Here is a 220754-nt window from a genome sequence, read left to right as displayed (position 1 = left end):
TCTTCGGCGGTATGTCGTGCGGTGCGGAGGCGCTGGACGATTGGCTGCTGGGTGTTCAGATCGAGCACGATCAGATCCATCGGCGCTTCATGTCCGCGCTCGCGCGTCGCTATTCCGCCGCCGGCGACAACGAGGCGGCAGTTGCCCTGGGCGACCATCTTGTGCGCATGGACCCTTGCTGCGAGCCGAGCCATGTGCTGCTGATGAATCTTCATGCACAGTCGGGCAACGTGTCTGACGTCGAAGCGGCCTTCATGCGCTGCGCTGACGCGCTTCGTTCGGAATACGGCATCAAGCCGAGCGCACCGACCGAGTCTGCCTACCTGGAGCTGATGCGAGGCTTCAAGGGGAAGGGCCCAAGGAACGACAGCCCGGCCCCGAGCGTGAGATACGTCCGCTCGACCGCAGGTGCGCTGGCGTACGCGGTGCTCGGCGACACGGGCGATGTCATCGTGATCGCGCCGGGCTTCCTGTCCAACATCGAGATCGGATGGGAGGACGCCGGCATTCGCGATTTCATGCAGTGCCTCAACAGGCGCTTCCGGGTCGTGGTTTTCGACCGCCGCGGCGTCGGGCTGTCCGAGCGGCTCGATGTCAACTCGTCTGCACATGCGACAGCCACCGATATTCGCCTGATTCTTGACGACGCGGGCATCGAACGCGCCTGGCTGTTCGGTTCTTCGGAGGGCGGGCCAGCCGTCATCGATCTGGCAGTAGAGCACCCGACGCGAGCGCTCGGGTTGATCCTGTTCGGTGCAATGGCCAAGGGCTCGTCGTCGTCCGACTACATTCACGCGATGCCGGCCACGGCATTCGACGTCTGGCTGGACAGGCTCGTGGCCGAGTGGGGAGGTCCAGCGGGCATCGAGACCTTTGCGCCCGGTGCCCGACAAGACCCTGCGCTGCGCGCGTGGTGGGCGCGGATGATACGTCACTCCACCTCGCCGAGCGCGCTCGCCGCCACCCTGAAGGCCTTGCGTGACGTGGATGTTCGAAAACAGGCAGAGCAGGTCCGCGTGCCCGCACTCGTTCTGCATCGAGCGGGAGATCGCGCGATTCGCGTTGGGGCCGGCGCCGACCTCGCGAGCCGCATCCCGGGTGCTCAATGGATCGAGCTCGCTGGAGACGACCACTGGTGGTGGCGCGGGGAAACCGGTCCGTTGCTGGCTGCCATCCTCGCCTTCGCCGACGCACATTCCGACGCAGTCGCGCCAGCTATGCCGCTGCGACATATCTAAAAGTGTCCTCCTCAGCTAGCAGGCTGTATGCCGAGTTGAGATAGTTCATGACACCGGGCGAACACCGGCGGCTTGAACAAATATGAGGAGACAAGATGGATATGCGCGATCGCGCCTGGCTTGCTGCGGGCATCGCAACGGCTTCGCTTGGAGCCTTCCCGGCACTTGCACAAAGTCCGTCGGCGAACAGCGCCAGTATTTATGGCGTGCTGGACGAGTATGTGGGTTCGCTTCGCCGAAGCGATCAAGCGGGCCGCACCACCGTATTGAACAGCGGCGGCTTGACCACTTCCTACTGGGGGATTCGGGGAACCGAAGACTTGGGAGGAGGCTTGCAATCGTTCTTCGCGCTGGAAAGTTTCCTTCAAGCCGACAGCGGGAACTTTGGCAGGACAGCTGCCGATCCCTACTTCTCGCGAAATTCCTATGTGGGGCTCGGCGGAGCCTACGGCCAGGTGAGCCTGGGGCGACAGACCAATGCGCTCTATACGGCAACAGGCAACTTCAACCCCTTTCTGGCGTCTGCCAATCTGAGCCCTGTCATGCTGCAGGTCTGGAACACGGGCTACAACCGTGCGATCCTGGGTGACAGCGTCTGGGACAACACCATCCAGTACGCGTCGCCGGAAGCAGCGGGGTTTCGCGTTTCTGCAGCGTACGGACTGGGCGAAGTGGCGGAGCGCACTGGTGAACGCAATTTCAACCTGACCCTCAACTACGCGAAGGGTCCGTTCGCTGCGGTGGTCTCCGCCCAGCAGGTCAAGGTGGGCCCGGGCCTTTCGGCCCGGATCTCGAGCCAGAAGGCGCAGATGGCCGGGCTCTCGTATGACTTCGATGTGGTGAAGGTCTACGGCCAATACTTCATACCGATACGCCTGGCATCCGGACCAAGACTCGGACGACCCAGCTCGGCTTCGCGGTGCCCATAGGCGCCGGCCGGGTCATGGCCTCTGTTTCCCGCACGCAGAGAGACATGCCGATCGCCGACTCTCGTCGAACCACAGGCGCCGTCGGCTATGACTACTTCCTCTCCAAGCGCACGGATCTCTACACGGTCTACCTCGCGGACAAGCTCACCGGATTCGCGCGAGCAGGAAACGTCGCGCTCGGCATGCGACACCGCTTCTGAAAGCTCCAGCACGCTTGTCTCGAAGTGAATCGGAATCCCATGAACATCTTCCTGAAAATTGCCCGGCATTCAGCCCTCGTCGTTGCCGCAATCTCCATTTGCGCGAGTGCAAATGCACAACCATCTTCGACGAAGCCGATTCGTCTCGTCGTGCCCTTCGGCCCCGGGGGCGTTGCCGACCTCACGGCACGGACCGTCGCACAGAAGATGTCGGAGTCCATGGGGCAAAGCATCATCGTGGACAACAAGCCGGGCGCAGGGGGAGTGGTCGCGTCCGATACCGTGGCCAAGGCGCCGCCGGACGGACTCACCGTCCTCTTGATGTCCAACGCCAATGCCGTCAGCGCGGGGCTGTTCAAGCAGCTGCCCTTCGATACCGTCAAAGACTTCGCTCCGGTGTCGACGCTCGGCTATTTCGATATGGCCGTCGTGACCGCCGCGGACTCGAAATTCAAGACGATGCAGGAGCTGTTGGCATACGCGAAGGCGCACCCCGGTACCGTCAACATCGGGACCATCAACGTGGGCAGTACGCAGCATCTGGCGGCCGAGCTGCTCAAGCGCAGCACCGGCATCGACGCGCAAGTGATTCCCTTCAACGCGTCGCCCGCATTGATCACCGCGCTGCGAGGGGGGCAGATCGATGCCGGCGTCGAAATCCTGGCGCCCATCCTGGGTCAGATCAGCGGGAAGTCGCTGCGCGCCATTGCCGTCATGGGAGCGAAGCGCTCGTTCGCGCTGCCGGAGACGCCGACCGTCGCGGAGAGCGGCGCGCCCAACTTCAAGGTCGCGTCCTGGAACGCCTTTGCGGTGCCAGCCAAGACGCCGCCCGCCATCGTCGCCAGGCTCAACAAGGAGGTCAACGCAGCGCTGGCCGCGCCGGAGATCAAGGAGCGGCTGCGCCAGCTCGGCGTCGAGGCGCAGGGAAGCACTCCGCAGCAACAGGCAGAGCTTCTCAGGGACGAAATTCAGCGCTGGTCCGAAGTCATTCGCCTGGCAGGCATCCCCAAGCAATGAGCGTCCATGTACCCGTGGCGCATCAAGTCTTTGCGTGCGACGGTGAGCCGCTCATCGTCTGGCTCACCACCTCCTGGATCAACTTGAGGACGGCCTGCTGGGTGAGGGTGGTCGGCCTTTGAGAACTGAGCGCCAGGGCCAGCCGGCTGCGCAGCGGAGGATCCACGATCCGGCGCATCGCAAAGGCCTCGGGGCGAGGCGCAGTGAGAACCGCGTTCGAGGACAAGACAGCCAGTCCCACCCCGTCGATCACCAGATCCAGGATGGCGGCCACACCGTCGATCTCCATCGCGATGGTCGGACGGCATCCGATATTCGCCATTTCCGCTTCGACCAGCATGCGAATGGAGTTCGGCTTGGTCGGGATCACCAGAGGCTTCGAGGCCAGCTCTCGCATCGAAACTTCTTCATCCGGTTCGCCGGCGGACTGCGCCGGGCCGACCAGGTACAGGTCCTCTTCCAGGATGACAACGCTGTCGATCTCCGCGGAAGGCGCAGGGTTGTAGAGCAGCGCCAGGTCGAGGCGGCCTGCAGTCACCGATTCCTGCATGGCGCTTGAAAGCGCCTCGGTGATGGAGAGACTGGCATCGGGAAGTTGCTGACGGAAGGCGCGGGTCAAGGGCACGGCGATGCGCTTCGAAATGCTTGGCGGCAAACCCACAGCGACGCGGCCGGCCAGCGCGCCGCGCAACAGCCCGAGGTCCTCCTTGGCGCGTTCGATCTGATGCAGGATGCCTCTGGCGTGTTCCAGCAGCAGCTTGCCTGCATCCGTGACGATGACGCCTCGGCCATTGCGCGTCAGAAGATTCTGTCTCAGCTCCACTTCGAGCTGGCGCACCTGCCGGCTGAGCGCGGGCTGTGCGACATCGATCACGATCGAAGCCCGGGTGAAACTCCCCAGCTCTGCGACGTGAACGAAGTACTCCAGCTGCTTGAGGTCCATGGAAAGGAGTCTAGAGCTTGCTCGCATTGCCCGCGACGAGCTCCCCGCCGTCCTCAGGCCCAGTACAGCCGCATCGGGTTGTCCACCAGCAGTTTGCGCTGAAGCTCCGCCGTCCGCGCGATGCGGGGAATCATGTCGACCAGCGTGCCGTCATCGGGCATGTGCGTCTTGAGATTGGGATGCGGCCAGTCAGTACCCCACAGTACGCGGTCCGGGAACTCCTCGACCAGGCGCCGCGCAAAAGGAACGACGTCATCGTAGGCCGGTGGACCGGAGAAGGACAGGCGCTCCGGACAGCTCACCTTCGACCAGACATTCGGATGCTCGCGCAACAGCCGCACGAAGCGCTCGAACTGCGGCCCGTCGACCGGCCAGCCGACGTCGGGCCGGCCCATGTGGTCGACCACCACGGTCGTCGGCAGGCGAGTGAAGAAATCCCACAGCTCGGGCAGATCCGGCGCTTCGAAATACACGACCACGTGCCAGCCCAGCGGCGCGATGCGCTCGGCGATGTTCATCAGCACCTCGCGCGGCGTGAAGTCGGCGAGCCGCTTGAGAAAGTTGAAGCGCACGCCGCGCACCCCGGCTTCGTGCAGAAGGCGAAGCTCGGCCTCGCCCACGCTCGGCGCGACCGAGGCCACGCCGCGTGCGCATCCGTTCGAATGCGCAATGGCATCGATCAACGCACGGTTGTCGTTGCCATGACAGCTCGCCTGCACGATCACGTTGCGCTCGAAGCCCAGGAGATCGCGCAGTGCGAAGAGCTGGTCCTTCGAGGCATCGCAGGGCGTGTATTTGCGCTCCGGCGCGTAGGGGAACACCGCGCCCGGGCCGAAGACGTGGCAGTGTGCATCCACCGCACCGGGCGGTGCTGTGAAGTGCGGCTTCGAGGGGGCAGGATGAAAGCAGAGCCAGTTCTTGTCCATAGCTGTCCATCTTGCGCAGATTTCTCGCGACGAGCGAGCCCGAAAATGCACTAGCAGCTAGCGAATTTCGGCATGGCCGGCACCGTCGGGCTGCGCATGCAGGAGGCTTGAAGCGCGCGCAAGGAGAGTCCTACATGCGGAGTCGGCATCGGCGCATTGGCATCGTGCGCGCGACGCATAGATTCGCGTTCGCGCCCAGGGGAGCATCGCGGCCAACAGATCCAGAGCGGAAGGCACGCCGAGACTGCCGCACTTCAGGATCCTGCCTCATGTCTTCGACGCGTTTGTGCGCCCTTGCGGCAACCGTGGCCGGCGCCGGCTTCTTCGTTGCCACCCCGGCGCTGGCCGAGCCTTCGCCGGCCCTCGACCGCTTCAGCCTCTCGGTCGGCGCCTTCAATGCCGACCCCACCTTCAACGCCTCGCTGAACACGCCCTTCGGCCGGCTGGACCCGGGCGACCTCAAGGGCAGCGACGTGACCATGCCGCGCATCACGGCCGACATCCTGCTGGGCGACAGCCAGGGCCTGTCGCTCGACTACTACCGCTTCAAGCGCGACTACGGCACCGGCTTCGCCAACAGCTTCGCGATCGGGCCGACCTCGATCACGGCGCTGGGCAACGTCAACCTCGACCTCAAGCTGGAGTTCGCCAAGTTCGCCTACAAGTGGTGGATCGGCTCAGGCAACACGGTGCTGGGCCTCGGCGCCGGCGTCGCGTACTACCGGGCCAGCCTGGACAGCAACGCCGTCGCAGGCGTGAACGGCGCCACCGCGACCTTCAGCCAGCGCGACAGCGACGACGCTTTCGCGCCGCTGCTCGAGATCGGCGTGCGCCATGCCATCACGCCCGACCTGCGCCTGTTCGCCGATGCCTCGGGCGTGCGCAAAGGCGGCAGCGGGCTGCACGGCCATATCTACAACGCGGCCCTCGGCGTCGAGTGGTTCCCGGTCAAGAACGTCGGCCTGGTCCTGTCCTACGGCGTGAGCGAGATCGATCTCAAGCGCGACATCGACAGCATCAGCAGCACCGCGCGCCTGAAGGTCAGGCTGCAAGGGCCCTCGGCCTTCCTCAAGGCACGCTTCTAGAGACGCTCGAAGGCGTGCAGCAGCTGCGCGCCCGCCTCGGCCAGCGCGCCGTCGTTGCGGACCTCGATGGCATGCGCCGGCGGCTTGAACGCCAAGGCACGCCGCACGCGGGCATCGACCATCTCCGGCGTCTCGCGCCCGCGCGCCAGCAGGCGCTGCCGCAGCACGTCGATGCTGGCGGTGACGTGCACAACAGTCAGATGCGGAAACCTCGACAGCGCCTGCGGCAGGTAGGCGCGCGATCCGTTCACGATCACCCACTTGCCCAGGTGCAGGGGCGAGAGCTCGTCGTGGCGCACGCCGTAGTGCAGGCCGTTGGCCTGCCAGTGGAGCGCGAAGGCCTGCGCGTCGCTGAGCTGCTCGAAGGCGTGCGCACTCACGCTGTGGTGCTGCTCGTCGTCGGCCTTGGGCGGCCGCGTGATCGTGCGGCGCGCCAGGTGCACCGGCATGTGCGGCGGAAGATGGTCCTTGAGCCAGGCCAGCAGGCTGTCCTTGCCGGCGCCGGAAGGCCCCATCACATAGACCAGCCGCCCCTTCATGCGCCAAGCTCCATCTGTTCTACCAGCACGAAGTCGGCACCGGGCTTGGGTTCGGCGAACAGGGAGATGGTGTCGAAGCGGCAGGCGGGCAAGGCACCGAAGGCGTGGCGCGCCGCATCCGCCAGCGCGGGGACGATCGAAGGCGCCGCGTCGCGGAGCGTTCCCGTGAGCGAGAGGTGGAAGCGGAAGCGCTCCAGCACGAAGGGATAGCCCCAGCGCAGCAGCAGCGCGTCTTCTTCTCGCGTGAGGCCGGCTGCGCGGCGGCGTTCGATCTCGAACGGCGTCAACGGCGCGGCCAGTGCGTGCAGGCGCGTGACGCAGGCTGCGGCCACTTCGTCGATCGCGCGGCTGCCGACCTCCGGCACCAGTGCCAGAAAATCGTCGAGCATCGCGACCTTCAATGCGGGCATCGTGAAGGGCTCGAAGTCCTCACAGAGGCCGCGCAGGCCGGCGCGCAGCCTCTCGACGTCGACGCCCGGCGCCAACGCGAAAGGCGCCTTGAGCGTCGCATGCCAGCCATAGCGCCGCGGCGCCTTCGTCAGCCGATGCAGTTCGGGCGCGGGCACGCCGGGCAGCGGTGCCTGCGGCAACGGCTCGAGCCGCGAGGCGCAGCGCCCGAGCCAGCGCCTGCCGGCGCGCCACCAGGCGCTGTCGGCGCGGGGCGCGAAGTAGACGGCGTAGCGATGCACGGGATCACTCGTCATGCGTCACCGTGAGCGTGACGCGATCGCCCGCAAACCAGGTCCGCGCGAACTCGATGGGCACGTCCGCGGTGTCCACGTTGACGCTCTCGACGAAGAGCACCGGCCGCGCGGCCGGCTGCCGCAGTTGGGCCGCCACCTCGGCCTCGGGCATCTGCGCCGTGATGCGGCTCTCATGCCGCGTGTAGTCGTCGATGCCATGTGCGGCAAAGGCCGCGGTGATGGAGCCTGTCTCGCGCACGACCGCTTCGAGCTGCTCAAAACGCGGCAGCGGAAAGAAGCGCTCGCTGATGTGCAGCGGCTGCTGCTCGGCCTCGCCCAGCACCTGCAGCCGCAGCAGCGTGCTGCGCGCGGGCACCTGCAGCGCGCGTGCCTGCGCGGCCGTGGCACGCACGGTGCTCGACGCGAGCACGCGCAAGGCGCCGCGCATGCCTGCCAGCGCCATGCTCTGGTGATGACGCGTGCGCTTGGCCAGCACCAGGTCGACCGCGAACTCCTCCACGTAGGTGCCGCTGCCCTGCGTCACGCGCAGCAGGCCCTGGCTGCTCAGGCTGGCGAGCGAACGGCGGATGGTGTGGCGATTGACGCCGAACTGCTCGGCCAGCGCGTGCTCCGAGGGCAGGCGCTCGCCCGGCGGGTAGATGCCGTGGGCGATCGATTCGGCCAGCTCGGCCGCGATGCGGGTCCAGAAACTGTCGCGCGCCGTGCGCGCCGGAAGCGATTCGGGAGAAGTCGTGATGGCTGTCATGAAAGCTACATGCGTGCGCCCTAAGCTGGCGCCAGTTGTTCGATTTGTCTATACAACTTCCCCAGATTAACACTCCCATGTTTCATGCCTTTGACAACCACCCTGCGAGCCGGCCGCCGAGCCGCGCGCAGTGGATGGCCGTGCTGGCGCGGGCGCCGCTCTCGCTGCTGGAGCCGGCGCTCGGCGAGCACGCCCAGCGCACGCCGCAGTGGCTGCGCGCGCCCGAGACGGGCCTCATGATGGTCCAGGGCCGCGCCGGCGGCACGGGCGAGCGTTTCAACCTCGGCGAGGTCACGGTCACGCGCTGTGCGCTGCGCCTGCATGGCGTCGCGCACGAAGGCGCGGCGGTCGGCGTCGCCTATGTGCTGGGCCGCTCGCACCGGCAGGCGCAGCTGGCGGCGGTGGCCGATGCGCTGCTGCAGGACCCGGCGCAGCAGGACGCGCTCGATGCGCAACTGCTCGCGCCCGCGCGCCAGCACCTGGCCCGCGAGCGCGCCGAGCGCCATGCGCGTGCGCAGGGCAGCAAGGTCGAGTTCTTCACCGTTGCGCGCGAAGCCGGCGGTGCCGATGGAGACGAAGAGGAGAACGCATGAGACGCCGGGCCGCTCCCAAGTCGAATAGCACCGCAGCGCACAGCGCGGAGGTTACCCAATGAACAGCACCACAGATCTCTCCAAGGTCGGCGCGGGTTTCTCGGATCTCGCGCTCGGCAGCCAGGCCGTGTTCCGCGCCGCATTGGAAGCCCTCTCGCACCCGGGCCGCATCGTCGACCTGCCGCACGATGCCGAAGTGCCCAGGCACGGGCATGCGGCTTCGGCCGCGCTGCTGCTCGCGCTGCTCGATCCGGATTGCAAGCTCTGGCTCTCGCCAACGCTGGCCAAGAGCGATGCCGCGGCCTGGCTGCGCTTTCATTGCGGCTGCGTGATCGTCGACGATCCGGGTGAGGCCCAGTTCGCCTGGATCGCCGGCGGCGACGAAGCGCCCGCGCTCGAGCGCTTCGCGCAGGGCAGCGACACCTACCCCGACCAGTCGGCCACCTGCGTGGTGGACGTGCCCTCGCTGGCCGACGGCGCCGACGCCGAAGGATGGACGCTGCGCGGGCCGGGCATCCGCACGGAGACGCGCTTGTGCGTCGACGGCTTGCCGCAGGAGCGCGCCGAAAAGCTGATCGCCCAGCGCGCTGCGCAGCAGGCGGCCTTCCCGCGCGGCGTCGACCTGTTCCTCGCCACCGAGCACCAGATCGTCGGCCTGCCGCGCACCACCCACATCGAGCTGGAGCACTGAGCATGTACGTTGCCGTCAAGGGTGGCGAAGCCGCCATCCTCCACAGCTATCGCCTGCTGGCCGAGCAGCGCCGCGGCGACCCGGCCACGCCGGAGCTCTCGGTGCAGCAGATCCGCGAGCAGCTCAAGCTCGCGGTCGACCGCGTGATGACCGAGGGCTCGGTCTACGACCCCGAGCTCGCCGCGCTCGCGATCAAGCAGGCCTCGGGCGACCTGGTCGAAGCCATCTTCCTCTTGCGCGCCTACCGCGCCACGCTGCCGCGCCTGGGCACTAGCGCGCCGCTGGACACCGCGCGCATGCAGCTCGACCGCCGCATCTCCGCCACCTTCAAGGACCTGCCCGGCGGGCAGGTGCTGGGCCCGACCTACGACTACACGCAGCGCCTGCTCGACTTCACGCTGCTCGCGAGCGGCGGCGGCGCAACACGCCAGGCTGCCCCAGCAGCAGCGCCAGCCGACACACCCGCCGTCACGCCGCGCGTGGTCGACCTGCTCAACCACGAAAGCCTGATCGAGACCCGCCCCGTGCCTCCCGGCGATCCGGCCCCGGTGGACCTGACGCGCGAGCCGCTGCGCTTTCCGGCCGATCGTGCGACGCGGCTGCAGAATCTCGCGCGCGGCGACGAAGGCTTTCTGCTTGCGATGGCCTACTCCACCCAGCGCGGCTATTCGCACAGCCATCCCTTCGTCGGCGAGATCCGCTTCGGCAGCGTCGCGCTCGAGATCGAGCCCGAGGAGCTGGGCTTTTCGATCTCGATCGGCGACATGGAGATCACCGAGTGCGAAATGGTCAACCAGTTCGCCGGCAGCAAGACCGAGCCGCCGCAGTTCACGCGCGGCTACGGCCTGGCCTTCGGCCACAGCGAGCGCAAGGCGATGGCGATGAGCCTGGTCGATCGCGCGCTGCGCGCCGACGAGCTCGGCGAGGCGGTCGAATCGCCGGCGCAGATGCAGGAGTTCGTGCTCTCGCACAGCGACAGCCTCGAAGCCTCCGGCTTCGTGCAGCACCTGAAGCTGCCGCACTACGTGGACTTCCAGTCCGAACTGGAACTGGTGCGCCGCATGCGCAGTGCGCCCGCACGGGGAGACGACGAATGAGCGCCGCCCGGCCGCCCGAAGGCGCTCGCCCCCTCCTCCAGGAGGGGGTGCGCGAAGTACACGAAGTGACAAGCCTGGGGGAGGTTGCCCAATGACAGACACGAACATCAACTTCGCCTACCTCGACGAGCGCACCAAGCGCATGATCCGCCGCGCCATCCTCAAGGCCGTGGCCATCCCCGGCTACCAGGTGCCCTTCGGCGCGCGCGAGATGCCGTTGCCCTACGGCTGGGGTACCGGCGGCATCCAGGTCACGGCCGCGGTGATCGGCTCGAAGGACGTGCTCAAGGTCATCGACCAGGGCTCCGACGACACCGTCAACGCGGTCAACATCCGGCGCTTCTTTGAACGCACCACCGGTGTCGCGATCACCACGCGCACGCAGGAGGCCACGCTGATCCAGACCCGCCACCGCATCCCCGAGGCGCCCTTGGCCGAAGGCCAGGTGCTGGTCTATCAGGTGCCGGTGCCCGAGCCCATGCAACGCCTGGAACCGCGCGAGACCGTCACGCGCACGCTGCACGGGCTGGCCGAGTACGGCCTGATGCACGTCAAGCTCTACGAGGACATCGCGCGCTACGGCCATATCGCGACCACCTACGACTACCCGGTGCTGGTGAACGAGCGCTACGTGATGTCGCCCTCGCCCATCCCCAAGTTCGACAACCCCAAGATGCACATGAACCCCGCGCTGCAGCTCTTCGGCGCCGGCCGCGAGAAGCGCATCTATGCCGTGCCACCCTACACCGCGGTCGAAAGCCTGGGCTTCGAGGACCATCCCTTCGAAGTGCAGCGCTGGGACGCAGCCTGCGCGCTGTGCGGCGCCACCGACAGCTTCCTCGACGAGGTCATCACCGACGACAGCGGCACACGCATGCATGTGTGCTCCGACTCGGACTACTGCCAGTCGCGGCAGCAAGCGCAGAGTCCTGCGATGCCGGCACCTCAATTGGCGGAGGTCGAATGAAGAGCGCCACCCTCCCCCTGCTGCGCGTGCGCGGCATCGGCAAGCGCTACGGCGATCGCGTCGCGCTGGCCGACGCCTCCTTCGACCTCTGGCCCGGCGAGGTGCTGGCCGTGGTCGGCGAGTCGGGCTCCGGCAAGACCACGCTGCTCGATGCGGTCGCGGCCCGCAGCCGGCCCGACGAAGGCAGCGTGCAGTTCCACACGCGCAGCGGCGGCCTGCAGGAGGTCTTTGCGATGAGCGAGGCCGAGCAGCGCCTGCTCGCGCGCACCGACTGGGGCTTCGTGCACCAGAACGCCGCCGACGGCCTGCGCATGGATGTCTCGGCCGGCGCCAACGTCGGCGAGCGCCTGATGGGCCTCGGCGAACGGCACTACGGGCGCCTGCGCGCCACCGCATCGGAATGGCTGCAGCGCGTCGAGATCGATCCGCAGCGCATCGACGACGCGCCGCGCACCTTCTCCGGCGGCATGCGCCAGCGCCTGCAGATCGCGCGCAACCTGGTCACCCGGCCGCGCCTGGTGTTCATGGACGAGCCGACCTCCGGCCTCGACGTCTCGGTGCAGGCCCGCCTGCTCGACCTGCTGCGCCAGCTCACGCGCCAGATGCAGCTCGCCGCCATCGTGGTCACGCACGACCTCGCGGTGGCCCGGCTGCTCGCGCACCGCATGATGGTGATGCAGAAGGGCCGCGTGGTCGAAGCCGGCCTCACCGACCAGGTGCTGGACGACCCGCAGCATCCCTACACCCAGCTTCTCGTTTCCTCGGTACTGCAACCATGACCGCGCCCCTTCTTCAACTGCGCGGGGTGGCCAAGCGCTTCACCCTCCATCAACAGAACCATCTCGAGCTCTCGGTGTTCGAGGGCCTCGAGCTCAGCGTTTCGGCCGGCGAATGCGTGGTGCTCGACGGCGCCTCGGGCCTGGGCAAGAGCACGCTGCTCAAGCTCATCCATGCCAACTACCGCGCCAGCGCGGGCCGCATCACGGTGCAGCCGCCGGGTGGCGCGCCGGTCGAGGTGACCGAGGCCGACCCGCGCGAGCTGGTGCGCCTGCGCCGCGACACCATCGGCTACGTGAGCCAGTTCCTGCGCGTGATCCCGCGCGTGCCGGCGCTCGATGTCGTGGCCGAGCCGCTGGCCGAGGACGCGGGCGACGACCCCGCCGCCCTCGAAGCCGCGCGCGAGGAAGCGCGCAAGTGGCTCACGCGCCTTTCCATTCCCGAACGCCTCTGGCATCTGCCGCCCGCCACCTTCTCGGGCGGCGAGCAGCAGCGCATCAACATCGCACGCAACATGATCAAGCCCAAGCCGCTGCTGCTGCTGGACGAGCCGACCGCTTCGCTCGATGCCGCCAACACGCGCACGGTGATCGAACTGATCCGCGAGGCGGCAGCGCGCGGCGCGGCCATGGTCGGCATCTTCCATGACGCGGAGGTCGGCGCCGCGGTCGCCACGCGCCGCGTCAACGTCGCCGACTTCAGGAGCCCCGCATGAGCCGCCGGGCCGCTCCCAAGGCCAATACCGCAGCGCGCAGCGCGGAGGTCAGCCAATGAACATCGTCTTCAAGAACGCGCGCATGGTCCTGCCCGGCGAGGTGGTGCGCGGCAGCCTCTCGGTCGCGGACGGCCGCATCGCGGCGCTGCACAACGGCCATACGGGCGTGGCCACCATCGACCTCGAGGACGACTACCTGCTGCCCGGCCTGGTCGAGGTCCATACCGACAACTTCGAGCGCCACCTGATGCCGCGCCCCAAGGTGCAGTGGGCCGAGCTGCCGGCCCTCCTGGCGCACGATGCCGAGGTGGCGGCCGCAGGCATCACCACCGTGTTCGATGCGCTCGGCGTCGGCGAGTCCGACACCGAAAGCCTGCGCGGCAGCACGTGGACCAAGACGCTGGCCACGCTCGACAACTGCACCGCCCAGGACCTGCTGCGCGCCGACCACCACCTGCACGTGCGCTGCGAACTGCCGGCGCCCAACACCATCGAGCTCTTCGAGCCCTTCCATGGCCATCCGCGCGTGTCGCTGATCTCGCTGATGGACCACACGCCGGGCCAGCGCCAGTGGGAAAACCTCGAGGTCGCGCGCATCTACTACACCGGCAAGAAGGGCTGGAGCGCCGAGAAGTTCGAGCGCCAGGTCGCGCATGCCGCCACGCTGCAGGCCCAGTACGCCGAGCCGCACCGCCGCCACTTCGTCGACTACTGCCGCGCGCACGGCATCGCGCTCGCGAGCCATGACGACACCACCGTCGCGCACGTCGAACAGGCCCATGCCGAAGGCGCGAGCATGTCCGAGTTCCCGACCACGCTGGCCGCCGCGGGCGCGGCGCGCGAGCGCGGGCTCTCGACCGTGATGGGCGGGCCCAACGTCGTTCGCGGCGGCTCGCATTCGGGCAACGTGGCGGCCGCCGAGCTGGCGCGCCACGGCCTGCTCGACATCCTCTCCTCCGACTACGTGCCGAGCAGCCTGCTCGGTGCCGTGATGCGGCTGGTGGAGGACGAGATCCTCACGCTGCCGCAGGCGGTGGCCACCGTCACGCGCGCACCGGCCAAGGCCACCAGCCTGCACGACCGCGGCGCGATCGAGCCCGGCCTGCGTGCCGACCTGGTGCAGGTGCGCATGGCCGAGCTGGCGGATGGCTCGCGGCACGCGGTGGTGCGCGGCGTGTGGCGCGAAGGGCGCCGCGTGCTTTAAGTGCGATTCGCCGCGCTGCTTCGCGGCGCCACGGCGGCACCCTCGATGCCGTTCCGCTTCAGCGCGTCCGCAACGAAGCCGGAGGCCTTCATCTCCTCGATGAAGCCGCTGAGCCAGGCCTGCGCAGCGGTCCGGCCCTTCGGCACGCCCATGGCCTGCTCGATGACCATGAAACGCCCGGGCAGCAGGCGCACGCCGCCCACGCGCTTGGCGTCTGCTTCCAGCTGCTGCTTCACGCCCGCGGCCACTTCGAGGTTCTGCGCCAGGAACATGTTGGCGACCTCGGGCGAGGTCGGTGCGCGCACCAGCGTGGCGGCCTTCAGCGCGCGCGTGAGGAACAGGTCGTAGGCGCTGCCGTGGCCCACCACGACGCGGGTGCCCGTGCGGTCGACCTCCGCGTTGCCTTGCAGCGGCGAGCCGTTGCGCACCAGGTAGGCGCCTTCGATGATCACGTAGGGCGCGGTGTATTCCATGTCCGCTGCGCGCACCGGGTCGATCGCCACGAAGGCCAGGTCGACCTGTTGCGCCTTCACGGCTTCCACGACGTTGCCGGCGGAGTTGAACTGCACCAGCTCGACGGCCAGCCCGAGACGGCGTGCCGCCTCGCGCGCAAGGTCCACCGACACGCCGCGCGGCTCGCCGCCCGGGCCGCGGCTGGCCAGGATCGGGTTGCCGAAATTGATGGCGGCGCGCAGCTTGCCGGTGGCGCCGAGCTGCGCGATGGCGCCCGCCGGCGGGTTGGACCGGGTGCCGGCGCAGCCGGCCAGCACCAGCGCGCTCGCGGCACAGAAGCAGCGGCGCGTGGCGGCCATCAGAAGTCGACCTTCTGGCCCGGCTCCGGCAACAGCACGCGGGTGGCGGACGCGGCGCCGAGCGCGGAAGAGAACTCGGCGGGCGTGCCGCGAAGCAACGGGGACGTGCCGTAGTGCATGGGGATCGCGTACTTCGGCTTGATCATGTCGCGCACCGCCGTGGCGGCATCCTGCGGTCCCATGGTGAAGTGACCGCCGATCGGGATCAGCACGAGGTCGGGCTTGTAGGTCTCGCCGATTAGCCGCATGTCGCCGAACAGGCCGGTATCGCCCATGTGCCAGATCTTGAAGCCGTTCTCCAGTTCGATGATGTAGCCCACCGGCTCGCCGCCGTAGTGCGTCTCGTCCTTGTCCGTGGCGGGGTTCTTCCACGCCAGCTCGGAGGCATGCTCGGCCTGGACCGCCGTGATCTTCGGGCCTGTGGCGCCGAAGGGCGCGACGGTGCCGCCTTTGCCGAAGCGCTGCACCAGCGCCGCGGGCAGGATGCCGAGGGTGATGATGCTCTGGCCCATGCCGCCCGCGTTGTAGACGGGCGCGTTGTGCATCCTGGCCAGCGCGGGGGCGTCGGCGAAATGGTCGGCGTGGGCATGCGTCACGAGGATCAGGTCGACCTTGCCCAGCGCGTTCAACTGCTTGTACGGGGGCGGTGTCTTCGGGTTGGTGATGAGCCAGGGGTCGACCACGATGACCTTGCCGCCGGGCGTGGTGATGCGCATGGTGGCCTGCCCGAGCCAGAGGACTTCCGCCTTGCCGGAGGCGATGCTGCCCGGTGCAGTGGGCTGCAGCGCCGGCGGCGCCTGCGTGACGGTGCCCGCGCACCCGGCGAGGCCGGCTGCGAACGCGGTAGCCAGAAGAAGGGAAACGAATCTTTTCATGTGCTTCTCTCTCTTTCTTTCCTTGATGAATGAACTACCGGTCCACGCCACGAGCAGCCTAGGGGCGCGCCAGGGCCGTGAGCGTGCGAACGTCTCCTGCCTCGCCCAGCGCCCAGCATCCGGCCAGCAGCGTCGAGCTGCGCTGCGCGCCGATGACCGCATCGGCCAGGCCGTGGAACTTGCGCGCCAGGTCCTCGTCGCTCATCGGCCGCTGCAGCGAGCCGATCGCGTGTTCGACGAACACGTGCTCGCGCCGGCCATCGGTGAGCACCGCGGTCACGTCGGCGCTCGCCTCGTCGATCTTGTCGTCCACCGTCGCGACCACCTTGCGGCGCAGCGCGACCACGTCGGGGCGCGTCACGATGGCGTCCGCGAACTCTTCCTCGGCCGCGCGCCCGAACAGCAGGCCCGCCGCACACCCGTGGTAGACGCTGAACTTGCCCTGCAGGCCGTCGGCCGGCTCCTTCTTGCCGGTGAGTTCGAGCACCAGCGAGTGGACCTTGAGCTCGATGCGCTCGATCTGCTCCGGCGCGATGCCGCGCTCGCGCAGCTGCACGCAGGCGTCGATGCTCGGATGGATCACGATGCCGCAGGCAAAGGGTTTGTAGCTGTTGAAGGAGATCTCGAAGCGTTCGCCCAGTTCGTCCGTGACTTCATTCCATGCGCACTTGGTCGACACCACCTGCGCCCAGCCGCGCGGCGCTTCGATCGCCTTCGGGCTCGCCGTGTAGCCGTGCTTGGCCATCAGCGCGGCCATCAGGCCGGCACGCGCTGCGCCGCCGGGATGGAAGGGCTTGGTCATGGTGCCGAACTGCTCGCGCAGGCCGACCGGTTGCGAGGCGGCGATGCCGAGTGCCATGGCCGTCTTCTCCGCATCGAGGCCCAGCAGGCGCGCGCAGCCGGCCGCAGCGCCCAGCATGCCGGTGGTGCCGGTGATGTGCCAGCCGCGGTCGTAGTGCTCGGGGTAGACCGTGTTGCCCAGGCGGCAGGCGACGTCGATGCCGAGCACCAGCGCGTCGAGCACAGTGCGGCCGCTCGCGCCGGTGTGCTCGGCAAGCGCCAGCACCGCAGAAGCCACCGGGCCGGCCGGGTGAATGATGGTCTTCAGGTGCGTGTCGTCGAAATCGAAGGTGTGCGAGCTGATGCCGTTGAGCAACGCGGCGCTTGCGATGTCGACCTTCTCGGCGCGGCCGAGCACGGTGGCCTGGGCAGCGGGCTGCAGCATCTGCACCGCGGCCAGCGCGGCTTCGACGGCTTCGTGGCGCGCCGCGCCGACGGCGCAGCCGAACCAGTTGAGGAAGGTGCGGTGCGCCTCGTGGTCCACCGCGTCGCTCCAGCCGCGCGATGGATGGTTGGCCACGTACTCGGCGAGGATGCGCGTGACGGGCGGGGCGTTGTGGTCGGCGGCGACCTGGGTATTGCGGGCCATGGGTGAAATGTCTTGCGGAGTGGTTGAAAGAAAAAGGGGTAAGCGCGCGCTAGTTGTCGAGCTGGATGTTGCGATCGCGGGCGAGTTTGGTCCAGCGCGCGATGTCGGCGCGGATGTAGTCGCCGAACTGCTGGGCGCTCATGGGCATGGGTTCGACGGCCTCGACCGAGAGCTTCTCCCGCAGGTCCGGCGCCTTCAGTACCGCGTTGAGCGATTCGTTGAGCTGGCGAACGATGTCGGCAGGCATGCCGGCCGGGCCGACCACGCCGTACCACTGCATGGCATCGAAGCCCTTGAGGCCGAGCTCCTCGAGCGTCGGCACGTCCGGCAGCGCCGGGTGGCGCGTTGTACCAGTGACGGCCAGCGGGCGCACGCGCTGCGACCGGATGTGCGGCATCGCCGCGGCCAGGCCCGGGAACATGGCTTGCGTCTGGCCGCCCACCAGGTCGGTGAAGGCCGGCGCGATGCCGCGGTAGGGCACGTGCAGCATGAACGCGCCGACCTGCTGCTTGAAGAGCTCCATGGTCAGGTGGGTGAGCGATCCCGCGCCGGCCGAGCCGTAGCTGATCTTGCTCGGATTGGCCTTCGCGTAGGCAACGAACTGCTTGAAATCCTTGGCCGGCACGTCGGCGTTGACCACCAGCACGTTGGGCGTGCCGCCGATCATGCCGATGGGCGTGAAGTCCTTGACCGCGTCGTAGGGCAGCTTGCGCGTGGCCGGGCTGGTGCCGTGGGTGGCGACGTAGCCCTGCATCAGGGTGTAGCCATCGGCCGGCGCGCGCGCGGTGTTCTGCGACGCGATCACGCCGCCGCCGCCGCCCTGGTTGTCCACCACGAAGGTCTGGTTCAGGGCCTTGCCCCAGCGCTCGGTCACGGTGCGGCCGACCATGTCGCTGCCGCCGCCCGCGGACACCGGCACGATGTAGCGGATGGGCTTGTTCGGGTAGGCCTGGGCATGCGCCAGCCGCGCCAGCCCGATCAAGGCCGGCGGGAGGGCGAGGACGAAGGTGCGTCGTTGCATGGTTTGTCTCCTTGAGCTGTCTGGGAAAGAGGGTTCGGCGGCTCAGCGCACCACACCCTGAAGCCGGACGTAGGCATCGCCGACGTGGCGCGCCATGAGCTTTTCGCAGCGCGCGACATCGCCTTCCCGAAGCGCGCGGGCGATCGCCAAGTGCTCGGCGATCGATACGGTCATCCCGGTGTCCCGCGAAAGGTTCTTCAGCCGCGAGAGGTGCAGCTTCTGCACCACGCCGCGGTAGGTGTTGGCCAGCGCCTGGTTGCCCGCGGCCTCCACGATCGCCCAGTGGAAATGCAGGTTCTCGCGGTAGTAGCGCTGAACGTCCTGCGCGGCAGCGGCGGCATTCATGGCGGCGATGGAGGCATCGAGCGCATCGGCCAGCGCGATGCGCGGCAGGGCGTCGAGTCGCGCCGCGCGCCGCCCTGCAAAGCCATCGAGCAGCCCGCGCATCTCGTAGAGGTCGCGCACCTCGTCCGCGCTCGGCTCGCGCACGAAGACGCCGGCGTGCTTGCGTGCCACCACCAGGCCGGTGCTTTCGAGTTCGCGCAGGGCTTCGCGCACCGGCACGCGGGAAATGCCGAGCCGGCCGGCGACGTCGGGCTCGTTGATGCGCTGACCCGGTAGCAGTTCGCCCCGCAGGATCATGGCCAGCATGTCGTCGCGGGCCAGTTTGGCCAGCGGGATATCGCGCACGGTCGAGAGGCGGTCAGGGATCGGATCGGCGAGCCAGGGCAGCATGCAAAGTCCTTCGTAGGTCGGCATATCGTATACGAGTGCCTTTCAATATGTCCACTCTTTCAATAAAAGTGTTGACACTTTATCGATCAATGAAAACAATCCATCCCATTCAAGGCCATCAAATTCCCGCCGAATGCCACACCTGCCTGCTTCCTCCGCCCTGCAACGATTCCGCGTGATCGACCTGACGCAGGTTCGCGCCGGCCCCACCGCCTGCAGGCAGCTCGCCGACTGGGGCGCCGACGTCATCCAGGTGCAGATGCCCGAGCACATGCGCGGCGACGACACCCTGGGCGGGCAGGACGGTTCCGACTACCAGTACACGCACCGCAACAAGCGCTCGATCACGCTCAACCTCAAGGAAGAAGAAGGCGTCGCCACTTTGAAGCGCCTGATCGCCGGCGCCGACGTGGTGGTCGAGAATTTCCGGCCGGATGTGAAGTTCCGCCTCGGCATCGACTATGAGACGCTCGCGGCGGACAACCCGGGCCTGGTCTACGCCAGCATCTCCGGCTTCGGCCAGACCGGCCCGCTGGCGAAACGGCCGGGCTTCGACCAGATCGCGCAGGGCATGGGCGGACTGATGTCGGTGACCGGCCTGCCGGGCGACGGCCCGGTGCGCGTCGGCATCCCGATCGCCGACCTGTGCGCCGGGATCTTCGCGGCGCAAGGCATCCTGGTGGCCTTGCTCGAGCGCGAATCCTCCGGTCGCGGCCAGTGGCTTCACACCTCGCTGTTGGAGTCGATGGTCTACATGCTGGACTTCCAGACCTCGCGCTACCTGATCGACGGCGAAGTCGGCGTGCAGGCCGGCAACTTCCATCCGACCAGCATTCCGACGGGGGTCTACAAGGCACGCGACGGTTATCTCAACATCGCCGTGTTCGGCTCCAAGATCTGGGAGCGCTTCTGCAACATCCTCGGCGCGTCCGAATGGATCAGCGACGAGCGCTACCACGACAAGGCGGGGCGTTCGCTCAACCGCGATGCGCTCAACGCCGAGATCAACCGGCGACTCGCCGCGCACGACCGCAGCCACTGGATCGAAGAGTTCAATGCCGGCGGCGTGGCCTGCGGCCTCATCAGCGACATGCGCGAAGTCTTTGCGGAGCCGCAGGTCCGGCACCTGGGCATGGTCAAGGAGGTGGTCTCGCCCCGGCTTGGGCCCCAGCGGCTGGTCGGCCAGCCGATGCAGCTGGAGCGCACGCCCAGCACCATTGCCCGCGCTGCCCCGCGGCGCGGAGAACACACGGAGGAAGTCCTGCTCGAACTCGGTATCGGCCGGGACGATCTCGCCCGCATGAAAGCGACCGGAGTCTATTGATGTCGAATCCCGTCTACGAATCCAGCACCGAACGCGTGCAGACCTGGCTCGACGCCAGCACGCTGCACATCCGCTTCAACAACCCGGCGCGGCACAACGCGCTCTCGGTCGACATGTGGGAAGCCGTGCCGCGGCTGCTTCGCATGGCACAGGACGACGACCGGGTGCGCCTGGTCGTCTTCTCCGGCGCGGGCGAGAAGGCCTTCGTCTCGGGCGCCGACATCTCGCAGTTCGAGGACATGCGCGCCGCGCGCGAGGCCGTGGCGCGCTACGAGGCGATGGCCGAAGAGGCGCTGATGAGCATCCACGACTTCGCCAAGCCGACGCTGGCCTGCATCCGCGGCTACTGCATCGGCGGCGGGGTGAACGTGGCGATCAGTTGCGACATCCGCATCGCGTCCGAGGACTCGGTGTTCTCGATTCCGGCCGCGCGGCTGGGCCTGGGCTACCGTTACTCCGCGATGAAGAACCTGGTCGATCTGATCGGCCCGGGCGCGGCCAAGGACCTGTTCTTCACCGCCCGGCGCATCGATGCCGCGGAGGCCAAGTCGCTCGGCCTCGTGACGCGCGTGAGCGCGCCGGCCGCGCTCGACAAGCTGCTGGCCGAGTACACCGGCGCCATCGCCGAGAACGCGCCGCTGACCGTGGCGGCGGGCAAGGCGATCACGCGCGAGATCCTCAAGCCCTCGCCGGCGCTGGACGAGGTCTTGTGCGCATCGCTGATCCGCGGCTGCTTCGAGAGCGCCGACTACACCGAAGGCCGCACCGCCTTCATGCAGAAGCGCAAGCCGGTCTTCACCGGCCGCTAGCCGCACACGAGAAGCCAAGGAGACACCATGCAGTCGTACTGGATGCAGGTGAGCGATGCGGCAACGCTTTTGGAACTGCGCGAGGTTGCCGTGCCGCAGCCGGGCCCGCAGCAGTTGCTGTTGCGCATGCACGCCGCGTCGCTCAACCGCGGCGAGTTCGTGGCCGGCCATGGCCTGCACGGCGCGGCCGGCAGCTGGAAGGCGATTGGCGGGGAAGGCGCCGGCGAGGTCGTTGCCGTCGGGGCGGAAGTCACCCGCTTCAGCCCGGGGGACCGGGTCATGGGCCGCTGTGCCGGCGCGTTCGCCGAGTTCGCGCTCATGGAGGAGGTCGAGGCGATGGCAGTGCCATCCGGGCTGTCGTGGGACGAGGCCGCCAGCGTCGCGCTGACCTTCCTGGTTTCCTACGACATGCTGGTGCTGCAGGGCCGGCTCCAGGCCGGCGATTGGGTCCTGATCAATGGCGTGTCTTCGGGCGTGGGGGTGGCAAGCCTCCAGCTGGCCAAGGCGCTGGGCGCGAAGGTCATCGGCACCTCGGGCTCGGCCGATAAGCTGGCCTCGCTGCAGCCGCTCGGCCTGGATGTCGCCATCTGCACGCGCGCGCCCGACTTCGCTGCCGCGGTGATGGAGGCGACGCAACAGCACGGCGCGGACCTGGTCGTCAACACGGTGGGCGGCACGGTCTTCGCAGAGAACATTCGCGCCATGGCTTTCGAAGGCCGGCTCGCCACCGTGGGCTATGTCGACGGAGTGGTGCACGCCGAGCTCGACCTCGCCGCCCTGCATGCGAAGCGGCTCACCGTGTTCGGCGTGTCCAACAAGCTGCGCAGCAAGGCGCAGCGCGCAGCGGCGGTGCCCGCCTTCGTCGCGGAGGTGCTGCCGCACATCGCAGCCGGCCGGATCAGGCCGCGGATCGACCGGGTCTTCGAGTTCGCCCGCCTGGAAGAAGCCAAGGCACGCATGGAATCCGGCGGCCATGTCGGAAAGATCGTCCTGCGCATGCCGGCCGCGGCCTGATTCCCAAGAACACAAAGGAGACAAGCAGATGAGAACCAAGAACCTCGTCCTGGCATGGGGTCTGTGCGCGTTCGCGTGCGCCGCCTGGGCGCAGCCCGCGGACTATCCGGGCAAGCCGATTCGCCTCGTGATCGGTTTTGCCCCGGGTGGTGCGGCCGACTACGTGGCGCGCGCCATGAGCGAAGCGCTCGGCAAGGCGCTCGGGCAGCCGGTGGTGGTCGACAACAAGCCGGGCAACGGCTCGAGCATCGCGGCGGACCTGGTGGCCAAGTCGGCGCCCGACGGCTACACGCTGCTGATCGCGAGCCCCAGCAGCATCTCGGTGAATCCGGCGCTTAATCCCAAGTTGCCGTACTCGGCACGCGACCTCAAGGCCGTGACCAAGATGACCACCTCGCCGCTGGTGCTGGCGGTCCACCCGGCGACCGGCATCCGCTCGGTCGCCGACCTCATCGCGGCAGCCAGGAAGGACCCCGGCAAGCTCAACTACTCGACCTCCGGCAACGGCTCGGCACCGCACCTGGGCGCCGCGCTGTTCAGCCAGGTGACCGGCGCGGAAATGACGCACATCCCGTACCGCGGCGGCAGCCTGGCGATCCAGTCGGTGATGGCGGGCGACACGCAGCTGACCTTCGGCACCTCGCCCTCGGTGCTGCCCATGGCCAACGGCGGCCGGCTGCTCGCGCTGGCCGTCAGCACGCGCGATCGTTCGCCGCTGGTGCCAGGGCTGCCGGGCATGAAGGAGGCCGGCCTGCCCGACTTCCACCTCGAGTTCTGGTATGGCATGTTCGTGCCGGCCGCGACGCCGCCGGCCATCGTCCGGAAGATCTACGACGCGACCATCAGTGCGATGCAGCAGCCCTCGGTCAAGGCCTCGTTGGCGCGCGACGGCACCGAGGTGTCCGTCTCCGCATCGCCCGAGCAGTTCGACAGCTTCCTCGCCGAGGACGGCAAGTTCTGGGTCAAGCTGGTCAAGAGCGCGAACGTCAAGGTCGAGTGAGAGGCCGCGCTAGGGAGCGTCCACGACCAGGTCAGAAGTTAGGATTGCGCATGCCCCCGCCCTCTTCAAGCACCCGTGGCTCCGCCCTGTCGGAAGCCATCGTCAACGAGCTCAAGCAACTCATCTACACCGGCGAGTTCAAGCCGGGTGAGCGGTTGAACGAAGCGGCCCTGGCCCTGCGCATGGGCACCAGCCGCGGGCCGATCCGCGAAGCCATCAAGGTGCTGGCGGGGCTGGGCATCGTCAATGCCGTCACCAACCGCGGCGTGTACGTGCGGCAGTTGTCGCTGCGCGAGATGGTCGAGATCTACGAGCTGCGCGCGCTCGTGTTCGGCTATGCGGCCGACCGGGCCTGCGAGCATCTGACCGAAGAGCACAAGAAGCAGTTCGAGGACCTGCTCGCGGCGATGGACGCCGCCTGCGATGCGGAAGACGGCACGCTCTACTACGAGCTGAACCTGCAGTTCCACGCGCTGATCCTCACGCTTTCGAACAACCGGCGCGCCTACCAGGCCTACGACGACTACGTGAAGGAATTGCACCTGGTGCGGCGCAAGTACTTCAATGCGCCGGGCAACATGCGCCGCTCGAACGTGGAGCACCGCGCGATCTACGAGGCGATCGCGGCATCGAACCGCACGCGCGCGCGCGCGGCGGCGGAACGTCACGTATTGGCCGGGAGGGCGCGGCTGCTGTCGAACTTCGAGGAGCAGCTGCCGGGCGCCTGACGCAGTTCAGGAGCGCGCCGCCTTCCGCCCCTTCGCTTCCGCAGCCTGCAGCTCCTTCGCAGTCAGCACGTAGGCCGGGTTGTTGACCAGGCGCTTGAGAGCCAGGTCGATGAAAGCCCTGACGCGCATGGGCTGGGCGGTGCGGCTTCCGTAGTAGATGAAGGTGCTGGAGCGATCGGCCACGTGCCTGGTCAAGACCGGCACCAGGCGTCCCGCGCGAATGTGCGGCGCAGCGGCGACGCTGGTCAGGAGCCCGAGGACGTGGCCGGCCAGCACGGCTTCGGTCTCCAGCGGCTCGTCGTTGACGCACAACGCAGGCACCACGTGGTGCTCGACGATGCTGTCTTCCACCTTGACGTACCAGGGCATGAGCGTGCCGTTGCGCGGACGGCGAAAGACGCTGCAGCGGTGCGCGGCGAGCGCGTCGAGGTTGTCCGGCGCGCCATGGCGGGCCAGGTACGCCGGCGCCCCGCAGATGATGAGCTGCAGCGGAAACAGCTTGCGTGCGATGACGCCCTCGGCCGGCGAGGGCCCGACGCGAAAGCCGACGTCGACGCGGTCTTCCACCCAGTTGCCGATGCGGTCGTCCAACTGCACGTCGGGCTGCACTTCCGGATGCAGCCGGCAGAACTCGTCGAGCACCGGCCACAGCACGGGCGCGAAGACCGAATGCGGGCCGACGATGCGCAGCGGCCCGGCGATCTCGTCCTTGGCCTGACGCGCCATGTGAAGGGCGCGCTGCATGCCGACCAACGCCGGCTGCGCGGCCTCGAGGAACTGCCGGCCCTCGTCGGTGAGTGACAGGCTGCGCGTCGTGCGGTGAAACAGCCGCACGCCGAGGTGCTGCTCCAGCTGCGCCAGGGCCTGGCTCGCCGCCTGCGGCGTCATCCCCTGCGCAGCGGCAGCCTGGCGCAGGCTGCCGAGCTCCGCGGCCTTCGCAAAGGTCGCGATGGAACGCAATTCGTTGATCGGCATGGAGCGCCCTTTCTCCATCGATTATCAACAGCAACTTGTCAGTCCTTCAAGGTTGCGCGGTCTATTCGGCCAGCAGGTGCAGACCTAAAGTGCCTTCATCAAGGAGTGCTACGCCATATGAAAACCCCCGATGTGTTCACGATTTCCCGACGCGGCCTGCTGAAGGCCGGCGCGGCATCTGCCTCCGTCCCCGCGATGGCGGGGGCGGTCGCCGCCGCGCCCACGCGCGCGGCCAGCGGGGCGGGCCCTTCGACCGTGACGCTGAGCGTCAACGGCAAGACGCGCCGCCTGGTGCTGGACACCCGCACGACCTTGCTCGACGCGCTGCGCGAGCATATTCATCTGACCGGAACCAAGAAGGGTTGCGACCATGGCCAGTGCGGCGCCTGCACGGTGATGGTCGATGGCCGGCGGATCAATTCGTGCCTGACGCTCGCCGTGATGCACGAAGGTGCCAAGGTGACGACGATCGAAGGCCTCGGCACGCCCGCCAAGCTGCACCCGATGCAGGCGGCCTTCGTCAAGCACGACGGCTACCAGTGCGGCTACTGCACGCCGGGGCAGATCTGCTCGGCCGTGGGCATGCTGGGCGAGATCGCCCAGGGCATACCGAGCCATGTCAGCGCCGATCTCACGGCCAGCCCCCAACTCACGACCGTCGAGTTTCGCGAGCGCATGAGCGGCAACATCTGCCGCTGCGGCGCCTACAGCAACATCATCGAAGCGATCTCCGAAGTCGCGGGGGTGAAGGCATGAGAGCCTTCAGCTACGAGCGCGCGAGCTCGCCTGCGCAGGCGGTGGCGGCTGCTGCGCGCGAACCCGGCGCGCGCTTCATCGCAGGCGGCACCAACCTGCTGGACCTGATGAAGCTGGAGATCGAGACGCCCGGCCATCTGATCGACGTCAACGGCCTCGGCTTCGACAAGATCGAGAGCACGTCCGACGGCGGCCTGCGCATCGGTGCGCTGGTGCGCAACACGGACCTTGCCGCGGACCTGCGCGTGCGGCGCGACTACGGCCTGCTGTCGCGCGCACTGCTCGCGGGCGCCTCGGCCCAGTTGCGCAACAAGGCGACCACCGCGGGCAACCTGCTGCAGAGAACGCGCTGCCCCTACTTCTACGACACGAATCAGGCCTGCAACAAGCGCCAGCCCGGCAGCGGCTGCTCGGCGATCGGCGGTGTCAGCCGGCAGCATGCGGTGGTGGGCGCGAGCGACGCATGCATCGCGACGCATCCCAGCGACATGGCGGTCGCCATGAGGGCGCTCGATGCGAGCGTCGAGACGATGCGCCCGAACGGGTCGCGCCGCACCATCCCGATCGCCGACTTCCACAAGCTTCCCGGTGCCACGCCGCATGTCGAGACGGCGCTCGAGTCCGGCGAACTGATCACCGCGGTCACGCTGCCCAAGCCGGTGGGCGGCCAGCAGATTTATCGCAAGGTGCGCGATCGGGCTTCCTATGCCTTCGCGCTGGTGTCGGTCGCCGCCATCGTGCAGCGCGACGGCACCGGCCGCGTGGCCCTGGGCGGCGTGGCGCACAAGCCGTGGCGCGTCGAGGCGGCCGAGGCGGGGATGCCACGCGGCGCCCGTGCCGTTGCGGCGCAGCTGTTGGCCGGCGCCAGTCCGACATCCCACAACGAATTCAAGCTGATGCTGGCCGAGCGAACGCTCGGCGCGGTGCTGGCACAAGCAAAGGCTTAAGCGATGAAGTTCGACACGCCCGCAACCACCAACCCGATCGACCAACTCAAGGTCGTCGGCAAGCCCGTCGACCGGATCGATGGCCGCCTGAAGACGACGGGCACTGCCCCCTATGCCTACGAACGGCACGACGTCGTTCCCAACCAGGCCTATGGCCATGTGGTCGGCTCGGCCATTGCCAAGGGTCGGATCGCCTCGATCGACCTGAGCCGCGCCAAGGCAGCGCCCGGCGTGCTCGCCATCGTCACCGCAGACAACGCCGGCAAGCTCGGCAAGGGCAGCTTCAACACCGCCAAGCTGCTCGGCGGTCCCGAGATCGAGCACTACCACCAGGCGATCGCGCTGGTGGTCGCGGAGAGCTTCGAGCAGGCCCGCGCGGCCGCCCAGCTGGTTCGCGTCGACTACGTCAAGGCACAAGGATCGTTCGAGCTCGCGGCCGTCAAGGACGCCGCGGCCAAGCCCCCGCGCATCACCGCCGGCGCGCCGGACACCGCTGTGGGCGACTTCGCGGGCGCATTCGCCGCCGCGCCGGTTCAGCTCGACGAGAGCTACACCACGCCCGACGAGGCCCACGCGATGATGGAGCCGCCTGCGTCGATCGCGGCCTGGAACGGGGACAAGCTCACCCTCTGGACCTCGAACCAGATGATCGACTGGGGCGCGACCGAGATGGCGAAGACGCTCGGCATCGACAAGGCGAACGTCCGCCTCATCTCGCCGTTCATCGGCGGCGGCTTCGGCGGCAAGCTGTTCCTGCGAGCCGACGCGCTGCTGGCTGCGCTCGGCGCGCGGGCCGCGAAGCGCCCGGTGAAGGTCGCGCTGACGCGGCCCTTGATGTTCAACAACACGACGCACCGGCCCGCGACGATCCAGCGCGTTCGCATCGGCGCCACGCGCGACGGCCGGATCACCGCCATCGGCCACGAGAGCTGGTCGGGCGATCTGCCGAGCGGCAAGCCCGACGGCGCGGTCCACCAGACCCGCCTGCTCTATGCCGGCGCCAACCGCATGACGGCCACGCGCCTCGCGGTGCTCGATCTGCCCGAAGGCAACGCGATGCGCGCGCCGGGCGAGGCCACGGGCATGATGGCGCTCGAGATCGCGATCGACGAAATGGCCGAGAAACTCGGACTCGACCCCGTCGAGTTCCGCATCCGCAACGACACCCAGGTCGATCCCGAGAATCCCGAGCGGCCCTTCTCGCAGCGCCGGCTGATCGAGTGCCTGCGCAGCGGCGCCGATCGCTTCGGATGGAGCAAGCGAGATCCGCAGCCGGGCAAGACGCGTGAAGGCCATTGGCTGATCGGCATGGGCGTCGCCGCGGCGTTTCGCGGCAACCAGGTCACGAAGTCGGCCGCGCGCGTGCGGCTCGACCGCCGCGGCGTCGTGACGGTGGAGACCGACATGACCGACATCGGCACGGGCAGCTACACGATCATCGCGCAGACCGCTGCAGAGATGATGGGCGTGCCGCTCGACAAGGTGGTCGTGCGCCTTGGCGACTCTTCCTTTCCGGTGTCTGCGGGCTCCGGCGGGCAATGGGGCGCCAACTGCTCCACTTCAGGGGTGTATGCGGCTTGCGTGAAGCTTCGCGAAGCGGTGGCGCAGGCGCTCGGCCTCGACGCGGCGGATGCGGTGTTCGCTGACGCACAGGTCCGCTCGGGCGGCCGCAGCGTGCCGCTGGCGCAGGCGGCCGGCGAGAAGGGCCTCGTGGCCGAGGACACGATCGAGTTCGGCGATCTCGACAAGAAGTACCGGCAGTCGACCTTCGGCGCGCACTTCGTCGAAGTCGCCGTGGACGCTGCAACGGGAGAGACGCGCGTGCGACGCATGCTCGCCGTCTGCGCCGCCGGCCGCATCCTGAACCCCAAGACCGCGCGCAGCCAGGTCATCGGCGCGATGACCATGGGCGTCGGCGCGGCACTGACGGAAGAGCTCGTGATCGACAAGCGCGTCGGCTTCTTCGTCAACCACGATCTGGCCGGCTATGAAGTGCCGGTTCACGCCGACATTCCCCATCAGGAGGCGATCTTCCTCGATGAGACCGATCCGATCTCGTCGCCGATGAAGGCCAAGGGCGTCGCCGAACTCGGCATCTGCGGGGTGGCCGCGGCCATTGCGAACGCGATCTACAACGCGACCGGCGTGCGGGTGCGCGACTACCCGGTCACGCTGGACAAGCTGCTCGCCAAGATGCCTTCGCTCGCGAGCTGAAAACCGACAAGAAACACCCTCATGAAATCCGTGGCAATGACCGCCATCTCCCTTTCCATGGCCGCATCCGCGCTGGCGCAGGACACCGGCGTGCAGATCGCGCGCAATGGCTCGCAAGCTTCAGCCAAGGGCCCGGCCGACTATTTCACCGGCACAGTCCGGGTCGACCCGCTGTTCCCCAAGCCCAGGGAACCCTCGCGTGCGACGGGCTCGTACGTGACCTTCGAGCCCGGCGCACGCACGGCCTGGCACACGCACCCGATCGGACAGACGCTGATCGTCACGGCCGGCGCGGGCCGTGTGCAGCGCTGGGGCGACCCGGTGCAAGAGATCCGGCCGGGCGACGTGGTCTGGATCCCGCCGGGCCAGAAGCACTGGCATGGCGCGTCGCCGACCACGGCCATGACGCACATCGCCATCACGGAGCAATTGGATGGCAAGGCCGTCGACTGGCTGGAGAAGGTCAGCGACACGCAGTATGGGAGCCGGCCATGAGCGATCACCAAAGAAGAGAAGCCATGAAGAAATCAGTTGCAGGTTCCCTGGCCGGCGTCGCCGTGGCGTTGGCGGGGGCGGTGTCCACGCCCGCCCAGGCACAAGCGACCCCGCCGGCTCCGGCCGCGCGCGGTGCCACCCCGGCCCAGCAGATGTTCGGCGACATCTCGCCCAAGTTCGCGGAGCTCACGGACAACGTGCTGTTCGGCGACGTGTGGGCGCGTCCGGGCCTTTCGCCGCGGGACCGCAGCCTGGTGACCGTCAGCGCGCTGATCGCGATGAACCGTCCCGACCAGCTTCGCCCTCACCTCGTCAGGGCGCGCGACAACGGCGTCACGCAGGAAGAGCTGATCGAATCCATCACGCACCTGGCCTTCTATGCCGGCTGGCCGAGCGCGGTGACCGCCATTTCGGTGGCCAAGGAAGTGTTCCAGAAGAAGTGAAAGCCATCTCTCCAGTCCGCACCACCTACGACAAGGGCAGGGTGCTGACCATCATCCGCCAGCTACCTGGTGATCGCGCTGCCTGAGCGTTCTAGGCTGTCACGAAGGTGAGCCGCGCCTCGTGCGCCAGCTCATCGCGAACGATGTCTCGGGCATCGTCGTCTGCGAACTGGAAGAGTGCATCCGGGATCTCGTCTTCATCGAGCGCGAAGAGGATCTCGATGGCCTCCTGCTGGGCTTCCGAGAAGGTGCCGACCTGGGTCAAGCGGTTGAACTTCGCAGCGGTCTCCTGAGGCGCCAGCTGGCGCAACTCGAGCAGCTCGAGCACGAGCGTCATCTGCGATGGGGTGAGGGGCTTGGGAGCGACAGAAGGCTTCATGGCGTCTGATCCTTTTCGGTGGAGCTCGGGACTGTTCCTTTGCTGTGGAATCAGTCTCTTCGTCGATCCTTAAGCGTCGCTGAAAAGTCCGCCGGGCTGGCCTTTCCCGATGGCCGAAACCTGGCCTGCGCGTGAGGAAAGTCTCGCGCCATCGCGTTGATCGTGGTCGTCTGGTGCAGCCGGAGAGAAGCGCGTAGCATGCCGACCGGCTTCCCGATCTCACGTTCTTTCCGGCTTCTTCCATCGTTGTTCATGAGGTGAGTCATGGCGCAAGAAGAGTTCGATCCGAAATTGAATGGTTCGGTATTACGTCGCAAGCTTCTTCGCGGCGTGGGCGCCGCGGTAGGCGCCGCGATGGTCGTCCCGCGCTGGGCACACGCGCAAGCTGCACCGGTTGCACCGCCGAGCACCATCACGCAGCCGCCACGCGACTTCAGCCGGCGAGGGGCTCCGACCACCTACTTCACCGACCCCGACGTGCTCACGATCGACCCGGCCTTCGATGGCCTGCGCCAGCCCAATGCCCCGATCCAGCGGCTGTGGACCGGCGCGTTGTGGGCCGAAGGACCGGCATGGAATTCGGTCGGCCGTTTTCTGGTCTGGAGCGACATTCCGAACAACCGCCAGCTGCGCTGGAGCGAGGACGACGGACACGTCAGCGTGTTCCGCACGCCTTCCAACAACAGCAACGGCAACACCTTCGACTACCAGGGAAGGCAGCTGTCCTGCGAGCACCTCACGCGGCGCGTCGTGCGCTACGAGCTCGACGGTTCGGTGACCGTTCTCGCCTCGACCTTCAATGGCAAGCGACTCAACTCGCCCAACGATGTTGTCCCTCACCCCGATGGCAGCTACTGGTTCACCGATCCGCCGTATGGCGCCCAGCTCTACGAGGGCACGGTCGATGCCCCGGGCGGACCCGCGAACAAATCCGGGCGGCTGAACCCGAAGCTCGGCCAGCCGCCGGAGATCGGCGCGCACAAGCGCGAATTGCCGACCGCGGTCTACCGCCTGGACAAGAGCGGAACGCTCACTCAAGTGGCCGGTGAAGATCTCGTGCCTGACCCGAACGGTCTGTGCTTCTCGCCCGATTTCAAGAAGCTCTACGTCGTCAGCACCGGGCAGGGACCGGGCGACACCATCGCCGGCGGCAAGGGCGACATGTATGTGTTCGATGTCGGGACGGACAACAAGCTCGGCAACGGCAAGCTGTTCAGCAGCTTCATGGTCGACGGCGTGAAGTGCGGGCCCGACGGCGTCCGCACCGACGTGGACGGCAACCTCTGGTGTTCCAGCAATGCGGGCCGCAGCGTGGGCTACAGCGGCGTCACCGTCTGGACGCCGCAAGGCCGGCTCATCGGGCGCATCCGGCTGCCCGAGGTCTGCGGCAATGTCTGCTTCGGCGGCCCCAAGCGCAACCGCCTGTTCATGGCGGCCAGCCAGTCGCTGTATGCCGTCTACACGGCCACGCAGGGTTCGGCGCCGGGCTAGAGGGACAAGGCGCCAACGCGCGAGCCGCTTCATCCATGCAGCAGCGACGTCAAGGCGGAGCGCCTGTCGCACGCCCAGTCCGCCAGCCCGCTCCACAGGTCGTGACCGTCCGCTTCTCGGACGGGCGTAGGACCGCATCGGGCCGGCCCGTTGCTGACTTCCACCCTTAAGAGAAGCGTTCACTGAAGTCACTGAACGACAAAAGCGGAAGCCAAACAAAGGTGCGCATAGCGGCCGTTCGCACGTGGGTCCGAGGCCAATCTTGCCAATCGGACTTTTCAGAACGAGACGAGCAATGTCGCGACACCCCATGCGACCAAGAGGGCCCCTGCGCCGCGGCCTATCCAGTCGCCGCCCGGGCTGAGCTTTTCGACCAGCACGAACAGGGCGATGCCCGCGATCCAGGCGAGGTTCATGACGCCACCAATGAAGAGCAACAACATCAGCAACCAGCAGCAACCCACACAGACCGCGCCGTGACGCAAGCCCATCCTGAACGCGCCCCCCGCGCCAGGGCGCCAATGCGTCATGATGAAGTCCAGAGGCGAGCGGCAATACCGAAGGCAGGCGTGCTTCAACGGCGTCCATTGGTAAAGACCGGCGCCGATCAGCACTGCGCCCGAGAGCGCAATGCTGGTTGTCTGCATCATCGGCGACAGCATGGCGACTTTCTCCAGCCCAAACTGAAGGGCTGCCGCTGCCAAGCTGAACGCAGCCCAAACAGCGATGTACCCGATGGCGAAGATGCCTGAAGCAGTCGCGCATTCGCCTCGTTCGCTGCGGCGCTGTGCGATGGTGGCATAGAGCAGGATCATCGGCGCGGCGCTCGGCAACATCATTGCCGCCATCATCACAGCCCACATGACGAGGACGATGACCGCATGCCCGAATGTCCATGGCCCAGAACTCATGGGCATCAGCATCTCGCCCATCTCTTGCATCATCCCGGCGCCGGTCAGCAAATAAATCCACGACAAGACGACAACGAACAACAGGCAGGAAATGACGAGGAGGCGGTCACGCCGCAGCGCCCCCTGGATCAGTGAGCCGCCATTCACTTGGGCGCCTCCGACGGTCTCTTCACCTCTGCGCAGGCGGAGCCCTCGCTACGCTGCCACACCTTCCGGTGTCTGCACGACGTGGGCAAGTGTGCTGTGTCCACCCTGCGTCTCGAACTTGATGGCCCCGGTGCTGCGGATGTTGGAAGAAGCCACCTCGCCCTCGAGGTTCTCGAACCCCTCCGGACACACGATTTGGACTCGGTGGGGGGCACCGGTCACCGGGTTCTTGATAGGTTCCACCTCGGTTTCGAGCACGCCGGGGATGACGAGGCGTGCGGTCCGGGCGGACTTGTCAAACTGGAACGTGATGGGAGCGAAGATGGGGTCATGCATCTTGGTCACGATGAGGCTGCAGATCTGAAAAAGCGTCCCTTCGGCCGAATTCTTTCCCGACATGATGTTGAACAGCGCCTCGCGCTGCTCCGCGGTGGCGCGTTCTTCAATGATGGGTTGCAGCTGTCCATTCCCTTCATGCAGCGGGCCGGGGAATGAGACGACCGCGAAGAAGCACAGTCCATCCAGCGTCGTGCTGTCGAAATGCCCCTTCGTGATGCGCATACCCAAGAAGCCCTTGCAGTAGCCCTGTGTCGGCTTCGCGTTGAAATCGCAGGGGCAGCCGTATGCGCAGGTGCAGTTCTTGAGCCATTCGCCTTCGAGGCGCCAATTCGCTTGTGCCATGATCTTGTCTCCTGTCAAAGGTTGCGACGATCGCGGCGGGCGTCCCCGTACCGTCCTGCCCCTTCCCGCTCTCAGCCCGCGTGAAAGCGAGACCTCCAGCTCCACGCTGGCAGCAGATCGGCGCGCCGCGCACGTTGAGTACGGCCAGTTGACTATCTGCCGGTTGCAGGCGGAGCGCAACACCTGTTCGAGGCAATAGCTATCTCGCCAGTTCCCCGGGGACCGCTTCGACGTAGAAAATGTGCCGCTCAGGCGTCGGGTTCGGGTCGAAAGCGGGGTTGGCAGGCCGCATTGGGGCGCCAGCACTGACCGGCTGCTCGTGGCCGACTGCCGCATTTGAGGCGTGCTACGACTCGACTGGGCAAGGGGCAAGCTTTCCGTCGTACAACGCTCTGTCGCACGGCTGAGGGCCCTCTATGGCAGAGCACCTTCCGCTCAGCAATGTGTTCACACCCGCGTACGTGTCGGCGTTGCAGAGTCCCTCGCACTCGCTGGTATCGTTGCAGGCTTTCCCACCGTCCTTGGTTGGCCGCAAGCATTGCAAGCTTCCCACCTGTACATCGTTTCCAGGGTGCCGCCGTCGGACAGGCAGCCATCGCGGTCGGCTACAACCTGAGTGGGCGTATCTTGGCAAGGTACAGCACCGAGCTGCGCGGTTGGAGGGTCGTGACGAACTTCCGATCCTGGCCCGAAAACGGGCGCAATCAGCAGTTGGATCGTTGCTCGCAACCACTCGAATCTCGACGATCGCTCCTTCGCGCCTGAGACCGGCGACTTCGGCTGGCCGCACTCCAGCGCTTCGGTCCTCTCTGACCTCCTTGATTCCTGGCCGCGCTCTCATGAGGACGCGGCCGGAACAAGGGACTTGCGATAGAAAATCCGCTCGTACCCACCCTCGGTTCTGCGGTCGTACTCGACGTAGCCGATCTTCGGGTAGAGGATCTGGTTCTCGGTCATCCTGGCGTTGGTGCGCAGGTAGACGGCCTCGAAACCGCGGCGCAGCGCCTCGCTCTCGGCAAAGCGCAAGAGCGCCCGTCCGACCCCCGTGCCCTGACACGCCGGGGCCACGGCCACGGTGTCGACATAGAAGCCATCCTCCGTCTCGTACTGCACGAGCACCCCCGCCACTTGGCCGCTGCGCACCGCGACCCACACCTTGTCTGCACCAATGAGCGCAGGATAGTCGGCCAGCATGGGCGCCGGCGCCTTGCCCATGCGCTCGATGTACAGCTCGAAAGCGGCATTGACGCACGCCGCGGCCGCGACAGCATCATCAAGGCCGGCGGCGCGAACAAGGATCTCCGATGCCGGAACCGGCGCTCCGGCAGCGCCCCGCAACAACGCCATCGAATAGCTGTCGAAGTACTCGCCGTCGACCCGGAAAGCGCGGCGCAGGAGCCCTTCGACTTCGAAGCCGAGCCGTTCGTACAGGGCCTTGGCGTTCGTGTTGTCGACGCGCACCGTGAGTTCGATGCGCGTCATTCCCTTCGCCCATGCCGTCGCGATGGTTGCCTGCATCAGCTTCGCGCCGATGCCCAGATGCCGCGCGGATGGAATCAGGCCGATGCCGAGAATGCCCACATGCGACCGGGCCTGGCCATGGCTCGGCAGCACGTCGCACCAGCCGGCCACCTGTCCGTCGAGCAAGGCGACCATCTGGCAGCCGCCGTTGGCGATGATGGAGCGGTAGAAGTCGAAGGCCTGCTCCACAGGAGGCGCCTGCGTGAATGCAAGAAATCGCTTCTCGCGCGCCACCGTGTCGAGCGCAGCACGCAGCCCCGCGAAATGCGCTTCGGAAACGGGTTCGATCGACAGGTTCATGTCTCAGCCTAGCAGCGCCAGAGATCGCGCTCACCTCACGATACATGGCCTGCGCCTGAAAGCCATCGGCTGACACACGGGCGTCGTCAAAGCGTCAAGAGGCCGTCACAGCCGGTGATCAGACTCCGGTTGTCTAGACGACTTCGGGACCGACGATGGAAACCGCCCTGCGCATCCACCAGCTCAACAAGCATTTCGCCAACGGCCGGCACGCCCTGCGCGACATCAACATCAACGTGCAGCGCGGCGAGATGGTGGCGCTGATCGGCGCCTCGGGTTCCGGCAAGTCCACGCTGCTGCGCCATGTGGCCGGCCTGGTGGCGGCGGACGGCGGTAGCGACTCGCTGATCGAGATCGACGGCTGCTGCGTGCAGCAGCGCGGGCGCATCCACCGCGACATCCGCAAGGTGCGCGCGCAGGTCGGCTTCGTGTTCCAGCAGTTCAACCTGGTGGCGCGGCTGCCGGTACTGGTCAACGTGCTCGTGGGCTCGCTGCATCGCATGCCGTGGTGGCGCAGCTGGACGCGCGCCTTCACCGCCAGGGAGCGCGCGCTCGCGCTCGATGCGCTCACGCGCGTGGGCATCGCCGACTGCCATGCGCAGCGGGCCTCCACGCTTTCCGGCGGCCAGCAGCAGCGCGCCGCGATCGCACGCACGCTGGTGCAGGGCGCCAAGGTGGTGCTGGCCGACGAGCCCATCGCCTCGCTGGACCCCGAATCCTCGCGCAAGGTGATGGAGATCCTGGCGCGCATCAACCGCGAAGACCGCTCCACCGTGATCGTCTCGCTGCACCAGGTCGAGATCGCGATGAAGTACTGCCCGCGCGTGGTCGCGCTGAAGCAGGGCGAGGTGGTCTACGACGGGCCCTCCTCAGCGCTCAGCGCGCCGCTGCTGCGCGAGCTCTACGGCGTGGAGGCCGACGAACTCCTGTCCGCCGCCCCTTCCGACAACCCCAACGTTCACGTGCTGCCGCAACCCGCGCTGGTGCCGTGGGCGGCGGCGGCCTGATTTCCTTCTTCCTTCCAACCTGGAACCCACCATGATCAAGAAACTGTGTGCGGCCCTGGCCATTGGCCTCGGCATGACGACCGGCGCCTTCGCGCAGGACATCAACTTCGGCATCATCTCCACCGAGGCGACGCAGAACCTCAAGCAGGACTGGCAGCCGCTGATCGACGACATGAGCCGCCAGACCGGGCTCAAGGTCACGGCCTTCTTCGCGCCGGACTACGCCGGCATCATCGAAGGCATGCGCTTCAACAAGGTGCAGCTCGGCTGGTTCGGCAACAAGTCGGCCATGGAAGCGGTCGACCGCGCCGGCGGCGAAGTCTTCGCACAGATGGTCAACGCCGACGGCACCCAGGGCTACTACTCGCACCTGATCGTGCACAAGGACAGCCCGCTCAACACGCTCGACGACGTGCTGAAGAACGGCAAATCCCTGAGCTTCGGCAACGGCGACCCGAACTCCACCTCGGGCTTCCTGGTGCCGAGCTACTACGCCTTCGCGCAGCACAAGGTGGACGCCAAGTCGCTGTTCAAGCTCACGCGCAGCGCCAATCACGAAACCAACGCGCTGGCCGTGGCCAACAAGCAGGTCGACGTGGCCACCAACAACAGCGAGAACCTGGACAAGGTGAAGGAGCGCTCGCCCGAGAAGTTCAAGGAGATCAAGATCGTCTGGACCTCGCCGCTGATCCCACTCGACCCGCTGGTCATGCGCAAGGACCTGCCCGAAGCGACCAAGACCAAGATCAAGAACTTCTTCTACAACTACGCCAAGACCGATGCGCGCGAGAAGGAGATCATCATGAAGATCTCCAAGCTCTCGGGCTTCAAGGAGTCGAGCGACAAGCAGCTGATCCCGATCCGCCAGCTCGACCTGTTCGGCCAGCGCACCAAGATCGAGGCCGACGCAGCGCTGAGCGATTCAGACAAGAAGACCCGCCTGGCCGAGATCGACAAGAAGCTCGGTGCGCTGAACTGAGCCTTCATGCAACCGACGGTCCTGACACCCCGCCCGCCCTTGCAGACCGTGGCCGTGCCGAAGCGCAGCTTCGCCTGGCAGATCGCGTGGGCGCTGCTGCTGATCCTGCTCGCGGCCTCATGGAAGGGCGCCGACATGCGGCCCTTCGAGCTCCTGCGCGACTCGGGCAACATGGCCACCTACGCGGCCGAGTTCTTCCCGCCCGACTTTACGCAGTGGCGCATGTACGTCGACGAGATGGTCATCACGCTGCAGATCGCGCTGTGGGGCACGGCGCTGGCGGTGCTCACTGCCGTGCCGATGGCGCTCTTGGCCTCGGCCAACATCGTGCCGTGGTGGGTCTACCAGCCGATGCGGCGCCTGATGGACGGCTGCCGCGCCATCAACGAGATGGTGTTCGCCATGCTCTTCGTGGTGGCGGTGGGCCTGGGGCCCTTCGCCGGCGTGCTCGCGCTCTGGGTCCATACCACCGGCGTGCTGGCCAAGCTCTTCGCCGAAGCGGTGGAGGCCATCGATCCGCAGCCGGTGGAAGGCATCCGCTCGACCGGCGCCAGCGCGCTGCACGAGATCGTCTACGGCGTTATCCCGCAGGTGATCCCGCTGTGGATCTCCTACGCGCTCTACCGCTTCGAATCCAACGTGCGCTCGGCCTCGGTGGTCGGCATGGTGGGCGCCGGCGGCATCGGCGTTGTGCTGTGGGAAATCATCCGCGGCTTCAAGTACGCCGAGACCTGCGCGGTGATGCTGATCATCGTCGTCAGCGTCAGCGCGATCGACCTGGTGTCGGCGCGCATTCGAAAGATGCTGGTTTAGCACTGCCATGGCTTTGACCGTCGAAGAGATCACCCGCCTGCTGGGCACCAAAGGGCAACGCCAGTACGGGCGCGAGGCCGTGAGCCAGCTCGAGCACGCGCTGCAGTGCGCGCAGCTCGCCGAAGAAGCAGAGGAAACATCCGAGACCGTGGTCGCAGCCCTGCTGCACGACCTCGGCCACCTGCTCGCAGCGCAACGCGCGGACGAGGCGGCTCGTGCGCAGCAGCAGCGCGACGACCTGCACCAGTACATCGCGCTGCCCTTCCTGCGCGGCCTGTTCGCGCCGGCCGTGCTGGAGCCGATCCGCCTGCACGTGGATGCCAAGCGCTGTCTGTGCGCCATCGACTCCGGCTATTGGGACACGCTGTCGCCGGCATCGAAGCGCAGCCTCGAGCTGCAGGGCGGCGTCCATACGCCCGAAGAAGCGCAACGCTTCATGACGCAACCCTTCGCGGCCGAGGCCGTGCGCCTGCGGCGCTACGACGACTCGGCCAAGGTGCCGGGCCAGGCCACGCCGCCGCTCGCCCACTACATGCGCATCGCCCAGGCGCTGGCATCTCAGGCACAGCCTGCGCGCGAGAAGCTCACGGCCTTGTAGACGGCTCGCCGATCGAGCGAGCCGGACGCGCTTTCGGGTGTCAGATATGAGAATAATTCTCATTCTGTCGCCTACAATCGACCGGTCTCAATCTCTCTTTCCTGATGTCGTCGCCGGGATCGTCGCCCGTCGGCTTGCGTTCCCATGCACAAGTTTTTCGTCTCGATGCCGCTCGCGCTGGCGGCGCAGCTGGCCTGCGCGCAGGCCGCCCTCTCTCCCTCGAATCCCGGCGACGAACTCCGCGCCGTGACCGTGCAGTCCGACCGCACCAACGGCTTCGTCGCCAACACCGTCGAAGCCGGCACCTTCCGCGGCGCCAGCATCATGGACGTGCCGGCCACGGTCAACACGGTGACGCGCGAAGTCATCGAGCTGCAGGGCGCGGCCAGCATCTACGACGTGCTGCGCAACACGGCCGGCGTCACGCGCCAGCAGAACGGCGGCGACACCTTCGACCAGCTCGTGATCCGCGGAATCGCGGTCGAGAACCGCACAAACTACCGGCTCAACGGCTCGCTCGCGATTCCCAACGTGTCCGAGATCCCGATGGAGAACAAGGAGCGTGTCGAGGTGCTGAAGGGCGCGTCGGCGCTCTACTACGGCTTCACCTCGCCGGCCGGTGTCGTCAACTTCGTGACCAAGCGCGCCGGCAGCACGCCGGTCGCGACGCTCGGCATGACTTTCGACAACCACGGCACGGCGCAGGGCTTCGCCGACGTGGGCCGCCAGTTCGGCGACCAGAACCAGTACGGCCTGCGCATCAACGCGGCCGGCGGACAGCTGGGCTCGCCGATCGAGGGCGTCGACGGCAACCGCAAGTTCCTGTCGGCGGCATTCGACTGGCGCGTCAACAACCGCCTGACGCTGAAGGCCGATCTCGAGCATTACCGCAAGAGCATCACCGAGCAGGCCGGCATCACGCGCCTGGCGGCCGTCAACGGCGTGATCGCGCTGCCGGCCCTGCCCGACCCGCGCAAGCTGATCGGTCCGCCCTGGGCCACCTTCGAAGCCGAAGTCACGAACACCCAGCTGCGCGCCGACTACTCGCTCAGCGACAACTGGGCCCTGATGGTGGAAGCCGGGCATTCCGAGGCCGAGCGCGACCGGCGGCTCGCGATGTTCGGCAACTACAACGTGCGCACCGGCGCCGGCCGCATCACCGGCAACGTGCAGCACCTGGAGCAAAGCTCCGACCTGCTGCGCAGCGAGCTGTTCGGCACCTTCGCGACCGGCGGCGTGCAGCACGAGCTCACGCTGGGCGTCGCGCGCAGCGACAAGACCCAGGACCCGATCTTCCAGCGCAACTACGGCGGCGCCACCACCGCGCAGAACCTGTACTTCCCGCGCGCCATCGGCTTCCTGCCGCTGACCGCGCTGCCGACACAGCCGACCACCGGCGCGCAGGACAGCACGGAGCTGGGCCTGTACGCGCTCGACCGCATCACTTTCTCGCCGGAATGGCAGCTGGTGGCGGGCGTGCGGCACACGCGCTTCGAGAGCACGCAGTTCGCCAGTTCGACGCTGCCGCGGATCGACTACGACGTGAAGAAGACCACGCCGCTGGCCGCGCTGAGCTACAAGTTCACGCCCGATCTCGTGACCTACGTTTCGTATGCGGAAGGCGTCGAGGAAGGCGAGGTCGCACCCACGGGCACCGCCAACCAGAACAACCGCATGCCGCCGGGCGTGAGCAAGCAGAAGGAGCTCGGCCTGCGCTGGCTGACCGGCACGGGCACGCTGCTGTCGGCGGCGCTGTTCGACATCGAGCGGCCCGGCGCCTACACCAACAGCGCCAACACCTTCGTCGCCGACGGCCGCCAGAACTACCGCGGCATCGAGCTCTCGGCGCAGGGACGCCTGACGCGCCAGTTGGCCTGGCAGCTGTCGGCGCAAGCCCTCGACGCCGAGTTCCGCGACATCAACGCCCAGTACGACGGCAAGATGCCCGAGAACACGGCCAAGCACACGGCCAGCGCCTTCCTCTCCTACGACATCGCGGCGGTGCCGGGGCTCTCGGTCAACGGCGGCGCCTACTACACGGGCCGGCGCCCGATCGACGACCTGAACCAGGGCTTCATCGGCGGCTACACGATCTTCGCCCTCGGCACGCGCTACGTCACGCAGCTCTTTGGCAAGCGGACGCTGTGGCAGCTCAACGTCGACAACGTCGGCGACAAGCGCTACTGGGCGGCCGCCGGCACACGGCTGGCGGTGGGCGCGCCGCGCAGCGTCAAGGCGACGCTCAAGATCGATCTCTGAAGAAGACGGCGGCTTCTGCGATGGCTCTTCTTCGGCGCATCTGGGTCCAGATTCACTGGTTCATCGGCATCACGGCCGGGACGGTGCTGGCCGTCATCGGCTTGAGCGGCGCCGTGCTTTCGTTCCGCGCCGAGATCGTCGACCTGCTCAATCCGGCGCTGCACCGCGTGCCGGCCGCAGCCGATGCCAGGGCGCTGGCGCCGGCCGCCCTGCTCGACCAACTCCAGGCCGCAGAGCCCGGCCGCCGCGTCCTGACGCTGACGCTTTACGCCGAGCCGGGCCGGCCGGCGCGCGTGAACTTCGCCCCCCCGCCCGGCGAACGCCGCGGCGAAACGCGCCTGGTCGATCCCTTCAGCGCGGCCTTGCTGCCCGAGCCGCGCGGCGATGCCTTCTTCGAGTTCGCCGAAAGCCTGCATCGCTGGCTCTTGATGCCGCGCGACACCGGCAAGCCGGTCACCGGCACGCTGGCCGCGGCGCTGCTGGTGCTCGCACTGTCGGGCCTGTACCTGCGCTGGCCGCGTCGGCCGCTCGCGTGGCGCAGCTGGCTGCGGATCGACTTCGCGCAAAGCGGCCGTGTTTTCCTGTGGAACCTGCATGCCGTGGCCGGGACGATCGCGCTCCTGGCCTATCTGGTGTCCGGCCTCACGGGCATCTACTGGGCCTTCGATGGGGTGCGCTCGCTGGTCGACGACGCGGCAGGCGTTGGGCGCGCCGCGCGGACGCAGCGGATGCAGGGCGGCGCCGCCAATGCCGCCGCCCCCGTCCGGCTCGACCTCCAGCGCGTGTGGCTGTCCTTCCAGCAAACGACCGGCGGCGACTGGAGCCAGGTCACGCTGCGCCTGCCGGCGCGCAATGCCTCGCAAGTCGAGGCGACCTACCTGCGCGCCGCGCCCGAGCACGAGCGCGCGCGCAACCGGCTCTACCTGCACGCCGCCACCGGCGAGGCGAGCCAGCACGAACGCTATGCCGACAAGCCGCTGGCCGGACGTCTCGTGAACAGCATCTATCCGCTGCACATGGGCACCTACTGGGGCCTGCCGGGCCGCATCCTGATGATGCTCGCCAGCCTGGGCCTGGTGCTGTTCGCGATCACCGGCTGGATGCTGTACCTCGGCCGCCGTCGCACAAGCCAAGCGGTGCGCGCCGAGCGTGCGCGGCTCGGCCGCGGCCGAAGCGGCGCGGCGCAGGGCGCCGAGCAGGTGCTGATCGCCTTCGCCACGCAGACGGGCCATGCCGAGCGCGTCGCCCTGCAGACCGCGGCCGCGCTGCAGTCGGCCGGCGTCGGCACCGTGGTCAAGACCCTGGCCGAGCTGAGCGTCGATGCGCTGCTGCACTTCCGCAAGGTGCTGTGGGTCGTCAGCACCTTCGGCGACGGCGATCCGCCCGACAGCGCACGCGCCTTCGCGCGCAAGTTCGCGCAGCAGGCGGGCTCGCAGCTGCGGCACGTGCACTACGGCGTGCTGGCACTCGGCGACTGGCACTACGCCACCTTCTGCGGCTTCGGCCGGAAGCTCGATCACGACCTGCGCAGCCAGGGGGCGCAGGCGCTGTTTCCGATGGTCGAGGTCGACAACGGCAATCCCGAAGCCATCGGGCGCTGGCAGCGGTCGATCGCCGAGGCCTTCGATGTGCGGGGTGCTGCGTGGCCGTCGCATCCGGCCTCTTCTGCCGAGCGTCCCTTCGAAGCTTGGCGGCTCGTGCGCCGCAGCCTGCAGAACGATGGCAGCCAGGGCGATCCGCTGTTCGAGATCGAGCTGCATCGTGCCGGCGCGCCAGTGTGGGCGCCGGGCGCGCTGGTCGAGGTGCTGCCGCCTCATCCGAACGGCACTGCCGATGCCCGTCCTCCTCTTGCGCCGCTGGCGCCGCGCAGCTATTCGGTGGCCTCGATCGCTGCCGACGGCTGCGTGCAGCTGCTGGTGCGGCAGGCGCGCCGCGACAACGGCCTGGGCGTCGCATCCGGCTGGCTGACCGCCGGCGCGCCGCTCGATGCCGGCATCGAGATGCGGCTGGTCGCCAACCCCGGCTTCGCGCTCGCAGACGAGAACCTGCCCTGCATCTTCATCGGCAACGGCTCCGGCTTCGCGGGCCTGCGTTCGCACCTGCGCGAGCGGGTGCGGCGCGGCCACGGGCGCAACTGGCTGGTGTACGGCGAGCGCCAGTCCGCGCACGACGCCTTCTGCGCCGCGGAGATCGCGCGCTGGCAGGCGCTCGGCATGCTGGCGCGCGCCGACCTCGTCTACTCGCGCGACCAGCCCGAGCGCAGGTACGTGCAGGACCGCCTGCGCGAAGCGGCGGACGAACTGCGGCGCTGGATCGCCGATGGCGCGCTCGTCTACGTGTGCGGCAGCCTCGAAGGCATGGCGCCCGGCGTGGACGCGGCTCTCGGGGAAGTGCTGGGAACGGCCGGGTTCGACGAGCTGATCGCGCAAGGCCGCTATCGGCGCGACGTGTATTGAGCCCCTTCAGGCCGGATCCATGCCATGGCGGCGCTTTGATTCGGCGCTGTCCGCCGAGATCATGAAATCGAGCAGCGCGCGCACGGCGGCGGGCTGCGCGGAGCCGATGCCCGGAGCGGCCGAAAAGATCGTGATGATCTGAATCTCCGGTGGCAAGGGGCCGATCAATCGGATCCTTTCGATGCCGATCAGCTCGCTCATTTGCTGGAATCCCAGCGCGGCCTCGCCGCGCGCGATCAGCGAACCGACCGGCACGCCAGGCGGCGCCTGCACCAGTCGGCTCCGGATCTCGCCGGCAATGCCCCAGCGCTCGAACAATGCCATCAATGCGACGCCGCTCGGGCCGGTGGAACAAGCGATGCTCGCGGCGCCCTGCACAGCGCTGCGCAGCGCATCTTCCGTGGAGATGTCGGGTCGCTCGGCGCTCGCGTGCACCGCCACGCCGACGCCCGAGCGGGCCAAGTCGACCTTGCCGGCCGCGTCGACCTTGCCTGCGGCGACCAGCTTGTCGATGGCGTCGGAGGCAAGCGCCACCACGTCGAAGGGCTCGCCGGCGGACACGCGCCGTACGGCTTCGACACCGCCGACCGGCAGGAAGGAGACCGGCACCCCGGCGAGCCGTGAATACATCGCCGCCAGCTCGTCCAGCAGTGCTCGCGTTGCCATCGAGCAGATGCCTCGGATCGAAGTCGTCATGGTGATGGGTGCCAACGAGCCGGCAGGCGAGAGAACATGTCAATCCGGCTTGATGCCGGCCTCGCGAATGAGCTTCCCGTAGCGAACGGCGTCGCTCTTGAGCAGCTTGTCGAAACGCTCGGTCGCACCGGGCAAGGGAACACCCCCGGCCGCGGCGAGCTGGTCGCGTACTTCCGGCGACTCGAGCGCCTTCTGCACGGCTTCATGCAATTTCGTCAGCACCGGCTTGGGAAGGCCTGCCGGTGCCACGAAGCCGTACCAGACGCTGGCTTCGAAGCCTGGATAGCCCGACTCGGCGACCGTCGGCACGCCGGGCAGCACCGCTGCGCGCTCGGGACTCATCAGTGCCAGCACGCGCAGCTTGCCGGCCTTCGCCAGCGGCGAGGCTTCGAGCGCATTGACCGCGACCACGTCCACATGCCCGCCGATCACATCGGTGATAGCCGGTGCGCCGCCCTTGTAAGGCACGTGGCGCAGCGATAAGCCGGCGGTGTGCTGGAACAGCTCCATGGCCAGGTGCGGCGTGGAACCGTTGCCCGGCGTGGCGACGCTGAGGGTACCGGGCTTGGCCTTGGCAGCGGTCACCAGCTGCTGCAGGGTCCTCCACTCCGAGTCCTCGCGCACCGCAGCCACCACCGGCACCCGCCCGACCAAGGACACCGGCGTCACGTCGCGCTCCAGGTCGTAGGGCGCCGGCTGGAACAGCGTGGGGTTCACGGCCAGTGCGTTGGCTGCCAGCATCAGGGTGTAGCCATCGGGCGGGCTGGCGATGAGCGCCTTGACCGCGATGTTGGTGCCGGCGCCCGGCTTGTTCTCGACGATGATGGGCTGGCCGAGGATGGTGGCCATGCGCTGGCCGACCGAGCGCGCGATCAGGTCGACCGCGCCGCCGGCGCTGTAACCGACGATGATCTTGATGGGCTTGGTCGGGTAGGCATCGGCGGCGCCGGCACTGAATGGCGCGCCGATCGCCAGCAGGCCGGCCAGGGCGAGCAGGTGGCGGCGGGAAAGCATCTTCATGACTTGTTCCAGGTTTGGGGCGCCGCGTCCTTGCCGGCCACCGAATACAGTGCGCCAGGCGCGTTGCGGGTTTGTTGGAACGCTTCCAGCGATTGGCCGCGCATGGCGGCGTAGATGTGAAGGTTGGAAACGCCGAGCACGGCGCCGAGCTTCTCGAGCATGAAGAAGATGACGCCGTAGTGGATCAATCCGCGCCAGTCGCGCTGGCGTACGAGTTCGCGCTCTTGCAGGGTCAGCTCGGCCGCTTCGAACGCGCCCTCTTCGTCAGCCAGGAAGCGGGCGCGATGCTCGGGGCGCGTCATGCCGTGCAGGAACTTGTTGAGACGCAAGGCGCGCACGCTGGTCTCCAGCGTGAACGGATATGTGCCATCCAGCGCTTCCACGCCGGCCAATTGCTCATCGATGCGGCGACGATGCCGCTTCGCCTCGCCGGCGACCGGCGGGCTCGCCAGGTTCTCGTAGATCGCGGTGGCGATGCCGGTCATCGAAGGCAGGTAGTAGCTCTGGTGCGTCTTGCGGACGTTGGACGAAAGGGCGCCCCGCATGACCAGCCACATGATGACTTCCGCGCCTTCAAGGCCGCCCAGGGTCGCCAGCTCGGTCTGGGTCATCTCGGTGAGCCGGACCGGGTCGTTCTCGATCAGGTCGAGGAACTGCGCATCCCAGGCTGTGTTGTTGAAGCCGGCGCGCTCACCGTGCACCTGATGCGAAAGGCCGCCCGTTGCAACGATGGCCACCTTCAGGTCTTCCGGATAGCTTTCGATCGCGCGCCGCAATGCCTGCCCCAGGCGCCAGCAGCGCCGCGCCGATGGCACGGGCGACTGCAGCACGCCGACCTGCAGCGGCACGACCGGTGTCGGCCATGCCGGCTCGTGGGGGCACAGCAGCGACAGCGGCGAGAACACGCCATGGTCCAGCGGCCGGTCCTGGAAGAAGGACATGTCGAACTCATCGGCCACCAGCGAGCGGCCGATATGCCGCGCCAGCGCCGGGTGGCCGGCCAGAGCAGGCAGATCGCGCGCGCCGCCACCCTCGTCCGCCACCTCGTGCCGCTCGCCGACGCCGAGTGCGAAGGCCGAATAGTGGTCGAAGAAGAAGGAGCTGACGTGGTCGTTGTAGATGACGAACAGCACGTCGGGTTGGCGCTCTTCCAGCCAGCGTTGCACGGGCTCGAAGGCCTCGAAGATGGGTGCCCAGACCGGGTCCTGCTGCTTGCTCTTGTCGAGAGCGAAGCCGATGGTGGGCGTATGCGAGCAGGCGACGGCGCCGATGATGCGAGCCATGTGTCTGCGCTCAGTCGATGTAGCGCAGGCCGGCCTTGGCCAGCGGCTCGCGCATGGCGTACATGTCCAGGCCGAGCTCGCCGGCGGCGAAACGCGCGCGCTTGCTGCCCTCGTTGGACTCGCGGGCTTCGGCCGCGTCGGCCACCTGCTGCGCGCGCGAAGCCGGCACCACCACCACGCCGTCGATGTCGGCCACCACCACGTCGCCCGGATGCACCAGGGCGCCGGCACACACGACCGGCACGTTGACCGAGCCCAGCGTCGCCTTGATCGTGCCCTTCGCATGGATGGCGCGGCTGAACACGGGGAAGTTCATCCCTGTGAGATCGCGCACGTCGCGCACGCCGCCGTCGATCACCAGGCCCTTGCAGCCACGCGCCTTGAAGGAGGTGGCCAGGAGATCGCCGAAGAAGCCGTCGGTGCTGTCGCTGGTGCAGGCCGCGACCACCACGTCGCCGGGCTGGATCTGCTCTGCCGCGACATGCAGCATCCAGTTGTCGCCGGGCTGCAGCAGTACGGTGACGGCCGGACCGCACAAGCGCGCGTCGGGATAGATGGGGCGGATGCGCGGTTGCATCAGGCCGAGGCGGCCGAGCGCCTCGTGCACGGTCGAGACGCCGAAGCGTGAGAGCTTTTCGACAGCGGCCGGGTCGGCGCGCGTGACGCTGCGGTGGACGACGCCGAGTTGATGGAGTGTGGTCATGGTCAAAGGCTCTTGGCTTTGAGGGCGCGGTCGAGGCGCGGATACACCCGGCGCGCGTTGGCTTCGTAGATCTGGTGGCGCGCCGCGTCGTCGAGCATGGGCGTGGCGTCGATGTAGCGCCGCGTGTCGTCGTAGGGAAAACCGGTCTCCGGATCGATGCCGCGCACCGCGCCGATCATTTCGCTGGCGAACAGGATGTTGTCGACCGGGATCACGCGCGTCAGCAGATCGATGCCCGGCTGGTGGTAGACGCAGGTGTCGAAGAAGATGTTGTTCAGCAGGTGGTCCTTCAGCAGCGGCTTCTTCATTTCCTGCGCCAGGCCGCGGAACCGGCCCCAGTGGTAGGGCACCGCGCCGCCGCCGTGCGGGATCACGAAGCGCAGCGTCGGGAAGTCCTTGAAGAGGTCCGACGTCAGGCACTGCATGAAGGCCGTGGTATCGGCATTCAGGTAGTGCGCACCGGTGGTATGGAAGCAGGCATTGCAGCTCGTGCTCACATGCACCATCGCCGGGATGTCGTGCTCCACCATCTTTTCGTAGAGCGGGTACCAGTGGCGGTCGGACAGTGGGGGGCTGGTCCAGTGGCCACCCGAAGGGTCGGGGTTGAGGTTGAGGCCGACGAAGCCGTACTCCTTCACGCAGCGCTCCAGCTCCGGGATGCAGGTGCGCGGATCGACCCCCGGCGACTGCGGCAGCATGGCCGCGCCGATGAAGTGATCAGGGAACAACTGGCTGACGCGAAAGCACAGCTCGTTGCATAGGGCCGCCCATGCGGAAGAAATCTCGAAGTCGCCGATGTGGTGCGCCATGAAGCTCGCGCGCGGGCTGAAGATCGTCAGATCGCTGCCGCGCTCCTTCATGAGGCGCAACTGGTTGCCCTCGATCGACTCGCGCAACTCGTCGTCGCTGATCTTCAAATCCGAGGCGCGGGGCTTCAGCGCGGAATCCCTGATGCCCGCGATCTGCTGATTGCGCCAGTTCTCCAGCGCCTTGGGAGCAGTGGTGTAGTGGCCATGGCAGTCGATGATCATTTGCAATCCAGTCGGTTGATGACGTCATTGCGCCAAGTGTGGTTGCCGGCGCCGCTGCGTGGCGTGAATTCGGCTTGCCTTGCCATCAAACTTCTTTATCTTCTAGGGTTTACACCGAGATTCATCAACTCCCTTGGAGAGAGAAGATTTGCCGGTGAAGCCCAACCATCAGAGACACAAAGTTATCGACAGGGCACACAGCGGCGCGCTCGGCATCAACCTGCGGCACCTGCGCGCGTTCTCGGCCGTGGCCGCGGCCGGCAGCATCGCCGGGGCCGCGGATGAGCTGTACCGCGTGGCCTCGGGCGTCACGCGCTCCATCTCTGAACTCGAAAGCGGGCTGGGCAGGCCGCTGTTCGATCGACGCCCGCGCGGAATGGCGCTGAATTCGTACGGCGAGCTGGTGCTGGCGCGTGCGCACCGCATCGAGCGCGAGTTCGAAGACGCACGAGCCCGGCTCGTCGCACGCGGCGGCATCGGCGCGTCCGCCGACCTCCACCCGCTGTTCACGTCGATACTGAACGGCCGACGTCTCGCGGTGGTCGCGAGTCTCGTCGAGAAGCGCAACATGCCTGCGGTCGCGCGCGAGTTCGGGATCACGCAGCCGGCCATCAGCAGCGCGCTGAAGGACCTCGAAGGCGGGCTCGGTGTCGCGCTCTTCGATCGCAAGACGCGCGGGCTGTCGCCGACGCCGGCGGGCGAGATCATCGCGTTCCACTTCAAGCGGGTGCTTGCGGAACTGCGCCACATCGGCCCGGACATCGCCGCCAGCGAAGGAACGCTGCAGGGGAGCGTGAACGTCGGCGCGCTTCCGCTCGGCCGTACGCAGATCCTGCCGCTCGCGATCGCTTCGCTGGTCGTGCGTCACGCGGGACTGCACGTTGCGACGGTCGAGAGCCCATACGACGCGTTGGCAGCATCGCTGCGCAGCGGCGACATCGACTTCATCCTCGGCGCACTGCGCAGCGCCGACGAGGCGAAGGACCTGCAGCAGGAAGCGCTGTTCGAGGATCGCATTTCGGTGATCGCACGCGCCGGCCATCCGCTCGCACGCGCCGCGCGCATCGACTTCGATGCGTTGCGCCAGGCGAGATGGGCGCTCTCGCGGCACGGCTCGCCGTCGCGCGAGTTGCTCGAGCGCTTCTTCTCGGAGGCGCGGCAGGCGCCGCCGATGCCTGCCGTCGAGACCGGCGATCTCGCGGTGCTGCGCGGCTTGCTGCTGGAAAGCGACATGCTGACCGCGATCTCGGCGCACCAGCTGCGCTACGAGATTCGCGACCGCAGCCTGGTCGTACTGAACTTCCCCCTTGACCGGACGCGCCGCGAGATCGGTCTCACGCAGCGTCTGGGCGCATTCCCCTCACCGGGCGCGCGAGCGTTGATGCAAGAGATCAGAGCGGTGGTGGCTCGATCCCCCGATTTCCGCGCTCGGCGTTGATGTCAGCGCGTTGTCGTTGCATGCGGCGAGAGGCGCCGCTCGGTTTGGTGACAGGTTCTGGGCCAAGCTACGACCGCCGCCCGCACAATCCGTATCGAGTCAAGGAGTACGAAATGTCCATTCGAGCCGCTGTAGCGTTCTTGCTGTTCTCCGCCATCGCCGCCCCGTGCGCTCTCGCCGATGACGACGACTCAAAGAAGCGCTGGCGGCGCAACGACTGGCGCAACGACTGGCGCGAGGACCGCTGGCCTAGGCCTTGCGAAGTCAAGCAGGAGTCAAAGCGAGGGGAGTTCAAGCGGGAGGTCAAGTGCAAGGATGGCATCGGAGCCACGTGGCGCGGGGACTGGAAGGAGGAGTTCCGGGATGGCCCGTGCAAGGTCAAGCTCGAGGCCAGCCGCGAGGTGTTCAAGGAAGAGGTCAAGTGCGAGAGCCGCTAACGGCGTGCGGCCTGCTGAGAACAAGGATGTTGGCCGCCTGCATCAGTGCGCTCTCATACCGCTGGCGCTCTTCGGCGATGGCTTCGTCCGTCCAATCCCTGAAGCCTTTCTTCGCCTTGACGCCGAAGCGCCCGCGCGTCACCAGATCCGTCAGCGTTTTTCCGGGGGCGCTGTCATTGCAGAGCGACGGATAGATGACGGTCGCCGCCGCATGCTGGGTATCGAAGCCCGCGAACTCCTTGAGCAACATCGGGCCGGCAGCTGCATAGCGGAATCCGAATCCAAACCGAACAGCGACATCGACGTCCTCAGCCGTCGCAAGCCCCTCGTCGATGACGGCAAAAGCCTCCCGCATCAGCGCGTGCTGGATGCGGTTGGCGAGAAAGCCTGGAACGTCGCGATTCACGCGCACCGGCGCTCTTCCCAGCGAGCGGAACACCTGGTGGAGCGCATCCAAGTCGATGCTTCAGTGCGTTCGCCTTTGGCGATTTCCACCAAGGGGACCAGATGCGCGGGCTGAAAGAAATGGGTGTTCGCCATGCGCTCTGCGGTTTTCAGGCCCGCACAGATGTCGGTGATGCGCATGCTGGAGCTATTCGACCCCATTGGAACGCCCGCAGGAGTCAGCCTGTCCAAGGTCGAAAAAATCGACTTCTTGATCTCCATATTCTCCGTGACCGACTCCAGCACGATATGGACGTTGGCCCATGAGATGTCTTCGATCCGGGAGTGAAATACCAGTGACCTGGACTCTTGCTCCAAGCCCAGCTGCTGGACAGACTTCGCGATGCGCTCCTGCGCACCCACCCACTTCGAGGGACTGTGCCCCACGAGCTGCACCGACCATCCGCCGGCCAGGAAGATGGCCGCAATATCGCAGCCCATGATTCCGCACCCGATCACCACCGCGCTTCGATCATTCATGCTCACACCTTGATTCTTCGTTGGCCGGATCACGTTCTAGAGCGCATCGCGCGCGGTGACGATCATGTCCGGTTCCACGGCCGCATTCTTCGGCAGGGCGTAGACGCCGACGGAGGTGCGGGTGTGCACGCCGGCCTCGCCGAAGACACGGTGCATCAGATCCGAGGCTGCATCGGCCACCTCGCTTTGCTGCGTGAAGTCGGCGGTGCATTGCACAAACACGCCGATGCGCAGGATCTTCTCGATCGCATCGAGCGAGCCGAGGGTCTGGCGCAGGATGGCGAGGGCGCGCAGCGCGCAGATCAGCGCAGCCTTCCGCGCCCCATCGAGCGAGACCTGTTCTCCGACGCGGCCGGTCACCATCACCGTGCTGCCGACCCGCGGCACCTGGCCGCTGATGTAGACCGTGCGGCCATCACGCACGGCGGACACGTAGTGGCCGCCGATGCGGATCTCACCGTCGAAGCCATGCCCCAGTTCGGCCGCGATCTGATCGGCAATCTGGCTGCGGGTCAGTGTTGTCATGGAACCTCTCGCTTGAACGGGGTTCCATCTTCGTCGCGCAGTGCGGGGAAGAACAGATACAGAACGTGCGAAGTCGATGCGCAACAGGTGGATGTTCGGTCGTGCGACCGACTTGATCAGTGCGCGCAGGCGGTGGCCACGACCGAACCCCGTCGCTCACCGCTGCGCAGCCCCGGTAACGGCGCCCGGCTCCCTCCTCCCATCGTCCGCAAGCCGCAGCCCGCGGCGCTCCACGCTCGAAGCGATCTGCGCCACCGACCGGCTTCCCAGTCGCGTCATGACAAACAGCTTCCGGGGCGATACGCGCGTCACGTCGCGGACTGTGTTCAGGTCGTGGCGCCGCAGCACGTTGGAGGCTCGCAAGGAAAGGCCGAGGATTGCGATGTCGGCGTCGAGAAGGGTTTCGCTGGACGATTGTGCTTGTGACATGGGTGGTCTGTGGCAACTGAGGCCGCTTGCCAGTGCACATGCCGTGCCTGCGCTCGTTCCTCCTTTCTTCCCGGGCGCTCGCGAGGGAACGGCGCACCGTGTTGGAAATGCGGACAAATCAACTGCCTGAAATATCGACAACTGTCTGCTGAATGAGCAGGGTTGTCCCTGAGGCATGCGCGTGCGACCTCACCCCATGTGAACCGCGTCACATGCCACGCGTGCGCTGCTTACTCGTGCCGAAGGAGGCGAATCCCCAAAATTAGCGGCCATGGCGAACCCGATTGCGACACGGGTTCCGATCGACGAAAGGCCGACATCATGCGCAGTTCCTCCTTCATCCGGTTCGCCTTCGCCGCACTCGCGACTTTCGCCATCCTGCTGCCGGGCGCGGCCTTGGCCGAAGAGCGCACCTACCTGAGCAAGGCCGAGATCGAGGCCAGCCTGCTCGGCAAGACGGTGGTGTCGAAGAACATCGCGAGCGGAAAGCTTTCCCAGTGGGAATTCCGCGCAGACGGAACGGTGGAAGCCGTGGGCGGGCTCGGCCGGGCCGTGGGCACCTGGAGCATCCGTGACGACGGGCAGACTTGCGTGAAGGTGCTGGGCCGCACCGGATGCCGCTACTGGTTCCGCCAGGGCGGCGCCTACGCCAACGCGGACACCAACCAGGCCGATGCGCCGGTCGTGGCCGAGGTGCGCTATCTTTGATGCGCCTCGCCTGCGCCGGGTTGAGGCGAGCTTCAAGAAGGACCTTGCGTATGTCGCGAGCATCCATGCAGAAAGTACTGATCGCTGTTCTTGCGCTTGGCTTTTCAGTTCTCGTTGGATGCACCCGACATGCTCGCGAGCAAGCTTCAAAAGCAGAAATCGGATTCATAGAGGCGACTTCCGACATCAAGCTCAGGCGGATGGTCGTTCACACTGCAAGGCCGAAAGGCGTCGTGCTTTTTCTGCATGGCTTTCCGGAGACTCTCCATGCCTGGAAGGATATTTCCTTGGTGCTCGGCAGGGACTACGAAGTCCATGCTTTCGACTGGCCGGGCTACGGTCTTTCATCAAGACTGCCGGCGGACAAGTTCTCTTACGCGCCGCAAGACTATGCGCGTGTGCTGAAGGCATACATCGACAAGGCAGGCATCGATAGATCCAGGCTGGTCATCTACGCCACGGACATCGGTGCCCTGCCGGCGCTTCTTCTCGCCTTGGAAGAGCCGGGTATCGCGAGGACGATCATCGTGGGCGACTTTGCGCCATTCGACAGGCCTCAGTACATGCACGAGAACCTGCAGGGCCTCAAGTCGAAGCCATCGTCCGATTTGATTCATGCCTCGATGAACAGGAATCGCGACGAGATACTGGAGAACGCTTTCAGAAGAGGCTTGCCAAAGAATGAGCAGTTCGACCTGTCCCCGGAACTCAAGGACGACATGCTGCGCGGATGGAGTCAGGACGGCCTCACCTCGGCGGATGCCTTCTATCACTACTACTCACACTTCACCAGGGATCAGAAGTATTTCGAGTCCCATCTGGCGAGGCTCAAGACGCCCGTCAAGGTCATCTGGGGCGAGAAGGATTTCTATATCAACAAGGAGATGGGCGTCGAGTTCGCCAAGAAGGCCAATATCGAATTCACTCTTCTCCCCCATCTCGGGCACTATCCGCATCTCCAAGATCCAAAACAAACAATCACAGAAATTCAGGCCTCCTTCAGCAGCAGGTGAGAAAAGCCCTGAATGTCGCTTCGACCCGGCCCACGCGAGGCCGCGCTCAGCGCGACGAGCAGACGCTGACGACCACCTTGCAAGGCTCTGTCGGCAGATGGCTGTCGCATTGCCCGGCGGCCGCCTTGCCCGCAGCGGCCGCCGTGGAAGCGGTGGCCGTGCCCCATTCCCCGTAGTTTCCCGTCGCGAGAGCGCCGCAGGAGCGATCGAAGTACGCGCGGACCGCACAAGGGCCTGAGCGGCCCGCCGCGCGATCGCACTGGGCGCGTGCCGCAAGCTCCGCAGCGCCGCGGGATGGGTGGTTGATCGAGTAGCCGTACCACCCGTGCACGGACGCGATCGCGCCCCAGCTCGGGCCGTGGGCAGGGTTGGCATATGCCGGACCTACGGCGATGCCCGTCAGGTCGCAGCACAACAGCAGCGCAAGCGCGCCGAACATGCGGGCTGCGCGTGATGGAAGGCTCATGGAGCAGCGGACCGCTAGCTCCCCGCGGGTTCGTGGCATGCGACGCAGAGCTTGTTGCCATCCGGGTCGCGGAAGTAGGCGCCGTAGTAGTGCGGGTGGTACTGTTCTCTGAGCCCGGGCGGTCCTTCGCAGCTTCCGCCATGTTCCAGCGCTGCCTGATGTGCAGTGTGGACCTTGGCCCGGTCGGCGGCAGCGAAGGCAATCATTTGACCGTTTCCGGCCTCATGCGGCTGGCCGTCGTAGGGTTTGCAGATCACGAAGAACGGCCGCGCGCGCCCGGCGCTGTGCCAGCCCGCCCATGGCTTCTCGCGCTCGCAGAACCGAAGCTCGATGCCGAGGCTGTCCATGACGGCGCTGTAGAAGGTCAACGCGCGCTCGAAATCGGTCACGCTCACAAAGACATGTGAAAACACAGAGGCTCCTGCGGCACGGGTGATGAGAAATGGGAGCTGCATTCTGACGTAGCGGCATGTCGCGGCGCCGATGGTTCTTCGGCCTGCTCGCGATCTCGATCGTGTTCGACGCGGTCGACACCTTGCTGAAGGGGCGCCAGTACTTCGCCGGCTTCGACCTCGAGTACCCGCTGCACATCGGGGGCTACCTCGTGCTGGCGGGGGGTCGCGGCCTATACGGCGAACCGGCGTTTCCACGCGGGGCTCGCGGCGGCGAATCTGGTCTACCAGCTGTCGTGGATCCTGCGCAGCTTCGACGTTCTCAGCTAGGGCCCGCCCGGGACATCGCCTCGGCCTCCTGCACGATCCAGGCTTCGAAGGCCTGCACGCGCTCGGGCAGCGGCGCTTCGCTGCGGCAGGCCAGGTAGTAGGCGCCCGGCGTTTCCACCTGCAGCGCAAACGGCGCCACCAGGCGGCCCGATGCCAGGTCGTCGCGCACGAAGGCGTGCAGCGCGACCATCACGCCCAGCTGGTCCGCTGCCGCCTGGTAGGCCAGCGCGGCGTTCTCGAACTTGAGGCCGCTGTTGCCGTCGATCTGCGGCGCGCCCGCGGCCGCCAGCCAGGCCGGCCAGTCCTTGGGCCGGTTCATCGAACACAGCAGCACGTGGCGCGCGAGGTCGGCCGGCCGCGCCAGTGGTGGCCCGCGCTGCAGCAGGCCCGGCGCGCAGACCGGCAGCAGTGTCTCGCCGAACAGGCGCCGCACGCCCGGCCCCGCGGGCGGGCTCGGCTCGGAATGGATGCTCACGTCCACCTCCTCGCGCGCGAAGTCGGCGCGCTGGTGCGAGGTGGTGATCTGCACGTCGATGCGCGGGTGTAGCGCGTGGAAGCGCGCGAGCCGCGGCACCAGCCAGCGGATCGCGAAGGTGGGCGGCAGCTTGATGCGCAGGCAGCGCGCGTCGGGGCTGGCCTGCAACTGGCGCGTGCCGTAGTCGATCTGGTCCAGCGCCGCGCGCACGGTGCCGAAGTAGGCCTGCCCCGGCGGCGTGAGCGCGATGCCATGACGGCCGCGCTCGAAGAGTTGCACCTTGAGCCAGCCTTCCAGCGTCGCGACATGCCGGCTCACCGCGCCCTGGGTGACGCACAGCTCCTGGGCCGCGCGCGTGAAATTGCCGCAGCGGGCCGCGGCTTCGAAGGCGCGCAGGGCATTGAGCGGGGGCAGACGTCGTGACATGGAAGTTGAGGTTGAGGCATGAGCTTTGATCATGCCCCGCATGCCTTAATTGTGATTGCTGCGCCGGGCTGCGGCAAATAGCATGGCCTCCACTACAAGGACAGGAGACCACGCGATGATGAAGAAAGCGCATGTCTGCATGATGGCGGCCCTGCTCGCCACCGCAGGACTCGCGGCAGCCCAGCAAGGAGCCGCCGGCTACCCGAACCAGCCGATCAAGCTGATGGTGCCCTGGCCCGCGGGCGGCGGCGTCGACACCACCGCGCGCATGATCTCGGAGCCGATCGCGCAGAAGCTGGGCCAGCCGATCGTGATCGACAACCGCGGCGGCGCGGGCGGCAACATCGGTACCGAACTCGCGGCGCGCATGAAGCCCGACGGCTACAACCTGCTGATGGGCTCGATCAGTCCCAACGCGGTCAACATCCATCTCTATTCGAAGCTGGGCTTCGACCCGATCAAGGACTTCGCGCCGATCGTCTACGTCTCGAACGTGCCCAACATCCTCGTCGTGCCGGCCTCCTCGCCGGCCAAGACGGCCAAGGAGCTGATCGAGGTGGCGCGCGCCAATCCGGGCAAGCTCAACTACGGCTCCGGCGGCGTCGGCTCCTCGCAGCACCTGGCGGCGGTGCAGTTCATGAGCGCCGCCAAGATCAACATCGTGCACGTGCCCTACAAGGGCACCGCGCCGGCCGAGGCCGACCTGGTGGCGGGCCACATCTCGCTGATGCTCGACACCACCACCTGCCTGCCCTTCATCGCCAGCGGCAAGATGCGCGCGCTCGCGGTGGCCTCGAAAAAGCGCAATCCCGCGCTGCCCGACGTGCCAACTTTCGACGAAGTGGGTCTGCCCGGCGTCTATGCCTCCTCGTGGTACGGGCTGATGGCGCCGGCGGGCACGCCGCGGCCCGTCATCGACAAGCTCAATGCCGAGGCCAACCAGGTGCTGCAGTCGGTCGACATGAAGCGGCGCATGGCCGAGTTCGGCGCCGAGATCGGCGGCGGCACGCCCGAGGAGTTCGGCCAGTTCATCGTCTCCGAGATCAAGCGCTACGAGTCGATCGTGCGCTTGTCAGGCGCCAAGCTCGATTGATCCAGAACCGATGACATCGAACACGCCCCCACGCACCCTCCTCGACAAGATCTGGGCCGAGCACGTCGTGATGCAGCGCGACGACGGCCAGAGCCTGCTCTATGTCGACCGCCACCTGGTGCAGGACGGCTCGGCGCCGGCCTTCGAGATGCTGCGGCAGAAGGGCCTGAAGGTCCGCGCGCCGGAGCGCGCCTTCGCCACGCCCGACCACTACGTGCCCACCGACGCGCGCGCGCTCGGCCGCATCGCCGACCCCGAGAAGCGCGCGATGGCGCAGGCGCTCGAGGACGATTGCGCCGCCGCCGGCATCCGCTTCTTCGGCCTCGACGACGAGCGCCAGGGCATCGTGCACGTGGTCGGCCCCGAGCAGGGCTTGAGTCTGCCGGGCATGCTGATCGTCTGCGGCGACAGCCATACCTCCACGCACGGCGCGCTCGGCGCATTGGCCTTCGGCATCGGCGCTTCGGAAGTGGCGCACGTGCTCGCCACGCAGACGCTGTGGCAGCGCAAGCCGCGCACGCTGCGTGTCAGCGTCGAGGGCCGTCTAGTCGCGGGCGTGACGGCCAAGGACATCATCCTCGCCGTCATCGGCCGCCTCGGCACCGCCGGCGCCACCGGCCACGTGATCGAGTACGCGGGCGAGGCGATCCGCGCCCTCTCGATGGAAGCGCGCATGACGGTGTGCAACATGTCGATCGAAGCCGGCGCGCGCGCCGGCATGATCGCGCCCGACGACACCACCTTCGCCTGGCTGGCCGGCCGGCCCCACGCGCCGCAGGGCGCCGCCTGGGACCAGGCCGTGGCGCGCTGGCGCACGCTGCCCGGCGATGCCGATGCGCGCTTCGACCGCGAGCTCTCGCTGCATGCGGACGACATCGCGCCCATGGTCACCTGGGGCACCAGCCCCGAGGACGTGCTGCCCATCTCGGGCCGCGTGCCCGATCCCGCGAACGCGGCCGGCGCCGAGAAGCGCGAGGCCATGCGCCGCGCCCTCGCCTACATGGGCCTCGAGGCCGGCCAGGCCTTGACCGACATCGCGGTGCAGCGCGTGTTCATCGGCTCCTGCACCAACGGCCGCATCGAAGACCTGCGCAGCGCCGCCGCCGTGGCGCGCGGGCGCCATGTGGCCGAGGGCGTCGAGGCCTGGGTGGTGCCCGGCTCGGGGCTGGTCAAGCGCCAGGCCGAGGCCGAGGGGCTGGATGCGGTGTTCCGCGTGGCCGGCTTCCAGTGGCGCTACGCGGGCTGCTCGATGTGCCTGGGCACCAACGGCGACCAGGTCGCGCCGGGCCAGCGCTGCGCCTCCACCTCCAACCGCAATTTCGTCGGCCGCCAGGGGCCGGGTGCACGTACGCACCTGATGAGCCCGGCCATGGCTGCCGCCGCTGCCGTGACCGGCCGGCTCGCCGACGTGCGCGGCCTGATGCAGAAGGAGCATTGAGCATGGAAGCCTTCAACCGGCTCGATGCCGTGGCCGCGCCGCTCGCGCGCATCAACATCGACACCGACCAGATCGTGCCGGCGCTCTATCTGCAAAAGCCGCGCTCGGCGAACTTCGGCGACTTCCTGTTCCGCGACGTGCGGCGCGATGCAGAGGGCGCGCTGCGCGCCGACTTCCCGCTCAACGACCCCGCCTATGCCGAAGCGCGCATCCTCGTGGCCGGCCGCAATTTCGGCTGCGGCTCCTCGCGCGAGCATGCGGTGTGGGCGCTCGTCGACGGCGGCTTCCGCGCCGTGATCGCGCCCAGCTTCGGCGACATCTTTTTTTCCAACGCGCTCAAGAACGGGCTGCTGCCGGTGCGCCTGGCCGAAGACCTCGTCGACGGTCTGCTCGCCACCCTGAAAGCCAGGCCCGGCGCGCGGCTTTGCATCGATCTCGCGGCGCAAAGCGTGACGGCGCCGGACGGCAGCCGCGCTTCGTTCGAGATCGATCCCTTCGCGCTCCACTGCCTGCTCGAAGGCCTCGACGAGCTCGACTACACGCTGACGCAGTCCGCGCGCATCGAGGCTTTCGAGCGCGCTCGCGCGGGCGCCTGACCCTCCCTCCTCTCAACGAAAGAAGTGTCCCCAAGATGAAGATCGCAGTGATGGCCGGCGACGGCATTGGTCCCGAGGTGACGGCCCAGGCCGTCAAGGTGTTGAAGGCCGTGCTCGGCCCGACCCAGGCGGTGGAACTGGTGGAGGCGCCCATCGGCCAGGCCGGCATCGACAGCGCCGGCGACCCGCTGCCCGCCGCCACCAGCGAGATCGCGCGCCGTGCCGACGCCATCCTGTTCGGCTCCGCCGGGATGCCCGGCGACGAGGCCATTCCCTTTGCCATGCGGCCGGGCGCAAGCCTGCTGCGGCTACGCAAGGAACTCGGTCTGTTCGCCAACTTCCGTCCCGCCTTTCTCTTCCCCGAACTGATCGGCGCCACGACGCTCAAGCCGGAGATCGTCGAAGGCCTGGACCTGATGATCCTGCGCGAGCTCACCGGCGACGTCTATTTCGGCGAGCCGCGCGGCAGCGGCACCAACGCCCGGGGCGAACGCGAGGCCTTCAACACCATGCGCTATTCGGAGCCCGAGATCGAGCGCATCGCGCACGTCGCCTTCCGCACCGCGCGGGCGAGGCGGCGCAAGCTGTGCTCGGTCGACAAGGCCAACGTGCTCGAAGTGATGCAGCTCTGGCGCGAGGTCGTCACGCGCGTGGGCGCCGAGTATCCCGACGTCGAGCTCACGCACCTGTTCGTCGACGCGGCCGCGATGCAGCTCATGCGCGCGCCCAAACAGTTCGACGTGATCGTTACCGGCAACATCTTCGGCGACATCCTCTCGGACGCGGCCGCCATGCTTACCGGCTCCATCGGCATGCTGCCCTCGGCCTCGATGGCGGCCGGCAGCAAGGGCCTCTACGAACCCGTGCACGGCACCGCGCCCGACATCGCCGGCAAGGACCTCGCGAACCCGCTCGCGTCCATCCTCTCGATGGCGATGCTGCTGCGCCATTCCTTCGGCCTCGCCGAGCAGGCCGAGCGAGTCGAGCGCGCGGTGCGTGCGGTGCTGGCCGAAGGCCTGCGCACGGGCGACATCTTCCAGCCGGGCTGCCGGCGCGTCGGCACGCGCGACATGGGCGAGGCGGTGGTGGCGGCGCTTCGGCGCGCGGCCGGCTGACTACGGCAGCTTCGCCTTCAACTGCCGGTAGGCGTTCGGATCTTCACGCCTGAGCGCGTCGAGTTCTTTCTGCAGCCGCTCGACGCGCGGCTGCCGCGCGCTCTGCTTGATGCGCTCGACCTCGCGCGCCAGCGTCTCGAAGTCGGCGATGCGCTTGTCGGATTTCTCCTTGGGCGGCAGCTTTTCGGCCAGCGCCGAGACCGCGTCCATCAGCCGGCCGATCTGGCGGCCATAACTGTGCTGCTGGAGCACGTCGCGCTCGATGTCGGGTGCCGACGAGTTGTTGTGGGTCACGCTGACCAGTGACCAGCCCGAGTTGATCGGCTGGCTCAGCTGCTGCGGCGCGACAGCCGGCCATGGCCACTGCTGCAGGGGCCAGTTCCACCACGAGGAACGCCCCGCGCCGAAGTCCGCGGTGCCGCTGCCATCAGACCTTGCTGCCGTTGCCATACCACCTCCTGCCGAACGCGTGTCGCGCGATGTGGATCGTAGCGCGCCGCCGGCGAGTTGCGCGATGACGACCTTCGGGTGCTCAATGGCTAGCTCGCACGATGACGACTTTCAAAAGAACAAGGAGACCGCCATGGATTGCGATGTCCTGATCGTCGGCGCCGGCCCCACCGGCCTGATGCTCGCCAACCAGCTCGGCCGGCGCGGCGTTCGCACCGTGATCATCGACCGGCACGCCGGGCCCTCGCTGCAGACCCGGGCGCTCGGCGTGCAGGCGCGCACGCTGGAGATCTACGCCCAGCTCGGGATCGCCGAGCGCGCGCTCGAACTCGGCAAGCGTGGCACCGGCGCCAACATGTGGGCCGAAGGGCGGAAGATGGCGCGCGTGCCCCTGGGCGAAGCCGGCGCACGCGTGACCCCGTACCCGTACATCCTGATCCTCGGCCAGGACGACAACGAACGGATCATGGGCGACCGGTTGAGCGACTGGGGCCTGGCGGTGCACTGGAACACCGAGATGATCGAGCTCGCTCAGGAGCCCGGCCATGTGACGGCGACGCTCCGAGTTGCCGGCGGCACGATCCGCCGCATCGACGCCACCTGGATGGCCGGCTGCGACGGGGCGCGCAGCGCGGTGCGCGAGATGAACCGCATCGGCTTTCCCGGCGCCCCCTACGAACACGTGTTCTTCGTCGCCGACGTGGAGATGACGGGCAGCATGGTCCCCGACGAGGTCAACGTGTATTTGTGGAGGAAAGGCTTCCACCTGCTCTTCCCGATGCGCGGCCAGGACCACTGGCGCATCGTCGGCATCCTGCCGCCCGAGCTGCGCGGCAAGGACGACGCGCGCTTCGAGGACGTGATTCCTTCCTTGCACGCCGAGGCCGGCACCGGGCTGTCTTTCAAGGCGTGCACCTGGTTCTCCACCTACCGCATCCACCACCGCAGCGCGTCGCGCTTCCGGGATCGCCGCTGCTTCCTGCTCGGCGATGCGGCCCATATCCACAGCCCGGTGGGCGCCCAGGGCATGAACACCGGCCTGCAGGATGCCTACAACCTGGCATGGAAGATCGCGCTGGTGGTCGAGGGCAAAGCCGGCGAGACGCTGCTCGACTCCTACGAGGCCGAGCGCCTCCCCGTCGCGCGGCGCCTGCTCGAGACGACCGACCGGGGCTTCAGGGTGGTGGTCTCCGACGCGCCGTTCGCCGGCCTGCTGCTCACGCGGGTGCTGGCCCGGCTCGCCGCCTTCGCGATGGGCCGCGAACGTGTGCAGAAGCTCGCGTTTCGCACCGTCTCGCAGACCGGCATCCACTACCGCGCGGGCCCGCTGTCGGCAGCGCTGGACGCGCTGCCGTCCGATGCGCCGAGCGCCGGCGATCGCTTCCCCTGGCTGTATCTGCGCTTTGCCGCGGACGGGCCGGTCGAGGATTCGTTCGACAAGCTCGCGGACACGCACTTCCATCTGCTCGTGTTCGGACAGGACCTGCCTGCGGGCAGCGCGACGGGCCTCGGCGAGCTGCTGCGGGTGCACGTGATCCCGGCCGATCCGGTCAACGATGCAGAACTGGAGCGCCAGAAGATTGCGCGGCCTTCCTTCTATCTCGTGCGTCCCGACGGCCATGTCGCGCTCTGCGGGCAGCGGCTTGCGCCTGCGGCCGTCGCGCGCTACGCCGAGGAGCGTCTGAAGTTCATGACACCTGCGATGGCGGCGAACTGAACTTCGATCGGCCCTGGCGTGCTTCGGGATTTCACCAAGGATTTGCGCCGTCCTGAGCGGCGCATACTGGCGGCAGACCCGAGCCGGCTCCTCCCCGGGGAGCCCCGGGCGGCAGACAGGAGACACGCTTTGCAGCGAACCAACATTGCCAACCCGGCCTATTTCCACAAGGTCGTCGATTGCCAGTACGCCTGTCCGGCGCACACCCCGGTCCCCGAATACATCCGCATGATCGCGCAGCGCCGCTACGGCGACGCCTACATGATCAACTGGGTCTCCAACGTCTTCCCCGGCATCCTGGGGCGCACCTGCGACCGGCCCTGCGAACCGGCCTGCCGGCGTGGGCGGGTGGAGGAGAGCAACGCCAGCAAGCCCGAGCCGGTGGCGATCTGCCGGCTCAAGCGTGTGGCGGCCGACATGAAGGACGACGTGCGCTCGCGCATGCCGGCGGTGGCGCCCAGGAATGGCAAGCGCGTCGCCTGCGTGGGCGCTGGGCCGGCCTCGCTCACCGTCGCGCGCGACCTGGCGCCGCTGGGCTATGAAGTGACGGTGTTCGACAGCGACGCCAAGGCCGGCGGTTTCATGCGCACGCAGATCCCGCACTTTCGCCTGCCCGAGTCGGTGATCGACGAGGAGACGGGCTACATCCTGGACCTGGGCGTGGAGTTCCGAGGCGGCGAGCCCATCGACTCGATGAAGGCCCTGCTGGCGCAGGGGTGGGACGCCATCTTCGTCGGCTGCGGCGCGCCGCGCGGGCGCAACCTCGAACTTCCCGGGCGCCAGGAGGCGGCGGCCGGCATCCACATCGGCATCGACTGGCTGAACTCCGTCTCCTTCGGCCACGTGACAAGCATCGGCCAGCGCGTGATCGTGCTGGGCGGCGGCAACACGGCGATGGACTGCTGCCGCTCGGCCCGCCGCCTGGGCGGCACCGACGTGAAGGTCATCGTGCGCAGCGGCTTCGAGGAGATGAAGGCCTCGCCCTGGGAAAAGGAGGACGCCCAGCACGAAGGCATTCCCATCATCAACTTCCATGTACCGAAGGCCTTCGTCCACGACAACGGCAAGCTGCTGGGCATGCGCTTCGAGATCGTCCGCGCGGAGTACGACGACAAGGGCCGTCGCACGCTCGTGCCCAGCGGCGAGCCGGACGCCTTCTTCGAATGCGACGAGGTGCTGGTGGCGGTGGGGCAGGAAAACGCCTTCCCCTGGATCGAGCGCGACTGCGGCATCGACTTCGACAACCATGGACTGCCCACGTTGGACAAGAACACCTTCCAGTCCACGGTGCCCCAGGTGTTCTTCGGCGGCGATGCGGCCTTCGGCCCCAAGAACATCATCTGGGCCGTGGCCCATGGGCACGAGGCCGCGGTGTCGATCGACCGGCTGCTGCATGGCCAGCCGGTCACTGTCCGCCCGCCGCCCATGACCAACCTGGTGTCGCAGAAGATGGGCATCCACGAGTGGAGCTACGACAACGATACCTCGAACGACCTGCGCTACAAGGTTCCCTGGGCCAAGGCCGAGAAGGCGCTGGCCAGCATCCGGGTGGAGGTGGAACTGGGCTTCGACGCCGCCACCGCCTTCAAGGAGGCCGAGCGCTGCCTGAACTGCGACGTGCAGACCGTGTTCACCGAGGCCGCCTGCATCGAATGCGATGCCTGCGTGGACATCTGTCCGATGGACTGCATCAGCTTCACCGCCAACGGCGAGGAGAGCGAACTGCGGGCCCGGCTGAAGGCGCCGGCGCTCAACCTGGCGCAGGATCTGTATGTCTCCGGCGGGCTCAAGACAGGCAGGGTGATGGTCAAGGACGAAGACGTCTGCCTGCACTGCGGCCTGTGCGCCGAGCGTTGCCCCACGGGGGCCTGGGACATGCAGAAGTTCCTGCTGAAGATGACGCCCGCAGGGCAGGAGGTGACGGCATGAGCGCCATTCCCGCAGCACGGCCGCCCGAAGGCGGGAAAGCCCCCTCGGGGGGCAGCGAAGCACACGAAGTGGCGAGCGTGGGGGCCATCCCGCAAATCGAGGCGGTCAACGATTTCGTCATCAAGTTCGCCAACGTCAACGGCTCGGGTTCGGCCTCGGCCAACGAGCTGTTCGCCAAGGCCATCCTGCGCATGGGCGTGCCGGTGAGCCCGCGCAACATCTTCCCCAGCAACATCCAGGGCCTGCCGACCTGGTACGAGGTGCGCGTGACCGAGCGCGGCCACATGGGGCGGCGCGGCGGCACCGACATGATGGTGGCGATGAACCCGCAGACCTGGGACGCCGACGTGGCCGAACTGGAGCCCGGCGGCTACCTGTTCTACGACAGCACGCGGGCGCTGCCGCCGTCGAAATTCCGCGACGACATCCGCGTGATCGGCATGCCGCTGACCGAGATCTGCAACGCCGTCTACCACGATCCGCGCCAGCGCCAGCTGTTCAAGAACATCGTCTACGTGGGCGCCCTGGCCATCCTGCTGGGCATCGAGCCGGAGGTGGTCGAGAAGCTGTTCGGCGAGCAGTACAAGGGCAAGGAAAAGCTACTGGCCTCCAATGTCCAGGCGCTGCACCTGGGCTGCGACTTCGCCAGGGAGCATCTGCGCGGCGAGCCCCTCGGGCTGCAGGTGCGGCGCGCCGACCGGGTGGGCAACCGGATCTTCGTGGACGGCAACAGCGCCGCGGCCCTGGGCTGCGTGTATGGCGGCGCCACGGTCGCGGCCTGGTATCCGATCACGCCCTCGTCGTCGGTGGCCGAGGCTTTCCAGAAGTACTGCACCAAATTCCGCGTCGATCCGGCCAACGGCCAGAACCGCTTCGCCATCGTGCAGGCGGAAGACGAGCTCGCCTCGATCGGCATGGTGGTCGGCGCCGGCTGGAACGGCGCACGGGCCTTCACGGCGACCTCGGGGCCGGGCATTTCCCTGATGGCCGAGTTCATCGGCCTGGCTTACTTTGCCGAGATTCCGGTCACCCTCATCAACGTGCAGCGCGGCGGACCTTCCACCGGCATGCCCACGCGCACCCAGCAGGCCGACATCCTGTCCTGCGCCTACGCCTCGCACGGCGACACCAAGCACGTGCTGCTGTTCCCCGAGGATCCGCACGAGTGCTTCGAGCAGGCGGCGGCGGCGCTGGACCTGGCCGACCGGCTGCAGACGCCGGTGTTCCTGATGACGGACCTGGACATCGGCATGAACCAGCGCCTGTGCGCGCCCTTTGCCTGGGACGACAGCCGGGCCTACGACCGCGGCAAGGTTATGAGCGCCGAAGAGCTGGAGGCAGGCCGGGACTTCGGCCGCTACAAGGACGTGGACGGCGACGGCATCCCCTGGCGCACGCTGCCGGGCACGCACCCGACCAAGGGCAGCTTCTTCACCCGCGGTACGACGCGCGACGCCTACGCGCGGTATTCCGAGCGCGGCCCCGACTACATCTACAACATGGAGCGGCTCTTGAAGAAGTTCGCGACCGCGGCCACCCTGGTGCCGCAGCCGATGCTGCGGCTGGCCGCCGAAAAGACGGACCTGGGCGTGATCTATTTCGGCTCGACCAGCCCGGCCATGCAGGAGGCGCTGGAGGAGCTGGCCGAAGGCGGCGTCCACCTGGACGCGCTGCGGCTGCGCGCCTTTCCCTTCCCGGACAGCGTGGCGCAGTTCCTCGCGCGGCACCGCCAAGTGTTCGTGGTCGAGCAGAACCGCGACGGCCAGATGCGCAGCCTGCTGGTCAACGAGCTCGGCATCGATCCGGCCAGGCTGGTCCCCGTGCTGCATTTCGACGGCACACCTATCACGGCGCGTTTCGTGGTCCAGGCGATCAGCGCCCATCTCGCCAAGGAGCCCGCATGACCTACCTCGCCAAGCCCAAGCTGCGCCACCCGACGCTGGCCACCAACAAGGTCGGCTACACGCGGCGCGACTACGAGGGCAAGATCTCCACGCTGTGCGCCGGCTGCGGCCACGACTCGATCTCCGCCGCCATCATCGAGGCCTGCTGGGAGCTGGACATCGAGCCGCATCGCGTGGCCAAGCTCTCGGGCATCGGCTGCAGCTCCAAGACGCCGGACTATTTTCTGGGCGCCTCGCACGGCTTCAACACGGTGCACGGCCGCATGCCCAGCGTGCTGACCGGCGCCAACCTGGCCAACCGCGACCTGCTCTACCTGGGCGTTTCGGGGGACGGCGACTCGGCTTCCATCGGCCTGGGCCAGTTCGCCCACGCCATGCGGCGCGGCGTGCGCATGGCCTACATCGTGGAGAACAACGGGGTCTACGGCCTGACCAAGGGCCAGTTCTCGGCCACCGCCGACCAGGGCTCCAAGAGCAAGAAGGGCGTCGTCAACAGCGACAGCCCGGTGGACCTGGTGGCCATGGCGCTGCAGCTGGGCGCCAGCTACGTGGGGCGCGGCTTTTCGGGCAACAAGGCGCAGCTGGTACCGCTGATCAAGGGCGCGATCAGCCACGGCGGGGCCGCGTTCATCGACGTGATCAGCCCCTGCGTCGCCTTCAACAACCACCCCGGCAGCACCAAGAGCTACGACTACGTGCGCGAACACAACGAGGCGGTGAGCCGCATCGACTTCATCCATGAGCGCCAGGAAATCACCGTGGACATGGCGCCGGGCGAAGTGATGGACGTGCGCCAGCACGACGGCACGCTGCTGCGGCTGCGCAGCCTGCATCCCGACTACAACCCCGGCGACCGCTACGCCGCCATGGCCTACATGCAGCGGCACCAGGAAATGGGCGAAGTGGTGACGGGCCTGCTCTACGTCGATCCGCTGGCCACCGATCTGCATACGGCGCTCAACACCAGCGAGCGGCCGCTCAACACGCTGGGGCCCGCCGAGCTGTGCCCCGGCGCCGGTGCGCTGGAGCGGCTCAACGCCACCTTGCGCTAAGCGAAGGTCCGTCGCAACATAGCGCGTTCCGCAGGAGGGTGCACCATGGATGAACGTACCGTTTTCCAGTCCATCTCGCGCAAGCATGTGACCTGCTTGGGCCCGCAGGCCAGCGTGCGCGAAGCTGCGGGCGTGATGACGCACGCCAACTGCGGCAGCGTGCTCATCATCGAGCCGCCGGAGACCCTGCTGGGTATCCTGACCGAGCGCGACCTGATGACACGGGTGCTGGCCCGGGGGCTCGATCCGGAGCGCACCACGGCGCGCGAGGTCATGACGCCCAACCCGATCTGCGTGCCGCCGGAAACGCTGGTGTCCGACGCCGTCGTGATGATGCTCGAGCGGGGTTTCCGTCACCTGCCGCTGGTGGCGGGGACGAAGATCCTCGGCGTGTTCTCGGTGCGCGATGCGCTGCCGCGGGAAATCGGCGCGGCGCTGAGCCAGGCCGAATTCAACGAGCAGGTGAACGACGTTCTGGGCTAGGAATGCGCTGGGTCGCCGCCGCCCTCCTGCTGTTGCTCGCCGCGCTGCAGGCCGAGGCCGGCACCACCAGCGCGTTCACGCTGAGCCCGCAAAGCTATTCGGGCTCGCGCGAGCGGCAATACAAGGTCTATGTGCCGGACGGCCTCACGGCCCCGGCGCCGATGGTGATGGCGCTGCACGGCTGCCAGCAGACGCATGACGACGTGCTGCGCGACTGGGGCCTGGTGGCGGCCGCCGATCGCTTCCGCTTCATCCTCGTCGCGCCCTTCATCACCAGCTACGACGGGCTGCGCAACACCAACTGCTGGGGCTTCTGGCTCGACCAGCACCGCCACCAGGGCCGCGGCGAGCCCGAAGACCTGCACCAGATCGCGCGGCAGGTCGAATCGCGCTTCGGCATCGACCCGAAGCGGCGCTACGTCACCGGGCTCTCATCGGGCGGCGCCATGGCGGTGGTGCTCTCGGTCACGCACAACGAGTACTTCGCGGCCGCGGCCAGCGCCTCGGGCCTGCCCTATGGCGAGGACGCGGCCTCGGTGTCCTTCTCGGGCTGCCCCGGCAGCGCCACTTTTCATGCCGTGAGCCAGGTGGTGGCCGATATGCAGCGCGAGCGCAATGCGAGCTACCCGATCCCATTGATGGTGTTGCAGAACAACCAGGACTGCACCGTGATCCAGCCCGCCGGCCGCAACATGCGCGATGCGCAGCTGCTGCTCAACGGCGACGCCTTGCACAACAGCCCGCCCGAAGCACAGGCGCGGGAGCGTGCCTGCACCCCGGCCAACGGCTCCGACTACAACTGCCAGCAGGTCTTCTACACCGTCGACGCCCAGCCGGGCAGCCGCTCGCTGGTCGAGACCGTGTTCTACAACGGTCCCACGGTCACGCCCGACCCCGGCGACACCGACCACGGCCACTACTGGATCGGCGGCCAGAACGGCCGCGACGGCCGATGGGCCTTGCAGCGCGGGCCGAGCTACCCCGACATCGTCTGGGACTTCTTCTCGCGCCATGCGGCCGATACCAGCGGGCCGCCACCCCCACCGCCACCGCCGCCGAGCTGCAACACCGTGAGCGCTGCGCCGGGCGCCCACGTCTCGGCGGGCCGCGCGACAGCCGGCGGCCTCTTCAGCCTGCGCGCGATCTCGTCCGGCGACATGCGCGACATCGGCTTCGCCTGGGATTTCTTCTTTACGCGCGTGGACCTGCACCAAGGGGCAGGCGGGCGCTGGTTCGTGCAGCCGCCGGCGGGTTGCTAAGACTCCAGCGGCTTCTCTTCGCGCCCGTCGGGATGCCGCGCAAAGCGCGCCGGATCGCGCCCGTGCACCGGCGCCATGTCGGGCCAGGGCCAGCCGCCGAACTGCGTGCGGCGGTAGTCGGCCATGGCTTGCGCGATTTCGGTCTGCGTGTTCATCACGAAGGGGCCGTACTGCGCCACCGGCTCGCCGATCGGGCGGCCCTGCAGCAGCAGGAACTCGCTCGGCTCGTCGCCGTTGATCAGCTCCACCCTGGCGTCGGCGCGCAGCTCGATGGCGGCGTGGTTCTCGATCTTCCGGCCCGCCACGCTGACCGAGCGGCCCTTGAAGAAATACAGGTTGCGCCGCGTGTCCTCGCCGTCCGCGGCAGGCAGCATCCAGCAGGCATGGGGTGCCATGCGGATCGTCCAGATCGCGATGTCCGCATCGGCCTCTGCGGCCCACGAATCGGGCGGCGGCGCCAGCGGCCCGCCGGCGCCCGGCTCGCCGTCCACCGGCGCGACACGGCCCGCGACGACCGCGACCTCGGTCGCATGGCCGTCGGCATCCATCGCGGTGAAGCGCGGGATGTCTTCGGCCCAGAACATCGTGAAATGCGGCTCGACCATCTTGTTGCGCGCCGGCAGGTTGAGCCAGATCTGGAACAGCTCCAGCGGGTTGGGCGCGGAAGCATCGAGCAGCGGGAACATCTCCGAATGCACGACGCCCTTGCCGGCCGTGAGCCACTGCACATCGCCGCCGCCGAAGCGCGCGGTCGCGCCGAGCGAATCGGAATGATCGATCAGCCCCTTGCGCACGATGGTCACCGTCTCGAAGCCGCGGTGCGGATGCCCCGGGAAGCCCGGCACGGGGTTGCCGTGGTACATGCTCCAGCCGTCCTTGCGGCTGAAGTCCTGGCCCAGGTCGCGCCCGGCCAGCGAGGCATCGGGCCCCATCTGGGCATTGGCCTTGGGATAGGCGTCGTCGTGGTAGGCGCAGAACAGGAAGGGGTCGATGGTCTCCCAGGGGAAGCCGAGGGCCTTGATCTGGACGATGGGGCTGGTGGTGACAGTGACAGTGACAGTGGCGGTGGCGGTCATGGCGTGCGTGCTTTCTTGCGAGGCGCTCATTCTGTTCGATGCGAGAGGAGCGATCCCTCACATGTGGGGGTGGCGCCCTGTTCCTGAAGTGCGGCCGGTGGAACGCAGTCGCACCATCTGCGGAACAACAGAAGGGGAAAATCCCGGCTGTTCGTTGGATGGACGCCACGCCGATCCGTTCACAATTCGCGCGGCGGAGCCATCGATCCCCACAAACAACAACGACGTGCATGAACACCGAACAGCAACTGCAGCACAGCTATTTCGAGATGCGCGAGCGGCCCGCAAAGGGGTCCGCTGCCAGGCAGCATGCCGAAGTGCCGCTGCCGAGCCTGGCCGCCGCCCAGCGCAAGGCGCGCGGCGCGGTGATGGGCTTTGCCGTCCCCTTCCTCGCCGTGATGGGCTACTACGCCCTTGGCATCTGCACCTTCGCGCTGATGGCTGCTTCCAGCGTGCCCGGCGGCGGCGAGGTGTCGCAGCTCGCCTGGTGTGCCACCGAGAGCACCAGCCCCATCGCCCTGGCCGCCGCGCTGGCAGCCGGGCGCTGGTGGGTCTGACAACTGCCGGTTTGCGCCCGGCTCCAAACAGTCGCGCGACGACATCCTGACCCTTGCCGGCGTCAGCGAAGCGCGTCTGACGCCGGCTTTCGCCTGATCTCATAGCACCCAGGCCGGCGCCTTGGGCGGCGCTCGCGTGGCCGAGCGCCTGGTTTCATTTCCCGGCCGTTCTTGCCGCCCCTCCAGGGCGCGCGCCACACCCTCCGCAATGTGAAAAATCCCACGAATGTTCGTGGGATCAGCCCTGGCTGCTATCCAAACCTTAGCATTTTCGACGCCAAGACACGGTTCTGTAACCGATTGTGTGAACTCCTTCCTTAGAAATTGAATACCTCGGTACTAAAGTCAAAAGTATTCAATTACCGCTTCGGCGGGGGATGGAGGAGGCGATATGAACCGCGTTTTCAGGATCATTTGGAATGCTGCCAAGGGTCTTTGGGCCGTGGCATCGGAGCTGGCAACAGGCGTCGGCAAGTCGGCGGCGACCGGCACCCCGGTTCCCGATTTGCAACTCCAAGCGCCCGAGTTTGCACTGGCCAAGGGGCTGCAGGCTTGCGTGGCGGCGGCGCTTCTCGCTTTCGCAGGTGTTGCGTCGGCGGCGGACTGCGGGAACGACAAGGACGTCGGCAACGCCACGAAGTGCTCGCCACATCCACCGGCACCTGCGCCTGCGCCTGCGCCTGCGCCTGCACCGGCACCGGCACCGGCACCTGCACCTGCACCTGCACCGGCACCTGCACCTGCACCTGCACCTGCACCTGCGCCTGCGCCTGCGCCTGCACCGGCACCTGCACCGGCACCGGCACCGGCACCTGCACCGGCACCGGCACCGGCACCTGCACCGGCACCGGCACCGGCGCCTGCGCCTGCGCCTGCGCCTGCACCTGCACCGGCACCGGCACCGGCACCGGCACCCTCAGCAGAAGCCCCAGCGGCGGCCACCGAGGGCGAGCCGGCGGCCGCAGAGCCCGACAAGGAGGCCATCGCGCCTGCCCCTGTCGCACCCGCCTATCGGAACGAAATGCCGCTCTTCTCCGCCCTCCCGGCGCAACTTCGCCAAGCGGATCTCGCGATGCTGGGCAACCTGAACCGCCGGGTCGGCGATTCGGGGCCCAACCGCGATGTCTGGGTGCATGCCGTCTACACCGACCTCGACATCCGCCAGCAAGGCAGCGCCGCCGCTCACAGCCGGGGCCAGGTGAGCGGCCTGCAGGCAGGCGCCGACCTCCTGACCGGCAACAACTGGCGCGCCGGCCTCTACGTCGGCTCGCTGGACGGGGGCGTCGACGTGAACGGCAACGCGCGCGGCACCTTCGGCAGAGTCGGCAACACCGATCTCCAGTCGCGCTACCTCGGCGGCTATGCCACCTGGCGCGATGCGAGCGGCTGGTATGTCGATGCCGTTCTGCAAGCCGGCAGGCACCGCTACAGCGTGCGGCCCGACGGCGGTCTCACGGTGTCGGGCAAGGCGCGCAGCTTCTCGGCATCGATAGAAACCGGCAAGTCCTTCGCCCTGACCGAGAGCTGGAGCATCGAGCCGCAGGCACAGCTCATCCGCCAAAGAACACGTTTCGACGACGTGTCGATCGCCGGCGCGCAAGTCCATCAGGACACCAAAGCAGGCTGGATCGGCCGGCTGGGCGTGCGCATCAAGGGCGACATCCCCACCGGCGCGGGCCGGCTGCAGCCCTATGCGCGCTTCAGCGTCTACCGTGCCAGTTCAGGCACCGACGTGGCGACCTTCGTCGGCACCACCGGCAGCACCGTCATCTCCGGTGCGAGCGGCTACACCGCGACCGAAGTGGCGGCCGGCCTTTCGCTGGCGCTGACACCCGCCACCACCGTGTACGGCGAGGTCGGGCGCATCTCCAGCGCCGGTGGCGACGCCCGGGTGAAGTCGTCGGTTCAGGGCACCATCGGCCTGCGCGTGAGCTTTTAGAGCGAGGCTGTCGTCCAGCGCACGCGGAAGAGCTGCGCTGGCAGCCGGGCGCTGGTGGGTCTGACACGAAGCCAGGATGGCCGCCCGTTCTGACCACGGCGGCTTCCTACAGGTCGCGGAGGCGGGCGAGGGCTACCTTGCGATCAATGCAAAGGAGTCACGCCATGCCCATCGCCATCCCACCCCCGGACATCGACCCCACAGTGATGCCGCCCGTGAGCACGCAGCCGACGGAGGCAGAAACGATGGAGAACGGCATTGCAGCAGCGGATGAGGCCGCGAGCGCCGGGACGCCGCAGAGCCGCGAAAGCGTGGCGGCGGGGTTGTCGAAGCTTTGGGTCGATCCGAATCCGAGAGCGCGCTAGCTCCCGGAGTGAAGCACTTCACCGATGCGCCGAGGAGCGACGCGCTTCAGTGATGGTGCCCGTGCTCGCCATGCACATGGCGATGGGCAATCTCTTCCTCGGTCGCGGCGCGCACGCCGGTCACCGTCACGCTGAACTTGAGCGCCTTGCCCGCGAGCGGATGGTTGCCGTCGAGGATCACCTGCGGGCCCTTGATCTTCATCACGGTGAAGACCTGCGGCTCGCCCTTGTCGTTGCGGCCTTCGAGCTGGCCGCCCACTTTGACGCCTGGCGGGAAGTCAGCCTTCGAGATGGTGCGCACCAGCGATTCGTCGCGCACACCGAACGCATCATCGGGTTGCAGATTCAGCGTGGTCTGAAAACCGGCCTCCTTGCCCTCCAGCGCAGCCTCGACCTTGGGGAAGGTGTTGTCGTACCCGCCATGCAGATAGACCATGGGATCGCGGCTCTCTTCGATGAGCTTGTTGGTGGTGGTGTTGGCTACCTTGTAGCGGAGGGTGACGACGGAGTCTTTCTGGATTTTCATGAGAAGTTTGTGCTGCGAGCCGAGTGCAAGGTGGGCAGATTTTCGTTCACCTTGATTGGGTGATGCTCGTTGGTGCCGGCAGTCGTGGTCACGGCGTCTGATCGCAGTTGCTGACTTGAGCCGTACATATTTGCTGCGCGCATGTGAGCCGTGCGTTCTGGATGCCTGTCGAGGGGCATCGCAGCCTGCCCTTGAGCCATTCTCCGCTCGGGCTGCTGACGGTAGCCGCGCGCGAAATCGTTGGCGATAGCGCATAGACGCGATTCCCAGCCCTCCTGCGGACGAGAAAAATTCATTCCATCGCGCCTCGCTCCAAAGCGCGATGCCAACACCCCGCAGCGAAAGGGAAGCCGTCATGAATGCAACGCATGCTCTTCGTGCGCGTCCTGTCAGGACCTTGGCGGCCGTCGGCCTCGCGCTGGCCCTTTCGGCCGCGGCGGTGCTGGCCTTGCCGCGCGCGGAGCCGCCGCGGCACGCTCCCGTGGCCAAGACGCATCTCGACGGACTTCGCGTCGGCGCGGCAAACGGCGATGCCGACGCCAGCCGGCGGCTGACTTCGGCGCTGCTGGACCAGTACCGCGACCGGCGGAACCCCGAAGCATTGATGGAAGCCATGCAATGGCTGGACCGCGACTGGGACACCTCCGAGTACTTCGCCTCGCGCCTGACCACATCGCGTGTTCGACGATGGGCTGTGCGAGCACCCCGTCGTGCGCTGGCATCCGTTCTGCCATGTGGGGGAATGAATGAGCGCCCGACCGAGTGCTCCAATTCCGCGCCAAAAAAGTAAAACTAAAGTTAATTAATCGTTGCTTTTAATTGAAACCATATGTATCTTCCCGGTCGGCGCGGAGGGCCACATTCGGTCGCGCCCAAACCACAACGACACGAGGAACTACATGAGGCTTTTGATTTCGTTCGCCTGCGCGGCAACGATGGCGGCTGGGTTGGTCGGCTGCGGGGGAGGTGGCGGCGGAGGGGGCGGGGGCGGTTTCAGTGCGCCGGCGGCCTTGACGGCGACGGTATCGATCAACGGCAGCGCTGCGACAGCCGACGCCAACGGCCAGTTCGCCGTGAAGCCCGGCGACACCGTGGAGATCACACCGAGCCAGAGCGCCGACTGGACGACGAGCACCTCCAGCGAAGCGGCGGTCAGCTTGCGCAATCCGAGCGTGTCGGGCAGCAAGTGGGCCGCGCAGATTCTCAATGGCACGGCCAGCGCCGTCAGCTACACGGTCTCGGCCAAGGCGAGCGCCAACCAGTCCCTGACCAAGGCCACCGTGCTGAACGTCTCGGCCGGTGATGCGCGCAACGGCACCTACCGCGTCTATGCGGCGAACGCGCTCCAGTATCAGTTGACGCTGGACTTCAATGCCAACGTCTACACCTTCGTCAACCAGGACGGCAGCGCGCCCGTGACGGATACCTTCAACACGGACAGCTCCGAAGCCGGCACCTACTTCTTCAAGACCAGCCGGGTCACTTCGGTCGCCAACACGTCGCGCTTCCGCATGACGACGGATGCAGTGGTCGGCAACTTTCCGTTCGTCGATCCTTTCGGCACAGGCAGTACCTACGCGGTCAAGCCCTTCATCGGCGCGCGCAACCTGGTCACCAGCCAGGCGCAACTCGATGGCGTGTACAACCGCCTCGGCATCCAGCGGACAGCAGCCGCGGAAACTTCGCAGATCACGCAGACGGAGGTCTCGTCCGGCGGCACGGTCATGAAGCTTTGCTTCGACTCGACCATCTACAGCATCCCGAACTGCCCGCCGGCCTCGGTGGCGACCTACACGGTCAGCGCGACGGAGATTGCGGGCGTCTGGCACATCGTCAACAACGCCAATCCTGCCGAGAACGGCCGCTTCGCGATGGCCCGCATCGGCGACCAGAAGGTCTATCTGTCGGCGGGCGCGGCGCCCTCGACGCCCGGCATGCTCGTGTGGCGGCTTGGCGTGCAAGACACGCCGGTCTGGGCGGCGGCGACAGGCCACGGCGGATCGACCAAGGGAAGCTGGGCCAGCATCGACATGACGGCGACGGGCAACACCCGAAGCGTGATCAACGCCGACGGAACGACGGCCGCGCATGCCAACACCTATGGCGGCATGGGCGCCTTCGGTCCTGCCGGCATGCGCCAGTTCCCGGATGGCACGGGTTCCACCTACTTCGCGACCTACAACACGAAGCTCTTCACGATCGTGGGAGCATCCAACGTGACCACTGGCGGATACCTGCAGCTGAACCTGCTCGACTGATCGGTTCTCCACTGGCGAAAGCCCCAGGTCCTTGCGGCCTGGGGCTTTTTTCCTTGATGCCGGCGAGAAGCTCAGAACTCCTGCGACACCGGCCGCAGCACCACCTCGTTGATGTCCACGTTGGCCGGCTGCTCGACCGCATAGACCACCGCGCGCGCCACCGAATCCGCCGGAATCTGGTTCGCGTCATAGAAGGCCTTCACCCCAGCCGCGCTCTCCGGGTCGCTGCTGCCGTGCTTGAGTTCCGACTCGACGGCACCGGGCGACACGATGGTCACGCGCACACCGCTGTTGCCGACTTCGACGCGCAAGCCTTCGGAGATCGCGCGCACCGCATGTTTGGTCGCGCTGTACACCGTGCCGATGGGCGTGAACACTTTCAGCCCCGCGATCGAGGCGACGTTGACGATGTGGCCGCTGCCCTGCGCCTTCATGCGCGGCAGCACGGCGGCGATGCCGTAGAGCACGCCCTTGATGTTGACGTCGATGGTGCGGTCCCATTCGTCGACCTTGAGCTTGTCCAGCGGCGACAGCGGCATCACGCCGGCGTTGTTGACCAGCACGTCGATGCGGCCGAAGGTTTCGACGGTCTTGGCGGCCAGCTTGTCGAGGTCGGCGTGCTTGGCGACGTCGGTCGCGACCGCGATGGCCTCGCCGCCGGCTTCTCGGATCTCGGCGACGACCTGCTCGAGCCGGTCGGTGCGGCGTGCCGCGAGCACGACCTTGGCGCCGCGTGCGGCCAGGTGGCGCGCCGTCGATTCGCCGAGCCCGCTGCTCGCGCCGGTGACGATGGCGACCTTGCCTTGGATATTGTCTTGAACGGATGTCATGGTGCTTTCCTTGGGTGGGTGGGTTGAACAGACGCCCTCAGTGTGGAAAATCCGGGCGTTCCCGTAAATGAAACTCTGGCGAGTTCAGAATTCGCGAATCCGGAACACTTCATGTCCAACCGTCTCGAAGCCCTGCGCGTGTTCTGCACCGCCGCCGATGCCGCGAACTTCCGCGATGCGGCGATCCGGCTGTCGGTCTCGCCGCAGGTGGTGACGCGCGCGGTGCGCGAGCTCGAAGAGGAGCTGGGCGAGCCGCTGTTCCATCGCAGCACGCGCGGCGTGCAGCTCACCGACTTCGGCCGCCAGCTGGCCGAGCGCGCACGTGCAGCGGTCGGCGGCGTCGACCAGCTCTTTCATCGCATCGATCGCCGTGCGTTGTCGCAGCACGCGGGCACGGTGCGCGTGGCGGCGCCCAGCGTGCTCGGCCGCCGGCTGATCCCGCAGGCGCTGGCGCCGATGCTGGCAGCGCATCCGGGCCTCACGCTGGACCTGCGTCTCTCGGAGCAGCTGGCCGACGTGGTGGGCCAGCAGATCGATGTCGGCGTGCGCGCCGGCCCCTTGCGCGACAGCCGCTTCGTCGCCAAGCCGGTCGGCAGGATGGCGCTGCGGGTGGTCGCGGCGCCTTCGCTCATCGCGCGCACGGGCGTGCCGCAAAGCATCGACGAACTCGCGCGCCTGCCGCTCACGGCGCTGATCGACCGCAGCTCCGGCCGCCCGTGGCCCTGGCCCTTCAGCAGGGGGCGGCAAATGACGGTGTCGGCGCCCGCCTTCGTCACCGACGACACCGACGCCGAATGCGCCGCCGTGCTGGCCGGCCTGGGCTTCGGCCAACTCGTCGCGCCGCTGGCCGAGCCGGGGCTGCAGTCGGGCGCGCTGGTGCCGGTGCTCGACGCGGAGGCGCCGGAGCCCTGGCCGGTCTACGTCTACCGCGTGCAGCGTTCGCCGGTGCCGGCGCGGGTGCGGCTGGTGTACGACGAGCTGGTGCGGGTGCTGGGCGGCGTGTCGAAGCACTAGCAGCGACGGCGCGGGGCGTGAGCCGCCGCCTACTCCAAGTCGCAAGCTTGGCGCATGGCGCATTGGCGCGCGGAGAAAGACGTTGCGCCCACGACGACAGTCGCCCACCATGAAAGCCAAGCAGCTCTTCGACCTGTGCCGCAAGGCCGTCATGGCCTGGGTCGACGACTACGCGCCGAGCATGGGCGCGGCCATCTCCTACTACACGATCTTCTCGCTGGCGCCCTTGCTGGTGATCGTCATCGCGATCGCCGGCGCGCTCTTCGGGCGCGAGGCGGCGCAGGGCCAGATCGTGGCGCAGGTCTCGGGGCTGGTGGGGCGCGAGGGCGCGGTCGCGGTGGAGTCGCTGCTGCGCAGCGTCGACGAGCCCGGCAAGGGGCTGGTCGCCGGCCTGATCAGCATGGTCGTGCTGCTGATCGGCGCCACCACCGTCTTCGCCGAACTGCAGAGCGCGCTGGACCGCATCTGGCACGTGCCCGAAAGAGAAAAACCCTCGGGCGTGTGGGCCGTGCTGCGCGCGCGGCTGCTGTCCTTCGGCCTGATCCTGGGACTGGCCTTCCTGCTGATGGTGTCGCTGCTGGTGAGCGCGGCGCTGGCCGCCTTCGGCAGCTGGTTCGGCGGCCTGGTGCCGGGCTGGGAGCTGATGCTGCAGTCGCTCAACGTCCTGATCTCGCTGGGCATCGTCACCGTGCTGTTCGCGATGATCTTCAAGCTCATGCCCACGGCACGCATCGCGTGGCGCGATGTCTGGATCGGCGCCGGCGTCACGGCCGTGCTGTTCGAGCTCGGCAAGCTCGCGATCGGGCTCTATCTCGGCAAGAGCGGCGTCAACGAATCCTTCGCCGCGGCGGGCTCGCTGGTGGTGCTGGTGGCCTGGTTCTACTACGCGGCGCAGATCTTCCTGCTGGGCGCCGAGTTCACCAAGGTCTATGCCAACGAGCATGGTTCCGTCTCGGGCGTCAAGGCGGTGGCGGCCACCGAGGCGAGTGCGGCCGAGGACGCGGCCGGCACCGATCGCGTGGACGGCAGCGCGGCGGTGGCATCGGTCGAAACGCCGCCGCCTCCCCCCGACTATTCGGGGCTGGGCCGCACGGCCGCGGCGCAGGCGGAGATCGACCGGCGCGTGGCGCGCGCCAGCGCCGTGCTGATCCGCCAGCTGCTGCTGCTCGGCGCCGTGACGCTCGGCAACGTGCTGGCTTCGCGCTGGTACCGGCGCCAGCGCCGCGCCAATGTGCGGCCGCACACTAAACCGCGCCCACGCTCCCGGTGATCGGCAGCACGATGCCCGTGATGTAGCTCGCGCAGCACGGTGCCGCGAGGAACACGTAGGCCGGCGACATCTCTTCGGGCTGCGCGGGCCGCTTCATGTCGGTGTGCTTGCCGAAGTTCTGCACCTCCTCGGCCGGGCGGTCCGACGGGTTCAGCGGCGTCCACACCGGCCCCGGCGCGATCGCGTTGACGCGGATGCCGCGGTCCAGCAGGTTGCTCGCCAGCGACTTGGTGAAGGCATGGATCGCGCCCTTGGTGGTGGCGTAGTCCAGCAGCTGCGGGCTGCCTTCGAGTCCGGTGACGGAGCCGGAGTTGATGATCGATCCGCCCTTGCGCAGATGCGGGACCGCGGCGCGCGCCATCTGGAAGTAGCCGTAGATGTTGGTCTTGAAGGTGAGGTCGAGGCGTTCGTCGGTGATGTCCTCGATGCTCGCCGCATGCAGCTGGAAGGCCGCGTTGTTGACCAGGATGTCGAGCTTGCCGAAGGCCTGCACGGTCTCTTCCACCGCGCGCTTGCAGAAGGCCGGGTCGCGCACGTCGCCGGGGATCAGCACGCAGTGCTTGCCCTCGGCCTCGACGCAGCGCTTGGTCTCCTCGGCATCGACCTGCTCTTCATCGAGGTAGACGATCGCGACCTCCGCGCCCTCGCGCGCATACAGCAGCGCCACCGCGCGACCGATGCCCGAGTCGCCGCCGGTCACCAGCGCCACCATGCCGTCGAGCTTGCCGCTGCCGAGGTAGCCCGAGGCCTTGAAGCGCGGCTGCAGGTCCATTTCCGCTTCGAGCCCGGGTTTCCTGAGATGCTGCGCCGGCATCGGGTTCTCGGGCTCGGGGCGGTGGCCGGCCTGCACCGGCTTCTTGCTCTTGGGCTTGTCGGGCGCGGCGCGGTCCTTGGCGTCCTGTTCGCGCTGCACCTTGCGCTGTTGCACGGCGACATCGCCGGAATCGGAAGAAGAAGTCATGGCTGTGTGCTCCTGCGGATGAGGGGTTGCTGCAAACCACCGTAGACAGCAGCCGTCCCGCACTTTGTCGTCCAAGACCGCGTCCACCGCGCAGACTCGACGAAGTCCCACAGCGCGGCGCGGCACCGGCCGATGAAGGCTGCTGGGCTGGCTCGCCACGGCCGCGATGGCGCCCGCCTCGCTCGCGCTGCTGGTCGTTTCGGTCGACTGAGCGGAAGCGGGCCTTTCTTCTTCAGTGCTTGAAGCGCCGGTGGTAGAGCGCGATGCGCTCCAGCGCGTAGTCCGCAGCGGCCTCGCGGATCTCGTTGCGGCGGCCGATGAAGCGCTGCGTCTCGGTGAAGATCTGCGTGCGCTTGCCTTCGCGGAAGGCCCACGCGAAGCACTGGGTTCCGGGCCTGATCGCCGAGTCGGCATCGTCGGCCACGCCGGTGTTGGCGATGGCCAGGTTCGCGTCGCTGTGCTTGAGCGCGCCGCGGGCCATCTCCAGCGCCACCGGTTCGCTCGTGAGGTTGTAGCGGTCGATGGTCCCGGCACTCACGCCCAGGTAGCGCTGCTTGGCCTTGGGGTGGTACACCACGAAGGCCGACTCCAGCACCTGGCCCGCACCCGGCACCTCGGCCAGGCGCGAGGCGATCAGGCCCGCGGTGCAGGACTCGGCCGTCACCAGCACCAGGCCGTGATCTCCGAGGTACTCCGCGGCGGCCTTGGCCGCTGCAGTGCCGTCACCGTTCGGCATGGCCGGCGCGCTCCGGCTCGCGTGCGCTTCCGGGTTGGGCCAGCTTGCGGTGCTGCTCGGCCAGCGTGTCGGACGGCGTCACATGGGCGAGCGCGGCCTGCATCTTGTTCTTCCAACCCGCGATCACGTCGGCCTCGCCTTTCATCATGGCCTCGAAGCCCACCTTGGCCACTTCGGCCGGGTCGGCCTTGTCCTCCTGCTGGGCCAGCTTGGTGTCGAGCATGTGGGCGCGCGCGAAGAAGTGCGTGTCGGTCACGCCCGGCATCAGGCAGCTCACCGTGACGCCGGTGTCCTTGAGCTCGTTGCGCAGCGCGAAGGAGAAGGAGTCGATGAAGGCCTTGGTGGCGTTGTAGACGGCCTGGAAGCTGCCGGGCTGGAAGCCGGCGATCGAGCCGGTGATCAGGATGCGGCCCTGGCCGCGCTCCTTCATGTGGCGCGCCACGCGGTACAGCAGGTAGATGGTGCCGGTGATGTTGGTATGGATCACGTGCTGGACCGCGGCGAAGTCCTGGTCGAGGAAGGCGCCGCCGAGGCCGTGCCCCGCATTGGCGAAAAGCGCATCGATGTTGCGCTCCCCGGCGGCGAGCAACAGCTTGTCGACGCCCTCGCGCATCGCGAAGTCCGCCTGCACGCTGGTCACCTCGGCGCCCAGCATGCGCAACTCGCCCGCGGCCTGTTCGAGCGGCTCGTCGGCGCCGATCACGAGGTCGAAGCCGTTTTGCGCCGCCTGCTTGGCCAGGTGGAGGCCGATGCCGGAGGACGCGCCCGTCACGAGCGCGAGAGGACGGAGGTCTGAGGATTCCATGGCGTATTCCTCGAGATGAAGTGAGCGATGTCCCGGAAGCTACGCAGCGCCTGGGCATGCGGATGTCGGACGGCATCGGGTTCGGGATGCCCGGAAACCCGACGCTTCGACCTACGCATGCGCGGGCGGTGCCCTCACGCGCGTGCCCGAGCCTGGGCCGCATCCTCCGTCAGGGCCTCGCGCTTGACTTCTCGAGCGTTTCCCGAGGCCCGCGAGGAGCAATCGGATGATCAAGATCGGCATCGTGGACGACCACGCCATCGTGCGTACGGGACTGCGCGACTTTTTTTCCCAGCACGTGGACCTGCGCGTGGTCGGCGAAGCCGCCAGCGGGCGCGAGGCGATCGAGCTGGTGCGCACCACGGAGATCGACGTGCTCGTCATGGATCTCTCGATGCCCGGACAGAGCGGCATCGATGCCATCGCGATGATCCGCGCCAAGGCGCCGGGGGTCGGCATCCTCGTCCTGAGCGGCTACCCCGAGGAGCACTACGCGATGAACCTGATCCGCCAGGGCGCGAGCGGCTATCTCAACAAGGAATGCGAGCCGATGGAGATCGTGAACGCGATTCGCCTCGTCTCGCTGGGCCGCCGCTACATCACGCCCGGCGTGGCCGAGCTGCTGGCGCGCCAGCTCGATCGCAAGAACGACGCCGCATCGCACGAGCAGCTGTCGGAACGCGAGTTCCAGGTCTTCCTCAAGCTGGCCAAGGGCGAGACCGCGGGCAACATCGCGAATCACCTGTCGCTGTCGGTGAAGACCGTGAGCACCTACCGCACGCGCATGATGGAGAAGATGAATCTCTCCTCCAACAGCGACCTGACGTACTACGCGCTGAAGAACCGGTTGATCGACTGAGCTCCCGGCGATCAGTGCGCCGGCAGCCGCGGATGCTCGAAGAAGAAGCGCAGCATCTCGGCGCTGGCGTCGGGGCCCCGGCCATCCGTATAGGAACCCTTGGCGCTGCCCCCCGACCACGCGTGAGCGCCGCCATGGACCACCCAGTGTTCGGCCACCACGCGCCCGTCGGCCGAGCGGTGCGAATGCCGGGTTGCGCCGCGGCTGCCGTTGCTCTGCACATGTTCGACGTCGACGGAGGTCGTTTTCCCCACACTGGCGGCCATGACCTGAGCGCCGTTGTTCGCATGGACGGTGGCGTCTGCATCGCCGTGGAAGACGATGGTCGGCACGCCGCTGGCCACATCGCCCTGGATCGCGCCGCCGGCCTTCATCGCCATCAAAGCAGCCGGCAGGTCGGATGCGACACCCGCTGCCAAGCCGGAGTGGACCCCGACCGCGGCGAACAGGTCGGGATACGCTTCACCCAGGATCGCGGCCATCGCGCCGCCCGCCGACAGTCCGGCGACGTAGACGCGCTGGGGGTCGATCGCGTGACGCGCCATCACATCGCGTGTCATGCCCGCCAAGAGCGCGGGCTCGCCGCGGCCGCGTTGCTGATGGCTGTGCTTGAACCAGTTCCAGCAACCCTGTGGATTCGCCTGGCGCGACTGCGCCGGATACAGCACGAAGAAGCCCTGCGCCAGCGCAGCCTCGTTCATCGCCGTGCCGGCGGCGAAATCGTCGGGATCCTGGGTGCAGCCATGAAGCATCACGACCAATGGCAGCGCGCGTTCGCCGGCCTGCGGCGGGACGAAGAGCTTGTAGTCGCGGCGGCCGGCTGCGTCGGCAAAGCTGCCGGCGATAAAACTGCCCGAAGCGGGTACATCGACGTACGCGGCCGGCGCCTCCAGATCGACGCCCGCCGGCCGGCGCTCAGGCACTCGCCGGGCCTCGACGTCGATCACGTCCGGCATTTCGCCCGTCGTCGGCTGCGCGAGTCCCATGCGGCCCAGCGCGGCCTGGATCGCAGCGGTTGCCGCGTGAAGGTCGCCCGCCCGGGTCAGCCGGCTCGCTTGCGCCATCAGATGCTTGAAGTCAGGGTTCATCTTGGTCTTTCAGAGGGGTTGGGGTTCAGCCGATGCGTCCGGCGAGCGCAGCCTTCACGGCCGGACTCGCGTGCAGTGCCCCCAGCACGGTGATGGACTCGATGGTGGCCAGCGCCAGCGCAGGGGTGACGTCGAGAGCGATCGCAGCCAGTCCCAGCACGCGGATTTGCAAGGTCTCACCGGCCGCTTGAACGGATTGCAGGTCGGCAGCGGAGTAGTGCTGGATGCCAAGCACCAGGGCTTTGCGCGAGACGACCTGGCGCACCACGTCGATCTGCGTGGCCAGCTGGTTTCGGATCGCGGTGCGGATCAGGTCGGTGCGGTTGGCATAGAAGCCTTCCTGCACCAGCAGGTCGATTTGCCCGAGATCGACGCAGCCCACGTTGATCGTGATCTTTTCGTCGACGGGCTTTGCAGCGGAGGCCAGGGTGGCGCTTTTTCGTGGCATGGCGCCATCCTAGCACCATCCAAGTGGATGGTCTTTCTCTTCCCTTTCAGGGTCACTGTATATTCATACAGATCACGGCATGCGCACCGAACCCGCTTCTTCCACTGCCACAGCGCCGACCCTTGCGGTCTCGGTGAAGTCGCTGTGCGCCTTCGCCGCGAAGGCGGGCGACCTCGACCTGCGCTTCGTGCCCGCGCCGAGCGCGCAGGAAGGCATTGCCGGGCATCGCCTGGTGCAGGGCCGGCGCGATGCCGACTACGAGTGCGAGGTGGCGCTGTCTTCGCGCTTCGGCCGGCTGCAGGTGCGCGGGCGCGCCGACGGCTACGACGCCGGGCGCTGCAGGCTGGAAGAGATCAAGACCTTTCGCGGCGAGTTCGCGGCCATCCGCTCGAACCATCGCGCGCTGCATTGGGCGCAGGCCAGGGTCTACGGCTGGATGCTGTGCGAAGAGCGTTCGCTGCCCGACATCGAGGTCACGCTGGTGTACCTCGAACTCGCGACCGGCGAGGAGTTTGCGTTGGCCGAGAGCTGGACGCGCGAGGCGCTTTGCGAGGACTTCGAGGCGCTGTGCGGGCGCTACCTCGCATGGGCCGAACAGGAGGCCGGCCATCGCGCGGAACTCGACGAAGCGCTCGCCGGGCTGGCCTTTCCGCACGCCGGGTTCCGGCACGGTCAGCGCGAGCTGGCGCAAGCCGTCTACCGCTCGGCCGCCTCGCGGCGCTGCCTGCTGGCGCAGGCGCCCACCGGCATCGGCAAGACGGTGGCCACCCTGTTCCCGCTGCTCAAGGCGCGCCCTTCGGAGCACATCGACAAGATCTTCTTCCTCACGGCCAAGACCTCGGGCCGGGCGCTCGCGCTCGACAGCCTGCGCCTGCTCGCTGGCGAGAACGCGCCGCTGCGCGTGCTCGAACTCGCGGCGCGCGAGAAGGTCTGCGAGTACCCGGGCCGCGCCTGCCACGGCGAGGCCTGCCCGCTCGCGCGCGGCTTCTACGACCGCCTGCCCGCGGCTCGCGCCGAAGCCGCGCAAGCGGGCTGGCTGGACCGCGAGGCCACGCGCCGCATCGCGCTGTCGCACCAGGTCTGTCCCTACTTCCTGGCCCAGGAGATGACTCGCTGGAGCGACGTGATCGTGGGCGACTACAACTACTACTTCGACAGCAGCGCCTTCCTCTACGCGTTGACGAAAGAGGAAGAGTGGCGCGTGGCGCTCCTGGTCGACGAGGCGCACAACCTGCTGGGCCGCGCGCGCGGCATGTACAGCGCAGAGCTGGAAACCGGGGCCTTGGCGCAGGCGCGGCGCCATGCACCGGCCGGCCTCAAGCCGGTGCTGGACAAGCTGCAGCGCGAGTGGACGCTGCAGCAGCGCGACCAGGCCGTCGCCTACCAGGCGCACGAGGCCATTGCCGAGCGCTTCGAGCGCGCCTTGCAGGAGGCGGTCTCGGCCATGGCCGAGCACTTCGCCGCCCGTCCCGACGAAGCGGAAGGTCCGCTGCAGCGCTTCTTCTTCGATGCGCTGCACTTCCTGCGCCTGGCCGATTCCTTCGGCACGCATTCGGTCTTCGAATCCACTCTCGGCGAAGGCGGCGCCGCGGCGCTGGCCATCCGCAACCTGGTGCCGGCGCCCTTCCTCGAACGGCGCTTCGCCGATTGCGCGTCGGCTGCCTGCTTCTCGGGCACGCTCGCGCCTTTTTCCTTCTACCGCGACACGCTGGGCCTGCCGGAGGACACGGCCACGCTGGATGTCGAATCGCCCTTTCGCAGCGAACAATTGACGGTGCGCGTGGCCATGCACGTCTCGACGCGCTTTCGCGACCGCGGCCGCTCGCTCGCGGCGCTCATCGACATCATCGGAGGCCAGTTCACCGAGCGCCCGGGCAACTACCTGGCCTTCTTCAGCAGCTTCGACTACCTGGACAGCGCCTTGCAGGCCTTCGCGGCGCGGCACCCCGGCGTGCCCGTGTGGGCACAGTCGCGCGGCATGCGGGAGCCCGAGCGCGAGGCCTTCCTCGCGCGCTTCGCGCCCGGCGGCCAGGGCATCGGCTTCGCGGTGCTCGGCGGCGCTTTCGGCGAGGGCATCGATCTGCCGGGCGATCGGCTGGTCGGTGCCTTCGTCGCCAGCCTGGGCATGCCGCAGCACAACGAGGCCAACGAGATCATGCGCGAGCGCATGCAGGCGCTGTTCGGCGACGGTTACGAGTACACCTATGTCTATCCGGGGCTGCAGAAGGTGGTGCAGGCCGCCGGACGCGTGATTCGAAGCGAAGAGGACGCGGGCGTGCTGTACCTGCTCGACGACCGCTTCGCGCAGCAGGAGATCCGCGCGCTGCTGCCGGGCTGGTGGCATGTGCAGCCCTTATTCGGGCGCGTCGAGCCCGGTGAGCCATCGCCTACGCAGAGGCGGTAAGCCGGCCTGCGCTACCAGTGATTCGTGAAGCGCAGCCTTGCCGTATTCCAGGTCTTACGAAAGGAATCGTCATGCCAAGAGGTGACAAATCCTCCTACTCGGACAAGCAGAAACGCAAGGCCGAGCACATCGAGGAAGGCTACGAGAAACGCGGCGTCGCGAAGGGTGAAGCCGAGCGGCGCGCATGGGCCACGGTGAACGCCGAGACCGGCGGCGGCAAGAAGAGCGGCTCGGGCCGCGGCAAGGCCGAGAGCCATGCGCCCTCGCGCAAGGGCGGCCACATCGGCGGTTCGGCCTCCGCCAGCCGGAGCGCCGCGGAGCGCTCGGCCTCGGCGAAGAAGGCCGCCGCCACGCGCAAGCGCAACGCCGCACGCGCCTGAGCGCGACGCTCAGGGCTCCGGCTTCGGCAGGCCGCCCTTGCCGAGTTCGGCCAGCTGCAGCTCGATGGCGAACAGGCGCTCGTTGAGGATCGCGGTCTGAAGCCGCAGGGCCTCGATGATGGCGCGCGTCTGGGGGTCGGGCGCGTTGTTCGACAGCTCCTGCAGCTCGTGCAGTTTTCTGCGCAGCTCGTTGCTCATGGAGGGCCTTCATCGGATCGGTGATGCGCCATCCTAGGCCGGGACGCGCGCCGGGCCAAGCTGCGTCAGAATCCGTGGCTTCTTCCCCACGACCGCCGCCATGAACCTCGCCGATTCCTTCGCAGACGTCAGCCGCTTCGTCGACATTCGCCGCGACATCCACGCGCATCCCGAACTGGGCTTCGAAGAGCACCGCACTTCTGAAAAAGTCGCGAAGCTGCTCGCCGAATGGGGCATCGAGGTGCACCGCGGCATCGCCGGCACCGGGCTGGTGGGCGTGCTGCGCCAGGGCACAGGCACGCGCAGCATCGGCCTGCGTGCCGACATGGATGCGCTGCCGCTTGCCGAGGCCAACGAGTTCGCCCACAAGTCCACCCACGCGGGCCGCATGCATGCCTGCGGCCACGACGGCCATACGACGATGCTGCTGGCGGCCGCATGGCACCTGGCGCAGAAGGGCAGCCGCTTCGACGGGACGGTGAACTTCATCTTCCAGCCGGCCGAGGAGATGGGCAAGGCGGGCGCCAAGAAGATGATCCAGGATGGGCTCTTCGACCGCTTCCCCTGCGACGCGGTGTTTGCGCTGCACAACTTTCCCGTGGGCGAGGTCGGCCGATTCGCGCTCAACGAAGGCGCGCTCATGGCCTCGAGCAACACCTACAAGATCACGATGCGCGGCCGCGGCACGCATGCCTCGATGCCGCACACGGGCATCGACCCGGTGGGTGCCGTCGTCGCGCTGGCGCAGGCGCTGCAGACCCTGGTGCCGAAGACCATCGCGAGCACCGAGCGCGCGCTGCTCGCGGTCACGCAGCTGCAAGGCTCCGACGCGCCGAACGTGATTCCCGACGTCGCCACGCTGGGCGGCACGGTGCGCACCTTCTCGATTCCCGCGCTGGACCGCATCGAGGAGCGCCTGCGCACGCTGGCCCAGGGCATCGCGCAGGCGCACGAGTGCACGGCCGAGGTGAGCTTCGTGCGCGCCTCGCCGCCGGCGGTCAACCACAAGGCCGAGGCGCAGTTCGCGGCGAGCGTGATGCGCGAGGTGGTGGGCGAGGACATGGTGACCGACGACTTGCCCGCAGTGATGGGCGCCGAGGACTTCGCCCACATGCTGCTCGCGCGGCCGGGCTGCTATGCCTTCCTCGGCAACGGCGACGGCGACCACCGGCTCGAAGGCCACGGGCCCGGTCCTTGCATCATCCACAACACGTCTTTCGACTTCAACGACGAGATCATTCCGATCGGCGCCAGCTACTTCGTGAAGCTGGTGGAGCGCTGGCTTCCGGCCGGCACCTGAACTTCCAGAACAACCATGACGAAAGCGGCCGCTGCGATGTCCCACCTGTTCACCCGACGTTCCCTGGCCGCCTTCGCCGCGGCCGGCCTGCTGGCCCTGGCAGCCGCGGCGCCCGCGCATGCGCAGCGCGTGATCCGCGTCGTGGTGCCCTTCGGCACCGGCGCCGTGCAGGACACGGTGGCGCGCGCCTTCAACAACGAGCTGGGCACGGCGCTCAATGCCAGCGTGATCGTCGAGAACCGCGCGGGCGCGGGCGGTACGGTGGGCGCGGCGATCGTCGCCAAGGCGCCGGCCGACGGCAACACGCTGGTGTTGGCGGCGGCCAGCCACCACATCGCGGGCCATCTCTACAGCAAGCTGCCCTACGACCCGCTCAAGGACTTCGTCGGCGTGGCCAGCATCGGCAATGCCGGCTACGTGGTCGCGGTGTCGAGCGACATGAAGGTGTCGAACACGGCGGAGTTCATTCGCGAGGTGAAGGCGAATCCGGGCAAATACAACTACGCCTCGGCCGGCAACGGCAGCGCCACGCACCTCGCGATGGCCTCCTTCCTCGCCAAGGCCGGTCTGCAGATGACGCACATCCCGATGAAGTCCACCGGCGAGGCGGTGAACGAGGTGCTGGCCGGCCGCGTGCAGGCGGTGACTTCGTCGAGCATCGGCGTGATCGGCCTGCAGGGTGATGCGCGCATCGCGCTCTTGGCCTCCACCGGCAAGGTCCGCAGCCCCTTCCTGCCCAAGCTGCCGACCGCCATGGAGAGCGGCCTGCCGGGCTACGAGTTCGATTCGTGGATCGGCCTGCTCGCACCGGCCGGCACGTCCAGGGCCGAGGTCGACAAGATCAATGCGGCGCTCAACAAGGTGATCGCCGAGCCGGCGATGCAGGAGCGCCTGATGCGCCTCGGCGTCGAGCCGCGCAGTTCCGGCGCCGAGGATTTCCAGAAGCTGCTGCGCGCCGACTGGGACGCGATGGGCGTGGTGGTCAAGGCCTCGGGCGCGAAGATCGATTAGGGCGTGAGCTCGACGTGGTGCGCGCCGTGCGGCACCACGATGCGACCCAGGTGCGTCAGGCCCGGCTTGCCGGCATCGCCCACGCGCCAGACTTCGATGCCGCCGGCGGGCGTGCTGCCGTCCGCGTATTCGAAGACCGTCGCCAGAAAATGCCGGCCGGCGGCATCGAAGCTGCCGCCCTCCGGCAGCATGCCCTCGAAGGGATAGTCGCCCACCTTGGCGAGTGCGCTGCGGCCGGGGTCGAAGCTGAAATAGCTGATCGAAGCCTGCTTGGTGTAGCGCGGCGAATCGGGTGCGAAGGCGGTTTCGCGCATGTTCACCGTCGCGATGTGGCGGCCGTCGCAACTGATCGCGAGGCCCTCGGACGACCGGTCGCGCTGTCCACACTGGCCACGACTTCGTGCCGGGCCGCGGGACCCGTGCGCTCGCGCGGTGCGAGCTTGATCAAGGACAGGCGCGACGGCGTTGCAGGCAAGCGGCCTTCCACGTCCCTGGCTTCGCGAGGCGCTCGCGGGACGCTAACCCTGCGGACTGGGCGGCAGGCTCTTCAGGTACAGGAAGAGCGCGCGCACGTCGGTGTCGTTCATCTGGCCGAGCGATCCGAAGGGCATGACCTTGATCGGCGTGCCGTCGGGCCGGTTGCCGGTCTTGAACATGCGCGCGAAGGCGTCGGCGTCGGCATAGCGCGTCATGGACGTGCCTTCGCCGGGCGTCAGGTTGGCCGCGGCCGGCCAGTCGGGCGGGCCGCCGGGAATCTTGCCGCCGTTGAGCTTGACGCCGTGGCAGCCCAGGCACATGTTGGCCACGTAGGCGCCGTGCGCCACGCTCACGCCGTCGGGCACCGGCTGCGCGGGCGGCAGCGTGTGATCGATCTTCGAGGCGGCGTCGTGCATCAGTCCGAAGCCGTAGAAGGCGCGCACCGGCAGCGGCAGGTCGAGTACCGCCGCACCGCCCGCGGCGGGCTCCATCTTGCGGATGTAGCCGACCAGGGAGGCGAGGTCTTCGTCGGTGAAGCGGTTGTAGTCCTCGCTCGGCATCACCATCAGCACGCGGCCCTTGGGGTCGACGCCGTGGCGGATGGCGCGCACCCAGTCTTCCGGCGCGTAGCCCGCGACCACGCTGCCGGGGCCGGGGCTGATGTTGGGCCCGGCGATGCGCATGCCCTTGCCGTCGTCGAGGAACATCCTGCCGTTGCCCTGGGCGCCGTGGCAGTCGACGCAGCCGCGCGAGGCGTAGAGATAGCGACCGCGTTCGAGCGCGGCCGCGTCTTCGCGGACGGGCACGGCCTTCACCGCGACCTCGAGCTTGCGCTGCATCTTGTGGCGGGCCAGCTGGTCGCCGGCGAACAGGGCGGCGGCGGCGAGGGCGACGAGGATCAGCAGGGCCAGGGCGCCGCGCTTGAGCCAGCGCTTGGTCGTTGTCGTCATGCGAGCTCCTTCGCCTGGCGCGGTGCGCCGGACATCTTTTGCGTGATCAGCCCGGCGGCCATCTTCAATTGCAGGCGCAGCTTCGGCTTGTGGCCCCAGGCGCTGGTGACATCGGTGTGCTGTGTTTCCCAGCCCGTGGGGTCAATGGTCTGCGTGCCGGCGCCGATCTCGAAGTCGAAGCCCGAGGGCGTGGCGCCGTAGAAGGAGAAGGTGCCGTCGGGATCGGGATGCTGGCCGAGTTCCAGCGAGAGCGGCACCTTGTGGCGGCGCGCTCGCTCGAAGGCGATGCCGATGTCGCTGAGCCGCTCGGCCTGCAGCATGAAGTGGTGGATGCGCTTGGACAGCGGCATGTCGAACAGCGCGATCGAGTGATGCCTGCGGTTGCAGTGCAGGAACACGCCGCGGATGTCCATCGGGCCGACACGCGTTGCGAGCCGCTCCGTCACGCCGAAGCCCAGCAGGCCGACGTAGAAGGCCTCCATCGCCGCCAGCTCGTGCGACACCAGCACGGCATGGCCCAGGCCCAGCTCGCCGGTGCGGAAACCTTCGGGAAAGACCGGCGATGCGAAAGGCTGCGCGGCGGCGGCCAGGCCGGTGAACAGCTCGACGCTGTTGCCGCAAGGGTCGGTGCAGCGATGAAGCCGCTGCACGCGGCGCGCACTGCGAAGCGCCGCGTCGGCTGCCGTCACTTCGATGCCGCCCTGGCGAAGGCGCTGCAGCAGGCTGTCCAGCACCTCGTCGTTCGCGCATTCGAGGCCCAGCGCCGCCAGATCGTCGGTCGGGCCTTCCTGAACGATCAGCCGCTGGCAGGCCTCGTCGATCTGCCAGCCGATGCTGCCGTCGATGTAGGCCGCAGGCGCGGCGAGGCCGAGCATGTGTTGGCAGAACGCCTCCCATCGAGGAAGACGGCGCGCTTCGAAGACCAGATAGCCGAGGCGGAGATCGGGAGGCATGGCAAACTCTCTATAAATGAAGGTTGGGGGCAAAAATGATGGATGTGTCTAAAAATGAATGATGTCCTGAATTTAGGCGACCCGTCCATACCACTTTTGCCAGAGGCCCTGGCCGAAAGTGTGTGGCGGCCCCAGCTGGGCCTGGCGAAGCGCGAGCGCACGCGGGTGCAGCTGGTGCAGGCGGCGATCCGGGTCTTCACGGCGCGCGGCTTCGCCGGCGCCACCATGCAGGAACTGGCGGCGGTCGCGGGCATGACGACCGGCACGGTCTACAACCACTTCAAGACCAAGGAGGAAGTTGCGAGCGCCGTCGCGCTGCTGCTGGCCGACACGCTGTGCCGCCGCATCGCCGACAGCCAGCAAGGGATCGCCGAGGGCGCGCAGCGCATGGCGATCGGCAACCAGCGCTACATCTGGCTGGCCGAGCAGAGCCCGCAGTGGGCGCTGATGATGCTGGACGTGGCGGCCGCGGCGCCCGAGCTGCTGCTCGAGATCCGCGACTATGTGCTGGCCGACCTGCGCCTGGGCGTGAAACAGAAGGCTTTTCGCATTCCCAACGAGGCGGCGGCGATGGACCTGATCAACGGCACCGTCGCACAGGCCATGCGCAGCGTGGCGCTGGGGCTGGCGCCGCCGAACCATGGCCGCGAGGTCGCGACCTGCGTGTTGCGCGGACTGGGCATGGAGCACGCCGCGGCCAAGGAAGTGGCGCACCGGCCGCTCCCGCCATTTCCGCCCATGGGCGAGGCGCCGGTTGCGCGCCACCGTTCCCCCTGAGCTTGTCGAAGGGTTCTTCGACAAGCTCAGGACAGGCCTCGACGGGCTCAGCCCGAACGGTGGGTGTGATGGTCGAGCGGCGGACAGTTCCAGCCGAGCAGCTCGGCCAGCCGCTGCACGATCCAGCCAGCCTCTGCCGCGGACACGCCGGCCTCGGGCGAGTTCAGCCCGGCATGGATGCGCAGGAGGATTTCTTCTTCCGACGGCACCTCGACGTGATGCAGCAGCTGCGCGTGCTGCACCAGGTGGTTGGCGAGGTCCTCGCACACCTCGTAGCGCGACCGCACGGTGGCCAGCGGCTCACGCAGGCGCTGCCTCGCGTCGGTGTAGATCGCGAAGAAGGAAGGCGGGATGTGGATCTGGTAGTCGTCGGACATGAAAAACGCGCCCGAGGGCGCGTATTCCGGAGCTTGGACAATGAAGCGCGAGGCGCGTTCAGCCGCCCTTCTTGGCCCGCTTGCCCGGGTTCTTCTTGCTGCGGGTCGCGGTGCCGCGCTCGAGGCTGACCTTCTGGCCGCCACCCATCTTGGGCAGGCTGTAGCCGGGCATCGGAACGGGCTTGGGAGTGGCAATGCGATCTGCCTCGGTGCGGATTTTCTTGGTCATGGAAAGCTCGGATAAAAAAGGTCGAAGGGCGTAATTAAGCCACATCGTCGAGCAACCGTACCTTGACGGTCTTGCCCTTGACGCGGCCGGTGGAAAGCTTGTGCACGGCCTCGCGCGCGATGCGCCGATCGACCGCCACATAGGTGGAAAACTCGTTGACGTTGATCTTGCCGACCTGGTCGCGCGTGAAGCCGGCCTCGCCGGTGAGCGCGCCCAGCACGTCGCCGGCGCGGATCTTCTCCTTGCGGCCGCCGACGATCTGCAGCGTGGCCATGGCCGGCTGCAGGGGTTCGGCCTGGGTGGCGGCGAGTCCGGCCAGAGGGTGCCATTCGGATTCGCGGCTCTGCAACTGCTCGATCTTCCCGACGCTGCCCATCTCGTCCATGCTCGCCAGGCTGAGCGCCAGGCCTTCTGCATCGCCGCGGCCGGTGCGGCCGATGCGGTGGATGTGGATCTCGGGGTCGGGCGTGACGTCGACGTTGATCACGGCTTCGAGCTGCGCGATGTCGAGCCCGCGCGCGGCCACGTCGGTGGCGACCAGCACCGAGCAGCTGCGGTTGGCGAACTGCACCAGCACCTGGTCGCGCTCGCGCTGCTCGAGTTCGCCGAACAGGGCCAGCGCGCTGAAGCCCTGGGCTTGCAGCACCTGTACCAGGTCGCGGCACTGCTGCTTGGTGTTGCAGAAGGCCAGCGTGCTCGGCGGGCGGAAGTGGTTCAGGAGCAGGCTCACGGCGTGCAGCCGTTCGCTGTCCTTCACCTCGTACCAGCGCTGGCGGATCTTGCCTTCCTCGTGCTGCACCTGCACCGTGATCTGCTGCGGGTTCTTCATGAACTGCGCGCTGAGCTGGGCGATGCCTTCGGGGTAGGTGGCGGAGAACAGCAGGGTCTGGCGCTCCTTGGGGCACAGGCGCGCGACCTTGGCGATGTCGTCGAAGAAGCCCATGTCGAGCATGCGGTCGGCCTCGTCGAGCACCAGCGTGTTGAGCGCTTCCAGATCGAGGCTGCCGCGCTCGAGGTGATCCATGATGCGGCCCGGCGTGCCGACCACGATGTGGGCGCCGTGCTCGAGGCTGGCGAGCTGCCCGCGCAATGCGACGCCGCCGCAGAGCGTGACCACCTTGATGTTCTCTTCGGCGCGCGCCAGGCGGCGGATCTCGGTCGTCACCTGGTCGGCCAGCTCGCGCGTCGGGCACAGCACCATGGCCTGCACCGCGAAGCGGCGCGGATTGAGGTTGGCCAGGAGCGCCAGCGCGAAGGCGGCGGTCTTGCCGCTGCCGGTCTTGGCTTGCGCGATCAGGTCACGGCCGAGCAGCGCCGGCGGCAGGCTGGCCGCCTGGATCGGCGTCATCTGCAGATAGCCGAGCTGCTTCAGGTTCGCGAGCGTCTGCGGCGTCAGCGGCAGCGCGGCGAAGTCGGTGGCGGGACCCGTCACGGCAAGAGGATCAGCGGCGCTGCGAGTTGTTGCCGCTGTTGACCGGCGGCGGACCGCGGCGTTCCAGGTGGCGGAAGGTGATGCGGCCCTTGGTCAGGTCGTAGGGCGACAGCTCCAGCGACACCTTGTCGCCGGCCAGGATGCGGATGTGGTGCTTGCGCATCTTGCCGCCGCTGTAGGCGATCAGCTGGTGACCGTTGTCCAGGGTCACGCGGTAGCGGGAATCGGGCAGCACTTCCGTGACTGCGCCGTTCATTTCGATCAGTTCTTCCTTGGGCATGAGGACTCCGAATAGTGTGTGTAGATGGTTCGAATCGGGCGCCTGCGCATTGCGACGCCGCAATGCGCGAACAAACAGTGAAACGGGCGCAGGCCGGGCCGGAAATGGCGCCCACCGGAGCGGACAGCGCGCTGTTCGCTTCAACGGTACGAAGGCAGTGGTGGCAATCATGGGCGCCCGGTCTGGCGCACCAACACACTGTGTGAGCCGGCTTGAGAGTGAAGGCCTGGTATTCCAGGTCAGCCGGCTGAGTGACGAAATACTTCGTCGGGTATCGAAACGAACTCCGCATTCTAACCGAGATGGTATGACTGTTGCTTGGCAATGCACCGTCGGATCGAGGCGAAGGGCGGCAGATGCCGCCCTTCCTGTGTGAAGTGCTATCGAAAATGTAGCGAGCTCAGCGAGCGGAACGCGCTGCGCGCATCAGCAGCATCAGGCCCGCGAACTGGCAAGCCGAGCCGACCCAGCCGAGCGCGCCGACGCCGATCGCATCGATCGCCAACCCGCCGAGCGCGGAGCCCGACGCGATGCCGAGGTAGATCGCCGAGGCATTGAGCGAGAGCGTCATCGGCGCCTGCGCGGGTGCCAGGCGGATCAGCCGCATCGCCTGCGCCGGGCCGAAACCCCAGCCGGCAAAACCCCAGAGCGTCGCGAGCATGACGATCGCCGGCACGGCGGCCGAGCGCGGCAGGGCCTCAGCCGCCAGGGAGAGGCCGCCGAGGATCAGGACCAGCATCAGCGCGAAGGCCCGGGCGACGCGGTCGGCGTCGAAGCGGTCGGTGGCCCAGCCGCCGGCAGCGGTGCCGACGGCCGCGGCCACGCCGATCGCGCAAAGCACCGCGCCCACGCCTTCGGCGCCGAAGCCCAGCGTCTGCGTGAGGAAGACCGAGATGTAGGTGTAGAAGCTGAAGCCGCCGGTGGCCCACAGCACCGTGGTCAGCAGCGCGGGCAGCAGGCCCGGCTGGCGCGCCGCAGCGAGGGCCGGCGAGCGGGCCTCATTGTCTTGGGCTTCGCGCGCCAGTTGCCTCGGCAGGCCGTTGGCGAGGCCCAGTGCGCCGAGTGCCGCGAGGATGGCGACCAGCAGATAGGCCATGCGCCAGCCGCCCCAGCCCGCGATCCAGGCGCCCAGCGGCACGCCGAGCGCGACGGCGACGGTGCCGCCGCCGGTCACCACGGCCAGTGCGCGGCCGCGCAGGCTCGGAGCGGTCAGCGAGGCCGCGACCGCGCTTGCGGTAGGCAGGAACACGCCGGCCGTGAGCCCGAGCGCAACGCGCACCAGCGCCAGCTGCGCGAAGCTCTGCGCCAGCGAGCCCGCGAGCGCGATCGCCGCAAAGGCGGCCAGGCCCGCGATCAGCAGCCGGCGGCGCTCGATGCGCGCGAACAGCGCCGCCATCAGCGGCGAGCCGATCGCATAGCTCAGCGCGAACAGCAGGACCAGCTGGCCGGCGCGGGCCGCGCTCACTTGCAGATCGGCGGCCAGCAACTGCAGCAGGCCCGCGATCATGAAGCTTTCGGTGCCGATCGCGAAGGCGCCGAGCGCGAGCCAGGCGAGGCTCCATGGCAGGCGATGGGCGGGCGTTGTTGCCGGTGCGGCGAGGGGCTGGGTGACGCAGAGTTCGGGCATCTCGTACTCCTGGTGAGGTTCTTGACGGCTTGAGAATAGGATTGAAAGTGGACCAAAAAAAGATCCACAATCGACGAACTTCATGGAGCCAATTTTCGAACTGGCCATCGGCTTGCCGCCCGAGAGATCGCGCGATCTGCTGCGCGCGGTGCACCGGCAGCTGCGCGCCGCCATCCTCGACGGCCGGCTGCAGCCCGGCCTGCGCCTGCCGGCCTCGCGCGCGCTCGCGGCCACGCTCGGCATCTCGCGCAACACCGTGGTCGCGGCCTACGATCTGCTGCTGAGCGAGGGCTATCTGCTGGCGCGGCCGGGCGCCGGCACCTATGTGGCCGACACGCTGCCGCGTCCGCGGCGCGCGCCGGCTGCTGTCGCCGGCCGGCCCGAGCGGCCCGATGCGCGGCTGGTTCCCCTGCGCAGCCCGCGCATGGCGCGCGAGCCCGTGCTGCACACCGCGCCGGCACGCGACGACTTCCGCGTCGGCCTGCCCGAGGCCGGCGCCTTCCCCTTCGACATCTGGCGGCGGCTCTCCGACCGCGCGCTGCGCGCGATCACCCGCGTGCCGGCCGACTACGCCGATCCACAGGGGCAGCCCGCGTTGCGCGAGGCGATCGCGCGGCATGTGTCTTTCACGCGGGCGGTGGCCTGCGCCGCGGCCGACGTGGTCGTCACCGCCGGCGCGCAGCAGGCCTTCAACCTGCTGGCGCGCATCCTGGTTGTGCCGGGCCGCACGGTGGTGGCGGTCGAGCAGCTGTTCTATCCGCCGCTGGGCCAGGCCATGACGGCAGCGGGCGCCAGGCTGGTGGCGGTGCCGCTCGACGGCGAGGGCTTGTGCGTCGATCGGCTGCCGTCGGATGTGCGCGTGATCTGCGTGACGCCTTCGCACCAGTTCCCGCTCGGCACCGTCATGTCGCCGCGCCGCCGCGCCGAGCTGCTCGCCTTCGCGCGCGAGCGTCGCGCGGTGGTGATCGAGGACGACTACGACAGCGAGTTCCGCTTTGCCGGCCGCCCGCTCGACGCGCTGCAGACGCTCGACCGCGCCGGCTCGGTCTTCTACGTCGGCACTTTTTCGAAAAGCCTCTTCCCGGCGCTGCGCCTGGGCTTCGTGGTCGCGCCGCCATGGGCGCGCGCGGCACTGGTGCAGGCGCGCGAACTGGCCGACTGGCACAGCCCGGCGCTGGCCCAGGATGCGTTGGCCGCCTTCATTGCCGAAGGACACCTGGCGCGCCACATCCGCAAGATGCGCCGCGTCTATGGCGAGCGGCGCACCGTCCTGCTGGAGGCGCTTTCCAGGCATGCAGCCGGGCGGCTCGAGCTGATTCCGTCGGAGGCCGGGCTGCATCTGTCGGCCTGGCTGCGCGGGCGCGGCCGTGCCGAGACGGTGGTGGAACGCGCGGCCGGCGCGGGCATCGCGCTGTCTTCGCTTGGGCGCTATGCGCTGGCGGGAACGGGCACGAACGGGCTGGCGTTCGGCTATGGGTTGATCGATGCGCAGCGGATCGAGGAGGCTGTCCAGCGCCTGGTGGGGTTGATGTAGTCGGCCACTTGCGAGCTGGTCGCTTGCGGCGCACCATCACACTCAACTTCGTTCCAAGGAGCGCGGCCATGAAGACTCGAGAATCGCCCCGCCGGTTGTGGGCGTTGGTCGCCTGCGCCCTCTGGTTGTTCGCTCTGTCCGTGCTCTCTGCGGCGCATGCCGCCACCCCCGGCGCGCCGCGCCAGACCGAAGCCGTGTCCCCGCAGGTCCAGGCCCTCCAGCGCGCGGGCGACGCGGTCGTCGCACTGCGCATCACCGCGACCGAGGGCGCCACCTCGGCCGACACCCTCGGGATGCGGCGATCGGGCTCCGGCGTGGTGATCGGGCCCGAAGGCCTGATCCTCACCATCGGCTACCTGCTGCTGGAAGCCGAGACCATCGAAGTCATCACGCAGGACGATCGCACGCTGCCTGCGCGCCAGATCGCCTACGACCTCGCGACCGGCTTCGGCCTGCTGCGCCCGCTGGTGCCGCTGCGCGGCGTCGAGCCGGTGCCGCTGGCAGGCGTCGCCGGCCTGACGCCGGGCGAGCCGCTGCTGGTCGCCACCGGCAGCAGCAGCGGCACCGAAGTGGGCTTTACGCGCCTGATCGCGACGCGGCCTTTCTCGGGCTATTGGGAATACCACATCGAATCGGCGCTCTTCACCAGCCCGCCGGTGGCCAACCACAGCGGCGCACCGCTCTTCAACCGCAACGGCGAGCTGGTCGGCATCGGCAGCCTGTTCGTGCTGGAGGCCGCGGGCGCCGATCGCACGCTGCCGGGCAACATGTTCGTGCCGGTCGAATTGCTGCGCCCGGTGCTGGCGGAGATGCAGTCCACCGGCCGCACGCGGGCGAGCATCCGGCCCTGGCTCGGCCTCTCGTCCTCGGAACGCGACGGGCATGTGCAGATCGTGCGCGTGGACCGGCAGGGGCCCGCGCTGGCGGCGGGGCTTCAGCCCGGCGACGTGGTGCTGGAGGTCGACGGCATCGAGGTCGCCACGCTCGAGGCCTTCTACAAGCAGCTCTGGAAGCGGCCGGCACCCGATGCGGAGGTGGTGCTCACGGTGCAGCAGGGCTCGGAGACGCGCAAGATCCGGATCCAGGCGGTCGACCGCATGCAAACCCTGCGCAAGCCTTCCGGTATCTAGGGATCTAAGGCGCGATCCCCAGCATCCTCTTGTTGGCCACGGTGTCGACGCCGTCGGCCGCGAAGTCGTCGAAGGCCCGGTCGGCCACGCGGATGATGTGGTCGGCGATGAATTTCGCACCCTCGCGGGCGCCGTCCTCTGGGTGCTTGATGCAGCACTCCCATTCGAGCACCGCCCAGCCCGGGAAGTCGTAGGCCGCCATCTTCGAGAAGATCGCCCTGAAGTCGACCTGGCCGTCGCCCAGCGAGCGGAAGCGCCCTGCTCTGTTGATCCATGACTGGAAGCCGCCGTAGACGCCCTGCTTGCCGGTCGGGGTGAACTCCGCATCCTTCACGTGAAAGATCTTGATGCGCTCGTGGTAGTGGTCGATGTAGGCCAGGTAGTCGAGCTGCTGCAGCACGAAGTGGCTCGGGTCGTACAGCAGGCAGGCGCGCGGGTGCTGGCCCACGCGCTCGAGGAACATCTCGTAGCTCACGCCGTCGTGCAGGTCCTCGCCCGGATGGATCTCGTAGCAGACGTCGACGCCGGCATCGTCGAAGGCATTGAGGATCGGCAGCCAGCGCCGCGCGAGTTCGTCGAAGGCCTCTTCGATCAGTCCCGGCGGGCGTGGCGGCCACGAATAAAGATAGGGCCAGGCGAGCGCGCCGGAGAAAGTCGCATGCGCCGTGAGCCCGAGATGGGCCGAGGCGCGGGCCGCCAGGTGCAGTTGCTCCACCGCCCATTGCTGGCGCCGGGCCGGGTTGTTGCGCACCTCGGGTGCGGCGAAGCCGTCGAAGCCGGTGTCGTAAGCTGGATGCACGGCCACCAGCTGGCCCTGCAGATGGGTCGAGAGCTCGGTGATCTCGATACCGTGCCGCTCCAGCATGCCCTTCACTTCGTCGCAATAGGTCTTGCTTTCCGCGGCCGTCTTGAGATCGAAGAGGCGGGCGTCCCAGCTCGGGATCTGTACCCCCTTGTAGCCGAGACTCGCCGCCCAGGCGGCAATGGTGTCGAGCGAATCGAAGGGTGCGCTGTCACCCGCGAACTGGGCCAGGAAGATGGCCGGGCCCTTGATGGTCTTCATGGGTATCTCCTGGGGTCACGAACAGAAAAGAGGCGATCCTATCTCCGCGGCGCTGTCCGACGCAGCTGCGGGTGGCTGTCGTCTGCGCGGGCCTTTCGAACGTTTCACAATACTCTTCTGTTCACCAAGGGCGGCGCGGCCCGCGCGGCGCCAGCCTTGATTGCGATGCCACAAACCGTTTCCGGACGCCTCAAGATCGGCCTGTCTGCCTGCTTCTCCCACGCCGACCCGGAGCGTTCGCTGTTCACCAACAAGACGCTGCAGTATGTCGAGCAGTCCATCGCGCACTGGCTGATGTCGGCCGGCGCGATGGTGGTGATGGTGCCCTGCCCGACCGGCGAAACGGCGCGCGGCGACACCAAGCTCTCGCACTATGCGGAGTGGCTCGACGGCGTGGTGATGCATGGCGGCGCCGATGTCTGGCCCGGCAGCTACGGCGAGGTGCCGCTGAAGGACGCCTGGATCGGCGACCGCGTCCGCGACCTTTATGACCTTGCGCTGGTCGAGGCCTTCGAGGAAGTCGGCAAGCCGATCTTCGGCGTCTGCCGCGGCCTGCAGCTCATCAACGTGGCCTTCGGCGGCACGCTCTACCAGGATATCGAAGCGCAGCATCCCAACGGCATCCGGCATCGCGACCCGGTGGCCTACGACCAGCACTTCCACGACATCCGCATCACGCCGGGCTCGCGCCTGTCCAAGCTCTATCCGGGCATGGAGACGGCGCGCGTCAACAGCATCCATCACCAGGGCGTGAAAGACATCGCGCCCGGCTTCGAGGTCGACGCTTGGAGCATCCCCGACCACGTGCCCGAAGCCATCCGCCGCCGGGTCGACCGCGGCCGCAGCTACATCGCCGCCACCCAGTGGCATCCGGAGTTCCACAAGTACGGCAGCACCGAGACCGTGGACGACACGGCCATCCTGCAGGACTTTCTCTGGGCTTGCGCGACGGCAAAGGTGAGCCCGCGGGGGCCGCTGCGCAGCGCGCCGGGGCGCATCCGCAACCGCGCGGCCCGGCTGCTGCGGCAGGCGCTGCTGATGCGCTAGTTGCTGCTTAGCGGTTGCGGCTTCCGCTGACGGCCGCGTCGATGGTGCCGAACACCGTGATGCCGCTGCCGCCGGTGGTGGCGGAGCGGTCGCCGTCGGCGACGGCGCGTGATGCGCAGCCGGCGACGGTGCCGAGCGCGATCGCGACGAGGAGCATGGAAACGAGCTTCTTCACAGGAATCTCCTTCTTGATCAGCCGAGGTGCTTGCCCACGATACCCGCGAGCTCGAACATCGTCACCTGGTCCTTGCCGAACACCGGCTTGAGCTTGGCGTCGGCGTTGATGGCCCGCTTGTTGGCCGCATCCTGCAGGCCGTTGGCCTTGATGTAGTCCCACAGCTTCTTGATGACTTCGGTGCGCGCCACGGGTTCCGCGCCGATCACCGCGGCCAGGGCCTCGCTGGGCTTGAGTCCGGCGCCCGGCTTGCGTGGCGCCTTGGGCGCGGCGGCCTTCTTCGCGGGCGCGGCCTTCTTGGCTGCAGGCGTCTTCGTCTTCGCGGCAGCCACCTTTTTTGCGGCCGCGGGCGCCGCCCTGGCAAAGGTCTTGCGCGGCGGGAACTTGCTGTCGCGCGGTGCGAACTCGAAAGTCACCTTGCCTTCGTCCTTGTTCCAGGCGAGGAAGGCCTTGAACGGACGGCGCGTGCGCATCGAGACGAACTTGTCGAGCAGGTCGGTCTTGCCGGTGGCGAGCAGCTTCTCGACCTGGGCGCGCTCCACCGGCTGCTGCAGGATGATCTTGCCGGTCTTGAAGTCGCAGCTCGGCGTCGGCTGCTCGGTCGTCGGCACCGACTTCTCGCAGATGTAGTTGCTGCCGTTCTCGAACACGCGCGCGCCGCACTTCGGGCACGGGCCCAGCGACTGCTGGCCGCTGAAGTCGATGATCTCGCCGCTCTCGGCATTCTTGTCGTCGCCGAAGTCGAATTCGAGCTTCCAGTTCTTCGCCTCCTCGTCGTACTTGAGCACGATCTCCGAGACGAAGGGCCAGCCGGCCTTGGAGCGAAAGCCTTCGAGCGGGCCGATGTGCTTGTCGCGCAGCAGCGCCTCGGCCTCGGCCACTTCGAAGGTGCGGCCGGCCGGCGACTTGCCGAAGGAGAAGCCGCAGGGCTCCTGGCCCAATTTGCCGGTGCAGGCATAGCGGCGGTAGTTCTCCTTCACCACGCCGCCGCAGTTGGGGCACGGCGTCGCCAGCGTCGCGTAGTCGCCGGGCACGGTGTCGCGGTCGTACTCCTTGGCCTTCTTGACGATGTGCTCCGTCATCTCGGCGATCTCGCGCATGAAGGCTTCGCGGCTGAGCTTGCCGTGCTCCATCTGCGCGAGCTTGTGTTCCCATTCGCCGGTGAGCTCGGCCTTGGAGAGTTCTTCCACGCCGAGCCCGCGCAACAGCGTCATGAGCTGGAAGGCCTTGGCGGTCGGAATGAGTTCGCGGCCTTCGCGGTGGATGTACTTCTCGGCCAAGAGCCCTTCGATGATCGCGGCGCGCGTGGCCGGCGTGCCCAGGCCTTTTTCCTGCATCGCCTCGCGCAGCTCGTCGTCGTCGATGGTCTTGCCCGCGCCTTCCATGGCGCCGAGCAGCGTGGCTTCGGAATAGCGCGCGGGCGGACGGGTCTTGAGCGCCTTGGTCTCCACCGATTCGGCGCGCACCATCTCGCCGGGCTTGACCGGCACCAGGCGCTTGCCGTCCTTGTCGTCTTCCTTCTCGTCGTCCTGCGCTTCCTTGCCGTAGATCGCGAGCCAGCCCGGCTTGACCAGCACCTTGCCGTCGGTGCGGAACGGGTACTTCCTGCCGCCCTGCTCCACCGTGCTGATGCGCGTGGTCACCTGGTACTCGGCGCTCGGGAAGAAGACCGAGAGGAAGCGCCGCACCACGAAGTCGTAGAGCCGCTGCTCGGCGTCCGACAGGCCGCTGGGCGCCTGCAGCGTCGGGATGATCGCAAAGTGATCGCTGACCTTGGCGTTGTCGAAGACGCGCTTCGAGGGCTTCACGTAGTTGTCGTCGAGCGCCTGCTTCGCAAAGGGCGCGAGATGCTTCATGCCGCTGTTGGCGAGCATGCCCATGGTCTGCCTGACCACCGGCAGGTAGTCCTCGGGCAGCGCGCGCGAGTCGGTCCGCGGATAGGTCAATGCCTTGTGGCGCTCGTAGAGGCTTTGCGCGAGCGCAAGCGTGGTCTTGGCGCTGAAGCCGAAGCGGCTGTTGGCTTCGCGCTGCAGCGAGGTCAGGTCGAACAAGAGCGGCGAGGCCTGCGTGGTGGGCTTGCTTTCCTCGGTGACGCTGGCGGGCTTGCCGCGCGCGGCCTCGGCGATGGCCGTGGCGTCGCGTTCGTTCCATACGCGATCGGCGCGCTGCTCGGGATCGGGCGCGCCGTCGGGGCCGGGCGGCGGCTTCTTCCAGTTCGGATCGAACCACTTGCCGGGGTATTCGCCGGCCTCGGCCAGGAAGCTGCCGTGCACCTCCCAGTAGTCGCGGCTGACGAACTTGCGGATTTTTTCTTCGCGCTCGACCACCACCGACAGCGTCGGCGTCTGCACGCGGCCGACAGTGGTGAGGAAGAAGCCGCCGTCGCGCGAATTGAAGGCGGTCATCGCGCGCGTGCCGTTGATGCCGACCAGCCAGTCGGCCTCGGAGCGCGAACGCGCCGCATCGGCCAGGCCCTGCATCTGCTGCTCGTTGCGCAGCTGCTCGAAGCCGTCGCGAATGGCCTGCGGGGTCATCGACTGCAGCCACAGGCGCTTGACCGGCTTGCCCAGCGGCGCCTTGCCGCCGGCGTACTGCTCGATCAGGCGGAAGATCAACTCGCCCTCGCGGCCCGCGTCGCAGGCGTTGATGAGCTGGGTCACGTCCTTGCGCTTGGCCTGCTTCACCACCGCGTTGAGGCGGGTCTTGGTCTTGTCGACCGGCTTCAGGTCGAAGCGCGGCGGGATCACCGGCAGGTTGGCAAAGCTCCACTTGCCGCGCTTCACGTCGAACTCCTCCGGCGCCTGGATCTCGACCAGGTGGCCCACGGCGCTGGTGACGACGTACTTCTCGTTCTCGAAATGTTCCTCGTGCTTGTCGAACTTGCCGGCCACCGGCGTGAGCGCGCGCACGATGTCCTGGGCCACCGATGGCTTCTCTGCAATTACCAAAGTCTTCATTAACAGTTCCTCGTATTCAGGCCGGCGCCGGGCCGCCAGCGCGGCGAAGTCCGCGCTTCGCACGGACGGGCGGCCTGCCCCCCCTCGGGGGGGCAGCGACGACACGCAGTGCGGGAGCGTGGGGGTCACATCTACAATCTGGCGCTTCTCGCGTGCGTACGCGCACGCGCATGCGTACATATTCAAACTAACAGACTTCGGCGATGCCTTCCAAATCCCCTATTTCCGGCGGCCGCCGCATCCAGACACGGCGCTCCGGCGTTCACGGCAACGGCGTGTTCGCCGTGCAGGACCTCGCGGAGGGCGAGACGCTGATCGAATACAAGGGTGAGCTCATCACCTGGAAGGAGGCCTTGCGCCGCCATCCGCACGACCCGGCGCAGCCGAACCATACCTTCTACTTCCACATCGATGACGGGCGTGTGATCGACGGCGGCGTGAAGGGCAATGCCGCGCGCTGGATCAACCATTCCTGCGAACCCAACTGCGAGGCCGACGAAACCGACGGCCGGGTCTTCATCAAGGCACTGCGCAGCATCGCGGCCGGCGAGGAGCTCAACTACGACTACGGGTTGATCATCGACGAGCCCTACACGAAGAAGCTCAAGGCCGACTTCCCCTGCTGGTGCGGCTCCGAAAGCTGCCGCGGCACCCTGCTGGCGCCCAAGTCCGACGACAACAAAAAAGACAAGAAGAAAAAGAAGGACAAGAAGAAGGCCAAGAAGAACGGCAAGGACGGCAAGCGCTGACCATGGCCACCCCCTGGTTCGAAGACGAGATCGCCGCCGCCCTGGCCCCGCTGCTGCCGGGGCTTTCGGTCGAGGTCGTTGCCGAGATCGATTCGACCAGCAGCGAGCTGATGCGGCGCGCCCGCGACGGCCGCTCGTCGCCGGTGCTGCTGGTGGCCGAGCGGCAGACCGCCGGCCGGGGCCGCATGGGGCGCCTCTGGCAGAGCGCACAGGATCGAGACGAACCTGCCTCGCTGACTTTTTCGCTTGGCCTGCCGCTCTTGCCCAGGGACTGGTCGGGGCTTTCGCTCGCGGTCGGCGTCAGCGTGGCGGAAAGCCTGGACCCGTCGAAGGCAGGGGGCATTGCGCTCAAGTGGCCCAACGACCTGTGGGTCGAGGACCGCAAGCTCGGCGGCATCCTGATCGAAACCGCCCTGCCCCAGAACGGCACGGCCGAGCGCTACCTGGTGATCGGCATCGGCCTCAACATCGGGCCGCGCGAGGCCGCGGGCCTCAGCACCGCGCCGGCATGGATCCGGCAGTGGCGCCCGCGTGCCACCGCGCCCGAGCTGCTGCGCGAGATCGTGGTGCCGCTGGTGGACGACCTGCTGCTGTTCGGCGAGCGCGGCTTCGTGCCCTTTGCCGAGCGCTTCGCGGCGCGCGACATCCTGCGCGGCCGCGAGGTGCAGCTCAGCGACGGCACCGTGGGCCGCTGCGAGGGCGTGGGCTGGGGCGGCGAGCTCCTGGTCCAGACGGCCTCGGGCATGAAGACGATCACCAGCGCCGAAGTCAGCGTGCGGCAGGCGCAGTAGGCATGTTGCTGCGCGCACTGGTTCTTCTGCTGCTGGTGGCCAATGTGGGCTACTTCGCGTGGACCCGCGGCGGTCTCGCCATGTTCGGCACGACACCGGCGCGCTTCAGCGAGACCGAACCGGAGCGGCTGGCGCAACAGCTGCGGCCGCAGCTGCTGCAGATACGCAAGGACGAGGCGCCTGCTGCGCTGAAGCCTTAGGCGTTGTCGCCCCCGTCGGCGTCGAAGCGCAGGCTGAAGCGCGTGCCCGGTGGGCGCTGGCCCGGATGGGCGTCTTCCAGCTGCACCGTCGCATGGTGCTGCCGCGCGATCTCCCGCACGATCGGCAGGCCCAGCCCCGAGCCGTCGGCCTCGTTGCCGAGCACGCGGTAGAAGGGCTCGAACACCAGCTCGCGTTCGTGCTCGGCGATGCCGGGGCCGTTGTCCTCGATCTGCAGCACGATGATGCGGCCGAAGGGATCGCCCAGCACGCGGGCCGTGATCACGCCCGGCCGCTCGGGCACCGAGGGCGTGTAGTTGATGGCGTTGTCGACCAGGTTGCGCACCAGCTCCTTGAGCAGCGTCGGGTTGCCCTCGAGCACGACGCCCGGCGCGCCCGCCTCGGCGCCGTCGTAGCCCAGGTCGATGCGCTTCTCGATCGCACGCGGCACCGCTTCGCGCACCACCTCGATGGCGAGGCGCGCCAGGTCGCAAGGCTGGCGCGCGATGCTGGCGCCGCTGCCCTCCGCGCGCGCCAGCGACAGCAGCTGGTTCACCGTGTGCGTGGCGCGCATGCTCGCGCGGCCGATCTGCTTGAGCGACTGCTTGAGCTCGTTCGCATTGGCGCCCTCGCGCTGCGCCAGGTCGGCCTGCATGCGCAGCCCCGCGAGCGGCGTCTTGAGCTGGTGCGCCGCGTCGGCCAGGAAGCGCTTCTGCGTGCCGATGGAATCGTTGAGCTTGCTCAGCAGGTCGTTGACCGACAGCACCAGCGGCACCACCTCGAGCGGCACCGAGGATTCGTCGAGCGGGCTCAGGTCGCCGGGCCGGCGCTCGCGGATGCGCGCCTCCACCACCGACAGCGGCTTGATGCCGCGCACCAGCGCGAGCCAGATCAGCAGCACCGCGAGCGGCAGGATCGCGAACTGCGGCAGCAGCACGCCGCTGATGATCTCGGCGGCGAGCACCGACTGCTTCTCGCGCGTCTCGGCCATCTGCAGCAGCACCGGGGGTTCGTCGGCCGTGGCGCCCGCCATCCAGAGCGAGGCCACGCGCACCGCCTTGCCGTGCATCTCGCCGTCGCGCAGGTACACGGTGCCCGTCACCGGGGGCTCGTCGGTATGGGGAAAAGGGACGTCGCGCTCGCCGCTCAGCAGCTCGCCATGCCCGTCCAGCACCTGGTAGTACACGCGGTCGGCGTCGTCGCCGCGCAGGATCTCGCGCGCCGCCTGCGGCAGCACGAACTGCGCCGCGTCCTGCTGCAGGTTCACCAGCTTCGCCAGCGTGCGGAGGTTGTGTTGCAGTTCGCGGTCGAAGGGCGCGTTGGCGATGCCCTGCGCGACCAGCCAGGTGACGCCGATGCTGACCGGCACCAGCAGCAGCAGCGGCGTGAGCATCCAATCGAGGATCTCGCCGAAAAGGGAGCGCTGTGCGCGCTGGAAGAGCTTCACCGAAGGCTCAGGGGAATCACGGGATCTTCTCGAGGCAGTAGCCGAGGCCGCGCACGGTGGCGATGTGGATCGGGCCCTTCTCGATCTTCTTGCGCAGCCGATGGATGTAGACCTCGATCGCGTTGAGGCTCACTTCCTCGCCCCACTCGCACAGCCGCTCGACCAGCTGGTCCTTGCTCACCAGCCGGCCGGCGCGCTGCAGCAGCACCTCGAGCAGGCCGAGTTCGCGCGCCGAGAGCTCGATCATCTTGCCGTCGATGGTCGCCACGCGGCCGGCCTGGTCGTAGACCAGCGGGCCGTGCTTGATCGCATTGCTGGTGGCGCCCATGCCGCGCCGCGTGAGCGCGCGCACGCGCGCCTCGAGTTCCTGCAGCGAGAAGGGCTTGGCCATATAGTCGTCGGCGCCGTAGTCCAGGCCCTTGACGCGTTCCTCGACGCTGTCGGCCGCCGTCAGCACCAGCACCGGCAGCTGCGAGCCGCGGGCGCGCAGCCGCTTCAAGATTTCGAGGCCGTGCATGTTGGGCAGGCCGAGGTCGAGGATCAGCAGATCGAATTCGCTGTTGGTCATCAGCGCGGCATCGGCCTGCGAACCGGTCGCCACATGGTCGACGGCCGAACCCGAGGTGCGCAGACTGCGCAGCAAGGCATCCGCCAGCACCTGGTCGTCTTCCGCAATCAGTATTCGCATGGCGTGTCTCCAGACGCTGGGATTCTAGGCCGCGGCATAGGCTTCGAGACCGATGGTTACCACGGTGGCGATCTCGTCGCCGACGCTGGCGCGGAACTCTTTTTCTGCCTGCGCCACGGCATGGCGGAAGGCTTCCAGCCAGGCCAGCCCATCGGCCGTGAACAGCACCCGCCGCGCGCGCGCATCGAGCGGGTCAGGGCCGCGCGTCACCAGGCCCCAGGCCTCGCACTGGTCGACCAGCGTGCCCATGGCCTGCTTGGTCATGCCGGCGCGCTCGGCGAGTTCGGTCAGTCGCGAGCCTTCGCGCGACAGATGGCGCGTGATGTGGATGTGCGCCGCGCTCACCTGCGCGCGCGCCGCAAGGTTCGACAGCGCCAGCGGCACGTCGGCATCGTGCGCCATCAGCGCCAGCACGCGCTCGTCGAAGCGGCGCATGGCATGGCCCAGCAGGCGGCCCAGGTGGGTTTGGCGCCAGGCGTCGGGGTCGATCGGAAATACAGCGTCTATCACGTGCGATCGATAGTAAAGCAAACTGACCAAAAAATGGGTTTACTCGAATCCATCAACCCCTACACTACTGTTCAAGCATCCAGCCTGTGATTAAAAGCAGATTGAATGAACCCAACACAACCCGTTGATATTCAAGGAGATTTCCACATGGACGCACTCGTCAAAGGCACCAGCATCTCGGTCGCAGGCAGCGAAAAGGCCAAGGCCCTGCAGGCCGCGCTGGCCCAGATCGAAAAGCAGTTCGGCAAGGGCACGATCATGCGGCTGGGCGAAGGCGAGGCGCTGGAAGACATCCAGGTGGTCTCCACCGGCTCGCTCGGCCTCGACATCGCGCTCGGCGTCGGCGGCTTGCCGCGCGGCCGCGTGATCGAGATCTACGGTCCGGAATCCTCGGGCAAGACCACGCTCACGCTGCAGGTCATCGCCGAGATGCAGCGCCAGGCCGGCACCTGCGCCTTCGTCGATGCCGAGCACGCGCTCGACGTGCAGTACGCGCAGAAGCTCGGCGTCAACCTGTCGGACCTGCTGATCAGCCAGCCCGACACCGGCGAGCAGGCACTGGAAATCGTCGATTCGCTGGTGCGCTCCGGCGCGGTCGACCTGATCGTGATCGACTCGGTCGCCGCGCTCACGCCCAAGGCCGAAATCGAAGGCGAAATGGGCGACTCGCTGCCCGGCCTGCAGGCCCGCCTGATGAGCCAGGCGCTGCGCAAGCTCACCGCCACCATCAAGAAGACCAACTGCATGGTCATCTTCATCAACCAGATCCGCATGAAGATCGGCGTGATGTTCGGCTCGCCCGAAACCACCACCGGCGGCAATGCGCTGAAGTTCTACGCCTCGGTGCGCCTGGACATCCGCCGCATCGGCACCATCAAAAAGGGCGACGAGGCGATCGGCAACGAGACCAAGGTCAAGGTGGTGAAGAACAAGGTTTCGCCGCCCTTCAAGACGGCCGAGTTCGACATCCTGTTCGGCGAAGGCATCAGCCGCGAGGGCGAGATCATCGACATGGGCGTGAACGCCAAGATCGTCGACAAGTCGGGCGCCTGGTATGCCTACAACGGCGAGAAGATCGGGCAGGGCCGGGACAACGCGCGCGAGTTCCTGCGCGAGAACCCGGCGCTTTCGCGCGAGATCGAGAACAAGGTGCGCGAATCGCTGGGCATTCCGCTTCTGGCCGAAGCGGCAGACGTCACGCCCGAGAAGTAACCGGATGCCATGGCTTTCAGCGCTCCGTCTCTCAAAGGCCGCGCCCTGCGTCTCCTGAGCCAGCGCGAGCATTCGCGCAGCGAGCTCGAACGCAAGCTGGCCAAGTACGAAGAAGAGCCCGGCACGCTGGCGCGCGCGCTCGACGAGCTGGCCGCCAAGGACTTCATCAGCGAGGCGAGGGTGGTGCAGTCGGTGCTGCACCAGCGCGCGGCACGGCACGGCGCCGCGCGCGTGCGCCAGGAGCTGCTGCACAAGGGCGTTGCGCCCGAAGCGGTGGCCGAAGCGCTCGCAAGCCTCTCGGGCAGCGAGTTCGACCGTGCGCTCGAAGTGTGGCGGCAGCGCTTCGGCACGCTGCCGCATGACGCGGCGGAGCGCGCGAAACAGACGCGCTTTCTGCTGGCGCGTGGATTTGCCGGCGCCGTCGTGGCAAAGGTCTTGCGGTACGACCCTAACGAGTGAGGGTCAGCCGCGAAATGCAGCTGCGCGGGCTTACAGCCCCAGCATCAGCTTGAGGTTCTGCACCGCGGCGCCGCTGGCGCCCTTGCCCAGGTTGTCCAGCCGCGCGATGACGACGGCATGGCGGTGGTCCTCGTTCGGGAACACGCGGATCTCGAGCTCGTTGGTGTCGTTGAGCGCGAGGGCGTCGATCTTGCCGTCCTCGGTGGGCGGCAGCACCTTCACGAACTTTTCGGGCGTGTTGCTCTTCGCGTAGTGCGCGGCCAGCGCCTCCTGCAGGTCGCCCGCCTTGGGCCGGCCGGGCAGCTCGTCCAGGTGCAGCGGCAGCTGCACCAGCATGCCTTGCTTGAAGTTGCCGACCGAGGGAATGAACACGGGCCGGCGCGTGAGGCCGGTGTACTTCATGATCTCGGGGATGTGCTTGTGCTTGAGGCCCAGCGCGTAGGTCTCGAACAGCGGTGCCTTTCCGCCCTCATAGGCCTCGATCATGGTGCGGCCGCCGCCCGAGTAGCCGCTGACGGAGGGCAGGGCGATCGCATGGTCGGCCGGCAGCAGGCCGGCATCGACCAGCGGGCGGACGATCGCGATCGCGCCGGTCGCGTAGCAGCCGGGGTTGGCCACGCGCTCGGCCTTGGCCACGGCCTCCGTCTGGCCGGCCACGAGTTCGGGGAAGCCGAACACCCAGCCGGCGGCCGTGCGGTGCGCGGTCGAGGCGTCGATGATCTTGGGGCGGCGTCCCTGGCCTTCGAGCTGGTCGATGAGTGCCACCGACTCGCGCGCGGCATCGTCGTGCAGGCAGAGCACCACCAGGTCGACGCCGGCCATCAGCTCGCGCTTGGCGGCCACGTCCTTTCGCAGCTCGGGCGCGATGCTCACGAGTTCGATCTGCGGCATCTGCTGGAGCCGCTCGCGAATCTGGAGGCCGGTGGTACCGGCTTCGCCGTCGATGAAGACCTTGGGCATGGTGCAAGCCTCGGATTGCCTGGGAAGTCGCGTAAGAAGAAATTACGTATTGGCCGCAGCCACAGCGGGCCGTTGGTGCGGCGCACCATGATACAGTCGCCTGCTGTCCGCCGCCCGATTCCCCAATCGCCGTGGCCCGCGGACAACAGCCAAATTCTCCCGTTCTCAACCTCGTTCCGAGAGACACCCTCATGAAGATTCACGAGTACCAGGGCAAGGAAATTCTTGCCAAGTTCGGCGTGCCTGTGCCGCGAGGCATTCCGGCATACACGGTGCAGGAGGCGGTCGAAGCCGCCCAGAAACTCGGCGGCCCCGTGTGGGTGGTCAAGGCCCAGATCCACGCGGGCGGCCGCGGCAAGGGCGGCGGCGTGAAGGTCGCCAAGAGCATCGACGACGTCAAGAAGCTCGCCGGCGACATCCTCGGCATGCAGCTCAAGACCCACCAGACCGGCCCCGAAGGCCAGAAGGTTCGCCGCCTTTACATCGAGGACGGCGCCGACATCCAGAAGGAATACTACGTCTCGGCCGTCACCGACCGCGCGACGCAGAAGGTGGCCTTCATCGCTTCCAGCGAAGGCGGCATGGACATCGAGGAAGTCGCGCATTCGTCGCCCGAAAAGATCATCACCGTCTTCGCCGACCCCAAGGACGGACTGACCGACGCACAGGCCAAGCAGATCGCCGACGGCATCGGCATCCCGGTCGATTCCACCGCGCAAGCCGTGGACATCTTCAAGAAGCTCTACACCTGCTACATGGAGACGGATGCCTCGCTGGTCGAGATCAACCCGCTCAACCGTGACAGCAAGGGCAACATCATTGCCCTGGACGCCAAGTTCAACTTCGACAGCAACGCGCTGTTCCGCCACCCCGATATCGTGGCCCTGCGCGACCTCGACGAAGAAGACGCGGCCGAAGTCGAAGCCTCGAAGTTCGATCTCGCCTACATCTCGCTGGACGGCAACATCGGCTGCCTGGTGAACGGCGCCGGCCTCGCGATGGCGACCATGGACACCATCAAGCTGTTCGGCGGCGAGCCGGCCAACTTCCTCGACGTGGGCGGCGGCGCCACCCCCGAGAAGGTCACCGAGGCCTTCAAGATCATGCTGAAGAACAAGAACGTCGAGGCCATCCTCGTCAACATCTTCGGCGGCATCATGAAGTGCGACACCATCGCCACCGGCGTGATCGCGGCCTGCAAGGCGGTCAACCTGCAGGTGCCGCTGGTGGTGCGCATGAAGGGCACCAACGAAGTCGAAGGCAAGAAGCTGCTGGCCGATTCGGGCCTGCCCATCATCAGCGCCGACACCATGGCGGACGCGGCCCAGAAGGTCGTGGCAGCAGTCAAGAAAGCCTAAGGAAACGTCATGTCGATCTACATCAACAAAGACACCAAAGTCATCACCCAGGGCATCACCGGCAAGACGGGCCAATTCCACACCGAGAAGTGCCAGGAATACGCGAACGGCAAGAACTGCTTCGTGGCCGGCGTGAACCCGAAGAAGGCCGGCGAGTCGATCTTCAACATCCCGATCTTCGGCTCGGTGAAAGAAGCCGCGGCCCAAACCGGCGCCACCGTGTCGGTGATCTACGTGCCGCCGCCCGGCGCGGCCGCCGCGATCTGGGAGGCCGTCGAAGCCGACCTGGACATGGCGATCTGCATCACCGAAGGCATTCCGGTGCGCGACATGCTCGAAGTGCGCAACAAGATGAAGGCCAAGGTCGCTGCCGGCGGCAAAGAGACGCTGCTGCTCGGCCCGAACTGCCCCGGCCTGATCACGCCCGACGAGATCAAGATCGGCATCATGCCCGGCCACATCCACAAGAAGGGCCGCATCGGCGTGGTCAGCCGCTCCGGCACGCTGACCTATGAAGCCGTGGCGCAGCTCACCGAGATCGGCCTCGGCCAATCGAGCGCTGTGGGCATCGGCGGCGACCCGATCAACGGGCTGAAGCACATCGACGTGATGAAGGCCTTCAACGACGACCCCGACACCGACGCCGTCATCATGATCGGCGAGATCGGCGGCCCCGACGAAGCCGACGCGGCGCGCTGGTGCAAGGACCACATGAAGAAGCCGATCGTCGGCTTCATCGCCGGCGTGACCGCCCCTCCGGGCAAGCGCATGGGCCACGCGGGCGCCTTGATTTCCGGCGGTGCCGACACGGCGGATGCCAAGCTCGCCATCATGGAAGAGTGCGGTTTCACGGTCACACGAAACTTCTCGGAGCTGGCCAAGCGCCTCAAGGCGCTGCTCTAAAACGTCCGCCTCCTCGACCACACAAGAACAAAAGCGCTCGCAATTCACGTTGCGGGCGCTTTTTCAATACATAACAGTGGATATGAGGCATGGATTATTTGCAAACTGCCGATTTCTGGATCGGGGCTCGTCAAGATTGTCTGGATCAACATCATTCTTTCGGGAGACAACGCGGTGGTGATCGCGATGGCCGCCCGCTCGCTGCCGCAGCAGCAGCAGAAGAAGGCCGTGCTGTTCGGCTCGGGTGCGGCCGTGGTGCTGCGCATCGCGCTCACCGTGGTCGCTGCCAAGCTGCTGGCGCTGCCCTACCTGCAGATCCTCGGCGGCGCGCTGCTGCTGTGGATCGGCGTGCAGCTGCTCGGCGATGAGGAAGACGACAACGGCGAGGAAAAGGAATATGGCAGCATGCTCGCCGCGGTGCGGACCATCCTGCTGGCCGACCTGGTCATGAGCCTGGACAACGTGATCGCGGTCGCGGCCGCGGCGCAGGGCAGCATGGTGCTGCTCGTGTTGGGCTTGGCCATCAGCATCCCGTTGGTAATTTTCGGCAGTACCCTCATGATCAAGCTCATGGAACGTTTCCCGATCATCATCATGCTCGGCGCCGCGCTGATCGGCTGGGTCGGCGGCGAGACCATCGTGAGCGACGTCGCCTTGCGCGGCGCCCTGGCGGCCGACCCCTGGCTGCACTATGCAGGCGCCGCGGCCGGCGCATTCTTCGTCGTCGCTGTCGGCCGCTGGCAGCAAAGGCGCGCGGCCGCCGCCGCGCACTGACGGCTAGGCTCCTCAACCAAACTGATTCATGGCGAACCTGGGCGCATCCGTTTCTCCTGACACCGGCTCGCTGACCTGGGACTTCGCCGCGCTCACCGACCCCGGCCGGGTGCGCGCCAACAACGAAGACACGATCGCCTTCGACGCCTCACTGGGCCTGGTTCTCCTGGCCGACGGCATGGGCGGCTACAACGGCGGCGAGGTGGCCAGCGGCATGGCCATCGCGCTGCTGCAAGCCAGTTTCGGCCGCTGGCTGGCCCACGCCGGGCCGACCGCCAACCCGCGGGCCTTGCGCCGCGCGCTGCAGGCCGGTACCGACGAGGCTAACGCGGCCATCCTCGAAGCCGGCGTCGCGAACATGCAGCTGCAGGGCATGGGCACCACGCTCGTGCTGGCCGCCTTCGGGCCCAAGCGCGCGATCGTCGGCCACATCGGCGACTCGCGCTGCTACCGGCTGCGCAACGAAAAGCTCGAACAGCTCACGCGCGACCATTCGCTGCTGCAGGAGCAGCTCGACGCCGGCGCAATCACGCCCGAGCAGGCCATCCAGTCGCCGCACCGCAACCTGGTGACGCGGGCGCTCGGCATCGAACGCCATGTCGAACTCGAAATGCACGAGCACAACGTGAAACCCGGGGACCTTTTCCTGCTATGTTCCGATGGGCTGAGCGAGATGGTTCCCGACGCGCAGCTTTTCACGCTTTTGTTACAAGATATCGGTCTTTCGGAGAAGGCAACACTTTTGGTTTCAACTGCGAATGACAATGGCGGCAGGGACAACATTTCGGTTGTCCTGGCCCGTGCAGGTGCAGGTGAAGCGCTCGAGGCATCCGGATAGCCCAAAAAAATGAGATCCAGGAGTCGGCCATGCCGAAAATGATCGTTTCGATCGACGGTGTCGTCATCAAGGAGGTGACGCTCGCCAAGGACCGCACCACGCTGGGACGGCGGCCGTACAACGACATCGTGATCGACAATCTGGCGATCAGCGGTGAACACGCCGTGCTGCACATGATCGGCGGCGATGTCTACCTGGAAGATCTCAACAGCACCAACGGCACCTACATCAACGGGCGTGCCGTCAAGAAGCAGGCGCTCGAGCACAACGACGTCGTCGAGGTCGGCAAGTACAAGATCCGCTACCTGGTGGCCAGCGGCGCCTCCGAAGGGGCCGGGCCGGCGCCGCACATCGCGCCGGCACCGTCGGGCCCGATTCCCCTCAGTTCCGCACCCACGGTGCACCAGCCCTTCGGCGGCGGCACCGGCGTGGCCGTCATGCGCGTCCTGTCGGGCAGCGGCGCCGGGCGCGAACTCTCGCTGCAGAAGGTCGTCACAACGATCGGCAAACCCGGCGTGGCCGTCGCCGCCGTCACGCGACGCCTGCACGGCTACGTGGTGGCGCCCATCGACGGCGGCACCGAGCTCAACGGCGAGCCGCTCGGCAACGAGGCCGTCGCCCTGCAGGACGGCGACGTGCTCGAACTCGGCGGCACCCGGATGCAGTTCGTCGCCGGATGAGCGACGGCCGGCCGCGCCGAGGCTTTGGTACGGGCCAGAGGCTTGACCCCACTGCCGGCTGTAGATGCCAAAAAATTCCTTTACCAGCTGTACGCGCAGCGTTTAGCCTCGATAGCGTTGCAGCCCAAAGACCAGAACTGGGGTGGTGCAACCCGGTTCGAAACCAAATAGAAAACAAAAGGCCTCGCATATGCAGGTGCGCGTGTTGGGTTGCTCGGGCGCCATCGCCAAGGACTGCCGCACGACGTCATTCCTGGTCGACAGTGACCTGCTGGTCGACGCCGGCACCGGCGTCGGCGACCTGAGCCTGGCCGAAATGGCCGCCATCGACGACGTGGTGCTCACCCATTCGCACCTCGACCACATCGCCGCGCTGCCCCTGATGATCGACGCCGTGGCCAGCCGCCGCAGCAGGCCGCTGCGCGTGCATGCGCTGCGCGCCACCATCGAGGCGCTGCGCGCCCATGTGTTCAACAACGTCATCTGGCCTGATTTCGCGAGCATTCCCAGTCGCGAGGCGCCGTTTGTGAGCTTTCACGACATCGTGGTTGGCCAGCAGCTCCAGTTGGGAACGCGGGCGCTCAAGAACATCGAGGTGCTGCCGGCGGTCCACACCGTGCCGGCTTGCGGGTATGCCGTGCGCTGCGCCGAGGGCGGGCCGAACTGGGTTTTCAGCGGGGATACCGAGCGCAATCCGGCCTTCTGGCAGCGGGTGAACCAGCTTGATATAGGCATCCTGGTCATCGAAACGGCGTTCAGTGACCGGGAGCAGGCCTTGGCGCAGCGCAGCTTGCATTTGTCACCTGCGACCTTGGCCGACGAACTGGCGAACATTGCGCCCGGCAAGAACTACCCGATCTACATCACCCACACCAAGCCGGCCGAGACCGAAGAGATCATGAGCCAGATCGACATGCTGGCCGCTGGCTCGCAGGTGCATGGAACGAAGGGGCGGGACATTCGATGGCTGGAGGCGGCGGGGGTCCTGCAGGTCTGACACTGTCGGTGGTCGACTGACAAAATTTGTCATCCCGCGTGTGGCATATGCAACAGATTGTGTCACCTGTTGTAACTCCAGCGTGAACAAATGCACACCAAGGTTTGCTTCAGAGGCGAGCAGCAGGGATGGCACAGATGCTGCGGAGGTTGGACGCACCGGGGGCCCTCCTCGGGCCCTTCAACCAACTGGAGTTTTTGAATGAACCGTCGTTCCATCGCACGCAATGTGCAAAAGGGTTTCACCCTTATCGAGTTGATGATCGTTGTGGCGATCATTGGTATCTTGGCTGCTGTGGCTCTGCCGGCGTATCAGGACTACACCACCCGCGCCAAGATTTCCGAAGTGCTCGTCATGGCCGCTCCGGCAAAGCTGGCAGTCGCTGAAACCACCTCGTCGCTTGGCGTTCTTGCCTCTGTCACGGCGTCCAATAGTGGCTACGTCTTCCCCGGCGCAACAAAATATGTGTCGAACGTGGTCGTCGCCCCCACCACGGGCATTGTGACGGTCACATCGACGGTTCCCAATGCGACGGGCGATATCCTACTGACGCCGGCGACTGTTGGCACCAACACCGGTCAACTGCGTTGGACGTGCTCCTCCGCTATTGCTGCGAAGTACCTGCCTTCCGAATGCCGTCCCACCTGATCGTGGACCGGTGATAGAAGCGGCCCTCGAGGCCGCTTTTTTTGTTCGCGACCTTCTTTCATGACGCATCGAAAATTCGCAGACGGCCTTCTGGCGTGGACGATTCCCGCGTTCGCCGTCGTCGCATTTTCCGGCATCATCACTTTCTTCGGGATCGCGGATCCGTACGATTTCTATCGAAAAGCGCAGATCATCTGCCTGTCGATTCTCATCGTCTGCTCCGTCATTCGCCTGCCCGCGGTCATTCATGGAAGGCCGTGGTCCGGCCTCTGGATCTGGGCGATTTCACTGGCGTTTCTGGCGATCTGCCTGCATGGCACTCGGTGGTCGCCGTTCTCCATCGCCGACGCCACGCTGTATGGCATGCTGTTTCTAGGGGTGCTTTTTTGCGCGAGGCTCTTCGAAGGCGACCCGCAAAGGCAGGATCGAAGCGCGGTGATCCTGGCGCTGGCCCCGTTGCTCAATATCTGGCTGATGGTGTTGAGCACCATCGATCTTTGCCTGAGCGGCACATGGAACGACTGGCAATTGGTGTTCTCGACGATCCGCGAATTCGACGATGCCTTGCTTCCGTGCCTGTTCCTGCTCTGGCACCGGCCCGGCGGATTGGCGCGCGCGCGGATGACGCCGCTGGTCTGGCTGCTTTCGACGCTCTATCTGCTGGCACTCTGGCAAGACGGCGCCCGCTCGGTCCTGCTGTCCACGACGAGCGCGCTGCTGCTGGTCGCGCTTCTTCGAAAGGATTCAGCCCTGCTTCGTCTGCCGGTTTCGTCGCTCGCTGTCGCGGGGGCATTCTTCTACGGCATGCGATGGCTCTTCGACTCGGACCATACGACCAAGACCGTATTTCGCCTGAGCACTTCATCCCGAAGCGATTTGTGGGGCGGCCTAGTGGAATCCTGGGCCCGATCGCCGTGGGTCGGAATAGGCGGCGATCAATTCGGAAGGCACGACGGCCTGGTGATCGCGATGCACCCTCACAATATTGCGCTGCAATGGATCGGGGAGTACGGATTCTTGGGGGTGGGCGCCGTCGTTCTCGTCGGATTGCTGCTCTACCGGTTGATTCGAGGGCATCGCTGGATTCCTCCGTTTTGCCTTGGCGGCCTCTTGGCTTGCGTCATGAACAGTCTGTTTTCAGGCGCCTTTGTCTATCCCTTGAGCCAGCTGCTGATCATATGGATGGCTGGATGGGCGCTGGCGTGTTACCGGAAGCGCTCGACCGATACGGCCGCGGCGGCCGCCGCTCCAGCGACGAAACTCAGGTCGCGCGCGCCGATCATGCTGGTGTCCGCGATGCTGCTGGCGGGCATGTGGGCTGTCCATGGCCGCGACCTGCTGTCGCGCCAATCGTCCAATGATTCAGGCAATGTGTCTCCGCCGCGCTTCTGGCAACGCGGAGCCGTCCTTCATCTCGACAAACCCGATGCGAGGCAGTAGCTGCTTTTGACGACGGAACAAGCTGTCCCATGTCGAATCCATCCCAAGCTTTGGTGAGCATCGCGGCGGCGGTGCCGAGGGCCCGCTCGACCCGCAATCCATCGACAGGTGTGGGCTGGTCGCTATTGGCTTTCGGCTTCGCCCTGCCGTGGCTGATTCCCGTGCATTCCTATCCGTGGCCCACGCTCTACAGCGAGGTCGCCGCCGGTCTGGCTGTCCTGCCGCTGGCTCTGTGGGCGGTGACGCGGCGTGCGCGAATGGATTTCGACCTGCTCTCGCTGGGTTTCGCTGCTGCTGCGCTGATTCCCCTGCTGCAGGCCGCGGGTGGCATGTTTGCGTTTCCTGGCGAAGCGCCTCTGGTCAGCGTGTACCTTCTGGGTTGTGCCGTGTCGGTCGCTGTCGCCAGATCCTGCGAGGCGCTGGCCCCGGGCCGCTTGCCGGACGCGCTGTTCGCCGGTTTCGTCATAGCCGCCTTGGCCTCCACGGCGCTCGCGCTGGCGCAATGGCTGCTGCTCGACTGGGGGCCCTTGATGGCCCCCATCTCGACAGGCACCCGCCCCATGGCCAATGTGGGCCAGGCCAACGAGCTGAGCACGCTGCTGCTGTGGGGGCTTGTCGGTTTGTGGTGGGCCCACACCCGACAGCGGATCGGCGGCCGAGTTGCAGTGTTTGCCGCCGCTACCGTACTGCTCGGGGTCGCGAGCACGCAGTCCCGCACGGGCTGGCTCGGCATTGCGCTGTTGCTGGCCGTCGCGTGGGTCTCGCCGGCTTCTCTGGGGACCGCGAAGCACAGGCCGGCTTTCGTCGGGCTGGGGTTCTGGTTCGCGGTGCTGGCGCTCGGCTGGACGTTCGCAACCGACATCATCGGTGCCGGTGGGGCCGACAGTCTGGGTTCGCGGCTGAGCTCGGGGCGCCGACCGGAGATCTGGTCCATGATGGTCGATGGCATATGGCATCGGCCATGGCTGGGCTACGGCTGGAACCAGGGCCGATTGGTCCAGGTCGACGAACTGCCCCAGTATGCCGACCTGAAAATAGGCATCCAGCACGCCCATGACCTCGTGCTCGACTTGATGGTGTGGAACGGGGTGCCCCTGGGTCTGGCCATCGCTGCACTGCTGGGCCTATGGTTCTGGTGGCAGGTGAGGCGTGCCGCCGGCGCCGAGCAGATTCTGATCCTGCTGGCCCTCGGCACATTCACGCTGCACGGCTTGCTCGAGTTGCCGCATTGCAAGGCGTTCTTCCTGGTTCCGGTGGCGCTGATGATGGGCATCCTGAACGCGCGCTCGTCGCTCGTTGCACCTGTCCGGCTGCCGCGCGCCGTGTCTGCGGCCCTCGTGGTTGCGTTGGGCTGCGTCCTGCTGCTCGCGTGGAAGGAGTACCGCGCCATTGAGTTGGACGTGCAATCCGAGCGCTTGCGAGCCGCCCGCATCGGTGTTCGGGCGCCCCCTCCGGCACCCGAGATTCATATCCTGAACGGATTGCAGGCCGCGCTTGTCAACCTGCGCATCGAGCCGCGCAAAGGCATGCCGGCGAGCGAGATCGAGCGCTTGCGCTTGACGGCCAGGCGCTATCCCGTAGAGAACGCGCTCTTGCGATATGCCAAGGCCGCCGCGCTCAACGGGCAGCCGCTGGCCGCGCAGGAAGCGCTGCGGCATTCGTGCCTGCTCTTCTCGCGTGCTTATTGCGACAAGCTTCGAGTCGCCTGGGGCGAATTCGCGAGCGAACATCAGGGCGTCGAGGCGGTGCCCTTTCCCCGTATCGATCCGGAAGTCCAGTGACCGCAAAGCGATGCAAGACAGGATCCTGAGCTGGTCTCGCTCCCGAAAGCGCATGGTAGTGATGGCGCTCGACGCCGTGCTCGCGCTGGTGTCGATGTGGCTCGCGTTCACGCTGCGGCTCGACACGCTGCACTGGCCCGCAGGCGCCGAACGGCTCGCATACGCGGTGGCGCCCGCGCTGGCCATTCCGGTCTTCATCCGGCTGGGCCTGTACAAAGCGATCTTCCGCTACACGGGCGTGGCTTCGATCCTGGCGACCGGTCGCGCCGTCGCGCTGTACGGTGTCGCGCTGTGCCCGTTCGTCTGGCTGCTCTTCCATTGGGAGGGCATCCCTCGCAGCCTCATCGTGCTGCAGCCGCTGCTCTTTCTGATCCTCGTCGCCTCGAGCCGCGCGCTGGGCTGGCAATGGATTGCCAGCCGCACCCGTGCCCGCGGCGCGCCCTTGCTGATCTATGGCGCCGGCGTGGCCGGAGCGCAGACCGCAGCCGCACTCTCAGGAATACAAGACTATTCGCTGGTCGGATTCATCGACGACGATCCCCAGAAGGCAGGGCGCACGATCAATGGGGTCAAGGTCCATGCCTTCGCAGAGACCGCCGATGTCGTGGGCCGCCATGCGGTCACCGACATTCTTCTCGCGGTGCCGAGCGCGACGCGGCAGCGGCGCAATCAGCTCATCGAGCGCCTGCAATCGCTGCCCGTGCGGGTTCGGTCGTTGCCAGGGCTGGCGGATCTTGCCAGTGGGCGGGTCACGGTCGAAGATTTCCGCGACCTCGACCTCGACGACTTGCTGGGACGCGAGCCTGTGGCGTCGCGGCCGGATTTTCTCGCTGGAGCCTTGGCGGACCGCGTTGTTATGGTGACAGGCGCGGGAGGGAGCATCGGCAGCGAACTGTGCCGCCAGATTGCGCGCGAAGCGCCGAGCACGCTTCTTCTCGTCGATCACAGCGAGTATTCGCTCTACAAGATCCATCACGAGCTCGAGCAGTGGGTGCGCGCCGGTGGTATGCATGTGACCTTGGTGCCCGTGCTCGGCAGTGTGTGCAACCAGCAACGCCTGGATTCGATCTGTCAGGCCCACAGGCCGCAGGTGATCTACCACGCGGCGGCCTACAAGCATGTCCCCATGGTCGAATCCAATCCGGGCGAGGCCGTGAACAACAACGTGCTGGGCACGCTCAGCCTGGCCCGTGCGGCGCTCAAGTGGGGCATCGATAGTTTTGTTCTCGTGTCTACCGACAAGGCGGTCAGACCGACCAACGTCATGGGCGCCACCAAGCGGATCGCCGAACAGATCCTCCAGTCGCTTGCCGACTGCGAAGCCAGTCCGTTCGACGAAGGGAGTGCCCCGCACTTGAAGTCGGGCTCGATGACTCGATTCTCGATGGTGCGCTTCGGCAATGTTCTGGGTTCCAGCGGCAGCGTGGTTCCTCTGTTTCGCACCCAGATTGCCAATGGTGGGCCGGTGACCGTGACCGACCCGGAGGTGACGCGATACTTCATGACGATTCCGGAGGCGGTGCAACTCGTCCTGTATGCAGGCGCGATGGCTCGCAGCGGAGATCTCTTCGTGCTTGACATGGGCGTGCCCGTGAAGATAGTGGATCTGGCCAAGCGCATGATCACTCTGTCCGGGCGATCGGTGCGCGACGAGTTCCGTCCGACGGGAGACATCAGCATTACCTTCACTGGCCTGCGTCCAGGAGAAAAGCGTTTTGAGGAACTCCTGATCGGGGAGAATCCGATGCCGACCGATCACCCCCGAATCATTCGCGCAAGAGAAGAATTCATGCCGTGGCCTGCGCTCAGGCTTCATCTGAAGTCGCTGCTCAGCGCTGCACAAGATGACAACCTGGCTTCGATGAAAGATGTCTTGCGACTGCTGGTCCCCGACTATGAACAAAGCCTCACTCTGGCGCAGTAACTCCGGATACGACGCGACGACATGGGTCGTCTCTGCGTGGTGCGATGTCGGCCTTCGATGTGGCATGGAGGTCCAGTGAGTCTGGAAAGCGCCGACAGGGCAACACCCGCATCGGAAATCGACTTCTCGACGCTGTACGACACCCATCCGGAGTACGTGGCGCGACGTGAAGAAGGCTCTTTGGAGCAAGCGCAGATCGATATGGAGGTGCAACTTTTCAAGTTGCCGAACTTGATGGGACTGCTCCCTTCCTCTCGCCAACTCCGGACCGTTCTCGAGATTGGCTGCGCCACCGGCGAGTTGATTGCTGCGTTGCCAGTTGCCCCGGGTGCTCGGAAGGTTGGCTTGGACATATCGGCCGCCAACATCGCTGTGGCGAGCGCAAGGTACCCTGATATCGAGTTCGTCTGTTCAGATCTGAGCGACTTGCAGCCGGGCGAGTTTGAGGCGGTGATCATGAGTGACGTGGTGGAGCATGTGCCGCACGATCAAGAGTTCCTGCGCGCCGCTGCGCAACTCGGCGAAGTCGTGTTGGTCAACTTGCCACTCGAAGACAACTGGCTCAACTGGAGGCGTGACTACGGTGTGAATGATGTGTCGGGCCACTTGCGCAAGTATTCGCTTGCGGACGGAATGAGGCTGTTCGAGCTTGCAGGGTTGGAAGTGCTAGCTCATTCGCAAGTGTGGTTTCACGAGACTGCTGCCGAAGATGCCCGTCGCGCACTGCGCAAGCAGAGATTGGGCAGTGTTTTCTCGGGGAGTTGGCCGGAGCGCACAGTCAAGCGGGCGATAGTCATGGCCGCTGCAGCAGTGCCTCCGCTTGGCAGGCGCATATTCTCGTCAAACCTGTTTGCCATGGCCTGCAAGCGGCTCACGCGGTGAACTTGCGCCGTCAACTGAGCGTGTCGCTGCTTGTGCAAGGGGCAGGAGCAGCGTCGATGCTGATCGCCACTTTGTTGCTGGGCAGCACCGTGGGGCCGGAGGAGCAGGGAAACTTCAGCCACACTAAAGCAGCCATCGAGTTTGCTGCTGCGTTTGCAATGTTCGGACTTCCGCAGGCGTTGTTCTTCTATGTCAAGTCCGGACGCCTGAGCCTTCAAGCTGCTCTTCGTTGGGCGTGGGCGAGTGCGCTGGTCGCTGTGCTTGTCGGAATGATCTTTGGCGCGGTGCAGCAAGAAGCGAGTAGCCCCGTGCAAGCCGTTGTTTTCGCCAGCGCGATAGCGCTCTGCGTCGCCCACGGGCACTTGCGCGCTCTGCTGTTGGTCGGCAAGCACACGGGTTGGTTCAACGCCGCGACTGCGTTGCCGCAGGTCCTGTTGATCGGAGGCGTGATTGTTGTTCTCTGGTTCGGGATCACAGAAAATTCGACGTGGCAACTGCTCTTTGCCCTGGCCTACGGCGCTAGTTCAGTCTTCGCTCTTTGGCGGGTGAAAAAGATGGGAAAGTCAGTCGCGGGCTCTCCCGCGAATTGGCGTGAGCTGGGCCGTTATGGGATTGCCGCATGGCTTTTGGCCTCATTGTCGACCGCGGCCATTCTGTTGGTTCAGCAGTGGGTCGAGAGCGCGCAAGGTTCGGTTGCGCTGGGCCGCTTCACGATGGCGATGACTTTGGTTCAAGTGCCTCTTGCGCCGATTGGCTATGCCGCACCTTTGCTGTTTCGGCGCTGGATGGAGCAGTCGGGTGGGCGTTCGTCGCAGCGATGGGCCGCTGCGCTATGCGCTGCGCTTCTATTTGTCGCAGGCGCGTTTTGGCTGGCAGCGCCGACGTGGCCGCATCTTGGCCTTGGACCAGCTTATGCGGGAACGACGCAGGCACTTGCGGTGCTGATGATGGGCGCCGCGGCGGAGGCGGCCTCACGTGTGTTGACGGTCAATGTCTACGCGAATGGGTTGCCCTGGCTAGCCGTCAAGGCGGAAATCGTACGCTGGCTCGTACTATGCGGTGCCTGGTTGCTATTGCCATCGCCGGGGCTCTTGTCCATGTGCGCTGTGTGGGCTGCAGGTGCGTGGGCTGCTGCTGCTGTGTTTGTGCTGCATTCATACCGCCTTGCTTCTTCTGACGAGAGCCCCGCATGAAGGAACGCCACGCGCTTCGTGTTGCACTGCTTGGTCCGGCCAACACGGTCCATCTGCAGCGCTGGGCAGCAGCGTTGGCGGGGCGGGGTCACACTGTGTGTGTGATCTCGCAGCACCGCTGCGACCCCGCGCTACTGCCGCGTGCCGTGCGGGTCGTCTGGCTGCCATATCAAGCGCAGATTGGCTACTTCGCCAACGCTTGGATTCTGCGGCGTGAACTGCGGCGATGGCGCCCCGACTTGCTGAACGCGCACTATGCCAGCGGCTATGGCACCACCGCGGCGTTGGCTGGTTATAGCCCGACGCTGCTTTCGGTTTGGGGAAGCGATGTCTATGATTTCCCCAACGAGGGGAGCCTTAAAAACTGGCTGCTGCGACGAAACTTGCGGAGTGCGACGGCGATTGCTTCAACCAGCCACGCGATGGCGCAGCAGGTGCAAGGCCTCACGCCTGAGCAACTCGACGTGACAGTCACGCCATTCGGCGTTGACCTCGAAAATTTTGCACCAGCCACTGTTTCGCGCGACGCCGGCGTGCTAACGCTGGGGATTGTCAAGTCGCTCGCTCCAAAGTACGGAGTTGATCTGCTGTTGCGCGCTTTCGCGGGCTTGCTCGTTGACGGCGAGGTGCGCGCCAGTGGACATCAGTGCCGCTTGATCGTTGTTGGTGATGGCCCGCAGCGCGAAGAATTGGTGGGGCTTTCGCGTCAACTCGGCATTGCGGCACTGACGGAGTTCGTAGGGGCGGTAGCGCACGCAGAGGTGCCTCGTTGGCTCAATCGCATGGACATCTTTGCCGCGCCAAGTCGGCTCGACAGCGAAAGCTTCGGCGTCGCCGTGATTGAAGCCAGCGCTTGTGGCCTCCCCGTAGTGGTGAGCGACGCCGGCGGCCTCCCAGAGGTGGTACGTCACGGCGAGACTGGCTTGGTCGTGCCGCGCAACGACGTGCCTGCGCTGCAGAATGCGCTCAAGCGGCTTGTGCTGGAGCCCGATCTGCGAAGCAGGCTAGGTCGAGACGGTCGAGTCCTCGTCGGGCGTGAGTACGAGTGGGGTCACTGTCTGGATCTCATGGAGCAGTGCTACGCCCGCGTAATGCTATTGGCGGAATCGGCATGAGCCCGCCGCGTCGACCTCTCTCTGCATGCGCAAGACGCACTGGCGCAAGGGGATGGCATTGCTGCTGACCGTACCTTCTTGGGAACGCCTATGAAAAATCGGGACCACTGGAAGCCCACCAAGTTCGACTGGAAAAGCGGTCGACTCAAGGGGGCAAGAGATCCTGTTGAACTCGGCGTCGGTTCGCGTTTGGTGGCGGACTTGGTGGCCGTGCAATATCAGTCGCATCTGAAGACTAACGCACGCGGACGGCTGCTGGATCTGGGTTGCGGCAAAGTGCCGTTGTACTCGGCATATGCGCCGTACGTATCGGAAATCGTTTGTGTGGACTGGGCGCCAGGAGAGCACGTCGATTTGCAATGTGATCTGTCGCAGCCCCTGCCATTCGATAGCAATCGCTTCGATACGATCATTCTGTCGGACGTGCTTGAGCACATCCCCGAGCCCGAGCTATTGTGGAGTGAGATGACAAGAGTGTTGGCGCCGGCGGGCAAGATCATCATGAACGTCCCGTTCTACTATCTGGTGCACGAACACCCTCACGACTACTACCGCTACACGAACTTTGCACTCGAAAGGTTTGTGAAGATGAATGAGATGACTCTCGTAAGAATGTCTGCGATTGGCGGTATCGTTGAAATCATTGCCGATTTGTTTGCCAAAATCGTCACGAAGTTGCCACTGATCGGACGCGCGTTAGCGATGCTGATCCAAACGTTGGCTTGGCACTTCCACAAGACGCGACTGGGAGCGAGGGTGGCCGCCATTTCGAGTCGACACTTTCCGCTGGGTTATTTTGTGATCGCCGCGCGCAAGCCTTAGAGGCGAGAGACATGAGCACTCCTTTGCGAACTATCAGCGCTATCGTTCCCTGCCGCAACGAGCAACGCCATATCGAAGCCTTCTGCCTTAACGTTTGCGCACAAGCGCTGCCAGCGAACTGGTTGCTGCAACTCGTGATTGCCGACGGAATGAGCGACGATGGCACGCGCGAAATGCTGAAGCACCTGTCGGCAGCCGACCCGCGCATCCAGTGCATCGACAACCCGCAGTTGATCGTGTCGGCTGGACTGAACCGCGCGTTGTCGCGTGCCGACGGCGAAGTGATCGTGCGCATGGACGTGCACACGGGCTACGCCACTGACTACATCGCCCAGTGCATCTCGGTGCTGGCCGAGACCGGCGCCGACAATGTCGGTGGCGCGTGGCGCGCGGTGCCCGACGATGGCGCGGGCCCGATGCAACAGGCAGTCGCTGCGGCGTTTCAATCCCGGTGGGTGGCTGGCGGAGCCCTCTCGCGCCGACTCGATCACGACGGCTGGGTCGACACCGTCTATCTCGGATGTTGGCCGCGCGCCACGTTCGAGCGCTTCGGCGGGTTCGACGAGTCGTTGGCGCGCAACCAGGACGACGAGCACAATCTTCGGCTGGTGCGCGGCGGCGGACGGGTATGGCAGTCCTCGCGCATCCGCAGCACGTACCATCCGCGCGCGTCTCTCTTTCAGGTTTTTCGGCAGTATTTTCAGTATGGCTACTGGAAGCCGTTTGTGATGAAGAAGCATCGACAAGCCGCGTCCCTGCGTCACTTGGTGCCAGTGGCATTTGTGGGCGCACTTGTTTTGTTGAGCTTGGTCGCTTTGCTTGGCGCGCCGGCCTGGCCGCTTGCCGCCTGCCTGTTGCTTTACCTGGGCGCCGTGGGCGCCATGACGGGCGGCGTCTTGCTGAAAGCTGGGGTCGGAATCAGCGCGCTGTCCCGCGTTCCGATGGTGATCGCTGCCTATCACTTCGGCTACGGTTTGGGTTCGCTGCTGGGCTTCTGGGATGTACTGCGCGGCGGCCGCGCGAACGAACGTTTCGCGGCCTTGACTCGGTAGGCGCGATGACGAAACTAGGCGACGATCCGAATCTCGAGCTTGATTCGGTGCGCGAGCGTTACGACCGACGGGCGGCTCACGACCTCCGTTACAGCTTGCTCAACCCAGCCGCGCTGCACATGCATCAGGAGCGCCAGCGCGCGATGGTCCGGCTGTTCGCGCGGATCGGCATGACCGAGCTCCATCGCATCGATCTTGTCGAGGTAGGAAGCGGCGATGGTGGTAACCTGCTCGAACTGTTGCGGATGGGTTGCGCGCCGGATCGTCTTTCGGGCATCGAACTTCTGCCGGAGCGTCATGCGGCGGCGCGTGCACGGCTTCCTGCCGCCGTCCGACTCTCATCGGGCGACGCTGCCGTCGCATCGATTGAGCCGGCCAGTTGCGACGTCGTCTTCGTCTCCACCGTGTTCTCCTCGCTGCTCGACGACGCATTCCAGCAACGCCTGGCCGATGCTATGTGGCGCTGGGTCAAGCCCGGCGGAGGCGTGCTGTGGTACGACTTCACGGTCGACAATCCGCGCAATGCCGATGTGCGTGGAGTGCCGCTCAAGCGCGTTCGCGCACTCTTTCCGCAGGGTCAAGTGCACGTACAGCGCATCACATTGGCTCCGCCGATTGCTCGGCGCGTGACCGCCGTACATCCTTCCCTTTACACCTTGTTCAACACAATTCCGCTGCTGCGCACGCATGTGCTCGCGTGGATCGCCAAATCCTGAAGCCATGCCAGAAAAAGCCCCATTTCTGCCGTTCGCGTTGCCCGAACTCGGCGAGGAGGAACTCGCCGAAATAGAAAGCGCGCTGAAGTCGGGCTGGGTCACGACCGGACCGAAGACCAAGCGTTTCGAAGACGCATTTGGTGCGTTTCTCGGCGATGCCGACCTGCATTGCCTGGCGGTCAACTCGGCCACGGCCGGTCTTCACCTTGCGCTCGAAGCACTCGGCATCGGCCCAGGAGACGAGGTGATCACGACCACGCACACTTTCACCGCCACCGCGGAAGTGGTGCGCTACCTGGGTGCCGATGTGGTGCTGGTGGATGTCGACCCGGTCACGCTGTGCATCGATCCGCATCTTGTTGAAGCGGCGATCACGCCGCGCACCAAGGCCATCATGCCGGTGCACTACGCAGGTCTTGCCGCGGATATGCCGGCGCTGTTGGCATTGGCGCAAGCTCACAAGTTGAAGGTGGTAGAGGATGCAGCGCATGCGCTGCCCACCACGTCCGCCGGTCAGCTCGTTGGAACCCTGGGCTCCGACGTCACCGTCTTCAGCTTCTACGCCAACAAGACGATAACCACCGGCGAGGGCGGCATGGTCGTCACCCGCGACAACGCGCTTGCCGAGCGCATGAAGGTCATGCGTTTGCACGGCATCAATCGCGACGCCTTCGACCGCTTCCAGTCGAAGACGCCCGCCTGGTACTACGAGGTGATTGCCCCTGGCTTCAAGTACAACCTCACAGACATTGCCGCAGCGATCGGGTTGGTGCAGCTGACCAAACTGCCGCGGTTTCTCGAACGCCGGCAATACTTGGCAGCGCGCTACCACGAGGCGCTGAGCTCCTTGCCGCTGATCTGTCCTTCAGATCCTCCAGCGGGTGAGGTGCACGCCTGGCATCTCTATGTCATTCGCCTCGCCCCGACCGCCAAGGTGACGCGGGACGAACTGGTGCAGGCGCTGTCCGACCGCGGCATCGGTACCAGCGTGCACTATGTGCCGCTCCATCGACAGCCCTATTGGCGTGACCGCTACGGGCTCACGCCAGAGATGTTTCCGCATTCCGATGCGGCCTACCAGGCAATGGTGAGCGTTCCACTCTTCACGGCGATGAGCGACAGCGATCAAGACCGCGTGATCGCCGCGTTGCACCAGGTGCTGGGCTGATGCTCAAGCGGCTATTCGACCTCGGCTTCGCGCTGTGCGCGTTGCTGGTGTCGGCCCCCGCGCTGGTTGGCGTGGCCCTCTGGATCAAGCTCGATTCGCGGGGACCGGTCTTGTTTCGCCAGCAGCGCGTCGGCCTGCAAGGCAGGCTGTTCATGATCTACAAGTTCAGAACGATGCAGGTAGATGCCAGCGGGACCGGGGCGCAGATCACGGTCGGCGCCGATCCGCGCATCACGCGCTCGGGCACATTCCTGCGGAGATACAAGCTCGATGAACTCCCGCAGTTCGTCAATGTGCTTGCCGGCGACATGAGCGTGGTGGGCCCGAGACCCGAGGTGCCGCGCTATGTGGCGATGTATCCGAGCGACGCCCGGCAGCTGATCCTGAGCGTGCGCCCCGGTATCACCGATCTGGCCTCGGTCGCTTATCGGGATGAGAGCGCGCTGTTGGCCGGCGCCGAGGACCCCGAGGCGTTCTACATCCACGTGGTCATGCCGGCCAAGCTGAGACATGGACTGCTCTACGTCCAGAAGCGGAGCTTGTGGCTCGATATCTCGATCATCTGGCGGACGGCCTCAGCCATCTTTTCCCGCGGATCACCTTAGGCCGAGGCCGTCTACAGCGGCAGACGTTCTCGAACTTGCCGACGAGCGGCCCCGCGTAGCCGTTGAACGGTGGCTTGCGCGAGGCATGGGTTCGTGACAATTCGTCACATGTGCATCGAATCCTTGTCCGGCCAAAGACACGCGCCAGCCCCTGCGAGTGGTGTGACCCTGATCGAGTTGCTCGTCGTCATTGTCATTCTTGGCGTGCTGTTGGCCTTTGGCTTGCCAAGCCTGCGCGACTTCCTGGTGGGCAATCGGCTTTCCTCCAACGTGAATGGCTTCATCGGGCTGGTCAACTACGCCCGCAGTGAAGCCATCGTCAGGAATCAGGACGTTGTCATCTGCCCCAAGAACGCCAGCACCATCGCGTGCGCTTCCACGGCCACGTGGAACACCCTGGAAATTCAGGCCTTTGTGGACGAGGATGGCAATGGTCAACGCGATGCCGCAGATATCTTGCTCAAGACCATGGCGGCTGTCGATCCGACGGACGCAGAAACGGGCTTCGAGCGTTCTGCCGCCGGCAGCTTGATCTTCGGCAGCGCAGGCTTCGCCCGCACAGCCCAGTCTTTCAAGATCTACGCCAAGTCGTCGGATTCCGACTACCAGGCTCGCTTTGGACGAACGGTTTGCGTCAGCAAGGCCGGCCGCGTTCGCGTGGCGGCTTACACCGTGACGAGCTGCCCCGATTTCTAGGAATGTGGACATGGCCATGAGCATCCCCCGCCGCTCCAAATCCCAACAGGGCGCAACGTTGATCGAAGCGCTTGTTTCCATCCTGATCATGTCACTCGGCCTCCTGGGTCTTGCCGGCCTGCAGGTCGGCGCCATGGCGTTTCAAAAGTCTGCGTGGTCCACCCACCGCGTGTCCGAGTTCACCGGCAGCTTCGGCGAGCGCATTCGAGCCAACCCCAAGGCGACTGACGTCGATTACCAGTACACGGCCAACTACACGACTGGCAAAGCGGCGACCTTGACCAAGTTGAATTGCCGCACCAGTGGTACCTGCACGCCCGCGCAGATTGCCGCCGACGACCTGGCCGATCTTCTGCAGAAGGCGCAAACCTCCTTGCCCCAAGGCTCGATGCAGGTGACGGGCACGATTACCAATGGATTCGTGGTCACCGCGATGTATTTCGACAAGGACTTCCGGAAATCGGATGGCAGCCTGGATTCGTCAGTGCTTTGTACAGCCACCACAACGGGCGTGGCCTGGCGCAACTGCTGCCCCGATACGGCGGCGGCTCCGGATGGTGTGCGCTGCCGTCGCTTCACGATCTTCCCCTGATCACGCCCTGTTTCAGCTCATGTCCACCCCACACTCCCCCCGCAGCCGGAATCGCGGCGTCACGCTGGTCGAACTGATGGTCGGCCTCACGATCGGATTGATCCTGGTCATCATCGCCTCGTCCGTCTATCTGTATTCCAAGCAGTCCTACAACGCCGTCTCCGAAAACTCGCAGATGGAGGAAAACGGTCGCTTCGCGCTGGACCTGCTCACCAAGTACATCCAGAGTTCCGGGTTCGCGATGGTGGATCCGACCGCGCCAGGTCCCCAGCTTCCCCTTGAGGACAAGCTGGCGGGCTGCGACTATGGCTATGTCAACGCGACCGCGCCGACGACGCTCGGCGATCTCGCCTGCCGCACCGCCACGCCGGCAGGGCAGCGTCCGTCCGCTTCCATCTTCTCCCGCTACGAGACGGACCAGTTCGCTACTGGAAGCGGCAAGCAGCAAGGCTACGGTTGCACCAACGAGGCGGCAGCCAGCAAGTTGGTGAGCGGCGTCCAGACCTACGAGGTCCGTTCGTATTTCTTCATTTCGCAGGTCACTACCCAGACGCCTTACGGCACAAAGTCGATGGGGCAACTCAGTTGTGTTTCGGATAGCACGCCTGTCACCGACGGCGTGCTCGGCACCGTTGCCCTGCAGGTTCAGCCGCTGGTGCCGGGCATCGAGCAGATTTCGGTCGGCTACATCTCATCGACCGGCCGGCTCACTGCCCTGCCCACGACGGCCGCCGCATGGAAGGACGTTGCGGCGATCGAGCTGTGTGTCTTGGCAAGGACCGTGCAGGCATCGGGCAACGACACGGGCACGCAATACACCGATTGCTATGGAACGGCCATCACCGCCGGCCCGTCCGAAAGCTATCGCACCCTTCGTACCACGGTCGCGCTGCGAAACACCGCCTCGCTATGAACATTCCACGTCGTTCGATTCGCCCGTCCGTCGGCAGCCTGCCGAGGCAGCGCGGCATCTCGCTTTTCATGGTCATGATGTTCCTGGTCATCCTGAGCATCATCGGCGTGACAGCCATCCAAAGCTCGACCTTCTCTGCCCGCATCGCCGGCAATGAGGCCGACCGCACCTTGGCCTTTCAGGCCGCGGAGTCCGCGCTGCGGGACGCCGAGAAGGATATCGGCGGCTCGTGTCTGGCTGCCAATTGCCGGACGACGCCCATCTCGCCGGAAACCGCCGACATCTTTGGCGTGACTTGCGCGCAGGGGCTCTGTCTGCCGAATGCCACGACGCCCGTCTGGGAAGTCAAGGCGAACTGGACGACCGCCGGTCGAGCGGCAACCTATGGAGCCTATACCGGCGCCACGGCGTTGCCCGTGGTGTCGCAACAGCCCCAGTACCTCATCGAGTACTTCAAGCTCGGTGAAGCCTTTGTCTATCGCGTGTCTGCCATCGGCTACGGCGCCAACAGCTCAACCCAAGTCATGCTGCAAACCTCTGTGAAAGCATTGAAATGATTGCCCGAAACTTTCAGTCGTTGAGCCGGTGTATCGGCGCGCTTTTGCTTGCGGCAAGCAGCCTGATCGTGACGTCGACCCAAGCGGTCAATCTCACGCCGCTGCCGCCTTACCTCACGGAGACGAAGGGCTCGCCGATGGTGATGCTCAACCTGTCGCGCGATCACCAGCTTTCCTACAAGGCCTACAACGAATTCTCCGATCTGAATGGCGATGGAATGATCGAGACGCAGTACAGCCATGCCTACAGCTACTACGGATACTTCGACAGCGAGCGCTGCTACACCTACAGCACCACGACCAACACCTACGTGCCCTCGCGGAAAGTGGATTCGACGACGCGCTACTGCAACTACGGCGGTGCCATCGTCAACGAATGGAGCGGCAACTTCCTGAACTGGGCGACGATGACCCGGATGGACGTGGTTCGGCGAATTCTCTACGGCGGCATGAGAATCACGGACAGCGGCACTTCGACCGTGCTCCAGCGCGCACATCTACCGACCGACGCGCACGCATTCGCGAAGTACTACAACAACACCGACGTCGCCCAGTTGACTCCGTTCTCGGGAACCAACGAGATCACGATCTGCAACGCGACCTTCAAGAATGGCACGAACCAGTACTCGCACAATGCCGTCGGGCCGCCGGCCATGCTGGTGGCGAACGGCAACTTTTCGCTGTGGAATTCGAACGAGCGTTGGCAGTGCTACTGGTCAGAGGACAAGGGTGCGAGCAACGGGAACAACTCCACCATCACGGGCCTGAGTGCGTCCGGCAGCAACCCGTCCCGTGCTACGTACGGCCTCGGAACGGGCTTGGCGAAGGGTACTTACACAGTCAGGGTCGAGGTCTGCAAGACCGGGCTTGACGGCGCCGCAGCGGGCGTCGCCTCATTCACCAGCGACGAGAGCAGCCGCTGCAAGCTCTATCCATCGGGCGCATACAAGCCGGTCGGCTTGCTGCAGAAGTACGGCGAGCGCAACGAAGCCGCATTCGGCTTGATCACGGGAAGCTACACCAAGAATATCTCCGGTGGTGTCTTGCGCAAGAACGTTGCATCCTTTGCGCCCGAGGTGAACACCGACAACGGACAGTTCACCGGCGTCGACGGCATTGTCTCGACCTTGGACAAGCTTCGCATCTACGGCTACGACTACAACGACGGTACGTACACCAGCGGTTCCGTCGACAACTGCAACTACGGCTTGATCGGTCTGACGGAAGGACAGTGCGGAAGCTGGGGCAATCCCATCGGCGAAATGTATCTTGAATCCCTTCGCTACCTGGCGGGAGCGACGGGGGCGACATCGGCCTTCAATACCACCGGAGGGAAAGACGGCGCACTGGGGCTGACGGTCGCCACCTGGTCCGATCCCTTTGCCGATTCGACCACCGCCACCTTCGGCGAGCGGACCTGCCGGCGCTCCAGCGTGATCAACTTCAATGCCAGCGTCAGCTCCTACGACAACGATCAGTGGGCCAGCGCGAATGGCGTCGCCGGGCTTTCGGACGCGACCGTCAGCTCGCTGACGAACGACATCGGCACTGCGGAAGGACTCTACGCTTCGGGCAAGAAATGGTCGATCGGGCGAACGGCGGCGGATACCAACAATCTGTGCAACGACAAGTCCATCGGCGCACTGGCTACCAGCGTTGGCATCTGCCCCGAGGCACCGACCGGCTACGGCGGCTTCAAGATGGCAGGCGCGGCACAGTACGCGCATACCAATCGCATCAGGACGGACATCACCGCACCCACCGCGAACTTGCGAGCCTTCAAGGTTGACACCTATGGCGTGGCGCTGGCGACCTCGACGCCCCGCATCAAGGTTCCAGTGCCGAATCAGGCGGGCAAGTTCGTCGTCATTCAACCGGCTATGCGGCTCTTTTCAGGTACCGGCGGCGCCGGGGCGCTGGTCGATTTCCGCGTCGTGTCGCAGACGGCCACCTCCGGCAAGTTCGTCGTGCAGTGGGAAGACTCGGAGCAAGGCGGCGACTACGACCAAGACATGTGGGGCACGCTCGAATATTCCGTCAGCGCCAGCGGCAGCATCAGCGTCAGCACCTATGCGGCCTTCAAGTCGACTCCCTACGCAATGGGCTTCGGCTACGCGATTGCCGGCACCAATGGCAAGGACGGCGTGCATTTCCACTCCGGCATCAACAACGCCAACTTCACCGACCCGGTGAGCATCGGCGGGCTGGTCACACCCGCTACCAACGTCAACGCGACCGGCGGTTGCAACAACTGCAACGACCAGCAGACCAAGACCACGGCCGTGTACGGGATGACGGGCGTTACCGGCGAGGCCCTGCAAGATCCGATGTGGTATGCGGCCAAGTACGGCGGTTTCGATCGCACCGTGGTGCCCAGCTACACCTCCGGCTCGGCGCTGCCGACCGCTGCTTGGGATGCGAAGAGAGCTGATGGGTCGACCGGCAGCGATGGTGTTCCCGATAACTACTTTTACGCCATCGATCCTGCGGAGCTCGAGCGTTCGCTGAACAACATCTTCTCGACCATCCTGCGCGCCGGCGGTGCGGCACCCGCGGCCGCGACCACATCGCGCACGCAGAGCGGTGGCTACGTGTATGCAAGCACGCACAGCATCAAGGCCAAGGTGGTCGGCAGCGATGTCGATGCGGACGCCAGTGGCCAGTTCCTGCGCTATAGCTTTGCCAGCGATGGCACGGTGAATACCACATCCGACTGGGACGCGGGTGCGCGATTGACGGTGGACAGCGGTGGCGCCGGTTGGAACTCGAATCGGAAGATTCTTTCACTTTCCGATACTGGTCCCATTGCCTTCCGCTGGGGCAACCTGTCCGCGGGTCAGAAGACCGCGCTGAGCACGAATCCGTCCACCGGCAGTTCGGTGGACCCTCTCGGCACTGCAGGTACCAATCGACTCAACTGGCTGCGCGGCGACAGCAGCAACGAGACAACGTTGGGCGGCCTGCGAATCCGGCCTACGACCAAGCTCGGCGCTATCATCAACTCCACGCCCTGGTTCGTCGGCGCGCCGGCGGCGGGGTACACCAACGTGCAGTACGGCGGTGGCTACGGAACCTTCCGGACGGGTATCGTTGCGGCCAACGGCGGCAACAACCGGAATGCTGTCTTCGTGGGCGCCAACGACGGCATGCTGCATGCGTTCGATGGGGCAACGGGTCGTGAGCTCTTTGCCTATGTGCCGCGCGCCTTCTATACGACCAGCACGGCAGCGCCCTATTCGAAGCTCGCGGCCATCACGGCCAAGGACTTCAACTTGGGCGAGAGCACGAATCGCCTAACCATGGACGGCAGCGTGATGGCTGCAGACATCAAGCTCGGGACGACCTGGTCGACCTACCTTTTCGGCGCCTTCGGTCGTGGCGCCCGAGGTGTGTACGCTCTCGACGTCACCAAGCCCCACACAGTGACCGAGGCGAGCCCGAGCGACGTGGTCAAGTGGGAGTTCACCGAGGCCGCGGATAGCGACATGGGCTACATCACAGGCCGGTCCAACGGCCGCTCGAACGGACAACCCTTCCAGACGGGCTACATGGCCAATGGCAAGTGGGCGGCGATCTATGGCAACGGCTACAACAGCACGAACGGCAGGGCGGCGCTGTTCATCATCTTTGCGAACGGCCCAACCTCGCCCTCGTCGACCACCTGGACCGCGGGGACGCAGTACATCAAGATACTGACGCCCGTCGTTGCCGGTGACGGTTCCGACAACGGACTGGCAGCGCCCACGGCCATCGACACCAACAACGACGGCACCATCGATCGCATCTATGCAGGCGACTTGAAGGGCAATGTCTGGAAGTTCGACGTCACCAGCACCAATCCCGCCGAGTGGCGAGTATTCAACACGACAGCGGGGGTCGGCGTTCCGCTCTACAAGGCAACCACGGTCGTCGGTACGACGACCGTGCCGCAGCCCATCACGACGCCGATCGTGCCCTTCCCGCATCCGTCGGGCGGCTATCAGCTGTTCTTTGCGACAGGCAAGTCGCTCGAGAGCAACGACTACCCCATGTCGTCCGTCTACACCAACACGATGTACGGCATCTACGACAAGCCCGGCACGACCTCGACGCTGACGACGGGCAGGACGGACCTGGTGCAGCAGAGCATCTCGATCACGGGGGGCATTCGGTACATCACGGACAACACGGTGCCCTACGCCACCGGAAAGCTCGGCTGGTATGCGGACCTTCCGGTAAGTTCGGAGGGTGTGGTGTTCAACCCCTTTGCAGAAGACACTGCACGGGTCAACGTTCGTTCGCTCGCGCCCGCGGCCACTTCCGATGGGTGTCGATACGACGGCACATCCTTCGACATGGTGGTCAACCCGATCTACGGAACGGCGATCGACAATGCCGTTCCCGGCGTCACGACTCCCGGCGCCATAGGCGGCAGTAATCTGAACTATTTCGAGGGCTCGGGTGGCGGCCAATTCCGGGTGCCGGTATCGTCCCCGCTGCCTCCGGGCACTCCGCCCGTGCCTCCGCCTCTTTGTGAAGGGCTCTGCCTGTTCCGCTCGATCATTTCGGCAGGCGACGGCACGCTCAAGACGGTCGAGCGTTGCGGTGCCTGCACGAGCGGGCGCCTGACCTGGCGCGAAATTTTCCGGAATCGCTGAGGTTGCTATGAAAGCGCGTATGAAAATTTCGAAGCGGCTGAAAGGCTTCACGTTGATCGAATTGATGATCGTCGTGGCCGTCGTGGCGGTGCTCGCCGCGATCGCGATACCGTCCTACCAGGAATACATCCGACGGTCTCAGCGGGCCGAGGCACGTGCTGAAGTGTTGAAGGCGGAGGGTTGGCTGGAGCGCTTCTATACGGAGAACAACCGCTACAGCAACAACGCCGCGAACAACGCGAATACGACGTTCTCCGGCATTTTCACCATTGTCCCGGCGGGAGGGCCTGCGCGCTACGACATCGGCCTCACCGTGAATGCCACGACCTACACGATCACCGCGACGCCAACGACCACGGGTTCGATGAATGGGGATGCATGCGGTTCCTACACCAAGACCAACACAGGCGCATTGAGCTACACCGGTACTGGTTCGAGGTGTCTCAAGTAAGGTTGCAGCGACGGATGGCTTGAGCGTTGACCGGCAGAATGCCGGCAGATGATCGCTCCTCAGACCGCCACTGACGGCATCGCAGCGGCTGTGCCGCGCACAACGGTCCTGACCTTGTTCGGGGCCTTGCTCGTCGCCGGGCCCTTCCTCTGCCCGTTCTCCGCGGGCCCCTCTGCCAACGTCTGGCAACTGCTTGTTTCATGGGCCTGCGTGGCGGCACTTCTGCTATGGGCGCAGCCGCGATGGCCTCGACGCTTCCTGCTCCTGTGGTTTGCTGCCGGCGGCGCTTCCATTGCGCTGTTCCACGGAAGCGAACTCGGTGCGTGGTTGCCGGCCTGCGTGGCGCTGGGCGCCATTGCTGCTGCTGCTTGCATTGGCGCCAGCCTTTCACCTTCGGCGAGCAATGTTCGATTTCCCGCGGTCGCCTGGGGTTTGCTCATTGCCGGTGCGCTAACCCATCTTTCTCAACTCAACCCCGATTTCGACGATTTTGGGGGTGTTGAGCGACGCAAGTGCTTGATGCGTATAGGGGTGACGCGGCAAAACGCTTGTGGTGGAGACCTTGGTCCTTGGCGTGCGGGCGAGCGGTTCCTAAACTGCGGCGCATGTTTCTGCGCTGCAACCGACGCCTGAAGGACGGCAAGACGCACGATTACTGGAGCGTGGTGGAGAACCGCCGACTGGCCGATGGTCGTGTGGTGCAAAGGCAGGTGCTCTACCTGGGCGAGATCAACGCGAGCCAGCGCGAAGCCTGGCGCAAGACCATCGAAGTGCACGACGAGGGAACCAGGCGCCAAGTGGCGCTGTTCCCGGCCGGCTCGATGCCCGCCGATGACGCGAATGCGGTGGGTATCCGTCTGGACGAACTGCGCCTCGAACGCCCGCGCCAGTGGGGCGCGTGCTGGCTGTCATGCGTGTTGTGGCAGCAACTCGAACTCGACGCCTTCTGGAGCGCTCGGCTGCCGCCCTCGCGCGAAGGCACCCCGTGGCTGCAGGTGCTGCAAACGCTGGTGGCCTACCGGCTGATCGATCCTGGCAGTGAATGGCGCTTGCACCGTCACTGGTTCGACGCCAGCGCGATGGCCGATCTGCTGCACGCCGACTTCGCGTTGGCCGAGAAGAACACGCTGTACCGTTGCCTGGACAAGCTCACAGCGCACAAGGACGAACTGTTCAAGTTCCTGTGCCGGCGCTGGGGCGAGCTGTTCGGCGCGAAGTTCGACGTGCTGCTGTACGACCTGACCAGCACCTACTTCGAGAGCGATGCGCAGCGCAGCGAGCACGACAAGCGCCAGTACGGCTACAGCCGCGACAAGCGAGGCGACTGCCGCCAGGTGGTGATCGCGCTGATCGTCACCCCTGAAGGCTTCCCGCTGAGCTACGAGGTGCTCTCGGGCAACACGGCCGACTCAACGACGCTTGGCGACTTCCTCGATCGCATCGAGCAGCGCTACGGCCGAGCCAACCGGATCTGGGTGATGGACCGCGGCGTGCCCACCGAAGACAGCCTGGCACAGATGCGCCGCATGGGAGCGTCGTATCTCGTGGGCACCCCCAAGGGGCGGCTGAGCAAGCTCGAGCAAGGCTTCCTCGCACAGCCGTGGCAGCGCGTGCGCGAAGGCGTCGATGTCAAGCGCCTGGCCGGTGACGAAGACACCTACGTGCTGGCGCAAAGTGCAGCACGCATCGACAAGGAGCGTGCGATGCGGCAACGCCGCCTGCGCCGCTACGTGCAGCGCCTGCAGGCCTTGCAGGGCCAGGCGCTCACGCGCGATCAACTGCTCATGAAGCTCGGCGCAGCCAAGCACGACGCCGGGCGCGCCGCCCATCTGGTCACGGTTCAGCTGCCCGAGGCCAGCAGCAGTTCCAAGACAGCATCCTTCGAGTTCGAACTCGATCGCGCCCGGCTGCGCCAGGTGCGCCGCCGTGAAGGGCGCTATCTGCTGCGCACCAACCTCGCAGCGCACGATCCCGCGCAGCTGTGGACGTTCTACATCCAGCTCACCGAGGTCGAGCAGGCGTTCAAGGAGCTCAAGCACGACCTGGCCGTACGCCCGATCTACCACTCCAGCGAGAAGCGCATCGAGGCCCACATCTTCGTGGCCTTCCTCGCCTACTGCCTGCAGGTCACCTTGAAGGCCCAACTCAAGCGCCTGGCGCACGGCATCACGCCTGCGGAGGTCATCGCCAAGTTCAAGACCATGCAGATGGTGGACGTGCACCTGCCCACCACCGACGGCAGAGAGCTCGTGCTGTCGCGATATACCCAGCCCGAGGCCGATCACCGCATGCTGCTGGACCTGCTGCGGCTGAAGCTGCCCGATCAACCCCCGCCGAAGATCACTGCCAAACACGCCCGCATCACTGCCCAACCCATCCCGCTGTAGTGGAGACCTTCGAGCTCGTGCTGAATCAAATCAAGCACTTAGCCGGCTTCGCACCTGCCAGTTGAGAAAGACGGGCTAAGTGCCATTCTCGGCCTGCTTCAGTACTACGGCCTCGCCGATTCGCTCGCTCCTTGGACGTCCTCACCTGATCTCGGCCAGGCCTACGGCAACCTGCGCCAGCGCAACCAGTTCGCCACCCTGATCAGCATGGCCGTGATCGCGGCGCTTTGGTTGCACACGATAAGCGGGCGGCGCGTGCGCGCTGTACTGCTGCCGGCCGGGCTGCTGTTGATCCTTGCGGCGGCAGCCTCCACCTCGCGAACCGGACTGCTTCAATTGCTGCTGATCAGCGGCATCGCGGCATTTCTTGCCTGGCGCGAACGGCGTCGCTCGAACGGAGGGGCTGCGGGCTACAGGCTGCCGCACCCCTTGCTGCTGCTGGCCCTGATCCCCGCCTACTTCGCCGCCGCCTGGCTGCTGCCCATGCTCGCCGGCTCCGGCGTCGAAAATATGATGCGCCGCCTGCGCGAAGGCGCGCCCGATGCGCACAGCCGCCTAGTGTTGTGGGGCAACGTCCTCGACCTGATCGCCCAGCACCCCTGGACAGGCTGGGGTTGGGGCGAACTGAGCTTTGCGCACTACAGCACGCTCTATGGTGGCTCGCGCTTTATCGAGATCCTCGACAACGCCCACAACCTGCCCCTCCACCTCGCAGTCGAATTCGGCATCCCCGCGGCGCTGCTGATCTGCGGCGGATTCGGCTGGCTGGTGTTGGCGGCGCGGCCCTGGCGCGAGACGGATCCGGCGCGGCTCATGGTGTGGGGCCTGCTGGGCGCAATCGTGCTGCACAGCCTGCTCGAGTACCCGCTCTGGTACGGGCCCTTCCAGCTCGTCTTCGGGCTTTGCCTGGGCTTTCTGTGGCCCGGGTCGCACAGGGCGCGTTTGAAGCGGAATGCAGTGCCTTCGCTGGCTGCGGCGGCGGCCCTGATGGCCATCGTCGGCTACGCCGCCTGGGACTACACCCGGGTCAGCCAGATCTACCTCGCGCGCGACGAGCGCCTGCCGGCCTTGCGCGACGACACTTTGGCCAAGCTCCAGGGCTCGTGGCTGTTCGCCAACCAAGTGAAATTCGCCGAACTCACGCTGACCCCGGTCAGCGCCGCCAACGCGGCCGAGGTACACGCACTGGCGCAGCACCTACTTCACTTCTCGCCCGAGCCGCGCGTCATAACCAAGTTGATCAACAGCGCCATGCTGCTCGGTCTGAACGACGAAGCGCTGACGCAGGCGGTGCGCTTCAGAAAAGCGTTTCCGCGCGAGTGCGCACGCTGGCTGGACAACGAGCCGGTAGACGACCCGTCGGAATAGGTTCGAACGCGTTCGCGAGAGTGATCTGCTTCGACTAACCCTTGATGCCAACCACCGTCTTGTACTCGTCGTAACTGAGCATCCGGAAGGCCGAGTCGCCGCTCAATCTCACGATGACCTTGGAGTCGCCGGGCGGGGTTTCCCCGAACATCTGGTAGTGGAACGCGAGCGTGCTGACGTAGTTGATTGTCGGCACGCTCTGGTGGGCGCGCGAATAGCCCCCGGCCTGCACGGCTTTCCAGAATCGCCGGTCGCCGACGATGGCCTCGGCATGCTCCTTGAACAGCCACGCGGCGCAGGATGGGAACGCGGCACGAGTCAGGAAGTAGCAGTTGGTGTCATTGAAATCGACCCCGTTGGACTCTGTGCATGTGCCGAGCGTACGGCCGTCGATGGTGACGATCTTTCGAGCCGTGGTCACCACCTGCACACCGGTCTTCTCGATGACCATCTTCATCATTGCAACATGATTGGGCTCGTACCAGTTGTCCGCGTCGAGGAAGCAGATGGCATCAAATCCTTCGGCGGCCGCGCAGGCTGCGCCGACGCCGCGAGGTGTGTCCCCATAGTCGGCGTGATTGGGTATCTTGATGTGGACCACGCCATCCCAACTATCAATGTCAGGGTCCGCGAACCCATCGGCGATCATGAAGTGAGTGACGTCACCGGACTGCGCAAGTACGCTTTCATGGCATCTGCGCAGAACGTGAAGTGGTTCCTTGCAGTAAGCGGAAATGACAGCGACGCGCATGCCTAGCCCCACTCAATCACTTGCCTTCCCTGCCACATAACTCCCCGACTTCCCCCCATGCTTCTCCAGCACATGCACGCCGGTGATCGTCATCCCCCGATCCACCGCCTTGCACATGTCGTAGATGGTGAGCAGCGCCACCTGCACCGCCGTCAACGCCTCCATCTCGACCCCGGTAGGCCCGACGGTCTCGACCGTGGCCGTGCAAGCCACCTGCGGCACCCCGCCTTCGGCAATCGCGAAAGCCACCGCCACGCGGGTCAGCGCCAGCGGATGGCACAGCGGGATCAGGTCGCTGGTCTTCTTGGCGGCCTGGATACCCGCGATGCGCGCGATGCCGAGCACGTCACCCTTCTTCGCGGTGCCCGATTCGATCAGCGCGAGGGTCGAGGCCTGCATCTCGATGCGGCCGGTCGCCACGGCCACGCGGTGGGTGGCGGGCTTGCCCGCCACGTCGACCATGTGGGCCTGGCCTTGGGCGTCGAAATGGGTGAGTGGACTCATGGATGAACGTTCCGTAGAGTGACGCATCATACGAGGCCGAGCCATTGACGAGGAATGCCGCGCTTGACTCTTTTTCTCCACCCGATTCGACTGCCGAGGCCTCGGCTGCGAACCCTGTGGGCTACGCTTTTGATAGCGTCCCAGCTCGCCCTGCCGGCGCAGGCCCAGCTGCTGCCGGGGATGGGCGACGGCGGCGAGATGACCGCAAGCGCCGAGCGCCGGCTCGGCGACCAGATCGCGCGCGAGCTGTACCGCGACCCCGACTACATCGACGACCCGGTGCTGGTCGAGTACGTACAGGACATCTGGCAGCGCCTGCTCGCGGCGGCGCGTACCCGCGGCGATCTCACGCCCGAACTCGACGAGCGCTTCGCCTGGACGGTGCTGCTGGGGCGCGACCGCAGCATCAACGCTTTTGCGCTGCCGGGCGGCTATCTCGGGCTGCACCTGGGGCTGATCTCCGCGACCGGCAGCCGCGACGAGCTCGCCACCGTGCTCGGGCACGAGCTCTCGCACGTCACGCAGCGCCACATCTCGCGCATCATGGCCAAGCAGAGCCGGCAGATGCCGCTGCTGCTCGCCGGCATGATCCTCGGCATGATCGCGGCCGGCAAGAGCCGCAATCCGGATGCCGGGCAGGCGGTGATGATGGGCAGCCAGGCCGCCTTCGTGCAGAGCCAGCTCGGTTTCTCGCGCGACATGGAGCGTGAGGCCGACCGCGTCGGCTTCGGCGTGATGACGCAGGCCGGCTACGCGCCGCAGGGCGCAGCCGCGATGTTCGAAAAGCTGCAATACGCCTCGCGCCTCAACGACAACGGCTCCTATCCCTACCTGCGCAGCCACCCGCTCAACAGCGAGCGGATTTCGGACATGCAGGGGCGCTTCCAGTTCAAGCCGGGCGCGGAGCACACGATGCCCCTGGTCATGGACCACGCGATGATCGCCGCCCGCGCCCGCGTGCTCTCGCGCCCCGGCGTCGACGTGCTGCGGCTGTGGGTCAACGCCGCCGGGGCCGGCGAATTCGCGCGCAGCTCGCCGGCCCAGCAGGCCGGTACGCTCTACGCGGCGGCGCTGTCGGCCAACGAGCTGCGCGATTTCAAGGCCGCACGCGCGCTGGCGCAGCGGCTGGTCGCGCGGACGTCGGAGGATGCGGCGGCTTCGCGCCTGGCGCGCCTGCTGTCCGCCGAGGTCGAGCTCGCCGCGAACGATGCCCCCAAAGCGGCCGCGCTGCTGGACACCAAGGCCAAGGACCGGCCGGAGATGCTGCTCGCCGCGCAGGCGGCCGTCGCCACCCGCAATCCGGCGCCGATGGTCGCGCCGCTGCGCGACTGGGTGGCCCAGCATCCGCGCGATGCGACCGCCTGGCGCACGCTGGCCAATCTCTATGGGGCGCAGAACGACACGCTGCGCGCGGTGCGCGCCGATGCCGAGGCCAATGTCGCCGTGCTCGACTACGCGGGCGCGCGCGACCGGCTCAAGGCTGCGCAGGAACTGATGCGAAAGAGCGCAGAGGGGCAGGGCGGCGTGCCCATCGACCACTACGAGGCGTCGATCATCGACACGCGCGCGCGGGCGGTCGAGGCGCTGGTCAAGGAGCAAGCGGCCGAACCGCCGCTCAAATGATTCGCTTGGAGAACAGGCCGCCCAATGCCGCCTCGATGACGATACCGAGCAGCGAGTAGATCAGGGAGCCGATCAGCGCCGCCACGAAGCCGTTGACATGGAAGCCCCCGAGCAGCCCCGAGGCGGCCCAGAACAGAAGCGCGTTGATCACGAACAGAAAAAGCCCCAGCGTCACGATGGTGACCGGCAGCGTGAGCACCACCAGCACCGGCCGCACGAACATGTTGAGCAGGCCGATCACTGCCGCGGCGATCAGCGCCGAGGTGAAGTTCGGCACCTGCACGCCGCTGTAGACGTAGGTGACTGCGAGGAGCGCGAGCGCGCTCAGCAGCCATTTGAGGAGAAGTCGCATGCGCCGGACGCGGGACGACGAGCCCTATTCCGACAGCTCGTTGGCCAGCACCAGCAGCGCGCCCATGCCCAGCACCGCGCCGGGCAAGGCCCAGCCCGACTGGCCGGGCGAGGGCACATCCGGCGCCACGGGCTCGAGGTCGACGCCGATCTTCGGCCGCCGCGCATCGACGACCTGGGCCGCGCCGTGCTCCAGCTTCAGCCGCTGGGTCAGCTCGGCCAGCGGCCCCTTGGCCAGGACCGGGGTGACCTCGCCGCCTTCGAGCCGCAATGCCGGCAGCAGCTGCTCCTGCACCTTGGCGAACCATTTGCTGCGCCAGTTCTCGCGCGCACTGTGGCTCACCCATTTGCTGATGCGATGCGTCATGCGCGGCGCGCAAGCCACCAGCACCCAATGCCGGGCACCCGTGCCGACCGCTTCCGGCGACAGCTTCGCGAGAAACTCGCGCGCATAGGCCGCATCGTCGACATACAGAATGATCTTTTCCATGGGTGCTCCTTCATTCTTGCGAGATCAGGCGGTGGCGGTGCTTTCGGGCTTCGGCTTGCGCATGGCAACCCACTTTCCGATGGCCAGCACCAGCAGCGCGCCACCGATACCGGCAATGTAGCGCACCGTGTCGGTCTGCGGGAGCTTCGGCACCCAGGTCCAGGCGGCAAGATTGCTGACGGCCGGGTCGGTCACGGCCATCGTGCCCGCGATCCAGCCCAGGAGCATGCCGCCCAGCGTGATGATGATCGGGAAGCGGTCCATCAGCTTGATGACGAGCTGGCTGCCCCACACGATGATCGGGATGCTGACCAGCAGGCCGAAGATCACCAGCGGCATCTGGTGGCCCTGGCCCGCACCCTGAGCGGCGCCGGCGATCGCGATCACGTTGTCCACGCTCATCACCAGGTCGGCCACGATCACGGTCTTGACGGCGGCCCACAGCTTGTCGCTGGCGGCGATGTTGCCGTGCGCGTCATCGTGGTCGGGCGCGAGCAGCTTGACGCCGATCCACACCAGCAGCAGCGCGCCGACCACCTTCAGGAAGGGGATCGCGAGCAGCGTGAGCGCAAAGAAGATCAGGATCACGCGCAGCACGATGGCGCCGGCCGTGCCCCAGAGAATGCCCTTGGTGCGCAGCGCCGGCGGCAGCTTGCGGCAAGCCAGCGCGATCACGACGGCGTTGTCGCCGCCGAGCAGGATGTCGATCATGATGATTTGACCGACGGCGACCCAGAATTCGGGGGCCAGTAGCTGTTCCATAAAGTCCTCTGTTCGTTTTGCTCTATCCCGAGCAGCTCGGATGAAGCGACTGAATGAGGACCGGGTGGCCCCGGGAACTTGCAATCGCTTCGATCAAACCTGCACGGGTTCAAATCGAAGGTCTTGCTCGGCAGCGTGTATGGGCTGCCCGTCAGGCCGGAAGTGTTGTGTGCTTCGTATTGACGACCTGGCGATATCCGCCTTCGGGAAAGCGGACGGGAGCTACTCCCCTTCGTGGCCTGAATTAAAGCATCGAGACCCCCGGCGTGGCAACTGGAATTTCCCCGGGCTTCAAAGAGAAAACGTCTGCATGCGCCGTTGTTCGGCCATCCGATGCTATGGATTTTGTAGCGCCGCATAACCTTCGATCGCCTCGGGACTTTGCGGGACTATGATGCCCGCTCGCTTTTTTTCCGACCTCATGGCCGCCATCCACATCACCGACATCGAGGCCGCCATCAACTTCTGGCGCGAGCAGAAGCCCTCGCCCGATGGCATCACCCTCGCGCCCGAGCTGCGCGCGCTGGCCGAGGTCTATGCGCTGATGGTGTTTCACCACGAAGACGAGGTCGACGAGGTCGGCTTCCCCGCACAAGCCTGGGATGCCTGGCTGGCGTGGTACCTCGGCACGCCCGACACGCCCTGCATCGCCATCTGCTCCACCAGCCAGGGCGACGACGAATGCAAGGGCTGCGGACGAAGCTTCGACGAGGTGCAGCACTGGCCCGCCATGACTCCCGGCGAGAAACGCTCGACCTGGCGCCGCATCACGATGCAGGACAGCGCCTGGCGCTTCAACAAATACGCCGAGCGGGCACGCGAGGCCGAGCACGTCTGGCCCGAGGACCCGGTTCCGGCGGACGCGCCGAGCTGAAAGAGGATCCATGCGCCGCCTCGTGCAAGCCCCCAACTTGGCGATCGCCACGCTGTGGGTGCATGCGCTGCGCGAAGACGGGGTCGCGGCCTCGGTGCAGCGCGAATACCTCGGCGCCGCGGCCGGGCAGTTGCCGCCCGATCAATGCCTGCCCGAGATCTGGATCGAGGACGAAACCCAGTTCGCGCTGGCCGAACGCCTGCTCCACGAGCTGCAGCATCGGCCGCAGCGGCGCTGGCAATGCAGCTGCGGCGAACTCATCGAAGGCGGATTCGAGCAGTGCTGGCAGTGCGGCGCGATGATGCCGCCCGCCTGAACCGAAGCCCGCCTACTTCAGCCGCACGGGTTCGATGTCGATGTTGTGCGTGCCGTCGCCCAGCATCAGCGCGCCTTCCTGGATCGTGGCCTGCAGCTGCATGGAGCGCTGCGCGAGCGCGGCGAGCGACTGCGAGGCGGCCGTCGGCACGCGGAACACGCTGAGGTTCTGCGGCCGCGTGAGCTTGTTCTCGATGCCGCGCCACCAGATCTCGGCCGCGTGATTGAAGCAGTAGACGATGACTTCGTCGGCCTTGCCGCAGGCCTTGATGATCGGCTTGTCCTCGGGCTGCCCGACCTCGATCCAGAGCTTCACCTCGCCGGTGAAATCGCGCAGCCAGACGTCGGGCTCGTCGGGGTTCGACAGGCCGGCGCCGAAGGCCAGCGTGCCGTCGCCGTTGCACACGTCCTGCAGCTTGTGGGCGTTGAGCGCCAGCGCCACCAGCCGGATCATCATCCGCTCGTCGGTCTCGCTGGGATGGCGCGCAAGCGTCAGTGCGTGGTCGGCGTAGTAACCGTGATCGATGTCGGCGACAGCAAGGTTGGCTTTGAAGATCGTCGATTTCAGGGCCATCAGATCCGCCGCGCGAGTTCTGCGGCCTTGCCGATGTAGCTGCCGGGCGTCATCGCCAGCAAGCGCTCTTTCTCGGCTTGCGGAATCTCCAGCGAGCGGATCAGGCCGTGCAACGCCTCGGCCGTCACCGTCTTGCCGCGGGTGACTTCTTTCAGCTGCTCGTAGGCGCCCTGGACGCCGAAGCGCCGCATCACGGTCTGGATCGGCTCGGCCAGCACTTCCCACGAGGCGTCGAGGTCCTCCGCCAGCGCTTCCTCGTTGAGTTCGAGCTTGCCCAGGCCGGTCGCGAGGCTCGCATAGGCCAGCACGGCATAGCCGAAGGCCACGCCGATGTTGCGCAGCACGGTGCTGTCGGTGAGGTCGCGCTGCCAGCGGCTGATCGGCAGCTTCTCGCTCAGATGGCGCAGCACCGCGTTCGCGAGGCCGAGGTTGCCCTCGGCATTTTCGAAGTCGATCGGGTTGACTTTGTGCGGCATGGTCGAGGAGCCGATCTCGCCTGGCTTGAGGCGCTGCTTGAAGTAGCCCAGGCTCACGTAGCCCCAGATGTCGCGCGAGAGGTCGACCAGGATGGTGTTGGTGCGCGCCACCGCATCGAAGAGCTCGGCCATGTAGTCGTGCGGCTCGATCTGGATGCTGTAGGGCTGGAAGCTGAGCCCCAGGCCAAGCGGTGCCGGCGTCTCGACCACCTTGCGGCTGAAGGCCTCCCAGTCGAACTCGGGCCAGGCCGCCATGTGCGCGTTGTAGTTGCCGACGGCGCCATTCATCTTGGCCAGCAGCTGCACGCCGGCGATCCGTTCGCGCGCCTTGGCCAGGCGCACCGCGACGTTCGCGAACTCCTTGCCGACGGTGGTGGGGCTCGCCGTCTGTCCATGCGTGCGCGAGAGCATGGGCACGGCGGCGAACTTGGTCGCCATCGCGCGCAGGGTCGCGATCAGGCCGTCGATCGCCGGCAGCACCACTTTCTCGCGGGCCGCCTGGATCTGCAGCGCATGGCTGGTGTTGTTGATGTCTTCGCTGGTACAGGCGAAATGCACGAATTCGGAGGCCGCGAGCAGCTCGGGCCGCGCCTCGAATTTCGACTTGATCCAGTACTCGACCGCTTTCACATCGTGGTTGGTGGTCTTCTCGATCTGCTTGATCGCGATCGCGTCGGCCTCGGAGAAATTGGTGACCAGGCCCAGCAGGTACTTGCGTGCGCCGCCTGTGAGCGGCTTGAATTCGGGGAAGCCGCAGTCGGACAGGGCGATGAACCACGCCACCTCGACCTGCACCCGCCGGTGCATATAACCCTGTTCGCTCATCAGCGGGCGCAGCGCCGAGAGCTTGGCCGCGTAGCGGCCGTCAAGGGGGGAAAGGGCGGAGACGGTAGAGAAACTCATGGGCCAATTTTAGGTGGCGCCCCGCCGCTATCAATTTCAGTTCTCCGCCGCCTCCTTGAAAAAGGCGATCCGCTCGGCCGTGGCCGGATGCGAGGAGAAGGCCAGGCCGATGGCGTCGTCGTCGAGCCCGGCGCGTTTCTGCGCGCCGCGCCAGCGCTCGATGGCCTCGAAGAAGCCGACCATCACCCGCGGCGAAATGCCGGCCACGCGCATCAGGCGCACCGACTCCGCGTCGGCCTCGCGCTCTGCATCGCGCGAGTAGCCCAGCGCGGCCAGCAGCACCGGCGCGCTACCGATCAGCGTGCCGAAGTCGCCGAAGGCGACCGATACCGCGAAACCGACCGCCGAGACCTGCACCAGCTGCCGCATCGCGTGGCGCTGGCGCACATGGCCGAACTCGTGGGCCAGCACGCCGAACACGGCTTCGTCGTTGCCGGGCATCAGCTGCACCAGCTCGTCGGTGAGGATGATCGTGCCGCCCGGCAGCGCCAGCGCATTGGGGCCCAGCTGCTTGTCGCGGCCGCGCCGGAACTCGAGCTTCCAGGCCGGCCCGCCCTCCGCATCCTCCGGGTGGGCCGCCCGCACCATCCGCGCGAAGGCGCGGCGGATGCGTTCCTGCTCGACGGGCGGCAGGGCGCTGGGCTGCAGCAGCGACTGGTCGACCGAGGCCAGCACCTCCTCGCCGATCAAGGCGTCGACGCGAAGCGGCACCGCCGCGGTGACGCCGCGCGCCACCCAGGGCAGGCCCCATTGGTACAGGGTCGCGGTGGCGGCCAGCAGCAGCACGAAGGCGATCGCGACGCCGCGCCAGTTCTGCTGGGCGCGCACCACCCAGCTTTCGGCGCGGCCTTGCTGCGCGGCCCACTCGTCCCAGGCCGCGACGTCGAGTGCCTGAACGCTGGCGCCCTGCGGCAATTGCGCGATGCGCCCGCCGTGCCGCGTGCGCTCGGGCCAGCGCACCTGGGCCAGCGGCACGGTGACCGGCGCGAAGGTTTCGCCCGGCGCCGGCGCGATCGTCAACAGGTCGCCCTGGACGTGCAGGCGCGCCGCGTATGGCCGGCTGCTGCGGCCGTCGAAGAAGCGCGCGTCCAGGGCTGAGCTCACATCCCGATGTCCAAACCGAACAGATCGGCCGCCATGTCGCCCGTCGCGCCCGGGTCTTCGCGCCCGGCCACCTGGCTTATCTGGTCCAGCCCGATGCGGGTCTGCAGCTCGACCGCCTCGATCTGCGCGCGCCGCGTGTTCACCACGGCGAAAGGCCAGTAGAGGCCGAGGGTCAGGAAGATCAGCAGGTAGTTCTTGCACTGCAGACCCAGGTAGTTCTTGAGCAGCAGGCGACTGTCGAAACGCATCAGCTCGTTACCGGTGGTCGACCACAGCAGGTTCTGCAGCCGCACCTGCAGATAGGACTTAGGCAGGATGTTGAACAGCAGGACGCCGCCGAAGCCCAGCACTACGACCAGCACCACGAAGGCCGCGCCCATGCCGCTCTTGCGGCCGGCGAAGGCGAGGCCGCCGAACACGACGATGGCGATCACGAAGGCCACGAAGCTCAGCCCGATCAGCTTGATGAAGATGCCGTAGAGCACGCCCACGTCGGCCTTGAGCCGCGTCTGCAGTCCGCCGATGGCGTAGTTGCCGTGCTGGTAGCGCTTCACGCGCCAGAGGAAGTAGGGCACGCCCACCATGAAGGCCGTCATGCCGATGCCGATCACGCCGGCCGCGACCGCCGGCAGCGCCTGGGGCGCCTCGCCGCCGGTGCCGGCCATCGCGCCTGCGAGCGCCACCGGCAGCAGCGCCAGCGCGAGCGGCGGCAGCATGCAGGCATAGGCGCCGGCCGTGTCGCCGGCGAAGTGGAAGCGCAGGCCGCGCCAGCTGGTGTTGGCGAGCCGGAAGCGCATCGCGGCACGGAAGAGGGCCGGCCACAGCACGACGAAGGCCAAGGCGGCCACCAGCGCGGCCCAGCCGGAGAAGTTGCTGCCCACCGAATAGGCGATCAGGAAGCCGGCGGCGATCAGCGTGCCGCGCAGCATCTTGACCGGCTCGCCGTGGAAGTCCAGCGCGTCGCCGCCGACCCAGGTGTTGCTGTAGAAGTACTTGAGCTTGCGGACCTTGGCCCAGGGCAGGTAGATGCCGAGGGTGACGATGATCAGCAGCAGGTTCACGATCCAGATGCGGAAGTACTCGCTGCCGCTGGCCGTGAATTCGATCGGATGGCGTTCCGGGGTGGCGTCGACAGGCGCTTCGATGTCCATGCTTTCCTACCTTTTCCCTCGTTGGTATGTAGTCGATTCTGCACTGCGCGCGTTCACCGGGCCCCTCGGAAGCTTCATCCTTCAGGGGGAGCCAGAGCGCGGCCAAGGCCATCCTCGACCAAGGCTGGGGCGAGTTCGCCCGCTTACTTGAATACAAGCTCGCCGCGCGTGGAGGCGAACTGGTTAAGGTCAATCCGGCCTACACCAGCTGCAAGTGCCGTCTTTGCGGTCACCTGAGCGCTGACAACCGAATGAGCCAAGCGCTCTTTTCCTGCGCGGCGTGCGGCCACGCAGAGCATGCAGATGTGCATGCTTCAAAGAACATTTTGACCGCGGGACGCGCGGCTTGGGCTGCGAGAACAGCCCGAGGGCGGGCTTCTGGGCAATCAGGAGCTGCCGCCTGCGAAGAGGACGTTAGACACCTGCCATGCGCGAGCGTTACGGGTGCAGCCTCGAAGGCCCTAGGCCTCGCGCCCACGGGACAGGCGCAGGAACCCACCGAAACGACTATGACTGGGCTTGCCCCTGCGTGGCGCGGTAGGAATCCCCGTCCTTCTGGGCGGGGAGGACGTCAACTAGAATCAAAACGCTATAACGACGACCCCGGAAGGGAGAGAGCCTGCATGAAACTGATCGGATCCGCTGCCAGTCCCTATGTGCGCAAGGTGCGCGTGGTCATGGCCGAAAAGCGGCTCGACTACCAGTTCGTGATCGAGGACGTCTGGTCTGACGACACGACCATCGCCAGTTCCAACCCGCTGGGCAAGGTTCCCTGCCTGATCATGGACGGCAGTGAGGCCATGTTCGACTCGCGCGTGATCGTCGAGTACCTCGACACCCTCTCGCCGGTCGGCAAGCTGATTCCGCAGCAAAGCCGCGAGCGCGCCGAAGTGAAGACCTGGGAAGCGCTGGCCGACGGCGTGATGGACGCCGGCATCCTCTGGCGCCTCGAGGCGACCTGGGCGCGCCGGGCCGACGGTGAGCGCAGCCAGGCCTGGATCGATCGCCAGCGCGCCAAGGTCGAGGGCGGCATCCGCGCGATGGCCAAGGGCCTGTCCGACAAGCCCTTTTGCAGCGGCATCCACTTGAGCCTGTCGGACATCGCGGTCGGCTGCGCGCTCGGCTGGGTCGGCTATCGCTTCCCCGAGATCGACTGGCGCGGCGAGCACGCCAATCTGGCCCGCTTGTACGACAAGCTGATGCTTCGGCCCAGCTTCGCCGACACCCAGCCCTGACGAAAAAAGAAAGGCGCCGCAAGGCGCCTTTTTTCTTCGACCCGGAGGTGGAATATAAAAATGCTGCGAGGCGCCCCGAAACGAAGGAGGGAGGGAGGGAGGAGGAGAAGAATCGCCTCGGGATTTCGACCGAACGGCAAGCGCCCAGAAGACCTCGCAACATGAAAATGGCCGGGCTTTACGTGCCCGAGACCGGTATGAGCCCAGCCCGCGGGAGCCGGTTCCCGGGGCAGTGGTAAGCATTTGTGACGAATGCCGCAGGCGGCGCGTCAGTTGGGCCCGAGCTGCTTTTCCAGGTCGCGCACGAAGCCGCGATCGTCTGGCGAGGTCATGCTCGAATAGGACTCGACCACCTTGCCGTCGCGACCGATCAGGTACTTGTAGAAGTTCCATTTCGGCGTGGTGCCCGAGGCTTGTGCCAGCTCCTTGAACAGTGGATTGGCCTCCGCGCCGCGGACCGAGGACTTGGCGAACATCGGAAATTTCACGCCGAAAGTGCTTTCGCAGAACTCGGCAATCTCCTTGTTCGTGCCCGACTCCTGCGAGAAATCGTTGGAGGGGAAGCCCAGCACCACCAGTCCGCGCGAGCGGTACTTGCTGTCCAGCGCCTCCAGGCCCTTGTACTGCGGAGTGAAGCCGCAAAAGCTCGCCGTATTGACCACCAGCACCACCTTGCCCGCATACTGACACAGCGCCTGGGGTTTTTCGTCTTGCAGCCGCGGGAAGGTGTGCTGCAGGATGGGTGGGCAAGCGGCGGGAGGCGGGGCCGGGGCGCTCGTGGCCTGGGCGCTGGCGGTGGCCGGCAGAAGAAGGGCAGCAGCCGCGAGCGCCGAAAGAAAGAGCGCTGGCCGTCGGATCGAGATTCGCATGGCGGGTTTCCGGTGTGAAAAAGGGGGCATCCGCGTCGCGGCGGGGGTACGCAGTCGCCATCATCGCGCGCTTGTCACGAGCGCGCCAAAGCAGCCGACTAAAATCCGCCGGCTTAAGAAAGACATTGATGCTTTATCCGGAACTCTTCAGACAGCTCGAATCCGTCCGCTGGGACATGGACAAGGATATTCCGTGGCAGTCTTTCGATGCAAGCCGCCTGTCCGAAGAACAGGCCCAGACCATCAAGATGAACGCGATCACGGAATGGGCCGCGCTGCCGGCCACCGAGATGTTCCTGCGCGACAACCGGCATGACAGCGACTTCTCGGCCTTCATGTCGATCTGGTTCTTCGAGGAACAGAAGCATTCTCTGGTGCTGATGGAGTACCTGAAGCGCTTCAGCCCCCAGCATGCGCCCACCGAGCAGGAACTGCACGACGTGCGCTTCGACTTCGACCCCGCGCCGCCGCTCGAGACCCTGATGCTGCACTTCTGCGGCGAGATCCGCCTGAACCACTGGTACCGCCGCGCGGCCGAGTGGCACACCGAGCCGGTCATCAAGCACATCTACACCACGCTGAGCCAGGACGAGGCCCGCCACGGCGGCGCCTACCTGCGCTACATGAAGCGCGCGATGGAAAAGTTCGGCGATGAGGCGCGCGCGGCCTTCACCAAGGTCGGCGTGCTGATGGCCAGCGCCAGGCGCACCGCCCAGGCGCTGCATCCGACCAACCTGCACGTCAACAAGGCGCTGTTCCCGCGCGACACCATCCAGAGCCGCGTGCCCGATCCGGACTGGCTCGAGCACTGGCTGGACAAGCAGATCAAGTTCGACGCCGTCTGGGAGAACAAGGTCGGCGAGCGCATCCTGCACAACCTGAGCCTCTTGATGAACCGCAGCTTCAAGACCGTGCAGGAGTTGAACCGCTACCGCAAGGAACTGGCGGCCTCGCTGGGGCCACAGCCCGCGTACCAAGGCGCCTGAGCGTTCGCGCAGAGCCCGTCACAAGACGGGCAGCTCGTCCGTCTTGCTTGCATATGGACGCTTCCACCCAAACTTTCGACCGCCATCGCCGGCGCCTGCTGGGCATCGCCTATCGCATGCTCGGCTCTTCCGCCGATGCCGAAGACGTGGTACAGGACGCCTGGCTGCGCTGGAACGATGCCACCGTCGATGCGCTGAACAACCCCGAGGCCTGGCTGGTCACGGTGGTCACGCGCCTGTCGATCGACCGGCTGCGCGCCGCCAAGCAGCAGCGCGACCATTACGTCGGCACCTGGCTGCCCGAGCCGCTCGTGACCGATGCGCCGGCCTCGCCCGAGCAGATGCTGGAGCGCGCCGACGACGTTTCGATGGCTTTCCTGGCCGTGCTCGAGCGACTGGCGCCCGAGGCGCGCGCTGCCTACCTGCTGCGCGAGGTGTTCGATGCCGACTACGAGGACGTGGCCCGCACCCTCGGCAAGAGCGAGGCGGCCTGCCGCCAGCTGGTGCATCGCGCCAAGAACCAGATCCAGGACGAACGTCCGCGCTTCGCGGTGGAGCGCGATGCTCACCAGCGCCTGCTGGAGGGGTTTGCGGAGGCGGCGGCCAGCGGCGACATGGCGCGGCTGAAGGCGCTTCTGGCCGAAGACGTCGAGCTGATCGGAGACAGCGGCGGCAAGGTGCCCGCCTTTCGCCAGATGCTGCGCGGCGCCCAGCGCATTGCGCAGTACTACTACGCGGTCGTGCGGCTGCTCGGCATCGGCCTGCGCCTGCAGGTGGTGGAAGTCAATGGCGAACCGGGCCTGCTGCGCTTCTTCAACGGCGCGCTGGAGTCGGTGCAGACCATCGAGACCGACGGCGTGCGCATCCTGCGCATCCGCACGCAGCGCAATCCCGAGAAGCTGCAACGCATTGCCGCGCAGTTCTCGTCGCGGGCCATCACGCGCGAGGAACTGATGGCGCTGAGGACGCCCGCGCCCTGAAAGGTCAGCGGCGCTCGACGATCATCGGCGCGAGCTGCAGCCCGTTGCGCACCTGCTCGGCCGTGTCGCGCGCCAGCTCGCGCGAGGCATAGGGCCCGAGCTGCAGCCGGTAGGTGCCGCGCTCCGCGAACACGTTGAGCGCCGGCGCGAGCATGGGCAGGCTGCGTGCCACCTGCTGCTGGAAGCGATCGACGCCGTCGCGCTGGCTGAAGGCGCCCAGCTGCACCCAGAAGCCCGAGCTCGGCGATGAGGCCGATGCAAGCGCGGCCTCGGGCGCTGCTGCCGGCAACGGCGCGGCTTCGGCTGTGAGCGGCGGCAGCGCGGCGAGCTCACGCACCTCCGCGCGCGGCGTGGCGAGCACTGGGCTGGTGAGGGCCGCAGGCACGGCCACGCTGTCGGGCGCAAGCGGGCGTGGCGCCACGGGGGTGGCCGACGCCAGCGCTGAAGTGCCCGTGTCGCCACGCCGCCATGTACCCGCGCGGATGTCCTCGTTCGTGATGCGCTCGATCTCCACCGGCGCCACGCCGCGCAGCAGGTCGAGCTTGAGGGCCGCGGTGTAGCTCAGGTCGATGATCCGGTCGTCGTGGAAAGGGCCACGGTCGTTCACCCGCACGACGGCTTCTCGTCCGTTGGCCGGGTTGCGCACGCGCACGTAGCTCGGCAGCGGCAGCGTCTTGTGCGCCGCCGTCATCGCGTACATGTCGTAGGGCTCGCCGCTGGCGGTGGACTGATTGTGGAACTTGCGGCCGTACCAGGAGGCGAGGCCGGTTTCGCGCCACGGCCGGTCGTCGGTGATCGGCACGTAGGACCGGCCCAGCACCACATAGGGCTTGCTGGTGCCCCCGCTGCTGCGGATCGCTTCCACGCGCGGCTCCGCATCGGGCACCTGGCCGAGGCCCGCGGGCGGATTGGCATCGGGACCGTCGCGTCCGATGCCGGGGCCGCCACGCGGCCCACTGGCGCAACCGGCCAACAGCAGCAGTACCGCGCCGGCGACCAGCGCGAGGCTGCGTGCACTGGCCGGCCTAGCCAAACACCACCTTCCACAAGGCCAGCATGGCCTCGCGCTCGGCCACCAACGAACTCATCGGCACCTGCGTCGGCTCTTCGTTGAGCCGCGCCCGGTGCTGTACGCGCCGCAGCTCGCGGTAGGCGGCGGCCGCGTTCGCACCGATCCCTTCGGGCAGCAGGCCGGCTTTCTCGGCGCGCAGCAGCAGCGCGATGTTGCCCACGTTGGGAATCAGCTCGGGATGCGCCTTCGCTTCCGACAGCACGAGGAACTGCACCGTGAACTCGGCATCGACCATGCCGCCCGCGCTGTGCTTGACGTCGAAACGGTCGGCCTTGACGGGACGCGCGGCGCGCACCTTGTCGCGCATCGCGACGATCTGCGCCTTGAGCGCGTCGCGGTCGCGCGGCGCGGTGACCACGGCTTCGCGGATGCGGTCGAAGCGCTCGCCCAGCGATGAATCCCCCAGCACGAATCGCGCGCGCGTCATGGCCTGGTGCTCCCAGGTCCACGCGGTGTTGCTGCCGCGGCCGAGCTGGTACTTCTCGTAGGCCTCGAAGCTGGTCGTGAGCAGGCCCGAGTTGCCGTTGGGCCGCAGCGCGGTGTCGATCTCGAACAGGTCGCCCTCGCGCGTCTTGACCGTGAGCCAGTTGATCAGCTTGCGCACATAGGCCGCGTAGACCTCGCTGGCGCGCTCGTCGTCGTCGTCGTAGACGAACACGATGTCCAGGTCGCTGCCGTAGCCGAGCTCCTTGCCGCCGAGTTTTCCGTAGCCGATGATCGCGAACTGGGGCGCTTCGCGGTGCGGGTTGCGCACATGGGGCCAGCACCAGCGTGCCGTCACGCGCAGTACCGCATCGGCCAGGGCGCTGAGATCGTCGGCCACCTGCTCGACCGTGATGCGGCCGTCGACGTCGCGCGCCAGCGTGCGGAACACCTCAGCGTGGTGCGCATGGCGCAGCAGGTTCAAGAGGCGCTCCTCGTCGGCCTCGCCGGTCTGGCGCAGCGAGAGATGTCGGGCTTCCAGCTCGCGCTCGAACTCGGTGGCCGAGAAGCGCCCGGCCAGCATCTCGTTGCTGGCCAGTTCGTCGATCACCCCGGGATGCTGCATCAGGTAGCGTGCCGGCCACTTGGCCGAGCCCAGCAGGCGCAGCAGGCGCTCCTGCACCGCCGGCCGCTCGACCAGGAGCGCGATGTAGTTGTCGCGCCGGAGCAAGGGTTCGATCCAGTCGGCCCAGCGCAGCGCGGCCTCGACATGGTGGCCGATCTGCCCCGGGGCTTCGCTGTCGGGTTCGCGCAGCCACTGGCCGGTGCGCTGCACGAGCTGGCGCAGGCGCGCGCGCGTTTCGTCGCGCAAGGCGGTCACTCGCGGGTTTTCGCACCAGTCCCGGATGCGTTCGGCAAAGGCCGGCGGCAGCTCGTCGATCAGCTCGCTCAGGTCGACCGGTGCAGGGTTGGCGCTGCCGCCGTTGCAGCGCGAGCAAGGCTTCTTGCCGCCCAGCAGCTTGTCGAATTCCTGCGCAACGAATTCGCGGTGCGCATCGAGCTGCGACAGGAAGAGGCAGCAGTCGGCATAGCCGAGCGTGTGCGCGATCCAGCGCAGGTCTTCGTCGTGGACCGGCAGCACGTGGGTCTGCTGGTCGTCCAGGTACTGGATGCGATGCTCCACCCGGCGCAGGAATTCGTAGGCCGCGGCCAGCGCATCGGCCGTTTCCTGCGGCATCAGGTTGGCGCGCGCCAGGCGCTGCAGCGCATCGAGCGTGGGCCGGGTGCGCAGCTCGGGGAACTTGCCGCCGCGCACCACCTGCAGCAGCTGCACGATGAACTCGATCTCGCGGATGCCGCCGCGCGAGAGCTTGACGTCGTTGGCGCGCTCGGGCCGTCCGGCGCTGCGGCGCGCGGCCTGCTCGCGGATCTGCCGGTGCAGCGTGCGCAGCGAGTCGAACACGTTGTAGTCCAGATAGCGCCGGAACACGAAGGGCAGCACCACGCCGCGCAGCGCCCGGGCCGAGCAGTCGTCGACCACAGACTGCGGCGCCACCACGCGGCTCTTGAGCCAGGCGAAGCGCTCCCACTCGCGGCCCTGCACCTGGAAATACTCTTCGAGCGCATCGAGCGACACCGCGCTGGGCCCCGAATTGCCGTTGGGGCGCAGCGCCAGGTCGACGCGGAACACGAAGCCGTGCGCGGTGGTGTCGCCCACCAGCGCATAGATGCGCTTCACGGCGCGCGCGAAGTACTCCTGGTTCGCGAGGCGCGAGCGCCCGTCGGCATCGCCCGCGGTCTCGCCGTCCTGGTCGTAGAGATAGATCAGGTCGATGTCGCTCGACACGTTGAGCTCGCGCGCGCCGAGCTTGCCCATGCCCACCACCCAGAGCTGGGCGCGCTGGCCCTCGGGGCCGAGGGGCGCGCCGTGCTGGGCGTCGAGTTCGGCGCAGGCTTCGCGGCAGGCGACATCGAGCGCGAACTCGGCCAGCTGGGTCACGGCGGTGGTGACCACGGCCAGCGGCGCATGATGGTCGCAGTCCAGCGTGATGAGCCGCTCCATCACCAGCTGCCGCACGGTGCGCAGTGCATCGGCCACGTTGTCGCCGCGCTCGCGCAGCGCCCGGAAGGCCTGCGCCATGTGCTCGCGCAGCGGCTCGCCGGGCGGCAGCAGCGCGAGTTCTGCGGCGTAGCGGCGGCGCAGGCGCTGCACGAAGCGCGAGTAGTCGGACAAGGAGGGTGCCGCGATGACTTCGACTTCGGTGGAACCCGGGTGGGAGCTGGCGGTCATAATTCCTGACACAGCGCGATCCTCAATGAACGACACGACGTCTTCCCCTTCACGTCTGCTTCTCAAGATCACCGCTGTGACGGCGCACTGGTTGTTGGGTTTGCTGATCGGTGCATGGCTGCTGCTTGCGCTGTCAGTCGTAGTCCTACACGTCTGGATTGTGCCGCGAATCGGCGACTACCGTGGCGCGCTCGAAGCGCAGGCCAGCAAGGCCATGGGCGTGCCGGTGCGCATCGGTTCGATCACCGCCCAGTCCGGCAGCCTGTTCCCGAGCTTCGAGCTGCGCGACGTGGTGCTGCTCGACGAGCGCCAGCGCGAGGCGCTGCGCCTCGCGCGCGTGGTGGCCAGCGTCTCGCCGCGCTCGCTCTGGCGCCTGAGCTTCGAGCAGCTCTACATCGAGCAGCCGCAGCTTGAGGTGCGGCTGGACGCGCTCGGCAAGCTGCACGTGGCCGGCCTCGACATGTCGACCGACACCACGGGCGAAGGCCGCGGGGCCGACTGGTTCTTCGCCCAGCGCGAGTTCGTGATCAAGGGCGGGACGGTGCGCTGGACCGACGAGCGCCGCGGCGCCGCGCCGCTGCTCTTGACCGACGTGCAGTTCGTGGCCCGCAACAGCAGCCGCCGCCATGCGATGCGGCTCGACGCCACGCCGCCGGCCGGCTGGGGCGAGCGCTTCACGCTGCGCGGCCAATTCCGCCAGCCGCTGCTGTCCGTGCGCAGCGGCAAGTGGCAGAGCTGGGACGGCCAGGTCTATGCCGAGCTGCCGCATATTGACGCCACGCGCCTGGGCCAGTACGTGGCGCTCGACGCCCGCATCCGCGAGGGCAACGGCGCCCTGCGCGTCTGGGCCGATGTCAACGAGGGCAAGGTCATCGGCGGCGCCGTCGACCTGGCGCTGATGCGCGTCGACACCTCGCTCGGCAAGGGGCTCCAGCCGCTGGTGCTGCGCGCCGTCACCGGGCGCCTGGCCGGCCGCATGACCGACGAGACCCTGGAGTTCTCCACCACAAATCTGCAGTTCGATACGGCCGATGGCATGCGCTGGCCGGGCGGCAACCTGTGGTTCCAGCACACGCCGGCGAAGGGCCGCACGTCCGAACGCGGCGCCTTGCGTGCCGACCGGCTCGATCTCGCGGCGCTGGCGCTGATCGCGGATCGCCTGCCGCTCGGCGAGGCGACGCACAAGCTCATCGGCGGCCTGGAGCCGCGCGGCCTGGTCGAGCGCATCGACGCCAACTGGCAGGGCTCGCTCGGCGCGCCCGACAAATACCAGGCGCGCGGCCGGGTCAGCGGCTTCGGCATCGCCTCGCAGCCCGGCACGCCGAGGGCCGCTGTTCCCGCGGCACCGCGTTCCGCCGCTGCCGCGCCGACGCAGCCACTGCCGCCGGTCGGCGCGCCCGGCCTGCGCGGCGCGACCATCGACTTCGATGCCAGCCAGGCCGGCGGCAGCGCCGCGTTCTCGATCGCGAACGGCGCGCTCGAGTTTCCGGGCGTGTTCGAGGATCCGATGATTTCGATCGACCAGCTGTCCACCCAGCTCACCTGGAAGGTCGACGGCGAGAAGACCCAGCTGCAGCTCGCCAACCTGAAGTTCGCCAACGCCGACGCCGAGGGCGAGGCGCAGGCCAGCTGGCGCACCAGCGACCCGGCCGTCTCGCGCGGGCGCTCGCGCTTTCCGGGCGTGCTCGACCTGCAGGGCAAGCTCAACCGCGCCGACGGCACCCGCGTGTTCCGCTACCTGCCGCTGCATATCCCCAAGCACACGCGCGACTACGTGCGCGACGCGGTCACCAAGGGCAGCGCCAGCGTGGTCGATTTCAAGGTCAAGGGCGACCTGTGGGACATGCCCTTCACCGACCCGCGGCACGGCGACTTCCGCATCGCCGCGCGCGTGGCCGACGTCACTTACGCCTACGTGCCGCCTGCGGCGGGCGAGGCGAAGGCATGGCCCGCGCTCAACGGCCTGTCCGGCGAACTGGTCTTCGAGCGCGCCGGCATGCTGGTGCGCAACGCGCGCGGGCGCGTCGTCGGCGCGCCCGGCATCGAGATCGCCAAGGCCGAGGCCCAGATCGCGGACATGGCACATCACGCACCGCTGCTCAAGGTCGACGCCCAGGCCAAGGGCCCGCTCGGCGAACTGCTGCGCGCCGGATCGCCGCTCGCGGGCGAGGCCGGGCCGACGCTGGCGCACGCGCGCGCCACCGGCAACGCCGACTACCGCCTGCGCCTGGAACTGCCGCTCGCCGCGATGGACAAGGCGAAAGTGCAGGCCAGCGTCGCCCTGGCCGACAACGAGATCCAGATCGCTCCCGAAATGCCGCCGCTCACCCAGGCGCGCGGCACGCTGAGCTTCACCGAAAGCGGCTTCTCGCTGGCCGGCGTGCAGGCCCGAGCGATGGGTGGGGCGCTGCGCATCGAGGGCGCCGGCCGCTATGCCGGCGCCGCCAACGAGCTCAGCCTGCGCGCCCAGGGCACGGCCACCGCCGACGGCCTGCGCGCGGCGCGCGAGGTCGACTGGCTCGCGCGCCTGGCGAAAAACACCAGCGGCAGCACGCCCTACACGGCCTCCTTCACGGTGCGCGAGGGCGCCTCCGAGTTCTCCTTCGTCAGCAGCCTGCAGGGCCTCGCGCTGCAGCTGCCCGCACCGCTGGCCAAGCCGGCCGAGGAGTCGATGCCGCTGTCGATCGAGAAGAAGGTCGTTCTGCGCGAGGCACGCCCCGGCGCTGCGGCGCTGCTGCAGGACCGGCTCTCGATCGAACTGGGCCGCGTCGGATCGGCCTCCTACGTGCGCGACATCTCCGGCAGCGAGCCGCGCGTGCTGCGCGGCGGCATCGGCATCGGCCTGGCCGCGGGCGAATCCGCGGCGGCGCCGGAGCGCGGCGTGCTTGCGAACATCCAGCTCGCGCGCATCGACGTGCCGGCCTGGCAGGCGCTCTTCAGCGAAACCACCGGCAAGCCGGCCGAGGCGACCGGCAGCGACGCCGCTGCCGACGACGCGTCCGCCTACTTGCCCACCATCCTCGCGGTGCGCGCGAAGGAGCTCGCGGTCGGCGGCCGCACGCTGCACAGCGTGGTGATGGGCGGCACGCGCGACGGCGCGCTGTGGCGCGCCAACATCGATGCCACCGAGTTGAGCGGCTATGCGGAGTACCGCAGCGCGCAGGCCGGGCGCCTGCATGCGCGGCTCGCCCGTCTCAAGATCGCGCCCAGCGAGGCCACCGCGGTCGAGTCGCTGCTCGACGAGCAACCCGGCACGCTGCCGGCGCTCGACATCGTGGTCGACGACTTCGAGCTCCTGGGCCGGCGCCTCGGCCGCGCCGAGATCGACGCGGTGAACCGCGGCGGCGCGGTCCGCGAATGGCGGCTCAACAAGCTGGCTTTCAGCATGCCCGAAGCCACCTTCACGGCCCAGGGCAGCTGGGCCGCGGTGCCGGGCAGCACGGCCGCACGCGGACGCGGCGAGCAGCGCCGCACCACCATGGACTTCAAGCTCGAGATCGCCGACGCCGGCGAGCTGCTCGGGCGCTTCGGCATGAAAGACGTGGTGCGGCGCGGCCGCGGCCGGCTCGAGGGCGAGGTCCACTGGAGCGGCTCGCCCTTCTCGCTCGACTACCCGAGCCTGGGCGGGCAGCTGCAGGTCGATGTCGAACAGGGTCAGTTCCTCAAGGCCGATCCGGGCATCGCCAAGCTGCTCGGCGTGATGAGCCTGCAGGCGCTGCCACGGCGCCTTACGCTCGACTTCCGCGATGTGTTCAGCCAGGGCTTCGCTTTCGATTTCGTGCGCGGCGACGCCAAGATCAGCCAGGGCGTGGCCAGCACCAACAATCTGCAGATGAAGGGCGTCAACGCCGCCGTGCTGATGGACGGCTCGGCCGACATCGCGCGCGAAACGCAGAAGCTGCGCGTGGTGGTGGTGCCCGAGATCAATGCCGGCACCGCGGCGCTGGTGGCCACCGCCATCAACCCCGCGATCGGCCTGGGCACTTTCCTTGCGCAGATGGTGCTGAGCCGGCCGTTGATCGCGGCCGCCACGCAGGAGTTCCAGATCGACGGCACCTGGGCCGACCCGAAAATCACCAAGGTGCCGCGCCGGCCGCTGCCCGAAGCCTTGAGCGCGCCGGTAGCGCCCGCGCCGCGCTGAAAGAGGAAGAACAACGGAGATCCGCACATGAAAGTCGCAGCCATCCAGATGGTGTCGGCCATCGCCCGCGAAGCCAACCTGGCGCGCGCCCACGCGCTGCTGGGCGAAGCCGCCGCCGCCGGCGCCGAGCTTGCCGTATTGCCCGAGTACTTCTGCATGATGGGCGCGCGCGACACCGACAAGCTGGCGTTGCGCGAGACCGCCGGCGCCGGCACGGTGCAGGGCTTCCTGGCGGACGCGGCGCGCGAGTTCGGCCTTTGGATCGTCGGCGGCACGCTGCCGCTCGAGAGCGGCGACGAAACCCATGTGTTCAACAGCTCGCTCGCCTACGCGCCGGACGGCGAGCGGGTGGCCCGCTACGACAAGATCCACCTGTTCTTCTTCGACAACGGCCGCGAGCGCTACGACGAGCGCCGCGTGATCGCGCCCGGCGCGCAACCTGTCTGCTTCGATCTGCCATCGCGCGACGGCCACCGCTGGCGCATCGGCATGAGCGTGTGCTACGACCTGCGCTTTCCCGAGCTCTACCGCGCGCTCGCGCGCCAGGGCGCCGAACTGCTGCTGGTGCCCAGCGCCTTCACGCGCACCACCGGCGCCGCGCACTGGGAGGTGCTGCTGCGCGCCCGCGCGATCGAGAACCTGGCCTGGGTGGTCGCGCCGGCACAGGGCGGCACGCACGAGAACGGGCGCCAGACCTGGGGCCAGTCGATGGTGGTGGACCCCTGGGGCACGGTGGTGGCCGAGCGCGCCGTCGATGAAGGCGTGGTGCTCTTCGAAGTCGACGCGCAGCAGATCGAACGCGCACGCGCGCAGCTGCCCGCGCTCTCGCATTGCGTACTTTGAATTCGGTGTCCTCCTCCACCACGCTGCCCGCCGCCCGCACCCTTCGCCACGCCTTCGCGTGGCTGCGCTTCCTGCGCTCCGTCTGGCGGCGCTGGTTCCTCTGGGTGCTGCTGGCCGTTCTGGTGCTGGCGCTGCTGGTCACCGTGGTGTGGCTGGCGGGTCGCCACGAAGTCGAGCAGGTCCAGACCGCGCTGGACCGCGACACCGCCGATGCGGTGTCCGACCTGCGCAGCGGCCTGCAGCGCAACGCGCAAAGCCTGCGCGCCTCCCAGGCCAGCGGCATGGACCGGGAGCACTGGCCCATCGAAGCCGCGGCGCTGCTGCGCGAGCACCGCGAGTGGCTCAGGCTCGAGTGGCGCGACGCCGCGCTGCGCCCGCTGGCCGCCGTCGACACGCCCTACCGCCGGCGCGTGTTCGAGGAATCGAGCCGCAGCGTGGACCAGTCCGACGTCGCGCTCGCCTGCGCCGCCGCACGCAAGCTGGGCGCGCCGGCCTACTCGCCGAGCCACTACGTCCCCTTCGTGCCGAGCGGCGGCCTCGAGGTGATGGAGCTGTGCCTGCCGGTCGACGGCGGCGGCTACTTGGTGGCCACCTATTCGCTGCGCGACACGCTGGTCGAACTGGTCGCGCCGACGCTGACGCGCGGCCAGGAGGTTGCCTTCACCGAGGCGGACGGCACCCGCCTGGTGGCCGTCGGCGCGGCGCGCCGCCTGGGCACGCGCGTGTTCACTTCGCAGCAGCTCGTCGACCTGCCCGGTACCACCCTGATGCTGCGCGTCGACGGCTGGCGTGCCGCGCCCGATCTCTTTCCCAATCTGCTGACCGCGCTGGTCACCGCGATCTCGATCGCGCTGGTGTCGGTGCTGGTCCTGCTGGCGCGCGACACGCGCCGGCGCCAGCGCGCCGAACGCGACCTCGCCGACGCGCTGGCCTTCCGCAAGGCGATGGAAGACTCGGTCATCACCGGCCTGCGCGCGCGTGACCTGCAGGGGCGGATCACCTACGTGAACCCCGCCTTCTGCGAAATGGTGGGCTTCAGCGCCGAGGAGCTGCTGAACCATGCCGGCGAGGCGCCGTACTGGCCGACCGAGCTGGCGCACGAGTACCGCCGGCGCCAGGCCGCGCGGCTGACCGGTGGGCCGCCGCCGCGCGAAGGTTTCGAATCGGTCTTCATGCGCAAGGACGGCACCCGCTTCCCGGTGCTGATCTTCGAGGCGCCGCTGATCAACGCGCAGGGCGCCCAGACCGGCTGGATGAGCGCCTCCATCGACCTCAGCGAGCAGCGGCGCATCGAGGAACTCTCGCGCGCCAGCCAGGAGCGCCTGCAGGCCAGCGCGCGGCTGGCCACCGTCGGTGAGATGGCCTCGCTGCTGAGCCATGAGCTCACGCAGCCGCTGGCGGCGATCGCGAGCTATGCGAGCGGCTCGCTCAACCTGCTGCACGGTGCGGGCCAGGCGCAGCAGGGCAGCGACCATGGCGAAGTCGCGATGGCGGTGCGCCGCATCGCCGAGCAGGCCGACCGCGCCGGCAAGGTGATCCGCAGCGTGCACGACTTCGTGCGCCGGCGCGACCGCACGCGCGAGGCCGTCGCGCCGCAGGCCTTGCTCGATGCGGTGCTGCCGCTGGTGCGGCTGCAGGCGCGCAAGCTCGCGGTGCGCGTCGAGGTCAGCTTCGAGGAGCGCCTGCCGCGGGTGCAGTGCGATCGCACGCTGGTCGAGCAGGTGCTCCTGAACCTGGCGCGCAACGCGATGCAGGCCATGGACCTGCCGGAGCTCAGCGACCGAGTGCTGCGCCTGCGCGCGGCACGCGCCCGCGCGGTCGGTGAAGCCAGCGATGCCGGCGACAAGGCCGACACGCGGCGCTGGATCGAATTCTCGGTGGCCGACCTCGGCTGCGGCATCAGCGAAGAGGTGGCGCAGCACCTCTTCACGCCCTTCTTCACCACCCGGCCCGACGGCATGGGCCTGGGCCTCAGCCTTTGCCGCACGGTGGTCGAGCAACACGGCGGCGCGCTGGTGTTCGAGCCGCAACGGCCCCGCGGCACGGTGTTCCGATTCACTTTGCCTGCGGCCTGAATCAGTCGATGGACCTTTCCTGATGCAACCCTTGATCGATGCCCTCATCTTCATCGTCGACGACGACGCCAGCGTGCGCGAGGCGCTGGCCTGGCTGCTGCGTTCGCGCCGGCTGGTGAGCGAACATTTTGCGAGTGCCGAAGCCTTCGAATTGCGTTTGATGGAGGAGCCGCTGGCCGATCAGCCGCACTGCCTGCTGCTCGACGTGCGGATGCCCGGCACCAGCGGGCTGGTGCTGTTCGACCGGCTGGCCGAGCGCGGCCTGCTGGAAGTCATGCCAGTCATCTTCCTGACCGGCCATGCCGACGTGCCCACGGCGGTGGACGCGGTGAAGCGCGGCGCCTTCGATTTCTGCGAGAAGCCTTTTTCGGACAACGCGCTGGTCGACCGCATCGAGCATGCGCTCGGCGCCTCGCTGCGCGCCATCGAGGCGCAGCGCGCGCGACGCCTCCTGATGCGCCGTGTCGAGGAACTGACCGAGCGCGAGCGCGAGGTGATGCGGCGCGTGGTCGAGGGCCTGCCCAACAAGCTGATCGCCGAGCAGCTTTCCATCAGCGTGCGCACGGTGGAGGTCCATCGTGCGCGCGTGTTCGAGAAGATGGAAGTCAAGTCGGCCGTGGAACTCGCCAACCTCCTGCGCCCTTAGCCTTGCGGGCGTTCGCCGACGTAGATCTCGACGCGGCGGTTTTGTGCCCGGCCGGCATCGCTGTTGTTGTCGGCGACCGGTTCGCGCGAGCCGCGGCCTTCGATGCGGAAGGCCTGCTGCGGCACGCCGCGCGCGATCAGGTAGTCGCGCGTGCTGGCGGCGCGGTCGACCGACAGCGGGTTGTTGATCGCATCGGTGCCGGTGCTGTCGGTGTGGCCGATGATGCGCACCTCGGCGTTCGGGTTGTTGCGCAGGCCGTTGGCGAACTGGTTGAGGATCGGCGCGAAGTTCGGCTTGATGGCAGAGCGGCCGGTGTCGAAGGAGACGTCGCTCGGGATCGCGAGCTTGAGCTCGTTGTTGGGGGTCTGGGTGACGGCGATGCCGGTGCCCTGCGTGGCGGCCTGCATCTCGCGCTTCTGCGCTTCCATGCGTTGCGACCAGAGATAGCCGCCCAGCGCGCCTGCGGCCGCACCGACCGCAGCGCCCGTGCCGATGGCGCGGCTGTCGCCGCCGGTTGCCGATCCGATGACCGCGCCGCCAAGGGCGCCGATGCCGGCGCCGATGCCGGTGTTGCGCTGGGTGTCGCTCATGCCGGCGCAGCCCGAGAGCACGAGGGCGGCTGCGGTGGTGGCGAGTACGAGTTTTTTCATATGAATTCCTTTTAGACGCTGGATTCAGCGAGGAGGAATTATGTGGAGCCCCCCGGCGGTGGCTCGTCGGACGAAGACTCTTTTTCAGAATCGTCCGCATCGTGCATTTCGCCGCGCTTGCGCCCTGAGAACATGGTCCACCAGACGATCAGCACCAGCACGATTCCGGCGCCCAGCGCTTCAAGCAAAATCAAACCCATGACAAAAGGACTCCAGTGGCTGGTCGGGCTCGCGATCGTAGCAACGCTCGCCGGCTGTTCGGTCGGCACCTTGCAGCCCGAAGCAGCGACGACGCCCGCGGCCGTGCCGGGCGCGAGCCCGCAGCGCGAGCTGGGGCCGCTCACCGGATCGCTCGCGCATCCCAAGAGCCGCTGGGTGCCCGTGCCTTGGTCCGAGCTGCCGGGCTTCGGCGACGACGCGCTGCATGAAGGCTGGGGTGCGCTGATCGCGAATTGCGCGCGCCCCAACGCGGCCTTCGCGCCGCTGTGCCGCGAGGTGCGCCAGCTGGCGCTCGCCGAAACCGAGGAACAGCGCGAATGGATGCAGCAGAGGCTGCAGCCCTACCGCGTCGAATCGCTCGCGGGCGGCCAGAACGAAGGCAAGCTCACGAGCTATTACGAGCCGGTGTTCGACGCTTCGCGGCGGCCGACCGCCACCCACACCGTGCCGCTCTACCAGGCGCCCGCCGGTCTGGTGGCGCGCCGTCCCTGGTACACGCGGCAGGAGATCGACACCCTGCCGCAGGCCCAGGCCGCGCTGCGCGGCCGCGAGATCGCCTGGCTGGCCGATCCGATCGACGTGCTGATGCTGCACATCCAGGGCTCGGGACGGCTGCGCATCACCGAGGCCGACGGCTCCCAGCGCACCGTACGCGTGGCCTTCGCGGCCACCAACGAGCAGCCGTACAAGAGCGTTCAGCAATGGCTCGTGAGCCAGGGCGCGACGAAAGTCAGTCTGTGGCCGGACGACACCAAGCAGTGGGTGGCGCAGAACCCGCAGCGCCTGTCGCAACTGCTGTGGAGCAATCCGCGCTACGTGTTCTTCCGCGAGGAGCCGCTGTCCGAGACCGATGCGGCCTCCGGCCCGGTCGGTGCGCAGGGTGTGCCGCTCACGGCCGGGCGCTCGATCGCGGTCGACCGCGAGAGCATCCCTTACGGCACGCCGGTCTGGCTGGCCTCGCCCGGGCCGGTGGTGCCGCTCGCGAAGCTGGTGGTCGCGCAGGACACGGGCAGCGCGATCGTCGGCGCAGTGCGCGCCGACTACTTCGCCGGCACCGGCGCCGAAGCGGGGCGCCTGGCCGCGCGCGTGAATCAGCCTCTGCGTTTGTGGGTCTTGTGGCCGAAGTAACGGGTGCCAGGGCATGATCCTTTCCTTCGACGGGCAAGGATCTTCATGAATCTCCAGACCTTTTCGATCATCTTCGCGGGCGTGCTGCTCAACTCGGCGGCGCAGCTGATGCTCAAGGCCGGTGCCAAGACGCTGGGCACGGTGGCCATGGGCAGCGGCGCCTCGCTGATGGCGGCCGCATGGAACGCGGCCACGCAGCCGTGGATCCTGCTCGGCCTGGTCTGCTATTTCCTCAGCGCAGGGCTGTGGATCCTCGCACTGACGCGCGTGGACGTGACCGTCGCCTATCCCATGCTGTCGATGGGCTACGTGATCGCGGCCCTGCTCGCGTGGCAGCTGTTCGGCGAGCCGCTGACCGCCGGCCGGGTGTTGGGCATCGCCATCATCATGGCGGGCGTCGTGGTGCTCGGCCGGAGCTAGGGTCCTGATGACAGGCCTCAATACCATGCGACCGCTCTACGTCGATCTCGATGGCACGCTGATCGCCACCGACCTGCTGCACGAATCCCTGCTGCAGCTGGTGCGCGCTTCGCCGCTCTCGCTGCTCTCCCTTCCGCTGTGGCTGCTGCGCGGCAAGGCGGCGTTCAAGGACGAGGTGGCGCAGCGCGCCACCGTCGATGTCACGACCCTGCCCTACCGGCCCGAGGTGATCGAGTTGGTGCGCAGCGCGCGCGCCGCCGGCCGCCGCACGGTGCTGGCCACGGCAAGCGACGCCAAGCTCGCGCACGCGGTGGCGCGGCACCTGGACCTTTTCGATGCGGTGCTCGCCTCCGACGGCGAGCGCAACCTGCGCGGCGCGGGCAAGCTGGCGGCGATCGAGGCCGACGCCGGCGGCCGCGCCTTCTGCTATGCAGGCGATCGCAGCGTGGACCTCGCGGTCTGGCGCGGCGCCGAGGCCGCGGTGGTGGTCAGCCGCTCCGAATCGCTGGCCCGGCGCGCGGCCGGCGCGACCACGGTCGAGGCGCGGATCGTGCCGCCGCGCACGTCCTTCAAGCGCTATCTGTACGGTGCCCGCCTGCACCAGTGGCTCAAGAACCTGCTGATCTTCCTGCCGCTGATGCCGGTGCTGCACGATCTCACGCAGCCGCTGGTCGTCAACGCTGCGCTCGCCTTCCTGGCCTTTGGTCTCATGGCCTCGGGCATCTACGTGCTCAACGACCTGCTCGACCTCGAAACGGACCGGCGGCATCACCGCAAGCGTACGCGGCCCTTCGCCGCCGGGGAGATCTCGGTGCCGGCGGGCCTGGTCATGACAGGCCTTCTGTGTGCGAGTTCGCTGGCGCTGTCGCTCGCGCTGCTGCCGGATGCCTTCGTGGGCGTGCTGCTGCTCTACATGGCGCTGACCACCGCCTACTCGCTGCATCTCAAGCGCCGTGCGGTGGTCGACGTGTTCTCGCTGGCCGCCCTCTACACGATCCGGGTGGCGGCCGGCACGGCGGCCACCGGACAGCCGCTGTCCTTCTGGATCCTCTCGTTCTCGCTCTTCATCTTCCTGAGCCTGGCGCTGGCCAAGCGCTATGTCGAGCTGACCGGCCCGCCCGCCGAGGTGCGCCAGATGAAGCGCAATCGCGGCTACGTGGCCACCGATGCGCCTTTCGTGCTGTGCACCGGCGTCGCAGCCGGGCAGATGGCGGCCCTGCTGCTGGGCCTCTACCTGCACGACCAGCAGATGGTGGCGCGCTACGAGAACCCCCAATATCTTTGGGTGCTGATCCCGGTCTTCCTGTTCTGGACCATGCGCATCTGGCTCAAGGCGATCCGCGGCGTGCTGCACGACGACCCGGTGGTCTTCGCCGCGCGCGATTGGGTCAGCCGGTTGGCCGTGGCGATCGGGGCCGTCGCGCTATGGATGGCAGGCTGAATTCGGCTGCCCCCCGAGGGGGCCGCACGCCGCCTTGGGGGCGGCCCGGCGCCGGCGTGGATCCGCCCACGATCAAGCGCAGCCTCGCCTGGGATGGGCTGCTCGCTGTCTTGCTCGCGGCGCTGGCGCTGCTGCTGCTGGCGGCCCTGTCGCGCCAATTGCCGCCGCAGCTCTTCACGCGGGAGGGCCTCGACGCCTGGTTCCAGTCCGACCTGCCGCGCGTGTTGGCCAACATGGTGGATTCGCAGAGCAACCACTTCCGCACCAAGGTCCATCCGATCGCCTCGATCCTCATCCATCCGACGGTCACCGGCCTGCGCGTGCTGTGGCCGGGCAGCGATCTGCAGGCGGCCATGCGCTTCATGGGGCTGGTGGCGGCGCTGTGGGTGGTCTCCTTCTATGCGCTGTGCCGGCTGCTCGGCGCCGGCCGCTTCGTTGCATTCAGCTTTTCGTTGCTGGCCATTGCAAGCGCCGGCTTCCAGTTCTGGTTCTCGGTGCCGGAGACCTTCGGCATCGGATCGCTGACCCTGCTGTGGGTACTGCTGGTCGCGGCGCTGGCGGTGCATCGGCCGGTCGGCGACCGGCTGCTGGTCGCCGCCAGCATCGCGAGCCTCAGCATCACGGTCACCAACTGGGTCGCGGGGCTGGCGCTGGCCGTGGTCCAGCGGCCCTGGCGGCGCGCACTCGGCATCAGCGCGATCGCGTTCGTGATCGTCGCCATCCTCACGGTGCCGCAGCGCTTCTTCTACAGCTTTGCCAAGTTCTTCTTCCTAGGCAGCCGGGAAGAGGCGGACTATATGAACCTGGAGCAGTCGGGCACCGTGCTGCACAAGCTGGCCGGCATGTTCTGGCACCCGATCAGCCTGCCCGAAGTGCTGCTGGCCAAGGCCTCCGAGGCGCCCAAGCTGAACTGGCTCACGGTGCAGCTGAGCGCGCCCGGTTCGGGCAGTTGGGCGGGCATGCTCGCGCTCGGCCTGTGGACCCTGCTGCTGGCGGCCGGCACCCACGGGCTCCTGCGTTCGCCGCAGTGGCATGTCTTCGGCAAGGTCCTCGGACTCACGCTGGCGGCGCAAGTCGTGCTGCACCTGGTCTACGGCGAGGAGACCTTTCTCTACGCCGCGCACTTCCTGCCGCTCCTGATGGCGCTCGCGGTGTTTGCCGCGCGTTCGCTGCCGGGCCCTGTCGCCGGATGCATCGCGCTGCTGACCGCCGGGCTCGCGGCCTTCAACAACGCCGCGACGTACGAGGCGGCGGCGCGCCTGCTGCAGCACGCGCGCTGAGAGAACGACCGCCGGCGGCGGAGGAGGCCGCGCGTCGCGGATCTGACCCATGACTGACTTCCGGGCGTCACATTGAACTTTTAGCGTACCGGGCTGAGTTTTTCTACAACCAGTCCCCACTGAAAGTTCTGCGAATGACCGCCAAGACCCATAACGAAATCGCTGCGATCGACCCCGACGACATCGGCCACAACTCAAGCCCCAACCCCTCCTTCAACGACCTGATCGCGTCGCGCCTGAGCCGTCGCCATCTGTTCGGCCTGGGCGTCGGCACCGCCGGCGCCGCTCTGTTGCAAGCCTGCGGCGGTGGCGGCAGCGGCGGCGGTTTCCCGGTGCTGCCGGCTGCGCCGGCACCCGCTCCGGCCCCTGCGCCCGCACCGGCGCCGGCCGCACCCAAGCTGGGCTTCACGGCCGTCGCCAAGAGCCTGGACGACGTCGTCAGCGTGCCGCCCGGCTATACCGCCACCGTGCTGTACCGCCTCGGCGATCCGATCGCGGCCGGCGTGCCTGCCTATGTGAACGACGGCACCGATGCGCCCGCCACCTACGACAAGCGCGCCGGCGACCACCATGACGGCATGACCTTCTTCGGCATCAATGCTTCGAACAAGTGGGACCCGGCCAATGCCTCGCGCGGCCTGCTCGCGATGAACCACGAAGCCATCACGCCGCTGTTCCTGCATCCCACCGGCCAGACCATCGTCGGCACCGGCAACGCCGCCGTCCGCAGCGTCGCCGACGAAGTGCAGCGCGAGTTCTTCCTGCACGGCGTGAGCGTGATCGAGGTCAACAAGGGCGCGAGCAGCTGGAGCTACAAGCAGGACTCGAGCTTCAACCGCCGCGTCCACACGCTGACCGAGGTGACTTTCTCGGGCCCGGCTGCGAACACCGACTACCTGAAGACCAAGTTCAGCACCGACGGCAGCAAGACCCGCGGCACGCTCAACAACTGCGCCAACGGCACTACGCCCTGGGGCACCTACCTGACCTGCGAGGAGAACTGGGCCGGCTACTTCCGTCGCATCACCGCGACCGACAACCCCAGCCGCAGCGCCAAGGAGATCGCCGCCTTCACGCGCTACGGCGTCGCCGGCACCGGTCGCGAACTCTGGTCCACCGTCACGCCCGACACGGCCGACAACATCTACGGCCGCTGGAATGCCCAGGTCACCGGCGCCACCGCCACAGACGACTTCCGCAACGGCGCCAACACCTATGGCTGGGTGGTCGAGATCGATCCCTTCACGCCCGGCAGCACGCCGAAGAAGCGCACCGCGCTCGGCCGCATGGGCCACGAAGGCGCCTGCCTCGGCCCGGTGGTGGTCGGCAAGCCCCTGGTCTGGTACATGGGCGACGATTCGCGCAACGAGTACATCTACAAGTTCGTGTCGACCAAGGCCTGGGATGCGGCCGACATCAACGGCGGCCTGGCGGCCGGCGACAAGTACATGGACGACGGCAAGCTCTACGTCGCCAAGTTCAATGCCGACGGCACGGGCGTGTGGCTGGAGCTCAAGCTCGGCGTCAACGGCATCACGGCGAGCAATCCCGCCTACGCCTTCGCCGACGCAGCCGACGTGGTGATCAACGTGCGCCTCGCGGCCGATGCGGCCGGCGCCACCAAGATGGACCGCCCCGAGTGGACGGCCGTCAATCCGAAGACCGGCGAGGTCTATGTGACCCTCACCAATACCAACGCCGCTTCGCGTCCCATCACGGCCACCGATGCGGCCAACCCGCGCTTCTACAACGACCCCAAGGGCGTGGCCGCGACGGCGCAGACCGGCAATCCCAACGGCCACATCGTGCGCTTCGCGGACGACGGCGCCGACCCGGCGGCCCTGAGCTTCAAGTGGGACGTGTACCTGTTCGGCGCGCGCGCCGCGGCTTCGGCCGACATCAACCTCTCGGGCCTGGTCGCCGACAACGACTTCTCGAGCCCCGACGGCCTGTGGTTCAGCAGCGTGACCAGCGGCTTGCTGTGGCTGGAGACCGACGACGGCGCCTACACCGACGTCACCAACTGCATGCTGCTGGGCGCCGTGCCCGGCAAGGTGGGCGATGGCGCTGCCAAGACCATCACCAACGTCGACGGCGCGACCAACCGCATGCAGGCCACCTTCGTCGGCAAGGCGCCGGGCACCGACGGCCTGCGCCGCTTCCTCGTCGGCCCGAAGGACTGCGAGATCACCGGCATCGCCGAATCGGGCGACGGCCGCGCGCTGTTCGTCAACATCCAGCACCCGGGCGAGACCACGGCGGCGGCGAACATCGGCAACCCGGCGCTCTTCGGCAGCCACTGGCCGGAAGGCGGCATTGCGCGTCCGCGCTCGGCCACGGTCGTGATCACGAAGAACGACGGCGGTCTGATCGGCTTGTAAGGCCCGAGCGATTCAGGACGGCGCTGCCGGCAGCGGCAGCGCCGTTTTGTATCGCACCTGCTTGAGCGCAAAGCTCGAGCGGATCTTCTCGATGCCCGCAATGGGCGTCAGCTGCTCGAGGATGAATTTCTCGAGCGCACCGATGTCAGGCAGCGCCACGCGGATCAGGTAGTCGCTGTCGCCGGTCATCAGGTAGCACTCCATCACCTCGTCGTGCTCGGCGATGCGCTGTTCGAAGTCGGCCAGCGACTTCTTGCTTTGCGTCTTGAGGCTGATCGAGATGAACACGTTGAGCCCGAGCCCCAGCACGGCCGCGTTGGCCAGCGCCACGTAGCGCTGGATCACGCCGCCCGTTTCGAGCGCCTTCACGCGCGCGAGGCAGGGCGAGGGCGAGAGGTGCACGCGTCGCGCGAGCTCCACGTTCGAGAGTGCGCCGTCGCGCTGCAGCTCGTCCAGGATGCGCAGGTCGATCGCGTCCAGTTGCATGAAATGCTTCAAAGTGGCTGAATGGCGGCATTCTATGCCGTGATAACCCTGAGAGATCCGTTGGAACGGCAGCCCATTCCATCAGAGGCGGCCTAAAGTGCGGTTCATGAACGCCCCGATTTCTTCCGGTCAGCTGCGCGCACTGATCGACATGCCCTTGAACGATCCCGACCCGGTCGAAACCGCCGAATGGCGCGAGGCCTTCGCTTCGCTGGCCGAGGCGCACGGCCCGGAACGCGCGCGCTGGATGCTCGACGAGCTCGCGCGCATCGCACGCACCCAGCGCATCGGCTGGCAGCCCGAGCTGTCGACGCCCTACGTCAACACCATCGCGGTCGAGGCGCAGCCGGTGTTCCCCGGCGACCTCGCGATCGAAGAGCGGCTGGCTTCGCTGATGCGCTGGAACGCGCTCGCGATGGTGGTGCGCGCCAACCAGGCCTATGGCGAGCTCGGCGGCCACATCGCGAGCTATGCGAGTGCGGCCGACCTGTTCGAGACCGGCTTCAATCATTTCTTCCATGCGCGCGACGAGAAGCAGCGCGGCGACCTCGTGTTCTTCCAGCCGCACAGCGCGCCGGGCGTCTACGCGCGTGCCTTTCTCGAAGGGCGCTTGAGCGAGGGGGATCTCCGGCACTATCGCCAGGAACTCACGGCGCCCGCCCACGGCGCACGCGGCCTCTCCAGCTATCCGCACCCGTACCTGATGCCGGACTTCTGGCAGTTCCCGACCGGCTCGATGGGCATCGGTCCGATCAGCTCGATCTACCACGCGCGCTTCATGCGCTACCTCACGCACCGCAACCTGCTCGATTGCGAGGGACGGAAAGTGTGGGGCGTGTTCGGCGACGGCGAGATGGACGAGCCCGAATCGATGAGCGCTCTCACGCTCGCCGCGCGCGAGAAGCTCGACAACCTCGTGTGGGTGGTCAACTGCAACCTGCAGCGCCTCGATGGCCCGGTGCGCGGCAACGGCCGCATCATTGACGAGCTCGAAAAACTCTTCGCCGGCGCCGGCTGGAACGTGATCAAGCTGGTGTGGGGCAGCGACTGGGACGGCCTGTTCGCGCGCGACAGCGGCGGTGCGCTGGCGCGCGCCTTCGCCAACACGGTGGACGGCCAGATGCAGACCTTCGCGGCCAAGGACGGGCGCTACAACCGCGACACCTTCTTCGGCCAGAACGAGGAGCTCGCGCGCCTCGCGGAAGGCATGACCGACGAGCAGATCGACCGCCTCAAGCGCGGCGGCCACGACCTGGTGAAGATCCATGCCGCCTATGCCGCGGCCGCGGCTCACCGCGGCCAGCCCACCGTGATCCTGGCCCACACCAAGAAGGGCTACGGCATGGGAAGCGCGGGGCAGGGCAAGATGACCACGCACTCGCAGAAGAAGCTCGACGAGCACGACCTGCTCGAATTCCGCAACCGCTTCGATCTGCCGCTCACCGACGAGCAGGCCGCGCAGGCCGCCTTCTACAAGCCGGCCGAGGACAGCCCCGAGATGCGCTATCTGCGCGAGAAGCGCGCCGCGCTCGGCGGCAGCATGCCCAAGCGCGAGACCGCGTGCGAGCCGGTCGCCAAGCCCGAGATCGCGGCCTACGCGCAGTTCGCGGTCGCCGCCGCCGGCAAGGAGATGAGCACCACCATGGCCTTCGTGCGCATGCTGGGCAACCTCATGAAGGACCAGACGCTGGGCCCGCGCATCGTGCCCATCGTGGCCGACGAGGCGCGCACCTTCGGCATGGCCAACCTGTTCAAGCAGGTCGGCATCTATTCGAGCGTGGGCCAGCGCTATGCGCCGGAAGACATCGGCTCGGTGCTCTCCTACCGCGAGGCGACCGACGGCCAGATCCTCGAAGAGGGCATCAGCGAGGCCGGCGCCATCGCGAGCTGGACCGCGGCGGCCACCAGCTACAGCGTGCATGGCCTGGCGATGCTGCCCTTCTACATCTACTACTCGATGTTCGGCTTCCAGCGCGTGGGCGACCAGATCTGGGCCGCGGCCGACCAGCGCGCGCGCGGCTTCCTGCTCGGCGCGACCTCGGGGCGCACCACGCTCGGCGGCGAGGGGCTGCAGCACCAGGACGGAACGAGCCATCTGGTCGCCGCCACCATCCCCAACTGCAAGGCCTACGACCCGGCCTTCGCGGGCGAGATGGCGGTGATCGTCGATGCCGGCATCCGCGAGATGATGGCCGAGCAGAAGGACGTTTTCTACTACGTCACGCTGATGAACGAGAACTATGCCCAGCCCGACCTGCCGGCAGGCGCGGAGGTCGATGTGCTGCGCGGCTGCTATCGCTTCGAGGGTCCGGAGCGCGCGTCAGCCAAAGTGACGCTGCTCGGCTCCGGCGCGATCCTGACCGAGGTCCTCAAGGCAGCGCAGCTGCTGGCCGCGGAAGGCATCGAGGCCGAGGTCTTCAGCGTCACGAGCTGGAGCGAACTTGCGCGCGATGGGAGAGCCTGCGAGCAGCGTGCGCTGGCCGGCGATGCGGCGCCGGGCACACCCTTCATCGCGCAGCAGCTGGCGGGCGGCAGCGGGCCTGTGATTGCCGCGACCGACTATGTGCGCGCCGTGCCCGAGAGCGTGCGCGCCTTCCTGCCCGAAGGCCGGCACTACCTCACACTGGGCACCGACGGCTTCGGCCGCAGCGACACGCGCGCGGCGCTGCGCCGGTTCTTCGGCGTGGATGCGGCGAGCATCGTAGGCGCAGCGCGCCACGCACTGCGCTGATTTGTTTCTCATTCTTGACAAATCAGTGATTTTGTCAAGAATGAGAAACACTTATGCCCGATCCAGGCCCTGAGCTCACTCCCCAATCCGCCGAGGCCCTGGCCGCCATCGGCGCCACGGTGCGCCGGCGCCGCAAGGACCTGGGCATCAGCGCCGTGGCCGCGGCCGAAGCTGCCGGCATCTCGCGCGTCACCCTGCACCGGATCGAAAAGGGCGAACCTGCGGTCACCATGGCCGCGTACCTGCGGGTGCTGGTGGCGCTGGGTCTGGCTGTGGCGATCCGGCCGCGGGAGGAAGCTGCTGCGCCCGCCGAAACGCATCGCCGAGGCTGGCTTCCCGCGCGCGTCCGCATCGCCGACTACCCTGGCCTCAAGGAACTGGCGTGGCAGGTCCACGGCCCGCAAGAACTCACGCCGCGCGAAGCCTTGGGCATCTACGAGCGCAACTGGCGGCACCTCGACCCCACGACACTGTCTCCGGCCGAGCGGGACCTCGTCGATGCCCTGCGGTTGGCACTCGGGAGCGACCCTGTTGTTTGAGCGGCCGCACCACCGCCGCGTCGCGCGGGTACTCCAGGCGCTCGATGGGCCGCGGCTGCGCGAACGGGGCTGCCTGTTCGGCGGCGGCACCGCGATCGCGCTGCGCTTCGGCGAGTACCGCGAGTCGGTGGACATCGACTTCCTCGTGTCGGACCTTGCGGCGTACCGTCAGCTTCGCCAGGAGATGACCGGCATCGATGGACTTGCGACCGTGACGCGGGCCGATGCCGTGCCGCTGACGCAGGCCGGCGAACTGCGCGCCTACCAGTGCGGCATCCGCACGCGCGTGCAGGTCGACGACCAACCGATCAAGTTCGAGATCGTGTTCGAGGCCCGCATGGCGCTGCAGGTACCCGGCAAGGCCGACGAGCTGTGCGGCGTGCCAACGCTCACGCCCTTGGACATGGCCGCGAGCAAGTTGCTCGCCAACTCCGACCGCTGGCCTGATGACGGCGTATTCAGCCGCGACCTGATCGACCTGGCGATGATGAAGCCGAGCCTGGCGCTGCTGCGCGATGCCGTTGCCAAGGCCGAAGGCGCCTACGGTGCCGCCGTGCGCCGCGACCTGCAGCGCGCCATCCAACGCATGCGCGAACGCACCGGCTGGCTGGAGCGGTGCATGCAGGTCATGGGCGTGGCCGGTACGCAGGCGCAGGTGTGGCAACAGATCCGAGCGTTGAGGCGGGTGCTCACCTGAGCTGAATACCCCACCGGCCTTGGCCGGGCGCGCTCAGCGCAGGCCGACGCGCGAGGCCTGCCAGCGCAACGCGGCAGCGCGCGCCGGGTTGCTGGCTTCGACCTTGTTCGCGTCCAGGTGCAGGGCGCGCATCTGCTCGACTTCTTCGATGATCTTGCCCGGATTCAGCAAGGCATGGACCAGCACGCTGGCTTCATCGGCCAAGGCCTTGAACGCGCCGGCCAGGCCGCCGAAGGCGTTCGCGCGGGACGATTGGTCGAGGGTGGACATAGGGGAACTCCTGGATTGCAAAGTCGAGTTCCGGTCATCTTATAGGGTTTACCCGATTAGAGGGTAAACCCTAGATTTGTCCCGATGGGCCGCCGGCGCAGGGCGCGGGCTTACCCGAATACGGAATCTCCGAAAAGTTGACCATGGTCAAGCCGGCTTTGGGCGACGGCGCGCAGCATTCGCCTCACTGGGATTTCGACTGAGATTCCAAGCAAAAGAGCACAGCCTACCTAGGAGACAACATGATCGGGAATCTCATTTCGCGCACCCGGGCCTGCGGAGCCAGCCTGTCCACCGCGGCCGTCATGGCGCTGGCGGTCACGACACCTGCCTTCGCCGCATGGGAGCCCACCAAGCCGGTGGAATTCGTGATCCCTGCCGGCACCGGCGGGGGCGCCGACCAGATGGCGCGGCTGATGCAGGGCATCATCATCAAGCACAAGCTGATGAAGGAGCCGCTCATCGTCGTCAACAAGTCGGGCGGCGCCGGCGCCGAGGGCTTCCTCGCGGTCAAGGAAGCCAAGGGCGATCCGCACAAGATCATCATCTCGCTGTCGAACCTGTTCACGACGCCGATGGCGACCGGCGTGCCCTTCAACTGGAAGGACATGACCCCGGTCGCGATGATGGCGCTGGACCAGTTCGTGCTGTGGTCGAACGCCGAGGAGCCGTACAAGAGCGCCGCCGAATACATCGCGGCGGCGAAGGCGGCGGGCCCGAGCAAGTTCAAGATGGCCGGCACCGGCTCGAAGCAGGAAGACCAGATCATCACCGTGGCCCTCGAAAAGGCCACCGGCACGAAGTTCATCTACGTGCCCTTCAAGGGCGGCGGCGAGGTCGCGGTGCAGCTGGTGGGCGGCCATGTGCATTCCACCGTGAACAACCCGATCGAGGCGGTTGCCCAGTGGCGCGCCGGCAAGCTGCGCGCGCTGTGCGTGTTCGACGACGAGCGCATGCCCTTCAAGGCCAAGGTCACCGACACGCAGTCGTGGAACGACATCCCGACCTGCAAGGAATCCGGCGTCCCGACCAAGTACACCATGCTGCGCGGCATCTTCATGCCCGCCGGCGTGACGCCCGACCAGCTCAAGTTCTACGTGGATCTGCTGACCAAGGTCGCCGCAACGCCCGAGTGGAAAGAGTACATGGAGAAGGGTGCGTTCAATCCCACCTTCATGACCGGCGACGCGTTCGCGAAATGGCTGGCAGGCGCAGAGGCCACCCACCGCACCCTGATGACCGAAGCCGGCTTCCTGGCCGCCAGCAGCAAGTAAGCGGGCGCCGAGCGGCGAACGCGACAGCCATCACCCCGCGCGGGGGATGGCGAGGGCGCCGCATTGGTTTTCATCACACACACACGATGGGGGCTCCATGGAGCACGACGAGAAATCCGGCGACGCCGCGGCGCGCACGGGCGTTGCCACCAACCTGGTCGAAGCGGTGGTTGCGGCGGTCCTGATGATCATCGGCCTGGGCGTGATCTTCGAAAGCCGCAGGCTGGGCGCCGGTTGGACCACCGACGGCCCCGGGGCGGGCTACTTTCCCTTCTACATCGGCCTGATCATCACCATCTCGGGCGCCGGCATCCTGTATCAAGCCCTGCTCGGCAAGAACAGGAAGACCGAGGTCTTCGTCGATTCGGAGCAGCTGAAGCGCGTGATGTCGGTGCTGGTTCCAGCGACGGTGTATGTGCTGGCCGTTTCCTTCCTGGGGCTGTACATCGCATCGGCGCTCTACATCGCGCTGTTCATGATCGTTCTGGGCAAGTACTCGTGGGTCAAGAGCGTCCTCATCGCGCTGGCCGTCAACACGCTCTTCTTCTTCATGTTCGAAGTGTGGTTCAAGGTGCCCCTTTTCAAAGGCGCGCTGGATCCTCTTCGCTTTCTCGGCTACTGAATCTCTGGGAGCGAACGCGAAATGGAAGAAATCAGTGCCCTGATGCAGGGCTTTGCAGTGATCCTGACGCCGATGAACATCGGCCTGATGTTCGTCGGCATCATCCTCGGCGTGCTGATCGGCGTGCTGCCGGGGCTGGGCGGGGCGAACGGGGTGGCCATCCTGCTGCCCCTCACCTTCACGATGTCGCCGACCTCGGCCATCATCATGCTGTCGTGCATCTACTGGGGTGCCTTGTTCGGCGGCGCCATCACCTCGGTGCTGTTCAACATCCCGGGCGAGCCGTGGTCGGTGGCCACCACCTTCGACGGCTATCCGATGGCCCAGCAGGGCAAGGCCGGCGCGGCGCTGACCACCGCCTTCACCTCGTCCTTCGTGGGTGCCTTCCTGGCGGTGGTGATGATCACCTTCCTGGCACCGCTGGTGGCCAAGTTCGCGCTCAAGTTCGGCTCGCCCGAATTCTTCGCGGTGTACCTGCTGACCTTCTGCAGCTTCGTCGGCATGGGCAAGGGCTCGCCCTTCAAGATCCTGGCGTCGATGGCGCTCGGCTTCGCGCTGGCCAGCGTCGGCATGGACACCGTGACCGGCCAGCTGCGCCTTACCTTCGGGCAGCCCGAGCTGATGCGCGGCTTCGACTTCCTGATCGCGGTCATCGGCCTGTTCGGCATCGGCGAGATCCTGCTGTCGATGGAGGAGGGCCTCAAGTTCTCCGGCAAGAGCGCGAAGATCGATCCCAAGGTGGTGCTGCAGACCTGGAAGCAACTGCCGCAGTACTGGGTGACCTCGCTGCGCAGCTCGCTGATCGGCATCTGGATGGGCATCACACCCGGCGGCGCCACGCCGGCCTCGTTCATGAGCTACGGCCTGGCCAAGAAGATGTCGAAGAACGGCACCAAGTTCGGCACCGGCGAAATGGAAGGCGTCGTGGCGCCCGAGACCGCCGCGCACGCCGCCGGCACCAGTGCGCTGCTGCCGATGCTGGCGCTCGGCATTCCTGGCTCGCCGACCGCTGCGGTGCTGTTGGGCGGCCTGCTGATCTGGGGCCTGCAGCCGGGTCCGCTCTTGTTCGTCGAACAGAAGGACTTCGTCTGGGGCCTGATCGCCAGCATGTACCTCGGCAACATCGTCGGCCTCATCGTGGTGCTGAGCACGGTGCCGCTGTTCGCCTCGATCCTGCGCATTCCGTTCTCGATCATCGCGCCGGTGATCATCGTGATCTGCGCGATCGGCGCCTACACCGTGCACAACGCGATGCTCGACATCTGGTTCATGCTCGGCTTCGGCGTGGTGGGCTACATCTTCAAGAAGCTCGACTTCCCGCTGGCGCCGCTGGTGCTCGCGCTGGTGCTCGGCGACAAGGCCGAAGACTCGTTCCGCCAGGCCATGCTGGTCTCGCAGGGCGACGTCATGATCATGTGGTCGAACCCGCTGGTCGGCGGCATCACCACGCTGGCGCTGACCATGCTGTTCTGGCCGCTCATCTCGAAAGTGATGGCGTTGATCAAGCCAAAAAAGCGTGACGAGTTCGCCGTCGAGCGGCCGGTGGACTGAAGCGCAGAGGAGGCCACATGCCCATCATCGCAATGACCCAGGAAATGGGTTCCCTCGCCAAGGATGTGTCGCTGCGGCTCGCCGAGTCGCTCGGCCTGGCCGTCATGCGCCACGAGGCCATCGAGCGCGTGGCCGACCGGGCGCAGGTGTCCACCAGCCTGATCGGCCGCCTGCGCGACGGCAAGGCGGGACTGGTGGAGCGGCTCACCACCGACAAGCGCAGCGTCGCCCTCTACACCGCGGAAGAACTGTTCGCGCTGGCCGACCACGGCAATGTCGTGCTGCGCGGCTGGGGCGCCACCTGCCTGCTGCGCCCGGTGCCGCACGTGGTGTGCGTGCGCATCACGCGCTCGTTCAAGAAGCGCGTCGAATGGCTGATGGGCCACCTGGGCACCGACGATGTCGAATTCGCGGAGGCCGAGCTGCGCCGCAGCGACCAGGCGCATGCCTCGCGCATGAACGACCAGTTCGGCGTCACCTGGGGCGACCCGGTGCTCTACGACCTGGTGCTCAACACGGACCGCGTGTCGGTCGAGAGCTGCGTGGAGCAGATCCGCCTGTTGGCGAGCCGACCGGAGTTCGCCGAGACGCCCGAATCGCGCGCCATGCTCGCCAACATGGCGCTGGAAGCCCGTGTGCGGGCTGCGTTGAAAGAGCATGCGGCGACGCGCGACATCAACATCACGATCAATGCCAGGCAAGGGCAGGTCGCGCTGCGCGGGATCGTGCTCGACAACGAGGAACGGGAGCAGACCGAAAGCGTCGCTGCCGCGGTTGCCGGCGTGCACAGCGTGGACAACCAGCTGAGGCTGATGACCAGCTCGAGGCTGTTCGCCTCCTCCAAGCAGACCTGAGCTAGATCTTTCCTCGTTTTTTGAGGCGGCTCAGGGTTTCCGCGGAGAGATTGAGATAGGAGGCCAGTTCCTTGCTCGGAATGCGATCCACCAGTTCCGGATGCTTGCGCATGAAGCGGTGCACGCGGCCGGGTGCGTCGAGCAGGTGCAGCGTGATGGTGTGCGCCATGATCTCGCTCATCCCGCGCATGACGCTGAACTCGAACAGCTCCTTGGCTTCCGCATGCCGGTTCAGGAACGCGATCCATTCCTTCAGCGGCAGGCTGGCCACGCGCGCCTTGGTCACGCACACGATGCCGTACGGCGTGGGCGTGCCCAGCCGCAGCGCGGCATAGCTGGTCTCCATGTCGTTCTCGTCGGCGAAGCGCAGGATCATTTCCTTGCCCTCCGGATTGCTCACCACCCGCTTGAGGATGCCGTCGAGGATGAAGTACTGCTCCATCTCGCGCACGCCCTGGTGCAGCAGGAAGTCGCCTTTGTTGCCGTCCACCACGGAGAGATGGGTTTCCAGTTCGGCGCGGTCGCTCTCGCTCAGATCCTTGAGAAGGATGTTTTGCCGGAGCTGGGCTCGGATGATGTTTTTTTCCGGGTGGTTTTCCAACAACGTCATGGTTCCCGTCTTGCTCGATTTCGCAACAACCGCCGGTTCATCGGTACGGCGAACGTTTTCCGGAAAGTTGACCGCGGTCAACAGCTGAAAGCCTGGGCCCGAATCATAGTCTTGGCTCGGCCCCCGGCCATTCACCCAAAGCAAAAGGAGAGACATGTCTTCAGTTAGCACAGACAAACAGGCAGCCCTGACGGCCGACGACACGCTCCAGCGCGCCCTCAAGAACATGACCGACGACGCGCCGGCCCGCGAAACGACCGATGGCTTCCACCTGGTCATCGACGCGCTGAAGCTGAACGACATCGACACCATCTTCGGCCTGCCCGGCATCCCGATCACCGACCTCACGCGCATGGCGCAGGCCGAAGGCATGCGCGTGATCTCGTTTCGTCACGAGCAGCACGCCGGCAACGCGGCCGCGGCCGCCGGCTTCCTGACGCAGAAGCCCGGCATCTGCCTGACGGTGTCGGCGCCCGGCTTCCTCAACGGCCTGACCGCGCTGGCCAACGCCACCACCAACTGCTTCCCGATGATCCTGATCAGCGGCTCGAGCGAGCGCGAGATCGTCGACCTGCAGCAGGGCGACTACGAGGAGATGGACCAGCTCGCGATCGCCAAGCCGCTGTGCAAGGCGGCCTTCCGCGTGCTCCATGCCGAGGACATCGGCGTTGGCATCGCGCGGGCGATCCGCTCGGCCCTGTCGGGCCGCCCGGGCGGCGTGTACCTCGACCTGCCGGCCAAGCTGTTCGCGCAGACCATGGACGCCGTGGCCGGCAAGAAATCGCTGATCAAGGTGGTCGATCCGGCGCCGCGCCAGATTCCGGCACCCGACTCCGTGAAGCGCGCGCTCGACCTGCTCAAGAGTGCCAAGAAACCGCTGATCCTGCTGGGCAAGGGCGCGGCCTACGCGCAGGCCGACGCCGACATACGGGCGCTGATCGAGAAGACCGGCATCCCCTACCTGCCGATGTCGATGGCCAAGGGCCTCCTGCCCGACACCCACGTGCAGTCGGCCGCGGCCGCGCGTTCCTATGTGCTGCAGGAGGCCGACGTCGTGATGCTGGTCGGCGCGCGCCTCAACTGGCTGCTGTCGCACGGCAAGGGCAGGACCTGGGCCCAGGAGAAGGGCGCCAAGCAGTTCATCCAGATCGACATCGCGCCGACCGAGATCGACAGCAACGTCGCGATCGCCGCGCCGGTGATCGGCGACATCGGCTCCTGCGTGGCGGCGCTCCTGGCCGGCGTCGACGCCAAGTGGGCCAAGCCGCCGGCCGACTGGACCGGCGCCATCGCCGAGCGCAAGGACAAGAACCTGTCGAAGATGGCCGCCACGCTGGCTGCCCGGCCCTCGCCGATGAACTTCCACAGCGCGCTCAGCGTGATCCGCGATCAGGTGAAGGCGCGGCCCGATGCCATCGTCGTCAACGAAGGCGCCAACACGCTGGACTTCGCGCGCAGCATCGTCGACATGTACGAGCCGCGCAAGCGCCTCGACGTGGGCACCTGGGGGATCATGGGCATCGGCATGGGCTTCGCGGTCGCCGCGGCCGTGGTCACCGGCAAGCCGGTGATCGCGATCGAAGGCGACAGCGCCTTCGGCTTCAGCGGCATGGAAGTCGAGACCATCTGCCGCTACAACCTGCCCATCTGCATCGTCGTCTTCAACAACAACGGCGTCTACCGCGGCACCGACGTGAACGTGAGCGGCACGCCCGACGTGGCGCCGACCGTGTTCGTCAAGAACGCGCGCTACGACAAGCTGATCGAAGCCTTCGGCGGCGTCGGCGTCAACGCCACCACCGCCGACGAGCTGGAAAAGGCCCTCGCCGAGGCCGTCGCCTCCGGCCGGCCGACCCTGATCAACGCCGTGATCGACGAGACCGCCGGCACCGAAAGCGGCCGCATCACCAGTCTGAACCCGGCGACGGCGAAGAAGAAGTAATCCCAGGCAACACAGGAGATATCCCATGAGCAGCAGCAACAAACCACTCAACGGCATCAAGATCATCGACTTCACCCATGTCCAGGCCGGTCCCGCCTGCACGCAGATGCTGGCCTGGTTCGGCGCCGACGTCATCAAGGTCGAGCGCCCGGGCTCCGGCGACGTCACGCGCACGCAGCTGCGCGACATCCCCGACGTCGACGCGCTCTACTTCACCATGCTCAACAGCAACAAGCGCTCGCTGACGCTGGACACCAAGCAGCCCGAGGGCAAGGTGGTGCTGGAGAAGCTGATCCGCGAATCCGACGTGCTGGTCGAGAACTTCGGCCCCGGCGCGCTCGACCGCATGGGCTTCACCTGGGAGCGCATCCAGGAACTGAACCCCAAGATGATCGTCGCCTCGGTCAAGGGCTTCAGCGACGGCCACCACTACGACGACCTCAAGGTCTACGAGAACGTCGCGCAGTGCGCCGGCGGCGCCGCCTCGACCACCGGCTTCTGGGACGGCCCGCCGACCGTCAGCGCCGCCGCCCTGGGCGACAGCAACACCGGCATGCACCTGGCGATCGGCATCCTGACCGCCATCATCGGCCGCCAGCAGACCGGCAAGGGCCAGCGCGTGGCCTGCGCGATGCAGGACGCGGTGCTCAACCTGTGCCGCGTGAAGATGCGCGACCAGCTGCGCCTGGACAAGCTCGGCTACCTGGAGGAGTACCCGCAGTACCCGCACGGCACTTTCAGCGACGTGGTTCCGCGCGGCGGCAATGCCGGCGGCGGCGGCCAGCCGGGCTGGGTGCTCAAGTGCAAGGGCTGGGAAACCGACCCCAACGCGTACATCTACTTCACCGTGCAGGGCCACGCCTGGGCCCCGATCTGCGACGCCATCGGCAAGCCCGAGTGGAAGACCGACCCCGACTACACGACGGCCAAGGCGCGCCAGCCGCACATCACCGCGATCTTCGCAACCATCGAGGACTGGCTGGCCGACAAGACCAAGTTCGAGGCGGTCGACATCCTGCGCAAGTTCGACATTCCCTGCTCGCCGGTGCTGACGATGAAGGAACTGCTGCACGACGAATCGCTGCGCAAGAGCGGCTCGATCGTCGAGGTGAAGGGCCACAAGGAGCGCGGCAATTACTTCACCGTCGGCAGCCCGATCAAGTTCTCCGACCTGAAGCCCGAGATCACGCCTTCGCCGCTTTTGGGCGAGCACACCGACGATGTGCTGGCCGAGCTGGGCTACAGCAAGGAACAGATCATCAACTTGCGCGAGTCCAAAGCGGTTTGAGACTGGAAAGAGGGAGCGGCGCCTTGCAATCGAACGTGGATTTGAAACAGCTCGTCGCCGGCGCCGGCGACGCCATCATGGTCGCGGATGCGCAAGGCGCGATCACGCTCTGGAACCAGGCAGCCGAGCGCATCTTCGGCTACACCGAAGCCGAGGCGCTGGGCAAGTCGCTCGATCTGATCATCCCGGAACGCCAGCGCGGCCGGCACTGGGACGGTTATCAAAAGACCATGGACACGGGCATCACCAAGTACGGCGCCGACCTGCTGCGCGTGCCCGCCCTGCACAAGGACGGGCACACGCTGTCGATCGCCTTCACGGTATCGATGTTGTTTTCGGAGGATCGCAAGGTCACGGGCATTGTCGCCATCGTGCGCGACGAGACCGCCCGCTTCGCCGAGGAGCGCAAACTGCGCGCCCGTCTGGTAGAAGTCGAGGCCAGATCCAAGGAGACACAATGAGCAAGGCACTCGAGGGCGTTCGGATTCTCGATTTCACCCATGTGCAGTCGGGCCCCACCTGCACCCAGCTGCTGGCCTGGTTCGGCGCCGACGTGATCAAGGTCGAGCGCGCCGGCGAAGGCGACGCGACGCGCGGCCAGCTGCGCGACATTCCCGGCGTGGACAGCCTCTACTTCACGATGCTGAACCACAACAAGCGCTCGATCACGCTGGACACCAAGAAGCCCAAGGGCAAGCAGGTCCTCGACACGCTGATCAAGACCTGTGACGTGCTGGTCGAGAACTTTGCTCCCGGTGCGCTGGACCGCATGGGCATCACCTGGAGCCACATCCAGGACTTGAACCCGCGCATGATCGTGGCCTCGGTCAAGGGCTTCGGGCCGGGCAAGTACGAGCACTGCAAGGTCTACGAGAACGTCGCACAGTGCGCCGGCGGCGCCGCGTCGACAACAGGCTTCGACGACGGCCCGCCGGTCGTGACCGGCGCGCAGATCGGCGACAGCGGTACCGGCCTGCACCTGGCGCTCGGCATCGTCGCCGCTCTTTACCAGCGCAACAGCACAGGGCGCGGGCAGCAGGTGCTGGCGCCGATGCAGGACGCGGTGCTCAACCTGTGCCGCGTGAAGATGCGCGACCAGCAGCGGCTCGAACGCACCGGCACCATGCACGAGTACCCGCAGTACCCCGACGGCAAGTTCGGCGACGCCGTGCCGCGCGCCGGCAACGCGTCCGGCGGCGGCCAGCCGGGCTCGATCCTGCGCTGCAAGGGCTGGGAGACCGACCCGAATGCGTACATCTACTTCATCACGCAGGGCGCAGTCTGGCCGGCGGTGTGCAAGGTCATCGGGGAAGAGGGCTGGATCGACGACGAGGCCTATGCCACGCCGGCCGCACGCCTCTTGCACCTGAAGCCGATCTTCGCGCGCATCGAGCAGTGGACCATGACCAAGGACAAGTTCGAGGCCATGGAGATCCTCAACGAGTACGACATTCCCTGCGGGCCGATCCTGTCGATGAAGGAGATCGCCGCGGACGAATCGCTGCGCGAGAGCGGCACCATCGTCGAGGTGGACCACCCGACGCGGGGCAAGTACCTGACGGTCGGCAATCCCATCAAGATGTCCGACAGCCCCACCGAGGTGACGCGTTCGCCGCTGCTCGGCGAACACACCGAGGAAGTGCTGCGGCAGCTCGGCTACAGCGCGGACGACCTGGCGATGCTGCGCGAAGAGCGCGTGATCTGAGCTGAGCGCGGACGAGGGCGCACAACGGATTCTGGTGCCCTCAATCCATAACTCATAGCAAATACATTCAATAAAATACTTTCACTATTAATTATTGATCGACCACTCTACATTTTGAATATGCCGAGCGCATTCGATTCACCACCGCGGCATTCAATTTGAAGGAGAAGCTCATGGTCAACGATTTGCCAATCCAGTACCGGAACGACGAAATCGAACGGAACGCCTACAACGCGGCGTTCTATGAATTGGGATTCAGGTGGCATTGGGACAGCCACACCTATTACGAATTGCTGAGCCAAAGCCAGAACGAGGCGGAACGGATCGGCCATTACCTGAAGACCCACCAGTCGCACCTTCTCAAATCCTACGAGACTGAATTCCTCGTCGAAGTCATCCGGCAAAAGAAGGCCGAGCACATGCAGCGCGGCATTGCGCCCGGCGCGATGCCGGCCAGGTATTTCGACTGGGCGCAAATGCCCGGTTGCGAACTCGGCGCCTAGGCCCTGCCCGTCCCCTAAAAAACCGCCAAAGCCATGAATATCCACGAATACCAGGGCAAAGAGGTATTGCGGAAATACGGCGTGGCCACGCCGCGCGGCTTTCTCTGCATGTCGCCTGAGGAGGCGGTGGATGCGGCCACTCGGCTCGGCGGCGCGCGCTGGGTCGTCAAGGCGCAGATCCACGCCGGCGGGCGCGGCAAGGGCGGCGGCGTGAAACTGGCGAGATCCATGGCGGAAGTGCGGCAGCATGCCGAGCAGATCCTCGGCATGCGCTTGAGAACGCATCAGACCGGGCCCGAGGGGCGCCTGGTGAAGCGGCTCCTGATCGAGGAGGGCGCCGACATCGCGAAAGAGTTCTACCTGGGGCTGGCGGTGGACCGCGACACCCAGCGCGTCGCGCTGATGGCCTCGAGCGAAGGCGGTATGGACATCGAAGAGGTGGCGGCTCGCACGCCCGAAAAGATCCACAAGGTGGCCATCGATCCGATCGCGGGCCTGACGGTGGGCCAGGCGGACGACGCCGCACGCCGGATCGGCATCCCCGCGAAGTCGATTCCAGAGGCGCGCAGCTTCATGCAGAACCTGTGCCGCGCCTTCGACGAATGCGATGCATCGCTGGCCGAGATCAATCCGCTGGTCCTGACCAGCGACGGCCGCGTGATCGCGCTCGACGCCAAGTTCGACTTCGACCCGAACGCGCTCTTCCGCCATCCGGAGATCGTCGCGCTGCGCGATCTCGACGAGGAAGACCCGGCCGAGGTCGAGGCCTCGAAGTTCGACCTCTCCTACATCCCGCTCGACGGCAACATCGGCTGCCTGGTCAACGGCGCGGGCCTGGCCATGGCGACGATGGACGTGATCAAGCTGTACGGCGGATCGCCCGCCAACTTCCTCGACGTGGGCGGCGGCGCGACGGCCGGGAAGGTGACGGAGGCCTTCAAGCTGATGCTGCGCAATCCGAAGCTGGCGGCCATCCTGGTCAACATCTTCGGCGGCATCATGAAGTGCGACCTGATCGCCCAGGGCGTGATCGCCGCCGCGCGCGAGGTGCGGCTCCAGGTGCCGCTGGTGGTGCGCATGAAGGGTACCAACGAAAAGCTGGGCCGGATCATCCTTGCGCAGTCGGGCCTTCCCATCATCAGCGCGGACGACATGGCGGATGCGGCCGAGCGCGTCGTCGCAGCGGCGAAAGGCCGATAGATGTCCATCCTCATCAACAAGAACACCCGCGTGATCACGCAGGGCATCACCGGCAAGACCGGGAGCTTCCACACCGCGATGTGCCGCGACTACGGCAACGGCAGGAAATGCTTCGTCGCCGGCGTGAACCCGAACAAGGCAGGCAAGTACTTCGACGGCATCCCGATCTTCGGCAGCGTCAAGGACGCCAAGGCCGAGACCGGCGCGACCGTCTCGGTGATCTATGTGCCGCCGCCCTTCGCGGCCGCCGCCATCGACGAGGCGGTCGACGCCGAGCTCGACCTCGTCGTCTGCATCACCGAAGGCATCCCCGTGCGCGACATGATCCGCACCCGCCACCGCATGCAGGGCCGCAAGACGATCCTGCTCGGCCCCAATTGCCCGGGCCTGATCACCCCGGACGAGATCAAGATCGGCATCATGCCGGGCCACATCCACCAGAAGGGCCGCGTCGGCGTGGTGTCGCGCTCCGGCACGCTGACCTACGAAGCCGCCCACCAGCTCGCCAGCTTCGATATCGGGCAGTCGACGGTGGTCGGCATCGGCGGCGATCCGGTCGGCGGGCTCAGGCATATCGACGTGCTGAAGATGTTCAACGACGACCCGCAAACCGACGCGGTGATCATGGTCGGCGAGATCGGCGGCAACGATGAAGAGAACTGCGCGCGCTGGATCAAGGAGCACATGCGAAAGCCCGTGGTCGGCTTCATCGCCGGCGCTACCGCGCCGCCGGGCAAGCGCATGGGCCACGCGGGCGCCATCATTTCCGGCGGCAAGGGCACGGCGGAGGCCAAGCTGTCGGTGATGCAGGAATGCGGCATCCACGTGACGCGCAATCCGGCAGAGATGGGCAAGCTGCTCGCATCGCTGGCCATTCCGGATTACCTCCCCTTCGATTGAGACAGACATGCAACAGCAACAGTGGATTCGCTTCGAACGCGCCGGCAAGCCGGGCTTCGGCACGCTCGACGGCAACAAGGTGCGCGAGCACCAGGGCGACATGTTCGGCAGCCCCGAAGCGACGGGCAGCGTGTTCGCGCTGGACGAGCTCAAGCTGCTGACGCCGACCCGGCCGACCAAAGTCATCGCGCTGTGGAACAACTTCCACGCGCTCGGCGAGAAGCTGAACCTGCCGGTGCCGGCCGAGCCGCTCTACCTGCTGAAGGCGCCCAACTCCTTTCTCGCCGCGGGTGAGCCCATCCGCAAGCCCTTGTGCGAGGGCAAGGTGGTGTTCGAGGGCGAGCTCGGCATCGTCATCGGCAAGACCTGCACGGCGGTGGCCGAGGAAGCGGCGCTCGACCATGTGTTCGGCTACACCTGCGCCAACGACGTGACGGTGGCCGACATCCTGAACCGCGACGCCTCCTTTGCGCAGTGGGCGCGCGCCAAGGGCTTCGACACCTTCTGCCCGATGGGCCCGGTGGTCGCCACCGGCCTCGACCCCGCGACGCTCACCGTGACCACGCTGCTCGACGGCGCGGCGCGCCAGCACTATCCGATCAGCGACATGCGCTTCTCGGTGCAGCAGCTGGTCAGCCTGATCTCGTTGGACATGACGCTGCATCCGGGCGACGTCATCCTGTGCGGCACATCGGTCGGCGTCGGCTCGATGAAGCCGGGCAGCCTGGTCGAGGTCGAGATCAACGGCATCGGCAAGCTGAGCAATCGCTTCGGCTAGGGCCTGCCGCGCAAGAGATTCAACACTTCAAGGATAGACATGAAGATAGCAGTCATCGGCGCAGGCGCCATCGGCGGCCTGGTCGGAGCAAAGCTCGCGCTGGCCGGCGAGGACGTGACGTTCATCGTGCGCGGAGCCAACCTCGACGCCATCGCCACCAACGGCTTCAAGCTGATCGCGGCCGACGGCGAGGAGCAGGTGGCGCGAAACGTGAAGGCCACCGATCGCTACGACCAGGCCGGCGTGCAGGACATCGTCATCCTCGCGATGAAGGCGCACCAGGTCGAAGCGGTGGCGAACGAAGTGCCCAAACTCTTCGGCCCCGCGACCGTGGTGGTGACGATGCAGAACGGCATCCCCTACTGGTACTTCCACAAGCACGGCGGGCCGCTCGAAGGAAGCACGGTGAAGAGCGTCGATCCGCATGGCGTCGTGGCCGCGAGGATTCCTGCGGAGCGCGTGATCGGCTGCGTGGTTTACCCCGCTTCCGAGCTGGTGGCGCCGGGCGTGGTGAAGCACATCGAGGGCGACCGCTTCCCCGTTGGCGAACTGGACGGCACCTCGAGCGAGCGCGTGAACCGCGTCGCGGCCTGCTTCGCCAACGCGGGCTTCAAGGCGCCCGTGCTCGACAACATTCGCGCCGAGATCTGGCTCAAGCTGTGGGGCAACCTGACCTTCAATCCGATCAGCAGCCTGTCGCATTCCACGCTGGTCGACATCTGCCAGTATCCGCTCTCGCGCGACCTCGCCGCCGCGATGATGCGGGAAGCCCAGGCCGTCGCGCACAAGCTGGGCATCGAGTTTCGCGTGTCGCTGGAAAAGCGCATCGCCGGCGCCGAGAAGGTGGGCAAGCACAAGACCTCGATGCTGCAGGACGTGGAGGCCGGGCGTGCCCCGGAGATCGATGCGCTGGTGGGCGCGGTGGTCGAGCTGGCCCGGCTGACCGACACGCAGACGCCGCATATCGACACCGTCTACTCGCTGGTCAAGCTGCTGGCTCGCACGATGGAGGACCAGCGCGGACGGGTCCGCCTTCACGAGATGGCTTGAGGCCCTCACCATGAGACGCGCCCGCAGCGCCAAGATCGTCGCCACGCTCGGCCCGTCCACTTCGGACGAGCAGGCCATCCGCGCCCTGTTCGAGCGCGGCGTGGACGTGTTCCGGCTCAACTTCAGCCATGGCACGCAGTCCGACCATGCGCGGCGCCTGGAAACCATCCGCGCGCTGGAGAAGGAGTTCGGCCGGCCGATCGGCGTGCTGCTCGACCTGCAAGGGCCGAAGCTGCGCCTGGGCACTTTCGAAGGCGGCAGGACGCAGCTCGAAGCCGGTGCGCGACTGCGCCTCGACATGGACAGGACCCCCGGCGATGCCCGCCGCGCGCCGCTGCTGCATCCGGAGATCTTCGCGGCGCTGCAGACCGGCACCGAGCTGCTGCTTGACGACGGCAAGCTGCGCCTGCGCGTGGAAAGCCACGGCGCGGATTTCGCCGAGACCACCGTCCTCGTCGGCGGACCGATCTCGGACCGCAAGGGCGTCAACGTGCCGAGCGTGCTGCTGCCGATCTCGCCGCTGACCGCGAAGGACCGCGACGATCTGGCCTTCGGGCTCGCGATGGGCGTGGACTGGGTTGCGCTCTCCTTCGTGCAGCGGCCCGAGGACATCGAGGAGGCGCGCGCCCTCATCGGCACGCGCGCCTGGATCATGGCCAAGCTCGAGAAGCCGGCCGCGATCGAACACCTGGACGGCATCGTCGCCTTGTCCGACGGCATCATGGTCGCGCGCGGCGACCTCGGCGTCGAGCTGCCGCCCGAGCAGGTGCCGGAACTGCAGCGCCTCATCGTGCGCGCCTGCCGCAAGGGTGGCAAGCCGGTGGTGGTGGCGACGCAGATGCTCGAGTCGATGATTGCGTCGCCGGTGCCCACGCGTGCCGAGGTCTCCGACGTGGCGACCGCGATCTACGACGGCGTGGACGCGGTGATGCTGTCCGCCGAATCCGCCTCGGGCCAATACCCGCTGGAAGCGGTCGCGATGATGGACCGCATCGTCGCCCGCGTGGAAGCGGACCCGTCCTACCGCAGCGGCATCGACGCCACGCATGCCGCGGCCGAGGCGACCACTGCCGACGCGGTCTGCGCGTCGCTGCGCAACGTGGCCGGGCTGCTCTCTCCGGCCGCCACCGTGACCTACACCTCCTCGGGCTTCACCAGCCTGCGCGCCGCGCGCGAGCGGCCCGCCGTGCCCGTGCTGAGTCTGACGCCCTCCGTCGCCACCGCGCGCCGCATGGCCATGGTCTGGGGCGTGCATGCGGTGCTGGTAGACGACGTTCACGATGTCGCCGAGATGATCGAGCGCGCCTGCCGCAGCGCGCGCGACGAGGGATTCGCGAACCCGGGCGACGACGTGGTGGTCGTCGCGGGCCTGCCCTTCGGACAGTCCGGAACGACGAACTTGCTGCACGTCGCGCGCATCGCGCGCTGAGCCGGTCAGATCTTTCTGGCCTCCGTGCCCGCGGCCTGCCGCAGGCCCGCCAGCGCGGGATCGATGATCGCGGGATCGGCGCCCACCGCGTAGACCGCATAGGCCGGATAGAGAAACTCCGGCGTGTGGGGCACGCGGCGCAGATGCCCGGATTCCAGGTGGCCGCGCACCACGTCGAGCCGGAAATAGCCGGTGCCGCCGGCGGCCAGCAGGTACTCGCGGCCGAGCGGCCCGAGCCCGGCCATCACTGCCGCGCTCGACAGTTCGGGAAAAGCCAGGCCGTGCTGCGCCGCGAACTCGGGCCCCCAGTCGACGTACACATAGTCCGCCGGGCGCGGCACGCGCGGACGCTTCGCCGTCGTGACCATGACGAGCTTTTCCTCGATCAGGAGCTCCACGCGCAGCCCGGGCCGCTGCTGCGGCGCATAGGCGATGGCGACATCGAGCACGCCCGCGGCCACCTTGTCGAGCAGGTCCTGCGGGTAGCCGACTTCCGTGCGCAGCGCGAGCTGCGGGTGCCTGGCGCGCATCCACAGCAGCCAGCGCAGCAGCAGCGGATCCCACAGGCTGATTTCACAGCCGGCCGCGAGCACCGCGCGGCTACCGGTCGGCACCGCCACCTGATCGCGCGCACGCGCCCAGACCTGCACCAGCGTGGTCGCATGCGGCAGGAAGCGCTCGCCGGCCGCGGTGAGCGCGGCGCCGGCCTTGTTGCGCACGAAGAGCCGGCGGCCGAGCAGCTCTTCAAGCGTTCGCACGCGCGCGCTGACCGAGGTCTGCGTCACGTGCAGCCGCTCGGCGGCGCGCTGGAAGCTGCGGGTCTCGACGATCTCGAGGAAGGTCCGGGCCAGGTTGATGTCCACGATGGCAGCTCGTTTTGAATGCAGTATTTTTGCATTCAACTGGCAATAAATCTCGTTTTACTTATGACGAAGGCAGGCCGAAGATCAATCCATCACATCCAGGAGCTGCACATGTCCACCCTCTCCCGATCGACCCGCGCGAACGCCTTCGTCGGCCTGGCCGGCGCGTTCAGAACCTTGGCCGATGAAGCCAGCCTGCTCGCCCAGGCCTTGCTGAGCCCGGGCAGGATCATCGAAGAAGTCGAAGAGATGCACGCCCTGCAGGTCGACGCGAACCGCATCGAGCCCATCGATCCGATGCGTGCCGCCGTGCTGCGCCGGCGTGCGGCCTACATCGGCCTTCGCTAGGATTCGAACGGAACAATCTGCGCAATCAGCGACGCGCCGTCGCTGAGCAGAAAGTCCTTGAAGGCCTGCGCCACCGGTGGCAGGCGCTTGGTGCGCCGATGCACGACGTACCAGTTCAGCATCAGCGGAAAACCCTCGACGTCGAGCACGCTGAGGCTGCCGGCCTTCAGCTCCTGGCTGATGGTGTGCGCCGACACGAAGCTCACGCCCATGCCCGCGATCACCGCCTGCTTGATCGTCTCTGTGCTCGGGATCTCCATCGCGATGTTGATGTCGCGCAGCTCGCCGCCGAAGCCTTCCTCCATCGAGTTCCAGGTGTCGGTGCCTTTCTCGCGCACGACGAAGGGCTCGCGCATCAGCCGGGCCCGCGAGATCTTCCTCTCGCCGACCAGCGGATGGCTCGGCGCCGCGACGATCACGTAGGGATGCGGCGCGAAGGGCTGATTGACCGTGTCCATGTCGGTCGGCGGCCGCACCATGATCGCGAGGTCGGTGAGGTTCTCGGCGATGTGGGTCAGAAGCCCCTCGCGGTTGTGGACCGTGAAGTTCAGCGTCACGCCGCGATGGCGGCTCGCGAACTCCACCAGGAGGCGTGGAAAGAAGTAGTCGCCGGCGCTGATCACGCCCACGTTGAGCTTGCCGCCCGAGACGCCCTTGAACTGCGTCATCGCGTTCTCGGCCGCCTCGAACTGCTGGATGATGGCGCGGCTGATCTGCAGCAGCTCCGCGCCGGCAGGCGTCAGGTAGATCTTCTTGCCGAACTGCTCGAACAGCACGTTGCCGGCGTGCTCCTCGAGCTTGCGCACCTGCGTCGAGACGGCCGGCTGGGTCAGGTGAAGCTCTTCGGCCGCGCGCGAAAAGCTCAGGAGCCGAGCGACCGCCTCGAAGACTTTCAACTGGCGCAGGGTCGCGTTCTTCATCGTGAACTCATCGTACCGTGCGCCTTGCGGCGGACTTCGATTTAGTAATCGCATCGGCCCATTCGCCGGATAAATTGGACAGCCGATTCTCCGCTGTCGACACTGCGCCCCACACGGTGTTGCGACAAACAAGGAGAACAGCATGTCGGCGCTTCAGGACGAAGGAACGATCTCGCATCGCTGCAGCGCCGATGCGCTGGCGACCGTGCGCGGCGTGCTGGCGCAACGGGCCGAAGAGCCGGGCGCGCTGCTGCCGATCCTGCATGACGTGCAGGACGCGCTGGGCTATGTGCCTGCCGATGCCGTGCCGGAGATCGCCGGCGCGTTGAATCTCTCGCGTGCCGAGGTCCATGGCGTCCTCACCTACTACCACCACTTCCGCGCCGAGCCGGCCGCGCGGCACGTGGTCCAGATCTGCCGCGCCGAGGCCTGCCAGGCGATGGGTGCCGAGGCCTTGCTCGCGCATGCGCAGCAGCATCTGGGCTGCGCGGTGCATGGCGATTCGAAGGACGGCGCCTTCACCCTCGAGCCGGTCTACTGCCTCGGGCTGTGCGCCTCCTCGCCCGCCATGATGCTGGACGACGAGCCGCATGCGCGCATCACGCCGCGGGTCTTCGATGCACTGATGGCGCAGGCCCGGAGCGAATCATGAGCATCACCGTCTGCGTGCCGCGCGACTCCGCGGCCCTGGCCGCCGGCGCCGACCGCGTGGCGCGGCGCATCGCCGGCGAGGCCGCAGCGCGCGGCGCGGACATCCACCTGGTGCGCAACGGCTCGCGCGGCATGTTCTGGCTCGAGCCGCTGGTCGAGGTGGCCACGCCGGCCGGGCGCATCGCCTACGGGCCGGTCGCACCCGAGGACGTGGCGAGCCTGTTCGATGCCGGTTTCCTCGAGGGCGCGGCCCATGCGCTGCATCTCGGCCCGACGGAGGAGATCGCCTACCTGAAGAAGCAGGAGCGCCTCACTTTCGCGCGCATGGGCATCACCGATCCGCTGTCGCTCACCGACTACCAGGCGCACGAAGGCTTCGCCGGCCTGCGCCGCGCGCTGGCGCTGGAACCCGCGCAGATCGTGCAGCAGGTGCTGGACTCCGGCCTGCGCGGGCGCGGCGGCGCGGCCTTCCCGGCCGGCATCAAGTGGAAGACGGTGCTGGCGACGGCGGCCGCGCAGAAGTACATCGTCTGCAATGCCGACGAAGGCGATTCGGGCACTTTTTCCGACCGCATGACGATGGAGGGCGACCCCTTCATGCTGATCGAAGGCATGACCATCGCAGGCATCGCGACCGGCGCCACCATGGGCTACGTCTACGTGCGCTCCGAATACCCGCATGCGATCGCGGCGATGAACGAAGCCATCCGCCGCGCCGAGGCGGCGGGCTTCCTCGGCGACGACATCCTTCGATCGGGCCGCAGCTTCCGGCTGCAAGTGCGCAAGGGCGCCGGCTCCTACGTCTGCGGCGAAGAAACGGCGCTGCTCGAAAGCCTGGAGGGCAGGCGCGGCATCGTGCGCGCCAAGCCGCCACTGCCGGCCATCGAGGGCCTGTTCGGCCAGCCCACGCTGATCAACAACGTGATCACGCTGGCCAGCGTGCCGCTCATCCTGGCGCGCGGCGCCGAGTTCTACCGCGACTTCGGCGTCGGGCGTTCGCGCGGCACCTTGCCGATGCAGCTGGCCGGGAACATCCGGCACGGCGGCCTGGTCGAGAAGGCCTTCGGCGTCACGCTGCGCGAGCTGCTCTACGACTACGGCGGCGGCTCCGCATCCGGCCGGCCGATCAAGGCGGTGCAGGTGGGCGGGCCGCTGGGCGCCTACCTACCCGAATCGCAATGGGACCTGCCGCTGGACTACGAGGCCTACGCCGCCGTCGGTGGCACGGTCGGCCACGGCGGCATCGTGGTCCATGACGACACCGCCGATCTTTCGAAGCTCGCGCGCTACGCGATGGAGTTCTGCGCCATCGAGTCCTGCGGCAAGTGCACGCCCTGCCGCATCGGATCGACCCGCGGCGTCGAGGTCATCGACAAGATCCGGGCCGACCAGAACCGGCCGCAGCAGGTGATGCTGCTGCGCGACCTGTGCGACACGATGGTCCACGGCTCGCTGTGCGCGATGGGCGGGATGACGCCGTTCCCGGTGCTGTCTGCACTCAACCATTTCCCAGAAGACTTCGGTCTCGTGGTCCCCGATCGCAAAGCAGCCTGAAAAAGAAGAGGAACAAGCCATGCTCGACCACCTGAAGGAAACCGACTGGGGCACGCCCCGCCGCGAGTCCGAGCGCGAGGTGACGCTGGAGATCGACGGCTACGAAGTGACCGTGCCCGCGGGCACGTCCTTGATGCGCGCGGCGGTCGATGCCGGCATCCAGGTGCCCAAGCTGTGCGCCACCGACAGCCTCGAGCCCTTCGGCTCCTGCCGGCTGTGCCTGGTCGAGATCGACGGCCGCAAGGGCTTTCCGGCCTCCTGCACCACGCCCGCCGAAGCCGGCATGAAGGTGCGCACGCAGACGCCGAAGCTGCAGGAGCTGCGCAAGGGCGTGATGGAGCTCTACATCTCCGACCATCCACTGGACTGCCTCACCTGTTCGGCCAACGGCAACTGCGAGCTGCAGGACATGGCGGGCGTCACCGGCCTGCGCAACGTGCGCTACGGCTTCGACGGCGCCAACCACCTGAAGAGTGCGAAGGACGAATCGAACCCGTACTTCACCTACGACCCGTCCAAGTGCATCGTCTGCAACCGCTGCGTGCGCGCCTGCGAGGAAACGCAGGGCACCTTTGCGCTCACGATCAGCGGGCGCGGCTTCGAGTCGCGCGTCTCGCCGGGCCAGGACCAGGCCTTCATGGAATCGGAGTGCGTGAGCTGCGGCGCCTGCGTCGAGGCCTGCCCGACGGCCACGCTGCAGGAGAAATCGGTGATCTGGCTCGGCCAGCCCGAACACAGTGTCATCACCACCTGCGCCTACTGCGGCGTGGGCTGCGCCTTCAAGGCCGAGATGAAGGGCAGCGAGGTGGTCCGCATGGTGCCGTGGAAGGACGGCAAGGCCAACGAAGGGCACTCCTGCGTCAAGGGTCGCTTCGCCTGGGGCTACGCGACGCACCAGGACCGCATGCTGAAGCCGATGATCCGCGCGAAGATCAGCGACCCGTGGCAGGAAGTGAGCTGGGAGGTCGCGTTGAACCATGCCGCGAGCGAGTTCAAACGCCTGCAGGCCAAGTACGGCAAGGATTCGATCGGCGGCATCACCTCCTCGCGCTGCACGAACGAAGAAACCTACCTGGTGCAGAAGCTCGTGCGCGCCGCCTTCGGCAACAACAACGTCGACACCTGCGCGCGCGTGTGCCACTCGCCCACCGGCTACGGCCTCAAGCAGACGCTGGGCGAATCCGCGGGCACCCAGACCTTCAAGTCGGTGGAGAAGGCCGACGTGATCATGGTGATCGGCGCCAATCCGACCGACGGCCATCCGGTGTTCGCCTCGCGCATGAAGAGGCGGCTGCGCGAAGGTGCGAAGCTGATCGTGGTCGATCCGCGCCGCATCGACATCGTGAAGTCGCCGCACGTGAAGGCCGCGCACCACCTGCAGCTCAAGCCCGGCACCAACGTGGCGGTGGTCACTGCGCTCGCGCACGTCATCGTCACCGAAGGCCTGGCGGCGGAGGACTTCATCGCCGAGCGCTGCGACACCGCATCGTTCAACGAATGGAAGGCCTTCGTCGCCCGCCCCGAGCAGTCGCCCGAGGCCACGGAGGAGGCGACCGGCGTGCCGGCGGCGCAGCTGCGTGCCGCGGCGCGCCTGTTCGCCACGGCCGGCAACGGCGCCATCTACTACGGCCTCGGCGTGACCGAGCACAGCCAGGGCTCGACCACGGTGATGGGCATCGCGAACCTGGCCATGGTCACCGGCAACGTGGGGCGCGAGGGCGTCGGCGTCAATCCACTGCGCGGCCAGAACAACGTGCAGGGTGCCTGCGACATGGGTTCCTTCCCGCACGAGCTGCCCGGCTACCGCCACGTCTCGGACAGCACCACCCGCGCGAGCTTCGAGGCCGCCTGGGGCGTTCCGATCAACCCCGAGCCGGGGCTGCGGATTCCCAACATGTTCGACGCCGCGCTCGGTGGCGCCTTCAAGGGCCTCTACTGCGAGGGCGAGGACATCGTGCAGTCCGATCCGAACACGCAGCACGTGGCGGCGGCGATGATGGCGATGGAGTGCGTGGTGGTGCAGGACATGTTCCTCAACGAGACCGCGAAGTACGCGCACGTGTTCCTGCCCGGCTCGTCCTTCCTGGAGAAGGACGGCACCTTCACCAATGCCGAGCGCCGCATCTCGCGCGTGCGCAAGGTGATGCCGCCGAAGGCCGGCTATGCGGACTGGGAGATCACCGTGAAGCTGGCGCAGGCGCTCGGCTACCCGATGGACTACAAGAGTCCGGAGGACGTCATGGCCGAGATCGCCGCGCTGACGCCGACCTTCCGCGGCGTGAGCTACAAGCGCCTCGACGAGCTCGGCAGCATCCAGTGGCCCTGCAACGATGCCGCGCCCGAAGGCACGCCGACCATGCACATCGACAGCTTCGTGCGTGGCAAGGGCCGCTTCATCGTCACGCAGTACGTGGCGACCGACGAGAAGGTGACGCGCAAGTTCCCGCTGCTGCTCACCACCGGCCGGATCCTGTCGCAGTACAACGTCGGCGCACAGACCCGCCGCACCGACAACAACCAGTGGCACAGCGAGGACCGGCTGGAGATCCATCCGCACGATGCCGAGGAACGAGGCATCAAGGACGACGACTGGGTCGGCATCCAGAGCCGCGCGGGCGAGACGGTGCTGCGCGCTACGGTGTCCGAACGTATGCAGCCGGGCGTGGTCTACACCACCTTCCACTTCCCCGAGTCGGGCGCCAACGTCATCACCACCGACAACTCCGACTGGGCCACCAACTGCCCTGAATACAAGGTCACCGCGGTGCAGGTCATGCCGGTGATGCAGCCCTCCGCGTGGCAGCAGGAGTACAGCCGCTTCAACGAGGTCCAGCAGGGCTTGCTGACGGCTGCGCAGGCCAACGAAACGGTGCCCGCAAAGTGACAGCCGTTGTTGCAACCCCGCTTTTCGAAGGCGCCCGCCTGCTGCCGGTCAACGGCGTGCGCGGCGGGCTGGACTTCGCGGTGCAGGACTGGGTGGCCGAGGAAGTGCCCGTCGCGCTGGAGTTCAACGGCATCTCGCACGCGGTGATGCTCGCCACGCCCTCGGACCTGGAGGACTTCGCGCTCGGCTTCTCGCTCAGCGAGGGCATCCTGGACCATGCGCGCGAGCTCTATGCGGTGGAGGCCGAGCCCTCGGCGCTCGGCATTACCGTGCATCTGGAAGTGGCCAGCGCCGCGTTCGCCCGCCTGAAGGAGCGGCGCCGTTCGATGGCCGGGCGCACCGGTTGCGGTCTGTGCGGCACCGAAAGCCTGGCGCAAGTCTCGCGCCAGCTGCCTGTGCTTACCGATGCCGCGCGCCTGGATCGGCGCGCGATCGCCCGCGCCATGTCGCAGTTCCACGCCTTGCAGACGCTGCAGCAGGCCACCGGCGCCGTGCATGCGGCCGCATGGTGCACCGCGAAAGGCGAAGTGATGTGCTTGCGCGAGGACGTCGGGCGCCACAACGCACTCGACAAGTTGATCGGCGCGCTGGCATCCAGCGTGGTCGATGCGTCGGCCGGCTTCATCGCCGTCACCAGCCGCGCCAGCTTCGAGATGGTGCAGAAGACCGCCATGGCCGGCGTGTCGCTGCTGGCCGCGGTGTCCGCGCCCACCTCTTTCGCGGTCGAGACCGCGCAGCGGGCCGGTCTCACGCTGGTCGGCTTCGCGCGCAAGGAAGACCTGGTGGTCTATTGCCAGCCGGAACGTACTTCGGCCAACCCGGCGTCCGGCGCAAGCCGCGCGCACTGACATCCAATTCGAGAGGCAGCATGCACGATCCCGGCGCACAACTGGTCAAGATGGCCAACCAGATCGGCACCTTCTTCCAGGCGCAGACACCCGCCGACTCCGTCGCGGCCAGGCAGGCGATCGCCTCGCACCTGAAGTCGTTCTGGGCGCCCAGCATGCGCGCTCAGTTGCTGTTCCAGCTTGACGAAGGAGGTGCCGGCGACCTGCTGCCGATCGTCGCCTCGGCAGTGCGCAGCCATCGGACGACGCTGCTTCCCGGCGAGGCCGGCTAGAAGGGCCTGTTAACAGGCCCTAGGCGCCCTGGAGCAGCCTGGCGTGCGCCACGCGCTCCTCGTGCACCTTGAGCAGCAACTCGTAGTACATGCACAGCGGCATGGCGATGAACACCATGCCGGCGACGTAGATGATCAGGCTCATCACCGGAAAGTCGGCGCTGCCCCAGTAGGGAATCGACGCGGCGGCCGCGCCGATGGCAATGATGGCGATCACCGCCTTCAATGCACGGCCCATGAAAGCAGCCCGCAAGTGGCCGGGCCGGTCGTCGCCCTTGTCTCCATCGTGATCCATGGTTTTCCTTGGTTGAGGCGCTACCGCTTCTTATCATGTGGGCCGGACCGGGGCAATGCTGAAGTCCCGCAGTGCGCGCGCTGCACCATCCCAACTCTCAGGAATCTCCATGAAAAAAGCAGGACTCGTCGGCCTGGGCGCCATGGGCGCCGGCATCGCGGCCACCTTGCGCAGCAAGGGCTACGAGATGCATGTGTGCGATGCGCGCCCCGGCGCTGCGCTCGCCTTTGCCGAACAGGGCGGCGTCGCCTGGGCCACGCCGGCGCAGGTCGCGGCCGAATGCGAGCGCGTCGTCTCGGTCGTGGTCAATGCGCAGCAGACCGAGGCGGTGCTGTTCGGCGAAGCGGGCGCGGCCGCGGCGATGAAGCCCGGCAGCGTGTTCGTGATGTGCTCGACGGTGGATCCCAACTGGTCCATCGCGCTGGAGGAACGCCTCGGCGCCGCCGGCATCCACTACATCGACGCGCCGATCTCCGGCGGCGCGGCCAAGGCCGCGAGCGGCCAGATGACGATGATGAGTTCGGCAAAGCCCGAGGCCTATGCCAAGGCCGATGCGCTGCTCGATGCCATGGCCGGCAAGGTCTACCGGCTGGGCGACCGCGCCGGCGCGGGCAGCAAGGTGAAGATCATCAACCAGCTCTTGGCCGGCGTGCACATCGCCGCCGCCGCCGAGGCCATGGCGCTGGGCCTGCGTGAAGGCGTGGCGCCCGAGGCGCTGTACGAGGTGATCACGCACAGCGCCGGCAACAGCTGGATGTTCGAGAACCGCATGGCCCATGTGCTGGCCGGCGACTACACGCCGCTGTCGGCGGTCGATATCTTCGTCAAGGACCTGGGCCTGGTGCTCGACACCGCGCGCGCGAGCAAGTTTCCGCTGCCGCTTGCATCCACCGCGCACCAGATGTTCATGCAGGCCTCCACCGCGGGCTTCGCGAAGGAAGACGACAGCGCGGTGATCAAGATCTTTCCGGGCATCGAACTGCCTTCCACTCCCAACAAAGACAAGCCATGACCGTCCTGCTCGGCTGCATCGCCGACGATTTCACCGGCGCGACCGATCTCGCCAACAACCTGGTGCGCGCCGGCATGCGCGTGGTGCAGACCATCGGCGTGCCGCAAGAGCCGCTGGCCGCCGAAGTCGATGCGGTGGTGGTGGCGCTCAAGTCGCGCACCATCGCGCCGGGCGAAGCGGTGGCGCAATCGCTCGACGCGCTGCGCTGGCTGCAAGCGCAGGGCGCGCAGCAGATCTATTTCAAGTACTGCTCCACCTTCGACAGCACGCCCGAGGGCAATATCGGGCCGGTGACCGAGGCGCTGATGGATGCGCTGGACACCGACCTCACCATCGCCACGCCGGCCTTCCCCGACAACAAGCGCACCGTCTTCAAGGGCTACCTGTTCGCGGGCGATGTGCTGCTCAACGAGAGCGGCATGCAGAACCATCCGCTCACGCCGATGACCGACGCCAACCTGGTGCGGGTGCTGCAGGCGCAGACGCGGCGCAAGGTGGGTCTGGTCGACCATGCCGTGGTCGCCCGCGGCGCCCGGGCGATCGAGGAACGCATCGCGCAGCTGAAGGCCGAGGGGATCGGCATCGCGATCGTCGATGCGGTCTCGAACGATGACCTGCTGCGCCTCGGCCCGGCGCTGGCCGGGATGCCGCTGGTCACGGCCGGCTCGGGCGTCGCGATCGGCCTCGTGGCCAACTTCGGCATCGCGCCTTCGTCCGCCGCGAGCGCGCTGCCAGCGGCCTCGGGGCTGCAGGCCGTGGTGTCGGGCAGCTGCTCGCTCGCCACCAACCGGCAGGTGCAGCACTTCATCGCATCCGGCCGGCCGGCGCTGGCGATTGATCCGTTGCGCATCGCGGCAGGCGTCGACGTCGCGGCCGAGGCGCTGGCCTGGGCCGCGCCGCTGCTCGCATCCGGCCCGGTGCTGGTCTATTCGACGGCCGAGTCCGGCGCCGTGAAATCGGTGCAGGGCCGGCTCGGCGTCGAGGAAGCCGGCGCGATGGTCGAGCGCACCATCGCCGCGATCGCGCGCGGGCTGGTCGCGCAAGGCGTGCGGCAGCTCGTAGTGGCCGGCGGCGAAACGTCGGGTGCCTGCGTGCAGGCGCTCGGCATCGCGCAGCTGCAGATCGGCGCGCAGATCGATCCCGGCGTGCCGTGGTGCCATGCGGCGGCCGAGGCCGCCGGCGGCACGGGTCTGCATATCGCGCTCAAGTCCGGCAACTTCGGTACCGACGATTTCTTTTCGAAAGCCTTTACAGTCATCGGATGAAAGAGAGCGAATCGCGCGAAGAGATCTGCCGCATCGGCCGCAGCCTGTTCGAGCGCGGCTATGTGCATGCCACGGCGGGCAACATCAGCGTGCGGCTCGATGACGACGGCTTCCTGATCACGCCCACCGATGCCTGCCTCGGATTTCTCGACCCGGCGAAGCTCGCGCGCCTCGATGCCGGCCTGAACCAGACCGCCGGCGATCGCGCCAGCAAGACCATCGCGCTGCATGCGCGCATCCACGCCGCGGCCACGCGATTCGATGCCGGCACGCGTTGCGTGATCCACACCCATTCCACGCACTGCGTCGCGCTCTCGCTGCAACAGCCAGGCGAAGAACTGCTGCCGGCCCTCACGCCCTATTTCGTGATGAAGGTCGGCCATGTGCCGGTGATTCCGTATCAGCGCCCGGGCGCGCCCGAAGCGGCCGAACTGGTGGCACAGGCCATCGAACGCTACGGCGCGCAGGGCACGCCGATCCGCGCCGTGATGCTCGAACGCCTGGGCCCGAACGTGTGGCACGAGACGCCCGCCGCCGCCATGGCCGTGCTCGAGGAACTCGAGGAGACCGCGAAGCTCTGGCTATGGAGCGGCCAGGCGATCGAGCGCCGACCGCAAGCCCTGGGCCCGGCCCAGATCGATGAACTGCGCCGCAGCTTCGGCGCTCGCTGGTAGAGGTTTCTTGTCATGCCCCGATTCGCCGCCAACCTCTCGATGCTCTATCCGGAGCTCGATTTCCTCGACCGCTTCGAGGCCGCCGCCAAGGACGGCTTCGAAGCCGTCGAATACCTCTTTCCCTACCCCTACGAGCGCCGCGAACTCGCGGCCCGCCTCTCGGCCCACGGCCTGCAGCAGGTGCTGTTCAACGGCCCGCCCGGCGACTGGGACCGCGGCGAGCGCGGGCTGGCCTGCCTGCCGGGCCGCGAGGCCGAGTTCCGCGAAGGCCTCCTGAAGGCGCTGGACTATGCCGAGTCGCTCGATTGCCCGCGCGTGCACGTGATGGCCGGCCTGGTGCCCGAGGGCGTGGAGCGCGAGGCCGTGCAGCCGGTCTACATCGAGAACCTGCGCTGGGCCGCCGCCGAGGCGGCCAAGGCCGGGCGCAATCTGCTGATCGAGCCGATCAACACGCGCGACATTCCGCGCTTCTTCCTGAACCGGCAGGACCATGCGCACGAGATCGTCGAGATGGTCGCCGCGCCCAATCTCCAGGTGCAGATGGACCTCTACCACTGCCAGATCGTCGAGGGCGACGTGGCGATGAAGATCCGCAAGTACCTGCCGACCGGCCGCGTCGGCCATTTCCAGATTGCGGGCGTGCCCGAGCGGCACGAGCCGGACATCGGCGAGATCAACCATCCCTATCTCTTCGACGTGATCGACGAGGTGTCGGCCCAGTGCGGCTGGCAAGGCTGGGTCGGCTGCGAATACCGGCCGCGCCGCGGCGCCGTGGCGAGCGGCACATCGGACGGCCTCGGCTGGCTGCGGGCGCTGCCGCGCACACAGGCCGCATGAGGCTCGAAGCCGTGCGCATCCCGCCGCGCCTGCGGGGCTTTGCGGCGCGCGATGCAGAGGTCTTCGATGTCACGCTGGTCGGCGCGCAGGTTGCGACCATCGAAGCGAGCGAACTGCCGGCGCGCGGCACCCTGCTCAGCGCCATGGTCGATGCGCATGCGCACATCGACAAGAACTACACCGTGCGCGAGGTGGGCGCGGCCGAGGGCAATCTGTTCGCGGCCATCGGGCGCATGGCCGCGCACCGCGCGCACTGGACCGGCGACGCGCTGCGCGCGCGCATGGAACGCGCACTGCACGAAGCCTGGCGTGCCGGCACGCGCGCCCTGCGCACGCACCTGGACTGGAACAGCGCCGAGGCGCCGGCCTCGCTCGCGGTCTTCGAGGAGCTGCGCTCGCAGTGGCACGGCCGCATCGAGCTGCAGTTCGTCGCGCTCGTGCCGCTCGATCTGTTCGCCGATCGCGAAGCCGGCGAGCGCATCGCCCGCGCAGTGCAGCGCGCGGGCGGCGCGCTCGGCGCCTTCGTCTATCGCAACGAGGGCATCGTGTCCAAGCTGGGGCGCGTGCTCGACCTCGCGCAGGACCACCAGCTCGCGCTCGATTTCCATGTCGACGAAGGGCTGGACGCGGAGGCGACCGGCCTGCGCACCATCGCACAGCTCGTGATCGCGCGCGGGCTGCATGGCCGCGTGCTCTGCGGCCATGCTTGCTCGCTGTCGGTACAGGAAGACGCGGCCGCCAGGGACACGCTCGGCCTGTGCGCGAAGGCCGGCCTGCACCTCGTGGCGCTGCCCACCACCAACCTCTACCTGCAGGGCGCCTGGGACCGCACGCCGGTGCCGCGCGGCATCACGCGCATCCGCGAAGCCGCCGCGCTGGGCCTGCGCGCGAGCCTGGCCACCGACAACGTGCAGGACGCCTTCTATCCCTACGGCGGCTACGACCTGCTGGAAACCTTCGGCCTCGGCGTGCAGATGGCGCACCTGGCGCCGGCATCCGACTGGCTCGACGCGATCACCGTCAGCCCGGCGACGGCGCTGGGCCTGGGCTGGGACGGCCGCATCGCGTCCGGCTGCCCCGCGGACCTGGTGCTGCTGGCCGCGACCGACGAATACGAACTTCTGGACCCGCGCGGACGGCGGCGCACCGTCATCCGCGCGGGTCGGACCCTGGAGAACGGCGAATGAGCATGGGCAAACCGATGGCCAACTACGCGGCCGCCAAGCGCGTAGGTGATTTCGTCTTCATGAGCGGCGTGGTCGCGGTCGATCCGTCGACGCGCCGCGCGGTGGCCGGCTACGACGACATCCCCGAAGAAGCGCGCCAGGGCTTGCGCACGCTCGGCTACGCCACCGGCCAGATGTCGGTCGACGTGTTCGAGGCGGCCATCGTGGCGCAGAGCTGGTTCGTGCTGGAGCGCATCCGCCAGATCGCGGCCGAGCACGGCGGCACGATGGACGACGTGGTCAAGCTGGTGCAGTACTTCCGCCAGCTGCCGCACTACGCCTTCTACAACCGCGTGCGCGGCCTGTTCTATCCCGGCGAGCCACCGGTCAGCACGGTGGTGGAGGTGTCGCGCTTCCTGCCGGGGGACGAGGTGCTGGTCGAGGTGGAAGCGACGATGTATTTGCCGCAGCACTGAGGGCGCGCCTCTGACCGGCGCAGCGCCGGTCCTCGAAGATTTTTTGTGATCTTCCGCACAACCGGAACGGATTTCCCTGCGTATCTCCTGCAAAAGAAGCGGCGTCGGTCGTTACGTAGAGAGCCTGGCACGGTGGATGCAAGGCCATCGGCGAGCGGGCTTCACGCCATTTTTTTGACATTCCATGTCTTGCCGATTGCAGGAGACGATCATGTTGCAAAGTTCTTCGATGCAGACTTCAGCCGCGTTCGAGATCCGGTTCCAGTCCCTGTTTCAACAAGGCCGCGCGCTGGCCTTCCCCTGCGACCGCACGGGCCTGGTCGACCTCGACGCCATGAGTGAAACTGCCAGAAACAACTACTTGTTCGCTCGAGGCATGATCGGCCGCGAGTACGCGATGCCCTTCGTCCAGGCCTGCGAACGTCATTGATCCGGCGTTGACATCGTGTTGCCGATCATTGGCTGCGCATCGCGATGTCCATCTCTCTTGTCCTGTTCGACCTCGACGGCGTGCTTTGCGACTATGACCGTTCGGCGCGGGTCGCCCACCTGGCCGCGCTGACCGGGCAGAGCGTCGACGCCGTGCGGCGTGCGATCTGGGATTCCGGGCTGGAAGCGCGGGCCGATGCGGGCCTCATGAGCGGCAGGGACTATCTCAGCGAACTGGGCCTGCTGCTGGGCCATCGCATCACGCTCGACGATTGGCTGGCCGCGCGGCGTGCCGCGACGACGCCGAAGGCCGAAGTGCTCCGGCTCGCGAAGGCCGTGGCCTCGAGCCGGCGCGTCGCGGTCCTCACCAACAACAGCCGCCTGCTCACCGAGCACATGGATCGCGTGTGTCCCGAGGTCGGCGAGCTCTTCGATGAGGGCACGATCCTTTCCACGGCGTCGTACGGCGCCACCAAGCCTGCCCCCCAAGCCTACTTGCGCTGCCTGGAGGAATTGGATGCAATGCCTGCCGGAACGCTCTTCATCGACGACGTCGATTCGAATGTCGCTGGCGCGATCCAGGCCGGCCTCCATGCCTACATGTTCATCGGCGCCGAGGCCATGGCGCAGGAGCTGGCATCGCGCGGGTTGATCTAGTTCACTCGGTTGTCACGAAGGGCGCATACCGTCCGTTCGCCACATCAACGAGGAGAACTTTCGTGAACCCTTCGAAGAAATTCTGTGTCGCCCTGCTTGGCACGGGCATGCTGTTCGCAGCCGCCGCGCCTGCCGCAGCGCACGAAGAAAAAGCACGCCGGCGTGCCGACAACGCGCCGCTGGTGATCGGACACCGGGGCGGCGCCAACGGCTATCTGCCCGAGCACACGCTGGAAGCCTATGCCCTCGGCATCGCCCTGGGCGCCGACTACATCGAGCCCGATCTGGTCGCCACCAAGGATGGCCAGCTGGTCGCGCGCCACGAGCCCAATCTGATAGACACCACCAACGTCAAGGACCTGCCGCAGTTCGCCAGCCGCCGCAAGACCGTCATGGTCGACGGCATCGCCACCGACGGCTTTTTCGCCAGCGACTTCACCCTGGCCGAGATCAAGCAGCTGCGCGCCGTCCAGTCCTTTCCCGAGCGCGACCAGGGCTTCAACGGCAAGTTCCAGATTCCGACGCTGGCCGAGGTGATCGAACTGGCCAAGCGCAAGTCGCGCGAGGAGGGGCGCCGCATCGGGATCTATCCGGAAACCAAGCACCCGACCTACCACCAGGGCATCGGCCTGCCGCTGGAAGACCGGTTGCTGGGCGTGCTGAGCGCTGCCGGCTGGAACCACCGCAACGCTCCGGTCTTCATCCAGTCCTTCGAGACCGCCAACCTGCGCTACCTGCGCAGCAAGACCAGCGTGCGGCTGATCCAGCTGGTCGATGCCAACGACGTCAAGCCCGACGGCTCGCTCGACTTGAGCAAGCCCTACGACAAGCCCTACGACTGGGTTGTCTCGAACCGCGCTGGCCTGTTCAGTGATCTGGTGACGCCGCGCGGCCTGCAGGAGGTGAAGGGCTACGCCGACGGCATCGGCCCGTGGAAGCCTTATCTGATATCGAGCGCCTGCAAGACGGTGCAGAACGGCGCCTGCGCCGACGTGACGGGCGACGGCGCGGTCGACGAGCGCGACCGCGTGCTGCTGCCGCCCACCGACGTGATCGCCAATGCGCACCGGCTGGGCCTGCTGGTCCATCCGTACACCTTCCGCAGCGAACAGAAGCGCCTGACCGGCAGCTTCGGCGGCAACCCGGTCAATGAATACCTCGCGTTCTACGAGGCCGGCGTCGACGGCTTGTTCAGCGACTTCGCCGACACCGCGGTCGCTGCGCGCGCGATGTTCCTGCTCAAGCACGATCCCGACTACGCCGGCTGTCTGGTCAATGCACGCCGGTGCGAGAGAAACAATGACTGAGCGGGTGCTCGCGCGGATCCTGGGCGCGGTCCTGGCTGCCGTGGCGCTCGCGCAGCCGGCCCATGCCGAGGGCGGGTTGCCCGGCTCGCCGGCTGCGGTCGGGCAAGGCCCGGGCGCCGCGACGACCGCGGCGCCCGCCCAGCCGGAGAGTCTGGGCGGCGCGATCTTCAACCCGTTTGCTGCGCCGGCATGGGCGTCTGCGCGGCGCCCGGTCGCAGTCGAACGCGACTCCGGGTCTCGCAGGCCCGACTACGTCCTTCGCTCCGGCGCGGCAGCGCCGACCACCACGAACTCTCCCGGCACCCGGTAGCCCGCACCCTGCCGCCACGCATCGATCGCTTCGAGGTAGCGCGCGCGGACCCGCGTGCGAACCTCTTCGCCGAAGCGCGACCAGGCCAGCGCCACGGGTCCGCCGGCAAAGGCCGCGTTGCAGGCCTCGTCGCCGTCGGCATAGCGCAGCGTCGTTGCGATGCGGCGCTGTTCGACGGCCTCGAAGCCGGCCTCGGCGCACAGGCGTGCCAGCGTGTCCTGCTGCCCGAGCCGGAAGAACAGCGGGCAGACCTCGCTGGCGACCTCGGCGTCGACGATCGGGAACACGGCCGACCAGCCGCAGCGCGATCGTTCTCCCCACACGGCAAGCGCCATGCGGCCGCCCGGCCGCAGGACCCGCCGCATTTCCCGCAAGGCGCGTTCGGGATCGGGCAGGTACATCAGGCCGAGTGCGCACAGCGCGAGGTCGAAGCTCGCGTCCGGCAGTGCCAGGCTTTCGGCATCCATGCGCGCAAAGCCCACGTTCGACAGCGCCTTCTTCGAGGACTGAAGCCGGGCGGCGTCGACCATCTGCCCGGACAGGTCGATGCCGAACACCCGGCCATCCGGACCGACCGCACGCGCCGCCTCGAAGGCGACCAGCCCGGTGCCGCAGGCCACATCGAGCACGCGCTCGCCCGCTTCCGGCGCCGCCATGGCCAACAGCCCGGCGCGGGCGTCGGCGAGCTGCGCCTGCCACAGCGCTTCGTACTCGCCTGCCGCCAGGTCCCAGCCGTAACGCTGGACGCGCCGCTGCAGCCTGGCGTCCATGGCTCAGCGCCGCGTGACCACGATTTCGAGGTAGTCGCTGGGCACGACCAGCGATGCCGGGCCGGCCCGGTTGCTGCGGTCCAGCAGCTCCGTCAGATCGCGTTCCAGCGCGGCGGCGCCGTCGGCGGGCAGGGCCGCGAAGGCCTTGTGGACCGGCCCGTACCAGGTACGGAACACCTCGATGAAATGCGCGGCCGAACGGTAGCGGAAGTTGAACTGCCGCTGCGTGATCGCGATCGACGCGGCGCGTTCGCCGAAGAGTTCTTTCAGGTGCGCCTCGGTGCCCCACAGCGAAGGCGGCTGCACGCCCGCCGGCGGCGGCAGATGGCGTCCCAGCACCTTGAACAACTGGCCGATGAAGCCCTCGGGCGTCCAGTTGGCGAGGCCGATGCGGCCGCCGGGGCGGCACACGCGCGCCAGTTCGGAGGCCGCCTTCGCGTGGTCGGGCGTGAACATGACGCCGAAGGTCGACAGTACGGCGTCGAAGCTGGCGTCCTTGAAGGGCAGCGCCTCGGCGTCCGCGGTCTGGAACTCCACGTTCAGGCGTTCTGCACGCGCGCGCTCGGCGCCGCGGTCGAGCAGCGCGGCCACGTAGTCGGTCGAAGTCACCTGGCAGCCGCGTCGCGCTGCGGCCAGCGTGGCATTGCCGTTGCCGGCCGCGACGTCGAGCACACGCTCGTCGCAGCGCAGGTCGCAGGCTTCGGCCAGCTGCTCGCCCACCAGCTGCAGCGTGGTGCCGATCACGGCGTAGTCGCCGCTGGCCCAGGCGGTCATCTGGCGGCTCTTGATGGCGTTGAAATCGACGGGTGCATTCATGGCGCTGGTCTCCTTGGGGTGTTGAAGTGGGGGGAAGGCCTGAACTGTCGCGCGCCGCCGCGGCGGCGTCCTGCCTGCGCGTCGGCCTGGCCTGCCCCAACGTCCGCAATGCGGCCGTCGGCATGCCGAGCGTCCGGGCCGGTTGCCCATTCATCCGTCCGAGCGGCATAGTCCATATCTCCTCTAGGCGCCGCGCGCCGACGCGCCCAGAATGGCTGTATCCAGTTCGATGCGGAGAGCAACCCATGGCAGCAGAAGACATCGCGGCGGCATTGCAGCGGGTGGAGGCGGTGCTGCGGCGGCGCCCCGAGGCCGGCCTTCACGAAGACTCGCAGGCCGTGGCGCGTTGGACAGGCGCTTTGGGGGTGATCGCCAGCCATGCGAACGGGACCGAGGTGGCGACCGACATGCCGGGCGAATTCGGCGGTGGCGGCGATCGGGTCACGCCGGGCTGGCTGCTGCGCGCCGGATTCGCATCCTGCGTCGCCACCCGCATCGCGATGGGCGCTGCCACCGAGCGAATCGAACTGGAGCAACTCGAGGTGCGGGTCGACAGCCATTCGGATGCGCGCGGCATGCTGGACGTGGCGGAGGCCGACGGCACGCCGGTGATCGCCGGGCCGCTGGACATGCAACTGTTCGTGCGGATCTCCGCACCCGGCGTGGCGCCGCAGCGCTTGCGAACGCTGGTCGAAGAGAGTCATCGCTGTTCGCCGATGTCTTCGGCGATCCAGCTCGCGGTGCCGGTGACCCTGCGCATCGAGGTGGGTGACAGCTGATGGACGCCCTGTCCGAGACCCTTCGCGTCGTGCGGCTGGTCGGAGCCATCTTCATCAACGCCCGGTTCACCGCGCCCTGGTGCTACCAGTCGCCGCGCGCCGATACGGTGGCGCCGATCCTGGAGCCCGGCGCCGAGCGCGTGGTGATCTTCCACCTGATCACCGAGGGCGAGTGCTATGTCGAGCTCGCCGGCGAGCCGCCGGTGCACCTGATGGCGGGCGACGCCATCATCTTTCCGCAGGGCGATGCGCATCGCATGACTTCGCAGCCGGGGCTGCCGCCGGCCACCGGCGGGCGGCTCGCCGAGGTGCTGACGCGCCGGCCGCGCCAGCTGGCCTACGGCGGCGGCGGTGCGACCACGCGCCTGGTGTGCGGCTATCTCGCCTGCGATGCCCGCCTCGCGGGGATGCTGCTGGCGGGGCTGCCTGCGCTGGTCCGAGTCAATGTGCGCGGATCGAATGCCGGCAACTGGCTGGAGGCCTCCGTTCGCTACGCGCTGGCCGAGGCGCGGTCGCCGCGGCCGGGCGGCGCCGGCGTGCTGGCCAAGCTGTCCGAGGTGCTGTTCATCGAGGTCCTGCGCCTGTACATGAACGAGCAGGGCGAGGGACGCACCGGCTGGCTGGCGGGCGTGGGCGACCGGATCGTCGGCGCCGCCCTGAACGCGCTGCACAAGAGCCCGGCCCATGCCTGGACGCTGGACGAGCTCGCTCGCACGGCCGGCAGTTCGAGGTCGGTGCTGGCCGAGCGCTTCCAGCAGCTGGTGGGAAGCTCGCCGATGCAGTACCTGACGCAGTGGCGCATGCTCTTGGCCGCCAATCTGCTGTGCCGCAGCAATGCCCCGCTGGCCAGCATCGCGGAGGACGTGGGCTACCAGACCGACACGGCCTTCAGCCGCGCCTTCCGGCGCGAGTACGGCGCGCCGCCGGCGGCCTGGCGCCGCAGCCGGTCGATGCGCGACCAGGTCGCGCAAGTCCGAGACGCAGCTTGACCATGCTCAATGCTTGCCCTCGAGCGTCGCCTTCAGTTGCCGCACGGCCTGCGCCGACTCGGCATCGATGCGCGCGCGCAGGCTGAAGCGGTTCAGCAGCGCGAACAGCAGATTGGGTGCGCGGTATTCGAACTCGCGCACGAAGTGCGTGCCGCCCGCCGCGGGTGCGAGCGAGTAGCTGACGACGCCGGCCGCGCGGCCGTCGATCTCGCCGGCGATGCGCCAGAGCCGTTCGGGCTCGCGCGCCGTGACGCGCCAGGTCACGCGCCCGCGGCGCCCGGCGACCTGGAAGTCCTCCACGACCGACTCGCCGACCGTGAGCGGATGATCGGCATCGCCGCTGACGGCGAGCGAGGACGGGTGCCAGCGCGGCCAGTTGGCCGGCGTCGTGACGTAGGCGAAAACTTCCGCCGGCGGCCGCGCGATGTCGGCCTCGGTGACGATGCGGGTGCGCCCCGCATTCATCGGCACGAACAGGGCGGCGACCAGCACCGCGAGCGCGAGAAGGGCGAAGGCCCATCGCTTCCACGTACGATGCGTCGAGCGTTTCATCGTTGACCTCCATGCCGCCATGACGATGCATTCTGTCCCTGCTTCGTGCGAGGTGCTCGTGGTCGGCGCCGGGCCGGCCGGCAGCGCCTGCGCGCAGATGCTCGCGCGCGCCGGGTTCGATGTCGTGCTCTGCGACCGGCACGACTTCCCGCGCGACAAGGTCTGCGGCGACGGCCTGATTCCCGATGCGCACCGCGCGCTCGCGCGGCTCGGCGTGCTCGACGAAGTGCTGGCGCGCGCACGCAGCGCAAGGCATGTCGGCTGCATCGCGCCGCACGGCGGACGGGTCGAGGTGCCGGCCCAGCTGGCTGTGCTGCCGCGCCGCGAACTCGACGACATCGTGCGCCGGGCCGCGCTGGCGGCTGGCGCGCGCTGGCTCGCGCCGGCGTGCTTCGATGCACCGCTCTTCGATGCCGGCCAGCGCGTGGTCGGAGCACGGCTCAGGCTGGCCGGCAGCAGCATGCACGAGCTGCGCGCGCGCTGGACCGTGCTCGCCACCGGCGCGGCGACGGTTCCTTTGATTGCGGCAGGCGTCTGCGTGCGGCGCGCGCCGAGCGGCTTCGCGCTGCGCGGCTACGTGAAGAACGAGGCGATGGCCGCGCGCATCACCGGGCTCGAAGTCGTGTGGCACCGCGCGCTGCGCCGCGGCTACGGCTGGATCTTTCCTTGCGGCGCCGGCATGTTCAATGTCGGTGTCGGGCTCATCACCCACGGCCAGGATCAGGCAGCGATGCCGGAGCTCAACCTGCGCGAGCTCTTCGCCGCCTTCGCGCACCTGCATGCGCCGGCCCACGAGCTGCTGCAGGGCGGCACGCAGGTCGGCGCGCTGAAGGGCGCGCCGCTGCGCTGTTCGCTCGAAGGCGCGCGCTGGTCGCGGCCCGGGCTGCTGGTGGCGGGCGAGGCGGCAGGCAGCACCTATCTGTTCACCGGCGAGGGCATCGGCAAGGCGCTGGAGACCGGCATGCTCGCTACAGAAGCGCTGGTCGAAGGCCGCGAACCAGGGCCGGGCGAGGATGCGGCGGTGCGTTCGCATTACGAAGCCGCGCTCGCCGCGCTGAAGCCGCGCTTCGCCGCCTACGCGCAGGCCAATCGCGTCAACGAACACCCGTGGCTGGCCGATCTCGTGATCTGGCGTGCGCGCCGCAGCGCGCGCATCGTCGGGCGCCTCGCCGGCGTGCTCGAGGAGACACACAATCCCGGCAAGCTCGTGAGCGCCAAGGGACTGGCGCGGCTGTTCTTTCCGCTCGGCTGATTGCCCCGGCGTCGCCTTTAGAGGCGGCGTGGGGTTGCTAACGGCCTCCCCCTGGCCTATAAGTCATCTATGGTTTCTTTGTCTCGTCGCAGGACGAGGAAGGAGAGCGCCATGAAGAGACGCATTTACTGGCTGATGCCGGATCCGGCGAGTGCCAGGCGGGCGATGCACGATCTTGTGCAGGCGCGCGTCGACGCTGCGCACATTCATTTCGCCGCTGCCGAAGGCATGGACATGACCGGGCTCCATGCGGCCAACGCGCTGCAAACCTCGGACGTCGTTCATGCCGCAGAAAGCGGTCTGGTGATCGGCGGCGGCGTCGGTACCGCGGTCGGGCTCGTGGCCGCGCTGCTGTTCCCCGTCGTCGGGGAGGCACCCGAATGGGAAACGGCTGCGCTGCTGGCCGTGCTCGGAGGCCTGATCGGTGCCTGGTCGGCCAGCATGATCGGCATCTCCATTCCCAGTCCGCGGCTTGCGCGCTTCGAAGGCGCGATCGGGCGCGGGCAGATTCTTCTGATGGTGGACCTGCCGCCGTCGCGCGTGCAGGCCATCGATGCGCTGTTGCGAACCGCCCATCCGGAGGCCCTCTTCGAGGGCGAGGAGCGGCTGGTCCCCGCGCTGCCCTGAAGCGCGTGGACTGCGAATCGCCGATGACGAGTCGAGGTGCCACACATGATCATGGCCATCGCGCTCGCAATCATCGTCGTCGCATCGGTGCTGTTTCACATTGTCAATCCGTGGTGGATCACTCCCCTGGCATCCAACTGGAAGCCGATGGACGACACCCTGACCATCACGCTGGTGATCACGGGCCTGTTCTTCGTCGTCATCAACCTCTTCGTCGTCTACACGCTGGTGCGCTTTCGCCACCGCGAGGGCGTGCGCGCGGTCCGGCAGCCCGAGAGCAAGTCGCTGGAGCGCTGGCTGATCGGCGTCACCACCGTGGGCATCATCGCGCTCCTGGCGCCCGGCCTGGTGGTGTACGCGAACTACGTCAAGACGCCGCATGACGCCCTCACGCTGGAAGTGCTGGGCCAGCAGTGGCAGTGGCGCTTCCGCTTCGCCGGCGCGGACGGCAAGCTGGGGCTGACCGAGACGCGCTTCGTCAGCGCGACCAATCCCTTCGGCCTCGACCCCGCCGACGCGGCCGGACAGGACGACATCCTGATCGCGGCGGACGAGGTGCACCTGCCGCTCGGCAAGCCGGTGAACGTGCTGCTGCGTTCGCACGACGTGCTGCACGACTTCTACGTGCCGCCCTTCCGTGCCCGCATGAACATGGTGCCGGGGCAGGTCAGCACCTTCTGGTTCACGCCGACCGTGACCGGCCGCTACGAGGCGCTGTGCTCGCAGCTGTGCGGCGTCGGCCATCCCAACATGCGCGCCCACGTGGTGGTGGAGGACGCGGCGAGCTTCCAGGCCTGGCGCGACGCGCTGCCGACCTTCGCCGCGATGCAGGCCAACGTGCGGGCCGCTGCCGCAGCGGGGGCCGGCGCCGGTTCGCTGGCCGAGCGGGGCCGCGCGCTGGCGGATGCCAAGGGCTGCGTGGCCTGCCACACGATCGACGGCAGCCCGCGCGTGGGGCCGACATGGAAAGGCCTGTACGGCAAGACCGAGAGCCTGCGCGACGGTTCCACCGCGCGGGTCGACGAAAAATTCCTGCGCGACTTCATCCGCGATCCGCAGGCGCGCGGCATCAAGGGCTTCGCGCCGGTCATGCCGAAGATCGAGCTGAGCGACGAAGAGCTGGCCGCGCTGGTGGCCTACATCCAGACCCTCGGCGGCCCGCCGGCGCAGGCTGCCGGTGAACAGAAGGCGCAAAGATGAGCGCGATTCCCACCCCCACCGGCGATATCGCCGACACTGCCGGCCACCACGCGCCGCAGACCTTCCTGACGCGCTACGTCTGGAGCCAGGACCACAAGGTGATCGCGATCCAGTACGCCTGCACGGCCATCACGGTGGGCGTGATCGGCGTGGTGCTGTCCAACCTGATGCGCCTGCAGCTGGGCTTCCCCGGCGTGTTCGAATTCATCACGCCCGAGCGCTACTACCAGTTCGTCACCATGCACGGGATGATCATGGTGATCTACCTGCTCACCGCGCTCTTCCTCGGCGGGTTCGGCAATTACCTGATCCCGCTCATGGTGGGCGCGCGCGACATGGTGTTCCCGTATCTCAACATGCTGAGCTTCTGGGTCTACCTGCTGTCGGTGATCGTGCTGATGGCGAGCTTCTTCGTGGCGGGCGGACCCACCGGCGCGGGGTGGACGCTGTACCCGCCGCAGTCGATCCTGCCCGGCACGCCGGGGCACGACGGCGGCATCATCCTGATGCTGATCTCGCTCGTGATCTTCATCGTCGCCACGACGATGGGCGGCCTCAACTACGTGACCACCGTGCTGCAGGCGCGCTGCAAGGGCATGACGCTGCTGCGCATGCCGCTGACGGTATGGGGCATCTTCGTCGCCACGATCCTCGCGCTGCTCGGTTTTCCGGCGCTCTTCGTCAGTGGCGTGATGCTGCTGCTCGACCGCGTGGCGGGCACCAGCTTCTTCATGCCGGCGCTGCTCTCGATGGGGAAGGCGACCCAGTACAAGGGCGGCAGTCCGCTGCTGTTCCAGCACCTGTTCTGGTTCTTCGGCCATCCCGAGGTCTACATCGTGGCGCTGCCGGCCTTCGGCATCGTCTCCGACCTGATCAGCGTGCATGCGCGCAAGAGCATCTTCGGCTACCGCATGATGGTCTGGGCCATCGTCGCCATCGGGGGCTTAAGCCTCGTGGTGTGGGCGCACCACATGTTCGTCGCCGGCATGAACCCTTACTTCGCCTTCTTCTTCGCGACCACCACGCTGGTCATCGCGGTGCCGACCGCCATCAAGGTCTACAACTGGCTGCTCACGCTGTGGCGCGGCGACATACACCTGTCGGTGCCGATGCTGTTCTCGCTGGCCTTCATCTGCACCTTCGTCATCGGCGGGCTGACCGGCCTCTTCCTCGGCAACGTGAGCGTCGACATTCCGCTCTCGGGCACCTACTTCGTGGTGGCGCACTTCCACATGGTGATGGGCGTGGCGCCGCTCTTGGTGGTCTTCGGCGGCATCTATCACTGGTATCCCAAGGTGACCGGCCGCATGCTCGACGACTGGCTCGGGCAGCTGCATTTCTGGATCACCTTCATCGGCACCTACCTGATCTATTTCCCGATGCACTACCTCGGCGTGCAGGGCATGCCGCGGCGCTACTACAACTTCGACAACTACGCGTTCATCCCGCCGTCCGCGTACAGCCTGAACACCTTCATCACCGTGGTGGCGCTCGTCGTCGGCGCGGCGCAGCTGCTGTTCATCTTCAACCTCGTCTGGAGCCTGCGCTACGGCCGGCGCGCCGATGCCAACCCCTGGCGCGCCGCCTCGCTGGAATGGCAGACGCCGCAGACGCCGCCGGTGCACGGCAACTGGGGGGCGGAGCTGCCGGTGGTCTACCGCTGGGCTTATGGCTACGGCGTGCCGGACGGTCCGAAGGACTACGTCGCGCAGAACGAGCCGCCCGAGGCGGGCGGCATGGAACCCGAGGCCTACAAGGGCAAGGACGACGAGGTTCGGGGGGCACCGACATGAACGCGATCGCCGCGCTGCCTTTTGCAGAACGTGATCACGCGGCCGCCGCGAGCATCGGCCTGTGGGTGTTCATGGGCGTGGCCACCGCGCTGTTCTCGCTCTTCGCCACGGCCTATGTGATGCGCATGAGCGGCAGCGATGCCGTCGCGCTCGCGCTGCCGTGGCAGCTGTGGCTCAGCACCGCGCTGCTGTTCGCGGGCGGCGTGGCGCTTTCGAAGGCCGGCGCGACGGCGCGTGGCGGCCACGGCCTGGCGCGGACGCGCCGCTTGCTGCTCGCCGGCGGCCTCTGCGCGCTGGCCTTTCTGGCGGTGCAGCTGTGGGCCTGGCAGGCGCTGCTCGCCGCGCAGGTGATGCCGGCCGGCAATCCGGGCGGCAGCTTCTTCTATCTGCTGACCGCCATGCACGGGCTGCACGTGGCGGGCGGCCTCGCCGGCTGGGCGTGGACGGCACGCGCCGC

At 67.2% G+C, this 220754-nt stretch carries 220 protein-coding genes and 2 pseudogenes (2 of these 222 cut by a window edge); 146 read left to right on the top strand and 76 right to left on the bottom strand.

Translation table 11 applies throughout. The features are described 5' to 3' along the window. From ACSQ89_RS29240 to ACSQ89_RS29225, 4 genes are all read left to right on the top strand, one after another. Nucleotides 1-1238, top strand: the 3' portion of a protein-coding gene (locus ACSQ89_RS29240) for an alpha/beta fold hydrolase (protein ID WP_436294180.1). It extends 472 nt beyond the left edge of the window; only the last 1238 of its 1710 coding nucleotides appear in the window; the start codon falls outside the window, past its left edge; the stop codon is at nt 1236-1238. Nucleotides 1239-1333: 95 nt separating this feature from the next. Next, nucleotides 1334-2167 carry a porin gene (locus tag ACSQ89_RS29235; RefSeq protein ID WP_436294181.1) on the top strand — a complete coding sequence of 278 codons (834 nt, stop codon included), beginning with the start codon at nt 1334-1336 and terminating at the stop codon, nt 2165-2167. Between the two features lie 14 nt (nt 2168-2181). Next, nucleotides 2182-2367, top strand: a complete 186-nt coding sequence (locus ACSQ89_RS29230; protein WP_436294182.1) for a hypothetical protein — start codon at nt 2182-2184, stop codon at nt 2365-2367. A 39-nt stretch (nt 2368-2406) separates the two neighbouring features. Then, a complete protein-coding gene (locus tag ACSQ89_RS29225) occupies nt 2407-3384 on the top strand; it encodes a tripartite tricarboxylate transporter substrate binding protein (protein ID WP_436294183.1) in 978 nt (325 codons plus the stop codon). 22 nt (nt 3385-3406) lie between these two features. Here the strand turns inward: ACSQ89_RS29225 and ACSQ89_RS29220 are convergent, their stop codons facing one another. Beyond that, nucleotides 3407-4327 carry a LysR substrate-binding domain-containing protein gene (locus tag ACSQ89_RS29220; RefSeq protein ID WP_436294184.1) on the bottom strand — a complete coding sequence of 307 codons (921 nt, stop codon included), beginning with the start codon at nt 4325-4327 and terminating at the stop codon, nt 3407-3409. Nucleotides 4328-4380: 53 nt separating this feature from the next. Then, nucleotides 4381-5253, bottom strand: a complete 873-nt coding sequence (locus ACSQ89_RS29215) for an amidohydrolase family protein (protein WP_436294185.1) — start codon at nt 5251-5253, stop codon at nt 4381-4383. A gap of 269 nt (nt 5254-5522) precedes the next feature. Here ACSQ89_RS29215 and ACSQ89_RS29210 point away from each other — a divergent pair, with 269 nt between their 5' ends. After that, nucleotides 5523-6338, top strand: a complete 816-nt coding sequence (locus ACSQ89_RS29210) for a hypothetical protein (RefSeq protein WP_436294186.1) — start codon at nt 5523-5525, stop codon at nt 6336-6338. Here ACSQ89_RS29210 and phnN read toward each other — a convergent pair. Genes phnN through phnF form a run of 3 tightly spaced genes read right to left on the bottom strand, consistent with a single transcriptional unit; the run spans nt 6335 to nt 8326 of the window. After that, nucleotides 6335-6877 carry a phosphonate metabolism protein/1,5-bisphosphokinase (PRPP-forming) PhnN gene (phnN, locus tag ACSQ89_RS29205; RefSeq protein WP_436294187.1) on the bottom strand — a complete coding sequence of 181 codons (543 nt, stop codon included), beginning with the start codon at nt 6875-6877 and terminating at the stop codon, nt 6335-6337. The genes ACSQ89_RS29210 and phnN overlap by 4 nt on opposite strands. Continuing rightward, nucleotides 6874-7581: a DUF1045 domain-containing protein gene (locus ACSQ89_RS29200; RefSeq protein WP_436294188.1), complete on the bottom strand. Its 708-nt coding sequence runs from the start codon at nt 7579-7581 to the stop codon at nt 6874-6876. Before ACSQ89_RS29200 ends, phnN begins: the two co-directional genes overlap by 4 nt. Further along, the gene (phnF, locus tag ACSQ89_RS29195) at nt 7571-8326 is read right to left on the bottom strand and encodes a phosphonate metabolism transcriptional regulator PhnF (protein ID WP_436294189.1); all 756 of its coding nucleotides are present in this window, start codon (nt 8324-8326) and stop codon (nt 7571-7573) included. Before phnF ends, ACSQ89_RS29200 begins: the two co-directional genes overlap by 11 nt. Nucleotides 8327-8403: 77 nt before the next feature. Between phnF and phnG the strand changes: the two genes are divergently transcribed. From phnG to ACSQ89_RS29160, 7 genes are all read left to right on the top strand, one after another. Next, nucleotides 8404-8919 carry a phosphonate C-P lyase system protein PhnG gene (phnG, locus tag ACSQ89_RS29190; protein WP_436294190.1) on the top strand — a complete coding sequence of 172 codons (516 nt, stop codon included), beginning with the start codon at nt 8404-8406 and terminating at the stop codon, nt 8917-8919. 58 nt (nt 8920-8977) lie between these two features. Then, the gene (phnH, locus tag ACSQ89_RS29185) at nt 8978-9610 is read left to right on the top strand and encodes a phosphonate C-P lyase system protein PhnH (RefSeq protein ID WP_436294191.1); all 633 of its coding nucleotides are present in this window, start codon (nt 8978-8980) and stop codon (nt 9608-9610) included. A gap of 2 nt (nt 9611-9612) precedes the next feature. Further along, complete coding sequence (locus ACSQ89_RS29180) at nt 9613-10707, top strand: carbon-phosphorus lyase complex subunit PhnI (RefSeq protein ID WP_436294192.1); 1095 nt, start codon at nt 9613-9615, stop codon at nt 10705-10707. 91 nt (nt 10708-10798) lie between these two features. Further along, nucleotides 10799-11674, top strand: a complete 876-nt coding sequence (locus ACSQ89_RS29175; protein WP_436294193.1) for an alpha-D-ribose 1-methylphosphonate 5-phosphate C-P-lyase PhnJ — start codon at nt 10799-10801, stop codon at nt 11672-11674. Beyond that, complete coding sequence (gene phnK / locus ACSQ89_RS29170) at nt 11671-12453, top strand: phosphonate C-P lyase system protein PhnK (protein WP_436294194.1); 783 nt, start codon at nt 11671-11673, stop codon at nt 12451-12453. The genes ACSQ89_RS29175 and phnK overlap by 4 nt, the downstream gene beginning before the upstream one ends. Continuing rightward, a complete protein-coding gene (gene phnL / locus ACSQ89_RS29165) occupies nt 12450-13166 on the top strand; it encodes a phosphonate C-P lyase system protein PhnL (RefSeq protein ID WP_436294195.1) in 717 nt (238 codons plus the stop codon). Before phnK ends, phnL begins: the two co-directional genes overlap by 4 nt. A gap of 55 nt (nt 13167-13221) precedes the next feature. Beyond that, entirely contained in the window at nt 13222-14370 is a 1149-nt protein-coding gene (locus tag ACSQ89_RS29160; RefSeq protein ID WP_436294196.1) for an alpha-D-ribose 1-methylphosphonate 5-triphosphate diphosphatase, read from the top strand. Here the strand turns inward: ACSQ89_RS29160 and ACSQ89_RS29155 are convergent. Genes ACSQ89_RS29155 through ACSQ89_RS29135 form a run of 5 tightly spaced genes read right to left on the bottom strand, consistent with a single transcriptional unit; the run spans nt 14367 to nt 19242 of the window. Continuing rightward, nucleotides 14367-15182: an ABC transporter substrate-binding protein gene (locus tag ACSQ89_RS29155; protein WP_436294197.1), complete on the bottom strand. Its 816-nt coding sequence runs from the start codon at nt 15180-15182 to the stop codon at nt 14367-14369. The genes ACSQ89_RS29160 and ACSQ89_RS29155 overlap by 4 nt on opposite strands. Continuing rightward, entirely contained in the window at nt 15182-16057 is an 876-nt protein-coding gene (locus ACSQ89_RS29150; protein ID WP_436294198.1) for a metal-dependent hydrolase, read from the bottom strand. Before ACSQ89_RS29150 ends, ACSQ89_RS29155 begins: the two co-directional genes overlap by 1 nt. 58 nt (nt 16058-16115) lie before the next feature. Next, nucleotides 16116-17486, bottom strand: a complete 1371-nt coding sequence (locus tag ACSQ89_RS29145) for an MmgE/PrpD family protein (RefSeq protein WP_436294199.1) — start codon at nt 17484-17486, stop codon at nt 16116-16118. Between the two features lie 49 nt (nt 17487-17535). Next, nucleotides 17536-18507 carry a Bug family tripartite tricarboxylate transporter substrate binding protein gene (locus ACSQ89_RS29140; RefSeq protein WP_093107259.1) on the bottom strand — a complete coding sequence of 324 codons (972 nt, stop codon included), beginning with the start codon at nt 18505-18507 and terminating at the stop codon, nt 17536-17538. 42 nt (nt 18508-18549) lie between these two features. Then, nucleotides 18550-19242 (bottom strand): GntR family transcriptional regulator, encoded by a 693-nt coding sequence (locus ACSQ89_RS29135; protein WP_436294200.1) that lies wholly within the window; start codon nt 19240-19242, stop codon nt 18550-18552. A gap of 133 nt (nt 19243-19375) precedes the next feature. Between ACSQ89_RS29135 and ACSQ89_RS29130 the strand changes: the two genes are divergently transcribed. The 5 genes from ACSQ89_RS29130 to ACSQ89_RS29110 are packed head-to-tail and all read left to right on the top strand — an operon-like array spanning nt 19376 to nt 24117. Further along, nucleotides 19376-20566 carry a CaiB/BaiF CoA transferase family protein gene (locus ACSQ89_RS29130; RefSeq protein WP_436294201.1) on the top strand — a complete coding sequence of 397 codons (1191 nt, stop codon included), beginning with the start codon at nt 19376-19378 and terminating at the stop codon, nt 20564-20566. Then, complete coding sequence (locus tag ACSQ89_RS29125; protein WP_093107263.1) at nt 20566-21375, top strand: enoyl-CoA hydratase; 810 nt, start codon at nt 20566-20568, stop codon at nt 21373-21375. The genes ACSQ89_RS29130 and ACSQ89_RS29125 overlap by 1 nt, the downstream gene beginning before the upstream one ends. 27 nt (nt 21376-21402) lie before the next feature. Continuing rightward, the gene (locus ACSQ89_RS29120; protein ID WP_436294202.1) at nt 21403-22389 is read left to right on the top strand and encodes a zinc-binding dehydrogenase; all 987 of its coding nucleotides are present in this window, start codon (nt 21403-21405) and stop codon (nt 22387-22389) included. Between the two features lie 28 nt (nt 22390-22417). Beyond that, entirely contained in the window at nt 22418-23389 is a 972-nt protein-coding gene (locus ACSQ89_RS29115; protein ID WP_436294203.1) for a Bug family tripartite tricarboxylate transporter substrate binding protein, read from the top strand. 50 nt (nt 23390-23439) lie between these two features. Beyond that, nucleotides 23440-24117: a GntR family transcriptional regulator gene (locus tag ACSQ89_RS29110; protein WP_436294204.1), complete on the top strand. Its 678-nt coding sequence runs from the start codon at nt 23440-23442 to the stop codon at nt 24115-24117. A 6-nt stretch (nt 24118-24123) separates the two neighbouring features. Here ACSQ89_RS29110 and ACSQ89_RS29105 read toward each other — a convergent pair whose 3' ends face one another. After that, the gene (locus tag ACSQ89_RS29105; protein ID WP_436294205.1) at nt 24124-25092 is read right to left on the bottom strand and encodes a LysR family transcriptional regulator; all 969 of its coding nucleotides are present in this window, start codon (nt 25090-25092) and stop codon (nt 24124-24126) included. A gap of 117 nt (nt 25093-25209) precedes the next feature. On the opposite strand from ACSQ89_RS29105, the gene paoA reads away from it, so the two are divergent. From paoA to ACSQ89_RS29080, 5 genes are read left to right on the top strand one after another with little or no spacing between them, the layout of a single operon-like run. Next, complete coding sequence (gene paoA, locus ACSQ89_RS29100) at nt 25210-25848, top strand: aldehyde dehydrogenase iron-sulfur subunit PaoA (protein WP_436294206.1); 639 nt, start codon at nt 25210-25212, stop codon at nt 25846-25848. Next, nucleotides 25845-26795: an FAD binding domain-containing protein gene (locus tag ACSQ89_RS29095; protein ID WP_436294207.1), complete on the top strand. Its 951-nt coding sequence runs from the start codon at nt 25845-25847 to the stop codon at nt 26793-26795. The genes paoA and ACSQ89_RS29095 overlap by 4 nt, the downstream gene beginning before the upstream one ends. Nucleotides 26796-26798: 3 nt before the next feature. Then, a complete protein-coding gene (gene paoC, locus ACSQ89_RS29090) occupies nt 26799-29009 on the top strand; it encodes an aldehyde oxidoreductase molybdenum-binding subunit PaoC (protein ID WP_093107277.1) in 2211 nt (736 codons plus the stop codon). 21 nt (nt 29010-29030) lie between these two features. After that, nucleotides 29031-29504 (top strand): (R)-mandelonitrile lyase, encoded by a 474-nt coding sequence (locus tag ACSQ89_RS29085; RefSeq protein WP_436294208.1) that lies wholly within the window; start codon nt 29031-29033, stop codon nt 29502-29504. A 23-nt stretch (nt 29505-29527) separates the two neighbouring features. After that, nucleotides 29528-29947: a carboxymuconolactone decarboxylase family protein gene (locus ACSQ89_RS29080; protein ID WP_093107281.1), complete on the top strand. Its 420-nt coding sequence runs from the start codon at nt 29528-29530 to the stop codon at nt 29945-29947. Nucleotides 29948-30038: 91 nt separating this feature from the next. On the opposite strand, the gene ACSQ89_RS29075 is transcribed toward ACSQ89_RS29080, so the two are convergent. After that, nucleotides 30039-30326 carry a hypothetical protein gene (locus ACSQ89_RS29075; RefSeq protein WP_093107283.1) on the bottom strand — a complete coding sequence of 96 codons (288 nt, stop codon included), beginning with the start codon at nt 30324-30326 and terminating at the stop codon, nt 30039-30041. A gap of 264 nt (nt 30327-30590) precedes the next feature. On the opposite strand from ACSQ89_RS29075, the gene ACSQ89_RS29070 reads away from it, so the two are divergent. Further along, a complete protein-coding gene (locus ACSQ89_RS29070) occupies nt 30591-31817 on the top strand; it encodes an SMP-30/gluconolactonase/LRE family protein (RefSeq protein ID WP_436294209.1) in 1227 nt (408 codons plus the stop codon). Between the two features lie 278 nt (nt 31818-32095). Here the strand turns inward: ACSQ89_RS29070 and ACSQ89_RS29065 are convergent, their stop codons facing one another. The 3 genes from ACSQ89_RS29065 to ACSQ89_RS29055 all read right to left on the bottom strand — a co-directional run bounded on the left by ACSQ89_RS29065 (nt 32096) and on the right by ACSQ89_RS29055 (nt 35377). Further along, on the bottom strand, nt 32096-32875 hold the full coding sequence (locus ACSQ89_RS29065) for a DUF2182 domain-containing protein (protein WP_436294210.1): 780 nt from the start codon (nt 32873-32875) through the stop codon (nt 32096-32098). A 48-nt stretch (nt 32876-32923) separates the two neighbouring features. After that, nucleotides 32924-33556: a DUF1326 domain-containing protein gene (locus ACSQ89_RS29060; RefSeq protein ID WP_093107289.1), complete on the bottom strand. Its 633-nt coding sequence runs from the start codon at nt 33554-33556 to the stop codon at nt 32924-32926. A gap of 837 nt (nt 33557-34393) precedes the next feature. Beyond that, entirely contained in the window at nt 34394-35377 is a 984-nt protein-coding gene (locus ACSQ89_RS29055) for a GNAT family N-acetyltransferase (RefSeq protein ID WP_436294211.1), read from the bottom strand. A gap of 155 nt (nt 35378-35532) precedes the next feature. Here ACSQ89_RS29055 and phnC point away from each other — a divergent pair, with 155 nt between their 5' ends. From phnC to ACSQ89_RS29025, 6 genes are all read left to right on the top strand, one after another. Beyond that, entirely contained in the window at nt 35533-36384 is an 852-nt protein-coding gene (gene phnC / locus ACSQ89_RS29050; RefSeq protein ID WP_436294212.1) for a phosphonate ABC transporter ATP-binding protein, read from the top strand. Between the two features lie 31 nt (nt 36385-36415). Next, nucleotides 36416-37363, top strand: a complete 948-nt coding sequence (gene phnD / locus ACSQ89_RS29045; RefSeq protein ID WP_436294213.1) for a phosphonate ABC transporter substrate-binding protein — start codon at nt 36416-36418, stop codon at nt 37361-37363. A 6-nt stretch (nt 37364-37369) separates the two neighbouring features. Continuing rightward, a complete protein-coding gene (gene phnE, locus ACSQ89_RS29040) occupies nt 37370-38176 on the top strand; it encodes a phosphonate ABC transporter, permease protein PhnE (protein ID WP_436294214.1) in 807 nt (268 codons plus the stop codon). A gap of 7 nt (nt 38177-38183) precedes the next feature. Continuing rightward, nucleotides 38184-38774: a phosphonate degradation HD-domain oxygenase gene (locus ACSQ89_RS29035; RefSeq protein WP_436294215.1), complete on the top strand. Its 591-nt coding sequence runs from the start codon at nt 38184-38186 to the stop codon at nt 38772-38774. Nucleotides 38775-38918: 144 nt separating this feature from the next. Further along, nucleotides 38919-41033, top strand: coding sequence for a TonB-dependent siderophore receptor (locus ACSQ89_RS29030; protein WP_436294216.1), 2115 nt, complete (start codon nt 38919-38921; stop codon nt 41031-41033). 20 nt (nt 41034-41053) lie between these two features. Continuing rightward, nucleotides 41054-43489 (top strand): PepSY domain-containing protein, encoded by a 2436-nt coding sequence (locus tag ACSQ89_RS29025; protein ID WP_436294217.1) that lies wholly within the window; start codon nt 41054-41056, stop codon nt 43487-43489. A gap of 6 nt (nt 43490-43495) precedes the next feature. On the opposite strand, the gene ACSQ89_RS29020 is transcribed toward ACSQ89_RS29025, so the two are convergent. From ACSQ89_RS29020 to ACSQ89_RS29000, 5 genes are all read right to left on the bottom strand, one after another. Next, nucleotides 43496-44155, bottom strand: coding sequence for a substrate-binding domain-containing protein (locus ACSQ89_RS29020; protein WP_436296600.1), 660 nt, complete (start codon nt 44153-44155; stop codon nt 43496-43498). Between the two features lie 69 nt (nt 44156-44224). Then, the gene (locus ACSQ89_RS29015; RefSeq protein ID WP_436294219.1) at nt 44225-45205 is read right to left on the bottom strand and encodes a Bug family tripartite tricarboxylate transporter substrate binding protein; all 981 of its coding nucleotides are present in this window, start codon (nt 45203-45205) and stop codon (nt 44225-44227) included. Next, a complete protein-coding gene (locus tag ACSQ89_RS29010; RefSeq protein WP_436294220.1) occupies nt 45202-46488 on the bottom strand; it encodes a gallate dioxygenase in 1287 nt (428 codons plus the stop codon). Before ACSQ89_RS29010 ends, ACSQ89_RS29015 begins: the two co-directional genes overlap by 4 nt. A gap of 10 nt (nt 46489-46498) precedes the next feature. Beyond that, on the bottom strand, nt 46499-47191 hold the full coding sequence (gene ligK / locus ACSQ89_RS29005) for a 4-carboxy-4-hydroxy-2-oxoadipate aldolase/oxaloacetate decarboxylase (RefSeq protein ID WP_436294221.1): 693 nt from the start codon (nt 47189-47191) through the stop codon (nt 46499-46501). A 2-nt stretch (nt 47192-47193) separates the two neighbouring features. Continuing rightward, on the bottom strand, nt 47194-48222 hold the full coding sequence (locus tag ACSQ89_RS29000; RefSeq protein WP_436294222.1) for an amidohydrolase family protein: 1029 nt from the start codon (nt 48220-48222) through the stop codon (nt 47194-47196). Nucleotides 48223-48376: 154 nt separating this feature from the next. Here ACSQ89_RS29000 and ACSQ89_RS28995 point away from each other — a divergent pair, with 154 nt between their 5' ends. Further along, on the top strand, nt 48377-49660 hold the full coding sequence (locus ACSQ89_RS28995) for a LysR family transcriptional regulator (protein WP_436294223.1): 1284 nt from the start codon (nt 48377-48379) through the stop codon (nt 49658-49660). A 113-nt stretch (nt 49661-49773) separates the two neighbouring features. Then, the gene (locus ACSQ89_RS28990; protein WP_436294224.1) at nt 49774-50097 is read left to right on the top strand and encodes a hypothetical protein; all 324 of its coding nucleotides are present in this window, start codon (nt 49774-49776) and stop codon (nt 50095-50097) included. On the opposite strand, the gene ACSQ89_RS28985 is transcribed toward ACSQ89_RS28990, so the two are convergent. The 4 genes from ACSQ89_RS28985 to ACSQ89_RS28970 all read right to left on the bottom strand — a co-directional run bounded on the left by ACSQ89_RS28985 (nt 50078) and on the right by ACSQ89_RS28970 (nt 51975). Beyond that, on the bottom strand, nt 50078-50509 hold the full coding sequence (locus ACSQ89_RS28985; RefSeq protein WP_436294225.1) for a 3-hydroxyacyl-CoA dehydrogenase family protein: 432 nt from the start codon (nt 50507-50509) through the stop codon (nt 50078-50080). The two genes, ACSQ89_RS28990 and ACSQ89_RS28985, sit on opposite strands and share 20 nt — an antisense overlap. Continuing rightward, nucleotides 50500-51021 carry a 3-hydroxyacyl-CoA dehydrogenase family protein gene (locus ACSQ89_RS28980; protein ID WP_436294226.1) on the bottom strand — a complete coding sequence of 174 codons (522 nt, stop codon included), beginning with the start codon at nt 51019-51021 and terminating at the stop codon, nt 50500-50502. The genes ACSQ89_RS28985 and ACSQ89_RS28980 overlap by 10 nt, the downstream gene beginning before the upstream one ends. 36 nt (nt 51022-51057) lie before the next feature. After that, the gene (locus ACSQ89_RS28975) at nt 51058-51546 is read right to left on the bottom strand and encodes a RidA family protein (protein ID WP_436294227.1); all 489 of its coding nucleotides are present in this window, start codon (nt 51544-51546) and stop codon (nt 51058-51060) included. A 156-nt stretch (nt 51547-51702) separates the two neighbouring features. Further along, a complete protein-coding gene (locus ACSQ89_RS28970) occupies nt 51703-51975 on the bottom strand; it encodes a DNA-directed RNA polymerase subunit alpha C-terminal domain-containing protein (RefSeq protein WP_436294228.1) in 273 nt (90 codons plus the stop codon). A gap of 321 nt (nt 51976-52296) precedes the next feature. Between ACSQ89_RS28970 and ACSQ89_RS28965 the strand changes: the two genes are divergently transcribed. Together ACSQ89_RS28965 and ACSQ89_RS28960 are read left to right on the top strand one after the other, a co-directional pair. Further along, nucleotides 52297-52683: a hypothetical protein gene (locus tag ACSQ89_RS28965; RefSeq protein ID WP_436294229.1), complete on the top strand. Its 387-nt coding sequence runs from the start codon at nt 52297-52299 to the stop codon at nt 52681-52683. Between the two features lie 65 nt (nt 52684-52748). Then, nucleotides 52749-53696 (top strand): alpha/beta fold hydrolase, encoded by a 948-nt coding sequence (locus ACSQ89_RS28960; RefSeq protein WP_436294230.1) that lies wholly within the window; start codon nt 52749-52751, stop codon nt 53694-53696. A gap of 46 nt (nt 53697-53742) precedes the next feature. Here ACSQ89_RS28960 and ACSQ89_RS28955 read toward each other — a convergent pair whose 3' ends face one another. From ACSQ89_RS28955 to gcvA, 3 genes are all read right to left on the bottom strand, one after another. Continuing rightward, nucleotides 53743-54162 (bottom strand): DUF4189 domain-containing protein, encoded by a 420-nt coding sequence (locus ACSQ89_RS28955; RefSeq protein WP_436294231.1) that lies wholly within the window; start codon nt 54160-54162, stop codon nt 53743-53745. Nucleotides 54163-54176: 14 nt separating this feature from the next. Then, nucleotides 54177-54575: a VOC family protein gene (locus ACSQ89_RS28950; RefSeq protein ID WP_093107315.1), complete on the bottom strand. Its 399-nt coding sequence runs from the start codon at nt 54573-54575 to the stop codon at nt 54177-54179. A gap of 301 nt (nt 54576-54876) precedes the next feature. Next, nucleotides 54877-55785, bottom strand: a complete 909-nt coding sequence (gcvA, locus tag ACSQ89_RS28945) for a transcriptional regulator GcvA (protein ID WP_436294232.1) — start codon at nt 55783-55785, stop codon at nt 54877-54879. A gap of 115 nt (nt 55786-55900) precedes the next feature. Here gcvA and ACSQ89_RS28940 point away from each other — a divergent pair, with 115 nt between their 5' ends. The 4 genes from ACSQ89_RS28940 to leuB are packed head-to-tail and all read left to right on the top strand — an operon-like array spanning nt 55901 to nt 60027. Beyond that, on the top strand, nt 55901-56878 hold the full coding sequence (locus tag ACSQ89_RS28940; protein ID WP_436294233.1) for a Bug family tripartite tricarboxylate transporter substrate binding protein: 978 nt from the start codon (nt 55901-55903) through the stop codon (nt 56876-56878). 10 nt (nt 56879-56888) lie between these two features. Next, the gene (gene leuC / locus ACSQ89_RS28935; RefSeq protein WP_436294234.1) at nt 56889-58316 is read left to right on the top strand and encodes a 3-isopropylmalate dehydratase large subunit; all 1428 of its coding nucleotides are present in this window, start codon (nt 56889-56891) and stop codon (nt 58314-58316) included. Nucleotides 58317-58318: 2 nt separating this feature from the next. After that, the gene (gene leuD, locus ACSQ89_RS28930) at nt 58319-58912 is read left to right on the top strand and encodes a 3-isopropylmalate dehydratase small subunit (RefSeq protein ID WP_436294235.1); all 594 of its coding nucleotides are present in this window, start codon (nt 58319-58321) and stop codon (nt 58910-58912) included. Nucleotides 58913-58947: 35 nt separating this feature from the next. Then, a complete protein-coding gene (leuB, locus tag ACSQ89_RS28925) occupies nt 58948-60027 on the top strand; it encodes a 3-isopropylmalate dehydrogenase (RefSeq protein WP_436294236.1) in 1080 nt (359 codons plus the stop codon). Here the strand turns inward: leuB and ACSQ89_RS28920 are convergent, their stop codons facing one another. Then, entirely contained in the window at nt 60028-60477 is a 450-nt protein-coding gene (locus ACSQ89_RS28920) for a hypothetical protein (protein ID WP_093107326.1), read from the bottom strand. Between the two features lie 133 nt (nt 60478-60610). Between ACSQ89_RS28920 and ACSQ89_RS28915 the strand changes: the two genes are divergently transcribed. The 6 genes from ACSQ89_RS28915 to ACSQ89_RS28890 all read left to right on the top strand — a co-directional run bounded on the left by ACSQ89_RS28915 (nt 60611) and on the right by ACSQ89_RS28890 (nt 68821). Continuing rightward, on the top strand, nt 60611-62194 hold the full coding sequence (locus ACSQ89_RS28915; RefSeq protein WP_436294237.1) for an FAD-dependent monooxygenase: 1584 nt from the start codon (nt 60611-60613) through the stop codon (nt 62192-62194). 129 nt (nt 62195-62323) lie between these two features. Next, a complete protein-coding gene (locus ACSQ89_RS28910; RefSeq protein ID WP_436294238.1) occupies nt 62324-64123 on the top strand; it encodes an FAD-dependent oxidoreductase in 1800 nt (599 codons plus the stop codon). A gap of 86 nt (nt 64124-64209) precedes the next feature. Continuing rightward, a complete protein-coding gene (locus tag ACSQ89_RS28905) occupies nt 64210-66027 on the top strand; it encodes a 2-oxoacid:acceptor oxidoreductase subunit alpha (protein WP_436294258.1) in 1818 nt (605 codons plus the stop codon). Then, nucleotides 66024-67079: a 2-oxoacid:ferredoxin oxidoreductase subunit beta gene (locus ACSQ89_RS28900; RefSeq protein WP_436294239.1), complete on the top strand. Its 1056-nt coding sequence runs from the start codon at nt 66024-66026 to the stop codon at nt 67077-67079. Before ACSQ89_RS28905 ends, ACSQ89_RS28900 begins: the two co-directional genes overlap by 4 nt. A gap of 45 nt (nt 67080-67124) precedes the next feature. Then, nucleotides 67125-67562, top strand: a complete 438-nt coding sequence (locus ACSQ89_RS28895) for a CBS domain-containing protein (protein ID WP_093107334.1) — start codon at nt 67125-67127, stop codon at nt 67560-67562. A gap of 2 nt (nt 67563-67564) precedes the next feature. Further along, nucleotides 67565-68821, top strand: coding sequence for an extracellular catalytic domain type 1 short-chain-length polyhydroxyalkanoate depolymerase (locus ACSQ89_RS28890; protein WP_436294240.1), 1257 nt, complete (start codon nt 67565-67567; stop codon nt 68819-68821). Here ACSQ89_RS28890 and ACSQ89_RS28885 read toward each other — a convergent pair. Further along, nucleotides 68818-69897 (bottom strand): pirin family protein, encoded by a 1080-nt coding sequence (locus ACSQ89_RS28885; protein WP_436294241.1) that lies wholly within the window; start codon nt 69895-69897, stop codon nt 68818-68820. The two genes, ACSQ89_RS28890 and ACSQ89_RS28885, sit on opposite strands and share 4 nt — an antisense overlap. Nucleotides 69898-70127: 230 nt before the next feature. Between ACSQ89_RS28885 and ACSQ89_RS28880 the strand changes: the two genes are divergently transcribed. From ACSQ89_RS28880 to ACSQ89_RS28870, 3 genes are all read left to right on the top strand, one after another. After that, nucleotides 70128-70454 (top strand): hypothetical protein, encoded by a 327-nt coding sequence (locus tag ACSQ89_RS28880; RefSeq protein ID WP_436294242.1) that lies wholly within the window; start codon nt 70128-70130, stop codon nt 70452-70454. Nucleotides 70455-70845: 391 nt separating this feature from the next. Further along, nucleotides 70846-72393 (top strand): autotransporter domain-containing protein, encoded by a 1548-nt coding sequence (locus ACSQ89_RS28875; RefSeq protein WP_436296599.1) that lies wholly within the window; start codon nt 70846-70848, stop codon nt 72391-72393. A gap of 164 nt (nt 72394-72557) precedes the next feature. Further along, the gene (locus ACSQ89_RS28870; protein ID WP_436294244.1) at nt 72558-72758 is read left to right on the top strand and encodes a hypothetical protein; all 201 of its coding nucleotides are present in this window, start codon (nt 72558-72560) and stop codon (nt 72756-72758) included. A gap of 46 nt (nt 72759-72804) precedes the next feature. Here the strand turns inward: ACSQ89_RS28870 and ACSQ89_RS28865 are convergent, their stop codons facing one another. Together ACSQ89_RS28865 and ACSQ89_RS28860 are read right to left on the bottom strand one after the other, a co-directional pair. Beyond that, entirely contained in the window at nt 72805-73284 is a 480-nt protein-coding gene (locus ACSQ89_RS28865) for an FKBP-type peptidyl-prolyl cis-trans isomerase (RefSeq protein ID WP_436296598.1), read from the bottom strand. Continuing rightward, a complete protein-coding gene (locus ACSQ89_RS28860) occupies nt 73281-73580 on the bottom strand; it encodes a hypothetical protein (RefSeq protein WP_436294245.1) in 300 nt (99 codons plus the stop codon). Before ACSQ89_RS28860 ends, ACSQ89_RS28865 begins: the two co-directional genes overlap by 4 nt. Nucleotides 73581-73681: 101 nt before the next feature. Here ACSQ89_RS28860 and ACSQ89_RS28855 point away from each other — a divergent pair, with 101 nt between their 5' ends. Further along, on the top strand, nt 73682-74074 hold the full coding sequence (locus ACSQ89_RS28855; RefSeq protein WP_436294246.1) for a hypothetical protein: 393 nt from the start codon (nt 73682-73684) through the stop codon (nt 74072-74074). Between the two features lie 109 nt (nt 74075-74183). Next, the gene (locus ACSQ89_RS28850) at nt 74184-75542 is read left to right on the top strand and encodes a hypothetical protein (protein WP_170855637.1); all 1359 of its coding nucleotides are present in this window, start codon (nt 74184-74186) and stop codon (nt 75540-75542) included. Nucleotides 75543-75613: 71 nt separating this feature from the next. Here the strand turns inward: ACSQ89_RS28850 and ACSQ89_RS28845 are convergent, their stop codons facing one another. After that, nucleotides 75614-76372 (bottom strand): SDR family oxidoreductase, encoded by a 759-nt coding sequence (locus ACSQ89_RS28845; protein ID WP_093108512.1) that lies wholly within the window; start codon nt 76370-76372, stop codon nt 75614-75616. Between the two features lie 111 nt (nt 76373-76483). On the opposite strand from ACSQ89_RS28845, the gene ACSQ89_RS28840 reads away from it, so the two are divergent. Both ACSQ89_RS28840 and ACSQ89_RS28835 read left to right on the top strand, forming a co-directional pair. After that, on the top strand, nt 76484-77386 hold the full coding sequence (locus tag ACSQ89_RS28840) for a LysR family transcriptional regulator (RefSeq protein ID WP_436294247.1): 903 nt from the start codon (nt 76484-76486) through the stop codon (nt 77384-77386). 109 nt (nt 77387-77495) lie between these two features. After that, a complete protein-coding gene (locus tag ACSQ89_RS28835; RefSeq protein ID WP_436296597.1) occupies nt 77496-78656 on the top strand; it encodes a YihY/virulence factor BrkB family protein in 1161 nt (386 codons plus the stop codon). Here ACSQ89_RS28835 and ACSQ89_RS28830 read toward each other — a convergent pair. The 3 genes from ACSQ89_RS28830 to ACSQ89_RS28820 form a co-directional block, all read right to left on the bottom strand. Then, a complete protein-coding gene (locus tag ACSQ89_RS28830; RefSeq protein WP_436294249.1) occupies nt 78631-79617 on the bottom strand; it encodes an SDR family oxidoreductase in 987 nt (328 codons plus the stop codon). The genes ACSQ89_RS28835 and ACSQ89_RS28830 overlap by 26 nt on opposite strands. A gap of 232 nt (nt 79618-79849) precedes the next feature. Further along, nucleotides 79850-80353: a CinA family protein gene (locus ACSQ89_RS28825; RefSeq protein ID WP_093108516.1), complete on the bottom strand. Its 504-nt coding sequence runs from the start codon at nt 80351-80353 to the stop codon at nt 79850-79852. Beyond that, the gene (locus ACSQ89_RS28820; RefSeq protein ID WP_093108517.1) at nt 80340-81158 is read right to left on the bottom strand and encodes an SDR family NAD(P)-dependent oxidoreductase; all 819 of its coding nucleotides are present in this window, start codon (nt 81156-81158) and stop codon (nt 80340-80342) included. The genes ACSQ89_RS28825 and ACSQ89_RS28820 overlap by 14 nt, the downstream gene beginning before the upstream one ends. A gap of 226 nt (nt 81159-81384) precedes the next feature. On the opposite strand from ACSQ89_RS28820, the gene ACSQ89_RS28815 reads away from it, so the two are divergent. After that, complete coding sequence (locus ACSQ89_RS28815) at nt 81385-82017, top strand: response regulator (protein ID WP_093108518.1); 633 nt, start codon at nt 81385-81387, stop codon at nt 82015-82017. A gap of 11 nt (nt 82018-82028) precedes the next feature. Here the strand turns inward: ACSQ89_RS28815 and ACSQ89_RS28810 are convergent, their stop codons facing one another. Beyond that, nucleotides 82029-83105: an extracellular catalytic domain type 1 short-chain-length polyhydroxyalkanoate depolymerase gene (locus ACSQ89_RS28810; protein ID WP_436294250.1), complete on the bottom strand. Its 1077-nt coding sequence runs from the start codon at nt 83103-83105 to the stop codon at nt 82029-82031. Between the two features lie 25 nt (nt 83106-83130). Then, complete coding sequence (locus ACSQ89_RS28805) at nt 83131-83553, bottom strand: CopG family transcriptional regulator (protein WP_436294251.1); 423 nt, start codon at nt 83551-83553, stop codon at nt 83131-83133. Between the two features lie 79 nt (nt 83554-83632). Here ACSQ89_RS28805 and ACSQ89_RS28800 point away from each other — a divergent pair, with 79 nt between their 5' ends. Both ACSQ89_RS28800 and ACSQ89_RS28795 read left to right on the top strand, forming a co-directional pair. Further along, entirely contained in the window at nt 83633-85957 is a 2325-nt protein-coding gene (locus ACSQ89_RS28800; protein ID WP_436294252.1) for an ATP-dependent DNA helicase, read from the top strand. 71 nt (nt 85958-86028) lie between these two features. Further along, on the top strand, nt 86029-86337 hold the full coding sequence (locus ACSQ89_RS28795) for a plasmid stabilization protein (protein ID WP_093108522.1): 309 nt from the start codon (nt 86029-86031) through the stop codon (nt 86335-86337). A gap of 9 nt (nt 86338-86346) precedes the next feature. Here the strand turns inward: ACSQ89_RS28795 and ACSQ89_RS28790 are convergent, their stop codons facing one another. Continuing rightward, nucleotides 86347-86535, bottom strand: coding sequence for a hypothetical protein (locus tag ACSQ89_RS28790; RefSeq protein ID WP_093108523.1), 189 nt, complete (start codon nt 86533-86535; stop codon nt 86347-86349). Nucleotides 86536-86635: 100 nt separating this feature from the next. On the opposite strand from ACSQ89_RS28790, the gene ACSQ89_RS28785 reads away from it, so the two are divergent. Then, entirely contained in the window at nt 86636-87835 is a 1200-nt protein-coding gene (locus ACSQ89_RS28785) for a M20 aminoacylase family protein (RefSeq protein WP_436294253.1), read from the top strand. A 15-nt stretch (nt 87836-87850) separates the two neighbouring features. Then, on the top strand, nt 87851-88846 hold the full coding sequence (locus ACSQ89_RS28780) for a tripartite tricarboxylate transporter substrate-binding protein (protein ID WP_436296596.1): 996 nt from the start codon (nt 87851-87853) through the stop codon (nt 88844-88846). Here the strand turns inward: ACSQ89_RS28780 and ACSQ89_RS28775 are convergent. The 3 genes from ACSQ89_RS28775 to ACSQ89_RS28765 all read right to left on the bottom strand — a co-directional run bounded on the left by ACSQ89_RS28775 (nt 88843) and on the right by ACSQ89_RS28765 (nt 91226). After that, the gene (locus ACSQ89_RS28775; protein WP_436294255.1) at nt 88843-89166 is read right to left on the bottom strand and encodes a hypothetical protein; all 324 of its coding nucleotides are present in this window, start codon (nt 89164-89166) and stop codon (nt 88843-88845) included. The two genes, ACSQ89_RS28780 and ACSQ89_RS28775, sit on opposite strands and share 4 nt — an antisense overlap. A gap of 198 nt (nt 89167-89364) precedes the next feature. Beyond that, on the bottom strand, nt 89365-90273 hold the full coding sequence (locus ACSQ89_RS28770; protein WP_093108527.1) for a c-type cytochrome: 909 nt from the start codon (nt 90271-90273) through the stop codon (nt 89365-89367). Further along, nucleotides 90270-91226, bottom strand: coding sequence for a VOC family protein (locus ACSQ89_RS28765; RefSeq protein ID WP_436291975.1), 957 nt, complete (start codon nt 91224-91226; stop codon nt 90270-90272). The genes ACSQ89_RS28770 and ACSQ89_RS28765 overlap by 4 nt, the downstream gene beginning before the upstream one ends. A 120-nt stretch (nt 91227-91346) precedes the next feature. Here ACSQ89_RS28765 and ACSQ89_RS28760 point away from each other — a divergent pair, with 120 nt between their 5' ends. After that, nucleotides 91347-92003, top strand: coding sequence for a TetR/AcrR family transcriptional regulator (locus ACSQ89_RS28760; protein ID WP_436291976.1), 657 nt, complete (start codon nt 91347-91349; stop codon nt 92001-92003). Between the two features lie 47 nt (nt 92004-92050). Here the strand turns inward: ACSQ89_RS28760 and ACSQ89_RS28755 are convergent, their stop codons facing one another. The 5 genes from ACSQ89_RS28755 to ACSQ89_RS28735 all read right to left on the bottom strand — a co-directional run bounded on the left by ACSQ89_RS28755 (nt 92051) and on the right by ACSQ89_RS28735 (nt 95948). Continuing rightward, complete coding sequence (locus ACSQ89_RS28755; protein WP_436291977.1) at nt 92051-92380, bottom strand: hypothetical protein; 330 nt, start codon at nt 92378-92380, stop codon at nt 92051-92053. 58 nt (nt 92381-92438) lie between these two features. Beyond that, entirely contained in the window at nt 92439-92609 is a 171-nt protein-coding gene (locus tag ACSQ89_RS28750; protein WP_170855639.1) for a hypothetical protein, read from the bottom strand. 34 nt (nt 92610-92643) lie between these two features. Next, the gene (dbpA, locus tag ACSQ89_RS28745; RefSeq protein WP_436291978.1) at nt 92644-94041 is read right to left on the bottom strand and encodes an ATP-dependent RNA helicase DbpA; all 1398 of its coding nucleotides are present in this window, start codon (nt 94039-94041) and stop codon (nt 92644-92646) included. A 10-nt stretch (nt 94042-94051) separates the two neighbouring features. Next, nucleotides 94052-94321 carry a translation initiation factor IF-1 gene (gene infA / locus ACSQ89_RS28740; RefSeq protein ID WP_028249914.1) on the bottom strand — a complete coding sequence of 90 codons (270 nt, stop codon included), beginning with the start codon at nt 94319-94321 and terminating at the stop codon, nt 94052-94054. A 400-nt stretch (nt 94322-94721) separates the two neighbouring features. Continuing rightward, nucleotides 94722-95948, bottom strand: coding sequence for an MFS transporter (locus tag ACSQ89_RS28735; protein ID WP_436296595.1), 1227 nt, complete (start codon nt 95946-95948; stop codon nt 94722-94724). An 82-nt stretch (nt 95949-96030) separates the two neighbouring features. Between ACSQ89_RS28735 and ACSQ89_RS28730 the strand changes: the two genes are divergently transcribed. Beyond that, nucleotides 96031-97482 carry a PLP-dependent aminotransferase family protein gene (locus ACSQ89_RS28730; RefSeq protein ID WP_436291980.1) on the top strand — a complete coding sequence of 484 codons (1452 nt, stop codon included), beginning with the start codon at nt 96031-96033 and terminating at the stop codon, nt 97480-97482. 68 nt (nt 97483-97550) lie between these two features. Continuing rightward, nucleotides 97551-98612 carry a S1C family serine protease gene (locus ACSQ89_RS28725; RefSeq protein ID WP_093108534.1) on the top strand — a complete coding sequence of 354 codons (1062 nt, stop codon included), beginning with the start codon at nt 97551-97553 and terminating at the stop codon, nt 98610-98612. A gap of 4 nt (nt 98613-98616) precedes the next feature. Here ACSQ89_RS28725 and ACSQ89_RS28720 read toward each other — a convergent pair whose 3' ends face one another. Further along, nucleotides 98617-99675, bottom strand: a complete 1059-nt coding sequence (locus tag ACSQ89_RS28720; RefSeq protein WP_436291981.1) for a sugar phosphate isomerase/epimerase family protein — start codon at nt 99673-99675, stop codon at nt 98617-98619. 165 nt (nt 99676-99840) lie between these two features. Here ACSQ89_RS28720 and ACSQ89_RS28715 point away from each other — a divergent pair, with 165 nt between their 5' ends. Next, on the top strand, nt 99841-100722 hold the full coding sequence (locus ACSQ89_RS28715; protein WP_093108536.1) for a gamma-glutamyl-gamma-aminobutyrate hydrolase family protein: 882 nt from the start codon (nt 99841-99843) through the stop codon (nt 100720-100722). A gap of 7 nt (nt 100723-100729) precedes the next feature. Here ACSQ89_RS28715 and ACSQ89_RS28710 read toward each other — a convergent pair whose 3' ends face one another. Further along, nucleotides 100730-100897: a hypothetical protein gene (locus ACSQ89_RS28710; protein ID WP_170855640.1), complete on the bottom strand. Its 168-nt coding sequence runs from the start codon at nt 100895-100897 to the stop codon at nt 100730-100732. Between the two features lie 17 nt (nt 100898-100914). After that, complete coding sequence (locus ACSQ89_RS28705; protein ID WP_093108537.1) at nt 100915-103854, bottom strand: DNA topoisomerase III; 2940 nt, start codon at nt 103852-103854, stop codon at nt 100915-100917. Nucleotides 103855-104057: 203 nt separating this feature from the next. On the opposite strand from ACSQ89_RS28705, the gene ACSQ89_RS28700 reads away from it, so the two are divergent. Genes ACSQ89_RS28700 through ACSQ89_RS28690 form a run of 3 tightly spaced genes read left to right on the top strand, consistent with a single transcriptional unit; the run spans nt 104058 to nt 105594 of the window. After that, nucleotides 104058-104603, top strand: coding sequence for an SET domain-containing protein (locus tag ACSQ89_RS28700; RefSeq protein ID WP_436291982.1), 546 nt, complete (start codon nt 104058-104060; stop codon nt 104601-104603). 2 nt (nt 104604-104605) lie between these two features. Continuing rightward, nucleotides 104606-105394 (top strand): biotin--[acetyl-CoA-carboxylase] ligase, encoded by a 789-nt coding sequence (locus ACSQ89_RS28695; protein ID WP_436291983.1) that lies wholly within the window; start codon nt 104606-104608, stop codon nt 105392-105394. Nucleotides 105395-105396: 2 nt separating this feature from the next. Next, a complete protein-coding gene (locus tag ACSQ89_RS28690; RefSeq protein WP_093108540.1) occupies nt 105397-105594 on the top strand; it encodes a sporulation protein in 198 nt (65 codons plus the stop codon). Here ACSQ89_RS28690 and ACSQ89_RS28685 read toward each other — a convergent pair. Genes ACSQ89_RS28685 through ACSQ89_RS28675 form a run of 3 tightly spaced genes read right to left on the bottom strand, consistent with a single transcriptional unit; the run spans nt 105591 to nt 108237 of the window. After that, the gene (locus tag ACSQ89_RS28685; RefSeq protein ID WP_436291984.1) at nt 105591-107039 is read right to left on the bottom strand and encodes a sensor histidine kinase N-terminal domain-containing protein; all 1449 of its coding nucleotides are present in this window, start codon (nt 107037-107039) and stop codon (nt 105591-105593) included. The two genes, ACSQ89_RS28690 and ACSQ89_RS28685, sit on opposite strands and share 4 nt — an antisense overlap. Nucleotides 107040-107055: 16 nt before the next feature. Next, entirely contained in the window at nt 107056-107727 is a 672-nt protein-coding gene (locus ACSQ89_RS28680) for a response regulator (protein WP_086920396.1), read from the bottom strand. 24 nt (nt 107728-107751) lie between these two features. Beyond that, on the bottom strand, nt 107752-108237 hold the full coding sequence (locus ACSQ89_RS28675) for a MarR family winged helix-turn-helix transcriptional regulator (protein ID WP_436291985.1): 486 nt from the start codon (nt 108235-108237) through the stop codon (nt 107752-107754). Nucleotides 108238-108384: 147 nt separating this feature from the next. On the opposite strand from ACSQ89_RS28675, the gene recA reads away from it, so the two are divergent. Both recA and recX read left to right on the top strand, forming a co-directional pair. Beyond that, complete coding sequence (recA, locus tag ACSQ89_RS28670) at nt 108385-109449, top strand: recombinase RecA (RefSeq protein WP_093108542.1); 1065 nt, start codon at nt 108385-108387, stop codon at nt 109447-109449. 9 nt (nt 109450-109458) lie between these two features. Then, nucleotides 109459-109908: a recombination regulator RecX gene (gene recX / locus ACSQ89_RS28665; protein WP_436291986.1), complete on the top strand. Its 450-nt coding sequence runs from the start codon at nt 109459-109461 to the stop codon at nt 109906-109908. Between the two features lie 30 nt (nt 109909-109938). Here the strand turns inward: recX and argC are convergent, their stop codons facing one another. Further along, nucleotides 109939-110868 carry an N-acetyl-gamma-glutamyl-phosphate reductase gene (gene argC, locus ACSQ89_RS28660; protein WP_436291987.1) on the bottom strand — a complete coding sequence of 310 codons (930 nt, stop codon included), beginning with the start codon at nt 110866-110868 and terminating at the stop codon, nt 109939-109941. A 191-nt stretch (nt 110869-111059) separates the two neighbouring features. Between argC and sucC (ACSQ89_RS28655) the strand changes: the two genes are divergently transcribed. The 27 genes and pseudogenes from sucC (ACSQ89_RS28655) to ACSQ89_RS28525 all read left to right on the top strand — a co-directional run bounded on the left by sucC (ACSQ89_RS28655) (nt 111060) and on the right by ACSQ89_RS28525 (nt 141365). Then, entirely contained in the window at nt 111060-112226 is a 1167-nt protein-coding gene (sucC, locus tag ACSQ89_RS28655; RefSeq protein WP_436291988.1) for an ADP-forming succinate--CoA ligase subunit beta, read from the top strand. Between the two features lie 9 nt (nt 112227-112235). Further along, nucleotides 112236-113129, top strand: a complete 894-nt coding sequence (sucD, locus tag ACSQ89_RS28650; protein WP_093108546.1) for a succinate--CoA ligase subunit alpha — start codon at nt 112236-112238, stop codon at nt 113127-113129. Nucleotides 113130-113218: 89 nt separating this feature from the next. Continuing rightward, a pseudogene (locus ACSQ89_RS28645) lies at nt 113219-113903 on the top strand (TerC family protein). A 28-nt stretch (nt 113904-113931) separates the two neighbouring features. Further along, nucleotides 113932-114741, top strand: a complete 810-nt coding sequence (locus tag ACSQ89_RS28640) for a Stp1/IreP family PP2C-type Ser/Thr phosphatase (RefSeq protein WP_436291991.1) — start codon at nt 113932-113934, stop codon at nt 114739-114741. Between the two features lie 29 nt (nt 114742-114770). Continuing rightward, complete coding sequence (locus ACSQ89_RS28635) at nt 114771-115421, top strand: FHA domain-containing protein (RefSeq protein WP_093108549.1); 651 nt, start codon at nt 114771-114773, stop codon at nt 115419-115421. 190 nt (nt 115422-115611) lie between these two features. Next, nucleotides 115612-116418 carry a 3',5'-cyclic-nucleotide phosphodiesterase gene (locus ACSQ89_RS28630; RefSeq protein ID WP_436291992.1) on the top strand — a complete coding sequence of 269 codons (807 nt, stop codon included), beginning with the start codon at nt 115612-115614 and terminating at the stop codon, nt 116416-116418. Between the two features lie 201 nt (nt 116419-116619). Next, complete coding sequence (locus ACSQ89_RS28625) at nt 116620-117066, top strand: pilin (protein WP_436291993.1); 447 nt, start codon at nt 116620-116622, stop codon at nt 117064-117066. A gap of 60 nt (nt 117067-117126) precedes the next feature. Beyond that, the gene (locus ACSQ89_RS28620; protein ID WP_436291994.1) at nt 117127-118506 is read left to right on the top strand and encodes an O-antigen ligase family protein; all 1380 of its coding nucleotides are present in this window, start codon (nt 117127-117129) and stop codon (nt 118504-118506) included. A 29-nt stretch (nt 118507-118535) separates the two neighbouring features. Next, nucleotides 118536-120287, top strand: coding sequence for a Wzy polymerase domain-containing protein (locus ACSQ89_RS28615; RefSeq protein ID WP_436296594.1), 1752 nt, complete (start codon nt 118536-118538; stop codon nt 120285-120287). A gap of 10 nt (nt 120288-120297) precedes the next feature. Then, nucleotides 120298-122211 (top strand): polysaccharide biosynthesis protein, encoded by a 1914-nt coding sequence (locus ACSQ89_RS28610; RefSeq protein WP_436291996.1) that lies wholly within the window; start codon nt 120298-120300, stop codon nt 122209-122211. A 75-nt stretch (nt 122212-122286) separates the two neighbouring features. Next, complete coding sequence (locus ACSQ89_RS28605) at nt 122287-123093, top strand: class I SAM-dependent methyltransferase (RefSeq protein ID WP_436291997.1); 807 nt, start codon at nt 122287-122289, stop codon at nt 123091-123093. 56 nt (nt 123094-123149) lie between these two features. After that, nucleotides 123150-124286: a hypothetical protein gene (locus ACSQ89_RS28600; protein WP_436291998.1), complete on the top strand. Its 1137-nt coding sequence runs from the start codon at nt 123150-123152 to the stop codon at nt 124284-124286. Further along, nucleotides 124283-125401 carry a glycosyltransferase gene (locus tag ACSQ89_RS28595; protein ID WP_436291999.1) on the top strand — a complete coding sequence of 373 codons (1119 nt, stop codon included), beginning with the start codon at nt 124283-124285 and terminating at the stop codon, nt 125399-125401. Before ACSQ89_RS28600 ends, ACSQ89_RS28595 begins: the two co-directional genes overlap by 4 nt. Nucleotides 125402-125491: 90 nt before the next feature. Then, entirely contained in the window at nt 125492-126223 is a 732-nt protein-coding gene (locus ACSQ89_RS28590) for a methyltransferase domain-containing protein (protein ID WP_436292000.1), read from the top strand. Between the two features lie 11 nt (nt 126224-126234). Continuing rightward, complete coding sequence (locus ACSQ89_RS28585) at nt 126235-127275, top strand: glycosyltransferase family 2 protein (RefSeq protein WP_436292001.1); 1041 nt, start codon at nt 126235-126237, stop codon at nt 127273-127275. A 5-nt stretch (nt 127276-127280) separates the two neighbouring features. Next, on the top strand, nt 127281-127991 hold the full coding sequence (locus ACSQ89_RS28580; RefSeq protein ID WP_436292002.1) for a class I SAM-dependent methyltransferase: 711 nt from the start codon (nt 127281-127283) through the stop codon (nt 127989-127991). 4 nt (nt 127992-127995) lie between these two features. Further along, nucleotides 127996-129159: a DegT/DnrJ/EryC1/StrS family aminotransferase gene (locus ACSQ89_RS28575; protein ID WP_436292003.1), complete on the top strand. Its 1164-nt coding sequence runs from the start codon at nt 127996-127998 to the stop codon at nt 129157-129159. After that, nucleotides 129159-129764, top strand: coding sequence for a sugar transferase (locus ACSQ89_RS28570; RefSeq protein ID WP_436292004.1), 606 nt, complete (start codon nt 129159-129161; stop codon nt 129762-129764). Before ACSQ89_RS28575 ends, ACSQ89_RS28570 begins: the two co-directional genes overlap by 1 nt. A gap of 108 nt (nt 129765-129872) precedes the next feature. Next, on the top strand, nt 129873-130460 hold the full coding sequence (locus ACSQ89_RS28565) for a GspH/FimT family pseudopilin (RefSeq protein WP_436292005.1): 588 nt from the start codon (nt 129873-129875) through the stop codon (nt 130458-130460). Nucleotides 130461-130470: 10 nt separating this feature from the next. Next, nucleotides 130471-131052 (top strand): type IV pilus modification protein PilV, encoded by a 582-nt coding sequence (gene pilV / locus ACSQ89_RS28560; RefSeq protein ID WP_436292006.1) that lies wholly within the window; start codon nt 130471-130473, stop codon nt 131050-131052. Nucleotides 131053-131071: 19 nt separating this feature from the next. Beyond that, nucleotides 131072-131965 carry a PilW family protein gene (locus ACSQ89_RS28555; RefSeq protein WP_436292007.1) on the top strand — a complete coding sequence of 298 codons (894 nt, stop codon included), beginning with the start codon at nt 131072-131074 and terminating at the stop codon, nt 131963-131965. Beyond that, a complete protein-coding gene (locus ACSQ89_RS28550; RefSeq protein ID WP_436292008.1) occupies nt 131962-132522 on the top strand; it encodes a pilus assembly PilX family protein in 561 nt (186 codons plus the stop codon). The genes ACSQ89_RS28555 and ACSQ89_RS28550 overlap by 4 nt, the downstream gene beginning before the upstream one ends. Before the next feature lie 407 nt (nt 132523-132929). Continuing rightward, nucleotides 132930-137159 (top strand): pilus assembly protein, encoded by a 4230-nt coding sequence (locus tag ACSQ89_RS28545; protein WP_436296593.1) that lies wholly within the window; start codon nt 132930-132932, stop codon nt 137157-137159. A gap of 19 nt (nt 137160-137178) precedes the next feature. Further along, complete coding sequence (locus ACSQ89_RS28540) at nt 137179-137610, top strand: type IV pilin protein (RefSeq protein ID WP_436292010.1); 432 nt, start codon at nt 137179-137181, stop codon at nt 137608-137610. 48 nt (nt 137611-137658) lie between these two features. Then, the gene (locus tag ACSQ89_RS28535; protein ID WP_436296592.1) at nt 137659-138243 is read left to right on the top strand and encodes a hypothetical protein; all 585 of its coding nucleotides are present in this window, start codon (nt 137659-137661) and stop codon (nt 138241-138243) included. After that, nucleotides 138216-139997 carry an IS1634 family transposase gene (locus tag ACSQ89_RS28530; RefSeq protein WP_436296001.1) on the top strand — a complete coding sequence of 594 codons (1782 nt, stop codon included), beginning with the start codon at nt 138216-138218 and terminating at the stop codon, nt 139995-139997. Before ACSQ89_RS28535 ends, ACSQ89_RS28530 begins: the two co-directional genes overlap by 28 nt. 54 nt (nt 139998-140051) lie before the next feature. Next, nucleotides 140052-141365, top strand: a complete 1314-nt coding sequence (locus ACSQ89_RS28525) for a PglL family O-oligosaccharyltransferase (RefSeq protein WP_436296636.1) — start codon at nt 140052-140054, stop codon at nt 141363-141365. Nucleotides 141366-141399: 34 nt separating this feature from the next. Here the strand turns inward: ACSQ89_RS28525 and ACSQ89_RS28520 are convergent, their stop codons facing one another. Then, a complete protein-coding gene (locus ACSQ89_RS28520; protein ID WP_436292012.1) occupies nt 141400-142116 on the bottom strand; it encodes a glycosyltransferase in 717 nt (238 codons plus the stop codon). 12 nt (nt 142117-142128) lie between these two features. Then, nucleotides 142129-142620, bottom strand: coding sequence for a cyclic pyranopterin monophosphate synthase MoaC (gene moaC, locus ACSQ89_RS28515; protein ID WP_436292014.1), 492 nt, complete (start codon nt 142618-142620; stop codon nt 142129-142131). Between the two features lie 54 nt (nt 142621-142674). Here moaC and ACSQ89_RS28510 point away from each other — a divergent pair, with 54 nt between their 5' ends. Further along, entirely contained in the window at nt 142675-144243 is a 1569-nt protein-coding gene (locus ACSQ89_RS28510; RefSeq protein WP_436292015.1) for a M48 family metalloprotease, read from the top strand. Here ACSQ89_RS28510 and ACSQ89_RS28505 read toward each other — a convergent pair. From ACSQ89_RS28505 to ACSQ89_RS28495, 3 genes are read right to left on the bottom strand one after another with little or no spacing between them, the layout of a single operon-like run. Then, on the bottom strand, nt 144236-144595 hold the full coding sequence (locus ACSQ89_RS28505) for a phage holin family protein (protein ID WP_093108574.1): 360 nt from the start codon (nt 144593-144595) through the stop codon (nt 144236-144238). The genes ACSQ89_RS28510 and ACSQ89_RS28505 overlap by 8 nt on opposite strands. Before the next feature lie 24 nt (nt 144596-144619). Next, on the bottom strand, nt 144620-145084 hold the full coding sequence (locus ACSQ89_RS28500; RefSeq protein WP_093108575.1) for a hypothetical protein: 465 nt from the start codon (nt 145082-145084) through the stop codon (nt 144620-144622). 24 nt (nt 145085-145108) lie between these two features. Beyond that, nucleotides 145109-145846 carry a TerC family protein gene (locus ACSQ89_RS28495; RefSeq protein ID WP_093108576.1) on the bottom strand — a complete coding sequence of 246 codons (738 nt, stop codon included), beginning with the start codon at nt 145844-145846 and terminating at the stop codon, nt 145109-145111. A gap of 421 nt (nt 145847-146267) precedes the next feature. Between ACSQ89_RS28495 and ACSQ89_RS28490 the strand changes: the two genes are divergently transcribed. Together ACSQ89_RS28490 and ACSQ89_RS28485 are read left to right on the top strand one after the other, a co-directional pair. Next, nucleotides 146268-146720 carry a DUF3717 domain-containing protein gene (locus ACSQ89_RS28490; protein WP_436292016.1) on the top strand — a complete coding sequence of 151 codons (453 nt, stop codon included), beginning with the start codon at nt 146268-146270 and terminating at the stop codon, nt 146718-146720. Between the two features lie 10 nt (nt 146721-146730). Further along, nucleotides 146731-147036: a DUF2007 domain-containing protein gene (locus ACSQ89_RS28485; protein WP_436292017.1), complete on the top strand. Its 306-nt coding sequence runs from the start codon at nt 146731-146733 to the stop codon at nt 147034-147036. A gap of 12 nt (nt 147037-147048) precedes the next feature. Here the strand turns inward: ACSQ89_RS28485 and ACSQ89_RS28480 are convergent, their stop codons facing one another. The 4 genes from ACSQ89_RS28480 to ACSQ89_RS28465 are packed head-to-tail and all read right to left on the bottom strand — an operon-like array spanning nt 147049 to nt 151243. Beyond that, nucleotides 147049-147609, bottom strand: a complete 561-nt coding sequence (locus ACSQ89_RS28480) for a YaeQ family protein (protein ID WP_436292018.1) — start codon at nt 147607-147609, stop codon at nt 147049-147051. Then, entirely contained in the window at nt 147609-148988 is a 1380-nt protein-coding gene (gene purB, locus ACSQ89_RS28475) for an adenylosuccinate lyase (protein ID WP_436292019.1), read from the bottom strand. The genes ACSQ89_RS28480 and purB overlap by 1 nt, the downstream gene beginning before the upstream one ends. Nucleotides 148989-149024: 36 nt before the next feature. Then, nucleotides 149025-150092 (bottom strand): M48 family metallopeptidase, encoded by a 1068-nt coding sequence (locus ACSQ89_RS28470; protein ID WP_436292020.1) that lies wholly within the window; start codon nt 150090-150092, stop codon nt 149025-149027. After that, a complete protein-coding gene (locus ACSQ89_RS28465) occupies nt 150089-151243 on the bottom strand; it encodes a YjgN family protein (RefSeq protein ID WP_093108582.1) in 1155 nt (384 codons plus the stop codon). Before ACSQ89_RS28465 ends, ACSQ89_RS28470 begins: the two co-directional genes overlap by 4 nt. Nucleotides 151244-151278: 35 nt before the next feature. Here ACSQ89_RS28465 and ACSQ89_RS28460 point away from each other — a divergent pair. Then, nucleotides 151279-151557, top strand: a pseudogene (locus ACSQ89_RS28460) (zinc ribbon domain-containing protein); the annotation flags it as partial. Nucleotides 151558-151866: 309 nt separating this feature from the next. After that, on the top strand, nt 151867-152478 hold the full coding sequence (locus tag ACSQ89_RS28455) for a glutathione S-transferase N-terminal domain-containing protein (RefSeq protein WP_139191714.1): 612 nt from the start codon (nt 151867-151869) through the stop codon (nt 152476-152478). 269 nt (nt 152479-152747) lie between these two features. Here ACSQ89_RS28455 and ACSQ89_RS28450 read toward each other — a convergent pair whose 3' ends face one another. After that, nucleotides 152748-153347, bottom strand: coding sequence for a glutathione peroxidase (locus ACSQ89_RS28450; protein WP_436292021.1), 600 nt, complete (start codon nt 153345-153347; stop codon nt 152748-152750). A gap of 128 nt (nt 153348-153475) precedes the next feature. Between ACSQ89_RS28450 and ACSQ89_RS28445 the strand changes: the two genes are divergently transcribed. After that, complete coding sequence (locus ACSQ89_RS28445) at nt 153476-154333, top strand: ferritin (RefSeq protein WP_093108585.1); 858 nt, start codon at nt 153476-153478, stop codon at nt 154331-154333. Between the two features lie 53 nt (nt 154334-154386). Further along, nucleotides 154387-155313 (top strand): RNA polymerase sigma-70 factor, encoded by a 927-nt coding sequence (locus ACSQ89_RS28440; RefSeq protein ID WP_436292022.1) that lies wholly within the window; start codon nt 154387-154389, stop codon nt 155311-155313. A 4-nt stretch (nt 155314-155317) separates the two neighbouring features. Here the strand turns inward: ACSQ89_RS28440 and ACSQ89_RS28435 are convergent, their stop codons facing one another. Further along, nucleotides 155318-156346 (bottom strand): septal ring lytic transglycosylase RlpA family protein, encoded by a 1029-nt coding sequence (locus ACSQ89_RS28435; RefSeq protein ID WP_436292023.1) that lies wholly within the window; start codon nt 156344-156346, stop codon nt 155318-155320. Then, entirely contained in the window at nt 156339-159098 is a 2760-nt protein-coding gene (gene glnE / locus ACSQ89_RS28430) for a bifunctional [glutamate--ammonia ligase]-adenylyl-L-tyrosine phosphorylase/[glutamate--ammonia-ligase] adenylyltransferase (protein ID WP_436292024.1), read from the bottom strand. Before glnE ends, ACSQ89_RS28435 begins: the two co-directional genes overlap by 8 nt. Before the next feature lie 25 nt (nt 159099-159123). Here glnE and ACSQ89_RS28425 point away from each other — a divergent pair, with 25 nt between their 5' ends. The 4 genes from ACSQ89_RS28425 to ACSQ89_RS28410 are packed head-to-tail and all read left to right on the top strand — an operon-like array spanning nt 159124 to nt 166803. Next, the gene (locus tag ACSQ89_RS28425; RefSeq protein WP_436296591.1) at nt 159124-163239 is read left to right on the top strand and encodes a YhdP family protein; all 4116 of its coding nucleotides are present in this window, start codon (nt 159124-159126) and stop codon (nt 163237-163239) included. 27 nt (nt 163240-163266) lie between these two features. Further along, complete coding sequence (locus ACSQ89_RS28420) at nt 163267-164082, top strand: carbon-nitrogen hydrolase family protein (protein ID WP_436292026.1); 816 nt, start codon at nt 163267-163269, stop codon at nt 164080-164082. Between the two features lie 23 nt (nt 164083-164105). Continuing rightward, nucleotides 164106-166157, top strand: a complete 2052-nt coding sequence (locus tag ACSQ89_RS28415; protein ID WP_436292203.1) for a two-component system sensor histidine kinase NtrB — start codon at nt 164106-164108, stop codon at nt 166155-166157. Between the two features lie 22 nt (nt 166158-166179). Then, nucleotides 166180-166803, top strand: a complete 624-nt coding sequence (locus ACSQ89_RS28410; RefSeq protein WP_436292027.1) for a response regulator transcription factor — start codon at nt 166180-166182, stop codon at nt 166801-166803. Here the strand turns inward: ACSQ89_RS28410 and ACSQ89_RS28405 are convergent. Both ACSQ89_RS28405 and ACSQ89_RS28400 read right to left on the bottom strand, forming a co-directional pair. Beyond that, nucleotides 166800-167453, bottom strand: a complete 654-nt coding sequence (locus tag ACSQ89_RS28405) for an OmpA family protein (protein ID WP_093108592.1) — start codon at nt 167451-167453, stop codon at nt 166800-166802. The genes ACSQ89_RS28410 and ACSQ89_RS28405 overlap by 4 nt on opposite strands. Before the next feature lie 38 nt (nt 167454-167491). Continuing rightward, the gene (locus tag ACSQ89_RS28400) at nt 167492-167653 is read right to left on the bottom strand and encodes a hypothetical protein (protein ID WP_170855646.1); all 162 of its coding nucleotides are present in this window, start codon (nt 167651-167653) and stop codon (nt 167492-167494) included. Between ACSQ89_RS28400 and mltA the strand changes: the two genes are divergently transcribed. The 5 genes from mltA (at nt 167652) to ACSQ89_RS28375 (ending at nt 174322) form a co-directional block, all read left to right on the top strand. Continuing rightward, nucleotides 167652-168800: a murein transglycosylase A gene (mltA, locus tag ACSQ89_RS28395; RefSeq protein ID WP_436292028.1), complete on the top strand. Its 1149-nt coding sequence runs from the start codon at nt 167652-167654 to the stop codon at nt 168798-168800. The two genes, ACSQ89_RS28400 and mltA, sit on opposite strands and share 2 nt — an antisense overlap. Nucleotides 168801-168845: 45 nt before the next feature. Continuing rightward, nucleotides 168846-169220, top strand: coding sequence for an SMR family transporter (locus ACSQ89_RS28390; RefSeq protein WP_093108594.1), 375 nt, complete (start codon nt 168846-168848; stop codon nt 169218-169220). 7 nt (nt 169221-169227) lie between these two features. Beyond that, nucleotides 169228-170661, top strand: coding sequence for a UbiA family prenyltransferase (locus ACSQ89_RS28385; RefSeq protein ID WP_436292029.1), 1434 nt, complete (start codon nt 169228-169230; stop codon nt 170659-170661). 56 nt (nt 170662-170717) lie between these two features. Next, nucleotides 170718-171941 carry a hypothetical protein gene (locus ACSQ89_RS28380; RefSeq protein ID WP_436292030.1) on the top strand — a complete coding sequence of 408 codons (1224 nt, stop codon included), beginning with the start codon at nt 170718-170720 and terminating at the stop codon, nt 171939-171941. A 134-nt stretch (nt 171942-172075) separates the two neighbouring features. Continuing rightward, on the top strand, nt 172076-174322 hold the full coding sequence (locus ACSQ89_RS28375; RefSeq protein WP_436292031.1) for a PhoX family protein: 2247 nt from the start codon (nt 172076-172078) through the stop codon (nt 174320-174322). Nucleotides 174323-174334: 12 nt separating this feature from the next. On the opposite strand, the gene ACSQ89_RS28370 is transcribed toward ACSQ89_RS28375, so the two are convergent. Beyond that, the gene (locus ACSQ89_RS28370) at nt 174335-174808 is read right to left on the bottom strand and encodes an Lrp/AsnC family transcriptional regulator (protein WP_093108597.1); all 474 of its coding nucleotides are present in this window, start codon (nt 174806-174808) and stop codon (nt 174335-174337) included. Between the two features lie 106 nt (nt 174809-174914). Here ACSQ89_RS28370 and mdeB point away from each other — a divergent pair, with 106 nt between their 5' ends. The 3 genes from mdeB to ACSQ89_RS28355 are packed head-to-tail and all read left to right on the top strand — an operon-like array spanning nt 174915 to nt 178775. After that, nucleotides 174915-177539 carry an alpha-ketoglutarate dehydrogenase gene (mdeB, locus tag ACSQ89_RS28365; RefSeq protein WP_436292032.1) on the top strand — a complete coding sequence of 875 codons (2625 nt, stop codon included), beginning with the start codon at nt 174915-174917 and terminating at the stop codon, nt 177537-177539. 53 nt (nt 177540-177592) lie between these two features. Continuing rightward, nucleotides 177593-178078, top strand: coding sequence for a helix-turn-helix domain-containing protein (locus tag ACSQ89_RS28360; RefSeq protein ID WP_436292033.1), 486 nt, complete (start codon nt 177593-177595; stop codon nt 178076-178078). Next, entirely contained in the window at nt 178071-178775 is a 705-nt protein-coding gene (locus ACSQ89_RS28355; protein ID WP_436292034.1) for a nucleotidyl transferase AbiEii/AbiGii toxin family protein, read from the top strand. Before ACSQ89_RS28360 ends, ACSQ89_RS28355 begins: the two co-directional genes overlap by 8 nt. A 33-nt stretch (nt 178776-178808) precedes the next feature. Here the strand turns inward: ACSQ89_RS28355 and ACSQ89_RS28350 are convergent, their stop codons facing one another. Then, the gene (locus ACSQ89_RS28350) at nt 178809-179045 is read right to left on the bottom strand and encodes a hypothetical protein (RefSeq protein WP_093108600.1); all 237 of its coding nucleotides are present in this window, start codon (nt 179043-179045) and stop codon (nt 178809-178811) included. A 242-nt stretch (nt 179046-179287) separates the two neighbouring features. Here ACSQ89_RS28350 and ACSQ89_RS28345 point away from each other — a divergent pair, with 242 nt between their 5' ends. From ACSQ89_RS28345 to ACSQ89_RS28330, 4 genes are all read left to right on the top strand, one after another. After that, nucleotides 179288-180319, top strand: a complete 1032-nt coding sequence (locus ACSQ89_RS28345; RefSeq protein ID WP_436292035.1) for a Bug family tripartite tricarboxylate transporter substrate binding protein — start codon at nt 179288-179290, stop codon at nt 180317-180319. Nucleotides 180320-180416: 97 nt separating this feature from the next. Further along, complete coding sequence (locus tag ACSQ89_RS28340; protein WP_436292036.1) at nt 180417-180941, top strand: tripartite tricarboxylate transporter TctB family protein; 525 nt, start codon at nt 180417-180419, stop codon at nt 180939-180941. Between the two features lie 21 nt (nt 180942-180962). Continuing rightward, complete coding sequence (locus ACSQ89_RS28335) at nt 180963-182492, top strand: tripartite tricarboxylate transporter permease (protein ID WP_093108603.1); 1530 nt, start codon at nt 180963-180965, stop codon at nt 182490-182492. A gap of 17 nt (nt 182493-182509) precedes the next feature. Then, complete coding sequence (locus ACSQ89_RS28330; RefSeq protein ID WP_436292037.1) at nt 182510-183346, top strand: cytidylate kinase family protein; 837 nt, start codon at nt 182510-182512, stop codon at nt 183344-183346. A 1-nt stretch (nt 183347) separates the two neighbouring features. On the opposite strand, the gene ACSQ89_RS28325 is transcribed toward ACSQ89_RS28330, so the two are convergent. Continuing rightward, nucleotides 183348-183956, bottom strand: coding sequence for a Crp/Fnr family transcriptional regulator (locus ACSQ89_RS28325; RefSeq protein WP_436292204.1), 609 nt, complete (start codon nt 183954-183956; stop codon nt 183348-183350). A gap of 154 nt (nt 183957-184110) precedes the next feature. On the opposite strand from ACSQ89_RS28325, the gene oxc reads away from it, so the two are divergent. From oxc to pyk, 10 genes are all read left to right on the top strand, one after another. After that, on the top strand, nt 184111-185898 hold the full coding sequence (gene oxc / locus ACSQ89_RS28320; protein ID WP_436292038.1) for an oxalyl-CoA decarboxylase: 1788 nt from the start codon (nt 184111-184113) through the stop codon (nt 185896-185898). Between the two features lie 25 nt (nt 185899-185923). After that, nucleotides 185924-187186: a formyl-CoA transferase gene (gene frc, locus ACSQ89_RS28315; RefSeq protein WP_436292039.1), complete on the top strand. Its 1263-nt coding sequence runs from the start codon at nt 185924-185926 to the stop codon at nt 187184-187186. Between the two features lie 23 nt (nt 187187-187209). Then, nucleotides 187210-187647 (top strand): PAS domain-containing protein, encoded by a 438-nt coding sequence (locus ACSQ89_RS28310; protein WP_093108608.1) that lies wholly within the window; start codon nt 187210-187212, stop codon nt 187645-187647. Next, a complete protein-coding gene (frc, locus tag ACSQ89_RS28305) occupies nt 187644-188891 on the top strand; it encodes a formyl-CoA transferase (RefSeq protein ID WP_436292040.1) in 1248 nt (415 codons plus the stop codon). The genes ACSQ89_RS28310 and frc (ACSQ89_RS28305) overlap by 4 nt, the downstream gene beginning before the upstream one ends. A 173-nt stretch (nt 188892-189064) precedes the next feature. Further along, nucleotides 189065-189394: a hypothetical protein gene (locus tag ACSQ89_RS28300; protein WP_093108610.1), complete on the top strand. Its 330-nt coding sequence runs from the start codon at nt 189065-189067 to the stop codon at nt 189392-189394. Nucleotides 189395-189427: 33 nt separating this feature from the next. Continuing rightward, on the top strand, nt 189428-190594 hold the full coding sequence (gene sucC, locus ACSQ89_RS28295; protein ID WP_436292041.1) for an ADP-forming succinate--CoA ligase subunit beta: 1167 nt from the start codon (nt 189428-189430) through the stop codon (nt 190592-190594). Further along, nucleotides 190595-191494 carry a succinate--CoA ligase subunit alpha gene (gene sucD / locus ACSQ89_RS28290; protein WP_436292042.1) on the top strand — a complete coding sequence of 300 codons (900 nt, stop codon included), beginning with the start codon at nt 190595-190597 and terminating at the stop codon, nt 191492-191494. A gap of 7 nt (nt 191495-191501) precedes the next feature. Beyond that, the gene (locus ACSQ89_RS28285) at nt 191502-192272 is read left to right on the top strand and encodes a fumarylacetoacetate hydrolase family protein (protein ID WP_436292043.1); all 771 of its coding nucleotides are present in this window, start codon (nt 191502-191504) and stop codon (nt 192270-192272) included. A gap of 39 nt (nt 192273-192311) precedes the next feature. Further along, on the top strand, nt 192312-193322 hold the full coding sequence (locus ACSQ89_RS28280) for a 2-dehydropantoate 2-reductase (RefSeq protein WP_436292044.1): 1011 nt from the start codon (nt 192312-192314) through the stop codon (nt 193320-193322). Nucleotides 193323-193332: 10 nt separating this feature from the next. Then, on the top strand, nt 193333-194751 hold the full coding sequence (pyk, locus tag ACSQ89_RS28275) for a pyruvate kinase (RefSeq protein ID WP_436292045.1): 1419 nt from the start codon (nt 193333-193335) through the stop codon (nt 194749-194751). A gap of 5 nt (nt 194752-194756) precedes the next feature. Here the strand turns inward: pyk and ACSQ89_RS28270 are convergent, their stop codons facing one another. Next, on the bottom strand, nt 194757-195614 hold the full coding sequence (locus ACSQ89_RS28270; protein WP_436292046.1) for a LysR family transcriptional regulator: 858 nt from the start codon (nt 195612-195614) through the stop codon (nt 194757-194759). 111 nt (nt 195615-195725) lie between these two features. Between ACSQ89_RS28270 and ACSQ89_RS28265 the strand changes: the two genes are divergently transcribed. Continuing rightward, entirely contained in the window at nt 195726-195962 is a 237-nt protein-coding gene (locus ACSQ89_RS28265; protein WP_436292048.1) for a hypothetical protein, read from the top strand. Here the strand turns inward: ACSQ89_RS28265 and ACSQ89_RS28260 are convergent. Then, on the bottom strand, nt 195959-196882 hold the full coding sequence (locus ACSQ89_RS28260) for a LysR family transcriptional regulator (protein WP_436292049.1): 924 nt from the start codon (nt 196880-196882) through the stop codon (nt 195959-195961). The genes ACSQ89_RS28265 and ACSQ89_RS28260 overlap by 4 nt on opposite strands. A gap of 142 nt (nt 196883-197024) precedes the next feature. On the opposite strand from ACSQ89_RS28260, the gene ACSQ89_RS28255 reads away from it, so the two are divergent. From ACSQ89_RS28255 to ACSQ89_RS28235, 5 genes are read left to right on the top strand one after another with little or no spacing between them, the layout of a single operon-like run. Next, the gene (locus tag ACSQ89_RS28255; protein ID WP_436292050.1) at nt 197025-197534 is read left to right on the top strand and encodes a formate dehydrogenase subunit gamma; all 510 of its coding nucleotides are present in this window, start codon (nt 197025-197027) and stop codon (nt 197532-197534) included. Continuing rightward, nucleotides 197531-199087, top strand: a complete 1557-nt coding sequence (locus tag ACSQ89_RS28250) for a formate dehydrogenase beta subunit (RefSeq protein ID WP_436292051.1) — start codon at nt 197531-197533, stop codon at nt 199085-199087. Before ACSQ89_RS28255 ends, ACSQ89_RS28250 begins: the two co-directional genes overlap by 4 nt. 19 nt (nt 199088-199106) lie before the next feature. Next, the gene (fdhF, locus tag ACSQ89_RS28245; protein ID WP_436292052.1) at nt 199107-201971 is read left to right on the top strand and encodes a formate dehydrogenase subunit alpha; all 2865 of its coding nucleotides are present in this window, start codon (nt 199107-199109) and stop codon (nt 201969-201971) included. After that, entirely contained in the window at nt 201968-202819 is an 852-nt protein-coding gene (fdhD, locus tag ACSQ89_RS28240) for a formate dehydrogenase accessory sulfurtransferase FdhD (protein WP_436292053.1), read from the top strand. The genes fdhF and fdhD overlap by 4 nt, the downstream gene beginning before the upstream one ends. 20 nt (nt 202820-202839) lie before the next feature. After that, nucleotides 202840-203091, top strand: a complete 252-nt coding sequence (locus tag ACSQ89_RS28235; RefSeq protein WP_093108621.1) for a formate dehydrogenase subunit delta — start codon at nt 202840-202842, stop codon at nt 203089-203091. A 19-nt stretch (nt 203092-203110) separates the two neighbouring features. Here the strand turns inward: ACSQ89_RS28235 and ACSQ89_RS28230 are convergent, their stop codons facing one another. Further along, on the bottom strand, nt 203111-203386 hold the full coding sequence (locus ACSQ89_RS28230; RefSeq protein ID WP_093108622.1) for a hypothetical protein: 276 nt from the start codon (nt 203384-203386) through the stop codon (nt 203111-203113). Nucleotides 203387-203441: 55 nt separating this feature from the next. Here ACSQ89_RS28230 and ltnD point away from each other — a divergent pair, with 55 nt between their 5' ends. The 9 genes from ltnD to ACSQ89_RS28185 all read left to right on the top strand — a co-directional run bounded on the left by ltnD (nt 203442) and on the right by ACSQ89_RS28185 (nt 211209). Next, nucleotides 203442-204398, top strand: coding sequence for an L-threonate dehydrogenase (ltnD, locus tag ACSQ89_RS28225; protein ID WP_093108623.1), 957 nt, complete (start codon nt 203442-203444; stop codon nt 204396-204398). Next, nucleotides 204395-205663 (top strand): 3-oxo-tetronate kinase, encoded by a 1269-nt coding sequence (gene otnK, locus ACSQ89_RS28220; RefSeq protein ID WP_436292054.1) that lies wholly within the window; start codon nt 204395-204397, stop codon nt 205661-205663. Before ltnD ends, otnK begins: the two co-directional genes overlap by 4 nt. Beyond that, the gene (locus tag ACSQ89_RS28215) at nt 205660-206337 is read left to right on the top strand and encodes a class II aldolase/adducin family protein (protein WP_093108625.1); all 678 of its coding nucleotides are present in this window, start codon (nt 205660-205662) and stop codon (nt 206335-206337) included. The genes otnK and ACSQ89_RS28215 overlap by 4 nt, the downstream gene beginning before the upstream one ends. A gap of 12 nt (nt 206338-206349) precedes the next feature. Then, nucleotides 206350-207174, top strand: a complete 825-nt coding sequence (otnI, locus tag ACSQ89_RS28210) for a 2-oxo-tetronate isomerase (RefSeq protein WP_436292055.1) — start codon at nt 206350-206352, stop codon at nt 207172-207174. Continuing rightward, on the top strand, nt 207171-208361 hold the full coding sequence (locus ACSQ89_RS28205) for an amidohydrolase family protein (protein WP_093108627.1): 1191 nt from the start codon (nt 207171-207173) through the stop codon (nt 208359-208361). Before otnI ends, ACSQ89_RS28205 begins: the two co-directional genes overlap by 4 nt. Then, nucleotides 208358-208816: a RidA family protein gene (locus tag ACSQ89_RS28200; protein ID WP_093108628.1), complete on the top strand. Its 459-nt coding sequence runs from the start codon at nt 208358-208360 to the stop codon at nt 208814-208816. Before ACSQ89_RS28205 ends, ACSQ89_RS28200 begins: the two co-directional genes overlap by 4 nt. A gap of 211 nt (nt 208817-209027) precedes the next feature. After that, on the top strand, nt 209028-209246 hold the full coding sequence (locus tag ACSQ89_RS28195; RefSeq protein ID WP_093108629.1) for a hypothetical protein: 219 nt from the start codon (nt 209028-209030) through the stop codon (nt 209244-209246). A gap of 44 nt (nt 209247-209290) precedes the next feature. After that, on the top strand, nt 209291-209902 hold the full coding sequence (locus ACSQ89_RS28190) for an HAD family hydrolase (protein WP_436292057.1): 612 nt from the start codon (nt 209291-209293) through the stop codon (nt 209900-209902). Between the two features lie 62 nt (nt 209903-209964). After that, complete coding sequence (locus ACSQ89_RS28185) at nt 209965-211209, top strand: glycerophosphodiester phosphodiesterase (protein WP_436292058.1); 1245 nt, start codon at nt 209965-209967, stop codon at nt 211207-211209. Between the two features lie 249 nt (nt 211210-211458). Here the strand turns inward: ACSQ89_RS28185 and ACSQ89_RS28180 are convergent, their stop codons facing one another. After that, entirely contained in the window at nt 211459-212289 is an 831-nt protein-coding gene (locus ACSQ89_RS28180) for a class I SAM-dependent methyltransferase (RefSeq protein ID WP_436292059.1), read from the bottom strand. A 3-nt stretch (nt 212290-212292) separates the two neighbouring features. Next, entirely contained in the window at nt 212293-213105 is an 813-nt protein-coding gene (locus ACSQ89_RS28175) for a class I SAM-dependent methyltransferase (protein ID WP_436292060.1), read from the bottom strand. A 245-nt stretch (nt 213106-213350) separates the two neighbouring features. Here ACSQ89_RS28175 and ACSQ89_RS28170 point away from each other — a divergent pair, with 245 nt between their 5' ends. Next, on the top strand, nt 213351-213884 hold the full coding sequence (locus tag ACSQ89_RS28170; protein WP_093108635.1) for an OsmC family protein: 534 nt from the start codon (nt 213351-213353) through the stop codon (nt 213882-213884). Next, complete coding sequence (locus ACSQ89_RS28165; RefSeq protein WP_093108636.1) at nt 213884-214873, top strand: AraC family transcriptional regulator; 990 nt, start codon at nt 213884-213886, stop codon at nt 214871-214873. The genes ACSQ89_RS28170 and ACSQ89_RS28165 overlap by 1 nt, the downstream gene beginning before the upstream one ends. Nucleotides 214874-214879: 6 nt before the next feature. On the opposite strand, the gene ACSQ89_RS28160 is transcribed toward ACSQ89_RS28165, so the two are convergent. Continuing rightward, the gene (locus ACSQ89_RS28160; protein ID WP_436292062.1) at nt 214880-215425 is read right to left on the bottom strand and encodes an SRPBCC family protein; all 546 of its coding nucleotides are present in this window, start codon (nt 215423-215425) and stop codon (nt 214880-214882) included. 19 nt (nt 215426-215444) lie between these two features. On the opposite strand from ACSQ89_RS28160, the gene ACSQ89_RS28155 reads away from it, so the two are divergent. The 5 genes from ACSQ89_RS28155 to ACSQ89_RS28135 all read left to right on the top strand — a co-directional run. Then, the gene (locus ACSQ89_RS28155) at nt 215445-216677 is read left to right on the top strand and encodes an NAD(P)/FAD-dependent oxidoreductase (RefSeq protein ID WP_436292063.1); all 1233 of its coding nucleotides are present in this window, start codon (nt 215445-215447) and stop codon (nt 216675-216677) included. Nucleotides 216678-216788: 111 nt separating this feature from the next. After that, entirely contained in the window at nt 216789-217304 is a 516-nt protein-coding gene (locus ACSQ89_RS28150; RefSeq protein ID WP_093108639.1) for a DUF1269 domain-containing protein, read from the top strand. A gap of 45 nt (nt 217305-217349) precedes the next feature. Next, entirely contained in the window at nt 217350-218504 is a 1155-nt protein-coding gene (locus ACSQ89_RS28145; protein WP_093108640.1) for a cytochrome c oxidase subunit II, read from the top strand. Further along, the gene (ctaD, locus tag ACSQ89_RS28140; protein WP_436292064.1) at nt 218501-220297 is read left to right on the top strand and encodes a cytochrome c oxidase subunit I; all 1797 of its coding nucleotides are present in this window, start codon (nt 218501-218503) and stop codon (nt 220295-220297) included. The genes ACSQ89_RS28145 and ctaD overlap by 4 nt, the downstream gene beginning before the upstream one ends. After that, a protein-coding gene (locus ACSQ89_RS28135) for a cytochrome c oxidase subunit 3 (RefSeq protein ID WP_436292065.1) crosses the window boundary here: on the top strand, nt 220294-220754 show its 5' portion. Its footprint extends 154 nt past the window's final position; the window shows 461 of its 615 coding nt (coding positions 1-461); the start codon lies at nt 220294-220296; its stop codon lies beyond the right edge, outside the window. The genes ctaD and ACSQ89_RS28135 overlap by 4 nt, the downstream gene beginning before the upstream one ends.

The organism is Variovorax sp. LjRoot175, from assembly GCF_964253805.1.
Lineage (GTDB): Bacteria > Pseudomonadota > Gammaproteobacteria > Burkholderiales > Burkholderiaceae_C > Variovorax.
This window is presented reverse-complemented; position numbering and strand designations above follow the sequence as displayed.

Coding starts and splice junctions, on each gene's coding strand:
- ACSQ89_RS28145 (WP_093108640.1), top strand. CDS start 217,350: ATGATCATGGCCATCGCGCTCGCAATCATCGTCGTCGCATCGGTGCTG.
- ACSQ89_RS28620 (WP_436291994.1), top strand. CDS start 117,127: ATGACGCATCGAAAATTCGCAGACGGCCTTCTGGCGTGGACGATTCCC.
- phnD (WP_436294213.1), top strand. CDS start 36,416: ATGATCAAGAAACTGTGTGCGGCCCTGGCCATTGGCCTCGGCATGACG.
- ACSQ89_RS28720 (WP_436291981.1), bottom strand. CDS start 99,675: ATGAAGACCATCAAGGGCCCGGCCATCTTCCTGGCCCAGTTCGCGGGT.
- phnK (WP_436294194.1), top strand. CDS start 11,671: ATGAAGAGCGCCACCCTCCCCCTGCTGCGCGTGCGCGGCATCGGCAAG.
- ACSQ89_RS28690 (WP_093108540.1), top strand. CDS start 105,397: ATGTTGCTGCGCGCACTGGTTCTTCTGCTGCTGGTGGCCAATGTGGGC.
- ACSQ89_RS28815 (WP_093108518.1), top strand. CDS start 81,385: ATGATCAAGATCGGCATCGTGGACGACCACGCCATCGTGCGTACGGGA.
- ACSQ89_RS28970 (WP_436294228.1), bottom strand. CDS start 51,975: ATGTCACAAGCACAATCGTCCAGCGAAACCCTTCTCGACGCCGACATC.
- frc (WP_436292040.1), top strand. CDS start 187,644: ATGAGCAAGGCACTCGAGGGCGTTCGGATTCTCGATTTCACCCATGTG.
- ACSQ89_RS28715 (WP_093108536.1), top strand. CDS start 99,841: ATGCCACAAACCGTTTCCGGACGCCTCAAGATCGGCCTGTCTGCCTGC.
- argC (WP_436291987.1), bottom strand. CDS start 110,868: ATGCCCAAGGTCTTCATCGACGGCGAAGCCGGTACCACCGGCCTCCAG.
- ACSQ89_RS29140 (WP_093107259.1), bottom strand. CDS start 18,507: ATGCAACGACGCACCTTCGTCCTCGCCCTCCCGCCGGCCTTGATCGGG.
- frc (WP_436292039.1), top strand. CDS start 185,924: ATGAGCAGCAGCAACAAACCACTCAACGGCATCAAGATCATCGACTTC.
- leuD (WP_436294235.1), top strand. CDS start 58,319: ATGGAAGCCTTCAACCGGCTCGATGCCGTGGCCGCGCCGCTCGCGCGC.
- ACSQ89_RS28500 (WP_093108575.1), bottom strand. CDS start 145,084: ATGGAAAAGATCATTCTGTATGTCGACGATGCGGCCTATGCGCGCGAG.
- ACSQ89_RS28580 (WP_436292002.1), top strand. CDS start 127,281: ATGACGAAACTAGGCGACGATCCGAATCTCGAGCTTGATTCGGTGCGC.
- ACSQ89_RS29120 (WP_436294202.1), top strand. CDS start 21,403: ATGCAGTCGTACTGGATGCAGGTGAGCGATGCGGCAACGCTTTTGGAA.
- recX (WP_436291986.1), top strand. CDS start 109,459: ATGGCTTTCAGCGCTCCGTCTCTCAAAGGCCGCGCCCTGCGTCTCCTG.
- ACSQ89_RS28385 (WP_436292029.1), top strand. CDS start 169,228: ATGACAGGCCTCAATACCATGCGACCGCTCTACGTCGATCTCGATGGC.
- ACSQ89_RS29235 (WP_436294181.1), top strand. CDS start 1,334: ATGGATATGCGCGATCGCGCCTGGCTTGCTGCGGGCATCGCAACGGCT.
- ACSQ89_RS28540 (WP_436292010.1), top strand. CDS start 137,179: ATGAAAATTTCGAAGCGGCTGAAAGGCTTCACGTTGATCGAATTGATG.
- ACSQ89_RS28870 (WP_436294244.1), top strand. CDS start 72,558: ATGCCCATCGCCATCCCACCCCCGGACATCGACCCCACAGTGATGCCG.
- ACSQ89_RS28490 (WP_436292016.1), top strand. CDS start 146,268: ATGGCCGCCATCCACATCACCGACATCGAGGCCGCCATCAACTTCTGG.
- phnC (WP_436294212.1), top strand. CDS start 35,533: ATGGAAACCGCCCTGCGCATCCACCAGCTCAACAAGCATTTCGCCAAC.
- pyk (WP_436292045.1), top strand. CDS start 193,333: ATGAGACGCGCCCGCAGCGCCAAGATCGTCGCCACGCTCGGCCCGTCC.
- ACSQ89_RS29215 (WP_436294185.1), bottom strand. CDS start 5,253: ATGGACAAGAACTGGCTCTGCTTTCATCCTGCCCCCTCGAAGCCGCAC.
- ACSQ89_RS28895 (WP_093107334.1), top strand. CDS start 67,125: ATGGATGAACGTACCGTTTTCCAGTCCATCTCGCGCAAGCATGTGACC.
- ACSQ89_RS28230 (WP_093108622.1), bottom strand. CDS start 203,386: ATGGATCACGATGGAGACAAGGGCGACGACCGGCCCGGCCACTTGCGG.
- ACSQ89_RS28860 (WP_436294245.1), bottom strand. CDS start 73,580: ATGAATTTTTCTCGTCCGCAGGAGGGCTGGGAATCGCGTCTATGCGCT.
- ACSQ89_RS29130 (WP_436294201.1), top strand. CDS start 19,376: ATGCCACACCTGCCTGCTTCCTCCGCCCTGCAACGATTCCGCGTGATC.
- ACSQ89_RS28345 (WP_436292035.1), top strand. CDS start 179,288: ATGATCGGGAATCTCATTTCGCGCACCCGGGCCTGCGGAGCCAGCCTG.
- ACSQ89_RS28890 (WP_436294240.1), top strand. CDS start 67,565: ATGCGCTGGGTCGCCGCCGCCCTCCTGCTGTTGCTCGCCGCGCTGCAG.
- ACSQ89_RS28545 (WP_436296593.1), top strand. CDS start 132,930: ATGACCCGGATGGACGTGGTTCGGCGAATTCTCTACGGCGGCATGAGA.
- phnF (WP_436294189.1), bottom strand. CDS start 8,326: ATGACAGCCATCACGACTTCTCCCGAATCGCTTCCGGCGCGCACGGCG.
- ACSQ89_RS28875 (WP_436296599.1), top strand. CDS start 70,846: ATGAACCGCGTTTTCAGGATCATTTGGAATGCTGCCAAGGGTCTTTGG.
- paoA (WP_436294206.1), top strand. CDS start 25,210: ATGAAAACCCCCGATGTGTTCACGATTTCCCGACGCGGCCTGCTGAAG.
- ACSQ89_RS28335 (WP_093108603.1), top strand. CDS start 180,963: ATGGAAGAAATCAGTGCCCTGATGCAGGGCTTTGCAGTGATCCTGACG.
- ACSQ89_RS28410 (WP_436292027.1), top strand. CDS start 166,180: ATGCAACCCTTGATCGATGCCCTCATCTTCATCGTCGACGACGACGCC.
- ACSQ89_RS29055 (WP_436294211.1), bottom strand. CDS start 35,377: ATGAACCTGTCGATCGAACCCGTTTCCGAAGCGCATTTCGCGGGGCTG.
- ACSQ89_RS28375 (WP_436292031.1), top strand. CDS start 172,076: ATGACCGCCAAGACCCATAACGAAATCGCTGCGATCGACCCCGACGAC.
- ACSQ89_RS28205 (WP_093108627.1), top strand. CDS start 207,171: ATGAGGCTCGAAGCCGTGCGCATCCCGCCGCGCCTGCGGGGCTTTGCG.
- ACSQ89_RS28175 (WP_436292060.1), bottom strand. CDS start 213,105: ATGAATGCACCCGTCGATTTCAACGCCATCAAGAGCCGCCAGATGACC.
- ACSQ89_RS29200 (WP_436294188.1), bottom strand. CDS start 7,581: ATGACGAGTGATCCCGTGCATCGCTACGCCGTCTACTTCGCGCCCCGC.
- ACSQ89_RS28190 (WP_436292057.1), top strand. CDS start 209,291: ATGTCCATCTCTCTTGTCCTGTTCGACCTCGACGGCGTGCTTTGCGAC.
- recA (WP_093108542.1), top strand. CDS start 108,385: ATGGACGCACTCGTCAAAGGCACCAGCATCTCGGTCGCAGGCAGCGAA.
- ACSQ89_RS28235 (WP_093108621.1), top strand. CDS start 202,840: ATGCACGATCCCGGCGCACAACTGGTCAAGATGGCCAACCAGATCGGC.
- ACSQ89_RS28455 (WP_139191714.1), top strand. CDS start 151,867: ATGAAACTGATCGGATCCGCTGCCAGTCCCTATGTGCGCAAGGTGCGC.
- ACSQ89_RS29115 (WP_436294203.1), top strand. CDS start 22,418: ATGAGAACCAAGAACCTCGTCCTGGCATGGGGTCTGTGCGCGTTCGCG.
- moaC (WP_436292014.1), bottom strand. CDS start 142,620: ATGAGTCCACTCACCCATTTCGACGCCCAAGGCCAGGCCCACATGGTC.
- ACSQ89_RS28160 (WP_436292062.1), bottom strand. CDS start 215,425: ATGAAACGCTCGACGCATCGTACGTGGAAGCGATGGGCCTTCGCCCTT.
- ACSQ89_RS28755 (WP_436291977.1), bottom strand. CDS start 92,380: ATGTCCGACGACTACCAGATCCACATCCCGCCTTCCTTCTTCGCGATC.
- pilV (WP_436292006.1), top strand. CDS start 130,471: ATGGCCATGAGCATCCCCCGCCGCTCCAAATCCCAACAGGGCGCAACG.
- otnI (WP_436292055.1), top strand. CDS start 206,350: ATGCCCCGATTCGCCGCCAACCTCTCGATGCTCTATCCGGAGCTCGAT.
- ACSQ89_RS29125 (WP_093107263.1), top strand. CDS start 20,566: ATGTCGAATCCCGTCTACGAATCCAGCACCGAACGCGTGCAGACCTGG.
- ACSQ89_RS28700 (WP_436291982.1), top strand. CDS start 104,058: ATGCCTTCCAAATCCCCTATTTCCGGCGGCCGCCGCATCCAGACACGG.
- ACSQ89_RS28585 (WP_436292001.1), top strand. CDS start 126,235: ATGAGCACTCCTTTGCGAACTATCAGCGCTATCGTTCCCTGCCGCAAC.
- ACSQ89_RS28535 (WP_436296592.1), top strand. CDS start 137,659: ATGATCGCTCCTCAGACCGCCACTGACGGCATCGCAGCGGCTGTGCCG.
- ACSQ89_RS28300 (WP_093108610.1), top strand. CDS start 189,065: ATGGTCAACGATTTGCCAATCCAGTACCGGAACGACGAAATCGAACGG.
- ACSQ89_RS29105 (WP_436294205.1), bottom strand. CDS start 25,092: ATGCCGATCAACGAATTGCGTTCCATCGCGACCTTTGCGAAGGCCGCG.
- ACSQ89_RS28550 (WP_436292008.1), top strand. CDS start 131,962: ATGAACATTCCACGTCGTTCGATTCGCCCGTCCGTCGGCAGCCTGCCG.
- phnG (WP_436294190.1), top strand. CDS start 8,404: ATGTTTCATGCCTTTGACAACCACCCTGCGAGCCGGCCGCCGAGCCGC.
- ACSQ89_RS29175 (WP_436294193.1), top strand. CDS start 10,799: ATGACAGACACGAACATCAACTTCGCCTACCTCGACGAGCGCACCAAG.
- ACSQ89_RS29080 (WP_093107281.1), top strand. CDS start 29,528: ATGAAGAAATCAGTTGCAGGTTCCCTGGCCGGCGTCGCCGTGGCGTTG.
- ACSQ89_RS29075 (WP_093107283.1), bottom strand. CDS start 30,326: ATGAAGCCTTCTGTCGCTCCCAAGCCCCTCACCCCATCGCAGATGACG.
- ACSQ89_RS29145 (WP_436294199.1), bottom strand. CDS start 17,486: ATGGCCCGCAATACCCAGGTCGCCGCCGACCACAACGCCCCGCCCGTC.
- ACSQ89_RS29135 (WP_436294200.1), bottom strand. CDS start 19,242: ATGCTGCCCTGGCTCGCCGATCCGATCCCTGACCGCCTCTCGACCGTG.
- ligK (WP_436294221.1), bottom strand. CDS start 47,191: ATGACCACACTCCATCAACTCGGCGTCGTCCACCGCAGCGTCACGCGC.
- ACSQ89_RS28820 (WP_093108517.1), bottom strand. CDS start 81,158: ATGGAATCCTCAGACCTCCGTCCTCTCGCGCTCGTGACGGGCGCGTCC.
- ltnD (WP_093108623.1), top strand. CDS start 203,442: ATGCTGAAGTCCCGCAGTGCGCGCGCTGCACCATCCCAACTCTCAGGA.
- ACSQ89_RS28480 (WP_436292018.1), bottom strand. CDS start 147,609: ATGGCCCTGAAATCGACGATCTTCAAAGCCAACCTTGCTGTCGCCGAC.
- ACSQ89_RS28150 (WP_093108639.1), top strand. CDS start 216,789: ATGAAGAGACGCATTTACTGGCTGATGCCGGATCCGGCGAGTGCCAGG.
- ACSQ89_RS28600 (WP_436291998.1), top strand. CDS start 123,150: ATGCTGATCGCCACTTTGTTGCTGGGCAGCACCGTGGGGCCGGAGGAG.
- ctaD (WP_436292064.1), top strand. CDS start 218,501: ATGAGCGCGATTCCCACCCCCACCGGCGATATCGCCGACACTGCCGGC.
- ACSQ89_RS29210 (WP_436294186.1), top strand. CDS start 5,523: ATGTCTTCGACGCGTTTGTGCGCCCTTGCGGCAACCGTGGCCGGCGCC.
- ACSQ89_RS28680 (WP_086920396.1), bottom strand. CDS start 107,727: ATGCGAATACTGATTGCGGAAGACGACCAGGTGCTGGCGGATGCCTTG.
- ACSQ89_RS28800 (WP_436294252.1), top strand. CDS start 83,633: ATGCGCACCGAACCCGCTTCTTCCACTGCCACAGCGCCGACCCTTGCG.
- leuB (WP_436294236.1), top strand. CDS start 58,948: ATGAAGATCGCAGTGATGGCCGGCGACGGCATTGGTCCCGAGGTGACG.
- mltA (WP_436292028.1), top strand. CDS start 167,652: ATGACAAAAGGACTCCAGTGGCTGGTCGGGCTCGCGATCGTAGCAACG.
- ACSQ89_RS28610 (WP_436291996.1), top strand. CDS start 120,298: ATGCAAGACAGGATCCTGAGCTGGTCTCGCTCCCGAAAGCGCATGGTA.
- ACSQ89_RS28810 (WP_436294250.1), bottom strand. CDS start 83,105: ATGAACCCTGACTTCAAGCATCTGATGGCGCAAGCGAGCCGGCTGACC.
- ACSQ89_RS28795 (WP_093108522.1), top strand. CDS start 86,029: ATGCCAAGAGGTGACAAATCCTCCTACTCGGACAAGCAGAAACGCAAG.
- ACSQ89_RS29015 (WP_436294219.1), bottom strand. CDS start 45,205: ATGAAGATGCTTTCCCGCCGCCACCTGCTCGCCCTGGCCGGCCTGCTG.
- ACSQ89_RS28960 (WP_436294230.1), top strand. CDS start 52,749: ATGCAGAAAGTACTGATCGCTGTTCTTGCGCTTGGCTTTTCAGTTCTC.
- sucC (WP_436292041.1), top strand. CDS start 189,428: ATGAATATCCACGAATACCAGGGCAAAGAGGTATTGCGGAAATACGGC.
- ACSQ89_RS28465 (WP_093108582.1), bottom strand. CDS start 151,243: ATGGACATCGAAGCGCCTGTCGACGCCACCCCGGAACGCCATCCGATC.
- ACSQ89_RS28420 (WP_436292026.1), top strand. CDS start 163,267: ATGAAAGTCGCAGCCATCCAGATGGTGTCGGCCATCGCCCGCGAAGCC.
- ACSQ89_RS28440 (WP_436292022.1), top strand. CDS start 154,387: ATGGACGCTTCCACCCAAACTTTCGACCGCCATCGCCGGCGCCTGCTG.
- ACSQ89_RS28170 (WP_093108635.1), top strand. CDS start 213,351: ATGGCAGCAGAAGACATCGCGGCGGCATTGCAGCGGGTGGAGGCGGTG.
- ACSQ89_RS28285 (WP_436292043.1), top strand. CDS start 191,502: ATGCAACAGCAACAGTGGATTCGCTTCGAACGCGCCGGCAAGCCGGGC.
- ACSQ89_RS28565 (WP_436292005.1), top strand. CDS start 129,873: ATGTGCATCGAATCCTTGTCCGGCCAAAGACACGCGCCAGCCCCTGCG.
- ACSQ89_RS28730 (WP_436291980.1), top strand. CDS start 96,031: ATGGAGCCAATTTTCGAACTGGCCATCGGCTTGCCGCCCGAGAGATCG.
- ACSQ89_RS28260 (WP_436292049.1), bottom strand. CDS start 196,882: ATGAAGAACGCGACCCTGCGCCAGTTGAAAGTCTTCGAGGCGGTCGCT.
- ACSQ89_RS28530 (WP_436296001.1), top strand. CDS start 138,216: ATGTTTCTGCGCTGCAACCGACGCCTGAAGGACGGCAAGACGCACGAT.
- ACSQ89_RS28865 (WP_436296598.1), bottom strand. CDS start 73,284: ATGAAAATCCAGAAAGACTCCGTCGTCACCCTCCGCTACAAGGTAGCC.
- ACSQ89_RS28940 (WP_436294233.1), top strand. CDS start 55,901: ATGATGAAGAAAGCGCATGTCTGCATGATGGCGGCCCTGCTCGCCACC.
- ACSQ89_RS28850 (WP_170855637.1), top strand. CDS start 74,184: ATGAGGCTTTTGATTTCGTTCGCCTGCGCGGCAACGATGGCGGCTGGG.
- ACSQ89_RS29035 (WP_436294215.1), top strand. CDS start 38,184: ATGGCTTTGACCGTCGAAGAGATCACCCGCCTGCTGGGCACCAAAGGG.
- ACSQ89_RS28780 (WP_436296596.1), top strand. CDS start 87,851: ATGACGAAAGCGGCCGCTGCGATGTCCCACCTGTTCACCCGACGTTCC.
- ACSQ89_RS28835 (WP_436296597.1), top strand. CDS start 77,496: ATGAAAGCCAAGCAGCTCTTCGACCTGTGCCGCAAGGCCGTCATGGCC.
- ACSQ89_RS28790 (WP_093108523.1), bottom strand. CDS start 86,535: ATGAGCAACGAGCTGCGCAGAAAACTGCACGAGCTGCAGGAGCTGTCG.
- ACSQ89_RS28265 (WP_436292048.1), top strand. CDS start 195,726: ATGTCCACCCTCTCCCGATCGACCCGCGCGAACGCCTTCGTCGGCCTG.
- sucC (WP_436291988.1), top strand. CDS start 111,060: ATGAAGATTCACGAGTACCAGGGCAAGGAAATTCTTGCCAAGTTCGGC.
- ACSQ89_RS28920 (WP_093107326.1), bottom strand. CDS start 60,477: ATGGCAACGGCAGCAAGGTCTGATGGCAGCGGCACCGCGGACTTCGGC.
- ACSQ89_RS28640 (WP_436291991.1), top strand. CDS start 113,932: ATGGCGAACCTGGGCGCATCCGTTTCTCCTGACACCGGCTCGCTGACC.
- ACSQ89_RS28955 (WP_436294231.1), bottom strand. CDS start 54,162: ATGAGCCTTCCATCACGCGCAGCCCGCATGTTCGGCGCGCTTGCGCTG.
- ACSQ89_RS28735 (WP_436296595.1), bottom strand. CDS start 95,948: ATGCCCGAACTCTGCGTCACCCAGCCCCTCGCCGCACCGGCAACAACG.
- ACSQ89_RS28575 (WP_436292003.1), top strand. CDS start 127,996: ATGCCAGAAAAAGCCCCATTTCTGCCGTTCGCGTTGCCCGAACTCGGC.
- ACSQ89_RS28635 (WP_093108549.1), top strand. CDS start 114,771: ATGCCGAAAATGATCGTTTCGATCGACGGTGTCGTCATCAAGGAGGTG.
- ACSQ89_RS28390 (WP_093108594.1), top strand. CDS start 168,846: ATGAATCTCCAGACCTTTTCGATCATCTTCGCGGGCGTGCTGCTCAAC.
- ACSQ89_RS28165 (WP_093108636.1), top strand. CDS start 213,884: ATGGACGCCCTGTCCGAGACCCTTCGCGTCGTGCGGCTGGTCGGAGCC.
- fdhF (WP_436292052.1), top strand. CDS start 199,107: ATGCTCGACCACCTGAAGGAAACCGACTGGGGCACGCCCCGCCGCGAG.
- ACSQ89_RS28400 (WP_170855646.1), bottom strand. CDS start 167,653: ATGGGTTTGATTTTGCTTGAAGCGCTGGGCGCCGGAATCGTGCTGGTG.
- ACSQ89_RS28980 (WP_436294226.1), bottom strand. CDS start 51,021: ATGAATGATCGAAGCGCGGTGGTGATCGGGTGCGGAATCATGGGCTGC.
- infA (WP_028249914.1), bottom strand. CDS start 94,321: ATGCCCAAGGAAGAACTGATCGAAATGAACGGCGCAGTCACGGAAGTG.
- ACSQ89_RS29150 (WP_436294198.1), bottom strand. CDS start 16,057: ATGAAAAGATTCGTTTCCCTTCTTCTGGCTACCGCGTTCGCAGCCGGC.
- ACSQ89_RS28915 (WP_436294237.1), top strand. CDS start 60,611: ATGGATTGCGATGTCCTGATCGTCGGCGCCGGCCCCACCGGCCTGATG.
- ACSQ89_RS28485 (WP_436292017.1), top strand. CDS start 146,731: ATGCGCCGCCTCGTGCAAGCCCCCAACTTGGCGATCGCCACGCTGTGG.
- ACSQ89_RS28555 (WP_436292007.1), top strand. CDS start 131,072: ATGTCCACCCCACACTCCCCCCGCAGCCGGAATCGCGGCGTCACGCTG.
- ACSQ89_RS29085 (WP_436294208.1), top strand. CDS start 29,031: ATGAAATCCGTGGCAATGACCGCCATCTCCCTTTCCATGGCCGCATCC.
- ACSQ89_RS28425 (WP_436296591.1), top strand. CDS start 159,124: ATGAACGACACGACGTCTTCCCCTTCACGTCTGCTTCTCAAGATCACC.
- paoC (WP_093107277.1), top strand. CDS start 26,799: ATGAAGTTCGACACGCCCGCAACCACCAACCCGATCGACCAACTCAAG.
- ACSQ89_RS28370 (WP_093108597.1), bottom strand. CDS start 174,808: ATGCAACTGGACGCGATCGACCTGCGCATCCTGGACGAGCTGCAGCGC.
- ACSQ89_RS28360 (WP_436292033.1), top strand. CDS start 177,593: ATGCCCGATCCAGGCCCTGAGCTCACTCCCCAATCCGCCGAGGCCCTG.
- ACSQ89_RS28750 (WP_170855639.1), bottom strand. CDS start 92,609: ATGACCAAGAAAATCCGCACCGAGGCAGATCGCATTGCCACTCCCAAG.
- phnL (WP_436294195.1), top strand. CDS start 12,450: ATGACCGCGCCCCTTCTTCAACTGCGCGGGGTGGCCAAGCGCTTCACC.
- ACSQ89_RS29030 (WP_436294216.1), top strand. CDS start 38,919: ATGCACAAGTTTTTCGTCTCGATGCCGCTCGCGCTGGCGGCGCAGCTG.
- phnE (WP_436294214.1), top strand. CDS start 37,370: ATGCAACCGACGGTCCTGACACCCCGCCCGCCCTTGCAGACCGTGGCC.
- ACSQ89_RS28510 (WP_436292015.1), top strand. CDS start 142,675: ATGCCGCGCTTGACTCTTTTTCTCCACCCGATTCGACTGCCGAGGCCT.
- ACSQ89_RS28570 (WP_436292004.1), top strand. CDS start 129,159: ATGCTCAAGCGGCTATTCGACCTCGGCTTCGCGCTGTGCGCGTTGCTG.
- ACSQ89_RS28825 (WP_093108516.1), bottom strand. CDS start 80,353: ATGCCGAACGGTGACGGCACTGCAGCGGCCAAGGCCGCCGCGGAGTAC.
- ACSQ89_RS29230 (WP_436294182.1), top strand. CDS start 2,182: ATGGCCTCTGTTTCCCGCACGCAGAGAGACATGCCGATCGCCGACTCT.
- ACSQ89_RS28405 (WP_093108592.1), bottom strand. CDS start 167,453: ATGAAAAAACTCGTACTCGCCACCACCGCAGCCGCCCTCGTGCTCTCG.
- ACSQ89_RS28350 (WP_093108600.1), bottom strand. CDS start 179,045: ATGTCCACCCTCGACCAATCGTCCCGCGCGAACGCCTTCGGCGGCCTG.
- purB (WP_436292019.1), bottom strand. CDS start 148,988: ATGAGTTTCTCTACCGTCTCCGCCCTTTCCCCCCTTGACGGCCGCTAC.
- ACSQ89_RS28770 (WP_093108527.1), bottom strand. CDS start 90,273: ATGACGACAACGACCAAGCGCTGGCTCAAGCGCGGCGCCCTGGCCCTG.
- ACSQ89_RS28695 (WP_436291983.1), top strand. CDS start 104,606: ATGGCCACCCCCTGGTTCGAAGACGAGATCGCCGCCGCCCTGGCCCCG.
- phnH (WP_436294191.1), top strand. CDS start 8,978: ATGAACAGCACCACAGATCTCTCCAAGGTCGGCGCGGGTTTCTCGGAT.
- gcvA (WP_436294232.1), bottom strand. CDS start 55,785: ATGTCACGACGTCTGCCCCCGCTCAATGCCCTGCGCGCCTTCGAAGCC.
- ACSQ89_RS28450 (WP_436292021.1), bottom strand. CDS start 153,347: ATGCGAATCTCGATCCGACGGCCAGCGCTCTTTCTTTCGGCGCTCGCG.
- ACSQ89_RS28830 (WP_436294249.1), bottom strand. CDS start 79,617: ATGACTTCTTCTTCCGATTCCGGCGATGTCGCCGTGCAACAGCGCAAG.
- ACSQ89_RS28965 (WP_436294229.1), top strand. CDS start 52,297: ATGCGCAGTTCCTCCTTCATCCGGTTCGCCTTCGCCGCACTCGCGACT.
- ACSQ89_RS28495 (WP_093108576.1), bottom strand. CDS start 145,846: ATGGAACAGCTACTGGCCCCCGAATTCTGGGTCGCCGTCGGTCAAATC.
- leuC (WP_436294234.1), top strand. CDS start 56,889: ATGACATCGAACACGCCCCCACGCACCCTCCTCGACAAGATCTGGGCC.
- ACSQ89_RS29095 (WP_436294207.1), top strand. CDS start 25,845: ATGAGAGCCTTCAGCTACGAGCGCGCGAGCTCGCCTGCGCAGGCGGTG.
- ACSQ89_RS28195 (WP_093108629.1), top strand. CDS start 209,028: ATGTTGCAAAGTTCTTCGATGCAGACTTCAGCCGCGTTCGAGATCCGG.
- ACSQ89_RS28845 (WP_093108512.1), bottom strand. CDS start 76,372: ATGACATCCGTTCAAGACAATATCCAAGGCAAGGTCGCCATCGTCACC.
- ACSQ89_RS28595 (WP_436291999.1), top strand. CDS start 124,283: ATGAAGGAACGCCACGCGCTTCGTGTTGCACTGCTTGGTCCGGCCAAC.
- ACSQ89_RS28325 (WP_436292204.1), bottom strand. CDS start 183,956: ATGACGTTGTTGGAAAACCACCCGGAAAAAAACATCATCCGAGCCCAG.
- ACSQ89_RS28885 (WP_436294241.1), bottom strand. CDS start 69,897: ATGACCGCCACCGCCACTGTCACTGTCACTGTCACCACCAGCCCCATC.
- ACSQ89_RS29110 (WP_436294204.1), top strand. CDS start 23,440: ATGCCCCCGCCCTCTTCAAGCACCCGTGGCTCCGCCCTGTCGGAAGCC.
- ACSQ89_RS28705 (WP_093108537.1), bottom strand. CDS start 103,854: ATGAAGACTTTGGTAATTGCAGAGAAGCCATCGGTGGCCCAGGACATC.
- ACSQ89_RS28900 (WP_436294239.1), top strand. CDS start 66,024: ATGACCTACCTCGCCAAGCCCAAGCTGCGCCACCCGACGCTGGCCACC.
- ACSQ89_RS28180 (WP_436292059.1), bottom strand. CDS start 212,289: ATGGACGCCAGGCTGCAGCGGCGCGTCCAGCGTTACGGCTGGGACCTG.
- ACSQ89_RS29160 (WP_436294196.1), top strand. CDS start 13,222: ATGAACATCGTCTTCAAGAACGCGCGCATGGTCCTGCCCGGCGAGGTG.
- sucD (WP_436292042.1), top strand. CDS start 190,595: ATGTCCATCCTCATCAACAAGAACACCCGCGTGATCACGCAGGGCATC.
- ACSQ89_RS28215 (WP_093108625.1), top strand. CDS start 205,660: ATGAAAGAGAGCGAATCGCGCGAAGAGATCTGCCGCATCGGCCGCAGC.
- ACSQ89_RS29000 (WP_436294222.1), bottom strand. CDS start 48,222: ATGATCATCGACTGCCATGGCCACTACACCACTGCTCCCAAGGCGCTG.
- otnK (WP_436292054.1), top strand. CDS start 204,395: ATGACCGTCCTGCTCGGCTGCATCGCCGACGATTTCACCGGCGCGACC.
- ACSQ89_RS28520 (WP_436292012.1), bottom strand. CDS start 142,116: ATGCGCGTCGCTGTCATTTCCGCTTACTGCAAGGAACCACTTCACGTT.
- ACSQ89_RS28990 (WP_436294224.1), top strand. CDS start 49,774: ATGTCCATTCGAGCCGCTGTAGCGTTCTTGCTGTTCTCCGCCATCGCC.
- ACSQ89_RS29025 (WP_436294217.1), top strand. CDS start 41,054: ATGGCTCTTCTTCGGCGCATCTGGGTCCAGATTCACTGGTTCATCGGC.
- ACSQ89_RS29010 (WP_436294220.1), bottom strand. CDS start 46,488: ATGGCTCGCATCATCGGCGCCGTCGCCTGCTCGCATACGCCCACCATC.
- ACSQ89_RS28200 (WP_093108628.1), top strand. CDS start 208,358: ATGAGCATGGGCAAACCGATGGCCAACTACGCGGCCGCCAAGCGCGTA.
- ACSQ89_RS28615 (WP_436296594.1), top strand. CDS start 118,536: ATGTCGAATCCATCCCAAGCTTTGGTGAGCATCGCGGCGGCGGTGCCG.
- sucD (WP_093108546.1), top strand. CDS start 112,236: ATGTCGATCTACATCAACAAAGACACCAAAGTCATCACCCAGGGCATC.
- ACSQ89_RS29020 (WP_436296600.1), bottom strand. CDS start 44,155: ATGGCAACGCGAGCACTGCTGGACGAGCTGGCGGCGATGTATTCACGG.
- ACSQ89_RS28280 (WP_436292044.1), top strand. CDS start 192,312: ATGAAGATAGCAGTCATCGGCGCAGGCGCCATCGGCGGCCTGGTCGGA.
- ACSQ89_RS28840 (WP_436294247.1), top strand. CDS start 76,484: ATGTCCAACCGTCTCGAAGCCCTGCGCGTGTTCTGCACCGCCGCCGAT.
- ACSQ89_RS29070 (WP_436294209.1), top strand. CDS start 30,591: ATGGCGCAAGAAGAGTTCGATCCGAAATTGAATGGTTCGGTATTACGT.
- ACSQ89_RS29225 (WP_436294183.1), top strand. CDS start 2,407: ATGAACATCTTCCTGAAAATTGCCCGGCATTCAGCCCTCGTCGTTGCC.
- mdeB (WP_436292032.1), top strand. CDS start 174,915: ATGAACGCCCCGATTTCTTCCGGTCAGCTGCGCGCACTGATCGACATG.
- oxc (WP_436292038.1), top strand. CDS start 184,111: ATGTCTTCAGTTAGCACAGACAAACAGGCAGCCCTGACGGCCGACGAC.
- glnE (WP_436292024.1), bottom strand. CDS start 159,098: ATGACCGCCAGCTCCCACCCGGGTTCCACCGAAGTCGAAGTCATCGCG.
- ACSQ89_RS28630 (WP_436291992.1), top strand. CDS start 115,612: ATGCAGGTGCGCGTGTTGGGTTGCTCGGGCGCCATCGCCAAGGACTGC.
- ACSQ89_RS29180 (WP_436294192.1), top strand. CDS start 9,613: ATGTACGTTGCCGTCAAGGGTGGCGAAGCCGCCATCCTCCACAGCTAT.
- ACSQ89_RS28340 (WP_436292036.1), top strand. CDS start 180,417: ATGGAGCACGACGAGAAATCCGGCGACGCCGCGGCGCGCACGGGCGTT.
- ACSQ89_RS28255 (WP_436292050.1), top strand. CDS start 197,025: ATGTCGGCGCTTCAGGACGAAGGAACGATCTCGCATCGCTGCAGCGCC.
- ACSQ89_RS28155 (WP_436292063.1), top strand. CDS start 215,445: ATGACGATGCATTCTGTCCCTGCTTCGTGCGAGGTGCTCGTGGTCGGC.
- ACSQ89_RS28975 (WP_436294227.1), bottom strand. CDS start 51,546: ATGACAACACTGACCCGCAGCCAGATTGCCGATCAGATCGCGGCCGAA.
- ACSQ89_RS28765 (WP_436291975.1), bottom strand. CDS start 91,226: ATGCCTCCCGATCTCCGCCTCGGCTATCTGGTCTTCGAAGCGCGCCGT.
- ACSQ89_RS28805 (WP_436294251.1), bottom strand. CDS start 83,553: ATGCCACGAAAAAGCGCCACCCTGGCCTCCGCTGCAAAGCCCGTCGAC.
- phnN (WP_436294187.1), bottom strand. CDS start 6,877: ATGAAGGGGCGGCTGGTCTATGTGATGGGGCCTTCCGGCGCCGGCAAG.
- ACSQ89_RS29060 (WP_093107289.1), bottom strand. CDS start 33,556: ATGGCACAAGCGAATTGGCGCCTCGAAGGCGAATGGCTCAAGAACTGC.
- ACSQ89_RS28625 (WP_436291993.1), top strand. CDS start 116,620: ATGAACCGTCGTTCCATCGCACGCAATGTGCAAAAGGGTTTCACCCTT.
- ACSQ89_RS28785 (WP_436294253.1), top strand. CDS start 86,636: ATGAACCTCGCCGATTCCTTCGCAGACGTCAGCCGCTTCGTCGACATT.
- ACSQ89_RS28505 (WP_093108574.1), bottom strand. CDS start 144,595: ATGCGACTTCTCCTCAAATGGCTGCTGAGCGCGCTCGCGCTCCTCGCA.
- ACSQ89_RS28880 (WP_436294242.1), top strand. CDS start 70,128: ATGAACACCGAACAGCAACTGCAGCACAGCTATTTCGAGATGCGCGAG.
- ACSQ89_RS28250 (WP_436292051.1), top strand. CDS start 197,531: ATGAGCATCACCGTCTGCGTGCCGCGCGACTCCGCGGCCCTGGCCGCC.
- ACSQ89_RS29220 (WP_436294184.1), bottom strand. CDS start 4,327: ATGGACCTCAAGCAGCTGGAGTACTTCGTTCACGTCGCAGAGCTGGGG.
- ACSQ89_RS28725 (WP_093108534.1), top strand. CDS start 97,551: ATGAAGACTCGAGAATCGCCCCGCCGGTTGTGGGCGTTGGTCGCCTGC.
- ACSQ89_RS28330 (WP_436292037.1), top strand. CDS start 182,510: ATGCCCATCATCGCAATGACCCAGGAAATGGGTTCCCTCGCCAAGGAT.
- ACSQ89_RS29155 (WP_436294197.1), bottom strand. CDS start 15,182: ATGGCCGCCACGCGCCGCTGCTTCTGTGCCGCGAGCGCGCTGGTGCTG.
- ACSQ89_RS28590 (WP_436292000.1), top strand. CDS start 125,492: ATGAAAAATCGGGACCACTGGAAGCCCACCAAGTTCGACTGGAAAAGC.
- ACSQ89_RS28445 (WP_093108585.1), top strand. CDS start 153,476: ATGCTTTATCCGGAACTCTTCAGACAGCTCGAATCCGTCCGCTGGGAC.